This is a genomic window from Flavobacterium sp. Root901 (genome assembly GCF_001429765.1).
Taxonomy (GTDB): domain Bacteria; phylum Bacteroidota; class Bacteroidia; order Flavobacteriales; family Flavobacteriaceae; genus Flavobacterium.
Genome location: NZ_LMJB01000005.1, coordinates 348289 through 578974, shown reverse-complemented (window position 1 = coordinate 578974; position 230686 = coordinate 348289). Strand labels below are relative to the sequence as shown.

Genomic DNA, 230686 nt, shown 5'->3' with positions numbered 1-230686 from the left:
TAACAAACAGCGGTTATACAGCTTTTCAAATTTCAGCATGGAGACCATCTACAGCTCATATTTTAGTATTTACTTCAAACAAAAGAATCTTAACACAATTAAATTTATTATGGGGAGTTAAATCATTCTTCTATGATAATGAAGAAAGTACAGATGATACTGTTACAGATGTAAATAAAATTGCAGTTGAAAAAGGGTATGCATCTACAGGAGATTATTTAATTAATCTTGCAGCAATGCCAATTAAAGAAAAAGGAATGGTTAATACCATGAGAGTATCTGCTATAGAATAGTTTTTTTAAAATTATATATTTCAAAAATCCATCCGGTGATTCGGGTGGATTTTTTTTTTGTTTTATAATTAAAAATGAACAAAGGTTGGTTAAACCCTTTATTTTGAGGAATTAAATGCTGCAAATTATATTTTGCAGTATAATGCAGTTAACAAAGTACTTTTTTATGTTGCAAGTTATAATTTGCAACATGCTCAGTACTGAAACATAAGATAATTCTGTTTTTTATTATATAATTTTGATTTCCTTAACAAAATATATAAGCCCCTATTTCCTTTTCCCTCCATTCTAAATAGTACAAAATTGATTTTGATACAGATTATTTTTTGGTAAAATATAGTTTGATTAGAAAACCATTTATATACAAACGAATTATTAACAAATCTTATTACCATGAAACAAAATAAATTTAGAAATGCTATAATGCTTTTCGCAGTAGTATGCTTCACTATTGTTCAGGTGAAAGCTCAAAACAAAAAAGTCAATATTTTAGTATTATGGGGCGACGATATTGGAACCACCAATATTAGTGCTTACAGTGACGGAGTTATGGGATATACAACGCCCAATATCGATCGTTTAGCCAATGAAGGATTGCGTTTTCTGCATTATTATGGAGAACAAAGCTGTACCGCCGGACGTGCTGCATTTTTAACCGGACAGCATGGGCTGCGAACTGGTCTTACAAAAGTAGGTTTTCCCGGAGCACCAATGGGAATGAGCCAGTTAGATCCTTCAATTGGAGGTATTATGAAAAGTCTGGGTTATGCAACAGGTCAGTTTGGTAAAAACCACGTTGGAGACAGAAATGAAAGTTTACCTACTGTAAATGGTTTTGACGAATTTTTTGGAAACCTCTATCATTTAAATGCAGAAGAAGAACCGGAATTACCTGATTATCCTAAAGATCCTGAATACTTGAAAAAATTTGGTCCAAGAGGAGTTCTAAAATGCACTGCCACCAATGTCGATGATGCTACTACAGATCCTCGTTTTGGAAGAATAGGAAAACAAAAAATTGAAGATACGGGAGCACTTACTAAAAAGAGAATGGAAACAGTAGATGACGAAACATCTGCAGCTGCGATTGATTTTATAAAAAGACAAAATGCTGCAGGAAAACCATTTTTCTGCTGGTTTAATGCTACCCGCATGCACCTCCGTACCCACGTTAGACCAGAACACAGAGGAAGATATACACATGGCGACAGTGAATATATTGATGGTATGATCGAACACGATGAAACTATAGGAAGCATCTTAAAAACGCTGGATGATTTAGGAATAGCTGATAACACTATCGTAGTATATTCGACAGACAATGGGCCGCACATGAATACCTGGCCAGACGGTGCAATGACACCTTACCGTTCAGAAAAAAATACCAATTGGGAAGGAGCTTTCCGTGTTCCATGTATTGTTCGCTGGCCGGGAGTTATTAAACCCGGAACTGTAACAACAGAGTTAATGAGCCATAATGACTGGATTCCAACTTTTGCTTCAATTGCAGGAGAGCCAGACATCACTAATAAACTTTTAAAAGGGTATAACGCAAACGGTAAAACTTATAAAGTACATTTAGACGGATATGATCAAAGTGCATTCCTTCGCGGAACAACCCAAAAAAGTGCGAGAGATAAATTTTTCTATACAGATGATGACGGACTTCTTGTTGCTTTAAGAGAAGGCGATTATAAGTATGTATTTGCAGAACAGCGTCTAGGAGGTACAATGGGTGTTTGGGCTGAACCTTTTACAGAATTGCGTCTGCAAAAAACATTTAACCTTTTTCAGGATCCTTTTGAAAGAGCTGACATTACTTCAAATACCTATTGGGATTGGCAATTAGACCATGTTGGTTCTGTTTACGGTGCGATACAGGATGTTGTGGTATTTGCAGAAACATTCAAAGAATTTCCTCCTCGTTCAATACCGCCTAGTTTCTCGGCTTCGAGCATTATGAAAGAGACGATGAGAGATATTAAAGCACAAAAATATGTAGAAAAAAATGTACTTCCTAAGTTAAAGGAAAACGAAACTGAGACTAAAAAGAAAAAATAAATAACAAAAAAGATTCAGAATAAGTGTCTGAATCTTTTTTAAAATACAAACATCATGAGAAAAAAAATAATTTTTTTACCTCTGATAGTTCTGTTTTTCTTTTACTGTAAAAAATCTGATACCTTAACTTCTCCCAAAACAGAAAGTAAAAAATCAGAAACGACTATCTCAGGTGATCCACTGCCCAGCTGGAATGACGGAGTTTTAAAAAATGACATTATAGCTTATGTAGAAAAAGTTACCAAAAAAGGAAGTCCGGACTTTATTCCGGAGGATTCTAGAATTGCAGCCTTTGATAATGACGGAACATTATGGGCAGAAAAACCATATGTACAGGAACTTTTTGCTTTTTACAAGGTTAAAAAAATGGTAGAAGCAAAACCTGAATTGGCTCAAAAGCAGCCTTTCAAAGCTGTTATAGAAAAAGACAAAATGTTTTTTGAAAAAGGCGGAGACAAAGCACTCATAGAATTGGTTGCTGCAACTCATACCGGAATGACTGAAGACGAATTTGAAGCTTCGGTAAATGACTTTTTTAAAGATGCAAAATATCCGGGCAAAAATGTCGCACTAAAGCAGATACGTTATCAGCCGCAGTTAGAACTACTAAATTATCTGCGTGCCAACGGATTTAAAACTTATATAGTAACTGGTGGTACTATTGAGGTTGTGAGGGCAATATCTCAGGATTTTTACGGAATTCCAAAAGACCAGGTTGTGGGTACTTCTTTCAAATATAAATATGATGAAGCAAAAAACACAGTACAGCGGGAACCGGCTTTAGACCATTTTAATGATAAGGAGGGAAAACCTGTTGGAATACAGTTGCACATTGGTCAAAGACCTGTTTTTGCCTGTGGTAATGAGGGAGGAGCAGGAGATCTGGCCATGCTCAAATATTCTCAGGGAAATAAATATCCTTCATTTCAATTATTAATAAATCACAACGACTCCATAAGAGAATACAGCTATCAGGAAAAAGATAATTTATCCCTGAATACAGCCTCAAAAAATAAGTGGAATGTTGTCAGCATTAAGGATGACTGGAAAAAAGTTTTCGCAGATAAATAATTTGAATTTAGTTAGAATCTAAAATGAAGCAGCTTTTTGCTTTTTAGGCTGCTTCATTTAGATTTTAAAGTAATTAAAAGTTTTAAAACGAATGTCTATGAAACGAACTAAGAATGAAATCATTAATAAGTTATTTTACACTGTGGCTTTTTTACTTTTTAATTTTACGGTTTTTGCGCAGGAAGATCAGCCGAAAGGCGGATCAAATGCACAGGAACTGGCAGATAAATTAGCAAATCCTGTTGCAAGTCTGATTAGTGTTCCTTTGCAGAACAATCTGAATTATGGCATTGGACCTTTTAACGGATCAAAATACACTATAAATGTACAGCCGGTTATTCCGTTTAAATTAACAGACAATCTAAATTTAATTACCCGCTATATATTGCCAGTCGTAGATCAAAGAGATATTACGGGAGAAAACACACATCAGTTTGGGTTAAGCGATGCAACGGTTACTGCTTTTTTTGCTCCAAAAACAAAGGGAATTATTTTAGGATTTGGTCCTGCATTTTTAGTGCCAACCGCTACAGATAAACTTTTAGGAACAGAAAAATTTGGAGTTGGGCCAAGTTTATTGATTATGCATCAGGGCAAAGGACTTTCGGTTGGTTTCATTGCCAATCAAATTTGGTCTGTTGCGGGAAATGAAGATCGTGCAGATTTCAATCAGTTTTATACTCAAATATTTCTTACCCATAGTTATAAGAGCGGTGCCAGTTTAGGAGTAAGCTCAGAAATTACTCAAAACTGGGAAGGCAGTACCACTTTAATTACAATTAGTCCTAACATAGGAGCAGTAACAAAATTGGGAGATCAGGTGGTTCAATTTGCAATTATGCCATTAATTCCGGTTGTGGGACCGCGAGAAATTAAACCCGATTGGGGATTAAGAGCTGTACTGGCATTCGTTTTTCCCGGATCATAACATTCCTTCTGATTTTTCTTTTATCCATTAAAAATTACAATATGAAATCAAAAATCTTATCCCTTATAATAGTTGTTTTATTAGTTTCCTGTACAAAATCTCCAACAGCAAACGACACAGCAGTTGCAGCAGATAGTACACAATCATCGGCATTTAAGCCAGCAGATATTGAAGAACAAATAGTGTATAACCGTGCGGTTGAAACCGTAATTTGGGGAATTCCTGCGGTTAATTTTGAACTGTTCAATGAAAGCTTAAGCAAAGCAAAAGGTAATTTTAATGAGATAATTTATTGGTCGGGTTTAATAAACTCAAAAAATCAGACTTTAACGCCAAATCCGGATGTGATATATGTAAACCCTTTCTATGATACCAGAGAAGGGCCAGTTGTTTTAGAAATTCCCGCAGCAGAAGGCAATTCTTCCTTAACAGGAAGTGTAGATGACGGATGGCAGACTGCTATTGAAGATATTGGACCTGCAGGCGTAGACAAAGGAATGGGAGGTAAATATCTTATCTTACCGCCTGATTATAAAGATCCGGTGCCTTATGGCTATATTCCAATGCCGTCATCTACTTATACTGGATTTGCAATTCTTCGTTCCAATCTAACTGATGGGAGTAAGGCTGATATTAAAAGAGCAGTTGATTACGGAAAAAAAGTAAAAATATATCCGCTTTCTCAGGCAGATAATCCGCCGGCAACCCAATTTGTTGATTTGTTAGAAACGCCATTCAGCAATACAATTCCGTACAATTTTCATTTTTTTGAATTGCTAAATCAGTTTGTACAAAGAGAGCCCATGCTTTCCCGGGACTTAGTTATGGCTGAATATCTGAAATCAATTGGCATAGAAAAAGGAAAATCTTTCGAAGCAGATTCAAGAAAAAAAGAAATTCTTAATGCTGCTATTAAAGAGGCCCATAAATGGATTGATAAACAATATATAAATGCTTTTAAAACACCTTTTTATGAGGGAACGAAATGGGCGGTTCCAATTTCACAAGATTTTATAAAATCAATATCGAGTAATTATACAACACCAAATGTTTATCCGCTGGGCGAAAGGGCAATTGTGTATTCTGTTGCTTATTTTAGTTCGAAGCATTTAGGAACAGGACAATTCTATTTAATATCCATTCAGGACGATAAAGGAAAGGAATTGGATGGTTCAAAATTATATCAGCTGCATTTACCTGCAAATGTTCCTGTAAAATTATACTGGTCTGTAACAGTTTATGATCGTGAAACGCATGGTTTAATTAAAGACATGCGATATTTTAGCCGGGCATCGACCACTCCGGGACTTCAAAAAAACAGTGATGGGTCTGTCGATATTTATTTTGGAGCAAAAGCGCCTGCAGGAAAAGAAGCCAACTGGATTCCAACAAATCCAAAAAGAAAATTCGAATTATTAGCCCGTTTTTATGGTCCGGAAAAAGGATTTTTTGAAAAAGCATGGAAAATGGGAGACGTTACTCAAGTAAAATAAAAATGTTTTTAGGATTAAAAAAATAGCAGCAGATAAAATGGATATTGCATTTGATTCAATGTGTTTTTTAAATTTTTATTTTATATCCGGATCAAAACAAATTAGATTGCAATAACTGGTTCAGGCAGTACAAGAAGGAATACTTCCGGCTGCCCCGGCACATAACTATGTCAGATAAATAAAACAATTATATTTAAGTAAGAATTTTATTGCTATAAATTATATAAATTAAATAAATTGATTATCTTTGAATGATTGTAAAAGCCTCAATTATAGTTCTTTGTGTTTTTTAACGCACCATCGAAGCCATTTGTCATTCATGATTTTTCAGAATTAATTATTTCGAGTTAAGCCATTTAATCATTAATTTAAATTCTACAAGATGAATACTAAAAGAACAAATCTTCGCATAATCCCAATTTTATTTCTGGGTTTAATTTACAGCTGCTCCCCAACTGTAAAAGTGACAACAGATTACGATCACTCTGCAAATTTTAATGAATATAGAACTTTTGCTGTTTACGACTTAAAAGCACAGCAGGGTCAGATCAACCAATTAAATGTAGATCGTGTTACCAACGCGATTCGGGCAGAGATGATAGCAAAAGGATTTACAGAAAGTTCAAATCCTGATTTAAAAGTAAACGCAATTTCAATATTAAAAAATAAAACACAAGTTACAGCCGACTCTAATTTTTACGGTTATGGCGGAATGTACCGTCCTTACGGATATTGGGGCGGCGGCGGAATGATGGGTGGTGCTACCACAACATTTAATACTTACGATTATGTCGATGGCTCACTGGTTATTGATATTGTTTCTACAAAGACACAAAAATTACTTTGGCAGGGAATTGGAAATGCCCAAATCGACAGCAGACCAGATAATCCGGAAGAATTTATAAATAGTTCTGTTAAAAAGATTTTAGAAGGATTTCCTCCGGGAGCAGTAAAAAAATAGCTTAGAAATTATGTCTTAAAATAGGCTGTACTTTCTATTTTGGTAAGTGCAGCTTATAAAACGCATATTTACTTTTTTGAAACACACTTCTCAAAAAAGTACAATTAATTAAATCCTAAACAGATGATCGATATAGTACTTTCGCTTTTCTTTTTTATAGCTACTATTGTGGGTTTTGCGACTTCAATTATGGTTCTTTCCTCAAAGAAAAACTATTCTAAAAGTTTTTTCTTAGGACTGTTTTTGTTTAGTCTGGCGGTTGTGAGTATCTATAATTTTTATTTATCGGCAAATGTTTTTAAAGATTTTCCGGATCTTTTTATGATTACTAAATCTTTTATTTTCTTAGCGGCTCCGTGTGCTTTTTTATATGTTCGAAATGTTTTGTTTCCAAATTCGGCTTTTAAAAAATACGATTGGCTTCATTTTCTGCCTTTTGTTATTTATTTTGCTTTGACCATAATAGTGTGGATTGGAAATTATACGGATATTTATTTCATAGATTATCTTTCTGTAAAAATAAAAAATCCTTTTTCTATACTAAGTCTCAGCATCTGGCTTATGTATGCATTTTGTCAGACGATGATGATTTTGAATTACGATTTAAAAAAGTTTAAAGAAAACCATCTGCAGAAAATAAAAATTTTAAGCTGGATAAGAGTTTATAATTTGATGATCCTGATTTTGTTTTCGGCACTTTTCGTGCATTTCTTTCTAATCAGTAATGTCAATAATCTTGATTTATCCTGTTATATCCTTATCTCTTCTGTTTTGATGTTTACTGTAGGATGGCTGTATTTTAAACCGCAGATTTTTTATGATACAATTGAAAATGAACCATTAAATTTTGTCGATGAAAATTTGATGACATTCACATCACAGGAAATCAAAAATTCACTGCCAATAGTTAAGGAATTAACATCCGAAAAACGAGAGCTGTACCTAACAAAACTGGAAAGTATTTTCGATTCTAAAAAACTCTTTTTAAGGAAAGATTTAGTAATTCGGGATATTTCAGAAGAAACGGGAATAACTGTAAACAATCTTTCTAATTTAATTAATTCAGAGTTTAATCTTCATTTTCAGGATTATATAAACTTAAAGAGAATTGAATATTTCAAAGAAAAAATAAACGATTCAGACTGGAAAGATCTTTCACTCGAAGGAATGGCCTGGGCTTCCGGTTTTAAATCCAGGACAACCTGTTTTAGAGCTTTTATAAAACATACCGGAAAATCGCCTTCAGAATATTTCAGAATCATTAGAATAAATGCTGAAAAAACAAACACCTATTTCTTTAAACAATCGACAAACTGAAACAATAGTCTTCATATGTTGATTGTGAGGTCTATTAATTTTAAAGACAAATCATGAAAACCCAATTAAAATCAGCATATATAATATTGTTCCTTTTCTTTTGTTTCCTGGGAAATGCCAAGCTCAAAGGAGGTCATATCCTGGGAGCGATGGGATTACAATCCGGAACACAGGCTACTGCAAATACTTTAAGTGTTTACATTCCGGTTTATTTATATGATGCCAGTTCGCTCCGAAATGCCAATGGAGCCAAAAACCGTTTTCAGGGCAATACCTTTTTCTTAACCCTTGCTCATGTATTTAATATGGGAAAAGAAAAAGAATAATTGAAAGATAAAGTTGCTGTTTTTTAATGAATACGATAAATTTTAAACTGACTTAAATGAGAAATACATATTCAGATTTGATCTTAAAAAACAGAAAGCTTTTTCAGAAAATGGTTTTCATTTTTACAATCTGCCTTTTTTCTTTCCAGACTGTAGTTGCACAAAAAACGCACATCAGCGTGAAGGATTCACTCGATGGCGCTTTTGATTTAAGTAATTATATTATTTATGCACACGGTTTTATTGTAGTTCCAACAGTTATTACAGAACCGGCTTTAGGCGGAATTGGAGGTGCAATTGTTCCTGTTTTTCTAAAAAAACGCCAGCCTGTTGTAGACGAAAATGGCAAAAAACGTTTTATAAATCCGGATATAACGGGAGGAATCGGAATGTATACCGGAAACAAAAGCTGGATGGTTGGCGCTTTTCGTTCGGCCACCTTAGTCAAACCCAAAATTTTATATCGTGTCATGGCCGGCTATGGAGACATGAATATTTCATTTTATGAAAACAATCTGCCCAACTTACCGGACCAGGAATTTAAACTCAACTTCAAATCAACGATTTTTTATACACAATGGCTAAAGCAATTTAGAAATGCCAAATGGAGTGCCGGGCCGCAGTATTTCTTTTTAAATTCAAAAATAAATCTTCCTGATCTAAATGTTCCTCCGCCATTTGTTAAACCCGGCGACATACAAAGTACAGTAAGCCAGCTGGGTGCGGCGATTCAGTTTGACGGACGCGATAACATATTTACTCCCGATAAAGGAATCCGGCTTCAGTCTGATTTCTTTTGGTCAGATGATGCATTAGGAAGCGATTATGATGCCTGGCGTGTCAACTTGTCGGCAATAGGATATTATCCATTAACAGAAAAATTAATTGGCGGGCTTAGAGTAGAAGGAGAACAGGCGTTTGGGAGTCCGCCTTTTTACTTAAGGCCGGGAATTAATTTAAGAGGAATTCCTTCTGCCCGATATCAGGGAAAAACCAGTATTGTAACCGAAGCCGAATTGCGATGGGACTTGTACAGAAGATGGAGTTTGATGGGTTACGGCGGACTGGCAAGTGCATTTAACGATTGGGATAAAGCTTTTGCAAAACCTGTTGTATACAGCTACGGAACGGGATTTAGATATTTATTGGCACGAAAATTCAAACTCCGCATGGGCGTTGACGTTGCAAAAGGCCCGGAAGACTGGGCATATTATATTGTTTTTGGAAGTAACTGGATGAGGTAATTATTAATTGTTTGATTGTAAAAAATAAATTCCCGAGAAGCAATAATCGGGAATTCAAATATAATTTGTGATAATTCGTGCAATTAGCTGCAAAAACTATTTCTTCCAATAGGGTTTAATAATTTTATTTTCTTTTTGGCTCAAGGCCAATAATAAAATGGCTGCTGCAGAGCAAAATATAACCGCTTGTATAGAACCTTCAGGACCAAACTCTCCTCCAGTAATAAATTCAGAACCCTGAATTTTCGAAACCAGTAAACTATTTGTTTTTGCATTTCCGGATGTAATGGCTCCAAAAATTCCGGACTGCATAAAATTCCATGCAAAATGTATCGCAATCGGAAACCATAAATTTCTGGTGTAAATATAAGCTGCACCTAACAGCAATCCGGCTTCAATAGCAATACACAAAGCAGAAAGCAATGTACTGTTGTCATTTGCCAAATGCAAAGCGCCAAAAATCAGAGCCGAAATGAATAAAGAAATATAACTTCCAAGTTTTTCTTCCATAATCCTAAAAAGGATTCCGCGCACTAAAATCTCTTCAATAATCGCGGCAGTAAAAGCAATTGTAAGCGGAATAATAATAAACGAAAAAGGATTTACAGCAGCAACAGCATAACCTCCATTGAAATAAATAACCAAAATAGTCAGCGACTGCAAAACAACGCCAATTAAAATTCCGATGATTAAATTTTTGGCAAGTCCGTTTAATGAAAATTCCGTTATGGCTCTTTTTTCATAATATTTAAAGAAAACAATATAACTGGTCAAAGCCAGAGCGCTGACAATTATTCCTTTTATAAGATTTCTATAATCTTTATCGAGAGAAGTCTGCAGCAATGCTTTTCCGGCAATAGCCTGTCCTGCATTGATAAGTAAAAGACAGACGATTAATCCTAAAATTATTTTGGTTAAGGGAAAATTGAATATTTTTTGTTTTGTAGTTAAAGTTTCCATTTTGGCTGGGTTTTAATATTTGAAGCAAAAGTAAATGGCGCTGAAAACAAAAAATAGAATGAAATTTGCCTCTTATAATTTTTGAAATTGTTTTGGCAGAAATCCTGTTTGATTTTTAAAAGTTCTGATAAAATGACTTTGATCTGAAAATCCGCATTCGAGGGCAATTTCGGTTAAATTACTTTCTTTGGATTGTATCAGCGAAAGCGAACGGTTTATTTTAATCCGGCGCATGTATTCTCCTAGCGTACAGCCAAAATATTTAGGAAAATGTTTCGAGATTGTAATAGGATTTAGTTGTAAAACCTTTGCCAGATCCTGCAGATTTGGGTTTTCGTTCCAGCAGTCATTTAGTAATTCCTGTAAACTTTTGACCCAAAACGGACTTTTTTCAAAGCGTTCCAAATGATTTTGTGCATTTGCCATCTGCGAAAAAAGCATCGTAATGGTATCGGCAGAGAAAGCATCGGCTGTCAGCGTTTCTTTAAAAATCTTTAGAATAATAAATTTGGTTAATGCCGAATTTTGAATTGATTTTTCTAACACAGCTTCAGACATTTGAAGGTCTTTCAGCAGATTTTCTTCCACTTCTACATTAATATTTCGGGAAGGAAAAAGTGTATTCTGGTTTAAATGCAGTTCATCACTGTGATAAAATAATAACGAGCCGGGGCCAACCGTTTCGCTGAAATTCTTTCTTTTTTCAGTAGTCCCGCCTTTCAGGAAAAGTGTAATGTGTGCGTTGTTGTGAGAGTGCCAGCCTTCGTAAACTTTATTTTGATACTCCGTTTCGACAACCGCAATTCCGTTTGAAGTCGTAAAAATATTTTTTATGTTACCGAGGTATTTCTCTTTTTCGAGTTCGTACATTTTTAAGGCTTAATGTTGTGGCATTTCAAGAACCAAAATACTATTTATTTGCATATAAAATTAAAAAAGATTTGATTCTCAACAGATAATGTTTTTATGCAATTTGTAAGGTTTTGAGGATTAATAAAAACATTGTATAAACATTAACTGTTAAATAATAGCTTTTTTACCGATTATTTAATTGTTTTGTAACAAAAATATAATAAGGGCTACTAATAAGGCAACTATTTAAATCTTTTGATTATGTATAAAAATACGATGAAATCAGTTTTTGCGGCATCTGCTTTTCTAGTGGGTATAAGCGGCTGTTTTGCGCAGGACATTTTGGTAAATTCACTAAAGTTAAATGCAAGTGATAAAAGCAAAGAAGCTTTTAAATTCACTGAAGTGGTTAACTTAGGAACAACATCGATTAAAAACCAGGGTTCATCAGGAACTTGCTGGAGTTATGCTTCCAACTCATTTTTAGAGTCAGAAATGATTCGTTTAGGAAAACAGCCTGTTGAGCTTTCTCAGGTATTTTCTGCCAGAAATGTGTATGTTGACAAAGGTGTAAATTATGTTCGTATGCACGGTGCCATCACTTTAGGTGACGGAGGTTCACTGCACGACGTAATTAATATGTACAAAAAATACGGAACCGTTCCGAGAGAAGTTTATACAGGACTAAACTACGGAACAGACAAAAATAAATTTGCAGAAATGTCTGCTCTTATCGAAGGTGTTTTGTCGGCAGTGGTTAAAAATCCAAACGGGGAGTTAACACCAAACTGGCAAAAAGCGTATGCGGCCGTCATCGATTCTTATTTAGGAAAAGTGCCGGACAACTTCAATTACAAAGGAAAAAACTACACGCCGCAGTCTTTTGCTAAAGAAGTGGTAGGAATTAATCCGGACGAATATGTAGAAATGTCTTCGTTTACAACGGCACCTTATTACCAAAAAACAGTTTTGGCCGTGCCGGATAACTGGTCTCTGGATCAGGTTTACAACGTAAAAGTAAACGACATGACAGATATTATCGACAATGCGCTGAAAAAAGGATACACAGTTGCCTGGGCAACAGACGTGAGCGAAAAAAGCTTTAGCTGGAAAAACGGTGTTGCGTATGTACCAACAAAGAAATTCGACGACATGACAGCCGAAGAAAAAGCAGACATGTTTAACGGACCAAAAGCGGAACCGGAAATTACGCCGGAAATGCGTCAGGCTGCGTTTGACAATTACGCAACAACAGACGACCACGGAATGCACATTATTGGTCTTGCAAAAGATCAAACCGGAAAAGAATATTATATCGTAAAAAATTCATGGGGAGAAACAAACGACTACAAAGGTTTCTTGTTTGTAACCAAAAATTTCGTAAAATATAAAACAACTGCCTTAATGGTAAACAAAGGCGGACTTCCTGCTGAAATTGCTAAAAAGTTAGGGGTTTAAGAATTTAAGGTTTTTTATAAAATAGAGAAAGCGCTGTGATCCTTTTGGATTGCGGCGCTTTTTTTGTTGAAATGGATATAATTATGTAATAGTTTTTTTTAAAAGATGTAATTTAAAAAAAAGAATAATTCCCAATTTAGAGATCTTATCTATAATATAATATCATGGAAAAGGAAGATAAAAAAATAAAGATTCAAGTTCCTAGATTTAAAGAAGAGAATGGATTTTATACAACTCCAGAACGGAGTAGGTTAATGTCTAAAATTAAATCAAAAAATACAAAGCCAGAAATAAAATTAAGGAAAAAACTGTGGAGTTTAGGATTTCGCTATAGATTACATAATAAACGATTGCCTGGAAATCCTGATATAGTATTAGAGAAGTTTAAAATTGTGATTTTTGTTGATGGTGAATTTTGGCACGGATATAATTGGCATGAGAAAAAGTTGAAAATTAAAACAAATCGTGATTTTTGGATTCCAAAAATTGAAAGGAATATGGAAAGAGATATTGAAAATGATTTTAAGATTCGTACTTTAGGATATAAAATTTTTCGATTCTGGGAACATTCTATTAAAAAAGATATGGATTTGTGTGTCAATGAAATACAGAGATATATTGATGAATTAGGAAATTAAACTTCTATTGGGATGATTTTTGTATTTGCATATATGACAATATTTGTCTATTTTCGCAATATAATTCTTATATATGGAAAATTGGAACAATAAGGCTAAACGGCTTCTTAAATCCGAATTAATAAAAAGAGGAATTACAAATAGTGATTTAGCTCTGTTATTAAATAGAAAAGGTATTGAAGAAACAAAAGCAAGTATTGACAGTAAAATAAGTAGAGGAAGTTTTAGTGCTTCTTTTTTTTTACAATGTTTGTCTGTTATTGGATGTAATAAGATTACAATAGAAGATTATCAAACAAATTATTTGCTAGTAGCTGAACCAGAAACTATATATGAAAAAACTACCAATGAGAAATAATACTGTAAAATTTATAGATCTTTTTGCGGGTCTTGGAGGAATAAGACTTGGTTTTGAAAGTGCATTTAGTACTTTAGGGTTTAATACAGAATGTGTAATGACATCAGAGATAAAACCTTATGCAGTTAAAACTTTAAAACAAAATTTTGAGCACGATTTTTTTGTTGGGGATATTTTCCAAGTAAAAAATGAGGAAATACCAGACTTTGATTTTCTGTTAGGTGGATTTCCTTGCCAACCCTTTAGTTCTGGGGGAAGGAGACAAGGTTTTCTTGATACAAGAGGTACATTATTTTTTGAGATAGAAAGAATATTGAGAGATAAAAAACCTTACGGATTTATTTTAGAAAATGTAGAAGGATTGGTTAAACATGACATTGAAAATAAAAATGATAAAATAGGTCGAACACTATCTACAATTTTGTATAAATTGGAGAATGAATTAGGTTATAATGTTGCATGGAAAGTATTTGACTCAGTAGAATTTGGACTACCGCAATCACGTAAAAGAATATTTATTGTTGGTACTAAGAAGGGTGAAGTCAATTTAAATGGGAATGATCCAGTTTTTAATCCTCTAAAAAGTATTTTGGAAAAAGGGTTAAAAACAATTGAATCAGATTTTGTTACTAAAATATTCTCGCATTTTGAGTTAAAGGATTTACATGGGAAATCTATTAAAGATAAAAGGGGTGGTGATAATAATATTCATAGTTGGGATATTGGTTTAAAAGGCGAAGTGTCAGACAAGCAGTGTTTCTTACTTAATAAATTGTTTAAGGAGAGAAGAAAAAAACAATGGGCACAAGAAATTGGTATAGATTGGATGGATGGAATGGCTTTAACTTTGCAACAAATAAAAACTTTTGTAGAATATGAGGAAAAGGAACTTTATGAAATGTTAGAAGACCTTACCAAAAAAGGATATTTGAAATTTGAATATCCAAAAAAATTAGTTAAGGAACTTACAGAGGATGGAGTAAAAACTTACAGAACCTATGATACAAGTAAATCAAAAGGATATAATATTGTTACAGGTAAATTAAGTTTTGAAATTAATAAAATTTTAGATCCTAACGATATTGCACCAACATTAGTTGCAACAGATGTTTCGCGTTTGGCTGTTCCTGATGGTAATGGCTTAAGAAAATTAACTGTTAGAGAAGGTTTGAGATTATTTGGTTATCCAGAGTGGTATGTTATTCCAACAAAAGAATATGATGCTTTTGATTTGCTAGGAAATACAGTCGCTATTCCTGTTGTAGAATTTGTTGGTTATCAAGTTGCTAAAAACTATTTAGAATTTAAGGAATCTCATTTTACATCTAAAGAGATCCCAGTGTGTTCTTCATAATTTTTAAGAACATTTTGTAGCCAATGTCCATTGACGTGTCTTGTAGGTGGATATTGATATCTAGTTTCATTGAGTGCAGATAAGAATTCTTCTTTTGTAGAAAACGGTTTAAATCTTGCTCTTTCGGAATACCAAACCGAAGGTCTGATATTGTAAATTATATGCTTCTTTTCCTGGACTTTTATTGGGTAAGGGCCACTTGGTCCTGAAAGTTCCCATATTTTTTTTAGCCAAACATTTTTTATTGTTATAACGCTACCATTCATTTCATATGCAAAGATTAGATAATCTGAATCGATACGATATGCGTTTACTAATAAAGAGTTACAATATGAATCAAAATTAGCTAAATCAAAACCGGGGCCATTTTGATAATCAAATGTTTTTACTTCTAATAAATCTATTTTTTTATTGTGCGTGTCTAAATAAAAATCAGGGAAAATTTGAGAATTTGTGTTTTCTTCAAATTCAATCTTTTCTTTCATCATCCATGCTTTTAACCACTCTTGCAATAAATTCCCAACTGTGTCCCTGCTTTCGATTGATATTATTAAATTTTTTAAAGAGAAATTTATTTCGGCTTTTTCTCCGATTATTTTATCCTCATCTACAAGCTTTGTGTATAATTCTTGCGGGGTTAATTTCATTTTGTTTATTAATTTTATTTCAAATATAAATATTTTTCTATAATAGTTTAAGTTTTATATGAATTGAGTTGTTTAAGTAGGATTTATAATCTACTTAATCTTGAGAATATCTATAAAATAAAAGAAGTTCTTTTCTACAAGAACTTCTTTTTATCATAAACAATATATTTACTCAAAAGAAATCCTACTTCCCCTTCATCAAATTCTCCAAATACTCAACCTTATCCTTCTCAGCCTGAACCAAACGCTCATAAAGTTCCACAACTTTATCAAGAGGATTGAAATTGCAATTGTATGCATTTCCAGTAATAATACTTCCGTCGCTTAATGTATTACCAATAATATTTAAAACTGCTTCTTCAGAAAAATTCTTAATCCCTTCAGCAGAAACACCTAATATTTCAGCAATTGCCTGAAGTTTTTCATCATCGATTGTTTCGCTGTTTTCAATAGCCGAAACAGTTTGCTGGCTCGTTCCTAAAGCCTGCGCCAATGCTTCTTGTTTCATATCACGAAGTTCACGAATACGGCTTATTTTTCGCCCTATATGATTTGGTTTTGTAAATGTGCTCATAGCTCAAAGATATTTAAAAATTCGTGAAAAATTATTCAGGTTGTAAATTACAGTTTACAAATTGTACAATACAATTTGTATTATGTTGGGACATTACAAAAATACAATTTTTCGCACATTGAATAATTAAAAAATTAATTATAAAACAGAAATAATAAAACAAAATGCGAATTGTGCAGTTGGTAGTTTTTCTGAAGACATTAAAGTTAAAATTTAAGCTAACTAAAAGAAAATCAGTAACTTTATGTTGTGTTTTAATTGGAGTAATAACTTTAATTAAATTATTTATGAAAATACATTTACTACATTTTGCAGCAATTGCAGGTTTGTTTTCATTAAGCTGTTTTGCCCAAAACACAAATTATATGGCAGCAAACGCAGAAAGTTTGAGGCCGCCTTATAAATTTGAAAGCCGTCCGGAAGAAGATCGAGTTATAGAATCGTATTTGGTTGAAGAAGTCATCAATATGCCTTTTAGCAAAAGAATTACAAAATACGAAGTTTCAAAATTGGATATGGTTTATACAAACGATCTTGGTCCAAATAATACAAGAACGGTAACTCCGGTATACAAAAAGAAAAAAGTAAAAACCTCTGGTACAATTTTGGCTTCAAAAGCTATGGCTGATGCCAGTTTTCAGGCAATTCAACCTGTAGAAGTTGAAGTTACCGCTCCGGCCTACAGTGAAAGGTTTGTAAAAGTTTATATTTTGGATACATACGCCAATGTTTTGGACAAAGGGTATAAATCTGCAGAGATGCTGAAAAAAGTGGGTGACAAATATTATTTTGAAAGTAATTTTAAAGAAGCAGTAAAATATTATTCGGAGTTGATTGCCCTCAATGAAAATTTAGAAACCATTTATTATTTCAGATATTCCCAATCGCTAAAAGCAATAAACGAAACAGAAAAGGCCGGAGAAATGATGAGATTATTCGACAGCAAAAACCTGAATGAATAAAACAAGATAATTTTTAAAACAAAAAAAGACCATCATTTGATGGTCTCTTTTTGTTTGCTGTTCTCTCAGAACAAATATTTAGTTAATGAAACCAAATTTGTTTTCGAAAAGTTTTCCAATTAAAGGAAGCGGAGTTTCTTTTTCTTTACTTGCGTTAATTGCACCAATGATAATAAAAACCAGGAAAACTAAACTCACTAAGCTGAAAATGAATACTAATGAAGGAATAATTCTTGCAATAATCTGAATAATTACATTGTATACAATTACGATTGCATATAATCCAAAAGATTGCTTTTGGTGATACTTAACAAGTGGATCTCTTGGAGAATTAGAAGAAAAGAAAGATACTAACCATCCAATTATGGTTATGTAAGAAACGATAGCTAATGTTTTGTTATTCATTTTGTTATATTTTATATGTGTAAAATTTTGTGCAAAAATATTAACACTAGCTTTTTTAAACAGGAACAATAAGTTTAAAATATATTACTATAAGACTTTTTATTTTTAATTCTGAAGAACGAATAATATTGATTATCAGTTGTTTATTATCATTCAGAGCTGAATTAGCCTAAAACGTAAAAGTTAATTGAAAATATTTAGTTCTTTGATTAACGGTCAAAAAAAATACCACTTACAGTTTGTAAGTGGTATTTAATAAGCTCCCCCTCTTGGGCTCGAACCAAGGACCCTCTGATTAACAGTCAGATGCTCTAACCAACTGAGCTAAGGAGGAATCACCTTAAAGGTAAATATGTTTGCTAAAAAAAGTTGCTCCCCCTCTTGGGCTCGAACCAAGGACCCTCTGATTAACAGTCAGATGCTCTAACCAACTGAGCTAAGGAGGAAGTTGTTGCTCTTTTTAGCGAGTGCAAATATAATTGATTTTTTAGTTTCTCAAAAATATTTTAACTCTTTTTCAAAAAATATTTTTCTACTTGACAATTGCCTTATAAATGTCGTTCCCGTTTGCGAACAAAAGCAGCGCTATAAGTAGTACGAAGCCAACCATTTGGGCATTTTCAAGGAATTTATCGCTTGGTTTTTTGCCACTGATAATTTCATACAATAAAAACATCACATGTCCGCCGTCAAGAGCCGGAATTGGCAATAAATTCATAACTCCAAGCATAATTGACAATAAAGCAGTAATTGACCAGAACGTTTCCCAACTCCAAAAACTTGGAAAAATGTTATAAATGGCTGCAAAACCACCCACTTGTTTGTAAGCTTTAGTTTCAGGATTAAAAATCATCTTCAATTGTTTTCCATAACCTACCAGCTGATCTTTTCCTTTTTGAATTCCAACCGGAATAGATTCAAAGAAACTGTACTCTTTAGTACTCACTTTATAGTAGCCTAATTTCTCTAATGACTCTATAGCTAAACCTCCGACACCAATACCTAATTTTCCTAGTTTAGAAACCTTAACCGTAACAGGAGTTTCTTTTAAATCTCGTAGTACAACAGCTGGAATTGTTTTTCCTTTGTTTGCTTCTAAAATAGTTTTTGCTTCATCAAAATATTTAATCTTTTGACCATTCAGGCTTACAATAATGTCTTTTGGTTTCAAAGAAGTGTTTTCTGAGTCCTCAGCAATTTTACCTACCACAAAAGGCATTCTGATGCCAATCAGCAAACCTTTTTCATATTTAGATAACTGGTCAACAAAATCATTCGGAATAGTAATAGTTTGTTGTTTTCCGTCTCTTTCAATCAAAACATGTTTAGACATGATGACATTCATATTCATGTCGCTGTCAAAATTTTCTACTTTTTTTCCGTCAATCGAAATAATTTTATCTCCGGTTCTAAAACCAGCTTTAAGCATTGCAGGATTTTCAATAAAAACCCCGTCTTTTAAATCGGCATTAGCCACATAAGTATCGCCATAAGCAAATGCCATTCCTATATAGATAAGAAAAGCCAGAATAAAGTTTACTGTCACACCGCCAAGCATAATGATTAAACGCTGCCAGGCCGGTTTAGAACGAAATTCCCAAGGCTGAGGCGGAAGAGCCATTTGTTCCTTGTCCATACTTTCGTCGATCATTCCTGAGATTTTTACATAACCTCCAAGCGGCAGCCATCCAATTCCGTATTCTGTTTCGCCAATTTTCTTTTTTAACAGCGAATATTTAACATCAAAAAATAAGTAAAATTTTTCAACTCTCGTTTTAAACAATTTTGCAGGGATAAAATGCCCTAATTCGTGAAGAATAATAAGTAAAGATAAACTCAATAGAAATTGAGAGAGTTTGATAACTATATCCATTTTATATTTTTAGTTCGTATTTAACGCACAAAAGTAGCGTTTCTATTTTAATTTGAGAGCGCAATATAATACATAAGGTTTTAAATGTTTGTTAATTAATAAACATTTCAATTTCTCGTTTTAACAAGATACTGTAACTTTACTTTTTATAAGCTGTCCATTTTAATTGGTAGCGCAAATTTATTAAAAGTTACAATTATGGCTTCACAATTATTTTCCCCCTTCACATTAAAAAATATTACCCTGAAAAACAGAATTGCTATTTCGCCAATGTGTCAGTATTCTGCCCTTGACGGATTTGCAAACGACTGGCATTTGGTTCACTTGGGAAGCCGCGCAAGCGGAGGCGCCGGACTGATTATTCAGGAAGCTACAGCGGTTTCTCCGGAAGCGAGAATTTCGCCTTCTGATCTCGGAATCTGGAAAGACGAACATATCGAAAAACTAAAACAAATCAACGCATTTATTGTTTCCCAAAACTCCGTTCCCGGAATCCAGCTGGCGCATGCCGGAAGAAAAGCAAGCGTTTCTGCTCCATGGGATGGAAATAAAAAATTAGATTTTGCTCAGGGCGGATGGCAGACGTTTTCGGCAAGTGCGGTTCCGTATCACGATGACGAACCATTTCTTCCCGAAGCTTTAGATCAAAACGGAATCCAAAAAGTGATCTCGGATTTTAAAACCGCGACAAAAAGAGCTGTTCAGGCAGGATATAAAGTGCTTGAAATTCATGCGGCGCATGGTTATTTGCTGCATCAGTTTTTATCGCCTTTAACAAACATAAGAACAGATGAATATGGAGGAAGTTTTGAAAACCGAATTCGTTTTACAATCGAAATTCTCGAAGCCGTACAGCAGGAATGGCCAAAAGATCTTCCGTTATTTGTCAGGATTTCAGCAACAGACTGGGCAGAAAATGGATGGAATCCGGAAGAATCTGTAAAGCTGTCTGCAATATTAAAAGAAAAAGGAGTCGATTTAATTGATGTTTCATCCGGAGGATTGGTTTCGCATCAAAAAATAATATTGGGCCCGGGTTATCAGGTTCCGTTTGCAGAAAAAATAAAGAAAGAAGCCAGCATCTTAACAGGTGCCGTTGGTTTAATTACCGAAGCCGGACAAGCCGAAGAAATTTTGAAAAACGGTCAGGCCGATTTAATTTTATTCGCCAGAGAATCATTAAGAAATCCTAATTTAGCTTTGGATTTTGCCAAAGAATTAAACGATGATATTCAATGGCCAAAACAATACGAAAGAGCTAAGAATTAATTTTTTTTGCCACGAATTCCACTAATTTTCGCTAATTAAAATATGCATACCGATTTGTGATAATTTGTGTAATTCGTGGCAAAAACAAGAAGCTGTGTAAATCAATTAATCTGTGGCAAAAAAACATACAAAATGCAAAAAATAAAAACAGCACTATTATCATACGGAATGTCGGGGAAAGTTTTTCACGCGCCTTTTTTAGATATTCATCCCGGATTTGAATTGTTAGGTTCCTGGGAAAGAAGCAAAAAATTGATTCAGGAAGATTATCCATACGTTAAAAGTTATGCTTCGATAGAAGATTTATTAGCAGATGATGTTGACCTTGTAATCGTAAATACGCCGGTTGGAACGCATTATGAATACGCCAAAAAAGTGCTTTTGGCCGGAAAACATGCAGTAGTCGAAAAAGCCTTTACGACAACTGTATCCGAAGCCGAAGAACTGGCTGAAATTGCTAAAGAAAAAGGATTAAAATTAGCCGTTTTTCAAAACAGAAGATGGGACAGTGATTTTAAAACCATTCAGAAAATAATCAATGACGGCGTTTTAGGAGATTTAGTCGAAGCCGAATTTCATTTTGACAGATACAATCCATTATTAAGTCCAAAAGCGCACAAAGAAACGGCAAACGACGGAGCAGGAGTTTTAAAAGATCTGGGTCCGCATATTATCGATCAGGCTATTAGTTTATTTGGTTCTCCAAAATCGGTTTTCGGTGATATCAGAATTACAAGGGAAAATTCTTTAGTCGACGACTGGTTCGACTTGTCTTTAATTTATGATGATTTAAGAGTACGTTTAAAAGCAGGTTTTTTTGTGAGAGAAGCCAATCCGGCTTATACGATTCACGGAAAAAAAGGTTCGTTTTTAAAACCCCGCGGAGACGTTCAGGAAGATGAATTAAAAATTGGAAAAAAACCAAATTTAGAATCCTGGGGAACAGAACCTGAAGATTTGCAAGGTATTTTGCATACGGAAGTGGACGGAAAAGTAATTCGCGAAAAAGTACCGACACTCAAAGGAAATTATTTTTCGTTTTTTGACGGTGTTTTTAATTCTATTACAAACAGAACTCCAGAACCGGTCACCGCTCAGGACGGCGTAAAAGTAATGCAGATTATAGAAGCTGCAATTGCAAGTAATGCACAACGAACTGTAATTAACTTATAAATTACATCCCGCGGATTAAACTAATTAAACGGGTTTATATTGCTTTGATTTATAATTTGAGTTAAATTATATAAAGAACGATTTTAGAGACGCACAGCAGTGCGTCTTTTTTGTGCGCAAAACAAAAAATATCATCGGTCAAAATCCGTTTAATCCGTAAAATCTGTGGTCAAAACTTGTAAAATCTGAAGCAAAACCAGCCAATTTATAAACAATAACGTTGTAAATAATCGAACAATTTGTACCTTTAAGTAAATACACAGGTTTTTTGTACTTTTATAATATAATCCCAAAAATGCATCGGTTTTGATAAATTTTAATCCATTACAACTTTTTCAGACTAAAGGAAAAATCAAGAAAGTTTTTAGAGAAGCAAAGGCTTCTTATCTTAACAGAATTCGTTTTGCCGTTGGAATGTTTTATTTCGGAATGGGATTAAGTTTTGCAACCTGGGCAAGCCGCATTCCGGATATCAAAGCTGCTTTAAATTTAACAGAAGGTGATTTAGGTTCCATTCTTTTTGCCCTTCCAATGGGACAGTTAATTGTTATGCCTTTTTCGGGAAAAATGGTAACCAAATTCGGAAGTCACCGTGTTTTGATTTTTGCACTGATCATGTATGTTTTAAGTCTCGCCAATTTAGGTCTGGCAACGACAGGGCTGCAATTGTCAGTAGGATTGTTTTTATTTGGATTATTTGGAAACTTAGCCAATATTGCAGTAAATACACAAGGTGTTTATACAGAAGTACTTTTCAAAAAAACAATCATGTCCTCTTTTCACGGAATGTGGAGTTTTGCAGGATTTACAGGAGCTTTAGTTGGTTTAGGAATGCTGGCTTTAAACTTAACGCCATTGCATCATTTTTTAATTGTTGGCGTCGTAGTATTATTAATGATCGCCTTCAATTTCCAATTTTTAATCAGGGCCAAAGAAAAAATCAAGCACAATACAGAGAAGAAAAAAATATTTGTAAAACCGGACAGCGGCTTAATCTGGCTTGGAGTAATTGGCTTTTGCAGTATGGCGAGCGAAGGAGTTATGTTTGACTGGAGCGGTGTTTACTTTAAAGATATTGTGCAGGCGCCGGGACCTTTGGTGGTTTTAGGATATACATCATTTATGATTATGATGGCCAGTGGAAGATTTTTAGGCGACGGATTAATCAATAAATTTGGCCGTGAACGCGTTATGCAGATTAGCGGCGTTATGATTTCTGCCGGATTATTTACAGCTGTTTTTCTTCCTTATATTATTCCATGTACTATTGCTTTTATGGCAGTTGGTTTAGGAGTTGCCACTATAGTTCCAACAGTTTACAGTATGGCGGGAAAAAATCCGACTGTTCCGGCAGGAGAAGCTTTAACAATAGTTTCAAGTGTAAGTTTCCTTGGATTTTTAATGGGACCGCCCGTTATAGGTCATATTGCTCAAAACTTTGGACTTCGTTTTTCTTTTGCTTTCATCGGGATTTTTGGCGTTCTAATCGCTTTTATGGTTTCTAAAATCAGAACTTCAAATTAGTATTTTGAACCAAATTTTTGTTTTTGACCAAAAAACATCTTTTCATTGTTACTATAATTATTTTTAATTTGTAAGAATTTATTTTCTTTTTAATTATTTTTTCTATATTTGAATCGGGTTATTTGACTATAAACCGGCCTTTTCCAAAACCAATTTTATCTTTTGAATAAGGGATTAATTTCCTAAAACTATTTTCAAAGTAAATTGGAATTTTTAATGGTAAAAAAATACTCGGTTATTTTTATTTTATGGTCTTTTAATTTTGCTTTTGCTCAGGAAACCATCTTTACAGGATATGTAATTGATGCCAAAACGCAAAATCCACTTGAGAATGTTGTAGTCAATATTCAAAACTCATCGCTTACAGCACTAACTTCCAAAACCGGAAAATTTGAATTGTATTCCCCCCTAAAAGGCGAACAATTATTGTGGGTTCATAGTCAGGGATATAAAGATCTGCTTTTAAAAATTCAGTCTGATTTTGGTCAAAGAATAAATCTCGGAATAATACCATTAGAAGACACCATTTTAGATGAAGCTCCGGCAGCTTTGATCACATTATTAGATAGTGATTTGTCTGATGATAACAGTTCGTCTGAAATGACATCCGGTCTGCTGCAATCTTCAAAAGATGCTTTTATGCAAACTTCAGCATTTAACTGGGGTCAGGCCCGATTTAGGGTTCGCGGTTTAGACAGTGAAAACGGAACCACGATGCTCAACGGAATGACCATGAATAAAATCTACGACGGCAGGCCGCAATGGAACAATTGGGGCGGATTGAATAATGTACTTCGTAATCAGGAATTTTCTATTGGCACCGCGGCTTCCAATTATACTTTTGGAGGTGTTTTAGGAACGCAGCAAATTTTTACCCGTGCTTCTCTTTACAGAAAAGGAACTCAGCTGACTTTTTCAGGAAGCAATACGGCATATACCTGGCGCGGAATTGGCACCTATGCATCCGGAATGAATGTGTCTGGCTGGGCTTATGCAGTTTCTGCAGGAAAAAGATGGGCTGATGAAGGTTATTTTGAAGGAACAAACTTCGATGCAGCTTCTTTTTTTCTCAGCGTAGAAAAGAAATTAAACAACAGAAATTCAATCAATTTTACCGGATTTTATACGCCAAATTCTCGTGGCAAAAATTCTCCAAATACAAATGAAGTCAGCGATTTAATGGGAGAAAAATACAATTCGTACTGGGGATTTCAGAATGGAGAAAAGCGAAATGCAAGAGTAAAAAATGTAGAAGAGCCATTGCTCATGCTCAATCATTATTTTAAAATTGACGAAAAAACAAACCTGAATTCTGCTGTAATGTATCAATTTGGAAAAGTTGGAAACAGCAACATTGATTATCAAAATGGAGATAGTCCGGATCCGGTTTATTATAGAAAAATGCCGAGTTATTTTAGTTCACTTTATGCAAAAGACAAAGGAGAATTTTCAGGAGACTTTACTCCGGATTATGAAAATGCGGCAAAAAGTAAAACTGCATTTCTGGCAAATTCACAAATTGACTGGAAAGCCATTTATTCTGCAAATCAAAAACCAGGTCAAAATGGTTATGAGCCGGCGCAAAGTCATTATGTTTTATATGAAGACAGAACAGATGATAAAACTTTTGCGGTAAATTCAAATCTAAATACACAGATTAATTCAAATATTTCTTTTGACGGAGGATTTACGTATCGAAATTTAAAATCACATAATTTTCAGTATTTATCAGATCTTCTCGGTGGACAATATTTTGAAGATATTGATCCGTTTTATAAAGGAAATCAATCGCAATCTGATCTGCAAAATCCAGACAGAAAAGTAAAAGAAGGAGATATTTACGGTTATAATTATAATTTTTTAGCCAATACAATTGATGCTTTTACACAATTTAAATTCTCTTATGATAAAACAGAATTTTATCTGGCACAATCCTATTCGGTTTCAAATTATCAAAGAGAGGGTTTGTATCAAAACGGAATATATCCAACAACTTCTTTAGGAAAAAGTGCTAAAGTAAATTTTGAGAATTTTGGTTTTAAAGGCGGATTCACGTATAAAATTTCGGGCCGGGAATGGTTTTTTATAAATGGAGCACACTTAACTAGAGCGCCTTCATTGCGAAATATGTTTTCGAATTCGCGCTTAAATAATTCTATAGTAGACGGGATCGAAAATGAAAATATTACCAGCGCAGAAGCCAATTACGTTTATCGTTCGCCAAAACTTAAATTTCGATTCACGGCTTATTATACCTTAATAAAGAACACCTCAAAAACTTCTTTTTTTTATGCGGAAGGAATTTTTGATAATGGCGCCGGCTACGACGCAACAGATGCTTTTGTGAGTCAGACGTTAACACATCTGGATAAAAAAAATTCGGGAGCCGAATTGAGTTTTGAATATCAGATTTCTTCCACTTTAAAGGCAGCGTTATCTGCTGCTTACGGAAATTATATTTTTAATAGTAATCCGGATGTATCGATTGCAAACGATGCAAATGCGTCAAAAGACGGAGCAAAAACCACTTTTGATTTTGGGAAAGCCCATCTTAAAAATTACAAGCAGGCCGGAATGCCTCAAAATGCATTTTCTATTGGCTTAGAGTATCGGGATCCTGCATTCTGGTGGATAGGCACTAATATAAATTATCTAACAGACAATTATATTGATGTTTCGCCAATTTCAAGAACCTCACAATTTTATATTAATCCGGCAAATGGATTTCCTTTTCCCGAAGCATCTTCTCAAAGAGGAAACGAACTGCTTAAACAAGAAAAATTTAATCCTGTGACTTTGTTAAACATTAGTGGAGGAAAATCATGGCGTGTTTATAAAAAATATGTCGGATTATTTGCGAGCATAAACAATGTTTTGGGTCTCGTTTATAAAACAGGAGGTTTTGAGCAGGCCCGGAATGCCAATTTTAGGGCATTGAATCAGGATGTTTCAAGCGGTACACCATCATTTGGCCCAAAATATTATTACGGTTACGGGCGAACTTATTTTTTAAATCTAACAATCGGTTTATAGATCGAAATTTATTTATCATGAAAAACATAGTTTTAAATTTATTCTTTGCAGTATTATTTTTATTTACCTGCAGCTGTAGTAAAGAAGTAGAAAATCCAGTATTAGAGTGCACCCAGCCTGATTTTAAAGTAAACAAAACGGTAGAAAAAGTTTATGAACTTTCAGGCAGCACAGCAAAACAATATTTGTATGATGATATTATAGAAGCTTATGTAGTTTCCAGCGACGAGGGAGGGAATTTTTTCAAAACGATTTCACTTCAGACAAAAGCCTCTGAAAGAATCCCGGCTATAGGCTTTAGCGTGCCGGTTGATGCCTCAAATACTTATATTGATTACAGGTTAGGAAATAAAGTATATGTAAAACTTAAAAATCAGTTTACAGATTTATATTATGGAGGATTAAGAATTGGCAGCTTATATGTGAGCAATGCAGGCGATCCAACAATTGGCAGAATTTCTCAAAATGAATATAAAAATGTTCTAAATGCATCATGTACCGTCGTTGATGAAAAACAATTAGTTGAATCTCTTTCTGTAGAAAAAGCGCTTGATGACAGTAAATTAAATACGTTGATTGAACTTAATGATGTCCAGTTTACAGAAGCGGCATTGGGACGCCATTATTTTGAAGAATCAAATAATGTGGGCGGATCAACGAACTGGAATCTTAGAGATAAAGCGGGTAATCAGATTATTTTCAGAACAAGCAGTTACGCCAAATTTGCAGACCATTTTGTGCCCGAAGGGAGTGGGAAAGTTAAAGGGATCTTAACCAAGTTTGGCACTGATTACCAATTTATGGTTCGATTTGAAAGCGATATTGTAATGAATGGAAAAAGAAGTGTTCCTTTTTTTACTGAAGATTTTCAAACAGTCAAGAACAATGTCAATTTTGCACTTCCGGGCTGGAGCAATATTGTTGAGAAAGCCACAAAACTATGGAAGAGTATGGTTTATTCAGGAAACGGATATGCAGAGTTTAACACCACAAGTACAACGGCTGCAGAAAATATAGCATGGCTGGTTTCTCCCAAAATTGATTTAACCAATTATAAAAATTCAGTATTGTCTTTTAGAAGCGCACAACACGATTTAAAACTGGACTCTTCTTTAAATACACTTGAAGTTTACATTTCAACCAATTTTGACGGCGCTAATTTAAGTAAAGCAAAATGGACAAAATTAAATGCAAAAGTTGCATCGCTTTCAACACCGGCACGTCAATTTATTAGTTCGGGCGGAATAGATTTATCTTCTTATTCAGGAAATGTTCATATTGCATTTAAATATATAGGATCAGGAAAAGATAAAACCTTAAATGGCGCTTTTATGGTCGATGATATAAAGATTTTTGGCGAAAAATAGAAGAATTTTTTTATTGTAAACCAGCTAAAAGACTGGACCTTTGGTAAATAATTAAGTAGCATGTTATTTTTGAGATTTTAAACTGTTAGATTTTGACAGAATTTTGTATTTTGGTCATCCCAAATCAATACAAAACAAAATGAAAACCTACTTTATTGCCATCCTAATGATGGTGTTTCCATTTCTGATGCACAGTCAGGACAATGTTAAATTGAAGCAAATCAACATTGTAAAAACGAATTACCAGAACTCTAAAGATGGTGAAATTGTTAATAAAACCATGACTTTTAAAGATGGTAAACTTCAGACGATAACTACATCAGATGTTATTCAGAACTTTTTTTATAACAAAAAAGGTTTACTAGATATGTCTGTTAAAGATAAAGTGGGAAGTGACTGGAAAGAAGTTATTAATTATACTTACGATGCTGATAACAACATTACAAAATTTGTAAAAAAATATCAGGAAGGTCCGGATTACATTACAAAAGTGGTAACATTCGTTTACGAAGGAGCAAGAGTAAAAGTAACAACTAAAAAAAGTACCAATCACCAGAATTTAGTTGAAGATATTGAATATATCATTGAAAATGGTACAATAGTCAGACGTACATCACGCGATAGAAACAAGGCAATTATTGGCAAAATCGAATATGTATATGTAAACGATAATGTATCAAAGCATAAAGGATTAGTTGGAGATAAAATCTCTAAAACTTATACTTATGACGATAAAAGATCTGTAGACCAGTTAATTGTTCAAAACCTTTTTGGAGATAATTATAAAGTAATTGTACCAATGATTTCGTATCACGAAGATGAATTTACTTTTGAGTCGATTTCCTATAATAACGAAATGAATTTCAGCCCTTCGTCTACAGCTTTAGTTGCGATAAGCCGAAAATATAAATACAACAAATTAAATTTTCCAATTTCATGTTCTCAGATTGAAGAGAACGGAATTGTAAAAACTGAAAAAACGTTTATTTACGAATAGTCCGTTTTTTCAATCCTTCCAAACCATTTAAAAATTAGGTTTTATAAAAGAAATATCTTTGTAAAGCATGATTTTTAGATGGTTTGTTGTTTTAAATAAAATTTAAAATCGTAATTCTATAATTGTAGTAGTATACAAATGATTAAATTTGTAGCTTATTTTAAGATATGTTAGAGAAAGAAGTTATAAATTTTGAGAAAACGGCCATTGTTGGTATTGTAACTCAAAATCAAAGTGAGGAAAAACTTAATGAATACTTAGACGAATTAGAGTTTTTGACTTTTACCGCTGGAGGTGAAGTTATAAAACGCTTTTCGCAAAAAATGGAACGTCCGAACCCAAAGACTTTTGTGGGTACGGGTAAAATAGATGAAATCAATCTTTTTGTAAAAGAAAACGGAATATCGACTGTTATTTTTGATGATGAATTAACACCTTCACAGCAAAAAAATATCTCCCGAATTATAGATTGCAAAATTCTGGACAGAACCAATTTGATTCTGGATATTTTTGCGCAAAGAGCTGAAACTTCGTATGCAAGAACGCAGGTAGAACTGGCACAATGCCAATATTTATTACCAAGACTTTCTGGTTTATGGACGCACCTTGAACGTCAAAAAGGGGGAATTGGAATGCGTGGTCCGGGTGAAACGGAGATTGAAACCGACAGACGTATTGTACGTGACCGAATTTCGTTATTAAAAGAAAAAATCAAAACGATTGACAAGCAGATGAGTATTCAGCGAAGTAACCGCGGCGCAATGGTTCGTGTGGCTTTGGTTGGGTATACCAACGTTGGAAAATCAACTTTGATGAATGCGATTGGTAAAAGTGATGTTTTTGTAGAGAACAAACTTTTTGCAACTTTAGATACAACGGTTAGAAAAGTGGTTATTAAAAACCTTCCGTTCTTACTTTCGGATACAGTTGGATTTATTCGAAAGCTGCCAACACAGTTAGTAGATTCTTTTAAGAGTACACTTGATGAGGTTCGCGAAGCCGATTTGCTTTTGCATGTTGTAGATATTTCGCATCCGGATTTTGAAGATCATATCGAATCTGTAAATCAGACTTTACAGGAAATCAAGAGTAATGATAAACCAACTATTATGGTTTTTAATAAAATTGATGCTTACAAACACCTGACAATTGACGAAGATGATCTGATTACCGAAAGAACCAGAAAACACTGGACTCTAGATGAGTGGAAGCAAACCTGGATGAGCAATGTAGGGCAGGACAAAGCACTTTTTATTTCGGCCACACAGAAAGAAAATTTTGAAGAATTTAGAGAAATGGTTTATGAAGCTGTTCGCCAGATTCATATTACCAGATTTCCGTACAATAAATTTTTGTATCCTGATTATAAAGATGCAGTTGAAAAAGAAGAAGAATAAAGTTTAACATTCAAATTTTAAATTCTAAATCCCAATTTTATAGAATTTTGAATTTAAGATATAATAATTATAAAAAGGCTTTAGCCAAACTCTTATAGTTTGGTAAAGCCTTTTTTTATCATTTGTTTTTCCTTCAGTTAATATGGAGATAATTGAAGATGTATTTATTGACTTTACTTAGAATCCGAAATTAATTCCTAAACCAAATACTTCTCTGGTTTGTAAACCTTGAAAAGCATTGTCATCATAGATTGCCTGAAAAGCCAAATTAGCCGATAAGAACTTATTTACTTTCATGATAATATTTAGAGAATAATTAATATCTACGTTTTGAGGATCTTCCAAATAATTAGAATATAAATTCAACGTATTTTCTGCAGTTACATTAGTCATAATGGCCAATTTATAATACACAGAAGCATAAAAACCCAGCTCATAACGCATGGTTTTGCCTTCGTCAACTCCAAAATAATCGCCATCTACATACGGCAGGCCGGTAAATCTGTTAATGCCACTTGTATATGCATTGTCAACAAAGGTGAATTTTGAAGTCAGAGGAGCAAAGTTTATTTTCAGGTTTTCATCTTTAGACCAGTAAATACCAGGTCCGGTAGTAAGATATCCAGGTGACATAAATTTAGTTTGCTCCGTTCTAATTTCTTTGCCGTTGGCATCCTGACTATAAATGTAACCTGTTGTAAATTGGGTTCTGAAGTTTAAAAAATAAGAGTAATACCACTCGCCAAAAGCTTTCTTTCCTACTATTGAATTAAATTCTAAACGGTCATCAGTTTTCTTTCCGAAGTCAGTATTTTTAGTCTGCAGAATTCCATAAGATGCGAGAACTTTATTGTCCCAGGTAATATCGTCTTTTTTGTAATTAAAGTCATAATTAATACCGAGTGTTCCAGAGAAACTGTCTTCACCACCTGCAACCCAATTATTAAAACTTGACTGGTTTAATAAAAGCGATACTGTTCCTTTTGCTTTCCAGCCTTCTTCTTCAATCGTATCATTGATTTTATTTACGGCTTTTTCTGTATTCTGAACTAATTCTTTTTCTGAATTTTGGGCTTGAACAAAAGTAAGGTTTGCTAAAACAAAAAGTAATATGAATAACTTTCTCATAGTATTTAGTTTAAGTTGTATTAACAAATATACTAAAAACCGATAGATTCTTTAAGATTAATAGGACGTTAAAGTGCGTTATTTCTTATTTTCCTTATATAAAGGCACGGCAGAACATGCTTCGCCATACATAATACTCCTTGCAAATGGCTGTAGATATGTTGTGGCTAAAATGTAAGCACGCATTGGAACCGGTTTTTTCGAGCAGCCTTTTACAATTACCGGTTTGCTTTGATAAACCGAATAATCTAGCTTGCTAAGGATTTCTTCGTATAAACTCGAATCCAGATCTTCGATAGTTCCATTAACTACTTTTTTGGCAAAAGGTGCCAGATGAACGCTCACTAAAATTAATGCCCAGGCGGGAATGATGGCATCAGTACTGCAGTGTACAGCAACGTATTGGTCTTGGTATTGTGACCAATCATGATTTTTAAGATGCTCTCTAAAGTCTTTTTCTTTCAATAAAAATCCTTCCAAAAGCCATTGCGAAATGTCAAGCTGCACACGCATTCCTTTTGGATAATAATCCTCTAAATCAAAAACTTCTAAAGCACTATTGGCAACTTTATTAATGATTTCTTCCATGTGAAAAGTTAGTTTCAAGTTTTAGGTTTCAAGTTGCGTAACCTGAAACTTGAAACCTGAAACAAATATTTTTAAAGCATTCCTAATTCTAATTTTGCTTCCTCGCTCATTAAATCCTTGCTCCATGGCGGATCAAAAGTAATTTCTACGTCAACATCTTTAATGTTTTCGATTGCTTTTACTTTTTCTTCAACTTCTCTCGGTAAACTTTCAGCAACCGGACAATTTGGAGAAGTTAATGTCATCAGGATTTTTACTTCATAATCTGTATTCACCATTACATCGTAAATTAATCCCAACTCATAAATATCTACCGGTATCTCAGGATCGTAAATTCCTTTTAAAACTCTTACGATTGATTCACCTAATTCGTTTGTGTCTATTTCTTGTTCCATTTTTTTTTTTTTTTTTTTTTGCCACGAATTTCACAAATTTCCCGAATTAATTAGTTTGAAAAATTAGTGTAATTAGTGAAATTCGTGACTGAAAAATTTAATTTTTGTTTTTTGCATCAAAAGCCAACGCGTACATTTTGATGTTTTTAATCATCGAAACCAAACCGTTTGCCCGGGTTGCCGATAAATGTTCTTTTAGACCAATTTCGTCTATAAAATCAGTATCTGCGTTTATAATATCTGATGCTTTTTGGTTGGAGAAAGCGCGAATTAAAATTGCTATTATTCCTTTTGTTAAAATAGCATCACTGTCTGCCGTGAAAACAATTTTATCGTCTTTTTCCTCACCCTGAAGCCAGACTTTTGACTGGCATCCCTTAATTAAATTTTCGTCGGTTTTGTATTCTTCTTTAATTAATGGAAGACTTTTTCCCAATTCGATGATGTATTCATAACGCTGCATCCAGTCGTCAAACATTGAGAATTCGTCTATTATTTCGTTTTGTATCTCTTTAATTGTCATAATTATTCTTTAGAAAAATCAACTAATAAATTTACTAGTTTTTCGATTTCTTTTGGCGGAAAACCATTGTCAAAACCAGGAGTTTCATACGTTTTTCCATTTTGTGTTATTTTTAAATTTCCAATCGCTGCGCCGTCATACGTACGTTTGTCTGTTGGAGCTTTTAAAGTTGAAAGTTTATCTAAATTTACTTTTGCAAATTCAGCAGTAATTTTATTCCATTTAGCATCTTCGATTTTGTCTTCAACAGGCTGTTGATCTCTTCCGTTTGTAACAGAAACTGTTTTATTTTGAACAACAATCTTCTTGAAATATCCTCTGGACATTGCAGAATATTCAATTTGTGCTGAAGTCATGTCGGTTTTTTTTTGGCTGCAGCATCCGGTTGCAATAAAAAGTGTCAAGAGCAGTAAAGATAATATTCTCATAATGTTTTTTTTAGCTTAGCATTGTTTGTGCCTTTTTAACGGCATCGACCATTTGGTCAATCTCTTGTTTGGTATTATAAAATGAAAAAGAAGCGCGTATAGTTCCGGGAATACAAAAGAAATTCATAATTGGCTGTGCGCAATGATGTCCGGTTCTAACTGCAATTCCCAGTTTATCAATAATAGAACCAACATCATACGGATGGATTCCATCAATATTAAACGAAACTACAGAAGCTTTATTTTTTGTGTTTCCATAAATTCTTATGCCTTCAATTTCTGACAAACGTTTGGTTGCGTGTTCCAGCAATTCTTCTTCATATTTTTGAATATTCTCAAATCCAACCTCGTTTAAATAATCAATTGCGGTTCCTAAAACAATTCCACCGGCAATATTTGGTGTCCCGGCTTCAAATTTATGAGGAAGATCTGCGTAAGTTGTTTTTTCAAAAGTAACTTCTTTGATCATTTCTCCTCCACCCTGGTAAGGAGGAAGTTTGTTCAGCCATTCTTCTTTTCCGTAAAGAATTCCGGTTCCGGTTGGTCCGCACATTTTATGTCCTGAAAAAGCATAAAAATCACAATCTAAATCCTGAACATCCGGTTTTAAATGTGGGACAGCCTGAGCACCGTCAATTAAAACTGCAGCGCCGACAGCATGTGCTTTTTCAATGATATATTTAATTGGATTTATAACTCCAAGTGCATTTGAAATATGATTTACGGTAACAATTTTTGTTTTTTCAGAAAGCAAAGCATCAAATTCTGAAAGTATTAATTCTCCGTTTTGGTCAATCGGAATCACTCTTAATACTGCTCCGGTTCTTTCGCATAACATTTGCCAGGGCACAATATTACTGTGGTGTTCCAAAGAAGAAACCACAACTTCGTCGCCAGGTTTTAAAATAGAAGCAAAACCGTTTGAAACTAAGTTAATTCCGTGAGTTGTTCCGGAAGTAAAAAGTACTTCATGTGCAAATTTTGCATTAATATGATCTTTGACTTTTCCGCGTGAAACCTCGTAAGCATCAGTTGCTAACTGGCTTAATGTATGAACGCCGCGGTGTATATTGGCATTAATTTCCTGATAATATTTTACTTCAGCATCAATTACAACTTGTGGTTTTTGTGAAGTAGCTCCGTTGTCGAAATATACTAATGGCTTTCCGTTTACAGTTTGTGAAAGTATCGGAAAATCAGCTCTTATTTTTTGAATATCTAGCATGTCTTATTTAGAAAAAATCTATTTACAAAAGTACTAAAACTAAATTTGTTTATACAGCAATTCTATAATTTCCTTTTATGGCGCTATTGTTACAAAATGTAAATGTCGATTCTGTAAAAATCAATTCAGTTTTATGAATTATCTGAATCAGATTTATAATTTGACGGTTAAAATCATGAGCATAAATTATTTATATTGCAATAAAATTAATTTCAGCATTATGAAAAAATTTCTCAAAGTACTTTTGCTCGTCTTAGTTCTTGCTTTTTTGTATTTCGGATTTACAACTTATCCCAAGCTGGATTTGATTTCGGGATTTTCGGCCAAAAGTGTGGCATCAGGACATTTTATAGATAAACGCCCTTTAGATTTAATTGAGAAAACAGACAATGATATTAAAATGATTGATCTGGCAAAAAATTCTATAAATGATGCAGAAAAATTTGCGACAGCTTCCGTTTATGGATTAAAAGAAAGAAAAGCAATTTACCGCGAAGGATTAGGCGCAACTTTGATTAATGATGATTTTGATGTTTCTAAACCTTATTTACTTCCCAAAAGAACCAAATTAGAATATAATCTTCCTTTTCCGTACGGAAATAAGGAACCAAAAGACACGGCATTTTCAAATATAAATTATTCGAAATTAAAGAAAGCCATTGATGCTGCTTTTGACAAAACGGGCGGCAGAATTAAAAGAACGCGTGCGGTTTTAGTTTTATACAAGGATAAATTAATTGCCGAAAAGTACGATACAGGTTTTACAAAAGACAGCAAAATTTTAGGATGGTCAATGACTAAAAGTATTACAAGTTCGGCTTTTGGAGTTTTAGCAAAACAAGGAAAAATTGATATTTATAAACCTGCTCCTGTCGCAGAATGGAAAAATGATGAGCGTAAAAACATTACAATCAATGATTTACTTCACATGAATTCCGGTTTAGAATGGGAAGAGAATTATAGTACGATTTGCGACGCTACAAAAATGCTTTTTCAGGCTGAAGATATGGGAAAAGTACAATTGGAAAAACCGGCACAATTTAAACCTAATACGCATTGGAATTATTCATCAGGAACAACCAATTTATTATCTCTCATTTTAAAAAGACAATTTAAAACCCAACAGGAATATCTTGATTTTTGGTACAGCGCCGTAATTGATAAAATAGGAATGAATTCTATGATTGTGGAACAAGATATGTCCGGAACCTTTGTGGGTTCGTCATATGCATGGGCAACACCTCGTGACTGGTCAAAATTTGGGTTATTATATCTGCATAAAGGAAACTGGAAAGGCGAACAAATCCTTGATGAAAGCTGGGTAAAATATACGGCAACGCCAACAAATACTTCGGAAGGAAAATATGGAGCGCAGTTTTGGTTAAATGCCGGTGGAAAATTTCCGGACGTTCCTCGTGATATGTTTTACTGCAGCGGATATCAAGGTCAGATGGTGGCGATTATTCCGTCAATGGATATGGTAATTGTTAGGATGGGAGTGAGAGAAGAAGAACCGGGATTTGATTTTAATGGGTTTTTGAAAAGTGTAATCGATAGTGTGAAGAAATAATATTGTTTGCTCCTGCAAGGTTTCCAAAACCTTGTAGGTGTGGTTTTTGGGTTATAATAATACCTACAAGGTTTTGGAAACCTTGCAGGATTGCATAAAAAAACCGATAAACTTTAAGACTTATCGGTTTTTAATTTTTATTAAATAGAATTCTACAAATCAAATCCTAAATTCACGCCCAATTTCATGGCAATGATTTTAGTAATTCTTTGTTTTAATTCCGGTATTTTGATGCTTTCGATAACCGCATTTGAGAATGCGTACATCAATAAAGCTTTAGCTTCTTTTTTCGGGATTCCGCGTGACTGCATGTAGAACATTGCTGTTTCGTCAAGCTGTCCAACAGTACATCCGTGAGAACATTTTACGTCGTCTGCGAAAATCTCTAATTGAGGTTTTGCGTTGATTGTAGCTTTATCACTCAATAAAATGTTATTGCTTTTTTGGAAAGCATTTGTTTTTTGAGCTTCTTTTTCTACCAAAACTTTTCCGTTGAAAACTCCTGTCGAACGATCAGAAAAAATTCCTTTATAGTCCTGAAAACTTTCGCAGTTTGGTGTTGCGTGGTTTACTAAAGTATAATGGTCAACGTGTTGTTTATCATTTAAGATTGAAATTCCGTTTAACGTACTTGTCAATCTTTCTCCAAAATGATAAAAGTTTAAATTGTTACGTGTCAGGTTTCCTCCAAATGAAAATGTGTGAACAGAAGCATGACTTTCCTGTTGCTGCGACACATAAGTATTGTCTACTAAATTTGCTTCGCTATTATCATTCTGAATTTTGTAATAATCAACAATCGCACGTTTTTGAGCAAAAATCTCTGTAACAGAATTTGTTAGAACCGGATTTTCATTCAAACTTTGGTGACGCTCAATAATCTGAACATGTGAATTTTCGCCCACAATAATCAAATTTCTTGGCTGAACCATTAATGCTGCTTCATTTCCTGTTGAGAAAAACATAACCTCGATTGGTTTGTCGGCAACTTTCTTCTTTGGGATATTGATAAAAGCGCCTTCACTTGCAAAAGCTGTATTCAAAGAGGTCAAACTCTCATCTTTGCTTGCAATCTGATTGAAGTAGGTATCAATGACCATTTTATATTTTGGTTTGGTCAATGCTGATGACATCAAACAAACATCGATTCCGTCGTGTGTTGTAGAAGACAAATGCGAACTGAAAACACCATCAATAAAAACTAATTTATAAGTGTCTATTTCGTGTAAAAAGTATTTTTTTACCTGATTAAATTCGATTGCATTTTCCTGCTTTGGAAAAACCGTAAAGTCATTTTTTAAAATGGCGTTTAACGATGTATATTTCCACGCTTCTTCTTTTTTGGTTGGAAAACCTTTATTTTCAAAGTTTTTTATAGCACTCGTGCGTATATCATGCAAATCTGAATTTACATCAACACGCTCCTCAAAAGCCATAAAAGACGATACTAATTTTTCTTTTAAATCCATTTTGTTTTGTTTCCTTCGGGGTTTCAGGTTTCAAGTTTCAGGTTTTACTTACTGAAACTTATTCCCTTTGAAATCTTTTTTATTTAAATAAGTGATAAAGTTTTTTATTTTACCGCTTAGGTTTTCGTAATCTTTTTTTAAAGCTTCGAATTTTTCTTCTGAAATGTATTCAAAATCAAAAACCCGATATAGCTGAGATCTTGTTTCTCCGGCTGAACCTTTTGCGATAGATAAAAATTGTCTAAACTCTAAATTTCCATCTCTTTCAAAACCTTCAGCAATGTTATCCATTACTGAGCCCGAAGAATCTTTTATTTGATTTTTAAATCTGAGATCTGATCTTAATTCTGTTTCAACTGCAATAAGATGAACTTCTTTTGCTAATCGTCTAGCTTCTTTCCAGATTTCTAAATCCTCAAATCGATTAATTGTTGCCATTTCGTATTTTATTTTAAGTTAAAACTTACAAATGTAGTTTAACTTGAAACTAAAAAAACATGAAACATGAAACAAATTAATTTTCTGCCTTAATCCAGTCGTATCCTTTTTCTTCTAATTCGTACGCCAATTCTTTTCCGCCAGATTTTACGATTCTACCATTATATAATACGTGAACGAAATCCGGAACGATATAATCTAATAAACGTTGGTAGTGCGTAATAACGATAATTGCGTTTTTCTCGCTTTTAAGTTTATTTACACCATTTGCAACAATTCTTAAAGCATCGATATCAAGACCAGAATCGGTTTCATCAAGAATAGCCAATTTTGGTTCTAACATTGCCATTTGGAAAATCTCGTTTCTTTTTTTCTCTCCTCCTGAAAAACCTTCGTTTAATGAACGGGATAAAAATTTACGGTCGATTTCTAACAATTCAGATTTCTCGCGAATTACTTTCAGCATTTCGTTAGCCGGCATTTCTTCCTGACCGTTTGCTTTACGAGTTTCGTTAATAGCTGTTTTCATAAAGTTAGTAACGCTAACTCCTGGAATTTCTACAGGATATTGAAAAGAAAGGAAAACACCTTTGTGCGCTCTTTCTTCAGGAGCAAGATCAGCAAGATCTTCTCCGTCAAGAATAACTTCTCCGTCTGTAACTTCATAGTTTTCGTTTCCGGCAATAACAGCCGAAAGTGTACTTTTTCCAGAACCGTTTGGTCCCATAATGGCGTGTACTTCACCAGCTTTTACTTCTATGTTAATTCCTTTTAGGATTTCTTTATCACCAATTGCGGCGTGAAGGTTTTTTATTGATAACATTGTTTTTTTTATTTTTATATAAATGTCAATTCTATTTTTGTTGGCTGGTTTAAAACATTGGCATTAAAATGCGCGTGTCCTAAATATTCCATGCCTAAATAATCTGCTGTTTTTTTAAACGGAATGTAAAAACTCTCTTCAATCTGGTTGTCGTGTGAGTTGGATATCACACCAATTTTTTTTCCTCTGAGTTTTCTTCCGGTTTCTTTTTCAATTCGGATTAAATCTGAAAAACGATCAAAGAAAACCTTCATAATCCCACTCATATTGTACCAATATATAGGAGTTGCAAAAATTAAAGTGTCGTACTTTTCAATTATTCCTCTTATTAAAGGCAAAAAATCATCGTCTATATTTTTGCTTTCGTAATCATAATATGAAATAGTATAATCACTGAGGTTCACTACATCAATATTGTATTCTTTTGCAATTTTATCTACAATTCTTGTTGTGTTTCCGTTTTTTCTTGAAGAACCTAGAATGATGACTTTTTTGTTTTCCATTGTATAATTATCCTACAGAACCTTCTAAAGAAATCTCTAATAATTTTTGAGCTTCAACAGCAAATTCCATTGGTAGTTTGTTCAATACATCTTTACTGAAACCATTTACAATTAAAGCAATCGCCTTTTCAGTCGGAATACCTCTTTGGTTACAGTAAAAAACCTGATCTTCTCCAATTTTACTTGTAGTTGCTTCGTGCTCAATTTTAGCTGATGGATTTTTACTTTCGATATACGGAAAAGTATGCGCTCCGCAATTATTACCCATTAATAAAGAATCACATTGCGAAAAGTTTCTTGCATTCTCCGCTCTTGGCGAAATTTGCACTAATCCTCTATAACTATTTTGTGATTTTCCAGCTGAAATACCTTTAGAAATAATAGTCGATTTAGTATTTTTTCCTAAATGGATCATTTTAGTTCCCGTATCTGCCTGTTGGAAATTATTGGTAACGGCGATAGAATAAAATTCTCCAACCGAATTATCTCCTTTTAATACACAAGAAGGATATTTCCAAGTAACGGCAGAACCTGTTTCAACCTGTGTCCAGGAAATTTTAGCGTTTGTTTCACATAAACCTCTTTTGGTTACGAAATTATAAACCCCGCCTTTTCCTTCTTTATTTCCAGGGAACCAGTTTTGAACAGTAGAATATTTAATTTCAGCATCATCCAAAGCGATTAACTCAACCACAGCGGCGTGTAATTGATTTTCGTCACGGCTTGGAGCAGTACATCCTTCTAGGTAAGAAACGTAACTTCCTTCATCAGCGATAACAAGCGTTCTTTCAAATTGTCCTGTTCCTGCCTGATTGATTCTGAAATAAGTTGAAAGTTCCATTGGGCAGCGAACGCCTTTTGGAATATAACAGAAACTTCCGTCAGAGAAAACCGCTGAATTTAATGCTGCGTAGAAGTTGTCTTTTTGAGGTACAACTGTTCCTAAATATTTTTTAACTAATTCCGGATGTTCTTTTATAGCTTCAGAAATCGGACAGAAAATAATTCCTTTTTCTGCCAGAGTTTTCTTGAAAGTCGTAGCAACAGAAACAGAATCGACAACAATATCCATAGCGACATTGTTCATCATTTTTTGTTCGTCAACAGAGATTCCTAACTTTTTGTACATTTCTAAAAGTTCAGGATCTACATCGTCAAGAGTTTTGTTTGGATCTACTTGTTTTGGAGCTGAATAATACGAAATGGCCTGAAAATCCGGTTTTTCATATTGAACATTTGCCCATTCCGGCTCGATCATTTCTTTCCAGGCGCGAAAAGCCTCGATGCGCCATTCGGTCATCCATTCGGGCTCTTCTTTTTTAAGAGAAATAGCTCTTACGATGTCTTCGTTTAAGCCAATAGGAAACGTCTCCGATTCAATATTTGTATAAAAACCGTATTCGTATTCTTTAGTTTCGAGTTCGATTTTTAAATCGTCTTCTGTGTATTTTGACATTTTTTAGTTTTTTAAAACTCTTCAAAAACTTTAATTCAGAAAAGTTTAAATTTTGCTTATATAAATTCTTTTTAATTTATAGTGAAAAAGATTCACCGCAACCACAAGTCCTGCTTGCATTTGGATTGTTAAAAACAAAACCTTTTCCGTTTAATCCACCCGAAAATTCAAGAATTGTTCCGGCTAAATACAAAAATGATTTTTTTTCAACTGCAATTTGTATGTCGTTGTCTACGAATATTTTATCGTCGTCGCCTTTCGTTTTGTCAAATTTTAAATCATAAGACAAACCAGAGCATCCACCGCTTTTCACACCTACACGTACGTAGTCATGAGCGGCATCAAAACCATCATCAGTCATTAGGTCGATGATTTTCTTTTTGGCTGTATCAGAAACTTTTATCATTGTTTTTATGGTATTTATCTTTTCAACATTCCTTATTATTCATTAAAAAGTAATCAAATTATTACATTTTAAAGTGCTGTCTGTCAATGCAGAAATGAAATTATCTGCAAAGATACGACTTAAAAACCTTTTTCCATAATGGTTCACATTATTATAACAAATGTTAAAATAGATATTAGTTATTTTGGCAGAATAACATTGGTGATTTTAAAACTAATAATGAATTGAGGTGTGAATAAATTTGATTTTAAGTTTTTAAACAGATTTTAGCATAAGGAAATTGGATTTCCTAGCTTTGTTTCTTATTAGAAATTTAAACTCATGAAACTTTACCCAATAGAATCAGGAAATTTTAAGTTAGACGGCGGCGCCATGTTTGGAGTTGTTCCTAAAACCATCTGGAATAAAACCAATCCTGCAGATGAAAATAATCTAATTGATATTGCAGCGCGTTGTTTGCTTATTGAAGATGGAAACCGCCTAATTTTAATTGACACTGGAATGGGCAATAAACAGTCGGAGAAATTCTTTGGTTATTATTCACTCTGGGGATCACATTCTATCGATAAATCTTTAGCAAAATATGGTTTTCACCGAAATGATATTACAGATGTTTTTATGACGCATCTGCATTTTGATCATTGCGGTGGAAGTGTTCAGTGGAATGCGGATAAAACCTTTTACGAACCGGCCTTTAAAAATGCAAAATTCTGGACCAACGAGAATCATTGGAATTGGGCAGTTAAACCAAATGCACGTGAAAAAGCCTCTTTCTTGACAGAAAATATTATTCCGATGCAGGAAAGCGGACAATTGAATTTTATTGAAAGGCCTGAAAGTGATTTTGGTTTTTCAAAAGAACTAGGTTTCGACATTTTTTATGTTGATGGGCATACAGAAAAGCAAATGATTCCGCACATTCAATATCAAGATAAAACCATCGTTTTTTGTGCCGATTTATTAGCGACAGCCGGACATATTCCGCTTCCGTATGTTATGGGTTACGATACAAGACCATTATTGACAATGCCGGAAAAATCTAAATTCCTAAATGCTGCTGCCGAAAACAATCATTATTTGTTTTTAGAGCACGATGCTCACAATCAGATTATAACTGTTGAGCATACAGAGAAAGGAGTGAGGTTGAAAGACGTTTATACTTGTGAGGATATTTTTAAGAATATTTAATACTGTAACTCATAAAATTCGATATAATTTCATAACACAGTGTTAACTGTTAGCTTTTTGTAACAAAAAAGCATAATTTAGGCCCAACTTTTAACTTTATAATTACATTCAAGATATATGAGTCGTATAAAACCTCTTAAATTATCTGCTTTTGCATTACTTGTTTTAGCAGGCTGCAGCGCTACTTTACAAGCGCAAGTTTCAACTTCTAAAGAATTTATTACAGCACCTTTGGCAGTTGTAAAAAAAGCTCCGGTCAGCGAAAATGAATTAAAAAGATGGAGTCATCTGGATTTAATAAAAGACTCTATTCCGGGAATGAGTGTTGATAAGGCTTACGCCGAATTGCTTCAGGGAAAAACAGGGAAAAAAGTTATTGTAGGAATTGTAGATTCTGGTGTTGATATCGAACACGAAGATCTTAAAGGAATGATCTGGACAAATCCAAAAGAAATTCCGGGAAATGGAATCGACGACGATAAAAACGGATTTATAGATGATGTTCATGGATGGAATTTTCTTGGAAATGCTGTTGCCGAAAATCTGGAAATGACGCGTATTGTTAAAAAGAAAGACGACGGTTCTGCAGAATATAAACAAGCCTTAGAACAATACAATAAAAAATACGAAGAAGCTTTAAAAGACAAACAACAGGTAGATTTTTTACTTGACGTTCATGCCACAATCAAAAAAGAGCTTAATAAAACGACATATAAAATTGAAGATTTAGCAGCGATTACTTCTACAGACCCAAAAGTTTCAAGAAGTAAAATGATAATGACTCAGATTTTTACAAATGCCGGGCCTACTTTTGATCCTGAAGCTGATTTTGAAGAATACAGAGAACAAGTTTACGACCAGTTAAACTACAACTTAAACAAAGAATTTGACGGAAGAAAAGTGGTTGGTGATAATCCGGAAGACATAAAAAACACTAAATATGGTAATAACATTGTTTTTGGTCCTGATAAAGAAAAAGCACTTCATGGAACTCACGTTGCCGGTATTATTGCGCAGGTTCGCGGTAATAATTTAGGCGGAGACGGAATTACAAATAACGTTGAAATATTAACCGTAAGAGCGGTTCCGGACGGAGATGAATACGATAAAGATATTGCTCTTGCTATTCGTTATGCAGTTGACAATGGCGCAAAAGTAATTAACGGAAGTTTTGGAAAAAGTTTTTCTCCGCACAAACAATGGGTTTACGATGCTATTAAATATGCAGCTAAAAAAGACGTTTTAATTGTTCACGCAGCAGGAAACGACGGTTATAATATTGATGAGACTAAAAACATTAATTATCCAAATGATTCACAAGACAACATCAAAGAATTTGCAGATAATGTGATTACAATTGGGGCAATTAATAAACAATACGGAGAAAATGTTGTAGCAGGATTTTCAAACTTCGGAAAAATAAATGTTGATGTTTTTGCTCCGGGTGAAGAAATTTATGCAACAATTCCAAACAATAAATACAAATATTTGCAGGGAACTTCGATGGCGTCTCCAAATGCAGCGGGTGTTGCAGCTTTGATTCGTTCTTATTATCCAAAATTAAAAGCTTCTCAGGTAAAACATATTTTGATGGATTCCGGAGTTGCTCTTCCGGCAATGGTAGTTTTGGGCGAAAACCCAAATCCGGATCAAAAAGCTGTACCAGTTTCATCAGCAGAATCATCAAAAACAGCTAAAATGGTAAACGCTTATAACGCTTTATTGATGGCTGAAAAAATGTCAAAAAAATAAAAAAACAACATACTAATCCAATGGAAGAGTTTACGGCTCTTCCATTTTTTTATTTAAATGAATATGCATAAAATTATTTTACTTTCTTTTCTGGGTTTAGGTTTAAACTCAGCTTTTGCCCAAAGCGCTCCATATTGGCAGCAGCATGCCGACTACAAAATGGAGGTTGCAATGGATGTAAAAAACTATCAGTATAAAGGAAAACAAGAATTGGTTTATACCAATAATTCTCCTGATACTTTAAGAAAAGTGTTTTATCATTTGTTTCCAAATGCTTTCCAGCCGGGAAGTGAAATGGATGCCCGTCTTCATTTCATTAAAGATCCGGACGGAAGAATGGTAAATAAAGTAAAAGGCGCTGACGGAAAAGAAACTAAACAAAGCCGAATTGAAACTTTAAAACCGAATGAAATAGGGTATTTAAAAATTGCCGATTTTAAACAAGATGGTGTTTCTGCTCAGACAAGAGTATCGGGAACTATTTTAGAAGTGACTTTGGCTAAGCCAATTTTGCCCAATTCAAAAACTACATTTACATTAAATTTTGATGGTCAGGTTCCTGTACAGATTCGTCGTTCCGGAAGAAATAATTCTGAAGGAGTAGAACTTTCGATGTCACAATGGTATCCAAAATTAGCCGAATTTGATTTTGAAGGATGGCACGCAGATCCTTACATCGCAAGAGAGTTTCATGGTGTATGGGGTAATTTTGATGTAAAAATTACAATCGACAAAGAGTACACAATTGGAGGTTCAGGATATTTACAAGACAAAAACATAATTGGCCACGGTTACGAAGATGCTGGTGTAACAGTTGTTTATCCTAAAAAAGCCAAAACATTCACATGGCATTTTATTGCCCCAAATGTGCACGATTTTACCTGGGCAGCAGACAAAGAATATACACATGATATCGTAAAAGGACCAAACGATGTTGATTTGCATTTCTTCTATAAAAACAACGAAAAAACTACTGCAAACTGGAAACAGTTAGAGCCATTAATGGTAAAAGTAATGGATTATTACAACCATAGAGTTGGCCAGTATCCGTACAAACAATATTCATTTATTCAGGGCGGAGACGGAGGAATGGAATATGCAATGTGTACTCTGATGTTAGGAAACGGAACTCTTGAAGGAATTCTTGGAACTGCAACGCACGAATTAGGACACTCCTGGTTCCAGCATATTTTAGCTTCAAACGAATCCAAACATCCGTGGATGGATGAAGGTTTTACAACTTACATCGAAGACAGTGCTTTAAATGAATTAAAAGGGGATAAAAAAGAAGCAAATCCGTTTAAAGGAACTTATGCTGCATATTACAGTTTAGTTAATTCCGGTAAAGAGCAGCCGCAGACAACACATGGAGACCGTTATGATGAAAACCGTCCTTACAGCATTTCATCTTATGTAAAAGGGTGTATCTTTTTGGCGCAATTAGAATATGTAATTGGAAAAGAAAATCTGGATGCAACATTAAAAAGATATTTTAACGATTTTAAATTCAAGCATCCAACTCCAAATGATATCAAAAGAACTGCAGAAAGAGTTTCAGGAGCTGAGTTAGACTGGTATTTAATTGACTGGGCACAAACGGCAAATACGATTGATTATGGAATTAAAGACGTTGCTGACAATGGAGGAAAAACAACAATATCTCTGGAAAGAATTGGAAGAATGCCAATGCCAATTGACTTAAAAGTAGATTATACTGATGGAACTTCTGAAACATTCTATATTCCGTTAAGAATGATGAATTTCATTAAGCCGAATCCAAATCCAAACGAAAAAAGAACAGTTATAGAAGACTGGGCATGGGCAATGTCAAATTACAGTTTTACAATTGACAAAAATAAAACGTCAATCAAAAAAATTACAATTGATCCAAGCGGATTAATGGCAGATGTAAAACCTGCAAACAATATTTTTGAAGTGAAATAAGTTACTTTAATAAATTACAAAAGCCCTTAAAACTTAATTTAAGGGCTTTTTTATTTTCAAATTTATTTCAAAATCGTGAATGATTATATCGTTTTTATATCAGCAGTGATTTCTGGCTGAGTTTTCTTTAAAGGAAACAATTGTCTGTAACTGGCAGATCTCCATAGCCATTCAACTGGACCGTAATTATATTTTGAAAGCCACCATTTGCTTATTAATAATTGAATAATAAATATAAAAACAGCCAGCAAAAAGTAAAACCAATACGGCATGGAATCGGCAATTCCTAAACCAATTCCCGAAAAAATAAAAGCAGCTAATATATTCTGACTCATATAATTGGTTAAGGTCATTTTTCCGCCAGAGCTAAAATAACTGAAAATCGTTTTTAATTTACCGTTGACATATAAAAGACAGATTCCGGTCGATATAAAAACCATCGTGCTTAAAACCAGCCAGTAAAGCGGATGGAAAATTTTTAGAAATCCGGCTTTGTAGATTATAGCAATATTAAATACAATTCCGATAACGACAGCAATAACCAGACTGAAACCGCAGATATATTTTAAGAGTTTCTTCAATTCTCTTAAACGTTCAAAAAAGTTTATTTTTTGAAGCATAAAACCAAAAAGCATACAAGCCAGCATTACATAATGAGCCGTAATAGCATAACCCGGAACAATAATTTGTTCGTAAAAAGAGGCAAGGAGATGAAACCTGAAAAAATCAATCCAGTTTCCGGAATGATATAATTTTAAGTATTCTGGATTTGTCGCAATTGTCGGATGTTCGATTTTAAGGCCATTTACATACGCCATGACAAAAGGAATGGTAACAACAAGAACAGCAGAAATAATGGCTAAGGTTTTTGTCGAACATCTGTAAAAAAGCAATAATACGAGACCTAAAAAAGCGTAATCTTTTAAAATGTCGCCAAGCCAGAAAGCAGAATTAATAAAAGCCAGGATAAATAATAATACCATTCTCCAGGCAAAAAAAGCGACAGGGTTTTTTCCTTTTGAGGCTACATTATTAAGTAAAATGGCAAATCCGTAACCAAATAAAAGAGTTAATAAGGTCCAGGATTTTGCTGCGAAAAAATAGCGGTTAGTTATTTGAAGTATTTCAGAAAAGGTACTATGCTTAATTTCTTTCTCTATACCAATGTATAGAAAATCAACATAATTGCCAATTGCCACGCCCAATATGGCCCAGCCCCTAAGTATGTCAACAATTGCAGTTCTTCTGCTTTGTTCGACAGGATAATAAGAATTTGTCATTTGATTGATGTTTTTGTTGTGATTTGATTGATGATTTTGAAATAAAAATGATAATTGTTTAACGTTGTCAAATGTAAATAAATTATGTAATGGATGCTTTTTTTAAAACTAAAATTCAAAAAAAAAGCGTGTCATTTTAAAAAATAACACGCTTAGAATTGTATTGTTTAGGTTATGCTAAATGTTCCAGCATATCTTTAGTCATTGATTCCAAATCAAATTTATGATTCCAGTTCCAATCTTCTCTTGCAGAACTGTCGTCGATACTTGCCGGCCAGCTGTCTGCAATTTTCTGACGGAAATCAGGATTATACGTGATCTCAAATTCCGGAATATGTTTTTTGATTTCGGAAGCAATTTCAGTTGGAGTAAAACTCATTGCAGCCAAATTATATGAAGAATGTATTTTAATTTCCTCTGCCGGAGCTTTCATAATATTGATTGTGGCCTCAATAGCATCATCCATATACATCATCGGCATTTTGGTTTCAGATGATAAAAAGCATTCGTATTTTTTATCGGCGATAGCCTTGTAGAAAATATCAACTGCATAATCTGTAGTTCCGCCGCCCGGAGGCGTAGACCAGCTTATTAAGCCCGGATAACGAATACTGCGAACATCAACACCATAAATGTTATGATAATATTCGCACCATCTTTCTCCGGCCTGTTTACTAATTCCGTAAACCGTTGAAGGTTCCATAATAGTATATTGAGGAGTATTTTCTTTTGGAGTTGTGGGTCCGAAAACAGCAATACTTGAAGGCCAGAAAATCTTTTTGATTTTTTCAGCTTTCGCCAGATTCAAAACATGAAAAAGAGAATTCATGTTCAAATCCCAGGCAAATGCGGGATTTTTTTCTGCCGTTGCAGACAAAAGTGCGGCCATCAAATAAACGTCAGTAATTTGGTGAACTTCTACTAAATGTTCGATCTGATTAAAATCTAAAGCATTGACCACTTCAAAAGGTCCCGAATTAACGACATCAGTATTTAATTTTCGAATATCAGAAGCGATTACATTTTCGGTTCCGTATAATTTACGCAGTTTTTGAGTCAGCTCTGTTCCAATCTGACCGCAGGCGCCAATAATTAATATTTTTGGGTTCATTTCTTTAGATTTAGTGTTGCAAATATAACGTTTTCGCAAATATCAACGTTTTTTCAAACATTAAATTATAAAATTAACAATGATAAAGATTGTTTTTTGTTTTATTCTCTGCCTGACAGGTTTGATTCACTGTAGGTTTTAACTATAGATTATTTTCTTAATACGACATTTAAAATCATTTTAATCTGTAAAATCTGCGGTAAAAAAATAACCTTGATTTATAGAATCTTTAGCATAAAAACACAATTCGTAATTGTAAATTTACTTTGTAACTTTGCAATCAAACATTTTATCAAATGAAATATAAAATAGCGCTGTTTTTACTCTTGATTTTTGCACTTCAGTCATGTCAAAATGAGGATGAAAAGCGTCTTGCTGAAAATGCTAAAGAAGCTAAGAAAAAAGAAAAAATATTTAAAAATATAGATAAAGCCTGGATTTTTATAGATGAGCCGATCAATGAAGTTTCTGAGGAAAATTTCAGAAACTGGGCAGAGTGGCGTGATTTCTTAAAAGAAATAGGCGACAAGCCAAGAAAAACCATTGGCGCTTTTCAAAAAAAATCGACTGCGATTTCAAAAAAGGCACTGGCATTAAATAATAATATTCCGGCTCAATTTAATCAGCCGCAAATAAAAAGCCGAATTTCGATTTTGATTACCAAAATCAAAATGATGGATTTATTTATTCATCTGAATCAGATTCCGGATGACAAAGTTGCTTTTTTAATTGGCGAAATCAATAAAGAACTGGTTTCGTTAGAAAGACAAATGGATAAAATAGTCGAGAAAGCCAAAATTCCAAAAGAAGAAGGAGAAGCTGATTTCCTTAAAATGTTAGACACAACGCGCGCAATCCCGAATTCTGCGCCGCCAAAAGATCAAAATCTGCCAAGAATTGAGTAAAAACGCCTTATATACGATATACGACAATTTGCCAAAAGCACAGCAAATTGCAGCCGGTCTGCTGGAGGGAAATCAGATAAAAATGCATCTTCAGGGTTTACTTGGATCTGCAGTTTCCTTTGTAGTACGTTCTGTTTTTAAGAAAACGGAACTGCCTTTTTTAATTGTTTTAGACAATAAAGAAGAAGCGGCTTATTACCTGAATGATCTGGAACAAATGATTGGTGAGCAGGATGTTTTGTTTTATCCGGCTTCATTTCGTCGTCCGTATCAGGTTGACGAAACTGACAATGCAAATGTTTTGCTTCGCGCTGAGGTTTTAAACCGAATCAATTCCAGAAAAAAACCAGCCGTAATTGTTACCTATCCGGAAGCACTTTTTGAAAAAGTAGTTACACGTCAGCAATTGGATAAAAACACTTTAAAGGTTTCTTTAAACGATAAAATTTCGATTGATTTTATTAACGAAGTTCTGTTTGAATATGAATTTAAAAGAGTTGATTTTATTACAGAACCCGGCGAATTTTCGGTTCGAGGCGGAATTGTCGATGTCTTTTCTTTTTCTAACGATCATCCGTACAGGATAGAATTTTTTGGAAATGAAGTAGACAGCATCAGAAGTTTTGATGTGGAGACTCAATTATCTGTCGAAACACACAAAAAAATCACGATTATCCCAAATGTCGAAAACAAGATATTTCAGGAAAACCGTGAAAGTTTCTTAGATTATATTGCCGAAAAAACCGTAATCTTTATTCAAAATACCGACGGGCTTTTTTCTCAGTTAGACAAGCAATTTGCAAGAGCAGAAGAAGCTTTTGAAAAACTGTCAAAAGAAATAAAACATGCCGCGCCAGAGCAGTTGTTTTTAAATCAGTCTGCCTTTATAAAACGCGCTTTAGATTTTTCGATTGTAGAATTGGCCTCAAAACCAATTTTTAAAACGACTAAAAAGTTCGAATTTCATATTCAGCCTCAGCCTTCTTTCAATAAACAATTTGATTTATTGCTGAATAATCTGAGCGATAATCATTTTAACGGATATAAAAACTATTTGTTCTGTTCGAATGAAACGCAGGCAAAACGTTTTCATGATATTTTTGAAAGCTTGGATGAAGCTAATTCAGAAAACATCCGAAAACAATATCACACCATTGTACTGCCTTTGTATCAGGGTTTTATTGATGAAGAAAATCAGATTACGGCTTATACAGATCACCAGATTTTTGAGCGTTATCATAAATTCAATATTAAAAACGGCTATTCTAAAAAGCAGAATATTACGCTAAAAGAATTAACAGCACTTTCGGTTGGCGATTATGTAACGCATATTGATCACGGAATCGGGAAATTTGGCGGTTTGCAGAAAATTCAGGTTGAAGGCAAAACACAGGAAGCCATAAAATTGGTTTATGCCGATAATGATATCGTGTATGTAAGCATTCACTCGCTTCATAAAATTTCCAAATATAACGGAAAAGACGGAACGCCTCCAAAAATCTACAAATTAGGATCGAACGCCTGGAAAGTTCTAAAACAGAAAACAAAAGCCCGGGTTAAACATATTGCGTTCAATTTAATTCAGCTATATGCAAAACGTCGTTTGGAAAAAGGATTCCAGTTTGCGCCGGACAGTTATTTACAAAACGAGTTAGAAAGTTCGTTTATATATGAAGATACGCCGGATCAAACCAAATCGACGCAAGAAGTTAAAGCCGATATGGAAAGCGATCGCCCAATGGATCGTCTGGTTTGTGGTGATGTAGGATTTGGTAAAACAGAGGTTGCGATTCGTGCAGCTTTTAAAGCCGTTGATAACAGTAAACAAGTAGCTGTTTTGGTTCCGACAACTATTCTGGCTTATCAGCATTACAGAACTTTCTCTGAACGATTGAAAGACATGCCGGTTTCTATTGGTTATTTAAACCGATTTAGAACGGCCAAACAAAAAACACAGACTTTAAAGGATTTAGCCGAAGGAAAACTCGATATTGTAATTGGAACGCATCAATTGGTCAATAAAAATGTTGTTTTTAAAGACCTTGGTTTATTGATTGTTGATGAAGAACAAAAGTTTGGCGTTAACGTAAAAGATAAACTAAAAACGATTGCTGCAAATGTAGATACACTGACATTGACCGCAACGCCAATTCCGAGGACTTTACAATTTTCATTAATGGCGGCTCGCGATTTATCTGTAATTACAACGCCTCCGCCAAATCGTTATCCTATTGAAACAAATGTGGTTGGTTTTAACGAAGAAATTATCCGTGATGCGATTTCGTATGAAATTCAGCGAAACGGACAGGTTTTCTTTATCAATAACCGAATCGAAAATATAAAAGAAGTCGCCGGAATGATTCAGCGTCTCGTTCCAAATGCGAGAGTGGGAATTGGTCATGGACAAATGGATGGTGCTAAATTAGAGGAATTGATGCTGGGTTTCATGAACGGAGATTTTGATGTTTTGGTCGCAACCACCATCATCGAAAGCGGATTAGATGTACCGAACGCCAACACGATTTTCATTAATAATGCCAATAATTTCGGTTTATCGGATTTGCACCAAATGCGCGGCCGCGTTGGGCGAAGCAATAAAAAAGCATTCTGTTATTTCATCTGTCCGCCGTATTCTTCTATGACGGAAGATGCCAGAAAACGTATTCAGGCTTTGGAACAATTCAGCGAACTCGGAAGCGGTTTTAATATTGCAATGAAAGATCTTGAAATTCGCGGAGCGGGAGATTTATTGGGCGGTGAACAAAGCGGTTTCATTAATGAAATAGGTTTTGATACGTATCAAAAAATCATGAACGAAGCCATCGAGGAATTAAAAGAAAATGAATTCAAAGATTTATATCCGGAAGAAAATGATATTGACACCAAAGAATATGTAAAAGATATTCAGATTGATGCTGATTTTGAGTTGTTATTCCCGGATGAATATATCAACAACGTTTCCGAACGTTTGGTTTTATATAATGAATTGAGCGTAATTAAGGATGAAGCCGGTTTAAAGGAATTCGAGAAAAAATTGATTGATCGTTTCGGGCCGCTTCCAAAACAAGCTGTAGCGTTATTAAACAGCATCCGCATCAAATGGATTGCAACAAGAGTCGGAATTGAGAAATTGGTTTTAAAACAAGGAAAAATGATTGGTTATTTCGTTTCAGACCAGCAATCAGATTATTACCAGTCTGTGAAGTTTAAAAACGTTTTAAACTTTGTCCAAAAACATTCTTCTCTTTGCAAAATGAAAGAAAAGCAAACTGTCAATGGATTACGTTTATTGCTGACTTTTGAAAATGTGAAATCGATTAAACGAGCTTTAGAACTAATGGAATTGTTTGAGGAGTAAAACAAACATAAATAAGTAAATTAAATATAAAGGCTTTCAGATAAAACTGGGAGCCTTTTTTTATGGGTTAAAATTTGTCTTAAGTTGTTGTTTTAAAAATATTTAAGAGTAACGTTTTATTGTTGTACAAAATATATTTGCAAATTAAAGTTTATGAAAAAGAAAAAAGAATTACCGTCTTAAAATTTCCTCTCATTTACGAATTAGAAAGCTTTAGTTCTATATCGGCAAATTTGTATGAAGGTAAAGGACTAAAAAACATAAAGGAAGTACTTGAAATCAATATTGGAGGTGAATCCTGCGGAACCAAGCAGACTTTATTATTTTGGTTTTGGAAACAATGAATTAATACCAATTTACAATATTAAATCTGTGGGAGATGGTGATTATCATAGTGAAGAATTAATTTTCCCAAGAGATAAAGGAGGAAAACCAAATCTTGTTCTCTTAAAAATTGAAGATGGGGAAGATACGGGTAAAAACTATAAAAACGGCGATCCTGTTTACAAAAAAAAGAAACAGATCAAACAGTTTATGTGGAATGGTAAGTTTTTATCTGAAAAGAAAAGATAGATCATCACATAAAATTGAAATTATCAATATTAAATTTTAGACATGTGTTTAGGAAAAAATAAAACCAAAAGAATTAAAAAGATTCTTTTTTTAACCATACTATTTATCAATTATTCTTACAGTCAACACTTTTTATCTAATAAAAGAACTTCAGTATTATTGACCAGAAGCTCTATTCAAACTATCTGTAAAACCGGAGAAAACAAGGATGTATTTAATGATATTACCTATTATTCTTATGACAGTAAAAATAGGTTAATATCTTCAATCACTAAATCAGGCGAGATACAAAATCTCACAAAAGATTCTACTCTTATTTCATATAATAAACAGGGAAAAATTGACTCTGTTGAAAGGTATATAACGAATTCCGGGGTTCATTTAATCAAGACATTACAATATAAGAATGGTGAAATATTTGTGCATTCTATACAAAATTCCATATACATAAAAGGAGGAGCGGTAAGTACATGTGGTTCTGCAATAACTGTAGAAGACGATATTATAATAAAAGCAGATAAGAAAAATTCTTTCTTCCAAATTTATAATAAATCTAGAAATTTGCTTAGGACGATAGAATTTACAGATAAAAAAGGAGTTAAATCTTCCTGCCTAAATCCTTACAGCTTAATTGGGAATTCCCTGTTTTGGGAAATTGTAATGGACTTTCCTGAAAGAGGCAGCCTGTATAATATAGCAAAGGAAAATGAGGTAATCGAATGTAAACCTTCAACGGATAAAGATTATGCCGGAAGAGAATATCCCAATAAGATAATTTCAACTTTAGAAGGAAAATTAGTTATAACAACAGATTTTCAATATCAAACAATTTGATCAATCTTACAGGTAATAAATTACATAGTTGAAAAATATTAAAAGGCGTATGAAATTTTCATACGCCTTTTAGTTTATAATTTTAAATAATTATTTAACGATCAGTTTTTTAGTTGCTTTTAAATCTTTAGAAACAATATTTACAATATAAATTCCTGAGGATAAATGATGATCGATTTTTCCTGATGAAGAGAGTTTTTCAGTTAAAACTGTTCTTCCGTTCATATCTGAAACAGAAATTGCAGCAATATCTCCATTTTCTAATTCAGGTAATAAAACGTGAAATTCATTATTAGTCGCCGGATTAGGATAAATGCCAATTACTTTTTTAGTTGTAGAAGCTTCTTCAATATTTAATGCTGCTTTTGAAGTCCCAACTGTTATTGGTTCTAACTGCCATTGTGCGCTGTACCAGCCGTCTTGTGAATTTCCGTATTGTGCAGAACCCGTTTGATTTTCAACATGAATAATATTTCCTGTCTGCCATCTGTTTCTTAATCTTACCCAAGTCCCGTCAATATAATCGCTTGACCATTGAGCGCTCCAGAAAGTAGTATCTGTAATATTAGACTGAACACTTCCTGTTTGGCTTTCGATATTCATTAACTCTCCGGTTGCCACATTTTTAAGTACAAAATAAGTAGCGTCAATGGCAATTTTCTGCCATTTGTAATTGTTTCCAGAAATCGTTGTCCCATAACCAACATTTGCACCGGCATCAGATAAATATGCTCCTGTCCATCTGTTTTTGATCGTGTAATAATTTCCTCCGCCAGATGGTGTTGAAACGGTTACTGTACAAGTGCTGGTTTTGTTTCCGTCAGCTGTTGTAACTGTTATTATCGCAGTTCCATTTGCTGCAGCCGTAATTAAACCTGATGCATTTACAGTTGCTACAGCTGTATTGCCAGAACTATACGTTACAGATTTGTTGGTTGCATTTGCAGGAAGTACAGTTGGTGTAAGCTGCTGCGTTGAGCCGACATTTAATGAAGCTGTTGTTGGACTTAAGCTTACACTTGTAACCGCAACACCAGTTCCCGGGTTTGAATCGTACCAAGTGCTGTTCATGTACCAGCCTGTTTTGTTTCGGGTTAAATCGGCAGTTTGGCTGGTCCCGTCGTTAAAGATTAAATTGGTTGATGTAACATTGGTAAAGGTATAACTGTACCAGCCATTTCCTGCATCGGTCATGTTAACTCCCGGCCATGTCGCATTGGCCAGAACTCCGCTTGGTAAAGCATTCCAATAATAGATTTTAATCCCGGTGCCCCAAGATGCTGGTTTGTAGAAATAAACCGTAAAATTTGTATTCGGATTTACAGTAATCGCAGCAGAAGCTGTTTTATTCCCATCTTGTGTAGTAGCTGTAATCGTTGCTGTTCCCGCAGAAACTGCTGTTACAAGTCCGCTTGAATTTACAGTTGCAACTGCTGTATTGTTAGAACTCCAGGTTACATTTTTGTTTGTTGCATTTGCCGGTAAAATTGTCGCTGAAAGCTGTTGTGTATTTCCGGCATATAAACTGGAAGAAGTTGGAGAAACTGCGACAGAAGAAACCGCAATTGCAGCAACAGTTATGGACGAAGTTGCTGTTTTGTTTCCGTCAGCTGTTTTTACTGTAATAGTTGCTGTTCCGGTTGAAACTGCAGTAACTAAACCAGCACTATTTACTGTAGCAACTGCAGTATTGCTAGATGTCCAGGTAACGTTTTGGTTTGTCGCATTTGCCGGAGCAATCGCTGCATTTAACTGCTGTGTTGATCCTAAACCAACCGTTGCTGCTGCCGGACTTACAGAAACTCCTGTAACGGCTACAACCGGAGCATTTGTATTGGTTAAGACCAAATACTCGAATGCAGCAAAATTTTGTGTAGTTCCTGCAATTAAAGTAACAGAAGCATTATTGTTATACGGATTTACATAAGTTCCTGCCAAAGCTGCCGGAATTACATAAGACTTAGAAGCATTTCTCAAATTCGACATTACGATTACTTTTTCTGATCCTAATGTTTTGGTGAAAATACTAATATCGTCATTAGCATAAGTAGTTAAATCACCTCGTCTGATGGCTGCACTGCTTGTTCTGAAATTTAAGATTTTTGCAAAATCTGCAGCTGCAGTAGGATTCTGCGACCAGTTAAATTTAAAGTTCGTCCATGGCCAGTCGGTTTTTGGTTCATAATCAATTTCTTGTCCGCTCATTAAAAAAGGAACTCCTTTCATATAAGCCGAAACTAAAAAGTTGGCAACAATTCCGTTATGGTTTTTAAATGCTATAAATGGTCTTCTAACTCCGTCATCATTGGTGTATGTATCATGGTTACCAGTGTATCGAACTATTTGTTGGTTTCCAGTTGCTTTAGCATATTCATAAGTGCTTTGATCCTGAAGTCTTTGAGAAACAGGTCCGCCGTTAGCAATATCATACAAACCGCTGTGAAACCATCTGTCACCATAATTCATGTCAAAACCAACCTGAAAGTTTTCTTGTCGGTCTCCTTCGGCCAGCATTAATAAATTATGAGAAGAAATACTTCTAAGATTTGAATTCACTTCAGACCAAAAATCAAGGGGAGGATTATTAGCATAATCGCAGCGATAACCATCAACATTGGCAGCGAAAATCCAATAACGCATGACATCTTTTATAGCCGCTCGTGTAGCAGAACTATTAAGATCCAGTGCAGCAATATCTGAGAAGTTTCCTAATTGCTGAATCGTATTGCCTGTTCTCTTATAATATTCAGGATGTGAAACGGTCCACCCATGATCCCATGAAGTTCCGTTGATGGCGATGTCTAAAATTACTGCCATCCCGCGGCTATGGGCACCATCTACTAAAGTTCTTAAATCAGCAAGAGAACCATATTCTGATCCGACGGCTTTAAAATCTTTTATACAATACGGTGAAGCCGAACTTCGGGAATCAGTTCCGTGGGGATAAATGGGCATTAAATAAATAACATTGGTACCGAGTGCTTTAATATTATCTAAACGGGCGGTTACTCCGGCTAAATTTCCGCTGGCACTAAACGGACGGATATGCACCTGATACATATTGATATCTCGCGTATCCGGAACACCTGCAAATGGCGTTCCGTATTGCGCGGGATCTTGTGCATAAACTGAACTTGCAAATAATAGTAGAAAACAAATCAGTGTTTTCGTAATATGAAATAATCTTGTGGTAATGTTGATTTTCATAATAATAGTTTTTTACATGCTTGTCGGCATCTTCAACTAAAATTCATTCATTCTCGCTTTCATTGTTTAGATTGGACAAACATTTGTGGTTAATAGTTTTCAATAGTAAAGTTTTTTAGCCCGAGTTTGGGCAATAGTTTTCCTGCCGCGAATTGCACGAATTGCACTAATTTTAATTGTGCTTTAATTCGTGGCATTCGTGTAATTCGTGGCGAAAAAAACTCTGTAATCTGTTAATCTATAATTTTTTCAATCCTTTTAAATCAGAAGCAGTTCCTTCTTTAATGCTGATGGCAACACCTCCGCCGGCAGCTAAATATTGCTTCAGTTTGCTTTTTGAGTTTACGACAACTTTGGTAACGGTATATTTCTGCGGATTTTGATTCCAATTGGCTTCTTTGGCATCAGCATAAATAGTGGCGATGAAATTTTTTCCGGCAGGTAAATAATCAAATGAAATGTTTGCTGTTCTTGCATTTTCATCTGTAATTCCGCCAATAAACCATTCACTTTTGCCTTTTGCTTTACGTGCAATTGTAATATAATCCCCAGGTTCAGCTTCCAGAATATAGCTGTTATCCCAATCTACAGCGACGTCTTTTATGAATTGGAAAGCATCTGGAAAACGTTCGTAATTTCCCGGAATATCAGCAGCCATTTGCAGCGGGCTGTACATTGTCACATAATAAGCTAATTGTTTAACTAAAGTCGTATTTACTCGTTGTGAACTTCCGGTTCCGTAATACGAAAGATCGGTTTGGAAAATTCCGGGTGTATAATCCATCGGACCTCCCATTAATCTTGTAAACGGAAGAATCGTTGTGTGATCCGGAGCTAATCCTCCCATAGATTCAAACTCGGTGCCGCGCGCTGACTCCTGAGCGATCCAGTTTGGAAAAGTACGGTTTAGGCCTGTTGGACGAACCGCTTCGTGACTGTCAATCATAATTTTATAATCGGCAGCACGTTTTGCAACGTTTATGTAATGGTTTACCATCCATTGTCCGTCATGATGTTCTCCACGCGGAATAATTTTTCCAACATAACCGGTCTTTACAGCATCATAACCATTGTTGTTCATAAACTCAAAAGCACGATCTAAACGACGTTCGTAATTGGTTGCAGATCCGGATGTTTCATGGTGCATGATAATTTTTACACCTTTTGAAGCAGCATATTCATGTACTGCTTTTACATCAAAATCAGGATACGCTGTTACGTAATCAAAAACCTCTTCTTTCCAGTTCCCAATCCAGTCTTCCCAGCCAATGTTCCAGCCTTCGATCAAAATTGCATCGAAACCATTTTTAGAAGCAAAATCAATATATTCTTTTGCACGTTCTGTTGTGGCTCCGTGTTTTCCGTTTGGAGTAAGTTTTGTAAAATCATCTGTTAATTTTACGTTTGTTTCTTTTCCAAAAGCCCAGGTACTTTTTCCGGCTACAAAATATTCCCACCAAATCCCGATGTATTTTACAGGTTTAATCCACGATACATCTTTATAACTTGTTGGCTCATTAAGATTTAAAATTAATTTTGAAGCTAAAATATCTGTTGCTTTATCGCTTACAACAATTGTTCTCCAAGGCGATTGAGCGTCTGTCTGGATGTAACCTTTTGCACCAACAGCATCCGGAGCTAAATGACTTATCATTTTGTTGTTTACAGCATCGACTTCAAGATACATAGCAGGATAATTGATTAATCCCGCTTCGTGAATGTTAATGTATAAACCATCATCAGATTTCATCATTGAAGGTGTTTGTACAGACAATTCTTTAATTGGCCACTGCGAATTGATTTCGATCGTAGCTTTTTTCATCAACGAAGGAATCTCTGAAATTTTTGATGTTGTATAAGCATATTCGTTGGTATCATAATCTCCCGGAATCCAGAAAATTTTATGATTACCAGCCAAATTAAATTGAGAACGTTCTTCTTTTATTACGAAATAATTTAGATCATTTTGTTTTGGAAATTCATATCTAAATCCCAATCCGTCATTGAATAAACGGAAACGAATACGAATAAATCTATTGTTATTTTTCGCCTGAGCTAAGGTGACAACCAATTCGTTGTAATGATTGCGAATTGTTTTTTCTTCTCCTAAAACCGGATTCCAATTTTCATCAACAGAAGATTGTGCCGTATTTGTAATGGTAAAACCATCCAAAAATGAAGGCAGGCTTTGTAGTTCTAAACCCAAAGAACTTGGTTTTATAACTGCTTTTTGTTTGTATGATAATTGGTAAGAAGGAATTCCGCCTTCTTTTAATTCAAATTTTAGAGAAAGATTTTTGTCCGGCGAATTTATTTCTTGTGCCTGAAGCCAGATTGTACTTAGGAATACAAAAAATAAAAGCGCTGTTTTTTTGCTCAAACGAATTTGACGCAATGATTTTTGGGATTGAAAATTCATGTTATTTAGTTTTTTGCAAATCTAATTTTATTTAAAGCTGCATTGTAATTAATTTTTCAATATTAAATATTGAAAAGGCTGAAGTGTTATATCTGTACCAACATTAACTGCTGTTCCGGTTAAAGCGTCTTTCCAGTTTCCTTTTAAAGAGGAAGGAACAAGATGTTTTACAGTTGAGCCGGTCAAATTAGAAAGCACAAAAACTTTTTCTGAGTCTTTTTCCATTGTAAATGCACTCACGGCATCACTGCTATAACCTGTAAAAGCTCCTTTTTTAACCGCATTACTTGTCTTTCTAAAAGCAATGATTTTTTTGTATTCTGCCAGCATTTCATTATCTGCAGTTGACCAGTCAATTGGAGTTCTCGAGAAATAGTTTATTCTTTGGGCATATCCAATTTCCTGTCCGTTGTAAATCATCGGAACAGATTTTAAATAAGCCGCAACAACAAAAGCCGCGATGGATCCTTTTTTGCCTCCAAAAAGCTCTAATGGAGTCCCTTCACTAAGATTTACATCATGATTGCTGGTGTATCTTACGACTCTGTTTTCCGGATTGTAGTTGTTCGCATATTCTGTTGCATTTGAATCCTGAATTGTAGTTGCGGGTTTACTGTCTTTAAAAAGTTTTTCTAAAGTACTAAAGAAGTTAAAACCAAAAGTATAGTCAAAACCAGCAGCAAAATGGTTTGTTCTTGAACCTTCAGCAAGCATTAGTATGTTTTGGGTTTTCTTGATTTTTCTCAGTTTAGTAATTGCTTCCGACCAAAAAGTCTGTGGCACAAAATCAGCATAATCGCATCTAAAACCATCTATGTTTGCATTGTAAACCCAATAGGACATCGCATCGATCATTGCGCTTTTCATTTCGGCATTGTTAAAATCCAGCTGCGCCACATCATTGTAGTTTGTTCCCGGAGGAATAATGATATTTCCGTTTGCATCTTTTTGGTACCAATTTGGATGTTCTGTAATCCAGTTGTTATCCCATGCAGTGTGATTGGCAACCCAGTCTAAAACAACTGCCATGTTTTTTTTGTGCGCTTCTTCAACTAAAGTCTGAAGATCCTGAAGTGTTCCAAAATCAGGATTTACAGCCTTATAATCTTTTACCGCATAAGGCGATCCTAATTCTCCCGAAGCTTTTACTTTTCCAACAGGATACACCGGCATTAAGTAAATAACATTGGCGCCAAGTTCCTGAATTTGGCTCAATCTGTCCTGAACTCCTTTTAAGGTTCCGGCCTGACTGAAAGCACGAATATTTACCTGATAAATTACAGCATCTTCCTTTTTTGGCATTTTATCAAATGGAGTACCATACTGCGTGTAAGGAGATTCCGTGCCCTTTGTATCGTCATCAGAAGAACTGCAGGAAATAAAGGCTAATGCCAGTAAAAATCCGTAGACGATTTTTATATTGAATTTCATAATTTTTGATTTTTTAAAGTTCGGAGAGGTGAGAAGTAACCTGCCTTTCGAAGTAAAAGACAGGTAAACTCAAACCAAACTAAACTTAATTTTTATTATTTTTTAACAATCGATGTAATAGCAGTTGCCGGATAACCTGCTGCTGCCGCATCTGTTTCTATAATTTTAAACGTTATTTCATAAGTTCCTGCCTCAGCAATAGTATAAGCTCCTCCATTATCCAGATTTACAATATTTGTTGATGGATCTGCAGGACCGTAATTAATTGTCCATGCATCGTTCAATCTAAATTTTAAAGCTCCGGGTAAAAGGTTTGTTGTAATTTTCCAAATTTGAGAAACATGATCGTACGACATTGGAACAGAATGATTCCATCCATAATTTGGATCTCCGGCTGTTTGATCTGCTGTTGCAGATGCTGGCCCTACAATTCCCCATGCATACGGAGTCTGGCTCCATTTTAAAGTATTTAAATTTACTTTAATTTGATATGAACCTGCACCCGGAAGTACAAAATCAGTATCGCTCATGTTTTGCAGATCATTGTTTGTAGCTCCCGCACCGTAAAATTGTGCCCAGTTTCTGGCCGTATTTAATTTAAAGCCGGGACCTGCTCCAACCGGAACTGTCATGTATCCCTGATAAATTCCTTTTTGAATTGCTGTTAAAGCTGCAGCAGTTTCGACAGCCCATCCCTGATAGCTTCCAGGCATATAAATTTCACCAAAAACAACACTTTTTTCATATGGAGTAATGGTTAAAGTAACAGGATTAGAATAGATTTTTCGATCCATTGCAGCTTCTACGCGAACCACTAGTTTTCCGGCAGCATTTGGCTCAAGTCCTAAATCGACAGCAATTTTATTTAAATCCCTGCCTGTTAAAGTTTTGCTTAAAACATCTGTGCCCACTTCAACCCGTTTTGATTTTTGCCATGCGTTACTTCCGCTTGTATCTCCAATTAAATCAAATTGAATTGCGTATGTTACCGGCGCTTCGACAGGAAAAGAAACTGAAGGCCATGAAACAAGTAAAACCTGATCGTCTGCAGTATCTTCTGTAAGTATTAAAGTGTTGGATGAAGCTGTAATTTCAGAAGGAAAACTAACCGACTTTAATGTCGTTAATTCAGCTCCGCTTTCGCAGGAACCCAGAAAAAGCACACTGCCCAGTAATATTAATTTATTGATATATTTTTTCATGATAGTTTTATTTTTAGTAACCAGGGTTTTGTTTTAATCCTAGATTAGCATTTAAAGCCGAAGTTGGAATTGGGAACAATTTTCTGTAAGCTGGAGATGCAGGTCTGAATTCGTTTGCCAATAAAAATTTATCAAAACGAATCATATCTTGTCTTCTGTGGCCTTCCCAGTTTAATTCGAATCCTCTTTCATTATAAATATCATCAAGAGTTGGGTTTCCTGTCAACGCATCTAATCCTGCACGTTGTCTAATCTGATCAACAAAAGGTTTTGCTGCACCCGGATTTCCTAATCGGGCATTACATTCAGCCATCATTAAAAGAACATCTGCATATCTGAAAATTGGAAAATCATTAGAAGCTCCACCGCCTGTTCTTGGTGCTGCAGGATAAAACTTCACATTACGAACTCCCGCCTGCGGATCTGCACCCGGATTATCAAGAGAAGCTACATCGAGGGTATAATTGAATCCGCCCGGCTGTTCTCCAAATAAAAACTGTTTTCTGCGAATATCATTTTCATCATATTTTAAGAAAAATTCTTTAGGGACAATTGTACCGTTCCATCCGCTGTAACCAAACAAAGCCTGAGCATGTGCACCGTATAAACTGCGAACTGCATAAACATTACGGGATACAACGTCTAGTGTTGCATAAATGGAAAGAATTGTTTCATCTTCAGGAAGAACATCTCCAAATAATTCATAATATTTATTTCCAAGAGGATTTGAAGCATCGACAGCACCTGAGTGTAGTGTAAATCCGCCTTCAGCCACTTTGTTACAGGCAGCTAAAGCTTCATTCCATTTTGGGGTTCCCGTATAAACTTCTGCATTTAAATACACTTTTGCCAGCAGGGTGTAACCCGCCCATTTATTAAACCTTCCGTAATAATTACCGCCTTTTGTTCCGGAAAGTAATGGTACATTTTCATTCAATTCTTTCACGATAAAATCAAAAACTTCTTTACGGCTTGACTGTGGAATTTTATCAACCGTGATATTATTGTCTGTGAAGAAAGGAACATTTCCATAATCATCAATCAATAGATAGTAAAAGAAAGCTCTGAGTACTTTTGCTTCGGCAATTTTAGAAGCTTCAGCATTTGATTTTTCCAGTAAGCTAACGGCTAAATTGGCATTAAAAACAGCCTTGTATAACCAGTTCCAGGTATTGTTAATGATGAAATCTGTAGGCAGCCATTGGTGTTTGTGCAGGCGGGCAAAATCCTGCTGCCAGTCGCCTGTATTTCTATGTGGAATTACCTGTTCATCTGATGACATACAGTTCATGTCGTACCAGCCATTATCTGCTCCGGCATATCCTACACCGCTGGCACCTTCTCTGGCGAATTCACCCGGAATCTGTGCATATACATTGGCAAGTGCGATATCTGCTCCTTCAGGAGTTCCGTAAAATTCGTCTGCCGGATATTTATCGTATACATTTTCGCTGACATCCGTGCAGCTGAAAAGTGCTAGGAAACAAACGCTTCCTGCGATTACTATATTTTTAATTTTCATCTTTTTTACTTATTTAAATTTTACAGTCAAACCAAATGCTACACTTCTGGTACGAGGATAAATTCCTTTATCGCCTCCAAAGCTGTCTCCGCTGCCGCTTACATTTAATTCAGGATCAATACCTGTATAATCTGTAATCAGGAACAAGTTGTTTCCTGTAAGTGAAAGTCTGATAGTATCAACATATTTATCTGTAAAACGGAAACTGTATCCGGCCGTAAGATTTTCTAAACGAATAAAGGAACCATCTTCTAACCATAAATCAGAGCCATAAGGAGAGGTATAAATTCCCTGATCTACAGCGCTTGCCAAAACATTGGATTTACCAATGTTTTCCATTCTGCTCAAATTAGAGCGTAAACTATTGTAAATTTTGTTTCCTCCGGAACCTCTTACTAACAATGAAGCATCAAAGTTTTTATATCGGTAAGAAGGGTTAAATGCAAAAGTATACGTTGGCAGAGCAGAACCTGCGTAGTAACGGTCCGGACTTCTTGTTCCCTGATCGATTATGCCGTTTCCGTCACGATCTAAAACTGTTTCAACATTGTTTTCATTTTTGCCTGTATGTTCCAGTATGTAGAAAGCTCCAACCGGTTTTCCTTTTACTAAATAAGAGTTTTCAGCTCCCCAGCCTACATAATCAGTATTTAATGGCACTCCGTTTATGCTTCCGCTTAAATTTAGCACTTCGTTTTTCATGAAAGAAACGTTTCCTGCCAAGGTAAGAGTGCTGTTTTGTGATTTAATCACATCATAAGCCAAAGAAACCTCAAGACCTTTGTTTGAAATACTTCCAACATTTGCCATGATACGATCGTGTGGAAATGGTGGCTGAGGTACTACATAATTAAATAACAAATTTTCTGTTTTAGAAGTATACACATCAACAGTACCTCTTAATCGATTGTTTAAAAGAGCAAAATCAAGACCTAAATTCGTTTGTTTTTTAGTTTCCCATTTTAAGTCGGCATTTGCATTTTGGCTAACGCTGTAATTTGGAATCTGCTGACCTCCAAAATAAGTAGTTCCTGAACTTCCAACCAATGCAATGGACTGCTGAGGATTAAGTCCTTGCTGATTACCGGTAACTCCGTAACCAGCACGAATTTTTAACTCATCAAACAAAGCTTGGTTTTGCATAAAAGGCTCTTTGTTAACCTGCCACGCAACAGATGCTGAAGGAAAATTTCCCCATTTATTATTTGCACCAAATACTGTTGAACCATCTCGTCGAATACTGGCCGTAACCAGATAACGATCTAACAAAGAATAGTTTAATCTTCCTAAAAATGAAACTAAACTTCTGTCATTTTTATATGAAGTAATATCACCTGGCCTAACATTTGACATATCTCCTAACTGAAGTGCATTGTAAGTTGTTTTATCATTCATAAAACCTCTGGCCTGTGCATAATTTCCCTGATAGGTTTGATTTTGCCATTCGTATAAACCCAATACGTTGATGTTATGTATGCCAAATGTTCTTTTATAGTTAAGACTAAAGTTGGTTAACTTTTCATTTTGTCTTTGATTATTGATATTCGCAAAACCTTTTTGATCAATAGCAAAAGCAACTGTAGATTCTATTGGCTGAAAATAGCCATATGTTACATTTGTTTTTCTCCAGCTCCCGAACCAGCTTGCACTTAAACCTTTCGCTAAATCCAAATCCGCTTTTAAGCTTCCAAATAAATTGTCATTCTGCGCTTCGTTTGTAGTTGTCTGAGCAGCTGCATAAGGATTTAAATATTGAAATACATTTGGATCTGTAAAGTAAGTTCCGTCGGTATTGTAAACAGGGTCTGTTGGTCTAAGCAAATAAGCATTTGTAATCAAATTTGATGTATATGCTGCTGTACCAATACTTTGAATACTGCTCTTTGTATTATTTACACCGGTATTTAAATTAAAAGTCAATTTTAATTTATCATCAAGTGCTAATTGGGTAGCCTGAATACGGCCAATATATTTTTGATTGCTTGAATTAATAACAACTCCCTCTTGTAAAATTGCAGTTAAAGAAGCTCTGTAATTGAATTTATCTGTACCTCCTCCAAAAGATAAAGTATGTGTCTGGGTAATTCCAGTTTGGGTTAAAAGACCGTACCAATCTGTATCAGAACCATGATTTGCCGATGCCGGAACACCAACACTTTGTGCCGCAGTCCACCATTCGTCAGCACTCAACATATCTAATTTCTTCGGAATAAAATCTAAAGATGTTGATCCAATGTATTCCATAGTAGTTTTACCGGCTTTGTTCTTTTTTGTAGAAACAATGATTACACCCGGTGCACCGCGAGAACCGTAAATAGCAGTTGCAGAAGCATCTTTTAAAATGTCAATACTTTCAATTTCGCTGGGCGGAACCTGATTTAATAAATCCATATTTCCCTGAATTCCATCAACAACAACCAATGGATCACTTCCGCCAATTAAAGAAGAAATTCCACGGATACGAACACTAGGTCCAGAACCCGGCTCACTTCCTATTTGATTGATGTTTACACCAGCCGCTTTTCCGGAAATCAATTGTAACGGATTTACAATTGCTCCCTGATTCATATCTTTTGCAGCAATGGAAGAAACTGCTCCGGTTACATCTTTTTTGATTGTTGTACCATAACCCACAACTACAATTTCCTGTAAGTCTGTAGCATCTGGAAAAAGCTGAATATTGATTACGTTTTGATTTGCAGTAACTTTCTTCTCCTTATATCCAACAAAAGAAACAATAATTACAGACTGGCTGCTTTCGACAGTAATTTTGTATTTTCCGTCAAAATCAGTAACCATTCCGTTTTTAGTTCCTTCTTCAATAACCGAAGCTCCGGGAAGCGGCATTCCGTTTTCATCAGTAATTATACCGGTAACAGTTTGTTTTTGAAATTCGACTGCCTGTGTTCTAAGTTCAGGTTTTTTAAGGATAATCTGTGTGTCTCTGATTTTAAATTCAGTTGGGGTTCCTTTAAAAATTTTGTCTAAAACCACATATATCGATTGATCTTTTACAGAAATAGAAACTGTCCGGTCTAAGTCGATATCGTTCAGTTTATAAATAAATCTGAAATCTGTTTTTTGTTCAATGGTCTCAATAACCTTTTCGATTGTTGAATTGTTTAATTCGAGGGTAACTTTTGTCTTTTGGGCATAAGAATTTCCCCTGATATTAAACATGGCGACCAAAATAAGTAGTGTAGTTAGTTTCAATTTTAGGTCATTTTGGAACAATGAGTATAAGAACCCATTATTCTTAGATTTTTTTTTCATAATTTTGTTAATTGATTGTAGTTAATTCGTTATATTCAATCACTTAGTTAATCGGAAATTGTTCGCAGCTCTTTCCGATTTTTTTATTTTTGTAATCTTAGTTCATCATATTTTTTTATTTGGTTAGTGGTTATTTAATTAGTATCTGATCGTTTTTTATTGTGTAATTAATACCGTGAATGTCGTTGAAATAGCTCATCACTTTATCAATTGATTCGTCGCTGAAACTAGCATTGAATTTTTCGTTTGCCAGTTTTTCATTTTTATTTATGATGGTAACATTATATCGCCTTTCTAATTTTGTAATAATATTTTTGAAAGTCATATTCCTAAAAGTCAGTCCTCCATTTATCCATGAAGTATAAATGTCTGTAATAACCGCTTTAGTCGAAATTTTAGCATTTTCTTTGTTGAAGCTTCCTTTAAATCCAGGTTTTAAAATAGTGTTTTTTGAAGCATCAAATTCTTCGTTTGAATGATACATCCCGACAGAACCTTCAACTAAAACAACATCTGCAGCAGCATCTTCAGGATAATTAGAAACGTTAAAATGTGTCCCTAAAACTCTAACATTCAATTCGTCAGCATTTACGATGAACGGATGTTTTTTGTCTTTTGCAACATCAAAAAAAGCCTCTCCGTCCAGAAAAACCTGTCTGTTTTCGCCAGCAATAAATTTTACAGGATATTTTAAAGTTGTTCCGGCGTTTAAATGAACCATAGTGCCGTCTGATAACTGAAGGCGGAATTTTTTGCCGTATGGAATTTTAATGATGTTGTAAACTAATTTTTCAGGGTCCAAACTATTTTCATAAACAATTTTATCGCCACTCTGGTTTCCAATAATATTTCCTTTTGAATCCTTTACCTGAGCAGAATTATGTTCAGACAAAATTTGTGTTTCTCCATTTTCTAATTGTAATACGATGTCAGAGCTTTTAAAATCAAATTTCTGTTCAACAGCTTTTTCAGAAATGTGCTGTTTGTAGAAAAATCCAATTCCCAATAAAACAATTACAGAAGCAGCAATCGAAATATATTTTCTGAAATTTTGTCTTCTTTTAGGTATTTCAATAACAGATTCTTCTTCTTCTTCTTTTGAAGTCGATAATATGTTCATGAAAATGGTATCGGCGGTTTGTTGATGCATTTTTGGCATTTTGCCCAAAAGATTTTGAATGTCTTCTACCGTTGGAAAATCATCAGTAAGTTGATTTTTTTTATAATAATCAACTACCTCGTTTATTTCTTCAGGTGTACATTGGTTTAAAACAAATTTTTGTAAAAGACTTTTTATTTCAGGATTTGAATTCATTACGAATTGTTTTTAGGTCGTGTTTTGATATAATACAGCCGAAAACGATTTCAGTACTACTCAAACGTTGTAAATTTTTAAATTTTAACATTTAAAGAGATTTTCAAATATTTAAATCATTGATTTCAAGCGATTTAATTAAATAATATTTTTTCAAAAAATGCATAAAATCTTTGTCAAAGTTTCAAACTTTGACAAAGATGCAGCACAAACAACATCAAAACATAGCCCACGGTTTCAATCGTGGGAAGCGTTTTGTGATATGCGTTGCGTTATTCGCATTTTCTCCCACGGTTGAAACCGTGGGCTATGTTTGGAAAATGAATTAAAAAATTTAATGTAAAAAAAAATCACTCGGGAAGAGTGATTTAATTGGTTAAAAATTGGTTTTGGTTAGATAATCTCGTCGTGAATCTGAAAAAAGACCCGCATTGATTCTAATGCTTTGCTCATTTGGTTCCTGACAGTATTTATAGAAATGCCGAGTTCCTGACTAATTTCTTCGTAACTCATGCCTTTCTTTCGTGACATTTTAAAAATTTGTTTCCGTTTTGGCGGTAACTGTTTCATGGCCTGTTTTCGAATTTTTTTACAGTCTTCTTCGCGAATGGAATAATCTCCGTATTCATACGATTGTTGACTTTCATAAAAAACGGTCTCTTTTAAAACCAAATCATTTGCAGCTTTGTTTAATATATTAAAAGCCTGATTTCTGGCAATGGTAAAAATATAAGCTTTAAAAGATTGTTCTAAATTTAGGTTTTCCCTATGCTGCCATACTTTCATAAAAACATCCTGTACATTTTCTTCGGCAGCTTCTTTCGATTTTAGTAAACTGATACTATACCCATAAATATCCTGATAATACAAATCAAAAAGGGAACGAAATGCTTTTTCGCTTCCATTTTTTAGTTCGCTTACCAATAATTTGTCGCTATAGTCTTTGGCTTCCAACATTAAATTAATTAGTTTGTATTTAAATCTAATTATATTACGATACTATCAAAATCGATACTCTAATGCGTTGAGTGATTAGCAAATATATAAAAATATTATTCGCAGCAAATAATGGTAAAATAAACTTAATTCGGTTTTTTGTGATTTATTTTAACCGGATCTCAGGAAATACGGTGTCAAAATGCTTTTTATCAAGTTGATAAATTTTTGGCTAAAATTTTAAAAATTAACTATATTGAGATTTGTTTTTTGAGAATATTCTTATTTCAGAATTAAAGAATTGAAAAATTATAAGTAGAAATGGATAAAAAAAATCCTTTTATCTTTTCACGAAAAGACAAAAGGATGATTGAAAATTGAAATTATTTTTAAGATGTAAAATTAAATTTTGGGTTTAGTTTTTCAAATCTTTAATTACTTTAAAAGCAACATCGACCTGATCTTCACCAACTAAAATTGTAAATTCGTTTGATGTAGAAATTACCTCATTTATAATGATTCCTTCCCAGGCTAAACGCTGGAAAATGAAGTAATAAATACCGGGAACAACAATATTTTCTTTTGGTAATTTTACAGTAATCGAAGCCAGATTGTCTAATTTCTGAATTAATTTTTCTCTCATAAAGTGTTTTTCAACTAAATGATTTACACTGCTGCTTACTACGATATTAGTTTCGTTTACACCACGAGATGAGGTATAGAAAATATCAGATAAAGCATTGATATCAGAAATTAAATCGGCCTGTTTATTTAAAACAGTTTCAGAAGCTGCAAAAGTGTAATCTGTCAATTCAGATCTTACTGTAATTTCACCAATATTCTTGATTACTTTATTGATTTTGTGGTTTAATTTAAAATCTAATTCTTCGGTTAATCGTTTCAGCGACATTACAACAGCGCCTTGTTTTACTTCTTTTCCAAATTCATTTTCCAACTCGGTCATAATGTTCCGAGATAGAGAAGTCAGGTTGATAATCCCGAGAGATAAAGCGTTTAAAAGAAAGGGTTTTGTTTTGATGTAATTTTCGACGATAGAAGAAACGGTTTTCATAATTTTTTCTTTTTTTTTGTAACGTAATTGGGTTGGTTTAGTTAATTTGATGTTATAAATCTTTGCAAAGATAAATAAAAAAACAATTTGTTACAATTATAACAATGAAAAATTATGTTAAAAATGATAAAAAGCATCAGTAAGATGTTCAATTGCAAATGATTCCCCGTTTTTATGGATCGCAACGATGTCAAAACGAATATTTAAATCTTCTTCAAAATCCATTTCCCTATAGTTTATGTAGGCATTTACTGCTTTTATTAAGAGTTGAATTTTTTTTGGCTTCACAAAATCCTGCGGAGAACCAAAATCCAGACTCGATCTTGTCTTTACTTCAACGATTGCCAGAGTATTGTCTTTTTGAGCAATAATATCTATTTCAGCTTTTTGGAAAACCCAGTTTCGGTCTAAAATTTCATACCCATTTTGCTTTAAATGTTCTGCCGCAAGTTCTTCTCCTCTTTTGCCAAGTTCGTTATGTTCTGCCATTTTTTTAAGTTTTCGGTTTTCAGTCTCAGTTTTCAGTTTTTTGCGCTGAGGTTGAATTATTTTATTTAAAATACTTTTGCAATCAAAGACGCGAAGCCGCAAAATATATTTAAACTTTGCGGCTTCGCGTCTTTGCGAAATTTTTTATGTGGTATTTTGAGTTTTCCTAAAAAAGGATTTATGTGATATTATTTCTGAAAAGTAACCGTACTTCCAGATGCGTTGACATCAATAGAAATAGTGCATCCCATGATTAAAGCTCTATTGTCCTGAATATGTCCCGCCGGGAAATTAAAGATTACAGGAATATTGTATTTTTTGGTTACATCATCAATAATTTCTAATGCATTTTTACCCCACGGCACTTCATTGTCTTTCATTTTGGTCATTCCGCCAATGATGATTCCTTTTAAGTTTTCAATACAGCCGTTGCGTCTTAAATTCATCATCATTCGATCAATATGATAAAGATATTCATCTAAATCTTCAATAAATAAAATCTTGTCTTTGCAGTCAATTGCAGATGGAGAGCCCAATAAACTATATAATATCGAAAGATTTCCTCCAACTAATTCGCCAGTTGCCTTGCCAAAACGATTCATACTGCTGGGTTCAATAGAGTAGGAAAGAGGTTCGCCAAACAAACTCGATTTCATTGAACTAATTGCTGCCGGAGTTGCACGCGGAATTGTTACGGGCATGACACCATGAATAGATTTATAACCCATTGTATTTAAATGATTGTGCAAAACTGTTACATCGCTAAACCCAATAATCCATTTTGGGTGCTGTTTGAATTTTGTAAAATCCAGTAAATCCAGCATTCTCACAGTTCCATAACCGCCCCGAACACACCAAATTGCTTTTATATTAGGATTGTCTAATTGTTTTTGAAAATCGGCTGCACGTTGTTCATCTGTTCCGGCCAGTTGGTGGTAATCTAATCCAATTGAGCTTCCAATAACAGCTTCTAATCCCCAGCTTTTCAGTAAATCTATGGTTGGTTTTAAATTGTCGTCAATATTTTTTCTGGCAGTTGCCAAGAGAGCTACAGTATCGCCTTTTTGTAAATAAGGAGGTGTTATCATGATTTGTTGAGATTGACAGTTGAATGATTGTAAAACAAAAATAAGAAATGCCAGTTTAGAGCTGGTAAAATATTTCTTGATTTTAAGGGAACTATTCATGTTTCTTTTTTGATTTAATAAAAAAATTAAAATTGATGCGGACAAAAATATTGAAATTTCCTACAAATTATTTATATTGAGCGCTTAAAATTTTAAAGTTATGCAAATTATTAAAATTCAATTTTGTTTACTGGCCTTTTTTATCATTTCTTTCTTAACTGCCCAATCAAAAAAATACAATATTCACACTTTGGCATTTTACAATTTCGAAAACCTTTTTGACACTAATGATGATCCCAGTACAAATGATGATGAATGGACGCCAGCAGGAACTCAGCATTGGACAAAGGAAAAGTACGAACAGAAATTAAAGAATCTTTCGAGAGTAATTTCTGAAATAGGTACACCTGAAAATTCGAATGCCCCAGCTTTACTAGGCTGCTCCGAAATTGAAAACAGAGGAGTTCTGGAAGATTTAATAAAACAGGAAAAAATTGCAAATTATGATTACGGAATCATTCATTTTGACTCTCCGGACCACCGTGGCATTGATGTAGCGCTTTTGTATCAAAAGAAATATTTCAGGCCGACATCTTACGTTAATATTCCATTATTAATTTATAAAAACAGTGCAGCTGGACAGGAAAATAATAATGAAGATTTAGGTGATGTTGAAATCAAAGTCAATACTAAAAACAGAGTGTTTACAAGAGATCAGCTTTTAGTAACAGGATTTTTAGATAATGAAGAAATACATATAATAGTAAATCACTGGCCGTCGAGATCTGGTGGAGAAAAAGCCAGCAGCCCTTATCGGGAAGCTGCAGGGCGATTAAATCGAAAAATTATCGATTCCCTGCAAAGGATAAACCCAATGGCGAAAGTCATTACAATGGGCGATTTAAACGACGGCCCCTTTAATAAAAGCTTAAAGATAGCTTTGGGAACAAAAGCAAAGAAAACAGAAGTTTCTGAATCTGAAGTCTATAATCCATTCGAAGAAATGGCAGAAAAAGGAATGGGAACTCTCGCTTTTAGGGATTCCTGGGATATTTTTGATCAAATTATTATGACTAAATCCTTTATAGATTCTGATTTTTCAAATTTTAAATTTTGGAAAGCAGGTATTTTCAATAAACCTTATCTTATCCAAGCTACCGGAAAATATAAAGGATATCCTTTACGGAATACTTTAACTGAAGCTGGCTTTAGCGATCATTTTCCGGTTTATATTTATTTAATACGCGAGAAATTGTAGAGACTCACTTGCAGTGCGTCTTATAGGTTTTGATAATAGGAATGTAGACACACTGCGGTGCTTCTTTACAAATTCATTACCTTAGCGTTAATAAATATTGAAAAAAATGGCTATAGCAAAACCATTCAATCTTACAAAATGGATTGAAGATAACCGACACTTACTAAAACCACCCGTTGGGAATAAAAATTTATATGTTGATTCTGGCGATTATATCGTAATGATTGTTGCCGGGCCAAACGCCCGAAAAGATTATCATTATAACGAAACCGAAGAACTTTTTTATCAATTAGAAGGAAGTATAAAAGTTGTAATTCAGGAAGAGGGCGAGCGCAAAGAAATGGAATTAAATGCCGGAGATATGTATTTACATCCTGCTAAAATTCCACATTCTCCTGTACGTTCTGAAGGTTCGATAGGGTTAGTTATTGAACGCAAACGTGCCGGAAAAGGTTATACTGACGGACTTTTATGGCATTGTGATAACTGCAATCACAAACTTTATGAAGTATATTTTGAGTTACATAATATTGAGAAAGATTTCCTTCCTCATTTTGAGCATTTTTATAATTCAGAAGAGTTAAGAACTTGCGATAAATGTGGAAACGTAATGGATACAGATCCAAGGTTTACAGCTAAAAAATAACTTATTGATCTTGGATATGATTATAAAGCCCGACAGGTTTTTAAAACCTGTCGGGCTTTATTTTGTGTTAAAGAAAATTTTTAATATCATTTTTGATGTATATTTGTATCATAAACGCTACAAAAAAGTCTCAAAAATGATACAGGAAATTATCGCATATAAGAATATAGTAAATAATATTGAGTCTTTAATGGACAAATCTCCATATAAAAAAAACTATATTATTGAAAAAGTAGGTATTTCAAGCCCAACGTTTTATCGAAAATTGAAAACTCAATCATTCACCCCAGATGAAGTATTGTCTATTGCCAAAATACTTTCTCCAGAAGAAAATTTTATGCTTGAGTTAAAAGCAGATATTGAACAGGGTAAACGTGACTATGAAAATGGAGATTACATTACTCATGAAGAAATGCTTGCAGAATTAAAAAGTAAAAAACTGATTTAAGATTGTAAATCAATAAAACTTATCGGTTTTTGGCGGCTATTTGAAAAAGCAATTAAGATTAAATCGGTTTCTTTTATTTCGTAATATAATTTAACTTGTTTAGAAATAACTATTTCACGACATGATAACTCGATATTATACTTTCCTAATTGTGGATTTTTTTCTAATAGAACAATGATGTGTAATACATCTTTTATAAATTTTTTAGATATTAATAAAGTCCAATATTGTTCAAGATAATTTTTAATATTATAAAACGTATAGGTAGCTTTTTTTGACCAAACAATCCTCATTAGTAATTTCAAATTATTTATCAAAAATATAAAAAATAACTTACAAAATTATAGATTAAACTTTTTCCCTTGTTCAGGATAAATAATTTTCAGTCCTAAGTCATTTTGGCTTTTCAATTGCTCTTTTATTTTAGCAATATTATTCGCTGGTGGTTTTAAATGCGTAATAATAATTTTAAAATTATTTAAAGAACCTTTTCCAGCTAAATTTTCTAAAACATGAAGTTCAGTAATGAAATGATTTGGCTTTAAGTGTCCAAATAAAAACTGATCTGGCTGCTCGTTCGGGAAAGAAACTTCAATAAAAATTCCTTTCAATTTTTTGCTTTGAATTAAAGGAGCAACTGCAGTCCATAAATTTTTTAATTTATCACTTTTTTCTACAGAATCCGGTCCTGTATCTCCTAAATACAAAACATAATTATCTTCATTTTTAATTAAAAAAGCCGTGCTTTCAAAAGGATTTACGTGACTTAAAGGAAATGCTTCAGCCGTCATAGTAGTATTTGAAATCGGGGTTTCTTCAGCTAAATTTAAAGTTTGAAAATGGTATTTTTTCAAAGGAAATCCAACACCTTTATCTCCAAAATTTACCCATGTCTGATCGTTGAAATAATGATTTTCCATCATTTCCATACATTTTTGAGTCGCATAAACTGTTTTAGAAGAATCGGCTGGAGAATTTATTATTAAGCCGGAAACATGATCTAAATGGGCGTGCGAAATCAAATATCCTTTAATATATTTTCTTAAAACTTCACTGGCAGAAACTTTAAAAGCTTTATTTTCAATTGCTTTTTCAATTCCGGCATTTAACGTTCCTGCATCTAAACAAATAAAATCTTTTGTGCCGGACGGCGCGACTAAATAAGCCGAAAGATTTTTTTCATCAATTCCGCCCTTTATTCCAAGAGGAATAACCTGAAAAGAAGGTTTTTCTTTTTGTGAAAATGCATTAAATGAAATTAAAACAAAACATAGCAAAAGCCGGCTAAAAATGGTCATATTTATGAATTTTTAAAATGCAAATTTCATCAAATTTACCGAATAAATCCTGTTTGCTTTTCGTTAATACTTATAAAATAACGCTAAATTTACTTGTCTTTAATAATTCAATTCGATTTGAAATTAATTCTAAAATAATATCTTTACATAAAAATATAACAATTTTAACTAAAAAAGTTACAATGACAACAATAGCATCACAATTTGGCATGAATGAAGCTTTGGAAAAACTAGGAATTAAACTGGTTAACGAAGGAACTTCAACAGGAGTAGAGAACTTTTCATCGGGAGAAATTTTAGATAGTTTTTCTCCTGTAGACGGAAAACTGATTGCATCAGTAAAAACTTCAACTCTTGAAGATTACGAAAAAGTTATGCGTACAGCAACAGAAGCATTCAAAACTTTTAGACTTATTCCTGCGCCGCAGCGTGGTGAAATTGTGCGTCAGTTTGGAGAAAAATTGCGTGAAAATAAAGAAGCACTTGGAAAATTGGTTTCTTATGAAATGGGAAAATCATTGCAGGAAGGATATGGCGAAGTTCAGGAAATGATTGATATCTGCGATTTTGCCGTTGGATTATCGCGCCAATTACACGGATTAACAATGCATTCTGAAAGACCTGGACACAGAATGTATGAACAATATCATTCATTAGGAGTTGTCGGCATTATTTCGGCTTTTAATTTTCCTGTTGCCGTTTGGTCATGGAATACGGCTTTAGCATGGATTTCCGGAGATGTCTGCGTCTGGAAACCTTCTGAAAAAACTCCTCTTTGCGGAATTGCCTGTCAAAATATTATTGCTCAGGTTATTAAAGAAAATAATCTTCCGGAAGGAATTTCTTGTTTAATAAATGGAGATTACCAAATTGGAGAATTATTGACAAAAGACACTCGAATTCCGTTAATTTCTGCGACGGGTTCTACCAGAATGGGAAAAATCGTAGCACAGACGGTGGCCGGAAGATTAGGCAAATCATTATTAGAGCTTGGAGGAAATAATGCCATTATTGTAACTCCTGATGCTGATATAAAAATGACAGTTATTGGAGCTGTTTTTGGAGCCGTGGGAACTGCAGGTCAGCGTTGTACTTCGACTCGACGATTAATTATTCACGAAAGTATCTATGATAAAGTAAAAGATGCTCTTGTAGCAGCTTACAAACAATTACGAATCGGAAATCCGCTGGATGAAAATAATCATGTGGGACCGCTTATTGACACGCATGCAGTCGAAATGTACGCTGTCGCTTTAAATAAAGTAGTGGCTGAAGGCGGAAAAATTCTTGTAGAAGGCGGAGTTCTTTCTGGCGAGGGTTACGAAAGCGGCTGTTATGTAAAACCTGCCATTGCTGAAGCTGAAAACACTTTTGATATTGTACAGCACGAAACGTTTGCTCCGGTTTTATATTTAATTAAATATTCAGGAGATGTTGATAATGCAATCGAACTTCAAAATGGTGTCGCTCAGGGATTATCTTCTGCAATTATGACAAATAACCTGCGTGAGGCTGAAAGATTTTTGTCTGTGACAGGCTCTGACTGTGGAATTGCCAATGTAAATATTGGAACTTCAGGAGCAGAAATTGGAGGTGCTTTTGGTGGAGAAAAAGAAACGGGAGGCGGACGCGAATCTGGTTCTGATGCTTGGAAAATTTACATGAGACGCCAGACTAATACAATTAATTATACTACAAACCTTCCTTTGGCACAAGGAATTAAATTTGATTTGTAATTAAATATCTTTTAAAATTACAAAAGGCTTCCCGAACCTGGGAAGCCTTTTTTGTTAGAATTATAAACGATTATTTTTTAATAATAGTTTGGTGGAATGAACCATCTCCAGTATGAATTTTTGCTAAATAAGTTCCCGATGCTAGTTGATTTATATCTATAGTTTCATTTCCTTTTTGAGCAGTTTTCACTAAAATTCCGGAAATATTATAGATCAAAATTTTCTCCACTTTCAAATTAGGATCAGACACATAAAGTACATTTGATGCCGGATTTGGATATAAAAATACTTTAGAATTTGTATCAGCAGCAATTTCTTGTTTAGCTGTTTTTAATGTTCCGGTATTGTAAACCGTACTCATATAAAATAAATTTGAAGTATCTTTTTTAGTAATTGTATGACTTCCTGCGGACAATGAAACTGTTATAATTCCGTTTGTGGCTGCTTTGTCTACATTGTCTACTTTTATAGTTGCAGCAGCTTCAACAAAAACAAGAGTTAATGTACTCGCTTGTGTTGTTGTAAAAGTAATACTTGTAGCAGATTCAATTTTTAAACATTGTGTCAAAGTCAATCCGTTATAAGTCACAGTTCCTTTTGTGGTAGATAAGTTTCCGCTAATGCTATAGAAAGAACTTGTTTTTCCAGAAGTTGTAAAATTGTGTATTTCGCTTGCAGACGGATTGCTTGTATTTACCGTAATTGTTCCAGATCCAGTTGCTGCAGTTCCTGTTCCGATAGTTGTAACTGAATAAGAAACCGTCGCAGTTGGAGTTCCCGAAATAGTTATTGTTTTAGCCGATGTATTTTTTACAAAAGTTAATCCAGAAGTTGGCAAACCAGTTACAGTGGCATCAGTTGCAGTTCCTCCCCAAGTAAATACAATTGAGTTAATGGCAGCTCCGCTGGTTACGGTTTGGCTGTTATTATTTGTTGATGTTAAGGTTTGAGTTCCTGCCGCATTTACGGTAATAGTTCCTGAGCCAGTTGCAGGAGATCCTGCAGTTCCTGATGTAGCAATTGAATAATTTACTGTTGCAGTTGGAGTTCCTGTAATTGTAATTGTTTTTGCAGCTGTATTTTTAACAAAAGTTAAACCAGATGCTGGCAAACCTGTAACGGCTGCATCTGCTGCGTCTCCTCCCCAGGTAAAAACAATAGTTCCAATGGCAGTTCCACTCGTAACGGTTTGATTATTATTTGAAGTTGAAGTTAAAGTCTGGTTTCCGGCTGGTGGATTTGTACCGCCCTGAACATATACCAATGTAGTCTGATAGTTAGTCAATGCCGATTTCAATCCAGTGTTTACTGCATCGGCAGTGTCGTCAACTCCATTGTTGAATGTCCATTGAAAGTCCCCGCCAGAAACACGTCCTGCGTATTGCATTACATTTGTTCTTGCTGTTTCAGGGCTGTCCGGCGTGTATGAATACATTATACTTGAATTGGTATCAAAATTATTATATGTTTTTGCGCCTTTTTTTGATGTGATGCTGCTGCTTATGGTTTCATTTCTGGTAGACGCCACATAAGCATCAAATTCAACTGGATTTGTTGAAGCATTGTAAGAGACAAAACGAGTCTGACCGCTCATTGTATTATTGAAAGCTTTAATAGTTCCTCCGTCTTCACTAGAGAAAGTTCCTGTAGCTCCGTTATATACATCCGTTCCCTGCATAGAGGTAAGCATTGGATATTTACAGTTTCTAAAATAATTTGCTTCTACAAACACAGATGATCCAAGTGTCGATCCTGCTCCGTATTTTGAATTTCCATCATAATAATTATTGTAAACATGAGCAGAATAATAACGTACACGCGGATGACGTGAATCGGAATGGTCATACCAGTTATGATGGTACGTGATGTATAAACCTTGTGTTGTTCCTTCGCTTAAACCTAACAGATTACATTTTCCTGAATCCCAAAAGTGATTGTATGAAAAAGTAATATAAGTTGATTTTTTGCAATCCAGAGCTCCGTCACCTTTTATCTGGTCAGCGTCGCTTCCTGCATTTCCATAGAAAAAGTCGCAGTTGTGCACCCATACATAGTCGTTATCTTGCTGTAAACCAATATTATCGCCTTCGCCGCTGTCGCAGTTCATTGTTCCGATATTTCGTATTTCGATGTTTGAGGCATTTTTAATTCTGATTCCCCATCCATCTGCTACAGCATCATTTCCTATTCCTTCCAGCGTAAGATAAACCGAAGCATTTTTAGCATTTTCAATAACAATATCGCCACTCATCATATAAGATAAATCAGTAACCTGACCCACTACACGAATAATATAAGGTCTTGAATCTTTACCTTTTTTGTAACCGTCAAGAATCGTCTGTAAACCCACACAAGGATTTGTAGTTGCTCCCGTTACATCAAGAGAAACCGTGTTTTTAGTTTGTTCTGTTACGTAGATAATAACAGCATTGCTTTTCGGAGTTCCGTCAGCATTATAAGCACCCGGAACGCGAGAATTAGAAAACGCAAATCCGGATCGGTCATGTGCCTTAACCGTTAGTAAGCCGGTTGCAGTTCCTGTTCCTTCTGCACCGGAGATTACAGGTTTAATTTTTACAGAATAAGATCCGGCTTTTAAACCCGGAATATCTGCACGAAAATAACTCCCATAGCTTCTAATAAGTTGGTTGTCAATTTTTCTGTCGACAATCCCTTCTCCTGTAAAATATACATTATACGTTTGTGCATTGCTTACGGGCTGCCATTTTACAAATACAGATTCAAGCCATCCCCCTGCTTCAGTAATTTGCTGTGACCATGTTTGTACAGCAATAAAAAACATTGCAAGAAAAAGTAAGTTTTTTTTCATAATTGTTTAAGTTAGACATTAATAAATAAGTTTTGTGGTTTTTTGTGAGTATCGATTAAAACAAGTATTAAATTATTGTAATCGATTACACGAAATTATATAAAATTTCGATATTCTTATTTATTTTGTATTAAAAAAACATATTTTGAAAAAATATTTATATTATATTAGTTAAAATGTAATTTATTGCATTAATTGTAATTTATTACATGTTAAAATATTTTTGGTGAATGCCTAATTTTATTGATGTTATAAAGAGGTAAAAGATAGAGTGTTTATAAAATTCTAGTTTTTATAACTTTTAAATATATTTTTGTGAAAAATTAATTTTTGTAAGAAAAAGATTGTTTTGTGCTGATTTATGATTTGAACATGGAAACTAATTATTAGAATATGGGTATAAAAAAAGCCTTTTTGAATTTCAAAAAGGCTTTTAATATTTTGGTAAAGAAAATTTTAATTCTTACTTGACAATTTAGATAATAATCTTAAAAATTCGATATACAACCAAACTAATGTAATCATTAATCCCATTGCACCATACCATTCCATGAATTTCGGCATTCTTTCCTGAACACCTTTTTCAATAAGGTCGAAATCTAAAAATAAATTCAGAGCCGCAATTATAATTACAAAAACGCTAATTCCGATACTCATCATAGAGTTTCCGTAATGAACCGGAGTAAAATTAAAAATTAAAGAAGCAATCCATGAAATTAGATAATATGTAGCAATAGCAAGAGTAGCAGCAATTACAACTGATTTGAATTGTTCAGTAACTTTTACAATTTTAAATTTATATAAACCTAAACAAACTAAGAAGGTAACCAATGTAGCTCCAACCGCGTTTATTACGATTCCAGGATACATGGCTTCAAAAATAGCTGAGATTCCTCCAATGAATAATCCTTCAAATAAGGCATAACCCGGAGCAAGATACGGTGATAATTGTGGTTTAAATGCAGAAATTAAAACAAGAACAAATCCAACAATTGCACCTCCAATAGCTGGCAGCATAATGTTGATTCCGTTAAAAGCCATCCACCATGTTACCATAGCAGCGCCGCATAAAATTAAAAATAGAATAGCTGTTTTATTAATTGTACCAGACAAAGTCATTTCCTGATTGTAATCAATAATCTTTGCTTCGTGTACTTCTTCAGCTCTTGAAACAGCATTTGATGAAAAACGCTTGTTACTTAAAAAAGGATTTTTTGAATTAAAGGCCATAGTTTTATGCTTTTAGTGAACCCAAATATATGGAGTTTTTTTGAAGTCTATAGGGTTAAACTTAAATTTTTAACATGAATTTTTCTTTTGAAACCTTATATAATATAACAAATCCATCAAAAGAAACTCTTGATGGATTTTTTATATTTTTAATTTTAAAATTCTATTTTAAAAGATCTAAAACTAATGAAGGGAATAAACCTAAAGCAATATTTAAACCAATTGAAACTACTGCAACGGCATAAATAAGAAATGGTTTTCCTGTCCTTTCTTCATTTGGTTCCTTAGAATACATTGCCAATATTAGTTTGAAATAGTAGCCAACGCTTATTATAGAGTTAATTACAGCAACAATTACGATCGCTATATAACCTGCATGAAGCACCTGATCAAACAGGAATAATTTTGCAAAGAATCCTGAGAAAATTGGAATACCGGCCATAGATAATAATGAACCAGTCAATATTGCGGCCAATAAAGGATTTGTTTTTCCTAATCCGTGAAAGTTTGTAATATCTTCATTATCCTGATTTTTACAAACATATAAAATCACACTGAATGCAGCAATCCCTGCTAAAGCATACGCTGCAGTATAGTATAATAAAACTCCTGCAGAAGTTGCGATGCTTAAAAATGTCATTAACATGAAACCTGCATGAGAAATTCCTGAGAATGCCAGCATACGTTTTACATTTACCTGACGTAAAGCCATTATATTTCCAACCGTCATAGAGGCAATTGAAATTACAATTATAATGTTTTCAAAAGTTCCTAAAAGATCCTGATTTTCCAAAGAAGGAATTAAATTTAATCCTGAAACCAATTTGAACAATGTCGCAATTGCTACAACTTTTGCCAAAGTACTCATTAAAGCTGTTGTTAAAGCAGGCGATCCTTCGTAAACGTCTGGTGCCCAAAAATGAAACGGTACAGCAGCTACTTTAAAGAACATTCCAATAGTCATTAAAATCATTCCGATTGGAAACCAGATTGGCAATTCAGCAGATAACGAACTTTCGTGAATTTCTGCAATATCAAAAGTTCCCATAGCTCCGTAAATCAAACAAATACCAAATAAAATAATTCCTGATGCAAAAGATCCCATTAAGAAATACTTCATACCCGCTTCGTTACTTTTAATATTTAAACGATCACTTGCTGCAAGAACATATAATGCGATGGACAAAATTTCAATTCCAAGGAAAAACATTGCTAAGTTTCCAAAAGAAACCATAGCAACAGCTCCAGCCAGTAAAAACACTTTTATGGCAATATAATCAGAAATTTTTGTCTGATGGTTTTCGTAAAAATTATGACTTAATGCTACAAGGAAAATAGTCAGAACGATAAATAATGATGAGAAAGAAGTAGAGAACTTACTTACTGTAATCATATTATTGTAATAACTTGCCGTTGTTCCAAATTCATAATAGTTAAGCGCTAAGACACCCAGTAAACCCAAAATGGTAAACGGAACAATGCCCTTTCTAAAATTTAGAATTTCAAACAATAGGCAGAAAATACCCAATCCTGTTATAGCTATTAATGTATTCATTTTTGTTTTTTTGATTTAGGAAATCTAAAACGCCCTAATTTATTTTATTTAAAATATTAATTTTTATTGATAACGTTTAAAATCGTTTCTAAACTTGGAGTGATTAAATCTGTAATTGGTTTTGGATAAAATCCAAAGAATATTAAAACAGCAATTATCGCTACCATAGAAATTCCTTCGTTAACAGAAACATCTGCAAAAACTTTTGAATTTGTTTGACCAAGCATTACATTCTGGAACATTTTAAGCATATAGTAAGCTCCTAAAATAATCGTTGTTCCGCCTAAAACTGCAAACCAAATGTTTATTTGAGAAAGACTATATAATACAGTAAACTCTCCAACAAAGTTAAAAGTCGTAGGTAAAGCGACTGAGGCTAAAACCAAAATTAAAAACATAGAAGCGAATTTTGGCGATTGTGTACGGATTCCGCCTAATTCAGCAATTTCTCTGGTTTCAAATCTTCTATAAATAATTTCTGCAGCGTAGAATAATCCCACGACCACAAAACCGTGGGCAATCATTTGTAAAACTGCTCCGCGTAAACCATCAAGAGTTAAAGTGTAAGATCCGGCAGCAATTAATCCAACGTGAGCAAGAGATGAATACGCTAATAATTTCTTTAAATCTTTTTGTCTTAAAGCTACAATTGATCCGTAGATAACACCTGCAATTCCTAAAGCAATAAAAATATCCATATATTCTTTTGCAGCAAGAGGTGCAATTGGCAATTGCCATCTGATAACGCTGTAAAGTCCCATTTTTAACATGATACCAGATAAAAGCATTGTTCCAACAGTTGGTGCTTTTTGGTATACGTTTGCCTGCCATGTATGAAAAGGAATAATTGGAATTTTAATTGCATAAGCAAGAAAGAAGGCAAGGAAAATCCAAAGTTGTTCACAAGCTGATAATTGTACCTTATATAAATCTTCTATTAAGAAAGAACCTGTTTTTTGGTATAAATAGATAAAAGCTGTCAGCATAAATAATGAACCGGCAAGTGTGTAAATAAAGAATTTAACCACAGCTTTTCTGCGCTCTTCTGCATCTCCGTTACCCCAGATAAGAGCAATAAAATAAATAGGAACAAGTGCTAATTCCCAGAAAATATAATATAAAAGACCATCTGCAGCGAGGAAAGTTCCTGTCATTGCAAATGCCATAAACAAAATTAAAGCATAAAAAGCTTTTGCATTTTTATATTCATTCCCAAAAGAAGAGAATATAATAATTGGAGTCAGCGCTGTTGTCAATAAAAGCATTGCAAGAGCTAATCCGTCTGCATTTAGCGCAAATGAAATTTTAGGCTGTGTAATCCACGCATTGATAAGGCTGATATTTTCTCCAGCATTAAAATGGTTTAACAATACAACCGAACAGCCTAGAGCTGCCAAACTAAAGAACAAAGCTACTTTTGAAGCGAGTTTGTCACCGGCAAAATAGGTGATAAATGCACCAACTAAAAGAATAATTAATATAAGAGAAACGTTCATAGTTATAAAATTATTGAGCTAAAAATATATAAGAAACAATGGCACAAAGACCTAAAACAAAAGCAAAAAGATATAATCCGATACTTCCTGTTTGTAGTTTTTTACCCTGAAACGCTAATTCGTTAGCTGCTTTTCCTAATCCAAAAACAACTGCAGACAATCCGGTTTCAATATAGTCTCTAAAGAATCTTGATAATGTATTTACAGAACGAACAAAAATCGCATCGTAAATTTCATCTACATAATATTTGTTATAAAGAACTTTTGTTACACCAGTAATGTTTTCATCAGATTCAGGAACATTATCTTGTTTGAAATATTTGATATAAGCAATTAAAATTCCTAATAAACCACCTAAAACTGCAACACCCATCAAAGAGTATTCTGTTGGGCCTAAATGATGTTCTTCGCCAGCTGCTTTAGTGAAAAGCGGAGCTAAATATTCATTTAGCCAGCTGTTTCCAGGTAAACTGATCAATCCGCCGAAAGTTGCTAAAAGAGCTAAAATCATTAAAGGAAAAGTAATTAAACCATCGCTTTCATGTAGATGATGTTTTTGCTGTTCTGTTCCTCTAAATTCTTTAAAGAAAGTTAAGAACATTAATCTAAACATATAGAAAGCTGTCATGATGGAAGCAATAGAACCAACAATGTATAATGGAATACTATGGTGGAATGCTGTCAGTAAAATTTCGTCTTTTGAAAAGAAACCAGAGAAAAACGGAACACCTGAAATAGCCAATGAAGAAACCAGCATTGTCCAGAAAGTAACAGGCATTGCTTTACGCAATCCGCCCATTTTGCGCATATCCTGTTCACCGTGTAAACCGTGTATAACTGAACCGGAACCTAAGAATAAACAAGCTTTAAAGAAAGCATGCGTAATTACATGAAAAACAGCAACTTCATAAGCCCCAAATCCTAATGCTAAAAACATTAATCCTAATTGAGAAACTGTAGAATATGCCAATACTTTTTTAATATCAGTTTGAACTAAACCAATGGTAGCCGCTACTAATGACGTTACAGCACCAATAATTGCAATTACAGTTTGTACATCTGATGCAAGATCAAAAACAAAGTTTAATCTTGTCACCATAAAAATACCAGCAGTAACCATTGTTGCTGCGTGAATTAATGCAGAAACAGGAGTAGGACCTGCCATCGCATCTGGAAGCCAAGTGTATAACGGAATTTGAGCAGATTTACCACAAGCTCCAATAAACAAACACAAAGCCGCTAAAGACAGTAACGGTAAATTTAAGTTAGATGCCCCGGTAATTGCAGTTTTTAAAGCTCCATAATCTAAAGTAGAAAACATTGAACCAATAATGAACATACCAATTAAAAGACCTAAATCTCCAATTCTGTTCATAATGAAAGCTTTTTTTGCTGCGTCATTGTAATCCTGATTTTTATGCCAAAATCCAATTAAAAGGTAAGAACATAGTCCAACACCTTCCCAGCCAATAAATAATACTAATAAGTTGCTTCCAATTACAAGTGTAATCATAAAGAATACGAACAGATTTAAATATGCGAAGAACTTGTGCATATTCTCATCATCATGCATGTAACTGATAGAGTATAAATGAATCAAAGATCCAATTCCGGTTACGAAAAGCAGCCAAAGAACTGATAATTGATCTAATAAAAATCCAAGATTGATTTTTAGATTACTAATTTGAATCCAGTCAAATAAAGTAACTTCAATTCCTTTTCCCGTTGAAGTTATTTGATTAAAAAGAACAAGTGTAATTATAAAAGAAACAGCCACGGCAGCAGTTCCGATGATTCCCGAAACTGTTTTCCCTAAGCTTTTTCCAAAGAAAACATTGATTAAAAATCCTAAAAAAGGAGCTAAAACTAAAACTAAAGCTAAATTGGTATCCATTTCTATTTTATCCTTTTAAGTTTTTTAAATTATCGATACTAATTGAGCCGATGTTTCTAAAAATAGCAACTAAAATCGCCAGTCCTACTGCAACTTCAGCAGCTGCAACAGCCATCGAAAAGAATACAAAAACTTGTCCCTGAGCATCCTGATGGTATGTTGAAAAAGCCACAAATAAAAGGTTTACTGCATTAAGCATAATTTCGATAGACATGAAAACGATAATTGAATTTCGTCTGTACAATACACCAAAAACACCAATACAAAAAAGTACAACACTTAAAAAGATGTAATTTTCAATACCTATTTGATTTAATATATTACCCATTATTTATTTAATTTTTCTTTTTTAGACAATAATACAGTTCCAATCATCGCAACCAAAAGTAAAATCGAAGCAAATTCAAAAGGCACCATATATTCGTTCAACAATATTTTACCCAATACTTTAATAGATTGGAAATCTTCTCCGGTCGAATCGTAATCTCCTACAATTGGTTTTGAATTGATGAAAATTGCAATTAAAACAATAACAATCAAACAAAAAGAAACAATAGCTCCTAAACGAGTAATTCGGGGTCTGTGAACATCTTTTTGTTCGTTTAAGTTCATAAGCATGATCGTAAACAGGAACAAAATCATAATCGCTCCAGAGTACACTATTATATGGACAACAGCTAAAAATTGAGAATTCAATAATAAATAATGACCGGCAATTGAGAAGAAACAAATCACTAAATAAATAGCAGAGTGAATTGGATTTCGGCTAAAAATTGTCATGAAAGCCGTAATTACCGTAATAAACGCTAAGATACAAAATATTACTCCTACAGGAGTTGCGTTTGCAAGATCTGGAATGTGTATCATTAGTTAGCGTTATTAAGTTGAGTATTTTTAATTGCCATTTCTAAAGGCATTACTAATTTGTCTTTTCCAAAAATGAAATCTTCTCTGTCATAACTAGCAGGAACTAATACCTTAGATGTTGTTAAGTAGATAGCATCTTTTGGACAGGCTTCTTCACATAAACCACAGAAAATACAACGAAGCATATTAATCTCATAGATTTCAGCATATTTTTCTTCTCTGTACAAATGTTTTTCATCTGGTCTGCGTTCTCCGGCTTTCATTGTAATAGCTTCCGCAGGACAAGATAAAGCACACAATCCGCAGGCAGTACAATTCTCACGGCCCTGCTCATCACGCTTCAGCATATGCTGGCCACGATAAACCGGACTCATCGTACGAACCTGTTCAGGATAATGAATCGTAACTTTTTTTCTAAAAAGGTGTTTAAGCGTAATAAACAAACCTTTTATAATCGCCACAAGATACAATCGTTCAATAAAAGTCATGTCCTTATTTGACACCACCTTTTTTCTACCCGATAATGATATAGTTTCTATTGACATTTTTACTATTATAATTTATGATTCAAATTTGATCAGTCAAATTCAAATCTATTTTGTTTTTATTTGAAGCCAATTACGGTTCTTAGAATCCTAAAGCTGCTGCAATATCGTGTCTTAATATAACGGCACCAGTAATCATGATGTTAATAATCGAAAGCGGAATTAAAATTCTCCATCCTAAGTTCATTAACTGGTCATATCTAAATCTTGGAATTGTCCAGCGTACCCACATGTAAAAGAAAATGAAGAAACATATTTTTACAAACAATACTGCTATTCCTAATATGTTAGCGGTATTTACACCAACATTTTCTACCATCCACTGCATTCCCGGATAGTTATAACCTCCAAAGAATAATACCGAAATAATAGTTGCAGAAGTAAACATACTTGCGTATTCAGCAAATAAATAGAATCCCATTTTCATTGATGAATACTCTGTGTGATAACCTCCAATTAATTCACTCTCACATTCTGCTAAGTCAAATGGAGTTCTGTTAGTTTCTGCAAATGAGCAAATTAAGAAAATTAAAAAAGAAAGAGGCTGGTATAATATATTCCAGTGCCATTCAGACTGCTGTAATGATATTTCTTTTAAGCTCATTGTTCCGGTCATCATCAATAATGCAATCATCGATAATCCCATTGCAACTTCATAAGAAACCATTTGAGAAGCAGCACGAACTGCGCCCATTAATGAGAATTTATTGTTTGAAGCCCATCCTCCAATCATGATGCCATAAACTCCAACAGAAAGAACTCCGAAAATGTATAATAAAGCAATATTAATATCAGTTGCCTGAAGGATTACTTCTCTTCCAAAAATATGAAGTCTGTCTCCCCACGGAATTACAGCACTGGTCATTAAGGCCGTACTCATTGAGATTGCAGGGCCTACAACGAATAAAAATCTATTTGGTGTATTTGGAAAAAACTCTTCTTTTGAGAATAATTTCATACCATCAGCTAATGGCTGTAATAATCCTCCCCATCCTGCACGGTTTGGCCCCACACGATCCTGAAGAAAAGCAGCAACTTTACGTTCTGCCCAGGTAGAATACATTGCCATAATCATTGTTACCGCAAAAACGATAACAATAACAACACTTTTTTCTATAATAAATGCACTTTCCATTTCTTATTTTTTATCGTTTGTAGTTAATGGAATTGCGGCCATACTAATTTTTTTACGGTCAACATCGCGCCCTAAAAGAATGTTCTTTTCAGTATCGATTTCAACTTTTTCTAGTTTTTGAGTGTAGTTATTTTGGTTGATAACAGAATCTTTTTCAAATTCTCTAGGACCTTCAATAACCCAGTCACTTACATTTTTATGATCGAAACGACAGCTGTTGCAAATGAATTCCTCAACTTCATGATACTCGTCTTTACGACCCGTTACACGTTGAATTTCTCCACCAAACATCCAAACTGTAGTTTTACCGCAGCAACCCGGAGTAGTACATTCTCTGTGTGCGTTATAAGGTTTATTAAACCAAACTCTTGATTTAAAACGGAAAGTTTTGTCTGTTAAAGCTCCAACCGGACAAACGTCAATCATGTTTCCGGAAAACTCATTGTCAATTGCTTTAGAGATTCCTGTAGAAATATTAGCGTGGTCACCACGGTCTAATACTCCGTGAACTCTGTTGTCTGTTAATTGATCTGCAACTTGTACACATCTTTGGCAAAGGATACAACGGTTCATATGCAGTTGAATATTCGGACCAATATCTTCTGGTTCAAATGTTCTTTTTTCTTCGATAAAACGAGATTTCGGATTTCCGTGCTCGAAACTTAAATTTTGTAAATCACATTCCCCGGCCTGATCGCAAATAGGACAGTCTAATGGGTGGTTGATTAGTAAAAATTCCGTTACAGACTTACGCGCTTCCGTTACTCTTGCAGACGATTTGCTGTTTACTTCCATTCCGTCCATACATCCTGTTACGCAAGATGCCATTAATTTTGGCATTGGTCTTGGGTCAGCCTCGCTTCCTTTGGAAACTTCAACTAAACAACAACGACATTTACCGCCGCTGCCTTTTAATTTTGAGTAATAGCACATGGCTGGCGGTACTAAATCCCCTCCAATCATACGTGCAGCCTGCAGGATTGTTGTTCCTGGTTCTACGTCTATACTTTGACCGTCTATGGTTACTTTCATCTCTTTATTTTGTTTTTTTAGTTTCAAGTTTAAAGTTTCAGGTTGAAATTGAAACTAAAAAAACATGAAACTTGAAACTATATTTTAAACTGTTTGTTTGCCTACTAAGTGTTTAACTTGTGAAAAAGGTTCAGCAACAAAGTGATCTCTGTTTTTGATTTTTTCAGGGAAACGAACGTGATATTCAAATTCATCTCTAAAGTGGCGAATAGCGGCTGCTACCGGCCAAGACGCTGCGTCACCTAAAGGACAAATTGTGTTTCCTTCGATTTTACTTTGAATACTCCACAATAATTCGATATCTTCTTCACGACCCTGACCGTTTTCAATTCTCCATAAGATTTTTTCCAGCCATCCGGTTCCTTCACGGCAAGGAGTACATTGTCCGCAAGATTCGTGGTGGTAAAAACGGGCAAAATTCCAAGTGTTTCTAACAACACATGCTGTATCATTATATACGATAAATCCTCCTGAACCTAACATAGATCCTGTAGCAAAACCACCATCACTTAAAGATTCATAAGTCATTAAACGGTCTTCTCCGTTTGCTGTTTTAAAAATTAATTCAGCTGGTAAAATTGGCACAGAAGAACCTCCTGGTACAAATGCTTTCAAAGGTCGGCTTGAAGACATTCCTCCTAAATATTCATCAGAATTCATGAATTCGTCAACACTTAAACCTAATTCAATTTCGTAAACTCCCGGATTTTTAATGTGGCCAGAAGCAGAAATTAATTTAGTTCCTGTAGAACGACCAATACCAATTTTAGCATAATCATCTCCGGAATTGTTTACAATCCAAGGCACCGTTGCAATAGTTTCAACATTGTTTACTACAGTTGGGTTTGCCCAAAGTCCTGATACAGCAGGGAATGGCGGTTTAATACGAGGATTTCCTCTTTTTCCCTCAAGAGACTCAATAAGTGCAGTTTCTTCTCCACAGATATAAGCTCCGGCTCCGCAGTGAACATGGAGTTCAAGGTCGTAACCTGAACCTAATATATTTTTTCCTAACCAGCCTGCGGCCTTAGCTTCGGCGATTGCTCTTTCTAAAATTTTGAATACCCACATATATTCTCCACGAATGTAGATATACGAAAGGTTAGCTCCCAAAGCATAACTTGATGTAATCATTCCCTCAATCAATAAGTGAGGAATATATTCCATCAAAAAGCGGTCTTTGAAAGTTCCAGGTTCAGACTCATCGGCATTACACACTAAGTGTCTTGGTCTTCCGGATTTTTTGTCAATAAAACTCCATTTCATTCCGGCAGGGAAACCAGCACCACCACGTCCTCTAAGACCTGATTTTTTTACTTCCTCAGTTACTTCGTCTGGTGTAAGTGTTTTTAGCGCTTTTTCTACAGAAGCATAACCACCATTTTGGCGATATACTTCATAAGTTTTAATACCAGGAATATTGATTTTATCTAATAATATTTTTTGTGACATCTTATTTATCGTGTAATATTATTTTATCCTCTCTGCAATCAGCTATTATCTGATCGATTTTTTCTTCTGTCAGTTTCTCTTTGTAAAAATCTCCCAACTGCATCATTGGAGCGTATCCGCAGGCACCTAAACATTCTACACCAGCAATGGTAAACATTCCGTCAGGAGTTGTCTCCCCCATTTTGATTCCTAGTTTTTCAGAAGTGTAATCCATTAAATCCTCAGCACCACGTAAGCAGCAGCAAGAAGTCTGGCAAAACTCAAACATATATTTTCCAATTGGCTTTTGGTTAAACATGGTGTAAAAAGTCACCACTTCATAAACCTCAATTGGTTTTATCTGAAGAATTTCGGCAACCTTGTCCTGCAATTCAATGCTAAGCCAGTTGTTATGCGCATCCTGCACTTCGTGCAAAACAGGCAGTAAAGCCGATTTTTGTTTGCCTTCCGGATAATGACTAATTAATTCATTGATACGAGCGATCAATGCCTCAGTCATGTTTATTTCTTGTTTGTAATGTTTACGTTCCATTTTTAATTTTAGATTTTAGATTTTAGATTTTAGATTTTTTCAAATCTTTATCTACAATCCGTATTCTGCAATCTGTGTTTAAGTTTTAGATTCTTCAATCTTTATATAAGGTTAGATTTATAAATCTAAATTCTAAAATTTGCAAAGCAATCTAAAATCTAAAATCTTAAATCTAAAATTCTTTACGCGTCTAATTCTCCTGCAATTACATTTAAACTTGAAAGAATAACAATTGCATCTGATAATAAAGCTCCTTTAATCATTTCAGGATAAGCCTGGTAATAAATAAAACAAGGTCTTCTGAAATGTAATCTATATGGAGTTCTGCTTCCGTCAGTTACTAAATAAAAACCTAGTTCTCCATTTCCTCCCTCAACCGGGTGGTAAATTTCGGCAACCGGAACAGGAACTTCTCCCATTACGATCTTAAAGTGATAAATCAAAGATTCCATTGAATTATATACATCTTCTTTTGGAGGAAGGTAGTAATCAGGAACTTCAGCATGGTATTCGTTTCCAGCTGGCATTTTATCCAAAGCTTGACGAATAATGCTTAAACTTTCCCAAACTTCAGCATTACGAACACAGAAACGATCGTATGTATCTCCTGATTTTCCAACAGGGACAATAAAATCAAAATCTTCATAAGATGAGTAAGGCTGCGCTACGCGAACGTCATAATCAACACCTGCAGCACGAAGGTTTGGACCTGTAAATCCGTAAGCCATTGCTTTCTCTGCTGAGATTGCACCTACGTTTACAGTTCTGTCAAGGAAAATTCTGTTTCTTTCGAATAAGTTTTCGAATTCTTTCCAGGCAACTGGAAATTCTTCAAGGAAAGTATCTAGTTTTTTAAAAGCTTCCGGAGACCAGTCTCTTTCAAAACCGCCAATTCTTCCCATATTGGTTGTTAAACGAGCACCACAAATTTCTTCGTAGATTTCGTAAATCTTTTCTCTAAATTGAAAAACATATAAGAATCCGGTATATGCACCAGTATCAACACCAAGAATAGAATTACAGATTAAGTGATCTGTAATACGCGCAAGCTCCATTACAATAACTCTTAAGTACTGTGCTCTTTTTGGAACTTCAATGCCTAACAGTTTTTCCAGAGTCATCCACCATCCCATATTGTTAATAGGAGAGGAGCAATAGTTCATACGGTCAGTAAGAGGTGTAATTTGATAAAAAGGACGATTTTCGGCAATTTTTTCAAAAGCTCTGTGAATGTAACCAATAGTTGGTTCAGCTTCTAAAATTCTTTCACCATCCATCAATAAGATATTTTGGAAAATACCGTGGGTTGCCGGGTGAGTAGGACCTAAATTTAGTACAGAAAGTTCGCTTCCGTCTTCGTTTAGTTTCTCCTTAATTATTTTAGCATAACGATGCTCTGGTGGTAATAATAGTTCTGACATTTTATAATGTTGAATTATTTAGCTATTTGATACTGTTCTTCCGAAGAATCTGTCGTCTTTATCAGTTCTTCCACTGTCTTCCATTGGAAATTCTTTTCTCATTGGGAAAGACATCATTTCATCCATATTCAAAATACGTTTCAATTGCGGGTGACCAATAAAATTGATTCCAAAGAAATCGTATGTTTCTCTTTCCATCCAGTTTGCACTTAAGAAGATATTTGAAATAGATTTAATTTCAGGTTTTTCGCCATTCAGATAAACTTTAATTCGAAGACGTTTATTTTCATACCAGTTATGTAAATGATATACAATTGCAAACTGACGCTCAGAATCATTATCGGGATAATGAATTCCGCATAAATCTGTTAAAAAGTTAAAACGCAGTTCAGTATCGTTTTTTAAGAATAGAATTAATGCCGTAATTTTATCAGCAGATGCTTCTAAAGTAAAAATATCTCTTTCTTGCTGAAAGTTAAAAACATCGTTATTAAATGTTTCTGTAAGTTTATCTTGAATCAGGGTATTTTCTAAAGCCATCTTATGAGATATTATATGAAGCTAATAATTCCTGGTATTCTGGTGAGCTTCTGCGTCTGACAGATTCACTTTTTACCAATTCTTGTAATCTCATTACTCCATCAACAATTTGTTCTGGTCTTGGAGGACATCCGGGAACATAAACATCTACCGGAATTACCTTATCAATTCCCTGCAGAACTGAGTAAGTGTCGAAAACACCTCCTGAAGAAGCACATGCACCAACAGCAATTACCCAGCGTGGCTCAGACATTTGTTCGTAAACCTGTCTTAAAATTGGAGCCATTTTTTTAGAAATAGTTCCCATTACTAATAACATGTCAGCCTGACGGGGAGAAAAACTCACACGCTCAGATCCAAATCGTGCTAAATCATAATGTGATGCCATTGTTGCCATAAACTCAATTCCGCAGCAAGATGTTGCGAAAGGTAAAGGCCAAAGAGAATTCGCGCGTGCCAAACCAACAACATCATTTAGTTTTGTAGCGAAGAAACCTTCTCCTACAACTCCTTCCGGTGGCGCAACCATATTTACATTTGAATCGCTCATTTTATTTTAGATTTCTGATTTTAGATTTTAGATTTGGGTAAATCCTGAAAATAGAAAATCAATTTTTTAAATCAGTTTAATTTTAATTTCAAACTTTACATCGGAGTTTTTAGATAAATCTAAAATCAACAATCTAAACTTTAAAATATTTATTCCCACTCTAAAGCTTTCTTTTTGATGATGTAGAAAAATCCAACTAAAAGTAATGCCATGAAAACAACCATTTTCAGCATTCCTTCTACGCCAAGATCTTTAAAGTTTACTGCCCACGGGTAAAGGAAAATTACCTCTACGTCAAACAATACAAACAAGATAGCAACAAGGAAATATTTTACAGAAAAAGGAATGCGGGCATTACCGACAGATTCGATACCGCACTCGAAGTTTTTATCTTTAACTTCAGAGGTTCTTTTTGGGCCTAATTTTCCAGAAATAATGATTGTTCCTACCACAAAACCTACGGCTAGAATGAACTGCATTAAGATAGGAATGTAACTGTATTGATCAGATTGCATAAGCTTAGCTTTTTTACTTAAGAATAAGCCACAAAGATAACTTTCAACTACGTAAATCACAAACTAAAGGAGGACATAAGTACCTTCGAAAACCATGTTTACCTGTAATTTTTATTGATTATAAATAACGGTTGGTTTTTTTAATATTTTTTTAAGAAATAGACTAAAAAAAAACGTTTCGAAATTAATCGAAACGTTTTTAAAACCATTCAGAGGCAAAAAAAATAAATTGCTATATTTTTCTTAGATTACTGCTACTTTAGCAGCAACTTTCCCTTTTCTTCCTTCTTCTTCTTCGTAGCTTACACGGTCACCTTCGCGTAATTCTTCCGCGTTAATTCCTGAAGCGTGAACGAAGATGTCCTTTCCTGTTTCTTCGTCTGTAATGAATCCATAACCTTTAGATTCATTGAAAAATTTTACTGTACCTGTACGCATTGTAATTGTAATAATAATTTATAATAAAACAAATGTAATATTTAAATCCATATAAAAGACATATACCTGTTAAAATTTTGTAAAAATTATTGATTTACAGTGTTTTTACGTAGTTTATTGCGTCAATTTATACAGAAAACACCAATATTTGAGAATCATTAATTGTAGGAATATAAAAACAAGTGAATTGTAGGAATTTGATATTTTTAAAAATCAATATTTTAGGATTATTTTTATACTTTTCGAAAAATAAAAAAGCGGCTGGAAAATTTCAGCCGCTTTTTAGGAATTTTAAAATTCTTTATTTTATATAGAATCAATTTTTATGTGTAATTCTTTTAATTGTGCCTCATCGATTGCAGCAGGTGCATCGATCATTACATCGCGGCCGGAATTATTTTTAGGGAATGCAATAAAATCCCTAATCGTTTCCTGACCTCCTAAAATAGCTACCAAACGATCTAATCCAAAAGCAAGTCCTCCATGCGGCGGTGCTCCAAACTGAAAAGCATCCATCAGGAATCCAAACTGAGCTTTTGCTTCTTCTTCACTAAAACCCAAATATTTAAACATTAATTGCTGTGTTGCTTTATCATGAATACGAATGGATCCTCCGCCAATTTCGTTTCCATTTAAAACCATGTCGTATGCATTTGCACGTACATTTCCGGGATCCGTTTCTAATAAAGCAATATCTTCCGGCTTTGGAGACGTAAATGGATGATGCATAGCATGATAACGACCGCTTTCTTCATCAAGTTCTAACAATGGGAAATCTACAACCCATAAAGGAGCAAACTCTTCAGGATTACGCAATCCTAAACGAGTCGCTAATTCCATACGAAGCGCAGATAATTGCGCACGGGTTTTGTTTGCAGGTCCGGAAAGTACAAAAATCATATCGCCCGGATTTGCTTCTGTAGCTTTTGCCCAATTAGTTAAATCGTCCTGATCGTAAAATTTATCTACAGACGATTTGAAAGTTCCGTCTTCATTGCATTTCACGTAAACCATTCCCGAAGCGCCAACTTGGGGACGTTTTACCCAGTCAATTAATCCGTCGATTTCTTTACGGGTATAATTTCCTGCTCCCGGAACTGCAATTCCCACTACTAATTCAGCCGAATTAAAAACTGGGAATTCTTTGTGTTGTGCAAATTGGTTTAATTCTCCAAATTTCATCCCGAAACGAATGTCCGGTTTGTCATTTCCGTATGTTTTCATCGCATAATCGTAGGTAATTCTTGGGAATTTATCTACTTCAATACCTTTTATTTCTTTTAATAAATGTCTTGTCAATCCTTCAAAAACATTCAAAATGTCTTCTTGTTCCACAAATGCCATTTCGCAGTCAATTTGTGTAAACTCCGGCTGGCGGTCTGCACGTAAATCCTCGTCACGGAAACATTTTACAATTTGAAAATATTTATCCATTCCACCCACCATCAAAAGCTGTTTGAAAGTTTGCGGCGATTGCGGTAAAGCATAAAACTGACCTTCGTTCATACGGCTTGGTACAACGAAATCTCTTGCTCCTTCCGGAGTCGATTTGATTAAATAAGGCGTTTCAACTTCGCAAAAATCTAAATCTGATAGATATTTACGAACTTCCATCGCTACTTTATGACGAAACAATAAACTATTTTTTACCGGATTTCTACGAATATCTAAATAACGGTATTTCATTCTGATGTCTTCACCACCGTCTGTTTCATCCTCAATAGTAAATGGAGGCGTTAATGCAGAATTTAAAATAGTCAGTTCTGAAACTAAAATTTCGATTTCACCAGTCGGAATGTTTTTGTTTTTGGCTTCACGCTCAATAACAGTTCCTTTTACCTGAATTACAAATTCACGACCAAGAGTTTTGGCCAGTTCAAAAACGGTTTTATCGGTACGACTTTCGTCGAAAATAAGTTGTGTAATTCCATAACGGTCGCGTAAATCGACCCAATTCATAAATCCTTTATCACGTGATTTTTGAACCCATCCCGCAAGTGTAACTTCGGCATTAATATTTGAAGCGTTTAATTCGCCGCAATTATGACTTCTATACATAATCTCAATTTTAGACTGCAAAAGTAAATACAAAATTCAAGATAATATAGCAAAGTGATAAACTTGATGTACATAATTTTAAATATTTTGTTAATTCTGAAATTTCAAAGCTGTTATTTCTTTAGATTTGAATCACTAAAAACAAACTTTAATACTATGAAAAAACTTTTTGTGACCGGTCTGTTGATTTTTAGCGCATTGAATGTCATTGGTCAAGCCAAAAATCAAATAAAATTTACAGCCAAAATTGAGAATAGAAACAGTGATACCTTAGTTATTAAAGGAAGAAATAATTTTAAACAAGTTATTCCAATTGATAAAAAAGGAGTTTTTACTGCCGCTTTTGAAGCTCCAAAAGGATTTTATATGTTTTCTGACGGTACAGAATCTTCTAATCTTTATTTAAAACCAGATTCTGATGTTAATTTAACGATGAATGCAAAAGAATTTGATGAGACTATTTTATATAAAGGTAAAGGTGTAAATGAAAGCAACTTTTTGGCACAGCAGGCTTTAAAAGACGAAAAATTTCAAAATGAAGCATTTGCTAAAGAGTCAGCAGAATTTTTGGCACTTTTGGAAACAAAGAAAAAGACAGATCTTGAAAACTTAGAAAAAGGCGACTTTGATCCGGAATTTAAAACGGCGCTAAAAACCAGTTTTGAAAGTTTTAGCCAATATGCGTATCAGGAATATGAAAGAACTGCCAGCGCAAAAAAAATGGTTGGAAAAACTTCTCCTCAATTTGATTATGAAAACTTTAAAGGCGGAAAAACCAAACTTGCCGATTTAAAAGGAAAATACGTTTATATTGATCTTTGGGCAACTTGGTGTGCACCTTGCAGAGCCGAAATTCCTTATTTGCAAAAGATTGAAGAAAAATATCACGGAAAAAATATTGAGTTTGTGAGTATTTCTATTGATAAAGCGAAAGACAATGAAAAATGGAAAAAATTTGTAACCGATAAAAATTTAGGAGGTGTACAACTATTTGCAGATAAAGATTGGGAATCAGAGTTTGTTGTAAATTATGGTGTTACCGGAATTCCGAGATTTATTTTAATTGATCCAAAAGGAAATATTTTAAATTCAGATGCTGAAAGACCTTCTTCTCCAGAGCTTCAAAAGCAGTTAGATGCATTATTGAACTAAATTATTGACAAAATTTATAACGTTATCGTAATTTTAGTTATTGACTAAAATCCCAGTAAAACCAATGCCTTAGCGTTGGTTTTGTTGTTTTTGGGAAATTTCCAATGTTAAGTTTTTATTCAATGTTACCAAATTGTTAAGCAAAAGTTTTTTTAATGTAAACATTTGATTATATTTGGTAATGATTTCTTAACATTAATACCTAAAGATATGAAAAAGAGTGTAATTTTAGCAGCGGTTTTGTTCTCTGGAATATTAGCTGCACAAGAAGTAAAACCGGAATTGGAAGCAGTTGGAAACAAAGTAAAAGCTACCTATTATTATGAAAATGGTAAAGTGCAGCAAGAAGGCTTTTTTAAGGATGGGAAATTAGACGGTGTCTGGGTATCATATGATGAAAGTGGAAATAAAAAATCCGTGGGAGAATATGCAGACGGAGTAAAAACCGGAAAATGGATTTACTTTAATGAAAATAGTTTAAGTGAAGTTGCTTACGTTGATAATAAAGTAAGTTCAGTTAAAAACTTACAGAAAAATGCTTTAGCAAACAGAAACTAATTTAGTTTCGAAAAATTATAAAAAAACCGCTTTATAAAAGCGGTTTTTTTATTTCTTCTTTTTTGACTTTTTCTTTCTTCCAAACCAAATTAAAAAACCAGTTACAGGTAATGCAGCAGCAATTAAACTAATTGTAAAAGCGACAATCTTTCCGGGCAAATCCAGAATTTGTCCGGTATGGATTCCATAATTCATTTCGACAACCTTGAGACCTAAACTTTTAGAATGATAAGGATCGCTTTGAATAAGTTTTCCATCACCCGGATGAAAATAGTAATTGCTCTGATGATCATAACGCAATGTATGCGGATAAGCTCCTGTATTGATAACGTCACCTTTTTGTTGTGGAAATAAAACAAAAAACATTTCAGCTTTTGGCTGTAATTTCATTGTTTGAATAAAAGCGCGATCAACAGCCATTATGGAGTTTGAATTGTATTTGGCGGTGTCGATTACAGGTGCTTTTGTTTCTGCAGCCTTATCTCCGCCAAAATTAAAAGTTTTGTAAATTCCGTCGCCAACCCATTCATAGGTAAAAGTTAAACCTGTTATGGCAAGAACAAGTGCAATTAAGGCAATATAAAATCCGGAAGTATTGTGCCAGTCATAATTTACCCGACGCCATTTGGCATTCCATTTAATGGTAAAACTTCTTTTAATATCGCTTTTGCGTTTGGGCCACCACTGAATAATTCCTGAAATTAATAAAACAATAAAAATAATAGTTGCAGCGCCAATAATATGTTTTCCTATATAATCCGGAAGGAGTAAATACAAATGAATGTATTCGACAATAATAAAAAAATCAGTTTTAGGATTTTCTGTTTTTAAATATTTTCCTGTGTATGGATTAAAATAAAGGTATAAATTTTCTGTATCTGAATAATTAAAAACAATTGCCGAACGGTTTTTTCCATAATAGGAAACCATTGATTGTTTGTATTTTGGGAGAATTTCTTTTGCTTTTTCCTGTAATAACGAAGGCATTAAAAATGGTTTGTTTTGTGGTTCTACAAAACGCCATTCTTTTCGGGTAACGTCCTTTATTTCATCATGAAAACAAAACACACAACCGGTAATACAAACTATAAAAACAATAAGCCCGGAAATTAACCCGAGCCATTTATGTAGAAAACGTATTTTCTTTTTAAATCCCATTTTTTGATTAAAAACGTAAATGTATACGCAAAATTTATAAGTGACAAGTTATTATAAATATTTTGTGAGATTCAAAAAAACACATTTGTAAATAGAAACATATTTCTTTTTAAGAAACTTTTTTAGTTTTTAAATGAAAAGCAGTATATAATGTTATTGAAGCCAAAACAATCCAGAAAACGTCGATAAAAAAGATTTGAACTTTGTTTTGCATAAATGAAGTCCAGAACCAATTGCCGGAAATGATTCCGTTTGTAATTGGAATTAAAAATCCAAGAATGCTTCCGGAAATTAAACAAAATTTATTTGTAAAAGCATCATTCTTTTTAATGATAAAGAAAATGGTGAGCAGCAGCCATCCGCCAAAATATAAACTAAATAAATTCGTCTGGCTCAACGGATAAAATATTTTTACACCAATAAAAGAAAGAGCTGTAATTGGATACATACTTAAACAAATCGCCAGATAAATATGAACTACAGCAGCATTAAAACGTCTTTTCTTTTCTGGTAAATTGTTTTTTTGTCTCGCTGTTAACCAAATCATAACTCCTGAAATGATAACAAAACAAGTTATAATTCCCAAAATAAAACTTACTATTTTAAGCGCATAGCCGCCATAATCTCCAAAATGAATTCGGTATAAAACATTCTTTACAATATCAATATAACCGTTTTGGGTAACAGGATTTTTGCGGGCAATTTCTTTCCCATCAGAAATGCGGTAAACTACTTTTCCTATTCCGGTAAATTTTTTGTCGTTCAATAACTCGCCTTCGACTAAAACGTGCATATTAGCATCGCCATAATTTTGAATAAAAACGCGTGTAATTTCAAAATCAGACCAATTGTTTTTTGCTTTAGAAACGAGCTGGTTGATGTCAAAAGATGCTGTTAGTTTTTTGTTTTCAAACTTATAATCGGGATCGTTATATTCTAATTCCTTATATAATTTGCTTTCATCACCTTTGTATAATGCCATTACGGCGGGTGCTACAATTAAAAGTTTTATCATGAAAAATGCACCGGTTACGGCATAAACAAACTGAAATGGAAGCCCGATCATTCCTAATGCCGTATGTGCATCTGTCCATAATGTTTTTAATTTTTCCTTTGGACGGAAAACATAAAAATTAGAAACTATTTTTTTCCAATGCAGTAAAAGTCCGGTTACAATTGCAAAAAGGAAAAATAAAGCTGTAAATCCAGAAAGATAATATCCAACCGGATATGGAATTTGAGCAAGAAAATGCAGACGATATAAAAATTCTCCCAATGAATAAGATTCTTCATAAGTGTAGGGTTTAAAATTTTTATTGTCCAGATAGAAAAACGATTCTTCTTTTTGTTTGGCCGGCGCCAATGTGTCTTTGGTTCCTTCCATATAAACCGCAACCCTGTTTTCAACAGATGGTTTTGATATGGTAATATTTCTTCCGTGTAAAATGTATTTTTTGTCAATATTTTCTAAGGCATTGTTATAATCTAATTGAATCTCTTTTGTGACAGCAGTAGATTCACTTCTTTCCCAATTGACAATTTCATCTCTAAAAAAAGAAAAAGAGCCTGCAAAGAAAATTACAAAAAGCACCACACTTATCACAATTCCGCTAACGGTATGGGTATGAAAATAAATATTATAATGACGGTTATTCATAATTATTATGCGGTAGGATTATAAGTTTGACCAAGATAAATAAGAAGGGAAAAAAACAATGAAAGAAGAATATATATTCCCCAGATTTTCAGTCCGCTTTTTGCCAGAAATGCAAGAACCATTAAAATAACCCAAAGAATAAATCCGCTAAAAGCCATTGTCATTAAAACTTCAGGTCTGTAAAACCAGGAAGCCAAGGCTAAATGAAAAGTAACAGAAACAAAGTAACCGCCTAAAATAGCGGCTGTAATTTTGGCAAAACGCGGCCAAAATGCAGGAGTTAAATATTTTGGATTTGCTGGCATTTATTGAGTGTATTTAGTTGTAATATAATTCTAATAAAGCAGCAATAATTAAAATGGCCAGAAGCGCTTTACTGTTTATTTTTTTTAAAGGTGTAAGAATGATAATTAAGCTCCCAATTGCCATTAGCTGAATAAAAAACATTAAAGTACCACAACCTAATGACTGCGTAAAAAGCCACATTGTGTAAGCAATTACAAGAAGCAGCAGTCCTGTGATTTTGGTTTGCTTTGGATTTTTCTGCATCCATTTTTCAAAACCTAAATCATAAGATAATGCGGCTCTTTTTGAGGTATAATATAAAGTGTAAAAAGCTAAAAAAACGATAAGGCTTGCTATTGTTATCATAATCTTAAAAATTTAAAAACACCTTTCTATAGCAATAAAAAGGTGTTGTATGTTTATATATTAGAATCTGTAAGTGAAACTTGCTGCAAAAGTTCTAGGATCTTTTGGATGTATGGTTGACCATCCGTCATAGATTTCCTTGTTTGCGATGTTGTTTAGTTTTAGCGTTATACCAAATCTTTCAGTATTATAAAATAAAGAAGAATTAAGTACAGTATATTCAGGAATTGTAAATGTTCCCGAAACAGATCTGTTCATTATTTTGTTGTCTCCAACATAATTTCCTCCAAAACCTAAACCAAAACCTCTTAACAAACCTTCAGTAAATTTGTAGCTTGCCCAAAGGTTGGCTAAGTTATATGCACCCGCACTTTCCGGTCTGAAACCAACAAAATCGGCATCTCCTCTGGTTAATGTTGCATCATTATAGCTATATCCTAAAATGATGTTTAGTCCGTTTACAGGATTTGCAATAAATTCTGCTTCAAAACCTTTATTGTGCTGACCGCCGTCCTGATAATAGGTTGCGTCAGTTGCATTTGGTCTTACACTATAAACCTGATCTGTAACTTTGATATCATAGTAACTTAAAGTAGCATAAAGTTTGTCTTTGAAGATGTTAAGTTTGGTACCAACTTCAAATTGATTAGCATGTTCCGGATCAAAAGTTTTTGGAGTTCTTGTTGTTCCAACAACATTTTCTCCCGGAGCAACATTTGTAAATCCGTTCATGTAGTTGGCAAAAATAGAAACCTGATCTATAACTGGCTGATAAACTAAACCAAATTTAGGCGACAATGCATTTTGATTGTAATTGTCAGCATCTGTAGAAGTATCTCCGCCGTTTAAAAAACGATCTGCACGCAAACTTACCATTGCAGATAAAGCAGGGGTAATATTAATTACATCTGAAAAATAAGCACTGATTACTTCTTGCTTAGTTTTACTGTTATTTCTTGGGCTGTCACCCACAATTGCATCAGAACCAACTTTTGTTAAATCTCCGGTATCGCCATTAGTTTGTGCGCCTACCATATTATTAAATGACTGTAAGTCATCTCCAATATAAACGTATCCATTGCCAAAATAGCCGCTTCCATGATCCGTTGCAGTTCTTTTGAAATAATCAAAACCAACAACCAGCCTGTTTCTTAAACTTCCGATTTTAAAATCACCAATAAAATTTTGCTGGATATCTGTTGTAATATTTCTATTGTCCTGATAGGTAAAATATCTTGCAAGAACAATTCCGTCTGTGATAGAAGTGCTGCTTGTTCCTTCATATAAATAAGCATAATTTCCTGTTGATTTTGCCGAACTTGTAGAGAAAACAGTTTGAGAAGTCCATTGATCAGAAATCTTATAATTCATTTGAGTCTGGATATTATAAGAAGGAGTTTTGATCGTTAATTCGTTACTGGTATAAGAACGTTTGTTATCATATTTTAATTCATTAATGTTATGAACTCTTAAAGGGTTTGCTCTGTCTAAGAATAACATTGTTGGATTTGTAGTTTCATTGCTCATGAACTCGGTTAAAACTAAAAACGATAATCTGTCATTAACATTATAAGATAAAGACGGAGCAACAAAAAATGATTCTCTAAAACCGGCATCCTGAAAACTGTTTTGTTTGTTATAGGCTGAGTTTATTCTGAAATTCAATGTTTTTTTATCGTTTAAAGGTGTATTTAAATCTGCTGTTACACGATTTAAACCATAACTCCCAACAGTATAATTAACCTCTCCTCCAAAAGTTTTATAAGGTCTTTTAGTTGTTGTATTGATTAAACCACCATAAGAAATCAGGCTGCTTCCAAACAAAGTTCCTGATGGTCCTTTTATAATTTCAATTCTATCAATGTTTGCAGGATCTAAACTTCCGTTTGTTAAACCTGGTAAGCCATTTACGATAGTGGGTTGTACAGCAAATCCTCGAAGAGAATAATAACCGGCTCCATCTCCGCCGCGGCCTGTTGCAGCCCAAAGCTGTGTAATTCCAGGCGCATTTTTTAACGCGTCATCAAAGTTAGTAACAACCTGCTCTTTTAAAACTTCTCCGGTAATTGTAGTGTAAACTTGTGGATTTTCAAGATTTTTAAGAGGCAGTCTTGATACTTGCTGAGTTTCTTTGCGAGCATAATGATTTGTTTTGCCTCCATTGATTACAACTTCTGACAATTCTTCAGAATTTGCGTTTAAAGTAAAGTTTTCTGTTAAATCTTGTCCTTCATTAACAGTAATCTTTTTTTCAATTGTTGTAATTCCAACTCCCGAAACTTTAATGGTATAAGTTCCCGGTTTAATATTCTTTAATAAATAATTACCTCCCTCATTTGTCGTTGTTCCGTATTTTGTTCCTTTTAAAACGACAGAAATGCTTTCGGCTGATTCGTTATTATTTAAAGTTATTTGACCCTTTAGTGAAGCTTTTTCTTGTGCGAATAATGTACTGGCGGCTAATAAGAAAAAACAAAAGCTCAAAAAGAAAAGAGTGGATTTGGATTTCATTTTTATTTAGAATTAATTTTAATAGTGCAAATGTATGTTTTGAAAGCACAAAAAACAAGTTGTTTTTATTTATTCTAAATAAAATATTTTTAAAAAGGTAAAATTTACATTTTTTTAAAAAATTAACAGTATACGCAGTATTTATATTGTTTTTGGAACAAAAAAAACCTGCTCAAATGAATGAACAGGTTTTTGTATGTATTGAAAAATATTCTGATTACAATTCTAAAGCACGTTTAGCATCGCCATTCATTAATAGTTCTAATGGGTTTTCTAAAGCTTCTTTTACTGCCACTAAGAAACCAACAGACTCACGTCCGTCGATAATTCTGTGGTCATAAGAAAGTGCAACATACATCATTGGGTGAATTTCCACTTTTCCGTTTACAGCAATAGGACGCTCAATAATATTGTGCATTCCTAAAATTCCTGATTGAGGAGGGTTGATAATTGGAGTACTTAACATACTTCCAAAAACACCACCGTTTGTGATTGTAAAAGTTCCTCCGGTCATGTCGTCAACTGTAATTTGACCATCACGGGCTCTTAAAGCCAATCTTTTGATTTCAGCTTCAATTCCGCGGAAAGTTAACAATTCAGCATTACGAACAACTGGAACCATTAATCCTTTTGGTCCGGAAACTGCGATAGAGATATCAGCAAAATCATAAGCGATTTTATAATCACCATCCATCATTGAGTTTACATCCGGATATAATTGTAAAGCTCTTGTAACTGCTTTTGTAAAGAATGACATGAAACCTAATCCTAAACCGCCATGTTTCGCTTTGAAAGCATCTTTGTATTCGTTACGGATTTGGTTAATTGGTGTCATGTTTACTTCGTTGAAAGTAGTAAGCATAGCTGTTTCATTTTTAGCTGAAACCAGTCTTTCTGCTACTTTACGACGTAACATAGATAATTTTGTACGCTCAGTTCCACGGCTTCCGCCAGTTGGAGTTCCCATAGAAGGTACTGCATTTACAGCATCATCTTTAGTAATTCTTCCTCCTTTACCAGTTCCTGAAACTGTAGCCGGAGCAATATTTTTTTCGTCTAATATTTTTCTCGCTGCAGGAGATGGGGTTCCGGCTGCATAGCTTGTTGCTGCTGCTGCTGCTGGTGCTTCTGCTTTAGGAGCTTCAGCTTTTACTTCAGCCTTTGGAGCCTCAGCTTTTGGTGCTTCAGTTTTAGGGGCTTCTGCTGCTGGAGCAGATCCTGCTGGTTTTGCGGCATCTGTATCGATTAAACAAACGACAGCACCTACTGCAACTGTATCACCTTCTTCAGCTTTTAGTGTAATTACACCGCTCATTTCAGCAGGTAATTCAAGAGTAGCTTTATCTGAATCAACTTCAGCAATAGCCTGATCTTTTTCTACATAATCTCCGTCTTTTACTAACCAAGTTGCAATTTCAACTTCTTTTATTGATTCCCCTGGTGATGGGACTTTCATTTCTAAAATCATCTTGTTTTTGTTTAAAGTTTAGTTAGTTTCAAATTTCAGGCTTTGTCAAACCTGAAACCTGAAACCTGAAACAATTTTTTTATTATCTGAATAAATTTTTATCGAATACCATTCTAATTGCATCTGCGTGACGACGTTTTGCACGTGTATAACTTCCGGATGCCGGAGCAGCGTAAGCTTTTAATGAAGCTAATCTCCATTTTACAAGATCAAAGTTCATCAGCATAAAGCTGTAAGCCCCCATGTTTTTAGGTTCTTCCTGAGCCCAGACATAATCATCTGCATTTGGATATTGCGCGATAATTGCTTTTAACTGCTCAACTGGTAATGGGAACAATTGTTCGATACGAACAACTGCAACATCATTTCTTCCGTTGTTTTCTCTTTCTGCAACGATGTCATAGTAGAATTTACCAGTAACAAAAACTAAAGTTTTTACTTTCTTTTTATCTACTGTATTGTCATCAATTGTTTCCTGAAAACTTCCGTTTGCCAACTCTTCAATTGTAGATACACATCTTGGATCACGTAATAAACTTTTTGGAGAGAAAACTATTAAAGGTTTACGGAAATTAGTTTTCATTTGTCTTCTTAGCAAGTGGAAGAAGTTTGCCGGAGTTGTACAATCGGCAACATACATGTTTTGTCTTGCACAAAGTTGTAGGTAACGCTCCATTCTTGCAGAAGAGTGTTCTGCACCTTGTCCTTCATATCCGTGAGGTAATAATAAAACAATACCATTTTGGTTGTTCCATTTATCTTCTCCGCACGAAATATACTGGTCAATCATAATTTGCGCTCCGTTAGAGAAATCTCCAAATTGTGCTTCCCAGATTGTCAGTGTTTTCGGGTTTGCCAAAGCATATCCATAATCAAATCCTAAAACTCCATACTCAGATAAAAGAGAATTGTAGGCATTAAAGTTTCCTTTTTTACCTTCTAAATTGTTGATCAAAACAACTTCTTCTTCAGAATCTTCTACTTTTACAACTGCATGACGGTGAGAGAAAGTTCCTCTTTCAACATCCTGACCAGAAATACGAACATCGTAACCTTCTAATAATAAAGATCCGTAAGCTAAATGCTCAGCCATTCCCCAATCTAATAAATTGGTTTCGAAGAACATTGTTTTTCTGTCGTTGATTAATTTCTGGATTTTGCTGATGAATTTTTTGTCTTCCGGTAAGTTAGAAATAGCATTTGCAACAGCAGTTAAACCTTCTTTAGAGAAAGTTGTATCTACTTTTTGAAGCATTTGCGTGTCCGTAACCTGAACAAATCCATCCCATTCATTTTTCATGAATGGAGTAATAATAGTCAAATCTTTTTTACGTGAAGCTTCTAAGTTTTCTTCAAGTGCAGATTTGTATTCTTTTTCTAAACCATTAACATAAGAAGCATCAATTACGCCTTCAGAAAGTAATTTCTCAGCATAAATGTCTCTTGGGTTTTTATGTTTAGCAATGATTTTATATAAAACTGGCTGCGTAAAACGAGGTTCGTCACCTTCGTTGTGACCGTATTTTCTATAACCTAAAAGGTCAATAAATACGTCACGTCCAAACTGCATTCTGTAGTCTAATGCAAAAGAAACCGCATGTACAACAGCTTCAGCGTCATCAGCATTTACGTGTAATACTGGAGAAAGTGTAACTTTTGCAACGTCTGTACAATAAGTTGATGAACGAGCATCTAAATAATTTGTTGTAAATCCAACCTGATTGTTAATTACAATATGAATTGTCCCTCCGGTTTTGTAACCATCAAGCTGTGCCATTTGGATAATCTCGTAAAGAATACCTTGTCCTGCAATTGCAGCATCACCGTGAACAGCGATTGGTAACACTTTAGAGAAATCGTCAGCGTAATATTTATCTTGTTTTGCTCTTGTAATACCTTCAATAACAGCTCCAACAGTTTCTAAATGAGAAGGGTTTGGTGCTAAATTGATGTTGATGCTTTTTCCTGATCTTGTTTTTTTGTCGGCAGTAAGGCCTAAGTGGTATTTTACGTCACCGTCAAAATATTCCTGATCGTAATCTTTACCGTCAAACTCACCAAAAATATCCTGAGTAGATTTTCCGAAGATGTTTGCCAAAACATTCAGACGACCACGGTGAGCCATTCCCATTACAAATTGTTCAACACCTTTTTCTGCAGCCTGCTCGATCAAAGCATCTAAAGCCGGGATGATAGATTCTCCACCTTCTAACGAGAAACGTTTTTGACCCACATATTTAGTGTGTAAAAAGTTTTCGAAAGAAACAGCTTCATTTAATTTATTTAAGATTGTTTTCTTTTCTTCTGTAGAGAAATTAGGCTGATTAACATTTACAGCCAGTTTTTCCTGAATCCATTTTACAACGCCAGGATTTCTGATGTACATATATTCAATCCCAATATGCTGGCAGTAAATAGCTTTTAGGCGATTTACAATCGCTTCTAAAGAAGAAGGAGGTATTCCAATTGTTTGTGCAGCATCAAAAACAGTTGAAAGGTCAGCTGCAGATAATCCGAAATTCTCAATATCTAAAGTTGGAGAAGACTGTCTGCGGTCACGAACCGGATTTGTTTTTGTAAACAAATGTCCGCGTGTACGGTATCCATCAATTAATTTTAGAACGTTAAATTCTTTTTGCAGTTTTTCTGAAACCTGACTGTAATCTGTGTTTGGGCTAGTCACATACTCAACAATCGTCTGCACTGGATTTTCGTCATTATAAGTCGTTTGTCCAAAGTCAAAACCTTGAAAGAAACTTCTCCAGCTAGGCTCAACGCTGTCTGGGTTAACTAAATATTGATCGTATAATTGTGCAAAAAATTCGGTATGCGCTGCATTTAAAAATGAAAACCTATCCATAATATTAGTGAATATACTTTTTGTTAAATAGAATGGCAAAAGTACAACAATCGCCTTTATTTAAATCTTTTTTTTACGTACTTTTACGTAAAAATTTGTTAAAATAAACGTTAACTATGAATAAAAAACAATTTTCAATCGATTGCAGATCTTTTTTTGTGATTTTGACAGTCTTATTCTCAAGTTACGCAAATGCGCAGCAAACGTATATTATTGATAACAAAAATCATTTTTGGGATAAAGTACAATTTGGAGGCGGTCTGGGTTTAGGAATTGGTTCCGGTTATACCGATATCTCAGTCATGCCAAGTGCCATTTATAATGTTAACGAAATTGTATCTTTTGGTGTTGGTTTACAATTTGGTTATTTATCTTCTAAAAATTATTATGAATCGTATGTGTACGGCGGAAGCTTAATCACGCTGGTAAACCCAATTCCGGAAGTTCAGTTGTCTGCAGAGTTAGAGCAGGTAAGAGTCGATACACGATATGAATCTAACATAAACAGACCGGCTTTTTCTGATGCTTATTGGAATACAGCCCTATATCTCGGAGCTGGTTACAGAACCGGAAATGTAACAATTGGCGCACGTTACGATGTTTTATATAATCCTGATAAAAGTCTTTATGGTTCTGGATTTATGCCTTTTGTTCGTGTTTATTTCTAAGTGGCTAAGTTTTTAAAACCCTCAAAGTGAAAAAATATATTTTTATACTTATTGTTATTATAATTTCGAGTTGTAAAAATTCAAATAAAGCAGAAGCAGCAGATAAAAAAGTTGTAAAAAAAGAGCTGCGACCTTTTTTTGATTCTGATAAAATCGATCATTATTTTGTGAATTACACTCTTGAAAGCATAATTGATTTTAATGGGAAAAGTAAAAAATCAAAAAAACATCAAGAGTTTGAAGATTTATTTATGGGATATTTTCCTGATAGTATTCCGAAAAAAGATTTTGAAAAAACTTTAATAAGCCACAACTATCAGAAGTCTAAATTGTCTGACAAACAGCAAAAAGAGATCGAAGATATATTTAGTGAAAAAGATTCTCTGCAAATGAATGCATATGCATGCGTTCCTGAGTATCGCGACATTTTTATTTTTAAAAAGAAGCAAAAGATAATTGGAATAGCAAAGATTTGTTTTAAATGCGGGCGTTTCCAAATTATAGGTAGTAAAATAGATGTTCAATATTTTGGACTTTGGACGGAATTGGATAAATTAAAAAAAATCGTAAGACCAGAAAGGTATAGTAATTTGGAAACAGACTAATTCTCTATTTATAGTGATTACGAAACCAAACCTTCTGCCATTCTCTTTTTAAAATTAAAAAGGCAACCTGTTCGGCCAGAATTACAAAATCAGAACCATCAAGACTTTTTATTTCATTTTCCGGAACATCAATAATGTATAGCAGATTCAAATATTCAGCAAATTTATACTGAATCATTCGGTAGATTTTTTCGTGAAGCTGGATTTTTAATTCCTCGGGTGAAATGCTTAACGGGAAATCAATTCCTTCATTTGCCAGATTAAAATCTTTATTAATCTGCTCAATCAAACTTAAATATAAATTTTCTCTTTCGGCATCAGCCAATAAAAAATCGGTATTTTCAGGAATCGGAAACATTGATGCTCTTTAAGAATTGAGGCAAAGTTAAAACTAAAAAATCATTTTACAGTCGATTCCCGTTCTATGATTCTTGTTGGAAGTTCTATAATTTGATGCTCAACGGTTCGGTGTTCTTTTATATCTGCAATTTCATCAATTAAAATAGATACAGCAGTGTGTCCCATTTCAAATCCTGGCTGATCTATTGTCGTTAATTTAGGAGAAATTACGGTGCTCATAAACCAGTTGCTAAAGCCAAAAACCGCCACCTGATCCGGTGTTTTAATTCCTGCTTCATTAAAATATTTTATAATCCCGATAGCAACCAAATCTGTAATTGCAAAAATAGCATCGATATCCGGATGTTCGTTCATGATTTTTTGGGCATTTTCATAGCCATCTTCAAAATCAGTATTGTTATCGCAAACGTAAACCAATTTCGAATCGTACTCTATTCCGTGAGCTTCGAGCGCGCGTTTATAACCTAAAAAACGATCAATAGAATTTTGAGGAACATAGGAACCTCTAAAATGGGCGATCTTTTTATAGCCTTTATTAATGAGATAGGAGACAGCATCAAAAGCAGCTTTAGCATCATTAATAACCACTTTAGAGCAGTCGACTCTTTTGGCAATTTTATCAAACAAAACAACAGGCGTATTTTTCCGGATCGCTTCATTAATGTGTGAGAAATCATCTGTTTCGTTTGAAAGTGACATCAAAACGCCGTCAACCCGCTTTTGAATCAGCAAAGCAAGCTGTTTTTTCTCCATCTCATATTTTTCATTTGATTGAAGAATGATAACGAGATAACCTCTCTTTTCAGCTTCTTCTAAAATTCCGTTTAAAACACTCGAAAAAAAATGATGTACCGTTGCGGGAATAATAACACCAATAGTTTTAGTTTCGTTGGTCCTTAAATTAACCGCAACAGAATTAGGCATATAGTTCATCGTTTCGGCCATTTCAATAACTTTGGCGCGTGTCGATTTACTAATGTCTGTATATCCTTTTAATGCCTTTGAAACCGTTGTTACCGAAATTCCCAAGGCCGAGGCTATATCTATTAACTTTGTATCATTCATGAAATAAATGTAGTAAAAAATAAACTGCATTGATAAAAAATTAACTTCCGAAAACGTTTTAGGTCATTTCGAAAACGTTTTCGGTTTAGAATTCTTAAATTGTGTTTAATTAGTGTTTTAAGTTTACAGTATAAATGAAAAATTTACTAACTAAACCAAAAAATCATGAAACAGAAACATTCTTATTTAGGTATATTATTTTTGATAATATGCTTAATTACTGTTCCAAATAATTTATTTGCACAGGCAAAAAATACGGTGTCTGGAAAAGTATTAGACGAGACCGGACAATCAATTCCAGGAGCAAATGTATCTTTAAAAGACACGGGAAAAAATACGATAACAGATGAAAACGGACATTATGTTTTTACGGATGTTATTGCTGGAAATTATATTGTGGAAGCGACAAATGTGGGGTACAAAACATACAGTAAAGCAATTTCAGTAAAAGAAGGAGAATCTGTTACGACAGATTTACTTTTAGAAACAGAATCACAAAGTTTAAAAGAAGTGGTCGTAACGGGTTCTTCTGCTCCAAGATCAAAATTAGAATCGAGTGTTGCGATTACCACAATGGGAGCAAAAGCAATCGAAGACAGAGCGCCATCAAGTACGGCGGCTTTATTGCAGACAATACCGGGATTTGTGGTAGAAGCGTCTGGAGGAGAAATTGGAAACAACCTCTTTGCAAGAGGAATTCCGTCTGCAGGAGCTTATGAATATGTACAGATTCAGGAAGACGGATTACCGGTTTTTGAAGATGGCGCATTGCAGTTTGCCAACGCCGATACTTTTTACAGACTTGATGAAACAGTCAGCAAAATGGAAGCCGTTCGTGGAGGTTCTGCCTCAATTTTTGCAAATAATGCTCCGGGGGGAATCATCAACTTTATTTCAAAAACGGGTCAGAATGATTTTCAGGGAAGAGCAAAATTCACGACTTCAGATTACGGAATGTTTAGAACTGACCTTAATTTATCTGGTGCATTAATTCAGGATAAATTATTTTTTAATGTCGGCGGATTTTACAGAGCTGATAACGGTGTAAGAAATACCGGTTTTACAGCTAATAAAGGCGGACAAATAAAAGGAAATCTTACCTATAAATTTGATGACAACGATTATTTAAGAGTTAACTTCAAACATCTTGATGACAGAAATACATTCTACCTGCCAATTCCTTTAAAAAGCAATAACGGAAAAATTGAAGGTATCGACGGATTTAATCCAAATTACGGAACATTAACATCAGTTAATTTCAGTCACTTAAATGTTCCTCAATACGGAGGCGGAACTTTCAGTGCAGATTTAGAAGATGGTTCGCATCCTGTTATTAACTCGATTGGAGCTGAATTTAAAAAGAAAATATCTGAAAAAGTTACTTTCAAAAATGCTTTCAAACAAACAAGTATCGATTTAAATTACAATGCTATTTTTCCAAACGGCGGACCATGGACACAAGATGCGTATGCAACAGGGGTTCAAAACACAACAGCCGGAAATTTGACTTACAGTTATGTAGACAATGGAGCAGCGCTTGATCCAAATGCTTTGATTATGAGGGCAGATCTTTGGCATATCGAGAAAAAGATGAACAATTTTGCGAATAATTTCTCTTTTTCTTTTGACTTAGATCCTGTGAAACTAACGGCCGGTTACTATTATTCTAACTGGAAATCGAACCAATACTGGAACTGGAATTCTTATTTAGTAAGTGTTTCAGACAATCCAAGATTATTAAATGTAACCGATAATACAACCGGAGTTGAGCATACGTGGAATGGTGTAGAAAGAATTACATGGCTTGAAAGAGACGCACAAACAAAAGGTCTTTTGAATGATATTTACGCCGACGCAGAAATTAAGGCTACAGATAATTTGACTTTCAACGCAGGTTTAAGATACAACAAAGATAAATATTCAGGCTACAGAGACAATGCCAGATTTTTCGCTGAAAACTTAGGAATTTTAGACAACAATACGGCTGATGATGCAGTAACAACTGTAAAAGGAAATCCGTACACATATTGGAGATATGACGTAAGCGAATGGTCGTATACTGCGGCTGGAAATTACAAATTCAACGATAATATGGCTTCCTATGTTCGTTACAGTCATGGTTTTAGATCTCCAATTGAAGAATCGTTTTATGATAATGCAGCCGATTTAAGCAAATTGGAGAATACAGAAGTAAATCAGTTCGAATTAGGTTATAAATATTCAGGTTCTTTCTTCTCAGTAAATGCGAATTTATTTCACATGAATTTAAAAAATGTTGCTTTCACGGATATTTTATCTGATGGTTCTTCAGAAAATAAATTTGCCGACGTAAACAACATTGGTCTTGAAGTAGAAACAAATGCGAGATATGAATTTCTAAAACTGAATTTTACATTCACGGTTCAAAAACCGGAATACGACAACTTTACAGGAACAAATGCCGACGGTTCGACTTTTGATTTTAACGGAAATACAGCACGAAGAATTCCTAAATTTTTCTGCAACTTAAGACCGGAAGTAGATATTACAAAAGATTTTACAGCTTACGTTCAGTTTTCGTATTACGATAAAAAATACACCAATCAGGATAATAAACAGGTTTTACCGGCTTATAAAGAAGTTGGAGCAGGTTTAAATTACACCTATAATAATCTTCGTTTTGCAGTCGATGCTTCGAATTTATTCAACGAAATTGGTTTAACAGAAGGAGATCCAAGACAAACAACATCTGCAGCAAGCGATGTATTTATGGCAAGACCTATTTTAGGGCGTGCTTTCAGATTTTCTGTAGCGATTAATTTCTAAATTTATACATACGGTATCGTAGAGGCGCACTGCTGTGCGTCTCCGTACCGTAACCACAAAGAATAAATGTAGTTTGTAAAAGATATTAAACACATAGAAACATAGATTTTATCGTTTAAAAAAAGAGAGAAAAAGAAACTAGTTTTCACACATAGCTATGTGAATTAATGCAAGTGAAACGCCTTTTGAGTTCAATCTAAGCTATGTTTGTATCTGTTAAATTTCTCCATTCTAACCACAATGCACTGACAAACAAAATAAAAAAATGAAAAACATAGGAATTAAAATCTCACTTTATCTCAATTATTTTGTTTTCGCTATTTTATTGAACAGCGTAGGAATTGTGATTTTAAAATCGCAGAAAAATTATGGAGTCGATGAGGTTCAGGCAAGTATTTTAGAAGCTTTTAAAGACATGCCCATTGCTATTGTATCTTTTTTTATAGCTTCTTTCCTGCCCAGAATAGGCTATAGAAAAGCGATGTTAACAGGTTTGGCGTTAGTCACTCTGGCCTGTATTTCTATGTATTTTGGAAATTCTTTTGATAATGCTAAAATCCTTTTTGCAACCGTTGGAGTCTCATTTGCCCTGATAAAAGTTTCGGTTTATTCGTTGATAGGAACGGTGACTGAAACCAAAAAAGAACACAACGCTTTAATGAGCAGCATTGAAGGTTTTTTTATGGTAGGAATTGCGCTTGCCTACTTTTTATTTCCTGCTTTTAATAACGAAAACGATCCCAATTCATGGTTAAATGTCTATTGGTTATTAGCTGGATTATCGTTTTTGTCTTTTCTCTTTCTGCTGTTTATAAAGTTCGAAGAAGCCGAAGTCGCAGCAGGCGTAAATCTTAAAGATGATTTTCTGCAGATGTTCAAATTAATGGCAAAGCTGCTAACAGTTATTTTTGTCATCAGTGTATTTTTATTTGTAATGATCGAGCAGGGAATTCTTTCCTGGCTGCCTACATTCAATACAAAAGTGCTCCATCTTCCGGAAAATATCAGTATCATGATGGCCAGCATTTTGGCCGTTTCATTGGCCGTTGGAAGACTTATTGCAGGTATTATAACCAAAAAAGTAAATTGGATTTGGGTTTTAAGTTTCTGTATCATTTCAGCCATGCTTTTGGTCACATTTGTACTTCCAAAAACAGTTGGGTTAGAAGTAAAAAACATCAATACACTTTCGGATATTCCTTTAATTGGTTTTGCATTTCCATTAATCGGATTATTTATTGCGCCAATTTATCCGCTTTTAAATTCGATTGTATTAAGCGCGCTGCCTAAAAACCTGCAAAGTTCGATGACAGGATTAATTGTTATTTTTTCTGCTCTTGGCGGGACTTTGGGTTCCAGAATTACAGGCTGGCTTTTTAAAAATGAAGGTCCTGAAAAAGCTTTTTATTTTACCCTGATCCCAATGACCTTATTATTGATCTCTTTTTTTATTCTTAAAAAAATAACGGCAAAAGATGAAATTTAAATTACATATAACCCAAACCATCGAAAAATTATTGGCTCAGGAAGATACTGACGGCGATAAAAAAATCACGATTGATGATAATGGTCCAAAACGATTTTTGCTGCAGGATGATAACGGAAATTCAGCCGTGATTGAAGGCACATATCAGCTTTCGAATTTATTGCAGGAACTCGCTTTGTCTAAAAAAAACAATACCGAATTTGCAGAAATAGATTTAAATGAAATTACGGAAGATCCTGTAAAAAGAATTTCCAGAAAAATAAAAGACCTGTATTGGAAAGGTCTTACCCGAACAATCGATGCCATTGGTGTTAAGAAAATTCTGGAAGACGATAAAATTGAAAATGAATCTGCCTATTTATACGTGCCTTTTGGCGACGAAATTGTTTTTGATTATTTCAAGAAATTAGAAGCTGCCACGCCAAAATTAAAAGTAGTGCAAATGCCTAAAAACATTACGCCGGAATATGTTTTATCATTAAACAAAAAACCGGGAATTCTGGCTTTGGCACTTCAAATTAAAAACAACGAAATATCCGGAGTTCCGTTTGTAGTTCCGGGTGGAAGATTCAATGAAATGTACGGCTGGGACAGTTATTTTATTGCCAAAGGACTTTTGATTGATGACAAGCTTGATCTTGCTCTTGGCATTGCAGAAAACTTTAAATATCAAATCGATCATTACGGAAAAATTCTGAATGCCAATCGAAGTTATTATTTAACCCGCACACAGCCACCGCTTTATACATCATTAATTATAGATGTTTTAGAAAAGTCAAATCCTGATATTTTTTGGATAGAAAGACATTTAAAAACCGCTATAAAAGAGTACCAAACCGTTTGGATGGAAGAAGGAAAAAGACTTACTGCAAATGGCTTAAATCGCTATAAAGCAGAAGGAATTGGACTTCCTTTTGAAGTTGAAGAAGGACATTTTGATGATATCCTCGAACAATTTGCACCAAAATATAACCTGTCGACACGTGAATTTGAAAAGAAATATCTGGAAAGGGAAGTAGTAGATGAAGAACTTGACAAGTATTTTATTCACGATCGAAGTATGCGCGAAAGCGGACACGATACAACCAACAGATTAGTTGGAATTTGTGCTAATTTAAATACAGTTGCGATCAATAGTCTGCTTTATAAATACGAAACTGATATCGCTTTTTTGATTCAGAAATATTTTAAAAATGAATTTCAATATTTTGAAGATAAATCTTTTTCAAGTGATTACTGGCTCATAAAAGCATCTTCCCGAAAAGATAAAATAAACAAATTGTTGTGGAATTCTGAAAACGGAATTTATTTTGATTATGATTTTGTGAATGAAAAGCAGCATTTTTTTGAAGCTGCGACAACTTTTTATCCGCTCTGGGCGAAAATAAGTACACCTGAACAAGCAGAAATTCTGGTAAAAAAAACACTTCCGAAGTTTAAAATGAAAGGCGGAATTGCCGGAAGTACCAAAGAATCGATTGCCGGTGTTGATGAAAATTCTCCAATTCGACAATGGGATTATCCGTTTGGCTGGGCGCCGCATCAAATGCTATTGTGGGAGGGTCTGCTAAATTATAATTTTAATGAAGAAGCGCAGGAAATGATCTACAGATGGCTTTGGCTGATTACGAGAAACGCAGTTGATTACAACGGAACAATTCCCGAAAAGTTTGATTTATCGATAAGTTCGCATAAAATTTTCGCAGAATACGGGAACGTAGGAACTGAATTTAATTACATAACAGAAGAAGGTTTTGGTTGGATGAACGCTTCCTATCAATTCGGTTTGACGATTTTAAAAGAGGATTTAAAACAAAAATTATCAGCTCTTGTTGATCCTGATGATTTGTTTTAATAAAGGGCTTTGACTTCGCTTAGCCTGAAAGTCAGTTTATACCACAAAGAATTATTAAGCTGAGCGAAATTGAGCCCGTCCTTTAAGAAAAAACAACCCCGACATTTTTAAAAACCTGTCGTCGGGTTTATTATGTTGAAGATTTTTGAATCTCCGAATTTTTTAATAAAAATTAATTAGCGTAATTAGTGAAATTCGTGGCAAAAAATCTTTTATAATCCTTTTAATCTGTGGTAAAAAAACTAAACCTTTCTTCCCATTAAATTTTCACCAAAAGTTCTAAGAATATTTTTCTTTACAGCGTTAATATTCATTTTTTCCAAAGTTTCAAAAGCTTTAAAAGTATACATTTCAATCGCTTCCTGAGTTGCTTTTGAAGCTCCGGATTCATTAAAAATAGTTTTTGCAGTTTCTATTTTTTCGAAGTTATCTTCTAATTCTATACTGAATAATTGCTGTAATTCTGAAGCTTTTTCTTGAGATGAAAATTCTACAGCTTTTAAATATAAATAAGTTTTTTTGTTTTCAATAATATCCCCTCCCACTTGTTTTCCAAAAGTTTCCGGATCACCAAAAGCATCCAGATAATCATCCTGAAGCTGGAAAGCTAATCCTAAGTTTAGTCCAAAATCATAAATAGCATCACTTTCTTTTTCTGAAGTTTTGGCAACAATAGCACCCATTTTCATAGCCGCAGCAACCAGAACAGCAGTTTTATACTCAATCATTTTCAGGTATTCCTGAATCGAAACGTCATTTCTTTTTTCAAAATCAACATCCAATTGCTGTCCTTCACAAACTTCAAGAGCGGTCTTGCTGAAAAGTTTAGCCAAATCTCTAAAAACACCGGGTTCATATTTCTCAAAATATTGATAAGCTAAAATCAACATAGTGTCACCCGAAAGGATTCCGGTATTTAAGTTCCACTTTTCATGAACAGTAACCTGTCCTCTTCGCAAAGGAGCATCATCCATAATATCATCATGTACAAGTGAGAAATTGTGGAAAACTTCAACCGCCATTGCAGCCGGAAGAGCCTCTTTGTAATCAGTGTCAAAGACTTCTGCAGCCATTAAAGTTAATACAGGACGCATACGTTTTCCGCCAAGTCCTAAAATATATTCAATAGGTTCATAAAGATTTTTGGGTTCTTTACGTATGTCTTGCTTTTTTAAATATTCAATAAAAAAATCCTGGTACTGACTTATATCGTGCATAAAATGAAATTCTGATTTATGAGGCTCAAAGATACGATTCATAATGAATTATTTCTTTCTTAAAATTAAAAGAAAGTTTCCTTTTAAAATTGTCATTAAATCAATTAATTCTTAGAATGTTAAATTATTTTAAAAAAAACTCGGAAACTTTTTTGGTGTTTAAAGTTTCCTTTCTATATTTGCGCCGTTAAATGGAAACTCAGAACACTAAAAAAGTTTCCGAAAGAGTTTGAATAATTTATAAACTCATTAAAAATTAGATATTTATGAAAACAACATGGACTCTGGATTCTACACAATCAGACGTTTTAATAAAAATGAGACATTCTATAATTGCTTATTTAGGAGGAACGACAAATAAATTTGACGGTTATGTGAACATAGAAGACAATGAAATTGAAGATGCATCGGTTGAATTTTCATTGGATATTAATAATAAAAAAGAAAGCTTTCAGCAAATTGATACTAATCTGCAGCTTCAGGATTTCTTTGATGTAGACGAGCATCCTATTATTAGCTTTAAATCGACTTCTTTCCAAAAGATAAATAACAACATTAATTTCTTTAAAGGAGATTTAACCATAAAAGACGTTACGAGAGTTGTAGAACTTGATGCAGAATTTATTGGTGTTAACACTTATAACGGAGAGAAAAAAGTTGCTTTTGAAATTAAAGGAGATATAAAACGCCAGGATTTTGGTTTAGACTATAATTCTTTTCATCATAATGGAGGGCTGGCTCTTGGAAAAGATATCAAGCTTATTGCTAATTTAGAATTCAGCATATAAATCTTACATAATGAATAATTTAATGTAAAATTATTACAAATATGATGGAAACTATTTTTTTGATTTTAGTTTCCTGGTTATATTTGTAATACAATTGGAAAAATTAAAATGAAAGAGAAAATTATATCAAAAGCAAGTGAATTATTTTTAAGACTTGGTTTTAAGAGTGTTACAATGGATGATATTGCTGGCGAAATGTGCATCTCAAAAAAAACGATCTATAAATATTTTTGTAATAAAGAAGTTTTAATTGAAGAAAGCACGTCAACAGTTCACAGACAGGTACATGAAGTTATAGATACAATTGTTGCGAAAAATTATAATGCAATTCATGAAAATTTTGAGATTAGAGAAATGTTCCGGGATATGTTTAAAAACAGTACAGATACATCTCCGTTGTACCAATTAAAAAAGCATTATCCGGAAATTTATCAAAATGTAATGACGCACGAAATAGACCAGTGCAACCATTATTTCAGAGATAATATTTTAAAAGGCATTCGTGAAGAGTTATACAGACCGGATATTAATATCGATTTATATGTTAAATTTTATTACACTCTGATCTTCCATATTAATGAAACAACAGTTTCTGAAAGAGAAGCACAAAAAATAGAGCTTGAAGCTTTAGAGTATCATACCAGAGCAATGGCAACAGAAAAAGGTATAGCTGAATTAGAAAAACAACTTGAAAAAATTAATCATAATCATCATCAATAAATAATATTTAACTACATATGAAACGAATAGTTCTTATATTTTTGTGCACAATCGGCCTGTCGGCCAGCGCACAGGTAACCAACTTAACCTTAAAAGACGCAGTTAACTATGCGCTTCAAAATAAAGCCGATGCTAAGAAAGCAAAACTTCAGGTTGAAAACAGTGAATACAAAATTCAGGAAGTCCGCTCAAGAGCATTACCTCAAATTAGTGCAAACGGAAATCTGACCTACAATCCAATTATCCAGACAACTGTTATTGACGGAGCAGGATTTGGTCAGCCGGGAACTACAATTCAGGCGGCATTTGGACAAAAATGGACTTCAACAGCGGGAGTTTCATTAACACAGGCAATTTTTGACCAATCTGTTTTTACAGGATTAAAAGCTGCAAAATCTACACGCGAATTTTATCAGATAAACGATCAGCTGACAGAAGAGCAAGTTATTGAGAGAGTTGCAAATAACTACTATTCTGTTTATGTTCAACAAGAAAGATTGATTTTATTAGACAGTAATTACGTAAACACAACGAAAGTTCGTGATATCGTACAAGGACAATTTGATAATGGTCTGGCAAAAAAAATCGACTTAGATCGTATTATCGTAAAAATGTCAAACATTGATACAGAGCGTCAGCAAATTAAAAATCAAATTACACTTCAGGAAAATGCTTTGAAGTTTTATATGGGAATGCCAATTGAAACTCAAATCGTATTACCAAAAGAAGAATTTGAAGTTGTTCCGGCTTCATTAACAGAAGAGCCAAATATTGAAAACAGAACAGAATATTTGCTTTTAAAGAAACAGGAAGAGCTTTTAGTATACAATAAAAAAGCTGTAGAAGCAGGATATTATCCAACACTTTCACTAACTGCAGGTTACAATTATATTGGTCAGGGACCGGAATTTCCTTGGTTTGCAAAACCAGATAAAGGAGTTTATTGGTCCGATTACTCTGCAATTGGATTAAACCTGCACGTGCCAATTTTTACAGGTTTTGGAACACGTGCTAAAGTAAGACAGGCAGATGTTGAAATCAGATCGCTTCAGGAAGATATTAAAGACACAAAACTTTCTCTTGATCTGGATTACAGAAATGCAATAGCTCAAATCGAAAATAACCTTGTGACTATTGAAAATCAAAAAGAAAATATGCGTTTGGCGAGTGAAATTTTAAGCAATACAAAAAACAATTACCTTCAGGGATTAGCATCTTTAACAGATTTGCTGGATGCCGAAAATGCATCTCTTGAAGCTCAAAATAACTATACCAGAGCAGTTTTAAATTATAAAATTGCCGAAATATCTCTAATCAAATCAAAAGGCGAACTTAAATCTCTTATTAAATAACTAATTACACAATGAAGAAAACTATTATAACAATCGTAATCATAATCGCAGCACTGGGTGTGATTGGATATGTCTTAAATAATAATAAGAAAGAAAATAAAGCAAAAACGGATATCGTTGCCGAAAAAAATGCAGCAGTTTCTGTAAAAGTATCTGAAGTAAAAACAGAAGAAGTTTCATTAGATTTTGTTGCAAACGGAAACTTTCAGCCAATTCAGGAATTAACTTTCTCTGCAGAAAAATCAGGAAAAGTAATTAGTGTTTTAGCAAAAGAAGGAGACTATGTAAGAGTAGGACAGACATTACTGACAGTAAGAGGCGACGTAATCAATGTTAGCGCACAACAAGCTCAGGCTGCTTATCAAAATGCAAAATCTGATTACAGCAGATACGAAAATGCTTTTAAAACAGGTGGTGTTACAAAACAACAATTAGATCAGGCAAAATTGGCTTTGACAAATGCTGAATCTAATTTGAAACAAGCAAACATCAATGTAGGTGATACAAAAGTAAAAGCACCAATCAGCGGATTTATTAATAAAAAATACATTGAGCCAGGTTCTATTTTAGCAGGAATGCCGGCTACTGCATTATTTGATATCGTTAATGTTTCGAAATTAAAATTAGTTGTAACTGTAAACGAAAATCAGGTTGCAAGCTTAAAAGTTGGAAACACTATTAACGTTACAGCTAGTGTTTATCCGGATAAAAACTTTTCCGGAAGAATTACTTTTATCGCTTCAAAAGCAGATGCTTCTTTAAATTTCCCGGTTGAAATTGAAATCACAAACAATTCAAATAACGACCTAAAAGCAGGTATGTATGGTACAGCAAATTTTGCTTCAAACCAACAAAAACAACATCTTATGGTTGTACCTAGAAATGCTTTTGTAGGAAGTGTGAACAGTAATGAAATCTTCGTAGCTGAAAACGGTGTTGCAAAATTAAGAAAAGTAACGGCAGGAAGAATTTTGGGAGACAAAGTTGAGGTTATCAAAGGTTTATCTGATGGAGAAAAAGTAATTGTTACAGGTCAGATTAACTTACAGGACGGAAACGCAATAGAAATTATTAAATAAGAGTAATTAGTGATTAAGTAATTAGTACTTAGTTAGTTCTTAGTCCCTGGAAGCAGGTAATATTTAAAACTAAGGATTAATATAACTAAGGACTAAGAACTATGAAAAACTAAGGACTTAATAAAAAAACATATGAAATTAGCCGAAATATCCATAAAACGTCCGTCGTTGGTAATTGTATTGTTTACAATTCTGACTCTTGGTGGATTGTTCAGCTACAGCCAGTTAGGCTATGAGCTGATCCCAAAATTTGAACAAAACGTTATTACAATTTCTACAATTTATCCTGGAGCTTCTCCAAGTGAGGTAGAAAATACAGTTACAAAGAAAATTGAAGATGCGATTGCGTCTCTGGAAAACGTAAAGAAAATCGATTCCAAGTCTTACGAAAGTTTGTCTATCGTTTCGATTACACTGACTTCTAATGCAAAAGTTGATTTTTCTTTGAATGATGCACAGCGAAAAATTAATGCCATTATTAGTGATTTGCCCGATGATGCAGAAACCCCTTCGCTGACCAAATTCTCGCTGAGTGATTTACCAATCATGACGCTAGGAGCTAACGGAAAGATGGACGAAGCAGAATTTTATGACTTAATTGACAAAAAAATTGCTCCTATTTTATCTCGTGTACAAGGTGTAGCTCAGGTAAACATTATTGGTGGTTCTGAGCGTGAAATTCAGGTAAACCTTGATGCTGTAAAAATGCAGGGTTATGGATTGTCTGTTCCTCAGGTTCAACAAACTATTTTAACTTCAAATCTTGATTTCCCAACTGGAAATATCCAAACAAGAAATCAAAAAATATTAATTCGTTTAGCGGGTAAATATAAAAGTGTTGAAGAATTAAGAAATCTTGTAGTTTCTTCTCAAAACGGAATTCAGATTCGTTTAGGTGAAATTGCCGATGTTCAGGATACTCAGAAAATTGCTGAAAAAATATCACGTGTAGATCAGAAAAGTGCGATCGTTTTACAAATCATTAAACAATCTGATGCAAACGCGGTTGCGGTAAGTGAGCAGTTATTAAAAACAATTGCTGTTCTTGAAAAAGATTATAAAGCTAACCAGTTAAAACTGGAAGTTGCAAAAGACAGTACCGTATTTACTCTTGAAGCTGCAGACTCTGTAGTACACGATTTATTAATTGCGGTTGTACTGGTGGCATTTGTAATGTTGTTTTTCTTGCACAGTATCAGAAACTCATTGATTGTAATGGTATCGATTCCGGCATCTTTGATCGCTACTTTTATCGGTATTTATTTAATGGGATATACGTTGAACTTAATGAGTTTATTAGGATTGTCTCTGGTGGTTGGTATTCTGGTCGATGATGCGATTGTAGTCCTCGAGAATATTTACCGACACATGGAAATGGGTAAAAGCCGAATTCGTGCTTCGTATGACGGAACTGCAGAAATTGGTGGAACAGTAACCTCTATTACATTAGTAATTGTTGTAGTATTCCTGCCAATCGCGATGAGTTCAGGATTGGTATCTAATATTATCACACAATTCTGTGTTACGGTAATTATTTCTACAATGTTGTCTCTTTTAGCTTCGTTTACAATTATTCCTTGGTTGTCTTCTCGTTTCGGAAAATTGGAGCATATTGAAGGAAAAAATTTATTTGGAAGAATTATTCTTGGATTTGAAAATTATTTAACTCGTTTTACAAACTGGGTTTCTAATTTATTGACTTGGTGTTTAGATCATTATATTAAAACAATTATTGTTGTAGTTGTTTTATTCTTAGTTTCAACAGTTGGATTGATGGGCGGTGGTTTTATCGGTGGGGAGTTCTTCGCATCTTCTGATAGTGGTGAATTCTTAGTTCAAATCGAAATGCCAAAAGATGCTTCATTAGAACAAACAAACTTCATGACTCAAAAAGCAGAAGAGTTTTTGAAGAAACAAGAATATGTTCACAGTCAGATTACAACTGTAGGACAAACGAGTGAAGGTTTTGGTGCATCTCAGGCTACAGCTTACAAGGCAGAGATCGACGTAAAAATGATCGAGCAAAAAGACCGTACAGATGATGCGAATGTTTACGCTGCAAAAATTAAACGTAAACTGGAAAAAGTATTAGTTGGGGCAAAAGTTAAAACAGTTCCGGTTGGTATTTTAGGAACTGCAGAAGATGCAACTTTAGGTTTGATCGTAACAGGTCCTTCAACAGAAGCGGCAATGGCTTTTGCTAAGCAAGCAGAAGCAGAATTACGTACAATTCCGGGAACAACGGAGATTAAATTAACTGTTGAAGACGGAAACCCTGAAATTAACGTAAAAGTAGACCGTGATAAAATGGCTGCTTTAGGATTGACACTTCAAACAGTTGGTTTGACAATGCAGACTGCTTTTAGTGGAAATACAGATGGTAAATATCGTGCAGGTGAATATGAGTACGATATCAACATAAGATATAATGCATTCGACAGAAAAAGTATTACTGACGTAAGTAACCTTATTTTCGTAAACTCTGCAGGACAACAAATTAAATTGTCACAATTCGCAGATATTACAGAAGGTTCAGGACCTAGCCAGTTAGAGCGTAGAGATAAATCTGCTTCTGTAACAGTAAAAGGACAAAACGTTGGGGTGCCATCTGGAACAATCGTTCAAAAATGGCAGGAGAAATTAGACAAACTTAAAAAACCAGCTGGTGTAAACTACATCTGGGGTGGTGACCAGGAGAACCAATCTGAAGGATTTGGTACTTTAGGAATCGCTTTATTGGCCGCTATTATTTTGGTTTACCTTGTAATGGTGAGTTTGTATGACAGTTTCGTTCACCCTTTTGTGGTATTGTTTGCTATCCCGCTTTCGTTTATCGGGGCGATGCTGGCATTGGCTTTGACTAATAACTCATTAAATATCTTTACGATTCTGGGTATTATTATGTTGATTGGTCTGGTGTGTAAAAATGCGATCATGCTTGTCGATTATACAAATCAAAGAAGAGCAGCCGGTGAATCAATCAGAACTGCTTTAATTCAGGCAAACCATGCGCGTTTACGTCCGATTTTGATGACTACAATTGCGATGGTATTTGGTATGTTCCCTATTGCATTGGCAAAAGGAGCAGGAGCTGAATGGAAAAACGGGTTGGCTTGGGTAATTATCGGAGGATTAATTTCTTCTTTATTCCTAACCCTGATTGTGGTTCCTGTAATTTATAATATCATGGAGAAAATCATTCATAAATTCTCCAAAGGAGATAAAATCGATTATGAAGCTGAAATGGTTGCCGATTACGAGCATACAGAATTAAGCGAAGACGGTTTTAATCCAAAACACACCCATTAATTTTTGATTTAATTTTAGACGAAAAATCCCAAATTCCGAAAGGAGTTTGGGATTTTTTATTTATTAGAATTTCACTTAAGATACAAATAATGATTAAAATAATCAATAATTGCTTTTCCTTCCAACAGAACATCTGCTCCAATAATACCATGAACAGGTTTTGTTTTGTAAGATTCTAAAGCTTCATTTACATGTGAAAGGTCAAAAATTACAATACTGAAATTCCTACTTTTCCAGCTTCCTAACTGCAATACATTTTGCGAAGAAATCTGAGTCCGCATTCCTGTTGCTCCGGCTCCTGAGGCTTTTGTTTTTGATTTTTTTGCAGATAATTCAAATCGCTCAATGCTTTCAAATCCAATGCAGGTGTTTGAAGCACCAGTATCTAAAATGAAATTTCCCGAAACTCCGTTAATCTTAGCTTTTATCTGAAGATGTTGTGTTTTAGTAACCTTGAATTTTATTTTTTTGTAGTGTTCTTTTTTGAGGACTTCGTGAAGATTTTCCATTTGCGATAGTAATTGAAAATCAAAAATAAACCAATTACAATCAAAAAGCTAATTCCATAATAGATATAATTTCCCGATTTTTCTTCTGCAGAAATCGAACCGTAATACACAAATGAGCTCCAGTAATAAGGTGATTTCTTAGCATTAGGAATTGATTTGTTGTTTAAATACCCGAGTTTAGCATTGGCATTTGCTTCAAAATAAGAAACATTATTTTTAACGTTTTTATAAAAATCAGACATAAAGACAGAAGTCGTAAAATCGTTTACTTTCCATAAAGAAAATAATAAATTCTGCGCGCCCGCAAACTGAAAACCTCTTGCAATACTCATTGCACCTTCTGCCTTATACAACTTTCCAATTCCGGTTTCGCAGGCACTTAAAACGACTAAATCCGGATTAATGTGAAGATTATACAATTCAGAATATAAGATTTCCTGATCATAAAATTTAATACTTGCCGGAGTTTCTATATCGCCCGAGGAAGCATGCGTACTCAAATGAAGAATCGAATAATTGGGAGCATTTCTTTTGAAATTAGAAAAACCCGCATTCGAATTTTCTAAATATTTCCCTTTAAAATTATCCCGAATCGATTCTAATTCTTTCTTCGAATAACTCAACTCAAAAGCCGTTTTTTCGAAAACCGGAAAAACACCCAAAACCGTTTTCTCTGATTTTGAGACCGGTTTTGAATTCAGATAAATATTGGCTGAGGTATTATAAGCAATTTTAAAATCGTTTAATACGTAATGCATTTTGGCAAAATTTGTTGTTTTTGATTCTTGCGTAATTAAAGCTTCAAAAGGAAGGAAATTTAAAATTCCGTCGGGAACAATTACCAGATTTTGATAAACTGATTTTTTGGGAAATTTGAGTAAATCATAAACAGCTTTTCCGTATTTGTTGTAACCTGAAATATCGTTTGTAATAGAATTTGCGTCGTTGAAATAATCTACAAAATGTAAAATTTCAGGAATTGCCAAATGATTGGTCCAAATATAATTTAGTTGAATTGTGTTGTTTTGCAAAGTGAAATAATACAATTTTTCAGCACCCATAAAATAATAAATCATCATTGCTTTATCATTTTCTAATTTTGAAAATAACGCTTTTAAATCACAGTTTTCAGGAAGATAATTTCGATTTTCAGACTGAATTTTTTTCAGCAGAAGCATCGATTCATTTTGTTTTTTTATAAAATCATTTATTTTCGAAATATCGGCTAAATCTCCTTTTTGCTGCTCTTTTAAAATGGAATTATTAAGATTTTGAAGTTCTTGTAAAAGCAGTTTTTCTTCTGCGGAAGCGTTTTCAATATTCGAAAGATAACGTTTTAAAATTCCCGATTTTGTTTTTTCTGATAACTGAAAAGCTTCTTCCAGATATTGAGTTTTTCTTTCCTTTTCATATAAACTATAATAAATCGAAATACATTTTTCTGTTCGATTACGAGATCTTAACTGAGAAATGATTTTTGAGTTTTCATAGACCAATGAATTCATTAATAAATCTTCGATATAAAAAGAAAGTTTAAAAGCATTTAAAGCTTTTTTAGGCTGCTTTAGTTGGAGAATTTCTGCCTGCAAATCGATTACATCCATCAAAAGAGTTTCTGCGTATAGTTGATTTTGGCCGGGCAGAATATTTTTTGAATTATAATTCGGGATTAAAACTTTAAAAACAGACGAAATCTGCTTTGTGCTTTCCTCATATTTTCTTTCATCAAAGAGCAGCAACGCTTTTTCATAATACAGTTTTGCGAGTTTTCTAGGCTGTTGATTTTTAGTTTCTAAAAACAATTTTTCAGCCTTTTGCATATAAGGATCAGCAATATCAAATCGATGCCATTGTCTGTTCATCGAAGCAAGATTTCGATAAGAATTTGATAAAGTCTCAGATTGATTTTTTTCGTTTTTAAGATATTCTATAGAAAGTTGAAAAGCTTTTTCGGCTTTGTCATTCGAATTTTTAATAGACAAAAGCTGTTTAGAACTTAACCAATAATTATTCCCAAGATTATTCAATAAAATACCTTTTTGAGAATTCGATAATTGTTCTGTTTTTAAAGTATTTTCTAAAACCTCAATTGCCAAAGAAATTTTCCCTGAACTTTGATAAACATTAGATAAATTAAGAATTGCAGCAAACTTCTGTTTTTGTGCATCAGGATAACTTTTAGAAGTATTTACAATAAAAAAATATTGTTTTATGGTGTTTTCGGCGCTGTCATAATCGCCCAAAACGGTATATAAATTCCCTAAAGGTTTTAAGCAGAATTCAATAATATCGTAATTACTGAGTTTGTGCTTTTGATATATTTGCCAGGCTTTTTCATAACTGGAAATCGCATTTTTTGTCTGCCCAAACTGATTTTCATAATAGGCTTTGTTGCAGTTTAAAACCACAACGGCCAATAATTCATCTTTGGTTTTAGGTTTTGGATTTCTCCAAAAATCACTTTCTGCATTCGTTAAATTTTGCAGCGCTTTCGCGGAAGGATGAGCCGTAAAAACATCAACAGCATGGTAAATTTTATCTTCCTGACTTTGTCCGAAGGCCGTCAGACTCAGAAAAAGAAAAATGAAACCATATAATTGATGTAAGTTCATGTTTATTAATGGTATAATCAAGTGTCAGTCCTGAGCGAAGTCGAAAACCTTTTTTCGTTAAGACCTTAGACTTCGCTCAGGGATGACAATATTGTTTTTAAAACTTCCAGATTCCATAAAGCTGAAAGTAATTAAAGTTCTGTTCAAAATTAATTACATAACGTGCACCTAAACTTGGCCCTATTCTGGCAAAACCTGCTGTTAAATCAAACAAAATGCCTGTTTTTATATCAGTAAAAGTATTTTTTATGCTGTTAGAACTCATAACAGAACTAATCAAAAAGTTTTCTTTGTCACCTTCATAAGTATCAGTTTGGATCCTTTGATTCTGTTCAGAAGAAACATTTATGCTGGCCTGAATACCAGCGCCAACTCCAATATAATTATTAATGTTATACCGAATCAAAACAGGAACTTCCCAATTAATATTCTTATTTTCAGTTGATATAGTGGTGCGTATCAATTGCCTTACTCCGTTTGCATTCGTATTTATCTGGTCTGTAACATTAACGGCACTATTATATTGATTTAATGCATTTACCCATTCGGCCTGCCAGTAAAAACGATACGATTTAAAAGGCGAAATTGTTGCGCCCACAAAATAACTTGTCGATTTGTCTAAATCAGGATAAAAATTGTAACCGGCTTTTGCGCCAATTGAAATTCCCGGTAAAAATCGGGTAGTGGCATAATTTGTAATTATAGGTTCATTTTTATCAAAAATAATCGAAGTACGGCTTTTGGTTTTTACTTTATGAAAATCTTCTCCAAACTTCATCGAATATTTTACAAAACCTTTTGTGCTGTCTTTTTCCTTTACATTTTTTTGTTCCGTTCCCGGAAGGTAAATATTTTTAAATGTAAATATAATTTGCTTCTGTTTAATAATTGTATCAAGGCAGCTTATGGTTGGTTCTTCGCCTTTTGGACAAATCGGACATTCGGGATACATACTTTCAATCTGAAAAGTTTTCTTGTCAAACATATCCGGAACATCGGTTTCTAAACGAATTTTTCTCGCCGGCCCTTCACCGTTATTCTGAAAACGGGTTTTAAAATTCACTCTTTTAAAACGAACCAGTCTGTAATTCATAAAACGTCCGTTAGACCCCATTTTATTAGGGTCGTGAGAGGTTACAATTTCCATTTCAAGGTTTTTAATCTTATGGTTTTTATAACTTCGATTCGGAACAAAAATCCCGCGCATAGTTACTGTTGCACTGGTGTCTTTTATCATTTCCGGAGTGGTCTTAAATGTATAAAAAACATTCCGTGTTTCTCCTGGATCAGCATCGTCAAATTCTAAAACCGAAACATTATGATACGTTTTATGAGCGTCTAAAAGCGAAGCATCAAGATCTTCTTCAGTCGTTGTATTTCTGTATTTTTTAAGTTTGAAACTATTTTCGGCAGAAGCCGTAAAATTATTAGAATCGTCAAGATCATCGACAGCTGCAACTAGGTTTTCTTTTATTTCGCGCTCGTTTGCATAAGTCCTGAAATCACTTAACTCAAAATTATTATGTTTGAATTGTTTTTCATTATAAAAAAGATACAGCTTTCCGGCTGAAACATAATTCTCCAGATTTTGATAACTTACTACGACTACCATTTCCTGTTCAGGAATTGGATCGCAGTTTTTTAAAATTGCAAAACCATTTTGATCAGCAATTGAAGCAATGTCTTTATAATTAGTATCGGTAATGTCATTTACGGCCACTTTTTTAGGCCGTGTTGCCGGAGGTTTTCCGTTGTCGTAATTGTTTGTTACAGCAAGTCTTGCAGTATATGTTCCTTTCTTTTTGTAAACATGTTTTGGTTCTGCTTCTTTGCTGTAATGTCCGTCCCCAAGTTCCCATAAATACGAATAACTAGGTTTTGGCGCACCGGCAATTGGAATCAATGGCGGCGTTTCGGGTTTAAAAGTAACGGTATTTCCGTTTTGGATAAAACCAATATTCGCTCTTCGGGTTATGGTGTCTTTTACTTTGGTTTGTCCTATCGAAAAAATTGAAAACAGAATAAAGAAAATAGACAGTTGTGGTTTCATAACTAGACAGTTTTTTAGTCTTAAAATCATCAGAATTAATTTTAAAACAGGTTTAAATGTAAAAAAAAGTGATGAGCAAATCATCACTTTTTCTTAAAAAAGCATTTGTAAGTTACTGAATGGCATTAATTGCAGCAACAAGTTGAGCTTCGGTACCGACTGTTGTTTCGGCTAGTGTAAAGGTATATACGGCATTTGCAGTTATTGTTACTCCTTTAATTGCATATCTCCAGTTTCCATTGTCTTCGGTTGCAAAAATAATATGACACGCAAGACCAATAGGAATTTGTCCATAATGTTCGCTGAATAATCCTTCAGCAGTATAAGTGTCCAATTTTGCAAGAGCATTTGTTCCTTCTCCGTCATAAGAAAGATATACAGCGCTGTTTGTATTGTTGAATCCTTCTGGAACATCAACTAAAAGAGTTGTTTTTGGTCTTGGATCGCTGTAAAAACGGTCCACATTTGTCCATCCGAAGTTTCCAAAAGTTACATAATAATTGTTTCCTTCACCTTGCACGCCGCCTTTTCCGTTTGCGCCGTCAGCACCTGCTTTTACTTCTCTCCAGGCAAGTTCTCCGGCTTCATCGATTGCACCATTCCACAATGTCATAGTGTTGTCTACGCCATCTGTTAGAGCAGCAGGAACAAGCATAGTCATAGGGCATCCGGTTTGAAGTGCAACGCCGCCCTGAGTAGCTTTGATAAAGAATTCACCACCAGAAATCAAAAGGTTTTTCTTTCCGTCAGCTGTAACTCCCATTGTTGGTTTGTTGGTAACCAGCATGTTTCCTTTGTCAAAAAGTTCAATATATTCGATGTTAACTTCTCCGGTTACAGGATTTCCGTTTTTAGTAAGGCAGTCCCCGTTGATGTTTACTTTTACGCCTTTTGCAGAAGTAAAGGTTACAACACCATCTCCGGCAGTAATAGTAAAGTTTTGTGTATTTCTTTTAACTCCTTTTTCACTTATACTTTTAAATGCCGCTGATGTTGGAGGCAGAATAGTTTCTTTATCATCGCCGTCGCTGTTATCGCAGCTTACAAATGAAAATAATAATAGAAATAAAAGTCCGATAGTTTTAAAATTTGTGTTCATAATTTCTAGTTTTATAAATCTGTCTTGATTGTCAAGCGGTTTTCAGATTCTGGTTAATAATTATATTGTTATATAAATTAAGGTTTGCTATTGTTACCCCTTGTTTTAATTTTTTTTATTGTGCTTACAGGATTAAATCAACTTTGGGTTTTATTTGTTACCTCTGATTTTATTTTTTATGCCGAAAGACATTTGTCTTCAAAAAGGTTTCCGTCTTCATCGACAGCCACTAGAATGTTTTTCTTCCGCGAAAGCGTAATAATTAAATAAATCCAGACAATTGACCAAAGCCCAAAAGTGAGACAGGTAAGGAACAGGTGCAGGAAATGTTTAATGACTTTTTTTTCTCTGCATAAAACAACGTATGGTAATTTCTCGTTATGTTCTACGATTACAAAGCCGTTTCTTGTTTTGGCAGAAATCATTTTGTAGAATTGATCTAAAGTCTTGTCGCCGGTAAATTGATAGATTTCCATTTTCTCTTAATTTTTAACTCTTTTAAAAGATTTTTGTTTTCATATATCAATTGTAATTGTTAATTGTTACCCATTTATTAGAAATTTGTTTGAGATTCTTTTTAACTTTATCTGATTAAAAGTTTTTTTATGAGTAAAACTAAAGTGCATCCTGACCAAAAATATATTGACGGACTTGCTGCAAATGACTCGGTCATAATACAGTCTATTTACAAAAAGTATGTTCCTAAAGTGGTAATGTTTATTATGAACAATTCAGGAGACAGAGATCATGCTCAGGATGTGGTTCAGGAAGTATTGATTTTGCTTTTTAATCAGGCCAAAGCCAATTCTCTGCAATTGACTTGTCCGTTTGATGCTTACTTTTTTCTTTTATGTAAAAGAAAATGGCTCAACGAACTCAAAAAAACATCCGGCAAAGGGGTAACAATTATTGAAGATGCGGTATCTATGAATGAATCTGCACTGGAATTAATTGGGCAAACCGAAGAATTTGATGAAAAACAGCAGCTTTTTGACAGTATGTTTCAAAAATTAGGAGACAAATGCAAAGAGTTATTAAAGCTGAGTTTTGAAATTAAATCGATGGAAGAAGTGGCCGAAAAACTAAACGTAACATATGGATATGTTCGTAAAAAAAAGTCGCTGTGCGTAGGCCAGTTAACACAGTGGATTCAGGAAGCAAAAAACTTTAATTCTTTAAAAAACAATTAGTCATGAACGAAGAACGCTATATATTATTTGATGAATATCTTCAAGGCGAATTAACTATTGAAGCAAAAAATGATTTTGAAAAACAATTGTCAGGAGATCCTGAATTTGCTTCCCAGTTTGAGACTTTTAAAGATGTGCAGTTTCAATTAGCGAATAAGTTTGGAATTGAGCAGGAAAGAGAAGTGTTTAAAGAAAACCTGACTCAGATTTCTGCACAGCATTTTGATAATAATCCAAAAGTAATTGGACTCAAGCCATGGTATTTAGCGGCTGCCGCTTCTGTTGCCGTTTTATTCGGGCTGTTCTTTTTTAATTACAACCAAAATCCTGTTTATGGAGATTATAATAATCCGGAACAGGCATCTTTTACAGAAAGATCTACGGCTGATGAAAACTTAAAAGCAGCAGAAAAAGCATATAATCATAAAACCTATAACAAAGCGATTCCGCTTTTTGAAGCCATTTTACAAAAGAATAAGACAGCAGAAATTCAGTTTTTCTATGGCGTTTCCCTTTTAGAAGAAAGCCATTATTTAAAAGCCGAAGCTGTTTTTAATGAGTTAAAAGCAGGAAATTCTGCTTACAAAGAGAAAGCGGTTTGGTATCTGGCCTTGTCTAAACTAAAACAAAAAGATTACGAGGGCTGTAAACAAATCCTTGAAACTATTTCTGAAGATTATGAAGGTTATGATCAGGTTGAGGAACTTTTGCATCAGCTGGATTAATTATTTAATTAAAATATCTTTTAAAAACCTTTGTCAAAGTTTTAATCGCTGACAAAGGTTTTTAGCATTGGGAATCTGACTCAATTTCGACTTCATTTGTGTCCGTTCCCGGAATTGCTATTCTTTTTTTATTATCGTAATTTTGGCATCAATAAAAATTAAAGCAATTGAACTCTACAATAACCATTACAGATACACATACGCATTTATATTCTGAAGAATTTGATCAGGATCGTGACGAAATGATTCAGCGTGCTATTAATGCCGGAATTACCCGCTTTTTTATTCCTGCAATCGATGCTGCGGCCACACAGTCGATGTATGATTTAGAGCAAAACTATCCGGATCATATTTTCCTTATGATGGGCCTGCATCCTACTTACGTAAAAGATAATTATCTGGAAGAGTTAGCGCATGTAGAAACGGAATTGTCAAAACGAAAATTCTATGCTGTTGGCGAGATCGGGATCGATTTGTATTGGGACAAAACACACTTAAAAGAACAGCAGATTGCTTTTAAAAAACAAATTCAGCTGGCAAAAAAATACAAATTGCCAATTGTAATTCATTGCCGTGAAGCCTTTGATGAAATCTTTGAAATTTTAGAAGAAGAAAAATCTGAAGATTTATTTGGGATTTTTCATTGTTTTTCCGGAACTTTATTACAAGCACAACAGGCAATTTCTTACAATATGAAATTAGGAATTGGAGGCGTGGTAACATTCAAGAACGGAAAAATTGATCAGTTTTTAAATCAAATCGATTTAAAACATATTGTATTGGAAACAGATTCGCCTTATCTGGCACCAATTCCATACAGAGGGAAAAGAAACGAGAGCAGTTATTTGGTTAATGTAATTTCAAAACTTGCCGCCATTTATGATGTGTCTGAAGATGAGATTGCAGCAATAACAACTCAAAATTCAAAAGACGTTTTTGGGATTTAACTCATGCCTTACAAAACTTTAATTTTTTTTTTGTTCTTTTGCCCACTTTAAAACAATATAAATAATGCAGAAATTTGATGCCATTCGACCGTTTTATGATTCCGAAATAAATGAAGCACTTCATGATGTTGTCAATCATCCGATGATGAAAACCATGATGAACTTTACTTTTCCGGAAGTTGAAGATGAGGTTTGGAAGGATCAGTTAAAGAAGACGCATTCGATACGCGATTTTCAGTGTAATTTTATTTATAACACGATACAAAAAGTTCTTGAAAAAAGTTCTGAAGGCTTAACAACTTCTGGTTTTGAAAAACTTGAAAAAAATACTTCCTACTTATTTATCTCCAACCATAGAGATATCCTTTTAGATACTACTTTGCTTAATGTTTGTTTGTTCGAACATGGTCTGGTTATGACGGCATCTGCAATTGGAGACAATCTGGTTAAAAAAGCCTTTCTGGCAACTTTAGCAAAGTTAAACCGAAACTTTTTGGTTTTAAGAGGATTAACACCTCGTGAAATGCTGCAAAGCTCTAAATTACTATCAGAATATATCTGTCAGTTATTACAGCGTGAAAATCGCTCGGTTTGGATTGCACAAAGAGAAGGAAGAACAAAAGACGGAAACGATGAAACCAACCCGGGAGTTTTAAAAATGATTGGAATGGCATCTGACGAAGAAAACTTAATGGATTATTTTAAGAAATTAAAAATCGTTCCGGTTTCCATTTCTTACGAATACGATCCTACGGATGTTTTAAAAATGCCGCAATTAATGGCAGAAGCAAACAACGAAGTTTACGTTAAAGATAAAAATGAAGATTTCATGACCATTTTAAGTGGTATCATGGGAACTAAAAAAAGAATACATATTTCTGTTGGCGATGTTTTAGATGCTGAAATCGATCAGATTGCCGCAGAAAATGACAATGTTAACAAGCAGGTTCAGGCTTTGGCACAAGTTATCGATGATACGATTTTGAAAAACTACCAATTGTGGCCAACCAACTTTATTGCCTATGATATTTTAAACGAAACAACAAGATTTTCTCATTTATATAAAGAAAATGAAAAATCGCTTTTTGAGCGTCGTTTAGAAATGCGTATCGGAAGTGATAATCCTGTTACAAGACAAGGATTTTTGGCTATGTATGCTAATCCGGTTGTCAATAAATTAAAATACCAAGATGTCATCTAAAGCAAAAATACTTTTGATTTATACCGGAGGAACGATCGGTATGAGCAAGGACTTTGAAACTGGAGCGCTTAAAGCATTCAACTTTAGTAAATTAATCCAAAAAATTCCCGAAATTAAACAGTTAGACTGCGAAATCGAATCTGTTTCATTTGAAAACCCGATAGATTCATCAAACATGAATCCGAAAATGTGGACCAAAATTGCCACAATTATAGAGGAAAATTATGTTTCTTATGATGGATTTGTCGTTCTTCATGGTTCTGATACTATGTCATATTCAGCTTCAGCATTGAGTTTTATGCTGGAAAATTTAGCAAAACCAGTTGTTTTTACAGGATCTCAGCTGCCAATTGGAGATTTGCGTACTGATGCTAAAGAAAACCTTATTACAGCTATTCAAATTGCTTCACTTCAGGAAAATGGAAAACCTGTAATTACTGAAGTCTGCTTGTATTTTGAATATAAATTGTACCGCGGAAACAGAACGTCAAAAGTAAATGCAGAACATTTCAGGGCTTTTACTGCACCAAATTATCCAGAATTGGTAGAATCCGGCGTGCATTTGAAGCTGAACAAACATTTATTTCTTCCTGTAAATAAAGACGCCCAACTGATCGTTCATAAAAATTTAGACAATCATGTAGCTATCATAAAAATGTTTCCGGGCATGAGCGAAATTGTTTTGTCTTCAATCCTGGCAACTGCTGGTTTACTCGGAATTGTTTTGGAAACATACGGTTCAGGAAATGCTCCAACCGAGGATTGGTTTTTAAATTTAATTGAAAAAGCTATTCAATCCGGAATGCACATTGTAAACGTTACGCAATGTTCAGGCGGAAGTGTTAATATGGGTCAATATGAAACCAGTACGGCCTTAAAATCGCTTGGAGTTATTTCGGGAAAAGATATCACTACAGAAGCTGCTATTACAAAATTAATGTATCTGCTGGGCCATCATATTCCGCAAAATGAATTTAAAGATGTTTTTGAAACAGCACTTCGCGGGGAAATATCTTAAATTAAAAATTCTAAGTTTTTAAATTCCAAATTCCAATTTTTACGATATGATTAACTTTGACAAAGTTTAATTGGAATTTCTATACTCAACCGGACAAGTCTCCATTTCCTGAGCAGATTTTTGTTTTTTATAATAAACATAAACTAAAACAGAAAGAATGCAAATAATTCCCTGAATGGCTACAGTCGCTCTAACACCAAGTGAGTGAGAAACATATCCGATAATTAAACTTCCCACAGGAATCATTCCCTGATATGCCATCATGTAATAGCTGATACTTCTGGAACGCATATTGACGGCGCTGTGTGTCTGAATGTAGATATTAATGGAAGAAGTTTGGCCCATCATTCCTATTCCGCTCAAAGTCATACAGATAAGTGCAATCGTTATACTGCTTGATACGGCTAAAATAATAATACTGAAACCTAGTAGTAAACTTGCTGCAATCATCAGTTTGTTCATGTTTTTAGATGATTTTAAGTTGGCAAGATAAATAGCAGATAAGACAGAACCAATTCCGGCAGCACTTTCAAACCAGCTGAAAGTTTCGGCATTTCCGCTAAAAATATCTTTTGCAAATACAGGCATTAAAGTATTAAACGAAATCACAAACATACTGCTGACGGTTAACATCAAAAGCATTCTGGCCATTTCAGTTTCTTTTTTTACATAATCAAGGCCTTCGATAAGGTCGTCAATCATGTTCAGTTTATTTTCGGCTTTAATGTGCGGCGTGATTTTCATCATCAATAAAGAAATCAAAACAGGAATGTAGCTGAAAAAATTCCCCATAAAACAGAAATCTTCTCCATAAGTATGCAGAATAATTCCGGCCAGTGCGGGTCCGGCAATTCGGGCAAAATTATTTAAGGTTGAATTTAAGGCAACTGCATTGGGTAAGTCTTCTTTATCATTCACAATGTCTATCATCATGGTTTGTCTGCAGGTCATATCAAAAGCATTAATAATTCCCTGAATAAGACTTAAAGCGAGAATAAAGTTAATGTTATAAATTTTGAAATAAATCAGCAATGCCAGGGCCCCGGCCTGAATCATTGCGGCAGATTGCAATACAAGCATTGATTTGTGTCTGTCGTAACGTCCGATAATACTTCCGGCCAACGGAGCAAGAAATAAAGAAGGAATCATACTTAAAAAAGTAGCAAGTCCCAGCAAAAATACAGATCCTGTTATACTGTAAACCATCCAGCTTACAGCGGTTTTCTGCATCCATGTACCAATAACTGAGACAGATTGTCCATAAAAGAATAACTTGAAGTTTTTTGATTTTAACGCTTTAAACATGATCTTAAATATTTAATACAAAGGTCGCGATTATGATTTCATTAGAAAAATTAATAATTTTACTTATAATAAGTATTAAAACTTATCGATATGGAAATTTATCAATTGGAGTATTTTATTAAAACGGCTGAGGTTCTGCATTTTACAAAAGCTGCCGAATTGTGTTTTGTTACGCAATCCGGACTTTCACAACAGATAAAAAAACTGGAAGAAGAACTCGGTCTGCCTTTATTTAAAAGAATTGGCAAAAAAGTACAGCTTACAGAAGCCGGTTCTGTTTTTTTAATTCACGCCAAAAAAGTGGTCGAAAACGTAGAAAACGGGAAACAGGCCATTGAAGATTTGAATGAAATGATTGGCGGCGAACTCCGAATTGGTGTTACATATATTTTTGGTTTATTGATTCTTCCTGTCGTTAATGCATTTGCTAAAAAATATCAGAATCTGAAAATTGTTGTAGAATACGGAACTACAGAGGCTTTAGAACAAAAACTTATTAATAATCAATTAGATGTTGTTTTAGTTATTTCTTCACATGAAATTGAACTGCCTATTCAAAAAGTGCCTTTGTTTACGTCGCATATGGTTTTGGCAGTTTCCAGGAACCACACTTTAGCAGATTTGGATAAAATTGCCTTTAAGAAAATAGAAGAAATTCCTTTGGTCTTGCCCGGAAAAGGATCAAATTCGAGAGAGTTCGTCGAAGAGTTATTTCAAAAATTTAATATGAAGCCTAAAATCTCCATAGAACTGCATTCTATACATGCATTGCTGCAAATGGTAGAGAACAGCGATTGGGCGACAATTGTGGCAGAAAAGGCTTTAAAAGGCTGGGATCAGCTAAAGGCAATACAAATTACAGGTGTCGCAACCAAAAGAGAATCTTTTATGTTAACTATTGGCGGCTATCAAAAAAAGGCCGTAAAATTATTTATGGAAGAATTTAGAAAGAGTATTTAAAACTAATCTTAGATTTTATTTTTGAAACTCGATTTTTTTTGTGTTCTTTGCAGACCAAAATAGAGAGGTGTCCGAGTGGTTGAAGGAGCTAGCCTGGAAAGCTAGTATATGGGTAACTGTATCGAGGGTTCGAATCCCTTCCTCTCTGCGAATAAAGCCGCAATTTCGTCTTAAAGAAATTGCGGTTTTTTGATTTAAAAATATAGCTATTTTAGTAATTTATAAAAAATAACGGGATTACTAAAAATTCAAACGATAACATGAAAACAAATATTTCAATTTTTATTCTTTTAGTACTCATCTTAATTTCTTGTGAAAGAGAATGTCATTTGACTCCAATTCCTAAAGCTGTTTTTGATTTAGGTAAAATCGAAAAAAAGATCATGGTAACGAGTGGAAATGAAATTGACAGCCTAATTCTTGTTGATAAAATTGAAGATTATATAAAGACATCTTTTAAAGGACCAATGAATGTGCGTGATTGCGAGCATTATAAAAGCTATAAGTTTAGTTTTAAAACAGACGATATTGATGTGTCTGTTAGAAAATATGTTGAAGATACACTACAATTAGATGTCCTTTCTTTTGGTATATGTGATAATTCTGATGATAGAACTATTCCAGAAAAAGAATTATCATTAAACAAAGAATATATTTTTGAGAGAAAAGAGAATTGCGATACAAGTATTATAAAAAGGATAGTTCTAAAAGGATATCTGATTCAATCTATTACAACATCTGATAATAAAACATGGACTGTAAAGTAAAAACAGCGACATATAAAAGCCAATATTATTCCATAAAAACATATTAGTAAGTACTATAGATTTCCAGCGCTAAAAAGGTTTTTAAATTTAATTATTATATATTTGGCACCATTGTCAATGATATAATTTTAATGAATTTACCCCCTTATTCGCCAGGATTGCATAAACTGGTTACTTTACATGTCGATCAAATTTCGAAGCTCACCAACAGTACAAGGTTTGTTGATATTACACATTCCATTTTAGAAAAATATGAACTTGAAAAAGTAGGTGTAGTTGTTCATGATTTTGACAACAATAGTTTTACAATTTCATTCTGCCTTAAAGAATCACATATCTGCATACATACCTGGCCAGAATATAATCAGCTTACATTAGATGTTTATTTATGCAATTATCTTCAGGATAATTCAGAGAAAGTACGAAATGTTATGGCCGATTACATCACTTATTTTGATGGAAAAATTATTAAAGATTTTGAAATTAACCGATAAAGCATGAAAATTCCTTGTTACGATTGTAATACAGAAACCGAATTAGAGGTTGGTTTTGAGGTAATAAATTTTGTTTGTCCTGTTTGTCACAGTTTATATGTTCGTGATAAAGAAGATGGCTTTCGCCGAAGATCACAATATAAAGGCGTCGTGGCTGATCAGCCCTTATCTGTTGGTGATGTTGGTTTTTTGAAAGGAAGCGAATATAAAGTTACGGGTATATTATTCAAAAAAACGCATCCTGAATATCGATGGACAGAGTTTATACTTCAAAATGACAAAAGTGAGTTTATTTATCTTTCGCTTTCAGATGGACATTGGATGCTGCTTACAGAAATGGAAGAGACTTTTAATGTTAAGTCACATCCTTTAACTTTAGAACATAATAACCTCGATTACGATATTTATAATTATTCTAATGCCATTATAGAAAATGCAGAAGGTTTTTTTGATTTTGCACTGCCGCAAAATAAAATAATTCCTGTTGTTGAATATATCAGGCCGCCTTATATGATTTCTATTGAAGATATGGAAGGTGCTGAAACGGCTTTTTATGGAGAATATATTAAAAAGAAGGAAATTAGTAAAGCGTTTAAAAAGAATAACCTCCCAGATCAATATGGAGTAGGCGTTATTCAGCCGGCAAAATTTAATCTTAAAGATCTGGCTGTTATTTTTTGTTTTACGGCACTCTTAATTATTACCACAAATTGGTATATATATAAAGATCAGTTTGAGCAGAATGTATTTTCTAAAACAATACGATTCAGCGAATTCGACAACAAAGAAATTACAAGCGATGCATTTGTACTAAATGGAGGTTCGGCTCCAATTACGATTAAGGTTTCTACGGATGTTAATAATTCATGGGCAAACATTAATGTCGCTTTGATAAACGAACAAACAAATGAAGAAATATATGCCAGCAAAGACATAGAATACTATTACGGATATACAGATGGAGAATCATGGACGGAAGGAAGCAATTCTGAAGAGTTTAATATTTGTGGAGTAAAAGCAGGCAAATACCATCTTTTAATAACACCAATGAAAGCTCCTGAGGATGTTAATAATAGTGAAATGCGTATTAATGTTGTTTGGAATGAACCTTCTAGCAGAAATGTATGGATTGTTATTATTGTTTTGATTACCATTTATTTAATAATAAGATTTTATAGTTACAATTTTGAAAAAGAGAGATGGGCAGACAGCTCTTATTCTACTTTCACCGAATAAATAGTTATGAAAAAAATTTCTGATTTTATATATAATAATCTCTTTTCTATAGCACTTGGCCTGTTTTGCTTTGGTGTGTATCTTTATTTTACAATTGCAGGAAACAGAATCTGCGATTGCGAAACCACAGAAAATTATAAACCAACAGGTCATTCATCCGTTAATCATTTTTATCATAAATAACATTTAATAATATGGAATTAATACATACGCAGCCCATCGTTAATTCAATCATTTTTTCTGTTTTAGGAATTATCATTCTTTTAGCGGCCTATTTTATTATCGAAAAGATCACTCCCGAAAACACTTGGAAAGAAGTTGTGGAGAAAAATAATATCGCTGTCGCAATAGTTTTGGCAGCATTTATCATCGGAATTTCGATGATTGTTAGCGCAGCAATTCATGGGTAAAAATTTTCTTAGGTTTGAATTTCTTTTACTGTTTGCAGTTTTTATAATTGCAACCTGCGGCCTTATTTATGAGCTTGTCGCAGGAACGTTAGCAAGTTATTTACTCGGCGATTCTGTAAAACAATTTTCATTTATTATTGGAGTTTATCTGTTTTCAATGGGTATCGGCTCATTTTTTTCAAAGTTTTTTCATAAAAACTTACTTAATACTTTTGTCGAAATCGAGATTTTAGTCGGTTTGATTGGAGGTTTAAGTTCAGTAGTTTTATTTTTATTATTCGAAAGCGTCGGATCCTTTCAGTTTATTCTATACCTGTTTGTTTTTATAACCGGTTTTTTAGTCGGACTCGAAATTCCGCTTTTAATGAATATTTTAAAGGACAAAGTCGAGTTTAAAGATTTAGTTTCGAACGTTTTTACATTCGATTACATCGGAGCTTTGCTGGCATCTATACTTTTTCCTTTGGTTTTGGTGCCAAAATTAGGAATAATGGGAACGTCACTTTTCTTCGGAATGATTAATGTGAGCATTGCAATTGCGCTTTGTTTTCTCCTAAAAAAAGAATTAAAAAAATCTTATTTTTTAAGAATTAAAGCTATTTTTTCATTTGTGGTTTTGCTTGTTGTTTTTGTTTTTTCAGATTCGATTTTGTCTTATTCTGAAGGAAAATTATACGGAGAAAATATTATTTACACTAATTCAACTCCCTATCAAAGAATTGTTTTAACCCATAACAAAAGTGATTACAGACTCTATTTAAACAATAATTTACAATTTAGTTCTGCTGATGAATATCGCTATCATGAGGCTTTGGTTCATCCGGTAATGTCAATAGCTAAAGATGTAAAAAATGTTTTGGTTTTAGGCGGCGGCGACGGTCTGGCTGTTCGTGAAATCCTAAAATATAAAGACGTTCAAAAAGTAACTCTGGTCGATCTTGATGAAGGAATGACCAAACTTTTTAAGACTAATGATGTACTTACAGGTTTCAATAAAAATTCATTAAACAACCCTAAAGTTATAGTCATAAATACAGATGCTTATATTTGGGCAAAAAGCTGTAAAGAAAGATTTGATGCTGCCATAATAGATTTTCCGGATCCGTCAAATTACAGTTTAGGAAAATTATATTCGCTTAATTTTTATCAAACCGTAAAAAGCATTTTAAAGCCAGATGCAGCAGTTGTAATCCAGACTACATCACCATATTTTGCTCCAAAATCATTTTGGTGTATTAATAAAACAGTAATGCAGGTTTTTCCGCAGACAGATGCTTATCATGCTTATGTTCCATCGTTTGGAGAATGGGGTTACACCATTGCCATAAACGGTTTTGGATCGACCTTTAATGATGTAAAAAGAAAAGTTCCGGGATTGAAATTCTACAATTATCAATTTGACCGATTTAATTATTTTACCAATGATATGATTTCAAACCAAATAGAAATTAATCGTTTAGACAACCAGATTTTAGTACGTTATTTTGATGAAGAGTGGGGAAAACTGCAATAATGGGAGGAGAAATTTTGTAAAAGGAATTGCTGCTTCACTGCTTTTAATTCCTTTTTTACAATTTTGTTCAGATAAAATAGCTGTTCTGATGATTCGTTTATCAGGAACAAATCATCTTTTGGGACATCGATTATGGATAAAAGATTTTCCAAAGCCAGAACAGCAAATAAACATTCCGTATTTAATTATTGGCGGCGGAATTTCAGGTATGAGTGCTGCGCGTCAGTTTCATAAAAAAGGTATTTCGGATTTTGTAGTTATTGAAATGGCAGATCATTTAGGAGGGAACTCTTCAAATGGTCAAAACAAATATTCTAAATATCCTTTGGGAGCACATTATCTGCCGCTTCCCAATTTTCAGGACAAAGAACTTTTAAATTTCCTTGAAGAAGAAAAAATTATTCTGGGTTATAATAAAAACGGACTCCCTGTTTTTGATGAATTGCAATTGACTTTTGCACCAGCAGAACGGTTGTTTTACAAAAACAACTGGCAGGAAGGAGTTGTTCCAAAAGAAGGCAATTCAGAGACAGATAATAAAGAATTTCAACGTTTTTTTACGCAAATGGATGCTTTTAGAATTGCAAAAGGCCAAGATCAAAAGTATTTATTTAATATACCAATTTATCTTTCGTCTAAAGATGAAGAGGCGAGAGCCTTAGATAAAATTACAATGCAAAAATGGTTTGAGAACAATAATTTCAAATCAGAACCTTTATTTAATTATATTGATTACTGTTGTAAAGATGATTTTGGATTAGGAATTGAATATGTTTCGGCATGGGCTGGAATTCATTATTTTGCTGGAAGAAAACAAGATGCTTCTGCAGAAAAAAATGAAAACGTTTTGACATGGCCTGAAGGCAATGCCAGATTAGCATATCATCTTAAAAAATATACAGAACAAAAAATCCTTAAAAATCATTTGGTTTATGATGTAAAAATCGAAAAAAATAAAGTTGTTGTCCGGGCATTTGATGACACTAAAAAGATTTCTGTCGAAATTATTGCTGACAAAGTCATTATGGCCACACCTCAATTCGTAAACCAGTATCTGATTAAAGACCGAAAAGCGTTTACAAAAAACTTTCATTACACACCTTGGCTTTTAGCAACCTTAGTTGTAAACAATTTATCAGATAATTTGAGCTTTCCGCTTTCGTGGGATAATGTAATTTATGATGCAAAAGGATTAGGTTATGTTTATGCACAGCATCAGTCATTAAATCAGGTTCAGGGTAAAAAAGTAATTACATATTACTACAGTTTTTCATCTGGAGATTTAAAAAAAACACGGCGAGAAATTTATAAAAAAAATAAAGAATATTGGAAACAATTTGTCTTTAATGATTTAAAAATTGCACATCCAGATATTGAAAATGATTCAGAAGACATGGAAGTTTTTTTATTAGGACACGGAATGATTTCTCCTGTTCCTGATTTTATTTTTGGTCAAGCCAAAGAAAAAGCAGCAAAGGATATTGAAAACCGAATCTATTTTGCCCATACCGATTTGTCCGGAATTTCGATTTTTGAAGAAGCTTTTCATCAGGGAATTAATGCTGTAAACAAAATTTTAGATGCAACAACCTTGGATTCATAAAGCTAAAACAGATTCCTTATTTATTATTGGACCGTCGTTTTTTGTGCTGGCTGTTATTTTTGTTTTTCAAAATTATATTACTGTTATAGAAAATTATTACTCTTTTTACAGCTGGCTTTTTTTAATTGTTTTTATTGATGTAGCCCATGTCTATGCTACTTTATTTAAAACATATTTTGTAAAAGATGAATTTCGAAGAAATAAAAAAAGACTAATTCTTTTACCGTTAATTTGTTTTACAACGAGCTTGGTTCTATTTTCACTCGGAAGCTTGGTTTTTTGGTCTTTTTTGGCTTATGTTGCTGTTTTTCATTTTGTTAGGCAGCAGTACGGTTTTGTGAGATTATATACCCGCAAAGAACCTAAAACAAAATTATCAGTCACCATTGATAATCTGGCAATTTATGCCTCAACAATTTATCCAATGTTGTTTTGGTTTTTTTCTCCGGAGAGAAAGTTTAACTGGTTTGTTGAAAATGAATTCCTTCAATTTGAAAATAAAACTATTCTGCCAGTTTTGCTTTGGATTTATATTGCCATTTTATTAATTTATGCCATTCGAACATTAACTATATCATTTAAAAATAAATTCTTTAATATTCCTAAAAACTCCATTATTTTAGGAACAGCTCTTTCATGGTATTTCGGTATTGTTTACTTTAATGATGATCTTATTTTTACAGCTCTGAATGTAGTTTCGCATGGAATTCCATATATGGCTTTGGTTTATTTTAAAGAAATTGAAAATAGAGAAAATAGTAAAAAATCAGGCTTTTTCAGTTTTCTAAAAACTTATAATGCGGTATTTGTTTATGTAGCTATTTTATTGATGATTGCTTTTACAGAAGAGTTCTTTTGGGAAGTTTTTGTGTGGAATGAAAACATTTCAATCAGCACTATTGATTTTTCTGGCTGGCAGTTTTTATTAGTTCCTCTTTTAAGTGTACCTCAGTTCACACACTATCTGCTGGATGGATTTATCTGGAAGTCTAAAAAAGAAATATAAAAGCATCTTGTTTTGTCAAAATTCTAGCAAAACAAGATGATTTTTTATCAGGATTAAAAATAACCTAACTTTTTTCGGCAGAATTTAACCACACTACATTTTGTTCTGATTTGTGATCCTGACCATTAATGTCTTTGTATAATTCGGGTCTTCGGGCTTTTATGTAGCGATAACCTCCGGCCTGAATGCATTTTTCGGGCGTAACAACTGCTGTTGCAAAAGAATCATCAAAAGTGCGGCATTCTGCCAATATATCTCCAAAAGGATCTATAATCATAGAACAGCCATTTTTTAACTGGTCATCGTCCATACCAATAGGATTTGAAAATATGACATAAACAGCATTATCGTAAGCCCTTGCCGGCAGCCATTTCATTAACCAGCTGCGGCCTTTCATTCCATCAAATTCTAATCTTAGGGAAGTAGGATCTTTTTCGCGGTTTTCCCAAAGCTGTGGCGACACAAAACCGGCACCTGGTCGTGTAGAAGGTGTGCACATTGTTACGTGCGGCATAAAAATAATATCGGCACCTAAAAGCTTTACAGCGCGGACATTTTCTATAATATTATTGTCGTAACAAATTAAAATGCTGCATTTCCAGCCTTTGATTTCAAAAATACAGTAGCTGTCACCAGGCGTTAAATAAGGATTTATAAACGGATGCAGTTTTCTGTATTTAGCCACTAAACCATTTTTGTCAATGCAAACCTGGGTTTTGAATACATTGTCATTTTCATCCTTTTCAAAAAGTCCGGCTAAAATTACGATGTCATTTTTTTGGGCAATTTCAGTTAGTTTTAAGATGCTTTCTCCACTGGGAATAATTTCAGCCAAATCCAGCATTTGTTCTTTTGATAAATGCATTGCAAATGTATATCCGGTGATTGAGCATTCGTGAAAAGAAATTACGTCGCAGCCTTCTATTGATGCTTTATGAGAAAGTTTTTCGATTACAGATAAATTGTAGTTTTTATCGCGGCTTTTATGCTCAAACTGAGCAGTGGCAATTTTTAAATTTTTCATTTTGTACGCTATTAATAATTAGTCAAAAATAGCGCTGTCCATATTTTAAAAATTGTACAAAACCGACATTTTAAAATGTCAAAGCAGGGATCGTTTTATAAGATTGCTGGTTAATTTTCCCGTGTTGTGTAAATATTCTTTCGGGGTAATTCCGGTGTGTTTTTTAAATTCTTTAATTAAATGAGATTGATCTGAAAATCCGGCATCATAACAAACTGCCGTTAAATTTGTATCATCTGTTTTATATTTTAACAATTTTAAAAAATGATGCAGCCTGAATACACTCCCTAATTTTTTAGGATTTAATCCAATACATTCTTTGAATTTTCTTTCCAGATGTTTTTCGCTGTAACCCATATATGAAGCTAATTGTTTGGCAGAAAAACATCCTTTATTATTCATAATAAATTGCAATGAATTATTTATTATAAACTGATTTTCAGCTGGTTTTACAGTAATCATAGCTCTAAAAAAACGATTTAAAAGCTCAACTCGTTTTTCGTTGTTTTGTTCTGATAACTTTTCTTCAAGTACAATTGCTTTTTCGCCAAATATATCTTCAACAGGAATAATGGAATCATAAAATTCATTTGCGGGAATTCCTAATAACTGATTTATTCCGCTGGGTTGAAAAACAACAATTATAAGGGTTACTTTATTTTCAGAATATAAATCTTTAAAACCGTTAAGTTGTCCGTACAAAAAGCAAGATGGCAGGTAATCTTTTACTTCGTATTTACTAATTCCGGAAATAAGTCTGCTTTTTAAAGAAAACACAACACCGGTATTGCCATCAGAAAATAAGCGAAATTTTTGTACAGCAGCTTCAGTATTATCTAAAAAAAGATAATGTTTGATATAAGGAGACAAATCTTTTGGAGCACCAACCTGCATAAATAAATTACTTAATTACGAGTGGTAAAAATAGTTTATTTTACTTTAAATAATTTTTTAGGGTAATTTTCCTGTGATTTTGATTCTCGTAAAATTTAAGGCTAATTCTGCAAAGCCACTTTTATTTTAGGCAGAATACGCTCCACAAACAACGCATAAGCAGATTCTGAGGGATGTAAACCATCTGAAGCAACCAGACTTGTATTCGTTAATCCGTTTCTGGTAATGTCTGTAATGGAAACAAATGTCACACCATTCATCATACAGTAATTTTCGGCAAAAGTATTGTATTTGTTTATTTCATTGGTAATCTTCATTCTTCCATCGGTGCCAAACATCATTCCGAATGAAGTGTAAGCGTAATCCGGAATAGAGAGTACCACTACATTTTTTTTATCGCCTTTGGCCAATGCAATTGCTTTGGTAACCAGCTCTGGAAATTCTTTTTCATAAACAGAAAAATCTCTTCCCTGATATTGATTGTTTACGCCAATTAAAAGTGTTACTAAGTCGTAATTGGAATCCGGATTTTGTTCTTTAATGGCGGTTAGTAAATTATTGGTTGTCCAGCCGGTTGTTGCAATAACTTTTAATGAAAAACTGGTTTCAGGATAAATTGCTTTTAAACTGGTTTTTAATTGTTCCGGATAACGACAGGTTTCACAAACGCTCTGACCAATAGTGTAACTATCTCCTAAAGCCAGATAATTTACGGTTTTAGAAATTGGAGTTGTTGGAATTTGTGTTGTTGGAGGTGTTACGGGCGCAGGCGACACAGGTTTAGGTGTATCTGCAGAAGATTCTTCTGTACTGCAGCTTAATAAAAATGCGGAAACAATAACGGTAACTATTTGTTTGAACTGAGTCTTCATAATTTGTTTATTTAGGCTGGTTTTAAACAAATAGTTACGTTAAATATACTTTTTTGGTTTTTATACCATTTCTGTTTTTAATAGAATTTGTTCTTCAATAGCATTCCAAAGTCCGATTCTTTTTTCTAATGCAAGAATTGAAACTTCTTCAACTTCTTTCCACTTTTGAGCGTCATCTTCGCATAAATCAGTAATCATCTGCATTGCCATTGGTCCGTGCTCATCGGCATCAAGTTCAATATGTCTTTCGAAATAATAAAGTAATTTACTTAAATCTGTATCCGGAAGATTTTTTTGAAAGTTTGCGAGGATTTCGGTAAACATACTCGGAATTAAATCTTCTCTTCCAAAAGTAAATGCGGCGGCGATTTGATGTGGTTTTCCTTCTTCTATAACTCTGAAAGTAAAATCTAGGAAAGCTTTTATTTCCGGATGAAGTGAACTTTGTTTTATAGCAACAAAAATGTTGTGAAGCGAATTTACCGAAGCTAAAAACTTGTTGATTTCTGTAATATCTGCACCACAATCTTCCATTGCTTCAAGATACATTTCGTAATGGCTTTGTCTTCTTCCGTCAATACTTAAATCAGTTTCTTCGGCAAGAACAATTTCATTAATTAAATATCTTGTTTCAGGGTTTTTAGTAGCAAACCAAGGAGTTGTTGTACAGGTAAGTTTGGCTTGAAGTGCTTTTAAAAGTGACATAAAATCCCAAACAGCAAAAACATGATTTTCCAGAAAACTATGTAAGTCATCAATACTTTGGATTTTGTTGTATAATGAATGATTTAAAAGCTGATCTTTTTGAGGTTGAATGCTATTGTTTATAGTTTCAATATTCATTTATATAAATTTTGGTGCAAAGATAAAAAGCTTCCCGGTTAGAAGAAGCTTTTTAAATTGTTTTTATATATAATTTAATAGATGTTTATGATTTAAATGCTGGAATTCCAGTTACATCCATTCCGGTAATCAATAAGTGTATGTCATGAGTTCCTTCATAAGTAATAACACTCTCGAGGTTCATCATATGGCGCATAATAGAGTATTCTCCGGTAATTCCCATTCCGCCGAGCATTTGTCTGGCTTCGCGGGCAATTTCAATCGCCATGTTTACATTATTACGTTTTGCCATGGAGATTTGAGCCGTTGTAGCTTTTCCTTCATTTCTCAAAACGCCTAAACGCCAGGTTAATAATTGTGCTTTTGTGATTTCTGTAATCATTTCAGCCAATTTTTTCTGTTGTAACTGAGTTCCTCCAATTGGTTTTCCAAACTGGATTCTTTCTTTAGCATATCGCAGCGCAGTATCATAACAATCCATTGCGGCACCAATAGCGCCCCAGGCAATTCCGTATCGTGCTGAATCTAAACATCCAAGCGGAGCGCCTAGACCTGATTTATTTGGCAGAAGATTCTCTTTAGGAACTTTTACATTATCAAAAATCAATTCTCCGGTTGAAGATGCACGAAGTGACCATTTGTTGTGGGTTTCAGGTGTTGTAAAGCCTTCCATTCCGCGTTCTACGATTAATCCATGAATTCTTCCTTCTTCATTTTTGGCCCAAACTACAGCAATATCAGCAAAAGGAGCATTCGAAATCCACATTTTGGCACCATTTAAAAGATAATGGTCTCCCATATCTTTAAAATTGGTAATCATACTTCCGGGATCAGAACCGTGATCTGGTTCTGTCAAACCAAAGCATCCCATATATTCACCTGTAGCCAATTTTGGTAAATATTTCATTCGCTGTTCTTCGTTTCCGTATTTCCAAATTGGGTACATCACTAATGAAGACTGTACAGAAGATGTGGATCTTACGCCAGAATCGCCTCTTTCGATTTCCTGCATAATTAGTCCGTAAGAAATCTGGTCCAGTCCGGCGCCTCCGTATTCAACAGGAATATAAGGTCCGAATCCTCCAATTTCTCCAAGCCCTTTTATAATTTGCTTCGGAAATTCTGCCTTTTGAGCGTATTCTTCAATAATTGGAGAAACTTCTCTTTTAACCCATGCACGTGCAGATTCCCGAACTAATTTATGTTCGTCTGTTAACAAATCGTCAAGGTTATAATAATCTGGAGCTTGAAATAAGTCTGGTTTCATTTTTGTAAAGATTTTTCAAAACAAATTTAAGGAATAAAAATATAACAAAACAAAGTTAAATTGTTATATTTTTGCACTTTAGTTATAAAATAATCACAAATAACATAAATTAATTTTAGTTTATTGATAATTTATAGACTAATTTTGAGATTCCAAAAAAACATAAATTGAATGAGGCTGATCATTTCTTTTTTACTCTTTTTTGTTCTAAACATTGCATTTGCCCAGCATAAAAAGGCATTGACCGAAGAAGAATATTTGATATTGCAGGAAAAAATTCGACTAAATTATAATGCAAATGTCGATAGCGCTCTTGTATATGCATCTCAAATGGCAAAATCTGACAATTATAAACATTTGGCTTTTGCAAACGGAGCCATGACTCAGCTGTTTCAAATTAAGGGCGATACCAAGCTTTCTAAGCAAAAATATGCATTAGCACTTCAATATCTGGATAAAGTGCCGGAATCTCGCGATAAAACTCAATTAAAGTCTTATATCTATAATTACGGAGGACTGGCAGAATGGAAAAGAGGGAATTTTAGTGCCGCCCTTGAAAAATATCAGCAGGGAATGAAACTTTCTCTGGAGATTGGTGATATTATTCAAATTGTAAAATTTAAGGGAAACATCGCCTTAATTAATGAAGCTGTGGGTAATTATCAATTGTCTATTAAGAATTTAAGGCAGTTAAATGATTTTGTCGATAAAAACGAAGGCATATTTACAAAAGAAGATTTTTTAAACCGAAAAAGTAATATCAATGTCAGTTTAGGAAGTTCGTATGAAAATTATTTCATCAAGAATTTAGATAAAAAATTCCTGCTTGACTCGGCAGAATATTTTTATAAACGCGCCATAAACTATTCGCAAAATTTTGCCGACAATAAGATCACAGCAAAATTGAGTTTAGGGAATATATACAATTGGAAGGGAGACTATAAAGCTGCCGAAAAAACATACTATGATATTGTATTTTATTCTCAGCAAAACAATCAGCCCGATTTATTATGTGTTGCCAATTATAATCTGGGAGATATTTATTTTACGACCAAGAAGTACGATAAAGCATTGGTGTTTTTTAAAAAATGCGATTCGCTGGCAGAAATAACCAATTCGAATAATATAGATTTTTTGAAGTCGAATTATTATCAGGCTAAAATTTATAATCTAAAAAAAGAGCCCGAACTGGCCTATAAACATTCAAAAATTTATTTGGATAATTATGAACAGTTTCAAACAAAACTTAATCATGAAGCCTTGGAGGTAAATTACAAACTCGGCGTAAATGATTTAACTCAGGAAATGGTCGTTATTCAGGAAAAATATCAATATGATGTGTTATTGAATAAAGCCTTAAAAGTTTTTTATGTTTTATTAGTTGTTGGAATTGTATTTTTATTGATAAAAAATATCAGGGATAAAAATAAAGCCCATAAAAAAATGAACGCTTTGATAGAAGAATTTAAAGCAAACATTGAGAAGAAAAACAATGCTGAAATTGAGATAGAAGATAAAGAGGAAATTCTTGAAACTGAAGAAATCCAACTCAAAAAAGAAAATATTACGCTAAGTATTGATGAAGCTAAAGAAAATAAAATTGTAGAAAAATTACTTGCCCTAGAAAATAAATTAGAATATCTAAATGCTGATTTTACTTTGCCATACGTGGCAAAAAAAATAAAGACCAATACAACGTACTTGTCTTATGTAGTAAATAAACGATTTGGTAAATCTTTTGGGGAGTATTCTAACGAATTAAAGATTAATTACGTTATTAATGAAATGATTACGAATCACATGTATCGTAAATATTCAACACAGGCAATTGCAGAAAGTGTTGGTTTTAAAAATGCAGTCTCTTTTGCAAAATCATTTCGCAAAAGAACTGGAGTATCTCCAGCTCAATTTGCGAATAACATTTAGTTTTAAAAAACTATTTTGTACTATTTCGGAAATTATCCATTTCCGTTATTGTCTTTTTTTCCAGGATCAACTGGCGGCGGAGTTGTAAGATCATCTCCTCCTCTTACCATCTTTTGTTGATTTTTTGTTAATTTCTCTTCCTGAAAATCCTCAAATTTTAATTTATTATTTGCCATCATTTTAATGTTACGGTTACTGATATATCAAAACTAAAGAAAATGCTTAGCTGTTGATCGAGAATTGCGTTTTATTCCTTTTTTATAACATTTTGTAAATTTAATTAACTGAAAATCAATTAATTAAGCATACAATATAACTGCTATAATTTATAAATTGTATGTAGTATAATATATAAAATGTATGTTTCTAAAATAATATTTTGAATAAAAACATCAATATTTGCACTGTAATTCGATTTAAAACAGTCCCAAACGATGTTAAAACTTATTCAAAAATTTCTTCAAATAAACAGATACTCGGAAGTAAAAAATGAGTTTAAAGATTTATTTCTTTCTCATCCAAACTATCCTAGTTTGTTTGCCATAACAGATTCATTTGATTTGTTATCGATAGAGAATGCTGCGATAAGAGTTCCAAAGGAACAAATAGTCGATTTACCATCCAATTTTTTAGCTTATTTTAAAGAGGAATTAGTACTTGTAGAAAAAGCTAAAAATTTCGTACGCATAAATACGATTAAAAAAGGAATTGAGAAAATATCATACGAGAAATTTCTTTTGGACTGGAATGGGGTTATTGTAGCAATTGAACCAAACAACGTTGTAGCAAGAGAAAATTTAAAAGTTGAATTAAACTGGTTAAAATATCTTGTACCTTTTATATTATTAGCTGGATTATCATTTTTTTTTAACTCTTACAATTTTTTTAGCGCTGTATTTTTATTAACATCAGCTCTTGGATTGATAATTAGTATTTTGATTGTTCAGGAAAAACTGGGTTTTAAAAACGGATTAATTACGAACTTTTGTAATCTTAGTTCAAATTCTTCTTGTAACTCTGTTTTAAGTTTTACTGAAAATTATGAAAACAGATGGATTAGTTTTTCAGATTTACCGCTTTTATTTTTTGGTGCAAGCTTTATATCCATATTGGTTCAGCCAGTTAACTCGTCGATTTTTGTTGGGTTTTTGAGTTTATTGGCCATTCCGATTATCGTTTCTTCAATTTGGATTCAAAAATTCGAACTTCAAAAATGGTGTGTGATGTGTTTAATGGTTTCATTTTTGATTTTTACTCAAAGTGCAATATGGTTTACATCAGATCTGTTTACGCTAAGCTTTAGCTTTGGAACAATTTTTCCATTCTTATTTTCTTTGGTTCTTCTTATACCAATTGGTTTCGTCGTAAAATCGATTGCAAAAGATGTTCTGAATAATGAAAATTCGCTGAAAGAACTTAAAAAATTCAAGAGAAATTATACACTGTTGAATTTCTTATCTAAAAAAGTTTCTTATCAAAACGGATTTGAAGATTTAAGAGGGTTAAATTTTGGAAACAGAAGTGCAGTTGTAAAACTTAGTATAATAATAAGTCCAAGTTGTGTGCATTGCCATAAAACATTTCAGGAAGCTTTTGATCTGGTTTTAAAATTTCCGGATAAAATATTCTTAAGCGTTTTGTTTAATATAAATCCGGAGAATGCAGATAATCCATACAAAGCTGTTGTCGAAAGACTTTTAACCATAAACAGATCTACTCCGGGAAAAACCGTGGAAGCAATCTCAGATTGGCACATTAAAAAAATGAGTTTGAAAAAATGGTTAAAAAAATGGCATGTTGATAATGTAAGTATGATGATAAATCAGGAAATAAACAAACAATACGAATGGTGCTCCAAAAATAATTTTAATTATACACCGGTTAAAATCGTAAATGAAAAGTTGTTTCCTAATGAATATGAATTAAGTGAATTAAAATATTTCTTGAACGATTTTGTTGAAGAAAAAGAAACAACAGTACTGGAAAGAATAGCCTAGTTTGACAACTGAACATTTTTTAAGAACTATAACAACTAGAAATTATGCTGAAAAATATCTTAAACCTGGAAGGAACGCAAGAAATAAGCGCTAGTGAACAAAAAACAATTATTGGAATGACAGAAACTGCATCTAAATGCGATGCAAATTCAATAATTTCTTATGAAGATTGTGCAGATCTTTTTTTAGAATCATAAATATGCAGTAAAATACAACTGTAAGTAATTTTTAAAATTATTTAAAGTAATAGACAATAAAGCCTTTTTAAAATTTAGTCATGTTTTTTTTAATTTGTAGGCGCTCGATCGTGGAACATTGAGCAAATTATCCCAACATTGATGATTGGTGTCGGGATTCTCAGGAAAATTGGTCACTTGGGTCGGTTTTATTTGGTTAGGGCTGATCAAGTGCCATCTCCTAGAGAAGAATTGTTATTACTAAAATATATTCATAATTGAGAGAGGAAATTAGTTTCCTCTCTTTTTTTATATTGATTTTCGCAAAGTTCCCGATAAATATTACATTAGCAAAACCAAAATTTACCATTCAAGGTAAGAAATAATAAAGAATTGAAAAAATTCACTCATTATAAACAGGCAGATTATAAAGATTGCGGTCCTACATGTTTGAAGATCATCGCCAAACATTATGGCAAAACAATCCATATTCAGGAGTTGCGCGACAGCAGCGAGACAACTCGTGAAGGGAGCAATCTGCTTTTTTTGAGTGATGCAGCCGAGAAAATCGGTTTTAGAACTTTAGGAGTGAAATTAAATGCAGAGCGATTAGAAGAAGCACCTCTGCCTTGTATTCTGCATTGGAACAAAAATCATTACGTTGTACTTTATAAAATTAAAAAAGGGAAATATTATATTTCAGATCCCGGTTTTGGATTACTTGAATATAGTAAAGAAGATTTTTTAAAATTCTGGATTGGAAACAACGCAGATGATAGTACTAAAGAGGGGATAGCTTTATTGATGGAACCTTCGCCAAAATTCTTTCAGTCAGAATTTGATAAAGAAGACAATAAAGGTTTAGGATTCAGGTTGTTATCCCAATATGTACTTCGGTATAAAAGATTTTTAGTTCAGTTAAGTATTGGGCTGCTGGCCAGTAGTTTACTGCAGCTTATTTTCCCGTTTTTAACCCAGAGTATTGTTGATGTCGGGATACAAAATCAAAATATCCATTTTATTTATTTAATTCTTTTTGCACAGCTTTTTCTTTTTGCAGGAAGAACCGGTTTGGAACTCATCAGGAGCTGGATATTACTTCATCTTTCAACAAGAATAAACATTTCATTGATTTCAGATTTCTTTATTAAACTAATGAACCTGCCTATTTCGTTTTTTGATGTACGTATGACAGGCGATATTATGCAGCGGATTAACGATCACCGCAGAATCGAAAAAATTCTCACCACATCATCTTTAAACGTATTATTTTCTGTTATTAACATGTTTGTAATGGGAGCGGTTCTGGCTTATTTTAACCTCAAAATATTTTTGGTATTTTTTGCTGGAAGTGTTCTTTATTTTGGATGGATTACTTTGTTTTTAAAAAGAAGAGAAGTTCTGGATTACAAACGCTTTGCAGAGGTATCGCAGGAGCAGAGCAAGGTAATGGAACTTATAAACGGTATGCAGGAAATCAAGCTCCATAATGCCGAGAAACAAAAACGCTGGGGCTGGGAATATGTGCAGGCAAGATTATTCAGGGTTTCGATAAAAGGTTTGGTTTTAGAACAAAGCCAGACGATTGGTTCATCTGTGATAAATGAATTAAAAAACATCTTTATTGTATTTTTATCTGCAAAATTAGTTATCGATGGTTCTATAACACTCGGTATGATGCTGGCAATCAGTTCGATTGTTGGAAGTTTGAACGGCCCTATAACACAGCTTATCGAATTTGTGAGAGAACTTCAGGATGCCAAAATATCATTGGCCAGATTATCTGAAATTCACGAAAAAGAAGATGAAATGCAGCAGGAAGAGCATCAGTCAAGTGATGTTCCGTACGATTCGGATATTGAAATTAAAAATGTTTCTTATCGATATTTAGGTTCAGATATTCCGGTTTTAAAAAATCTGAATTTGACAATTCCGGCCAATAAAGTAACAGCAATTGTAGGTGTCAGCGGAAGCGGAAAAACTACATTAATGAAATTACTTTTGAAGTTTTACGATCCTGAAAAAGGAGAAATCAATATTGGGAATTCAAATTTAAAAAACATTTCGCAAAAAGCCTGGCGTTCGAAAATTGGCGCAGTAATGCAGGAAGGATTTATTTTTAGTGATACAATTGCTAATAATATCGCCTTTGGTGTTGATAAAGTGGATAAAGAACGCTTAGTGTATGCTGCAGATGTGGCCAATATTAAAGAATATATAAGTGAGCTTCCGCTTGGTTATAATACAAAAATTGGTGCTGAAGGAACCGGAATGAGTACAGGGCAAAAACAGCGTTTATTAATTGCAAGGGCAGTTTATAAAAACCCGGAAATATTGTTTTTTGATGAAGCAACATCGGCTCTGGATGCTAATAATGAAAAAGAGATTATGCATAAACTGGATATTTTTTTTAGAAATAAAACCGTAATTGTAATTGCCCATCGTTTAAGCACGGTTATAAATGCAGATCAGATTGTGGTTTTAGAAAAAGGAAAAATTATCGAAATAGGCTCACATTCTTCTTTAGTAGCACAAAAAGGGAATTATTTCGAACTGGTTAAGAACCAATTGCAATTAGGAAATTAATCATGGAAGAAGATAATACTACATTCGAATTAAGAAGTGAGGAAGTTCAGGATATCCTGACCAAAGTGCCGCACTGGATGATCCGCTGGGGAACGGTTTTGATTTTTGTAATTATCCTGATGCTGTTCTTTGTTTCCTGGTTTATAAAATATCCGGACGTTGTAAATACAGAAATTGTAATTACAACCAATATTCCGCCGGAGAAAATCGTGGCTAAATCGTCTGGCCGCATTGAAGCTATTTTGGTCAAAAACAAATCAATAGTGAATAAAAACAGTACTCTTGGCATTATCGAGAATACGGCAAATTACAATGATGTTTTTTTATTAAAAAGTATCGTTGAAAGCTATAATATCAATGATCCGAAAGAAGAATTCCCATTTTCAAAGCTAAAAAACACGCAGTTGGGAGAAATAGAAAGTGCTTTTGCTGTTTTTCAGAAAGATTATCAGGCACAAGAATTAAATCATGATCTTAGGCCTTTTGCAATTGAAAACAGAGCTCAGATTTCTGAAAAAATCCAAATAAAAGAAAGACTGGATATTTTACAGCAGCAAAAAGTAATCAACGAAAGTGAATTACAGCTTCAGAAAAATGAAGTAGCACGTTTTGAAGTTCTATTCAATAAAGGAATTATTTCGGCACAGGAAATGGAGGTTAAGAAACTAAATTTTCTGCAGGCACAAAAGAGCTACAGAAGTCTGTTGTCGTCAATTTCCCAATTAAAATCATCATTGATTGATAATACAAAATCCAGTCAGAGTTCGCAGGTAAACAGCACTAAAGAAGAGGTAAATCTGGGAAGAAACATGGCACAGTCTTTTTATCAGCTTAAAAAAGTTATAAAAGACTGGGAACTTGCATATGCTTTAAAATCTTCGATAAGCGGTAAAGTTACCTTCCTGCAGGTTTGGACAGAAAACCAAACGATAAATTCAGGCGACAATGTTTTCTCAATCATTCCTGATGCTAAAAATGGGTTTATAGGAAAAGTAAAAGCTCCGGCTTTAAATTCGGGTAAAATTAAAGCGGGACAAAGAGTAAATATTCGTCTGGCCAATTTTCCGGACAGGGAGTTTGGTGTTTTGAAAGGCAGAATTGAGAATATTTCTCTTGTTCCGGACAAAGATGGAAATTTATTAATAGATGTGGCTCTTCCGAACGGTCTGCAGACTTCTTATAATAAGCAAATTATATTTCAGCAGGAAATGAAAGGAAGCGCAGAAATCGTGACAGAAGATTTAAGATTAATTGAAAGAATATTATACCAGTTTAAAAGTATTTTTGAACAGACTTAAAATTTTAAATAAAAATCTTTAGTCAGCTCAATATATTCAGGGGTATAAATATGTCTGTCAATTTCAATAACTAATTCGTCAATTTTTATCTCTGAAACCTCATCGCGGCTAAAAGCCAATAAACTCCTTTTTACTGCAGAAGATGGGGTTCCTTTTACGCGCGTAATTTTTAGGGGATATAATTCAGCTTCTTTTGCTAAATTAATAAATTTTGCCTCTTCTTTAAAAGGAAGGATTATAGCAAATATTCCATTTTCAGATAAAAGCAAATCTGCTGCTTCAACAATTTCTTCAAATGGCATGGCATCCTGAAATCTGGCTAAATCACGTTGTTCGTTTTCTGTTTTATAATCTTCAGCATAAAATGGAGGATTTGAAACAATCAGATCATATTCATCTTCCGGTTCTTCAATAAATTCGTCTAAACCAGCGTGAAAACAAAATAATCGATCACCCCAGGGAGAATTTTCGAAATTTTCAACCGCTTGTTCATAAGCATCTTCATCAATTTCCAGGGCATCAATTTGTTCTGCGGCAGAACGCTGTGCAATCATCAAAGCAATAATTCCGGTTCCTGCACCTATATCCAAAACACTGTATGGATTATGAGAAACGGGAGCCCAAGCACCTAGTAAAACGCCGTCAGTCCCAACTTTCATAGCGGTTTTGTCTTGTTTAACGGAAAATTGTTTAAATGAAAACATTTGGATTAGAAGTTAAAGAATGAAGATTTTCAGAAAAATAAAAGTATAATTTTCGATTAAACAATTAAACAATTAACCGAATAAACCTTTTTATAAGTACATTTCAATAAGACCTTCAGGAAGATCCATGATTACTTTTTTGTTTTCGCGATCAATTTTTACAAGGAAATGATCGATCATTGGAACTAAAATTTCAACTTCGCCATTTAAAACTTCAAAGAGAGGTTGTGCAGAAGAATCATTAACAGAAGCTATTTTTCCGAAAACGCCCAAGCGTTTGTCTTCGATTTCAAAACCAATAACTTCGTGGAAATAGAATTTGTTGCCGGAAAGTTTTGGCAGCATCGTTAAAGGAAGATAGATAGCATTTCCAACTAAGGCATCTGCATCTTCTTCGGTATTTACATCTTCAAAACGAACTCGGAGAAAGTCGTTTTTATGTAAAGAACTTGTTTCAATAAAAAAAGGAACCAAGTGTTTGTTGTGTTCAACAAACACTGATTCCAGATTTTCGTATAACTCAGGTTCGTCTGTGTCTAAATAGATCAGGACTTCACCTTTGAAACTAAATTTTTTAGCGATTTTACCTAAATAAAAACATTCTTCTTTACGCATTATCGCTAAGTAAAATTATGCTTCAGTTGTTTCGTTATTCTCTTCAGCAGCAGGAGCTTCTTCAGTTGTTTCAGCAACAACTTCTTCAGCAGCCTCTTCTTCTGTAGCAGAAGCAGCAGCGATAGCATCAGCTTCAGCCTGAGCTGCAGCAGCTAAACGTTTGTCGTTAACTTCTTTTTCAGCTTTTAAAGCTTTAGCTTTAGCATCAGCTTGTGCTTTTGATAAACCATCTTTTTTAGCATCAACTTTTCCTGCTTTAGCCTCTAACCAAGCTGCTAATTTAGCATCTGCCTGCTCTTGAGTTAAAGCTCCTTTACGGATACCTCCATCAAGGTGGTGTTTCAATAAAGCACCTTTGTAAGAAAGAATTGCTCTTGCAGTATCAGTTGGTTGAGCACCATTGTGTAACCATTTAACTGCACTATCAAGGTTTAAGTCGATAGTTGCCGGGTTAGTGTTTGGATTGTAAGTACCGATTTTCTCTAAGTATTTACCATCTCTTTTTGAGCGTGCATCTGCAGCTACAACCCAGTAAAAAGGTTTTCCTTTTTTACCGTGTCTTTGTAATCTAATTTTTACTGACATAATCTTATGATTAAATTTTGAGGTACTCGACCTCTGTTAATTAAGGGCGCAAAGATATAATTTTTTTATTAATTATCCGTTTCAAAAGGTATTAAATATATTGAAGACAGATTTTTAGCTTTTTTTTGACTCAAAACTTTAAATATTTCTCTCATAATGCGGTACTTTTGCATTAAATTCATCTTTTTCATGAAAAAATATTTTTACTTTTTATCATTTATCTTTCTACTCACATCTTGTACTGAGGATGTAAAATTCAATAATCCTGCTTTTCAAACTTTAAAAAATAATGTTTTCTGGAGAGCGCAAACATACAAAGCTTATTTTGGTGCAAACGGGACAGTAATTGTAGAGGGTTCTTTGGGATATGAAAATGTTATACTGCAAACGGCTTCTTCTTCTGAACAAACTTTTGTTTTAGGCGTTAATGATGTTTCTAAAGCTTCTTATGAAAATACACTTCCTGCCGAATCAGCGTCCTTTTCTACCGGTACAAATATTGGAAATGGGCAAATCGTTATTACGGATTATGATACCGATACGAATACTATTTCCGGGACATTTAAATTTAATGCTGTAAATGAAGATGAAAGCGATACCGAAAATCCAAAAATTAATTTTACAGAAGGCGTTTTCTACAAAATACCCATTGAAATGAGCGATATAGTTCATCATAATTGATTTTTGCGAAGTCCTAATTTTATTGGTCAGATTTTCGAAATCAAAATAAAAACATAAATAAACTAATATATAGTAGATTACAGAAAAATAAGACTACATTTGTCTTTTATTATAAATAAATATCTATGAATATTTTTGTTGGAAGCCTTCCATTCAGTATTGAGGAAGCAGATTTAAGAGAGTCTTTTGAGGCTTACGGAACAGTTGACTCTGTTAAAATTATTACTGATAAATTTACTGGAAGAAGTAAAGGATTTGGTTTTGTTGAAATGCCAAATGATAGCGAGGCACAAAAAGCTATCGACGAATTGAACGGAGCTGTAGTTTCAGGACGTACAATTGTTGTAAATAAATCTGAGCCAAAACCAGAAGGCGAAAGAAGAAGTTTTAATAACAATCGTGGTGGAAATGACCGCGGAGGTTACGGAAACAACCGTGGAGGAAATGACCGCGGAAACAGAGGAGGATACTAAAAGTTTTTTTCTAAAATATAAAAGGGATCAATGTAAATTGATCCCTTTTTTTATGTTGTTTTGTTTCAGGTTTCAAGTTTCAGTCTTTTTCCAACTTGAAACAAATAAAACCTGAAACAAAATTATAGATTCGCAGCTAACCAGTCACCAACTTCGCTGGTTTTGTATGCTTTTGCTCCTTTTGAAGCCAAATCTTCTGTTACAATTCCTTCTGCCAAAGATTTGTTTACAACAAATCTAATTGCCTCAGCTTCTTCTTTTAGTCCAAAAGCATCTTCAAACATCATTGCTGCAGATAAAATGGTTGCTAACGGATTTGCAATATTTAATCCAGTGGCCTGCGGATAAGATCCGTGGATTGGCTCGTATAATGAAGTATGCTCTCCAACAGAAGCAGAAGGCATTAATCCCATTGAACCCGAAATTACAGAAGCCTCATCTGTCAAAATATCTCCAAATAAATTTTCTGTGATTAATACATCGTAAGAGTTTGGCCATTGTACTAAACGCATTGCAACAGCATCAACGAATTCGTAAGAAACCGTAACTTCCGGATAATCTTTTTCCATTGCCTGAACCGTCTCTCTCCATAAACGTGAAGTTTCTAATACGTTTGCTTTATCAACGCAGCAAAGTTTTTTGCTTCTTGTCATCGCCAGTTCGAAACCTTTTTTAGCTAAACGCTGAACTTCGGCTCTTGTGTAAACACAATTATCAAAAGCAGTATCTCCGTTGTCTTTTCTTCCTTTTTCTCCAAAATAAATTCCGCCGGTAAGTTCTCTTAAGAAAACCAAATCAGTTCCTTCGATTCTTTCCCTTTTTAGTGGGGAATTGTCAATTAATGAAGGGAAAGTAAAAGTTGGACGTACATTAGCAAATAAACCTAATTTTTTACGCATCAATAATAAACCTTGTTCCGGACGAACCGGTGCACTTGGATCATTATCGTATTTTGGATGACCAATTGCTCCAAATAAAACGGCATCAGCTTTCATACAAATTTCGTGTGTTTCATCTGGATAAGGAACACCAACAGCGTCAATTGCACAAGCTCCGGTTAAAGCAGGAGTCCAGCTTATCTCGTGATTGAATTTTTTTGCAATAGCGTCTGATACTTTTACAGCTTCATTTATTACTTCTGGTCCGATTCCGTCACCAGCTAAAAGGGCTATGTTTAATTTCATTCTTTTTATTTTAAGGTTCTAAGGTTCTGAGTTGCTAAGATTCTAAGTTTTTTCTTAGCGGTTATTTTTTAAACTTCTGAGCTACTAAGATGCTAACTTACTAAGTTCAATTTCTTAGAACCTTAGCGACTTAGCATCTTAGAAACTTAGGTAACTACATTCAACATTTTTTGTGTTGCAATTATGGCTGCAACGGTCTGGTCAGAATCTAAACCTCTTGTTTTAAATTCTTTTCCGTTGTTTGTCCAGGTAATGATTGTTTCGCACAAGGCATCGGAGCTACTTCCTGGAGGAATTCTCACAGCGTAATCAATCAGTTTGGGCAAAGTTAATTTCTTTTGTTTGTAAATTTTAGAAAGTGCATTCATAAAAGCATCAAACTGACCGTCTCCCTGCGCATTTTCCTCGATTACTTCGCCGTCAAATTTTAGGCATAAAGTTGTCGACGGACGCATTCCTTTTGAGTGTACTAATATATAGGATTCAATTTTTATTTTTTCTTCGTAAGTATGACTGTCCAATACATCAGAAATAATGTACGGAAGATCTTCTTTGGTAACGGTTTCCTTTTTATCTCCTAACTCGATAATCCTTTGGGTAACCAATTTCAAATCTTCATTGTTTAATTTTAAACCTAATTCCTGAAGATTTTTTTCGATGTTGGCTTTTCCTGAAGTTTTGCCGAGCGCATATTTTCTTTTTCTTCCAAAACGTTCCGGAAGCAAATCATTAAAATATAAATTGTTTTTGTTGTCACCATCAGCGTGAATTCCGGCAGTCTGCGTAAAGACATTATCGCCTACAATAGGTTTGTTGGCTGGAATTCTGTAACCCGTAAAAGTTTCTACGAGTTTGCTTACAGAATATAATGATGTTTCTTTTATGTTGATGCTTACTTCTGGTAAATAATCATTTATAACCGCAACTGTACTTTCTAAAGGTGCGTTTCCGGCGCGTTCACCCATTCCGTTAACGGTAACATGAAGCCCATGAATTCCAGCTTTTATAGCTTCCATAACATTGGCAACACTTAAATCATAATCATTGTGTGCATGAAAATCAAAATGAATATTTGGATATTTTGCTGTGATTTTAGAAATAAATTCAAATGCCTGAGACGGAATTAAAACTCCCAATGTATCGGGAAGTAAAATTCTTTTTACAGGCTGTTTTGTTAAGAAATCTAAATACTGAAAAACATATTCAGGAGAATTCCTCATTCCGTTGCTCCAGTCTTCCAGGTAAACATTGGTTTCAATATTATTTTCTTTTGCTAAAGCAATAGCCTGAGCGATTTCAGAAAAATGTTGTTCAGGTGTTTTTTTTAATTGATGTGTAAGATGGTTTAGTGATCCTTTAGTTAGTAAATTCTGAATTTTAGCTCCGGATTTTTTCATCCATTCAATAGAAAGCCCGCCGTCAACAAAAGTCAAAACTTCTATTCGGTTGGTGTAGCCTTTTTCTTCAGCCCAGGACATAATGCCTTTTACGCCTTCAAATTCGCCTTCGCTTACACGTGCCGAAGCAATTTCGATTCTATCAATATTTAATTCTTCCAGCAATAATTGCGCAATGGTCAGTTTTTCTGCAGCAGAAAAAGATACTCCGGAGGTTTGTTCACCGTCACGAAGCGTTGTATCCATTATTTCAATTTTTCTTTTTTCCATATTGATATTCTGTATTTCTAACTCGTTAAGCACACATGCTTGTGTTATACGCTGATTTTACGGATTCGCTTTCGCGAAGACGCTGATTAATACGGATTTTTATTTTCATCAATATTAAAAATCCGTATTAATCAGCGTTTCTGCGATAGCAGATCTGTTTAATCAGCGTTTAATATTCCTAATATTTAACTTAGAAAGACCCGACTGGTTTTTGAAACCTGTCGGGTCTGTATTCCTGAATGAGATTTCTATTAGTAAGGAAGTTTATCAGCAAAAGCTTTAATTTCTTCTTTCATATCTTGTAAATAATCAATGTCGTCAAAACCATTAATAAGATTATTTTTTTTGTAACCATTAATAGCAAAGGATTCCTGCTCTCCGGTTGACAATAAGGTAATGGTTTGGTTTGGAAGATTGATTTCTAATTCTGTGTTTGGATCAGCTTCGATAGCTTTGAAAATGTTCGACAAAAACTCAGGGCTGATTTGTACTGGTAAAACACCAATATTCAAACAGTTTCCTTTGAAAATATCAGCAAAGAAACTAGAAACTACAGCTCGGAATCCGTAATCATAAACCGCCCATGCAGCATGTTCTCTAGAAGATCCTGAACCGAAGTTTTTTCCTCCAACCAAAATTTTTCCGCTGTAAGTTGGGTTGTTTAAAACGAAATCTGCTTTTGGAGTATCGTCTCCGTTATATCTCCAGTCTCTAAAAAGATTATCTCCAAAACCTTCACGTTTTGTAGCTTTTAAAAATCGGGCCGGGATGATTTGATCTGTATCTACGTTCTCAATTGGCAGCGGCACTGCACTGCTGGTAAGTATATTAAATTTATCGTATGCCATTTTTTGGAATTTTAGATTTTAGATTTTAGATTTTAAATTTTCTTTTGAAAACTTAAAACATAGATCTAAAATATTTTGTTTTAAATAATGTTAGAATTTTATTTGAAGAAATTTATATGAAGATTCCACAAAGCGAGAAATCTACAATCTAAAATCTGCAATCTAAAATAATTCACGCGGATCTGTTAGTTTTCCTGTAACCGCAGCTGCAGCAGCCATAATTGGACTTGCCAAAAGCGTTCTTGAACCAGGGCCCTGACGACCTTCAAAGTTTCTGTTTGAAGTACTTACTGCGTACTTTCCGGCAGGAACTTTATCATCGTTCATCGCTAAACAAGCAGAACAGCCCGGCTGACGTAATACGAAACCAGCTTCTGTAAGGATATCCAAAATACCTTCTTCTTTAATCTGCGCTTCAACAACGTGAGAACCCGGAACTAACCAAGCGGTAACATTATCTGCTTTTTTTCTTCCTTTTACAATTTCAGCGAAAGCTCTAAAATCTTCAATACGACCATTTGTACAACTTCCTAAGAAAACGTAATCGATTTGTTTTCCAATCATTACATCGTCTTCATTGAAGCCCATGTAAGCAAGAGATTTTTTATAAGTTTCCTCGCCGCCTTCAACTTCTTTGGCGTTCGGAATATGTTTGGTGATACCAATTCCCATTCCAGGGTTAGTACCATAAGTAATCATTGGTTCAATATCAGACGCTTTGATGTTTAATTCAGCATCAAAAACAGCATCTGCATCAGTTTTAAGTGTTTTCCAGTATTCAACAGCTTTTGTCCAGGCTTCTCCTTTTGGAGCGTAAAGTCTTCCTTCAAGGAAATCGAAAGTAGTTTGGTCTGGAGCGATCATTCCGCCACGCGCACCCATTTCGATACTTAAGTTACAAACTGTCATACGGCCTTCCATAGTCATGTTTTCAAAAACATCACCAGCATATTCAACAAAATATCCAGTTCCGCCAGAAGTAGTCAGCTGTGCAATAATATAAAGTGCAACGTCTTTTGGGCCTACACCTTTACTTAATTGTCCGTTTACGTTAATACGCATTTTCTTTGGTTTTGGCTGCATAATACATTGAGTAGAAAGCACCATCTCCACTTCAGAAGTTCCGATACCAAAAGCAATTGCTCCAAAAGCACCGTGAGTAGACGTATGCGAGTCACCACATACAATAGTTGCACCAGGCAAAGTAATTCCGTTTTCAGGGCCTACAACGTGCACAATTCCATTTTTTTGGTGACCTAATCCCCAGTGCGAAATTCCGTATTCGTTTGCGTTATCTTCAAGAGCCTGAAGCTGATTGGCAGATAAAGGATCCTGAACTGGTAAATGCTGGTTTATAGTTGGTGTATTGTGGTCTGCAGTTGCAAAAGTACGTTCCGGGTATAAAACGTTAACGCCTCTTGATTTTAATCCTAAAAAAGCAACAGGACTCGTAACTTCGTGAATGAAATGACGGTCAATAAAAAACACATCTGGTCCATCTTCAATTTTACGCACAACGTGTGAATCCCATACTTTGTCAAATAATGTCTTACTCATTTTTTATTTTTTTTAATTGTAATTTCTATAACTACAGCAATTTCCTGTTCATTATAATAGCAAAACAAAAGTAAAAAAAGATACAAAAGCGTCAATTTCGATATTTCATTATATACGATACCCAAACTGAAATAGAGATTCACATTGGGCTTTTGCCTGTTTAATTTTGGCAGAAAAATGATTTACAAAATGACTTTGTTTTTCTTTTTTAACTTTTATCCTGATTGATTGTTTTTTGTTTTGATAGTTTGCAAATTTATCTCAAAATCACTATAAAATATAAGGATTTAATTAAAAAAATCTAACAAATTAAATAAAAATAGTAATAATTGTCAGTTTTGATTTCTGTGTAAAAAAGATGCATTATGAGTTTTAGAAGAGATTTAAATGCGTTTTTTGATCGTTATTCAGATTCAATAAAACGTCAAAATACTACGACATCCAAGTAATGTATTTTTATGAAAATTTATGATTTTTTCAGATTGGAACTGTCTTTGAAAAAAAAATAATTTTGGAATTAATTCAATGAGTTTTTGAATTCTAAAGGAGTAAGAGCGGTTTTCTTTTTGAATAATTTACTGAACGACTGCGGATACTCAAAACCTAATTGATAAGCAATTTCTGCCACCGAAAGATTTGTTGTCATTAAAAAGTCTTTTGACTTGTCAATTAACTTGGAATGAATATGCTGCTGTGCATTCTGGCCTGTTAAATTTCGAAGCATGTCGCTTAAATAATGCGTTGAAACATTAATCTGCGAAGCAAGAAATTCAACCGTAGGCAATCCTTTTTTTAAGGTTTCGGCATTGTTCAAATAGTTGTCAAGTGTCAGCTCGACTTTCAATAACAAATCGCTGCTGATTGTTTTTCTTGTAATAAACTGGCGTTTGTAAAAACGATTGCTGTAATTTAACAGCACATCAATATAGGAAACAATTACATCCTGGCTTATTTCATCAATAGCGGTACGGAGCTCATTATCAATACTATTTAATAAACCTATAATAGTTGTTTTTTCGCTGTCAGAAAGATGAAGTGCTTCATTGGTATCATAAGAAAAGAAACCGTATTTTTTAATGTTCCTGCCTAAAGGATAATTTCTAATAAAGTCCGGATGGAAAAAAAGCGTATATCCATGATATTCAGTTCCTTCTTCATTATCAGTAAAAATTAATTGATTGGGAGAAGTAAACATTAATCCGCCTTCATTAAAATCATAATAGCCCTGTCCATAACCCATTTTGCCATTGGTAGAATATTTATAAGATATTTTATAAAAATCAAGCAAAAAAGATTTGTTCATTTCGCCCTTAACAGCCAATACAGTATTGTCAACCAGACTAATCATCGGATGCAGCGGTTTTGGCAGTCCAAATAAATGATGAAACTGCGAAACAGAGGAAATTTTGGTGGGAGTATTGCTTTTCTTTTCCATGATATAAATGTATAAAAAAATGAAATACCGTTCAGATTGTCAAAACCTGAACGGTATCAGTAATAAATTATGCGCCTAAAAACTGTTTGCCAAATGCGGCACGAAAAACTTCGTCGCCCTGCTCTAATCTTTGTTTGTAAAGTGCTTTAGCATCTTCTCCGGCTACATATCTTAATTTGGTTTTCCCGTCTGTTGCGGCCTCGTAAACAACATCGGCAATTTGTTCAGGAGTCGATGCCATTTCAAACATAACATCTACATTTTCAAACATTTTGTTAGCCATTGCTTCGTATTCTGGTTTAACTCCGGTGTCAAGTGAGCCGTGCAGGAATTCAGTTTTGATGCCACCCGGAGATACCGTTTTAATGTTTATTCCAAACGGATTTAGTTCATAAGCCATGCTTTCGCTCCAGCCTTCTAATCCCCACTTTGTAGCGTGATAAACAGATCCTAAAGGAAAAGAAATTAATCCGCCAATAGAAGTCGTTGAAATAAATAATCCGTTTCTTTTTTCTCTGAAATAAGGAATGAAAGCATTGGTAACACGAATAACCCCTAACAAATTAGTATTAAGTTGTTTCGTAATCTGTTCGTCAGTAAGACTTTCCAATGGACCAATTAAACCATAACCGGCGTTATTAAAAACGATATCAATGTCGCTTAACGCAATAGCTTTTTGAACTGTGCTTTGAATTTGCTCATAATTAGTAACGTCTAATGGTAAAAGCGTTACATTTTCTAAAGCAGAAAGTTCTGTTTCTTTTTCAGGATTTCTCATGGTTGCAATTACATTCCAGCCTTTTGCCTGAAATAATTTTGCTGTTGCTTTTCCTAAACCTGATGATGCGCCTGTGATAAAAATTGTTTTCATGATTATTATTTTTTTTAATTGTTATAATTTGATGAAGCAAAGTTCAGGATACAGTCAAGTTTAAAAGTGTTCATTTTGGTGCAATGAGTATCCAAAATGAATAATCGAAGATTTTTTTAGATGAAAGAGCTTTGAGTATAGGTGTTTTATAAAAATATAGATTTTAAAATGGTACTTGTAAAATATATTTGCTGTAAGATTATAACGCGGATGACACGGATTTGCGATGCAAAAACGCGGATTAAAACGGATTTTTACTTACAATATAAAAATCCGTTTTAATCCGCGTCTTCGTGATAATGAATCCGTTTCATCCGCGTTTAAATCTATGTTCTGAATTTTTTAAGAATTACATTTAATCAAGGTGTTAAAAGTGCTTTTGTTAACAACTTTCGTTTCGTTATTTCTCTAAAAAAAGCGTAAATTTGACTTCCTTCCATTTTTCATATCACATTTATGTATGTTTCATGTTGTCAAATGTTTACATCATGAAAGAATTGGAATTTGGAATTTTAAAAATTGACTTTTCCATAAAAATATATGTATTTAATATTCGATACCGAAACAACCGGATTACCAAAACGCTGGGATGCACCAATTACCGATTCTGATAACTGGCCGCGCTGTATACAAATCGCGTGGCAATTGCATGACGAAATGGGTCAGCTGATCGAACATCAGGATTATTTGGTAAAGCCAGACGGATTTAATATTCCGTATGATGCCGAACGTATTCACGGAATTTCTACCGAATTGGCAGAAGCCGATGGAATCACGCTGGCAGAAGTTTTAGAGAAATTCAACATCGCTTTAAGCAAAACCAAATTTATCGTTGGTCAGAACTTAGGTTTCGACGTGAATATTATGGGAGCCGAATTTCATAGAATGGGTGTCGATTCTCCGATGAGTTCAATGCCGGTTTTAGATACTTGTACCGAAGTTACCGCTTCATTATTACAGCTTCCCGGAGGTCGTGGAGGAAGATATAAACTTCCAACATTGACCGAGCTTCACGAATATTTATTCAATGTTCCTTTCGCGGAAGCGCACAACGCAACTGCCGACGTTGAGGCAACTACCCGTTGTTTCTTAGAGTTGGTCAGAAGAGAAGTTTTTACCAAAGAAGAATTAGATGTTCCAAAGGATTACTTCAAAGAATTTCAGGAAAGAAACCCGCAGGAATTCCCTTTAATTGGATTAAAACATATCAATTTAAAAGCGGCTTCTGAAAAAGTCAGAGAGCAGATTAAAGCTTTACAAGTTGAAGACACGCCAACTATTGTTTCAGATTCTGACAAAGCAGAATTTAAAGCGGCAAAATTTGCGCATTTACACAATCATACGCAGTTTTCAGTTCTTCAATCTACAATCGGAATTGGAAATATTGTGGCAGCAACAGCTAAAAATGGAATGCCGGCCGTTGCCATGACCGATACCGGAAACATGATGGGGGCTTTTCACTTCGTGAGCGCTGTTATGAACCACAACAAAGCGGCTTCCGGAAAAAATAAAGCCTTGGTTGAAGCAGGGGAAGAACCAACAGAAACCGAAATTAAACCAATTGTTGGATGTGAATTTAATATTTGCGACAACCATTTAGATAAATCCAAAAAAGACAACGGTTATCAGGTTGTGTTATTGGCAAAAAACAAAGCCGGTTATCACAATCTGGCCAAAATGGCTTCGATTGCTTACACAGACGGATTTTACTATGTTCCGAGAATTGATCGTGCGATTGTTGAAAAATACAAAGCAGACATTATGGTTCTGTCTGGGAATTTATATGGAGAAATTCCGAGTAAAATTCTGAATATCGGTGAAAACCAGGCCGAAGAAGCTTTGATTTGGTGGAAAGAACAATTTGGCGAAGATTTCTATCTGGAAGTCATGCGCCACAATCAGGAAGATGAAAATCGTGTCAACAAAACCCTGATTGAGTTTTCACAAAAGCACAATGTAAAGCTAATAGCAACCAATAATACCTATTATTTAAATAAAGAAGATGCCAATGCACACGATATTTTATTGTGTGTGAAAGACGGCGAGAAACAGGCAACACCTATTGGCCGCGGCCGCGGTTACCGTTACGGACTTCCAAATCAGGAATATTATTTCAAGTCAGAAGAGGAAATGAAAAAACTCTTCTCTGATTTACCGGAAGCGATTATCAACATTCAGGAAATTATAGATAAAGTAGAAGGTTACTCTCTTTATCGTGATGTATTGCTTCCTAAATTTGACATTCCGGAAGAGTTTGTCGTACCCGAAGATGAAGCTGATGGAGGTGTACGAGGTGAAAATGCCTATTTGCGTTACCTTACGATGGAAGGCGCCAAAAGAAGATATGGCGAAATTACCGAATCGATTCAGGAACGTTTGGATTTTGAATTATTAACGATTTCGAATTCAGGATATCCGGGATACTTTTTGATTGTTCAGGATTTCATTGCAGAGGCCAGAAAAATGGACGTTTCTGTTGGGCCCGGGCGTGGTTCTGCAGCCGGATCTGCGGTTGCGTATTGTCTCGGAATTACCAACATTGACCCAATTAAGTATGATTTGCTTTTTGAGCGTTTCCTAAATCCTGACCGTGTATCGATGCCCGATATTGATATTGACTTTGATGACGAAGGACGTGGACGTGTTATGGAATACGTAATCAATAAATACGGAAAAAATCAGGTAGCACAGATTATTACTTACGGTAAAATGGCAACCAAATCTGCGATTCGTGATACGGCTCGTGTTTTAGATTTACCATTATTTGAAGCCGATAGAATTGCGAAACTGATTCCTGGAATGATGCCTTCAAAATGGAATTTAGCGCGTTTTATTTCCGAAAGTGAAGATGAAGTCAAAAAAGCACTCCGCTCGGACGAATTTGACAACGTAAAAGAATTAATTTCGATTGCCAATGAAGACGGATTAGCCGGAGAAACTATTCAGCAGGCAAAAATCCTTGAAGGATCGATGCGTAATACCGGAATTCACGCCTGCGGGGTAATTATCACACCGTCGGATATTACGAATTATGTTCCCGTTACCACAGCAAAAGATTCGGATTTATATGTAACGCAGTTTGATAACTCGGTTGCAGAAAGTGCCGGACTGCTTAAAATGGACTTCCTGGGTCTGAAGACCCTTACGCTGATAAAAGATACCGTTAAACTGGTAAAATACAGAACCGGAATTGAACTCGATCCTGATACTTTCCCGATTGATGATGAGGAGACGTATGCGTTATTCCAGAGAGGAGAAACAGTTGGTATTTTCCAATACGAGTCACCCGGAATGCAGAAATACATGAAAGATCTGAAACCAACGGTATTTGGAGATTTGATTGCAATGAATGCACTTTATCGTCCGGGACCTTTGGAATATATTCCTTCTTTCGTTCGAAGAAAAAATGGTGACGAAGAAATCAAATACGATTTAGATGCCTGTGCTGAATATTTATCCGAAACCTATGGAATTACGGTTTATCAGGAGCAGGTGATGCTTTTGTCTCAGTCTTTAGCAGGATTTACAAAGGGTGAGGCCGACGTTTTGCGTAAAGCGATGGGTAAGAAACAAAAGGATGTACTGGATAAAATGAAGCCTAAGTTTGTTGAACAGGCCGCTGCAAAAGGTCACGACGCCAAAGTGCTGGAGAAAATCTGGAAAGACTGGGAAGCCTTTGCGAGTTATGCCTTCAACAAATCCCACTCGACTTGCTATGCCTGGATTGCCTATCAGACGGCTTATTTAAAAGCGCATTATCCCGCAGAATATATGGCTGCGGTACTTTCTAATAACATGAACGATATCAAACAAGTTTCGTTTTTCATGGAAGAATGTAAGCGTATGGGCTTGCAGGTTTTAGGGCCATGTGTAAATGAATCTTACTATAAATTTACGGTAAACGATGATTACGCTGTTCGTTTCGGAATGGGAGCGATTAAAGGTGTGGGTTCAGGAGCTGTTGAAACCATTGTAGAAAACAGAAAAGACGGAAGATATAAATCAATTTTTGATTTGGCGAAACGTATTGATTTGCGCGCTGCGAATAAAAAAGCGATTGAGAATTTAGCATTGGCGGGAGGTTTTGATTCGTTTGAAGGAACTACCAGAGCACAATATTTTCACGATGATGGTGACGGAATTACTTTTTACGAAAAAGCAATGCGTTACGGATCTAAATTTCAGGAAAATGAAAACTCATCTCAGGTAAGTTTGTTTGGAGAAACCAGCGAAGTACAAATTGCTGAGCCTATAGTTCCTCCTTGCGAAGACTGGAGTACAATGGAAAAACTGGCAAAAGAAAAAGAGGTGGTAGGAATTTACATTTCCGGACATCCGCTTGATGATTTTAGATTTGAAATGAAATACTTCTGCAATGCGAGACTGGAGGCATTGAAAAGTATGAATGAGTACGTAGGTAAAAACCTGACATTTGCCGGAATCATAAATAACGTACAGCACCGTGTGGCCAAAAACGGAAAAGGATGGGCAGCTTTTAATTTAGAAGGTTACGACGAAAGTTATGAGTTTAAGATTTTTGGAGAAGAATATCTTAAGTTCCGCCATTTCCTGATTCAGAACAATTTTGCCTTCCTTAAAATTTTAATCAAAGATGGCTGGGTTAATCACGATACCGGCAAGAAAACAGATCCAAGAATGCAGTTTGTCGAAATAAGGCAATTGCAGGACATTTTAGAAGCGTTTGCCAAAAAACTGATTCTTTTATTGGATATCAAAGATCTTCAAACCGATTTTATCCACAGATTAAGCCATTTATTTAATGCCAATAAAGGAGATAATTCAGTGAGCTTTGAGATCATGGAAATAGAAAACATAAAACGTTTGGTTGAGGTTGAAACCACAAGTGAGTTTGAAGATAATGAAGATGCAGTTTTTGAAGATGAAAGTGATGATATTGAAACCACGGTAGCAGAGGCTAAAATGCAGGAGGTTAAAGAAGTAGAAGAGGTTAAGGTAGTTACCAAACTAACGATGCCAAGCCGAAGATTAAAAGTAAGAATTTGTACCGAACTTCTGCAGGAATTGGAAAAAATGCAGGTAAATTTTAAGTTGAACTAAATTTTAACAGTTAAAATTTAAAGGAATGTAAAATTTTTTAGTTAAAAATATGCATGCATAATACTTTTTTAGTAATATTGTCCGAAATTACAACGATTTCGTGCCAAGTCTAACAATGCAAATTATAAGATTATGTTAATAAATTTTAAATTTGTATAAATTAATTAAATCAGAATTATGAAAAAGAACCTATTTTTATTAGGATTATTAGTTTGCTCTATCGCTACAATGGCGCAGACATCAGAAAAACCAGAAAGCTGGTACTTTAAATTGGGAGGATCTTATTTTATCCAAACTGCAGCAGCTGAATTCCCAACTGTATCTGGATCATTGCCAAATACGGATGTTTACGGTCCGGATGGTACAACTTTAATTTCTAGAGAAACTAATCATGGTTCTTTTGGACAAGGATTCCGTACAGGTTTAACTGCTGGATATCGTTTTACTCCGCGTTTAGGTGTTGAATTAGGATTTAACTATTTTAATAGTGCAAATAAAACTATGGTTGAAACAACTCATAGATTAGTAGCAGCAGGACCAACTTTTGCAACTGGTAAAGCTGTTGGTAAACTTGAAGCTTACGATCTTGCTCCTGCAATCGTTTTATTTTTAGGAGAAACTCATGGTTTTGAACCTTATACTAAAGTTGGAGTTATCGTTCCTGTTCATGGAACATTAGATATCGAAACTACAAGAACGTATACAAATCCGGCTGGAACAACTGAAACTTATTCAAAAGATGTTATTAAGCCAAACCCAACTGTTGGATTTACTGCAGCGTTAGGTACATCTTATAAATTAGGAACACATATCTCTCTTTTTGCTGAAGTTGAGTACCGTAACTTTACAGTACACGGAAAATCAAAAGAAACAGAAATATATACTGAAAACGGTGTAGATAAATTAAACACTCCTACAGCTTTCCGTCAAGATGCATCATATTCTGCAAGTCATACTAGATACGTAGATCAAATTAATACTACATCAAATAGTAAAGTAACGAATGCAGCAGGTTTTGATAACACAAAAGCAACTGATGATATCAGTTCTTATGTTGGAATTTCTGGATTAGGATTTACTTTTGGTCTTAAATACAGCCTATAATTTTTTATAGAGTTTTATAGTTTTTTTTAAAAAGGATATTCGAAAGAATATCCTTTTTAATTTAATGATATATTCAAGAATTGATTGTTTCCATGTGGACTGAAAGATTGCAAAGTAGATGTAAAATATTATTTTGAAGAATCTCTAAATTCCTTCAAAACCTGGTCAATAACCCAGGTTGTTCTGGCACCTGAAATTCCTTTTGACGGAGAAGCATCCTCTTTGCCTAAAAGTTCTGCAATAACAGTTTCTATAAACGGCTGTTGAATATGTAGTGGATTTTCTATTATAATGCTTTCTTTTTCTCCATTTGCATATTGAATATGAATCGGATCATTTCCAAAAGTCGAAAAAGAGATTTTTCCTTTATCGCCTACAATTTCAGTATTATCATATCGTTCAAAACTGGCAAAATTCCATATCCCGGATCCGTGAATTCCGTTTTCAAATAAAAACGACATCGAAACCGAATCTTCTGCAGGATAAGCCAAAAGTTGAGAAGTCGCATGTCCGCGGACAGATTTTATCGGACCTAAAACAAAATCAAGAAAATCTAATGTATGGCAGGCTAAATCTACAAAAATCCCGCCGCCAGAAATGTGTGGCAAAACTGTCCAGGGCAAATTGATTTCGTCATCATAACGCTGCTCAAACGGATGGTATAAGACACAGTTTACATGTCTTACAGTTCCAATTTTTCCTTGGTCAATTAGTTCTTTTATTTTTAGGAAACGCGGCAGTCCTCTTCTGTAATACGCCACAAATAATGGTACATTATGTTCTTTGCAGGCGCTGATCATTTCATTGCATTCTTCAAAATTCAGAGCCATCGGTTTTTCAACATAAACTGGTTTTCCGGCTTTAGCACATTTAATTGTATATTCTTTGTGAGAAGACGGAGGAGTAGCAATATACACTGCATCGACTTCCGGATCATTTATCAGATCCTCGGCATTCGAGTACCATTTCGGGACATTATGACGTTTCGCATAATCTTCCGCAAGTGCGGCGTCTCTTCGCATAACTGCAACTAAAGCTGAATTTGGAGCTTTTTGAAAAGCAGGCCCGCTTTTTACTTCGGTTACATTGCCACAGCCAATAATCCCCCAATTTATAATTTTCATGGTTTAAGTTTTAAGGTTTTTCAAATTTAAGAGAAAAAAAGTTAGCCGCGAATTGCACGAATTACACTAATCTGTTTTTACTTGCTGCCGTTTGCCACCCTGAGCGAAGTCGAAGGGCATTTTAATAAGACATGGGCTTCGACTTCGCTAAGCCTGACAAAAGAAAAAAACACTTTAATCTGGGGCAAAAGAAAAATTAGTGTAATTCGTGCAATTCGCGGTAAAAAATAACCACGAACTCACAAAATAATTCGTGAATTCGTGGCTAAAAATTTAGTTCTAAAGTCTTACTTGTTCGGCAGCGCTTTAAATCCCATATTGTAAAGTGTAAAAGCCTGAATGTCTACATTTTCCTGAATTGTAGCCGCAACAGATTTTCCTGCACCATGACCTGCTTTTACATCAATGCGAATTAAAACTGGATTTTCTCCAGCTTGTTTGTCTTGTAATTCCGCAGCAAATTTAAAACTGTGAGCCGGAACAACGCGGTCATCATGATCTCCTGTTGTTACCATTGTTGCAGGGTATTTAATACCACTTTTTACATTTTGAACTGGCGAATATCCTTTTAAATATTCAAACATTTCTTTGCTGTCCTGAGCCGTTCCGTAATCATAAGCCCAGCCGGCTCCGGCAGTAAAAGTGTGGTAACGAAGCATATCCATAACCCCAACGGCAGGCAAAGCTACTTTCATTAAATCAGGACGCTGTGTCATTGTTGCTCCTACTAATAAACCTCCGTTAGATCCTCCGCGAATAGCTAAATAATCTGATGAGGTGTATTTTTGAGCAATCAGATATTCTGCAGCAGCAATAAAATCATCAAAAACATTTTGTTTCTGCAATTTTGTTCCTGCGTCATGCCATTTTTTACCATATTCTCCGCCGCCTCTTAAATTGGCAACGGCATAAATACCTCCGTTTTCCATCCAGACTGCATTGGCAATACTGAAACTTGGCGTTAAACTAATGTTGAATCCGCCATAACCGTAAAGAATGGTTGGATTTTTACCGTCTAATTTTGTTCCTTTTTTATAGGTAATAATCATCGGGATTTTTGTGCCGTCTTTTGAAGTATAAAATACTTGTTTAGACTCGTAATCCTCACTTTTGAAATCTACTTTTGGTTTTTGATAAATTTCTGATTTACCGGATTTTGGTTCAAAAGAAAAGATTGTTCCCGGAGTTGTATAGTTTGTAAAACTGTAATATAGAATTTTTTCTTCCTTTTTTGCACCAAATCCGCCGGCAGTTCCAACAGCAGGAAGTTTAATTTCACGAACTAATTTTCCGCTGTAATCGTATTGTAAAACCAGTGAGACCGCATCTTTTGTATAGTTAGCAAAGAAATATCCTGCGCCTGTAGAAGGAGACAAAACATTCTCTGTTTCTTTAATAAAATCTTTCCAGTTTTCCGGTTTCGGGTTGTTTACATCTACAGAAACAACGCGGCCGTTTGGAGCGTTGTAATCAGTATGTATAAATAATTTTGTTCCTTCGTTTTCTATAATCGAATTTTCAGTATTAAAATTATCTACAATGGTAACAATTGGACTGTCTGGTGTTTTTAGATCTTTAATATAAAGCTCGTTTCCATAAGTCGAATTAGCTGCGGTAATTACTAAAAAGCGATTATCTTCGGTAACATAGCCGCCAACATATCTTCTTTTTTGGTCTGCGCCAAAGATCACTTTGTCTTCTTTTTGAGATGTTCCCAATTTATGGAAATACAATTTATGCTGATCTGTTTTGGCAGACAATTCACTTCCTTTTGGTTTGTCATAACTGGAATAGTAAAAACCTTCATTTCCAAGCCATGAAATGCCGCTGAATTTTACATCAACAAGAGTATCTTCCAATACTTTTTTAGATAACGCATCAATAATTATAACTTTTCTCCAGTCGCTTCCTCCTTCAGAAATTGAATAAGCCGCTTTATTTCCATCTTTAGAAAAATCTAAACCGCCAAGAGAAGTGGTGCCGTCTTTTGAGAAAGTATTTGGATCCAGAAAAACTTCTTCTTTTCCGCTTTGATCTTTTCTGTAAACGACAGATTGATTTTGAAGTCCGTTATTTTTATAATAATAGGTAAATTTTCCTTCTTTAAATGGTGCACCTATTTTTTCGTAATTCCAAAGTTTTTCCATTCGTTTTTTAAGTTCTTCACGAAACGGAATTTTATCCAAATAACCATAAGTCACTTCATTTTCAGCTTTTACCCAGGCTCCGGTTTCAGCAGATTTGTCATCTTCCAGCCAACGGTAAGGATCGCTTACTTTTGTATCAAAATAAACATCGACGGTTTCTCCTTTTTTAGTTTCCGGGTATTGAATTTTATTTTGCCCAAATGAAATTCCTGCAGTTGTAATAGCCATTATTATAAAAGTTTTTTTCATAGTTTTTGATTAACAGTTGTAACAAAAATAGTACTTTTTGTGAGGTTATTAAATTTTTTAACCGCAAAGAGCGCAAAGGATTTTCGCAAAGTACTTAATACTAATCACGCAAAGGCGCAGAGACGCAAAGTTTTAAATTTCTTTGCGACTTCTCGTCTCCGCGTGCTTTATTATGAACCTGGCAAACCTTGCGCGACACTGCATGCTTTGCGGTTAAATAAAAATTATAAATTAAAATTTAACCCAAGAACAATGTTTCTTCCAATGTTTGGAATTCCGTCTGTTTTTAATCTTGAAAGGTGCGCGATGTATTTTTTATCGAAAAGATTGTTTCCGTTCAGGTTCACGTCAAAAGCATGTTTTCCTAATTTTACCGTTCCTCCAAAACCTAGATTTACCAAAGTATAACCTTTAGAAGCCGTTTCAAAACCACTTACATTATCCTGACTGAAAGTCGAAGAAACATTCAAAGAAGCAAAACCTTCACTTAGCCAGTTTTTAATATCAAATTCAGTCCTAAGCGTATTATTCCAGTTGTTTGCAGGAATTAAAGGCAGGTAATCATTGTTGTCTTTTTTACCGGTAACCGTTTCAAAGCTTGTTTCAAAATGTAACCAGTCTAAAGGATGCGGGTGAAAATGCAAACCAACTTCTCCACCATATAATTGTGCATTATCCTGAACATAGGCAAAAACATCATTGTCTTCTAAAATTTGTCCGGTTGGCGAAGTGTAAATATAATTATTTACATGATTGTAAAATCCGTTAACGAAAAACTCAAAATGGGTGTTTTTGTATTCTAAATTCAAATCGGTTTGAATATTTTGTTCTGTTTTCAAATCTGCATTACCAATTTCATAACGATTTGTTCCTTCGTGTACGCCGTTTGAAGTTAATTCAGCTAAGTTTGGCGCTCTAAATCCGGATGCAACATTTAAACGAAGCGTCAGCGGTTCGGCCAGTTTAGTTTTATATCCTAATGAAGCATTAAAACTGTCAAAAGATTTGTCAAGAGGAATAAAATAACCTTCTTCGCCTTCAATTCCGTGTGCGTCAGAAGTGATTTTTCTATTATCATAACGTAATCCGGCTTGTAAAACACTGTTGCCCCATTCGTAATTTGCAGTTCCAAAAACGCCAAAATCATTTGTTGTCGCATCCGGGATTAAATATTCTTCTCCGGAATTTTTATTGGTTTGATGCATTCCCTGAGCACCTAAAATCGTTTCGATTTTTCCAAATTTAGGAAAGTGATATTTTACATTGTAATTCAGCGTATTCAGTTTCATATGAAGAGAAGCTTCATTACTGTCTTCAAATTCGCTTCTGTCATTGGAAATATAACCTAAATCAACATCAAGTTTTGAGTTTTCAAAAAAGATAACATTGTTTAAACTCAATAAATGATTAAAAATTCCCTGTCTCGGAAACTGTGTGTCTTTGCTTGAAGACTGCTCTGCAATTCCATCTTCCGGAATTCCGATATCCAGTTTATTGTAATTGTATCTTAAAACACTCGAAAAACTCGAATTGCTGTAACCAATACCGGTTTTAAAATCGGTTTCATTATAACGGGAATTTGTTACGCGGTCGCCATCGGCAATTTTATAATCAGAATGTGTGTTGTAACTTCCACGGGCTAAAAATTTCCAGTTATCTGTAGAAGTTTTTAAACCAATAGAAGAATTACTTCCTTCTGTATTTGTAAAATATTTTTGACTGAAATTAGCTTTAAAAGTACCGGCATCAGCAAATTTTTCAGGATTAAAGTATAAAACTCCTCCTAAAGCATCAGAACCGTATAATAGCGATGCCGGGCCTTTAATAACTTCAACGCTCTCAATACCGGCGTCGTTTAAACCTAAACCGTGTTCGTCTCCAAACTGCTGATTTTCGATACGAACTCCCTGAGAATATACTAAAACGCGATTTCCGCTTAAACCTCTGATTACAGGTTTTCCAATAGAAGTTCCGGTAGAAATCTGCGAAACACCGGGAATTGTTGCCAAACCTTCAATCAAAGTCGAAGTTCCTTTTTGCTGTAAAGTTTTAATGCTTTCGTGTTCGATTTTCATCACGTTTTGTGACTGCAGTTTGTTGAAAGGCGTAGAAACTACAACTTCATCCATTTCTAAAATCGATTCTTCGAGCGTAACATCAACTGTATTTTGTTTTACTAATTTGATAATGTTTTTATTTTGAGTCGCATATCCAACATAAGAAAAAGACAACCGAAGATTTCCGTTTGGAAGATTGTTTAATTCGTATTTTCCGTTTGCATCCGTTGTTGTTCCTTTATGTAATTCTGAAGCGTAAACAGACACTCCCGGCAATGGTTGATTTTGATTATCAGTTACTGTTCCTGAAACCGAATTTTGGGCAGAAAGCAAGCCCGAAAACCCTAAAAGAAGGGCAATTATTAATTTTTTCATTTGAAAATTTTGCTATAGTTAAATTGAATTTCTTCCTTCTAAATGAAAAATTAAAACGGTATAAAAAGCATTCTGATCCTGATTAATAAAATAAGGATTAGGAAACTCAAAGTTGTTTTGAATTTTTTATTAAAAAGAAAACGGTAAAAATTATTTCGAGTATTCGAAATTAAGAAACTATAGAAGCAGGAGGTCCCCGTAATAAATACGACGTTTTTGAAATGGAGAAAATCTTTTCTGAAACAGGAAAGAAATAAGGAATCTCGCTGTCAAAAGAATGGAATTGAAAAGAAAAAGTTTGAGGGGCAATGTAACTTCCAAAAGCAAAATTACAAACAAAACAAAGATCGTAATTATGATGCTGATGCGTTATTTCGCCACTAGGATCGTTATAATCGTGATGGCATTGTTTTTCTGAAAGCTGTTTTACAATATGCTCATAACTGTGTATCGACTGAAACAATATCGAGAACAATATTGTGACGGCTAAAGATAAACTTAATATGAGCTGCTTTTTCTTCATCGGTACAAAGGTATAAAAGATCATTCAAATACAAATTCATTTTTTAAATTCTGATGGAGATTCTTTGAAAAAAGTTCAGCAAACCAGAATATTTTCAATCAAAAACAGAATAATTGCTTTCTAATCTTATCCTGAACTAGCATTATATTATATTTGTAAGTAAAATAAAATGATCCGTTCAGGCGTTTATTTTATCACGCCACTTTAAAACCAAAAAATTCTATGCGATTACTTTTTAGCTGTTTGTTTTTCGTTTCGTTTTTTAATGCTTTTTCTCAGGAAGATGTCAAAGCAGAAATAAAACCTATAGTTAAAATAGATTCTTTGTATAGAGAAGATCAGTTTTATTTTTCTGTAACCTACAATATGTTTACAGATATTCCTCCAAAATTCAAACAAAACAAATTCTCATTGGGACTTTCCGGAGGTTTCCTGCGCGATATGCCTGTTAATAAATCCAGAACGGTTTCTATTGCGGCAGGTTTAGGATTGAGTTATCAAAACTATTATCAAAACTTTGCCATTTCAAAAGATGCAAATGGCGTAACAGTTTATAATGTTGTAGATGCGGGCGAAATTGCTTCAAACCGATACAGACAATATTCTGTCGATCTTCCAATAGAATTTAGATGGCGAAATTCTACTTATGAAAGTACTAAATTCTGGAGAATTTATGCCGGATTCAAATTGAGTTATATATTTTCTAATACCTCTATTTTAGACGATGGAAAAAATACGTATCGTATAAACAATAACGATGCAATTAATAAATTTCAATACGGCCCTTATCTTTCTGCGGGTTACAATACATGGAATCTTTATTTGTATTATGGACTGAACCCTTTATTTAAAGACGGAACAACTACATTAAGTGGAGAAAATATAACTATGAAAACCCTTAATGCCGGGTTGATTTTCTATATTTTATAACCACAAATACAAAAATAATATCTGAGGCAGAACGCCTATTAATAAGCCCATAAGTAATTCTTTTGAGGTGTGTGCATTCATTTCCAATCTTGATGAAGCGACAACTCCCGACAGTAAAATTAAAAGTGCTCCCCAATACGGATTGTGCATTTCTAAATGAAGGTTTAATCCAATTACAAAAATTGTAAATCCGGTTACTGCCGTCATATGCAGGCTGGCTTTAATTTTAAAAAGGGAACAAACTAATGCTAAAATAGTACTAAACAAGGCACCCAGAAAAAAGAAATGAAGTTCCGGATAACGTGTTATTACAATACTTCTTTTAACTAATAAAATATATAAAAAGCATTGCAGAATAAGCGGAATTCGGCGCTGGGAAATCTCTGGCAACATAACCGATTTTACATGTCCGGTCGAGCGCAAAAGCATGAAAAACAATACAGGAACTATAATTGTAATGACCAAAATCTGGAACAGGACAAAGTATTTTTCCTGTGTTGTAAAAATATCATCTTTACAATAAAGGTAAAATAAAGTCGCATACATCGATATAAAAATCGGATGGAGAATGTAGGAGAATAGTGGAAGTATTTTTTTCAAAACGCTTTATTTAGTGGTAATCAACAAATATAATCAATAAATGTTTTTTGCCATGAATTGCACAAATTTTCACAAATTTTTAGTATATTTTTTTTGAGCGAATTGCACTAATTTCTCCAATTTATTTTTTTACACAAATAAAATGTTTTGTCAGGCTGAACAAAGTCGAAGCCCATTGGAACGCCCTTCGACTTCGCTCAGGGTGACAAACGGCAGTAAGTAAAAATAAATTAGTGCAATTCGCGGCAAACCTTTTTTTGCCACAGATTAGAAAATCCTTTTAATCCTTTTAATCTGTGGCTAGATTTTAAAAACCAAGCCAATATAATAATTCAAGAAATTAGTGCAATTCGTGGCAAACCTTTTTTTAAATTTGACAAAAAGAAAATTCTAAATGAGCATAAATTTAAAAAGCCTGATTCCGGTTTTTAACGCCGAATGGACAGGTTCAGATTCTGATATTTTTGTTGATCATATTTCGATCGACAGCCGTTCTTTACAAAACGGACCAAAAACATTGTTTATTGCCCTTTCGGGTGTTAATAATGATGCTCATTTGTACATTCCAGAACTTATAGAAAAAGGAGTTCAGAATTTTGTAGTTCAGTATATCCCTGAAAATGTAAAAGGAAAAGCCAATTTTTTTGTGGTAAAAAATACGCTGAAAGCACTTCAGGAACTTGCTGTTTATTACCGTGATTTATTCAGTTTTCCAATAATTGGCTTAACAGGAAGTAACGGAAAAACTATTGTAAAAGAATGGCTAAATTTCCTGTTGAGTCCGGACTATAATATTATTCGAAGCCCAAAAAGTTACAATTCGCAGGTAGGAGTTCCGCTTTCTGTTATTGCTATAAATGAAAAACATAATTTAGGAATTTTCGAAGCCGGAATTTCGACGGTTAACGAAATGGCAAATCTCGAAAAAATCATCAAACCAAATATTGGAGTTTTAACCAGTATTGGCTCTGCACACGATGAAGGTTTTGAAAACCTGACACAGAAAATCAAAGAAAAATTACTGCTTTTCAAAAAAGCTTTAGTTATAATTTACCAAAAGAATGAATTGGCAGATCAGTGTCTTGCTGATTTCATTGCAGAATATCCGCTTCAAAACAGAACTTTGTTTTCATGGAGTTTTACCGATGCCTCTGCGGATGTTTTTATTCTGAAAAAAGAAATAAAAAACGATTCTACTATAATTAAATATCAATATAAAGAAGAAGTTTACAATCTGGAAATTCCGTTCAGCGATTCGGCTTCTATAGAAAATACGATTTCATGTTTATTGGTTTTACTGCATTTCAGATATGATTTTGAAGTTATTCAAAATCGTGTTAAAATGTTGTATCCCGTTCAAATGCGTCTTGAAGTTAAGAACGGGATCCATAACTGCAGTTTAATCGACGATAGTTACAGTTCTGATTTTCAATCACTCAAAATTGCTTTAGACTTTTTGGAAAGCCAAAAAAAGAATGCATCAAAAACCGTTATTTTATCGGATATTTTTCAAAGCGGATTTTCAAATGAAGAACTCTATTCAAAAGTAGCCCAGCTAATTTCAGACAATAAAATCAACCGCATTATTGGTGTAGGAAGTACAATTTCATCTTTTGCTTCTAAATTTCCAAACAGTACAATGTTTCAAAATACAGCCGAATTTATAGCTGCAATTGAAGATTTGAATTTCAATAATGAGACAATTTTAATAAAAGGAGCAAGATCATTTCAGTTTGAACAAATCGTTTCATTACTGGAAGAAAAAACACATGAAACCGTTCTCGAAATTAACCTGGACGCTATTAATCATAACTTAAATTATTTCAAATCAAAACTGGCCGATGATGTAAAAATCATGGTAATGGTGAAAGCTTTTGGATATGGAAACGGCGGACTCGAAATTACAAAATTACTCGAACATAATAAAGTAAATTATTTAGGCGTGGCTTTCGCCGATGAAGGAATTTCGCTGAAAAACGGCGGAATCAAATTGCCAATTATGGTTTTAAACCCGGAATCGACCAGTTTTCCTTCGATAATTCAGTATAAACTGGAACCCGAAATTTACAGTATAAAAGGATTAAATGCTTTTTTGAAAATCGCCAGAGAGAAGAACCTGAAAGATTTTCCAATTCATATTAAACTCGACACCGGAATGCACCGTTTAGGTTTTGAAAACAATACAATCGATGAATTAATTGCGACTTTAAAAGGAAATTCTACCGTTCGTGTGCAGAGTATCTTATCGCATTTGGCAACAAGCGACGATTTGAACCATTATGATTTTGTGATTTCGCAGATTAATTTATTCGAAAAATTATCTTCAAAATTAATGGCCGAATTGAATATAAATCCAATTCGTCATATTTTAAATACTTCCGGAATCAGCAATTTTCCGGATGCACAATACAATATGGTTCGTTTGGGAATTGGATTGTACGGCGTTTCAAACGATCCGGCAGAACAGAAATATCTGGAAAATGTTGGAACCTTAAAATCGATTATTTCGCAGGTTCGTACCATTCCGGCTGGCGACAGCGTAGGTTACGGACGACGTTTTATGGCCGAAAAAGAAACCAAAATCGCTACAATTCCAATTGGTTATGCAGACGGAATTTCCAGATTATGGGGCAATCAGGTTGGTTTTGTTACGATAAAAAATCAAAAAGCCTACATTGTAGGAAGTGTTTGTATGGATATGCTGATGGTCGATGTGAGCCATATTGACTGCAAAGAAGGCGACTCGGTAATAATTTTCGGCGAAAGCCCAACGGTTATCGAAATGGCCGAGGCGTTAAAAACGATTCCGTATGAAATCATGACCAGCATTTCACAGCGTGTAAAAAGGGTATTTTTTAGGTAGAATTAAGGAATTATGAAGAAAATTACGTATTTTCGATATTCATTTATTTAAAAACTAAACAAATCAGATATGGGATTTTTTTCAGAATTTAAGGCATTTGCAATGAAAGGCAATGTAGTTGACCTTGCTGTTGCTGTAATTATTGGAGCTGCTTTTGGTAAGATTGTAAGTTCATTTATCGAAGACGTAATTACACCTTTAGTATTAAAACCAGCTCTGGAAGCAGCACATTTAGAAAAAATTCAGGATCTTACGGCCTTTGGCGGTGTAAAATACGGAATGTTTCTTTCGGCAGTTATAAACTTTATAATTGTGGCATTCGTTTTATTCCTGATTATTAAAGGATTAAACAATCTTAAAAAGAAAGAAGAGCCGGCACCGAATCAGCCAGCAGCACCAACTCAGGAAGAATTGCTTACGCAGATTAGAGATCTTTTGAAAAATAAACAATAATACAATATACCGCTGCACTAAGTCTAACTTAACCGCCTTTTGATTGAGGCGGTTTTTTTATAAATTGTTTAATTTATAACATTTTGTTATTTTTTGTGAAGCGTATTGTTTTCGTTTTTATTATAACTATTTTTGCAGAGTAAAATTAGAATAATTAGCTATTTAAAAATATAAATAATGAGAATTGCAGTTGTAGGTGCTACCGGAATGGTTGGCGAAGTAATGCTTAAAGTATTAGCAGAAAGAAATTTTCCTGTTACAGAATTAATTCCTGTTGCATCTGAAAGATCAGTAGGAAAAGAAATCGAATATAAAGGAACCAAATATAAAGTAGTTGGTTTACAAACTGCTGTTGATATGAAAGCTGATATCGCTGTTTTTTCTGCAGGCGGTGATACTTCATTAGAATGGGCGCCAAAATTTGCTGCTGCCGGAACAACTGTTATCGACAACTCTTCTGCATGGAGAATGGACCCGACTAAAAAATTAGTAGTTCCGGAAATCAATGCTGATGTTTTAACAAGAGAAGATAAAATTATCGCAAACCCAAACTGTTCTACTATTCAAATGGTAATGACTTTGGCGCCTCTGCATAAAAAATACAACATTAAGAGAATCATTGTTTCTACTTACCAATCGATTACTGGAACGGGTGTAAAAGCGGTTAAACAATTAGAAAACGAATACGCAGGAATTCAGGGCGATATGGCTTATAAATATCCAATTCACCGTAATGCGATTCCACACTGCGATAGTTTTGAAGAAAACGGATACACAAAAGAAGAAATGAAATTGGTTCGTGAAACTCAAAAAATCCTGGGTGATAACACCATTAGAGTTACAGCTACCGCAGTTCGTGTTCCGGTTGTAGGCGGACACAGTGAAGCCGTAAATGTTGAGTTTACAAACGATTTTGATGTAAACGAAGTTCGTGAAATTCTTCACAATACAGATGGAGTAGTGGTTCAGGATAACTTAGATACTTTCACTTATCCAATGCCTTTATATGCAGAAGGTAAAAATGATGTTTTTGTTGGAAGAATCCGTCGTGACGAGAGCCAGCCAAATACATTAAACATGTGGATCGTTGCTGATAACCTAAGAAAAGGTGCTGCTACAAACACGATCCAAATCGCTGAATATTTAATTAAAGCTGGTTTGGTATAATTGAGAGATTAAAGAAAATTGTTATAGAGAAAACCGTAATGCAGAAATGTATTACGGTTTTTTTGTGTTTATAAATGGCTTATTTTGATAGTTTTAAGGCTGATTATGACTTCTTAAAAAGGTTTTTACGGATATTTTTGCTCCTGATAAAAGCTTTGTCGATACAATTAAAACTATATGAAACTACAATACAATTTAACAGAACACGATTATTTACAACAGCAATTATATCTGGCGTCAAAAAGTAAACTTATTAAGGATCAGCGAAAAAAAAGCCGCTTATTTGTTTTAATAGGGCTGTTAGGATTAAGTTTTCTATTTTATATTACTCAAAATAGGGTTTTGATGTATTATTTTGCGGGATCAGGTGTTATCTGCTTTTTTCTCTTTCCTGTTTATTTAAAAAAATATTACGAGAGAGTCTTTACAAAATATGTAAAAGAGAATTTTAAAAACAGAATAGGACTCACTTCGTCGATAACTTTTAAAGAAAATGCATTTGAAGGTTATAGTGAAGGCATTGGAAATTCTGAAATAAATTTTTCTGCAATTGAAAATATAAGCGAAATCACAGATTATTTTTTTATTGCCTTAAAAACGCGTCTGAGTATTATGATTCCAAAATATGGAATGAGTAACATTGAAGATGTAAGATCAGAATTAAAAATGATAGCTGAAAAAGCGGGAATTAATTTTCTTTCAGAGTTAGACTGGAAATGGAAATAAAAGATATTTTGAAATACAATGTATTAAACGTGATTCTGAAAGGGGGGCATTAAAATAAATTAAAAATGAGTATATTAGAAAAATGGGATTCTATTGTAAATTGGCAAATTAACAATCCTTCAATAGATGAAAATAAAGATAGAAAAGAGATTATTTGGGAATTAAACAAACCAATTACTGCTGAAGAAATCAGGAATATTGAAGAACTGTCTGGAGAAATCCTTCCGGATCATTTTAAAACATTATATACAAAAGCCAATGGTCAGCTAAGTGATAGTTTTCCATTATTTTTTGGAGATGCATTTATGAGCAGCGATTCTATTGTTAAAGATTTAGAATTCGCCAGATCTTTAATTAAACCGCAGCCACAAAGAGTAACTGATCCAGAAGTATCTGGCGCTTTAATGCACAAAATTGTAGCAATATGTGTTAACGACATTCCGAGAGATAAATACTGGTTTAAAGTTAAGTTTTCATGCAGTGGAAATTCAATTAGCGGTCCCGCATTGTATGAGAATGAAAATACCACTTCAGGCGAAAAAGAATTTTTTAAGATATCTGATCTTAATTCTTTTTTAGATGTAGTTAGAGAACTTCATGAATTAGAATATGAATCGTATAACTGGGACAAAATAGAATTTACGCTTTATAATACTGGAATATTTGAATGGGAAAGAAAAAATTACAATTTTGATGAAGATATTGATTTCACTTCAACTCCGGAAAATGCGATTAAAAAGAAATATTTTAATCATAAATGGATTCCGGTTTTTTCTGATCATGGAGGAAATTATATAGGTATGGATTTAGATCCGGATGTAAACGGAAAAAGAGGACAGATTATTAATTTTGGAAGAGATGAAGAAGATATGTATGTAATGGCAGATGATCTGGAACAATTTTTCGATTCTATTTTAAATCAGTTAAATATAAACAAGGGAGAAGCATTAAGAGAGTTTCATATACACGATGCCATAAGAGAATTAATTAAAGAAGGTAAATTCTAAAACCATTTTATTTCTCTAAATCTTTTCAAAGTTTTAAACTTTGAAAAAGATATCTGTTAGAATAAAGCTGATAGGTTTAAGAACTCAATATATATAAAAAAAGGCGGAAACAAATAATTCCCGCCTTTTTTTAATTTTTAATATTCCGGAGCCAGTTCTAATTCCAGCCCTTCTAAATCTTCAGTAATTGGGATCTGACAACCTAAACGGCTGTTAGATTTAACATAAAACGCTTCCGAAAGCATAGCTTCTTCTTCATCTCCCATTTCTGGTAATGCAACATCATTTAGAACATAACACTGGCAGGAAGCACACATTGCCATTCCTCCGCAGGTTCCTTCAACAGGAAGTTCGTATGCTTTGCATAACTCCATTATATTCATTGCCATATCAGTCGGAGCCTGTAATTCGTGTATAACTCCTTCTCGATCTTTAATCTTTATTAATACATCCATTTATTATGGGAATTTATTGGTAGGATTTTATAACGTGAAAAAATCCTGTATTTATACTAACTTGATTTAGTGCTAAATGCGTATTCTTTGCCATTGCTTTCTTTAAGACGCATCTTTACACCTAAAACATAATCATTTTTTTCAAGAATTGTAATAATTGCAACTACTGAATAATAATCTCTATCTGACTGAAAAATCAATGTACCTTCATAAGTCGAATTTAGAACTCCTTGTTTGTCAGTTGTTGCAGAAACCTTTCTTGGGTTTAAAAACTGAGCTGAACTGTATGTGGCTTTGTTTGTAAATTTTCCTTTTCCATCAACAAAATCATACAGGAAATCATAATTCCCGATACTTAAAGTTCCAGGTGTGTCATTCGGATTGATCGAAAACACAATTTTTCCTGAGTAAGTAAAATCTGACCATTCTTCGGCCTCGCTTATCCAGGCTTTATCAACAACAACTGTTTTAATTTGTGCGTAAGTCCCTGACGCAAAAAACAATAATAAAAATAGAGTGTAAAACTTCTTCATAAATATAAGATTAAGGGTTATGTCACAAATTTAAGTTAAAAATGTAACAATTAGTTAACTGAAACTCTTAAATCTTTATATTGTTTTTTATGAAATCTTCAAAAAACCATTAAAAAGCAGTGTCTTTATTGAATTTTTGCAAAGGTTATCACTTAAAGGCCTATTATTCTTGTTAATTCAAATGAGTCAAATGGGCATACTAAATACCGGTTTTTTGTTACATAATATTGACCACAGTTTCAATCTGCGGGGCATATTTTTTTATCGTAGTTTCAACTCCGGCTTTAAGTGTCATCTGGTTTACGCTGCAGCTTATGCATGCGCCTTCCAGACGAACTTTGACATGTTTATCATCATCAATAGAAATCAGCGAAATATCTCCGCCGTCAGACTTTAAGAACGGCCTGATCTCATCTAAGGCCAATAAAACATTATTTGTTAATTCTTCTGTTGTCATAATTAATGTGTCAATTGTGAAAATGTGCCAATTAGGTAATTACCTAATTGCCGTATTATCTCATTATCTAATTATTTAATTTTTCTTTACTGCAGAGCATCCTGCCATTGTGGTAATTTTAATAGCTTCTGTAGCCGGAAGGCTTTCATTTCTGGCTACTACTTCCTGAACTACATTTCTTGTGATTTCTTCAAAAACAGCTTCAATTGGCGATGCAGTTTGTAAAGCCGCCGGGCGTCCGTAATCTCCTGCTTCACGAATAGATTGTACAATTGGAACTTCTCCTAAAAATGGAACGTTTAAATCCTCAGCAAGATTTTTTGCTCCTTCCTGTCCAAAAATATAGTATTTATTATCAGGAAGTTCTTCAGGTGTAAAATAAGCCATGTTTTCAATAATTCCTAATACAGGAACATTAATATTGTCCTGCATAAACATTGCTACACCTTTTTTAGCATCGGCAAGAGCCACAGCCTGCGGTGTACTTACTACAACAGCTCCTGTAATAGGTAAGGACTGCATTATTGAAAGATGGATATCTCCCGTTCCCGGAGGTAAATCTAAAAGCATGAAATCTAATTCTCCCCAATCTGCATCAAAAATCATTTGGTTTAATGCTTTTGCTGCCATTGGACCTCTCCAGATTACTGCCTGGCTTGGTGCTGTAAAAAATCCAATAGAAAGCATTTTAATTTCATAACTTTCAATTGGTTTCATTTTTGACTTTCCATCAACAGTAATTGAAACCGGTTTCTCGTTTTCAACATCAAACATAATCGGCATAGACGGACCATAAACGTCTGCATCTAAAACGCCGACTTTAAAACCCATTTTTGCAAGCGTAACGGCAAGATTTGCTGTAACAGTCGATTTTCCAACTCCTCCTTTTCCTGAAGCAACAGCAATAATATTTTTAATTCCCGGAATGGCACGACCTTTAATTTCGGCTTTTTCAGGAGTTTCTACTTTAATATTTACCTTAATTTTTGCATCAGCAGATATTAATTCATGAATGGTTTTTTTAATATCGTCTTCTGCTCTTTTTTTGATGTGCATCGCCGGTGTGTGCAATACTAAATCGACAACAACTTCGTCGCCAAAAGTAAGTACATTAGCCACTGCACCGCTTTCTACCATATTTTTTCCTTCTCCCGCTATAGTGATTGTTTCTAAAGCTTTAAGAATTTCTTTTCTATCTAATTTCATTTTATTGTGCTATTATGTATGGAAAGAAACCGGTTTAAAATTTCTATATTAATTTAAACTGATTTCAGACTGCAAAGATAACAGATTAAGTTTGGATTTAAACTCTTTTAAATTGTATTTATTGATATTGGGATTAGTCAAAATGATGCATGACGATTTTTAAAAGTATTGCAATATGGCGGAGTTATTTTGAAATGTTATTATTTGATCGTTTAATGTGAAATAAAAACATTCTGATTTGTATGAAATTTTACCTGAAAATGTAAGAATTGTCAATTATCTTGATTAAATTTGAGTGCCTTAAATCGAAGATTTCCAAATAGTACAAAAAAGTATGAAGACTTATTTTTGGAGCTTCTTTATGAGTTTTCGATATTTTTTAAAATTGATTTTATTTCAAAATTTAAAGCTTAAAAATATGCGAAATTTTACTTCTCTTACAGTAATTGCTGCTTCTTGTTTCTTGATGTTTTCTATTAATTCAGCAAGCGGTACGCCGAAATTTAAAAATGGAAATTTAGAACCTGAAACCGTTTTTAAATTCAATAACAGGTTTGTTTTAGGAACAATCGATGCGGCTTCAATAACGAATTTTTACAAAAAGTATCCGAAATTAAAAACGTATCAAAAAGATGTTGAAGATCTTTACAAAAAGAAAGATTATAAAACAATTTGGTTTGATGATAAAAGTGTCAGCGAATTTGGAGCTTTATTGTACCATAAAATTGGTCTTTTGGAAGAGCAGGGTATAAATGCCGAAATGCCGTATATGGATTTGGTCGATGATGTTTTTAACGAAAATGTCTCAAATAAACTTCCGCAGACAGATACTGAACTTTTGCTTTCTAACATGTACGTGTTTTATGCCAGTAATGTATACTCAGGAGTTGATGCACAAACTTTGAAAAAAATCGGATGGTATCTTCCGACCAAAACAATTTCATACGATCGAATTCTGGACTCTTTAATGGGCGATCCAAATCGTTTAAACAAAGATGAAAATCTGCTGTTTAGTCAGTATTATAAACTTCAGGATGTTTTAAAAAAATATCGGACTATTGAAAAAAACGGCCTTTGGAAAAAGATTGAGATTGACGATGCAAATTTCAAAGATTTAAAACCTTTAGACAGCGGAAAAGTTATTCAGCAGATTAGAGAACGTTTGTTTGTAGTTGGCGATTTAAAGGAAGATTCTAAAAGTCAATATTACGATCAGGAAATGATGGACGCCGTTTTAAAATATAAAAAGCGATACGGACTTAAATTGAACTATACTTTTACAAAAGAGCAAATTGATCAGATGAATGAACCAATTGCCAATCGTATCCGGACCATAATGCTGAATATGGAACGCTGCAGATGGATCCCGACCAAACTGACAAAAGCAGACGAATATGTAATGGTCAATATTCCCTCATTCAGGCTGATTTATGTAAAGAACGGAAAATATGATCTTGTTTCGGATGTTTTTGTGGGAACAAGAATGACAGAAACGGTAATCTTTAGCGGAAATATTGACAGGATTGTATTTAGTCCCTATTGGTACGTTCCTGCGAGCATCATTAAAAATGAATTAAAACTCAAAATGGCCGAAGACAAAAATTATCTCGCAGATCATAATATGGAGTGGAACGGAGGTGCTGTAAGACAAAAACCGGGACCGGACAATTCTTTAGGGTTAGTCAAATTTATGTTTCCAAATCCAAATGATATTTACTTGCACGATACGCCCGCAAAAAGTTTGTTTGATTTTGAAAAACGTATTTTCAGTCATGGATGTATAAATGTAAAAGAGGCCAGACAACTGGCATTAGAAATTTTAAAAGACAATCCGGACTGGCCAGTTGATAAGATTAATAATGCTATGAGCGGAGAAAAAGAAACCACTTGTATGCTCAAAAATAAAATTCCAATTTATATAGGATATTTTACCTCCTGGGTAAACGATGAAGGTGAAATTGGTTTTTATCCGGATGTATACGACCGGGACAAACGTTTGGATAAACTGCTGTATGGTGACTCCGTAGCATTAAAATAAAAAACAAATCCCCGTCAAGATTCTCATATCTGACGGGGATTCTTTTAAAAAAATGGTCTACAAGCTTATTCGTATTTTAAATATTTTAAAACGTCTATTTTAGTAACCTGATACGCTTTTGCCAAAACAATCAGCAAAGTAAGAACTAACAGCGAAACAAGCGCAATACTAAACGGAACTGGCGAAATATTGATTCTGAAAGCAAAATCTTCCAGCCATTTCTGCAATAAGATATAAGCGGGAACTATTCCAATCCCAAATCCCATTAAACAGAAAAGAATGTATTGTTTTGATAATTCTTTCAGTAAAACATCAGTTTCTGCACCGAGCGTTTTTCTAATTGCAATTTCTTTCAGCCTTCTCTCCATCGAAAATGATGCCAAAGCAAATAATCCAAAAATGGCAATTGTAATTACAACAAGATTCAGGATAAAAAAGAGATCTTTTTGTTTGACTTGTTCTTCATAAGTTTTAGCAAAACCTTTATTTACAAACTCGAAATCAAATGGATAATCCGGATTTACATTTGCTTCCCAATATGTTTTTAACTTATCTAATGTTTCAGATAAATTATCTGGAGAAACTTTTACATATACATTTTGGAAATTATTCCATTTTAAAGTTTTCATATTAATAAAAACCATTGGCGGAACTTTATTCTGTAATCCTGTAATATGAAAGTCTTTTACAATCCCTACAACTTTAAATTTTAAGTTTCCTTTTCCATTAGACCATCCTGAGGTAATTACAGTATTAACTGCATTTTTAAGTCCTAAAGTTTTAGCCAGTGTTTCATTGATCAGCCAGTTGTCAATGGTGTCCGAAGCAAATTTTGGTGAAAGATCACGACCCTCCACAATTTTAATTTTCATCATTTTTAAAAAGTCAAAATCCATTTCGACATTTCTTGGCTGAACAAAAACACCATTGTGTGTAAAACCGGAACTTGAATTGGTGCTGTTTCCAAAAGTACCGGCAAAAGTAGAAACTTCCTGAACTCCGGGAATTTTAAGGATTTCCTGTTTTGTAAGCTGGTATTTGTCTCCCTTTTTGTTGTAATCCTGATAATTAAACGGAATTCTGATTACCTGATTTCCGTTAAAACCAAGATCTTTATTCATCATATAATCAACCTGAGAATTTACTATTAAAGCGCCAATGATAAAGAAAGCCGCAATTCCGAATTGAAAAATAAGCATAGAATTCCGAATCCAGATTCCGCTTTTGCTTCTGGAGAAATTACCTTTTAAAACTTTTAAAGTTTCAAAATTTGAGATATAAATGGCAGGGAATATACCCGCAAGAATGATTACTAATCCAAAAATCAAAATGAGCTGCAGGTAAAATTCACCGCCATTCATAGTCAGGGTTTTTCTTAAAAAAGAATTATAATACGGCAGAGAAAGCTCAACAATAGCAAGAGCAAACAAAATAGACAACGTAACAATTATTGCTGTTTCGAATATAAACTGCGTAATAATTTGATTTTTTGAGGCACCAACAATTTTGCGAACGCCCACTTCTTTTGCACGTTTAATAGCCGAAGCTGTTGCCAGATTAATATAGTTTACCAATGATAAAACCAAAATTAAGATCGATAAACCAGCCATAATATAAATAAGCTGCAAGTTTCCTTTTCCTTCCGGAGAAGCAGATCCGGTTGTTTTTGTACCATGTAAACGGAGTGTTTTAAGCTGATCAAGAATAACTTTTATTTCGCCGTTTTCTTTTATATACTGCTCAACTGTCTGGCCGCTTTCTTTAGCATCTTTCAAAGTTCTGTTTACATAATTTACGTTGTGCAATTTCTTTGAAACAACATTCATATCAGCATTTTTTTTGACTTTTATCATTAAGCCGTAGCTGAAATTTCCCCAGTTGTTAATATCGCCTTCGCGGATAATACCGCCAAAAACATAATTAGGTTCAAAAGAAGAAGGTCTTACAATACGATAAACAGATTTTACGATATAAGACTGGTCATTATACGTAATAGATTTTCCGATAGGATCTTCGTTATCAAAAAGAAGTTTAGCTTGTTCTTCAGAAACTGCAACGCTGTTTTTTTCTTTTAAAATATCTTTTTTAGCGCCTTTTACAATTGGAAAAGGAAAAAAATCAAAAAAGTTATTATCGCTTACCGTAATCTTTTTATCAATTACTTTTTTGTTTTGATATTTTACAACAGCTTCATTATACCAGTCGTTTACAAAACAAATTTGTTCGATTTCCGGAATTGTTGCTTTACAGGTTTGCCCAAACGGAATTGAACTTGTCGCCCACGTATCGCCGGTCGATCCAATTACATTCAGCACCTGATATACGTTTTCTTTTTCAGGATTCCATTGGTCGTATGCGTGTTCGTTATTCCAGTATAAAATGGCAAAAATCACGCTGGCAACGCCAATGCTTAATCCTAAAACATTTAAAAGCGAAAACAATTTGCTTTGCTTTAAATGATAAATAAATATTTTAAACCAGTTAAAAATCATGGTATAAGTTTTATAATTTATGTTAGTTATTTTTTGGTCAAAAGGCGGTTTTCTGCTCTTTACAGGAGAGTAAAGATTTTGCAGACAAATCCTACCAGAACTACGATTGCGGTAATAACAAAGTTTATCATCTTATAATTATTTAGCGTCCATAAAAACATCAACATTTCTCTGATTTAGTTTTTCAGAGAATATAACTCCGTCTTTCATATGAATTGTTCTTTGGGAAAAAGAAGCATCATAATCAGAGTGGGTAACCATCAAAATTGTAGCACCTTTAGCGTGTAAATCGGTTAAAAGTTCCATTACTTCATTACCATTTTTACTGTCAAGGTTTCCTGTCGGCTCATCGGCTAAAATAATTTTAGGATCATTTACCAGAGCTCTTGCCACGGCAACTCTTTGCTGCTGACCTCCGGAAAGCTGTTGCGGAAAATGTTTCAATCGGTGCGAAATATTTAATTTTTCAGCAATAGCTTCAATTTTTTGTTTTCTGTCGGATGCTTTTACATTGTTATAAAGCAAAGGCAGTTCAATATTATCATAAACTGAAAGTTCGTCGATCAAATTGAAATTTTGAAAAATGAAGCCTATGTTTTCCTTACGAACTGCGGCTCTTCCTTTTTCTTTTAAACCAATCATTTCCTGATCTAACAGTTTGTAACTTCCGTCAGTTGCGCTGTCCAAAAGTCCGATGATATTCAGTAAAGTCGATTTCCCACAGCCGGAAGGCCCCATAATGGTTAAAAAATCCCCTTTTTTTATTTCTAAATTAATCCCGCTTAAAGCAGCAGTTTCAACTTCTTCGGTTCTAAATACTTTGGTTAAATTTTGTATCGTTATCATATTTTTAAAGATTAGTTATTAATACGTTTTTTGATTGATGATTGAGATTTTTAATTGTTAATTATTAGATTGATTACTGAAAACTGAGACTGAAAACTAAAAACTACTGCGGCTGAATAGAAAGTTCCTCGATATCCTTATAATCTGAGTAAGATGAAATTACGACAGATTCGCCTTCCTTTAAGCCTTCGAGTACTTCATAATACGAAGGGTTTTCACGGCCTAGTTTTATATTTCTCCTTTCGGCTTTGTTTCCTTTTACTACAAATATCCATTTACCGGCAGTTTCCTGGTTAAAACTTCCTTTTTGCACTACCAAAATTTTATTTTTCTCAGATAAAACCAGCTTAACCCCAAAACTTAAACCGTCTTGTAAAGCGATATCTTCTTTAGAAGCAAAAGCCAGTTCGACAATAAAATGTCCGTTTTTAACCTCAGGAATAACTTTGGTAACTAAGACTTCAAGCGTTTTTCCTTTAAATTCAACCTGCCCTTTCAAACCTTCGTGAATTTTCTCCAAATAAAACTCGTCAACATCTGCAGATAGTTTGTATCCTTTTTTTGAATCAATTTTTCCGATGCTTTCGCCAGCCTGAAATGTTTTACCTAAAACCGGCTCAAAAGAAGTTAATCGGCCTGATTCCGGCGCTGTAATCAGGAAATTCTTTTTATTATTTCTTAAAATCTCAAGACTTTTTTCCATAGTCTGAATTGAATTATTTATTTGGGAAATCTGAACCTGATTCGACTGCTTTTCTTTTTGAATACTCTGCTGAATCGTTTTTCTGCGCTCTTCCTGAAAACGAAGGCTTTCCTTAAAAGTATTCCAGTCGTTTTTTGAAATTACATCCTTGGCAAACAATTTTGCATTTACGTCATACAATCGTTTTGCGTCATTGTAATCATGTTCGATTAAAACCAAATCTTTGGTCAGATTCAATTCCTGATTTCTAATATTTAGTTTTCCCGTATTTAAATTATTAATCTGCTCGATAATGGCAGTTTCCTGAGTTAGATAATTTAGTTCTGTATTTGGGTTGTATAAGCGTGCAAGCGGCTGCCCTTTGGTAACCATTGCGCCATTTTCTACAAAAATCTCTTTTACAGATCCTCCTTCTGTAACGTTTACCAGCATTACATTCAGGGGTTCAACTTTTGCCTGAAAAACAACAAAATCTTCAAAAAAAGCTTTTTCCACTTTGTGAATTGAAAGTTCGTCTGCTTTTACATTTAAACTTCTTTTTGAATTAAAAGAAAAAAACACGATTACAGCCAAAACTAAAAAAACTCCAATTGCTATTGTGAGATATCTAAATTTTCTATTTTTACGAGGAATTACCTTGTCCATTTTTTTAATAATTTACTGATTACCAATAGGTAAATACCGTGCCATAAAATTTATTTTTTGTAAAGCACTGATTTTAAAGTGACTTTAAAAATTATCTAAAAAAAGAGTGTCCGATAATGAACAGTTGACCGTTCAAAACTGAACAGAATTTACAGCATGAGAAAAAAGCAAGCCCAAATATTAATTGTAGACGATCAGGAAGAAATCCTTTTTTCGGCAAAAATGATTCTCAAAAAACATTTTGAGACAATTTTTACAACCAACAGCCCAAAGAAAATCATTTCAATTTTAAATGAGAATGAAATAAATGTCGTTTTGCTGGACATGAACTATAGAATTGGGTTTGAAGACGGTCGCGAAGGAATTCACTGGCTGAAAGAAATAAAAACACTTTCGCCTAATACAATTGTTATTTTGATGACGGCATTTGGGAAAATCGACACTGCTGTAGAAGGAATAAAAATTGGTGCTTTTGACTATGTTTTGAAACCCTGGAACAATGAAAAACTGCTCGAAACGATTGACAAGGCTGTAGCCGAAAGCCGAAAAAACAGCAAAAAACCAACTGTTGATAAAACTGAAAAACGATATTTTGTTGGTACCTCTCAAAAAATAAAACAAGCTTATTCTATAGCTGAAAAAGTGGCCAAAACTGATGCAAATGTTTTAATTTTAGGTGAAAACGGAACCGGAAAATATGTTTTCGCAGAATTTATCCATCAGAATTCGGCACGAAAAAACGAACCTTTTATTCATGTTGACTTAGGATCTTTAAGTGATAATTTATTTGAAAGTGAACTTTTTGGATACACAAAAGGCGCTTTTACAGATGCAAAAACCGATACGCCGGGAAGATTTGAAATGGCACAGAACGGCACAATTTTTTTGGATGAAATTGGTAATATTCCGCTTCATCTTCAGTCCAAATTATTGCATGTGCTGCAGACTAAAACTGTTACACGTTTGGGAGAAAGTAAACCAAGACCTTTAAATGTCAGAATAATTTCGGCAACTAACAATGATATTAAAGCGGAGGTAAAAAGCAAAACTTTTAGAGAAGATTTATTGTACAGAATTAATACTATGGAAATAAATCTGCCTTCGCTGCGCGAAAGAAAAGATGACATCGTGCCGATGGCGAATTTTATTTTAGAAAATATTGCCGAAAAATACAATCAGGAAAACTGGCATTTTGAAGATAATGTTGCGCCGTATTTAGAAAGATATCCGTGGAAAGGAAATGTCCGCGAAATGGAAAACAAAATCGAACGCGCCTTAATTCTTGCTGAAAACAATACTATTTCGATAACCGATTTAGATATACTCAACTTTGAAGAAATTCAGGAAAACGATGATAATCCATTATCTGAAATGGAAAAAACGGCAATTGAAAAAGCGCTTTTTAAACATCACGGAAATATCTCCAAAACCGCAGAAGAATTAGGATTGTCAAGAGCCGCTTTGTACAGAAGAATTGAAAAATATGATTTGAAAAGTTAAAAATTATTTTGGCCACAGATTTCACAGATTAAAAGGATTTTTTCTTTGTCTAAATTTTGGTTTCTCGCAGATTCTGCAGATTTAGAAAAAAATGAATTTTAATTAATCTGCAGAATCTGCGGGAGAATTATACCAGGTAAAAAATCCTTTAATCTGTGAAATCTGTGGCAAAAAAACATAAAAAATGAAAAACTGGAAATTTTATAATGCTTTGTTTGTGAGAGTTTTGTTTGTAATGATACTCTCTTTCTTCTGCGTTTTTCTTATTTATAAAATCTTTTATTACAATGCACTTTTGGTTGGTTTTTTCGTTTTTTTATTTCTGGCCGAAATGTATTTTTATGTAAAAAACCAACTGCAGTTTTATGACAGGACTTTACTTTCGATTCTTCAAAATGATTTCTCGACCAATTTTCCCGAAGAAAATAAAAAAGACAATTTTAAAAGCCTGTATTTGTTATACGAAAATTTAAAATTGCAGCAGCAAGAGCAGACATCAAAAGAAATGATTTATCGTTCGCTTTTAAACAATATTGATACAGCGGCTTTAATCCTTGAAAAAGACAAAGAAGACTGGAATATTTTTTTGATAAATGACTGTTTTTCAGATTTATTTAAAGTTCCAAAAGTAAGTCACTGGAAATATCTTAAAAACTATCTGCCTGCACTTTGTAATGAAATTGAAAAAACGGAATTCAGCGAATTAAAATCGGCAATTTCTATTAAAATTGAAGAACAGGATCTGCAGACTTTTATGCTCCGGACTTCACGGACACAATCTTATAATAAAGAATATTTTATTATTTTATTAGATAGTATTCAGCGTGTTATTGAGAAAAAAGAAAAAGAAGCTTGGATTAATCTCATGAAAATTATTTCGCATGAATTAATGAATTCTTTAACGCCAATTCGTGCGCTTTCGCAAAATTTACTGCATATTGTCGATCAGGAAAATTTAGAAGAAGATGATTTTGATGATATTAAAAGCAGTATTTCGACCATTATAAACCGAAGCGATCATTTACAGGTTTTTGTAGAGAATTACCGTAAACTGGCCATGCTGCCTACACCATTAAAACAAATGACGTCGATAAACGCTCTTTTTGAAGACTGTCTCCGAATTATGAGTCCGATTTTGAAAGCAGAAAACATTGAATTGATAAATGAAATTCACAGTTCACGTTCGATTATGATTGATAAAAATCAAATGGAGCAAGTAATTATTAATTTGATAACCAATAGTGTTTATGCTTTAAAAGAAAAAACCGAAAAGAAAATGTACGTTTCAAGTTATACAGAAAATAATCGCTTTTTCATCACAATTTCTGATAACGGAAAAGGAATCGCACCTGAAATTCAGGACAAGGTGTTTCTTCCGTTTTTTACCACCAGAAAAGACGGCGCGGGAATTGGCTTAACACTTTCTAAAAATATTATAGAAGCGCACGGCGGTTATTTAAGTTACCAAACCGATGAAGATAAAACAAGTTTTGTGATCTGCCTGATTTAGTTTTTTGAACTATACGTATAGATCTCTTGCAAAGCCGAGCCAAATGAAATGAATAAAACGAAACCTATAAAGGTTTATATTAGTTTGTGGGAAAAATTAAATTTCAACTTCCGGTTTCCAGAAGTGTTTTTCAAAATCAACAATTTGATTGTTTACCACTTTAATACCTTCGTTTTCTAAAAGCTGCTGCATTAAATTAGTTCCGTCAAAATGATGTTTTCCTGTCAAAAGTCCTTTTCGGTTCACGACTCGGTGTGCCGGGACATCATCCATATTATGGCAGGCATTCATTGCCCAGCCCACCATTCGGGCAGAACGGGCTGTGCCCAGGGCTTTTGCAATTGCTCCGTACGAAGTTACTTTACCAAACGGAATTTGTCTGGCAATTGCATACACTCTTTCGAAAAAATTTTCCTCAGCCATATTTTATTTTTTTGCCGCTCACGGCAGCTATCGGGATAAAATGATTTTTTGCTTTGTCCTAAAATTTAAGTTTCCCGCAGATTTTTGCAGATTTAAATGGATTAATATCAAATAAAAATTCTTTGAAATCTGCGGAAAAAATATTTACCACAAAGTAAAAAAAATAATCATTTTAATCCGTTAAATCTGCGGCGTATACATTATCCGAAATAATAATTCAAAATATTAAAAAGCGTCACGACAGCTACTAAGCCTGTAATGCTTCCAATAATGGTATTCATGTTTCGCATTAAGTAATCGGTTTTCTTTTCAATTCTTTCAAAAAAAGCAATATAGCTGTACAAAACAGCAAAAGAACCTAAGATTGAACCTAAAACAAAAGTGAAAATAATATTGTTTTCAAACACAAAAAGATGATAAGATGACAATGTTACACTTACCACAACATAATACGGAATAGGAAAGAAGTTTAATCCCGACAAGAGCATTCCAAGGAAAAAACGACTTTTTTTACTGCTTTTTTTAATCTTCGATTTTTTCTTGGTTTTAGGATCTTTTGCAATAAACAAAAAGTAAATGGTTAAGATCGAAAAAATAACAAATCCCACTTCGCGCAGAAGGGTTATTACATCCGGGCGGTTGTCAATAACCTGCGCAAATAAAACCGCAACATAAACCTGAAAAAAGATGACTAAAACGGCGCCAATTACAAACCACAAAGCATTTTTTTTTCCTTCTTTCAGATTTATCTTGGCTGCTGTCATATTGATTAATCCCGGAGGAATAATCCCGATTGCAGCGGCAATAAAACCTGAAAATAATGGAGTCAATAATGCCATTCAGTAATTGGATCGGTTAAAAAAGGTGTTTTTAAAATTAAATTAATCTTTAATTTTAAAACGAATATACGTAATTGCCTTGTTAATTTCTAAATATTGTTTTTCATAAAATGTCTGAATTGAAGTTACAACTTCAGGGCTTCCTTCATTTTTGTAAACGTTATGATTGGCGTATAATACTTCATGGCCTTCTCCGTGAAGCAGTCCAAGGGTATAACCATGCATAAATTCGCTGTCAGTTTTAAGGTTTACAATACCGTCTTTTTTAAGGATTTTTTTGTACAGTTTCAAGAACTCAGAATTGGTCATTCTGTGTTTTGTTCTCTTGTATTTAATCTGCGGATCCGGAAAAGTAATCCAGATTTCGTCTACTTCGCCTTCGGCAAAAATATGATTTATAAGTTCAATTTGAGTGCGCACAAAAGCAACATTATGAAGTCCGTTTTCAACAGCAGTTTTTGCACCACGCCAGAAACGTGCACCTTTGATGTCGATTCCGATAAAATTTTTGTTAGGATATTTTTCTGCCAATCCAACTGAGTATTCACCTTTCCCGCATCCTAATTCTAAAATCAGGGGATTGTCATTTTTAAAGAAATCCGAATTCCATTTTCCTTTCAAAGGCATTAAATCGCCTACAACTTCTTCTCTTGTTGGTTGAAAAACGTTTTGAAATGTTTCGTTTTCTCTGAATCTTTTTAGTTTATTTTTACTTCCCACTTTTACAAAAATTTTCCGCAAAATTAAGGAATATAAACGAATGAAAATAGCGCAATTAGGTTTAAATGTTTTTGCTGCTCCCGATAGCTATCGGGATAAAAGGTTTTTTTAATGCTAGTAATGTAAAGTCCCTACGGGACAAGATCATGATAGCAGATTATTTGTTTTACCAATATTTCATCTCTACGAGATTTATTTGAGCTAGGAAGTATTTTTATAGCTATTCCGTTAGGAATAAAATATCGTTAATTTGTTTTACCAATATTTAATCCTACGAGATTATTTGAGCTAAGAAGTATTTTTATAGCTATTCCGTTAGGAATAAAACATCGGTAATTTGTTTACCAATATTTAATCCTACGGGATTTATTTGAGCTAAGAAGTATTTTTATAGCTATTCCGTTAGAATAAAACATCGGTAATTTGTTTTACTAACATTTAACCCTGCGAGATTTATTTGAGCTAAGAAGTATTTTTATGGCTATTCCGTTAGGAATAAAATATCGGTAGAAAACACCATGGATATAAATAAAAAATGTCCTGTAAGGACTATATATTTAAAGTTTTGCCAAGATTTACGCGAATTTTCACAAATTAATTTAATTGTATGATCGAAAAAAATTCGTGAAAATTCGTGTAATTCGTGGCAAAAAAATAGTATTTAACCGTAATGAGGTTCTGTAATTGGTTTTAATTTTGGATCTAAAGTTTCGTCGTGCTGCGACAAATCCAATCCGATATGTTCTGATTCTTCAGAAACACGAAGCGGAATAATGAAATTGGTTACTTTAAACAAGAAATACGCTCCGAAGAAAGTAAAGATTGAAACCAACACCAATGCCATCATGTGATGTCCAAAGACGCTCCATCCTCCATGTAATAAACTTGCATTTTCGCCATGGGCAAAAACGGCAGTCAGGATCATTCCCATAATTCCGCCAACACCGTGACAGGCAAAAACGTCAAGCGTATCATCAAATCTTTTTGATAAACGGCAATTGACAACTGAGTTTGAAACCAGAGCAGTTACGAAACCAAAAAACATACTTTCAGGAACTGAAACAAAACCTGCCGCCGGAGTTATCGCTACCAAACCTACTACGGCTCCAATACAAGCTCCAAGTGCAGAAACTTTTCTTCCGTTCATTCTGTCAAAGAAAACCCATGTTAACATGGCTGCTGCAGATGATGTTGTAGTTGTGGCAAAAGCCATAGCGGCTGTACCGTTTGCAGCAAGTGCAGATCCGGCGTTGAAACCAAACCACCCAAACCACAGCATACCGGTTCCTAATAATACAAATGGAATATTGGTTGGAATATGCTGGCTGTTTTTTCTTTTTCCTAAAACTAAAACTCCTGCCAAAGCAGCGAAACCAGAACTCATGTGAACTACGGTTCCTCCGGCAAAATCTTTTACTCCAAAATAACTTCCTAAAACACCGGTTGGATACCAAACCGCATGACATAAAGGAGCATATATAAAAATGGTAAATAAGCTGATAAAAACTAAATAAGAAATAAAACGAACACGCTCTGCAAATGAACCTGTGATAATTGCAGGACAGATAATGGCAAATTTCATTTGAAACAATGCAAAAAGCATAAACGGAATTGTAGAAGCCAATTTTTTATGAGGCAAAACGCCAACATAATCCATAAAAGCAAAAGTAGTCGGATTTCCGAAGAAGCTGTAAAAATGATCTCCTGAACCAAAACCAACCGGCTCTCCAAATGCAAGACTAAAAGCGACAACAGCCCATAAAAGTGTTACAACCCCTAAACAGATAAAACTTTGAAGCATTGTCGAAATCACATTTTTACGGCCTACCATTCCGCCATAAAAAAAGGATAACCCGGGAGTCATGATTAAAACCAGACAGCTTGAAGTAAGCATCCAGGCAACATCGGCCGGTACAATATGATCTGTAGTTCCAAATTCTGATAAAACATAACTATTTTCTGTTACTGTAGGCCAAAATGCACCTACCGTACACACAACACTTATCATAATGAAGGAAATAATCCAGCGTTTTTCTATTTTCATTTTTCAAATACTTAATTGAACCCTATTTTTTTTGGGGTCAAAGTTAAAAAAAATTAAATATTCTTATTTCAAGGGCTGTTAAAATAGCGGGTGTGTTTTTATTTTAAATAAATTTATAAAATACACCCCGTTTTTTTAAGACTATTTTATTTTGACACCCTAAATTACGCCGAATTTTATCAATTACATTATAATTAATTCAATACTTTAACTCGTTAGAGAGTAGAAAAGTTATGATTATAAGAATAAAGCAGAAAAATGTTTATTTTTTTTGAAGCTTCGCAATCAAAGCGTCTTCTACTGGTGCTTTTATTTTAGTTACGGCATCTACCTCATCATTCGGAATTGTCATGGATAAAACATAATGCTGAATTTTCCATTCTTTTCCAACTTTGACTAGAACTCCGGAACCGCGGCAGATTTTCATTTGGGTGTCTAATAATTCATCAAACCAGGCCAGTTTTCCAGATTTATCAAAAAAGATATGACGCTCCAGTGCTTTAAAATTCCAGGTTGTTCCTTTATCAAAAAAAGGTTTTGCCCAGATTTGAAATTCTTTTTTGGTCCAGTTTTCGGTCGCATCAGTTCCAATATAAATAGCATTGTCTGCCAAAGCATTAAAATAAGCATCAAATTTTACCTCAGCTGCCGCTTTGTGCCATGCATCAAGAGTGTGAGTGATTTTTTCTTTGTCGGTTTGTGCATTTGCAAAAGAAGTAACGAATAAAAGGAGTAAAAGTGTTTTTTTCATGAGAGATTTTTATTTGAAGTTTAAAGATAGGAATTTTTTAAAATGATGCGAGACGGCACGCAGATTTTACGGGTTGAAGATAAAAGCAGATAAATTTAAAATCCGCCGTATCTGCGAAATCTGCGAGAAAAAAATTGAGGTTTTGCAGCTTTAAGTCATTAAACGACAATGTAAATTCTTAAACTTTATATCTTAATACGGTTATTTTCTATGGTTTAATTTCAAAAAACAACTATATTTGAGTGCTCTAAAATACCATAATATGAATCCGAAAATCTTTATAAGTTCACTCGCTATAACTTCATTACTTTTTGTTTCCTGCAAAAAAGAATTAGAACCACAACAAACCACAGCAACATCAGAATTAGTAAGACTTGGACTTGCAAAAGATACAACGAAAACAAATTCTGTCGTACAGCAGACTCCGGCTCAGGCTTCAAATCCAAATACGGTTTTAAGCGAAACAAAAGGGCTAAATCCGGCTCACGGACAACCGGGACACCGCTGCGATATTGCCGTAGGAGCACCTTTGAATTCTGCACCAACGCAGCAGGTTCAGCAAGTTCAGGCGCAGGCCGGACAAACAGTACAGGTAAATCCGAATCAAAAAAATGTGGTTACTACTACAGTTGCAGCGCCGGTAAAAGTAGGAAAGGGAATGAATCCGTCGCATGGACAGCCAGGACACAGATGTGATATTCCGGTTGGAGCGCCGTTAAATTCGCCCGCTGCCAAAACTACCGCAGTAACATCAACACCTCAAAGCGGAACAATGACACAAAATGTTACAGTTCCTGCGCCAGGATCGAATCCGGTTCCTGCATTACTAAGCACCGATGCCAACAAAACAGTCGCAGAAGGAATGAATCCGCCACACGGACAGGCAGGGCATCGCTGTGATATCGCTGTTGGAGCTCCGCTGCCAAAATCATAAAGAATAGGGGACAACTGTTTAACCTTTGTCAATTTCAAAATAGATAAAAAAAAAGACGTTTCAACCTGAAACGTCTTTTTTTTTATCTATTTTGAAATTTAATGTGCTTTCAATTTTTCGAAAGTTGTGGTAAGTGTTTTTTTAACTTTGCTCAAAGCACCATTAAAAGCTTTTTCAAGAGTTTCGGCATGTTCAGTTACAGTGATTGGCTGTAATTTTGCAGTACGAACTTCAAGAACGCATTTTTTATCATTCAGGCTGAATTTCTCGCCATTTTCATCTCCAAAATGTACTTCGATGCGTGTAATTTTATCTTCAAAACGCGCTAAACCTTTTTCTAATTCTTCAGAGAAATAATTTTCTAATCTTTGGTGTCCTTCGATGTTTTTATCAGTATTGATTTGTATTTTCATAACGGATTGTATTTAATGATTGTTTCTCAAATCTATCCTTTTAAAAAGAAAAAGCCAAGCTAGTTAAGGAAACATTATGAAATTTTAATTATTTTGTTTTCAGTTTTGTAATTTTGATTGCGAAGTGATCTGCTTAACCGTTTATTTTTTAAATAAAGAAAAAACTTACAAAATATTTTTATTTTCATATATTTGCAATTCCTAAATGCAAAAAATATGAATCGAACAAACTTCTTGCCCGTGTGGTATGGTGGCGGTATTGGAAACAACTGCAACGCTCTTTTTGCAGCGTAGGACACCTGTAGCTATGCGGGTTTTATATTCCTAAATGCAAAAAAAATGAGTATTAACACCCTTACCAAAGAAACCGAATTGCGGTTAAACGAATTTTTCAATCAGGCAACAGATCCTAAAAGTTTCGCAAAAGCAATTCGAAAAGTAAATTATCTTCTCGCCATGTCGCTAATGCGAGAATGCGAAACCTTGCAAATCGATCCAAGATCAGTTGAACAAGGTTATTTCTGGCTGAATGAACTAGCCGAGATTTTAAATCCTTATTTTGAGGTTGAGTGATAGAAATGTGAAAAGCCGCTTTTAATAGTGGCTTTTTATTTTGTAGTTTGTCTTTCGTTTATTGCGTTTTGAATTTCGAGAATACAAGCATCTAAATTCTTTTTGATATCATTGCTCCAGAAACGTAAAATCTTCCAGTTTTGAGATTCTAAATAAGTGTTTACTTCGATATCTCTTTGGATGTTTCTTTCGATTTTTTTGATCCAGAATTCTGCATTCGTTTGTGGTTTTTTGCGAGTTTCCCAATCTTTTCCGTGGAAGAATTCTGAGTCTACGAAAATGGCAATTTTGAGTTGCTTAAATGTGAAGTCCGGTTTTCCGAAAACTGTTTTATTATTTTTGCGATAGCGATAACCCAGATTCCATAATGCTTTTGCTAAAGCGACTTCTGCTTTAGTTTCTGTGCTTTTGATAGCACGCATGTTTTTGGAGCGTTGTTCGGGATTGTGGACGTCCATAAATTGTATCAAGCTGTAATGTCTACTATTTCCTTGTTTTTGTACAAGTTGCCTAAATTTTTAGAAACTATTCTAAATTGGTTTCTCTTTTTAATTAATGGCTTAGTTGACATATTCTCTAATTTAATTCCTGGATCGTAATAAATATTTCCGTTTGCCATTTCTTTTAAAAACATTAAAAAGTCTGTTCCCGTTCCTAAAATTATATTGTTGCCATATTTGTAATTCCTTTCTGGAATTTTTTGAGATAATGATGGGACATAACAAGCCTGATTGTGTTTTCTGTTCCAATGTAACATCATTGATGTGAAACTCCATGAGGCAGTTTCATTATCATTTTGGTCAATTAAAGCAATTCGGCCATTAGAATTTCTGATTTTTCCTTCACATTGGTCATAGCCTATTAATTTTAATATAAGATTTGTCCGAGGATGTAGTTTTTCAGATCTATGTACGCCTCCAAAGTTTAATCGATCTGGTTTTCCACTAACATCTGGATAGCCATATTTTCTTAAGAAGGCTTCAGCTCCTGCTGATTTGTAAAAGCCATCTGTAGGTTCAGGCGTCATTAGTGTTATTACACTCGAATTTATTCTTGTAAAATTAGCAACTCCAAACTGCTTTACTTCCCATCCAAGATAATCTGGTTCAGAATATCCGTTTGGAGTTATTCCTAATTCAGCTTCTAATGTATAACCTCCACAATTAGATGATTTGCAGGGCAATATGTTTCTAAAAGTATCCAAGCGCTTGGAGTTAATCCAGTCCAGATTATGAATTCGTAATAATTCGGAAATCAGTTTTTGTTTATTATTCTGAAAAATTGGAAGCTCGATTACTTTAAATATTCCATAATTATTTAATGAAGATAAATTGTTTAGTTCATTAGCAATTTCAGAATCAGGAGCAGCTACATATCCTAAAGTTTCACCAAGGTCGGAAACTCCTAAAAAAAGTAACCTATTCTGTAGTCGTTGCGTCATTAAATATGAAGGTGCATTTTTACTTCCAATCAAGAAACCTGAAAATCTCACTTCTGGATATTTTGGATATAAAATAAGTTGAGATTTTGGAGCTAAAGTTAATGTTCCATCTTCTAAAATCCATGAAAATTTTATTTTAGCCTTAAATCTTTCTTTTTTCCAATCACCAGCAGCTTCGGTAGTAATTTCAGAAATAGGTAAAATATTTAACACCTCAAAGTTACCTCCAAAATATACTTGATTTTTGGAGTTATCATTGGGGGCAAGATTTTTGATATAAATCTTATTGCACCCATTTGCTGAAAAAATCGCTTTAAGACTTTTTAGATTCATTTATTTGAATTAATTCTTTTAATATGTTTTTACCAACAGCTTGCATTAAAGGAGAAACTACTGAATTTCCAAATTGTTTATAAGCTTGATTATCAGAAACTGGAATGATGAATTCATCTGGAAATCCTTGCAGTCTTGCACATTCTCTAGGGACTAATCTTCTTGGATTTTTTCCTTTCTGAGGAATTAATATTTCTGCCCCATCTTTATAATATCTTGCACTCATTGTTCGTGAAATGCCATTTAAATCGGCTAAACCAAAGCCAAAACCATTTCCTTTTGCTTTATGTTTTTTTGCATATTCCTGAAGATAATTCCATAGTTTATCTGATAAGGTATATTTAGGGTCTACTTCGGGTAAAAGAATATCTTTTAATGCAAATTTTGCTTCAGTCATTTCTGGAAATTTGAAATTCTCTTTTCCTTCAAAATATTCATTGTCAAAACCAACTATAATAATTCGTTCTCTATGCTGAGGGACAAAATATTTACCATCTAAAACTTTAAAATAAATATTATAGTTTAATTCTTTTAATGTCTTTTGAATAACTTTAAAAGTGTTTCCCTTGTCGTGAGATACAAGGTTTTTCACATTTTCTAACATAAAAGTTTTGGGTCTTTTATGTTCTAAAATTCTAGCAATATCAAAAAATAAAGTTCCCTGTGTTTCATCTAAGAATCCATGTTTTCTTCCTAATGCATTCTTTTTTGAAACTCCTGCAATTGAGAAAGGTTGACAAGGAAATCCAGCTAGTAAAACATCATGATCAGGAATTTCTGTTTCTTTAATTTGGGTTATATCGCCGAAAGGAACTTTTCCAAAATTTGCTTCATAAGTTTTTTTTGAATATGTATCCCATTCACTAGTAAACACACATTTTCCACCTAAGTTTTGATAAGCAAGTCTTATGCCTCCAATACCTGCAAATAAATCAATAAACTTAAATTTAGGTTTTTCAGGAGAAGGAAAAGGGATGTCCCATTTTATTGGTAAATAATATTGAAAATTTGGTTCTTCTAAAATATTTAATTTTTCATGCAAACTGGTAAGATATTCTGTTGCATCATTTTTAAAATATTCTGAAACTCCGTTTTTATGATTTTGAAAATAATGAGTAAGTTTCGCTAAACCATTATCTGTTTTTTTGTCAATATCAATATGAAGTTTTTGTCTAATTTCTGAATACTTTTTTACTTTCGTCATTTTTTAAAACTCTTATCATTAAAAAAAGCTCCTAAATCAGAATCTAGAGCTATGATTATTTTTTCTATAATTTCTATGGAAACATTTCGCTGACCTTTTTCTATGTCTGAAATATAATTTCTGTCAACGTTGGAAATATTGGCTAAATACTCAATTGAGAAGCCTTTTTGTTCTCTGAGTTCTTTAACTTTAAACCCAAATTTTTCTTTGATATTCATAGTTTATAAAAGTAGTTTTACGCATACAATTGACCCGCGTACAATTGGCCTCATAAATTATAAGTTTTCAACTTGATATTAACTACGATTTATTTGGTAATATATGTTCTAATGCGATTCTTTTATTTCTCCTTAATGACAAATTAAGGCGACAATTACTTGGTTTCTTTCCCCTTCTTCCCCCACTTAATCTTCATCTTCCCATTATCATCAACAGCCAATAAATGCAGCACAATACCACGTTCTCGAACAGCGTCGCGTTCGGCTTTGCTGGCGAGTTTGGCGTCGTTTTTTGAATTTCTTAATGGAATTGTCAAGGCGAGATTAGTGCCGCGTCCGAAAGAATAAATTCCGTCAACATCGATGTTTAGTACGCTGGAACTTATCGTTAAATTATTCACGTCGATTTGTTCTCCGCGCATATTTAAATGACCGGACAAATCGCTGAATGTGATATTTTCTACATCACGAAGCGGAAAGGCAAATTTGCCAATTTTCATTATAGGTTCAAAGTTTAGCAAAGCGCCCTGATTAACCGTAAAATCAAGTTTTCCGTGCATGGAATTGGTTATTAATTCTCCATGACTATTGATAAATCCGCTTACGTTTGCGTTGCTGGTCAATCTTCCTTTTATATTATTGGGATTAAAAGATGTGATTCCGAAATTGTTGAACGATCTCAAAAAACTTGCGATATCAACCCGGTTTACCTGTGCGCTTGAACTAAAAGCATAATTTTTTCCGCTGGGAACAACTTCACTGCTAAAAGTGATGTTTCCGCCTGAAGTTTGAAGCGAACCATTTTTTATTACCAATTTTGAGTTAAGCATTTCCACTCTTGCTCTTGTATTAGTCGCAGTCAGTTTGTTATAATTGATTTTATCTGCTTTAATGTCAATAACCACAATACATTTATCGATTACGTTTCGTAGATGATTCGAAATCGTTGTTCTTTTATTATTTTTTACTGAAGCCTTCTTTTTTTGTGAAGACGCCAAAACACCCAGAAATTGTTTGAGATCAATATTAGGACAATAAATATTCCAGTTGACGACCATTTTTTCGGGTGCATCATAATAAAGGTTCAGGAAATTATCGATTTTACCGTCGATCAAAATGGTGTTCTTTTTGTGTTTGTAAGCAATTTGTTTGATGAATAAAGCTTTTTCGGTAAAATCAAGATGAATGTTGGTTTTTACAGCCTGAATATTTTTCGGGATATATTGAAACGAAGCATTGTCGACATCAACTTTTCCAATAAATCTTGGTTTGTTGATGTACAGGTCGACGATATCAAACTGAAATTTAAGGTTGGCTCTGGCATGACCTTCGGTAAAATGAATCCATTTTTCACTGCTGACTTCGTTAAGCCTTTCAATATCAAAATCAGAACTGACGATTCCGGTTGCAATTGGTTTTTCGAGATTGCTGATTACAACTTGTGGAATGGTTAACGGAATATTTTCATATTCTCCCGAAAATCGCGTTAAAATAACAGCCGAATTAGGGTCGTTAAATCCCTCTTTTGGTTTAAAATTATTGGTAAAAATCCCTCTGAAACTGCATTTTTCAATTTGTCCGTCGGGAATTGTGAGTTCGTTATTTTTACAAACGGCCTGAACGACAATTTTAGGATCGTCATGAACATTTAAATCGCCTTTCAGATCGCAGTTTACGTCAATTGGTTTCTTCAAATCAAACCGATTCAATTTCGAACTAATATTTCCGGATAATAAATTAGAAGCATTACTCCATAAAATACGGGTATTGATATTTATTCCGAAAAGAGAATTGGTCTTGCCAACATTAAAATACGCTGCAATAGTAAATAAATCAGAACCAATTTTTAGGTTATTAGTCGACACATCAATTTTTTGTTTGTCGGTATGATAAGAAACAGCCAGCGTTCCTTTAAGTTCTTTTTGTTTGGCAAAACTTCCGTGAACGGTATTAAAAGCAAGACTGTTTATTTGAGTATCAATAAATAAATCAGTACTCCAGTCGTCTCCATTGTAATCGACTTTTGATTTTAAAGTGTGAACATCAAAATCAAATAATTTATTTCCGAGTTGATTGTCAATAATGACATGAACATCGCTGAGGTCTATTTCGTCGATTGTGGTTTCGGGTTTTGAATTGTTTTCAGGAGATTTTTTCTTCTTTGTTTTAAAAATATCCGAATTTGTGTAACCGTCTTTGGTTTTATAAATATAAATATCGGCGTCGTTAATCAGGATTTTATGAATGTTGACTTCATTTCGCAGTAAACTCCAGACATTTAAACGTGCTTCAATTTCCTGTGCTTTTAGCAAAGTATGATGATGCGTATTCCATTTATGGTCTTTGAGTTCGACATCTTTTAAGGCGAGGGTAAAATTTGGGAAACCGGTTAAAAATTTATACTGAAAATCGCCAATATGAAATGAACCGTTAATATTCTCATTAATCCTGGTATTGATTTTGGCAATAATTTCAGTTTTATTCTTATTGAAATAAACCGATAATCCTCCATAGGCCAATAAAAGCAATCCCACAAGTACCAAAATAAAAATACCGAAACGTCTGGCATATTTTTTAAAATGGACCGACTGGAAAAATAGCTTTATTTTGAGTAAAATTTCCTTCATTATTATAGGTTTTCAATATCATTAAAGATAAGAATAAAAAACGAATCGGCTTTACATCAGGGTTATGGCTTGTAAATAAAGCACATGTGAATAGTATAATAATTGACGATGCATTTATAATCAAAACTAATTTGGGAATGGTGTATGATTTGTTTTTAATTTTTAACTTTGTATCTCAGTTTGAAAGTATTTAAAAAAGTCTCCCGGGACAAAAACTGAGAATAACTTTAAAGAAAAATAATTATGGCATTAGCAATAACAGATGCTACTTTTGACGAAGTAGTTTTAAAATCAGATAAACCAGTAATGGTAGATTTTTGGGCAGCATGGTGCGGTCCATGTAGAATGGTTGGTCCAATCATTGACCAATTGAGTGAAGAATATGCAGGAAAAGTTGTGGTTGGTAAAGTAGATGTTGATGCTAACCAGGAATTTGCTGCTAAATATGGTGTGCGTAACATACCAACTGTTTTGGTTTTCCAAAATGGTGAAGTAGTAGGTAAACAAGTAGGAGTTGCTCCGAAACAAGCCTACGCTGACAGCTTAGACGCTTTGTTGTAATCGCAAGATTATAATTTATATAAAAAAGGCCTGATTATTTCAGGCCTTTTTTATACTGATATTTTGCCAAAGATTAAAAATCATTTTAATCCCTTTAATCTTTGGCAAACCTTTAAGTAAAGATTAGAAAATAATCGTAAAAGTAGTTCCTAAATCTGGTTTGGAACATACTTCTATTTTGCAATTAATTGCCGCTGCCAGATCTCTAATCAAATGCAGCCCTAATCCGGATTTGATTCCGATTACTTCTGAATCGTTGTAAAGTGCTTTGAATTTTTCCTTATTTCCTCCCGCGCCATTATCGGTTATAGAAAGAAATGTCTGGTTCTTTTCTTGCCATGCTTTCCAGATTATTTTTGGATTTTCTCTTTTTTCAAGTGCTTTTATGGCATTTCCGGTTAAATTTCGGATAATGGTTTTTAGATAATTTTCATCTGTATTTAAAATGATATCTTCAGGATTTTCAAATGAAATGGAAATGTTTTCGATGCTTGAAAAATGTTTCTGTGTGTCTGAAAAGACAGATTCTACCTGAATTTCTTTAAAACGGGGTTTAAAGTTTTCCATCTGTCCTTTGCTCCAAAGCAGAATATCTTCCATAGAGGACAACAAATTTTCTGCTCCCGAAATTATTTTAGTCTGCATTCTCGCGGCGGTTTCTTCGTCCATCAATTCCGGATTCTCTTTTTGAAGATGTAAAAAGTGAATTAGATTTGAAATCGGGCTTCTTAAATCATGATTTAAAATACTAAAAAATCTCGCCTTTATTTTATTGGCTTCATCCAGTTCCTGATTTAAAACCTGCAGTTTCTGATTGGTTTTTTTTCTGTTTTGATTTTGCCTGAATAATAATAATCCGATAATTCCAACTAATGCTAAACCTGAGATTAAATAAATACGCTGCTTTTTAGCTTCCTCAATCTGAATGTTTTTAATTGTGTTTTGGGTAGAAAGATTTTTAATTTTCTGCTGTTTGGTTTTGTTTTGATAACGCGCTTCGGCATTGGCAATACTTTGTTTTGCCGATTCGTTCATCATCTCGTCGTTGTACTTGCTGTAAATTTCGTTGTAATAAAAAGCTTCTTTCCAAAAACCCAGTGCGGCGTAACTTTGGGAGAGTTTTTTATTTATGGTAACAAAGAATTCCTTGTCGTAATTTAAGGCGTTTACAGAGGCTTTTTTTAGTGTTTCAATAGCGTTTTTATAGTCCTTTTTTTCATATAAAACCCTTCCCATTACGGTGTTGGCTTCCATGAGAATTTCTTCATCCGTAGATTTTTGTCCAAATGAGACAGCTTTTTTGGCATACTGGTAAGCAGTATTTGTCTGCCCGCGGTCTGCATAAAATTTAGACATACTTTGATTGGCAAAACTTAAATTAAGAAACAGAGAATCTTTTACAGTTGGATAAGTGTATATAAGCTTGTAATATTTTTTTACACTGTCTGGTTTTTTTTGTGCAGCAAAACACTGCATGTAATAATTACAGGAAAAAGCACTTATGTAAGGAGAAGTTTTTATATAAGGCCGTGCTTCATTCAGGTATTCAATTGCTTTTTCAAATTGTTTCATTTTAACGTAAGCACTTGCAATCTGACAATAAGATACGCCAATATTTTCTGTATTTGCAACACTTTTTACAAGCTGCTTTTTATAATTGATCGCCTTTAATTGGTAACCAATAAAATTTTCATATTCAGAATAATCGAGATAATATTCGCCTAAGCTTCCGTTTAAAACCGCTTGCGTATAAGTGTTTTTTGTAGTATCCAGTACTTTTTTTATATACGCTATTAATTGTTTTCTTTTTGAAATTTCATTCAGTGCATAGTAAGTATAATTCAGGCGCATTAAAGACGAAGTTTCATTTTTAAGATGCCTGGCTTTTTGAGCGTATTTTAAAGCAAGTTCATAATTGGCTGCAGCTTTCTTACTTTGATTGTTGTTGAATTCGTAAGCATTTCCTTTTAAGAAATAAAACCTTGATTTATAAGCAAGATGATCCCCGGAAAGTTCAATGCCTTTTTGTGCAGCGACAAGCAGTTTAGGATAATCCTCTAAATCTAAAATCTCATTTGTATATTTTAGCCATGCCTTAAGTTTTTCGTTTCTTGTTTTAAATCTTGCTACATTAGGTTCCTGCTGCGCAAAAACAGAAATGCTGATAAAAAACAAAAACAAAAAACCGGCTTTTTTCATCTAAATCAGGTTTAAGTTTTCTTTGTAACTCCTTCCAACCGGAATAGTGACATTATTGTTTAAGATAATTTCCGTAGAATTCATTTTCTGGATAAACTGTTTTTGGACCGCAAAACTTCTGTGAATTCTAATAAAAGACTGAAAATGATCTTCTTTTAAAAGATTTCCAATACTCGACAAAACACAGTGTCTTTTTTTGTCAGTAATAATAAGAGTATAATCTTTTAAAGCTTCAAGATATAAAATTTCATGAAGCTTTACTTTAGTCTGATCGTGGCCTTCTTTAATATAAATTGTATCTCCGCCAATACTCGCTTCAAACAGAGACGCTTTAAGTTTGATTTCCATAAACTCTTCAATTCGGTTTACGGTTTGGGTAAAACGATCCAGTTTTAAAGGCTTAACAATAAAATCAAGTGTTTCTATCTGAAAACTTTCAACCGCATGTTCAGGGTGTGCGGTAATAAAAACACAAACCGGAATTTCCAAAGCCTGCTTTCTAAATTCGATACCGTTTAGATCGGGCATATCAATATCCAAAAATAAAATGTCAACTTTTTTTTCTTCGATAAACGGAAGCGCATCTTCTGCAGAATCAAAAACACCCAAAATGTCCAGAATCGGAAATTTTTTAGCAAAAGACAATACAGTAAGCCTGTCAATTTCGTCGTCGTCAATAATAATACAAGAGTATTTTTTCATCATCAAACTATATTTTGTGTCGTCTGTCTATTTAAAATGTTGTTTGTCTATTCGTTGTTTTTGTCCAGATTTTATTAGCGCAAATTTGTCTCGTAATTAATTCATGAGCTGAAAATAACTATCCCTGACAGCCCTTTGATTTTTACAAAAATAATGTTATTGAATTAAATAAGAACGATTTGACCAATTTAAAACTAAAATTATTATGAAATTTTCTAAAACTCTTTTTTCACTTTTTTTACTGGCAATTTTTACAATTTCATGCAGTGGTGATGACGGAACAAACGGAGTAGACGGCGCACCGGGGGCAGTTGGGACAGCAAATGTTATTTATAGTGCCTGGATTACAGCACCGGCGGCAGCGGCCGAAACTATCGACGGGACTTCAGGACTATCTACTACGATTAATGCACCGGAATTATCTTCGGATATTTTATCTAAAGGAACAATATTAGTTTATATGTCTTTCGGAGGAGGTATTTATACACTTCCTTATACATCAACAGCCGGAGGATATATTAACACAATTACTGCAATCGCCAGTTTACAAAAAATTAAACTTTTCAGATTTAAGCATGCCGCAGACGGAACTACGGTAAACCTTCCGGTAACTCTTAGCTGGCGTTATATTTTAATTCCGGGAGGAGTTTCTGCAACAGCAAAAGCAGCAAAATTAGATTATTCTAAAATGAGCTACGAAGAAGTTTGCGCACGTTTCAATATTCAGCCGTAATCTTCTAACGAATACTAACCATCAAATAATAAACAATTTAAAAATAGATATTATGAAAACTTTTAAAATATTTTTTGCCATTGTATCAGCATCAATTTTAAGCGTATCGTGCAGCAGCGATGATGATAAAGATAATACACCGGCTTTTGAAACAGAAAACCCGCTTGCCGCTTATTATACTCAAACCGGATTTACGACATCGAGCAATTTTATAAACTCTGGAGATTATGAATTTGGTTTGGCATTTACTCCAACTGTAAAAGGAAATATAAAAGCAATTACATTAAAACTTCCAGGAACAAATCCGGCTGTTCGTATAACAATTTGGGATTATGCAACAAAAGCGGTATTGCGTTCTGAAACTGTAAATATTGCAGCAGCAGATGTTCAGGTAACTAAAGAAATTAGTGCTTTGGCTCTGGAAAAAGATAAAAAATACATGATTACAATGAATTCTAATGACTGGTATAAAAAAAGCAAAGCGGATAATAGTAACGTAACGTATCCAATTACAGCCGGAAATATCACATTTAATGAATACAGATGGGTCAGCGGAACATCACAAACTTTCCCAACCAATGTTTCTGCAAATTACAATGCAGGAGATTTAAGTTTTGATTTTCAACAAACTGAATAATTTTATTTTTGGATAGTTTAATTAGTGAGTTTGTAAAAAGGTTTGGCAGTCGTCAAACCTTTTTTTATCAAACAGGCCAGACAGGTTTTGAAAAATCTGTCTGGCCTAATTTTATAATGGCTTTTTAAAACGTTGGTTTTTTCCTATTTTTAACAAATCTTATATTGCTTTAAAAATGAAAATTTCACACACTTTTCTTTGTTTTATTCTATTGGTTTTAAATGGCTTTTCTCAGTCAAAAGAAAAAGAAAGTGCCTTTTTAGAAAACGGTGTTTCAGAGCAGCTGGCCCAATTTCGTAAAAAACAAGTATCAAATATAGAATATGATTTGTCTTTTGAAATTCCGGATCAGAAACAAGAAAACATCAATTCTCATTTGAATTTAAACCTGACGTTGTCTGATGCAAGCCGGCCTTTACTTTTGGATTTTAAAGAAAAAACTTCGAACCTGCAAACAATTGAAGTAAATGGAAAAAGCATTCCCGTTGTTTACGAAAAAGGACATATTATAATTGCTGATTCTGCTTTGCTTTCAGGAAAAAATACCATTTCGATTTCTTTCATCGCAGGCAATTTATCATTAAACCGGAACGACGATTTTCTATACACACTTTTGGTGCCGGATCGCGCGAGTACTTTATTTCCATGCTTTGATCAGCCGGATTTAAAAGCAGTTTATAAACTTCATCTTTCTGCGCCAAAAGAATGGACGGTTTTGGCTGGGGCCGATGTTAAATCGAAAGCTGAAAAAGGAGATTTTGCAGTTTATACTTTTGAAGAATCAGATAAAATGAGCACTTATTTGTTTTCATTTGTTGCCGGAAAATTCAAAAGCATAACTCAAAAACCAGGCTTAGAAATGACGATGTTATATCGTGAAAATAATGCAGAAAAAATAAAAGCAAGCACTGACACAATTTTTAATCTGCACCAGCAGTCGTTAGATTTTTTAGAAAAATATACCCATTATAAATTTCCGTTCCAAAAACTTGATTTTGCTTCAATTCCGGTTTTTCAATATGGCGGAATGGAACATGTTGGTGCTATTCAATATCGGGAATCGACGTTGTTTCTCGACAACAGCGCAACCGACAGCGAAAGATTAAACCGTGCTAAACTTATCGCACACGAAACTTCGCATATGTGGTTTGGGGATTTGGTAACTATGAAATGGTTTGACGATGTTTGGATGAAAGAAGTTTTTGCCAATTTCATGGCTGATAAAATCATGAATCCGATTTTTCCAAAGGTCAATCATAATCTTCAGTTTTTTACCGCACATTATCCAAGCGCTTACGCAGAAGACCGGTCTCTGGGGACACATCCTATAAAACAGCATTTGTCAAATTTAAAAGATGCCGGATCACTTTATGGTGCTATTATTTACAATAAAGCTCCAATTATGATGCGTCAGCTTGAAGCTTCGATGGGTGCAGCCGCTTTTCAGAAAGGGATCGAAAAATACATTAAAAAATACGCCGGGAGCAATGCCGACTGGAATAATCTTGTAGATATTCTGGATGCTGAAACTCCGCTTGATTTGAAAAAATGGAGCGAAGTCTGGGTCAATAAATCAGGAAGGGCCATTTTTACAGATAAAATAGAATATGATTCTGAAGGCCAAATCAAAAAGTTTGAAATTCAGCAAAAGGCAGAAGATAAATCTGATAATATCTGGCCTCAGGTTTTTCAGGTTGGTTTAGTGTATGATGAGGAAGTAAAAGTTTTAAATGTCAATATTAAAGACAAAAACGTTATTGTGAAGGAAGCTGCAGGACTAGAAAAACCGCTTACAATTATTTATAATTATAATGGTTTTGGATACGGTGTTTTTCCGCTTGACGGAAACAATTTAGATTATATTTCTACCTTAAAAGATGAAGCGGCAAGAGCATCGGCTTACAGCAATCTTTACGAAAATATGCTAATAGGCAATATTGCTGCGAATGAAGCTTTTAATTATTATTTAAGAGGAATAGAATTTGAAGAAAATGAATTGGTTCTGCGAATTGTTTCTAATAATCTAAATACGATTTACTGGAGATTTTTAACCCCAAAACAACAAGACAGAGTTCAAAATTTATTAGGTTATACTTTGTATTCACGCCTGCAGACAAATTCATCTGCTAATATCAAAAAGACTTTATTTGGTTTGTTTAGTTCTGTTGCGTATTCTTCTTCGGCGAAAGCCAGATTATATCAAATTTGGAATAAAGAAATCGTGATTCCGGGGTTAAAATTAAACGAAGACGATTTTACCAATATGGCCATGAATCTTGCGATTTTTAAACACGAGAAAGCAGATGAAATTCTCGAGAAAACCAGAACAACGATTACAAATCCGGATAAGCAGAAAAGGTTTGAATTCCTGCTTCCGTCATTATCAAAAGACGAATTAGTACGTAATGCTTTTATGGAATCTTTAAAAGAGGACAAAAACCGTGAAAAAGAATCTTGGGTTGAGGTTGGCCTGGCCAATATTCATCATCCGCTTCGTCAGGAAAGTGCTCAAAAATATATTAGATTTTCATTAGATTTGGTTGATGAAATCCAGCAGACAGGCGATATTTTCTTTCCAAAAGACTGGCTGGATAATACTGTTGGAAAATATTCATCTAAATTTGCTTTTGATGAAGTACAGCAATTCTTAAAAGAAAACCCTAATTTTAGTCCTGTTTTAAAAAGGAAATTATTTCAGGCAGCAGATTTGCTTTATAAAGCACAAAATATTAAAAAAGAAACCGAATGAAAATCGAATCGGAAATAGAGAAAGTTTCAAGTTTTCAGCATCTCGAAATGCTGGCCAATCAGGTTGTGGAAGGTTTCATATCCGGAATGCATAAAAGCCCTTTTCATGGATTTTCGGCCGAATTTGCTGAACATAAAGTGTATAATGCCGGCGAAAGCACCAAACATATTGACTGGAAATTATTTGCCAAAACGGATCGTTTGTACACGAAACGTTTTGAGGAAGAAACAAATTTGCGCTGTCATCTTATTGTCGACAATTCGTCTTCAATGCATTATCCGGAATTAAAATCGAATCAGCCATTTTATGAAAAGAAAATTGGTTTTGCGGTTTTGGCTTCGGCAGTTTTAATGAATATTTTAAAAAAACAGCGCGATGCCGTTGGTTTAAGCGTTTTCTCTGATAAATATGAATATTATGCTCCCGAAAAAGGAAGCGACCGCCATCACAGAATGCTTTTGAACAAACTGGAAGAATTATTACAGCAGCCAAAGGTTAAAAAAACAACCGATACAATTACCTATTTACATCAAATAGCAGAAAAAATGCATCGCCGTTCGATGATTATCTTGTTTACAGATATGTTTCAGACTGAAGATGATGAAAAGCTTTTTAATGCTTTACAGCATTTAAAACACAACAAGCATAAAGTAGTGTTGTTTCATGTGGTTGACAATGAAACGGAATTGAAATTTGATTTTGACAACGCACCAAGAAAATTTATCGACTTAGAATCTGGAGAAGAAGTATCGATTTTTGCTGATAATGTTAAAACAGAATATGAAAAAAGGGTAGAAGCTTACTTTAAAAACCTGGCGTTAACCTGTGCTAAAAACCAAATTAAGTACGTTCCGGTGAATGTTGGCGACAATTTTGAAAAAATATTGACTACATATTTGGTTGAAAAACAAAACTTTGGGTAAATATTCGAAAAAATATTTCACTTTTTTTATAAAAACACTTGCAGAAATGAAATTCTGTTATATCTTTGCAACCGCAATAACGCAGAGGTTTGGTAGTTCAGTTGGTTAGAATACATGCCTGTCACGCATGGGGTCGCGGGTTCGAGTCCCGTCCAGACCGCAATATTGGGAGAAGCCTTTCTTAACAGAAAGGCTTTTTTGCCCAAATACGGTATCTAAGATTAGTTGTGTTGTTTTGCTACGACTTTGTAACTCGTAGCTGGTTTAGTAGTTAGACCAATGAAAAGCTTTCCACTTTTGTGGATGGCTTTTTTGATTTAAGACTACTTGGTTTTTATTAAACAAAGGTTTTTTACCGCAAAGCACGCAAGAGATTTACATCAGGGTTCGCAAAGTTTTATATGACTTTGCGAACCTTTTTGTTTAAAAAGAAAGAAAGTTCTTGTTTTTTGGTTTTTATGTACGATTTTAAAATATTGGAATTTAGCCGATTAAAAATTTATCAATTTTAATTCATAAAAAGCCTTGCAGAATCCAAGTTCTATTGTATTTTTGCACTCACAATACAAGCAGGGTTTGGTAGTTCAGTTGGTTAGAATACATGCCTGTCACGCATGGGGTCGCGGGTTCGAGTCCCGTCCAGACCGCTTAGTTTTTTTAAAAATGCCTTTCTAGACGGAAAGGCATTTTTTTTTGTTTGTTTATATCCTAACGTTTTTTTTATGTTTTACGTTTATATTATTTATTCAAAGACTTTTTTTTTTACTTCACTGTGCCGAATCTGCAAGAGCCTTAAAAAAGAAATCATCTAAACATCTGCTAAAATCTTTTAAATCTGCGTGAAACAAAATCCTTCTACTCCTGTAATCTGTGGCTAAAAAAATGAAGACTCTGCGTCTTCGTGTCTTTGCCAGCAAATTACCTGTCCAATAAATAATTTTAGCGAACTTTGCGTAAAACTTTGCGCTTAAAAAATCGAATGGAACAATCAACTTTTAAAGTAGACAAATATTACATCGAGAAAGTAGATGTCGATAAAAAAAGCATTTACTGTCATCATAATATTATGGGTGAATTACTTGTTCCAAAACACAAACACAAAAAAGCACAAATGCTCTATGCAGAAGGCGATGTGGTTTTTGTGACAACTGAAACGAAATCTTACTTTTTGCCTGCAAGGCATTTTATTTGGATTCCTGCCGGATTAGAGCACAGCATTGAACCCAAATCAGAACATGTGATGATGCGAAATCTCTATTTTCCTGTTGAAGACGGCGAAGATGAATTTTATAAAAAAGAAGGTATTTATCCCGTAAATAATCTTCTGCTTCAAATGATGCTTTTTACCAATCGCTGGAACGGACATCTTGAAGAAGGAACGCCTAATTTTACTATTGCGAAAGCCATAAAAGCCATTTTACCACAAATTTGTCCAACTAATCTTCCGTTGGAATTACCGCAGCCAAAAGACAAACGTTTGGGTAAAATCTTGCGTCATGTCGAGAATAATCTGGGTGAAACCATTTTATTTTCAAACGTGGCGCATGAATTTGGTTATAGCGAAAGATCGTTAGCGCGTTTATTTCAAAAAGACCTTAAAATGTCATTCATTCAATATTATACCATCCGCAGAATTTTAAAAGCCATCGAACTTTTATTAGAAAGAAAATTATCAGTAAAAGAAATTGCGCTGGAAGTGGGCTATAATAGCGTTCCGACATTCAGTAATACTTTTTTTAAAATTCTGAGCCAGCGTCCTTCTGATTACTTTAATAGAGAAGAGATTTTGGAACAGACTAAGTAGATTTTATTTCAAGGATTTAATTCGATTTTTTTCTTTTGTTAGAACATTAATTTTTTCTCTCGCAGATTTTGGAGATTGAGCAGATAAACTATTAAAAAAAATCTGCCAGATCTGCTAAATCTGCGAGAGCATAAAAGAATTCTAAAATTATTGGTCTAAATCATTGAAAATCTGCGTGAAACTAAATCTCTAATCCAGTTTTCAATCTTTTGCAAATCAATGTTTTAATACAACGTTTTCGGAAACTGGAATTTTAACATTTGTCTGAAATGGATATGTTCTTGGCTTTTTATAATTATCAGTCACGGAAAAAATGAAGGAACTTTGCAGCATCAAATATTAATGTATTCATGTTCCTTAAAACAACAAATTCTAAAGAAGATTGTTTTCTCCAAAGCCTGCTGTTATTTTTAATTTTCATAACATTTAATAGTTTACAGGCGCAGGAAGTTCATACGGTTTCGTTACAGGAAGCGATGAAGCTTGCGAAAGAAAACAATAAAAAAGTCCTAAGATCTCAATTGGAGATTACGCTTTCAGAGCAAAACATCAAAGAAAGAAAAGAACTCAGACTGCCGGACGTACAACTTAACGGCATGTACTCCAGAATTACCAACATTACCGAATTTAAAGGAAACGGTTTTCTGAACGGAAAAGAAGTGACCAAAGCAATTCCGGAAATCTACGAAGTGAATTCGACTTTTAAAATGCCAATTTACGAGGGAAACAAAATCAACAACGCGATTAAAATTGCGAATGATGAAAACGAAATTGCCAAAATAAAATCGGAGAAAACAGAAAATGATATTGAACTGGAAGTCGCAGCGAACTATCTGTCGATTTATAAAATGATGGAACTTCAAAAGATATTCGAAGAAAACATCAAAGAAGAAAAAAGCAGATTGAAAGAAGTGCAATCGCTGCAGAAACATGGAACGGTAACTAAAAATGAAGTTATTCGTGCCGAATTGCAACTCTCAGATCGTGAATTGAATGCGTTAACAAACTCCAAAAACATTAAAATCGCACTTCACGATCTGAAGACGTTGATTCAGATTCCGGAAAACGAAGAAATTGCTATTGACACAACTTCCAATCTTGATGAAATGAACGGTTTGGATCCGTATGATTTTTATCTGAACAAAGCTTTGCAAAACGAAGAAATGCGAATCGCAAGTCAGGAATTGCAAATCAGTAAAACCGAATTAAAATTGCTAAAAGGCAATTATCTGCCAAGCGTTGGTTTCTTCGGGAATTACGGATTCTATTATCCGAACTATAAATTTTTTCCGCCAAATCCGTATTTGTACACTTTAGGTCAGGTAGGAATCGAGGCTCGTTTTGATCTTTCGGCTTTGTACAAAAACAAAACAAAAGTTGCGCAGGCCAATGCCAAAATCGAATGGCAGCAAATGCAGTCTGAAATCGTAAAAGACGAAGTTCAGGACAAGCTTTATAAAGATCATACGCAGTATCAGGAAATTCTTGAAAAGTTTGTAGTTGTTGACAAAGCCTTGGATTTAGCCGAAGAAAACTACCGAATCGTAAAGCTGAAATACCTAAACCAATTAGTTTTAATTACCGAAATGGTCGATGCTGACAATGCTTTGCTTCAGGCGAAATATAATAAAATTTCTACACGATTAGATGCGATTTTAAAACATTACGAATTGCTGCATACGGCGGGAATGCTTTCCCAGAGTTAGAAGTTAAAAGAAAATAGAAAATAGAGTAAAGAATATAGAATATAGATTTTCAGTTCCGGAGGAACGATCCATATTGTAGCGCCGGATTTTAATGCGGGAAAGAAAAGATATAGATTTTCAGTTCTGAAGGAACGATCCATATTGTAGCGCCGGATTTTAATCCGGGTAAGAAAAAATATAGATTTTCAGTTCCGGAGGAACGATTCATATTGTAGTGCCGGATTTTAATCTGGGGAAGAAAAGGTATATTCGGGATTATCCGGTGGAAAATAGATTAAAAGATATAAAGTTTATGGTTAAGATTAAGAATGAAACTCAGAGAAACAAAACGTTTCATATTATAATAACAATTATTGCCAGTGTTTTGGTAATCAGCGGAGTCATTTTAGGGATTTGGTTTTACGTTTTTAACCGAAACCACGAAGAAACCAATGACGCTCAGGTGGAACAATATGTAACGCCAATTATGTCGAGAATTACGGGTTATGTGCAGGAAGTTCGTTTTAACGAAAATCAGTTTGTGCACAAAGGAGATACTTTGGTCGTGATTGATAACAGAGAATATCAGTCGAAACTGAATGTGGCGCTGGCCGATGTTCAAAATGCGAAACAAAACAGTGTGGTCGCCGAGAAAAATGCCATAAATACGGCAAGTGCAACGGCAATTAACGAGGCACAATTAGAAGCTGCAAAATCCAATCTTTGGAAAACCAAATTAGAATTCGAGCGTTACAAAGCTTTGGTGAAAGAAGAAGCGGCTACTTCGCAGCAATTAGAAAAAGTAAAAGCCGATTACGAAACGGCGCAGGCACATTTTCAGGAAATGAAAAGCAGAATTCACTCTTCCTCTTTAAGTACTTCTGTTGCCGAAGCAAATGTTCCGACAACACAAACAAATATTGCATCGAAACAAGCTGCTGCCGATAATGCGGCTTTATTTCTTTCTTACACGATAATCACAGCGCCTTACGACGGCTGGGTTGGAAAAAAAACTTTACAGCCCGGACAAATGGTAAAAGAAGGGCAGTCTTTGCTTTCTATCGTGAGTAAAGAAAAATGGATTACAGCCAATTTTAAAGAAACGCAACTACAATATTTAACCGTTGGTCAGGAAGTGGAAATTAAAGCCGATGCGATAAACGATAAAACATTTATTGGAACAATCGCTTCATTATCGCCTGCGAGTGGTGCGAGATTTTCATTGCTTCCTCCGGATAATGCAACAGGAAACTTCGTGAAAATTGAACAAAGAATTCCAGTTCGAATTCAGCTGAAAGACAACGACCAGCAAACCGATTTTTTAAGAGCAGGAATGAACATTACGGTTGTTGCTGCACACAAATAAAATGGAAGATAAAAGTATATTTAAATCCTGGGTACCGCGATGGGCGATCATTATTATTTTGTTCGTTTGTCTGCTGCATTCCATGATTTTATTGGGAGTTTATACTTCGAATGTAACTTACGCAGCAAGTTTTCTGGATATTGAACCCGAAGATCTGCAGTTTGCGATGTGTGTTACGTACGGAACTTTACTCGCCACAATTTTAATAGAAAGCCGATTTTCGAGCTTTTTCCCTGCCAAAAATTACCTGATGGCGGTTTATTCCCTTATCGGAATTACGATTATTTCCTCGGCCTATATTACCAATTTTCCGGTTTTTTTATTGATGAGAGTTGCAGAAGGAATCCTGATGGCGCTTCCGGTAATTACGATTAGACAATTGTTGATAGAGCAGTTCAATTCTAAAAATGCCATTATTATTGGTTTTTCATTCTATTACGGATCACTGTTGTTGTCAACACCGTTTATTATGAATATTGCCGTTTGGTTTCTTGATCATTACGACTGGAAATATATGTTGTATGTTTCGGGCGGATTGCAGGTTTTAAACGTCTTTTTAATCTTAGTTACTTTTCGTGGGCACCGAATTACGAAGAAGATTCCGTTGTATCAAATCGACTGGATGAGTTATTTTTTGGTTTTGAT

195 protein-coding genes and 5 tRNA genes (2 of these 200 running past the window's edge) are annotated in these 230686 nt (G+C 34.1%); 91 read left to right on the top strand and 109 right to left on the bottom strand.

The window, feature by feature from the left end; translation table 11 throughout:
* The 9 genes from pyk to ASE21_RS06170 form a co-directional block, all read left to right on the top strand.
* Positions 1–293, top strand: partial view of a pyruvate kinase gene (gene pyk / locus ASE21_RS06215; protein ID WP_057121717.1) — the end only. Its footprint begins 1141 nt before the window's first position; the window shows 293 of its 1434 coding nt (coding positions 1142–1434); the start codon falls outside the window, past its left edge; its stop codon occupies positions 291–293.
* A 393-nt stretch (positions 294–686) separates the two neighbouring features.
* Complete coding sequence (locus tag ASE21_RS06205; RefSeq protein ID WP_057121715.1) at positions 687–2354, top strand: arylsulfatase; 1668 nt, start codon at positions 687–689, stop codon at positions 2352–2354.
* Positions 2355–2408: 54 nt separating this feature from the next.
* On the top strand, positions 2409–3425 hold the full coding sequence (locus ASE21_RS06200) for an HAD family hydrolase (protein ID WP_082603442.1): 1017 nt from the start codon (positions 2409–2411) through the stop codon (positions 3423–3425).
* 97 nt (positions 3426–3522) lie between these two features.
* Complete coding sequence (locus tag ASE21_RS06195; RefSeq protein WP_057121714.1) at positions 3523–4353, top strand: hypothetical protein; 831 nt, start codon at positions 3523–3525, stop codon at positions 4351–4353.
* A 41-nt stretch (positions 4354–4394) separates the two neighbouring features.
* Positions 4395–5846 carry a DUF1254 domain-containing protein gene (locus ASE21_RS06190; protein WP_057121713.1) on the top strand — a complete coding sequence of 484 codons (1452 nt, stop codon included), beginning with the start codon at positions 4395–4397 and terminating at the stop codon, positions 5844–5846.
* 382 nt (positions 5847–6228) lie between these two features.
* A complete protein-coding gene (locus tag ASE21_RS06185) occupies positions 6229–6807 on the top strand; it encodes a DUF4136 domain-containing protein (protein WP_057121712.1) in 579 nt (192 codons plus the stop codon).
* A gap of 123 nt (positions 6808–6930) precedes the next feature.
* Entirely contained in the window at positions 6931–8124 is a 1194-nt protein-coding gene (locus ASE21_RS06180) for a helix-turn-helix domain-containing protein (protein ID WP_057121711.1), read from the top strand.
* A 53-nt stretch (positions 8125–8177) separates the two neighbouring features.
* Positions 8178–8450: a hypothetical protein gene (locus ASE21_RS06175; protein ID WP_057121710.1), complete on the top strand. Its 273-nt coding sequence runs from the start codon at positions 8178–8180 to the stop codon at positions 8448–8450.
* Between the two features lie 56 nt (positions 8451–8506).
* A complete protein-coding gene (locus tag ASE21_RS06170; protein WP_057121709.1) occupies positions 8507–9694 on the top strand; it encodes a BamA/TamA family outer membrane protein in 1188 nt (395 codons plus the stop codon).
* Between the two features lie 96 nt (positions 9695–9790).
* Here ASE21_RS06170 and ASE21_RS06165 read toward each other — a convergent pair whose 3' ends face one another.
* Complete coding sequence (locus ASE21_RS06165; RefSeq protein ID WP_057121708.1) at positions 9791–10654, bottom strand: CPBP family intramembrane glutamic endopeptidase; 864 nt, start codon at positions 10652–10654, stop codon at positions 9791–9793.
* A gap of 72 nt (positions 10655–10726) precedes the next feature.
* Entirely contained in the window at positions 10727–11524 is a 798-nt protein-coding gene (locus ASE21_RS06160; protein WP_057121707.1) for an AraC family transcriptional regulator, read from the bottom strand.
* A gap of 243 nt (positions 11525–11767) precedes the next feature.
* Between ASE21_RS06160 and ASE21_RS06155 the strand changes: the two genes are divergently transcribed.
* From ASE21_RS06155 to dcm (ASE21_RS06140), 4 genes are all read left to right on the top strand, one after another.
* Positions 11768–12964, top strand: coding sequence for an aminopeptidase C (locus tag ASE21_RS06155; RefSeq protein WP_057121706.1), 1197 nt, complete (start codon positions 11768–11770; stop codon positions 12962–12964).
* 164 nt (positions 12965–13128) lie between these two features.
* Positions 13129–13602 carry a very short patch repair endonuclease gene (locus ASE21_RS06150; RefSeq protein WP_057121705.1) on the top strand — a complete coding sequence of 158 codons (474 nt, stop codon included), beginning with the start codon at positions 13129–13131 and terminating at the stop codon, positions 13600–13602.
* 73 nt (positions 13603–13675) lie between these two features.
* Entirely contained in the window at positions 13676–13960 is a 285-nt protein-coding gene (locus tag ASE21_RS06145; protein ID WP_057121704.1) for a DUF6471 domain-containing protein, read from the top strand.
* The gene (gene dcm, locus ASE21_RS06140) at positions 13935–15314 is read left to right on the top strand and encodes a DNA (cytosine-5-)-methyltransferase (RefSeq protein WP_206779247.1); all 1380 of its coding nucleotides are present in this window, start codon (positions 13935–13937) and stop codon (positions 15312–15314) included. The genes ASE21_RS06145 and dcm (ASE21_RS06140) overlap by 26 nt, the downstream gene beginning before the upstream one ends.
* Here the strand turns inward: dcm (ASE21_RS06140) and ASE21_RS06135 are convergent.
* Positions 15275–15961, bottom strand: coding sequence for an NgoBV family restriction endonuclease (locus ASE21_RS06135; protein ID WP_057121703.1), 687 nt, complete (start codon positions 15959–15961; stop codon positions 15275–15277). The two genes, dcm (ASE21_RS06140) and ASE21_RS06135, sit on opposite strands and share 40 nt — an antisense overlap.
* Positions 15962–16145: 184 nt before the next feature.
* On the bottom strand, positions 16146–16535 hold the full coding sequence (locus ASE21_RS06130; protein WP_057121702.1) for a helix-turn-helix domain-containing protein: 390 nt from the start codon (positions 16533–16535) through the stop codon (positions 16146–16148).
* 287 nt (positions 16536–16822) lie between these two features.
* Here ASE21_RS06130 and ASE21_RS06125 point away from each other — a divergent pair, with 287 nt between their 5' ends.
* A complete protein-coding gene (locus ASE21_RS06125) occupies positions 16823–17497 on the top strand; it encodes a hypothetical protein (protein WP_057121701.1) in 675 nt (224 codons plus the stop codon).
* A gap of 78 nt (positions 17498–17575) precedes the next feature.
* Here the strand turns inward: ASE21_RS06125 and ASE21_RS06120 are convergent, their stop codons facing one another.
* The 4 genes from ASE21_RS06120 to rseP form a co-directional block, all read right to left on the bottom strand.
* The gene (locus ASE21_RS06120) at positions 17576–17902 is read right to left on the bottom strand and encodes a DUF4870 domain-containing protein (RefSeq protein ID WP_057121700.1); all 327 of its coding nucleotides are present in this window, start codon (positions 17900–17902) and stop codon (positions 17576–17578) included.
* A 260-nt stretch (positions 17903–18162) separates the two neighbouring features.
* Positions 18163–18236: transfer RNA gene (locus ASE21_RS06115), tRNA-Asn, on the bottom strand.
* A gap of 38 nt (positions 18237–18274) precedes the next feature.
* Positions 18275–18348 (bottom strand) — tRNA-Asn (locus tag ASE21_RS06110).
* An 86-nt stretch (positions 18349–18434) separates the two neighbouring features.
* Entirely contained in the window at positions 18435–19775 is a 1341-nt protein-coding gene (gene rseP, locus ASE21_RS06105; RefSeq protein WP_057121699.1) for an RIP metalloprotease RseP, read from the bottom strand.
* Positions 19776–19973: 198 nt separating this feature from the next.
* Between rseP and ASE21_RS06100 the strand changes: the two genes are divergently transcribed.
* The 7 genes from ASE21_RS06100 to hflX all read left to right on the top strand — a co-directional run bounded on the left by ASE21_RS06100 (position 19974) and on the right by hflX (position 30535).
* Complete coding sequence (locus ASE21_RS06100; protein ID WP_057121698.1) at positions 19974–21044, top strand: NADH:flavin oxidoreductase/NADH oxidase; 1071 nt, start codon at positions 19974–19976, stop codon at positions 21042–21044.
* A 132-nt stretch (positions 21045–21176) separates the two neighbouring features.
* Complete coding sequence (locus ASE21_RS06095; protein WP_057122349.1) at positions 21177–22217, top strand: Gfo/Idh/MocA family oxidoreductase; 1041 nt, start codon at positions 21177–21179, stop codon at positions 22215–22217.
* A 306-nt stretch (positions 22218–22523) separates the two neighbouring features.
* Positions 22524–23741, top strand: coding sequence for an MFS transporter (locus tag ASE21_RS06090; protein ID WP_082603441.1), 1218 nt, complete (start codon positions 22524–22526; stop codon positions 23739–23741).
* Positions 23742–23957: 216 nt separating this feature from the next.
* Positions 23958–26774, top strand: a complete 2817-nt coding sequence (locus tag ASE21_RS06085) for a carboxypeptidase-like regulatory domain-containing protein (protein WP_057121697.1) — start codon at positions 23958–23960, stop codon at positions 26772–26774.
* A 17-nt stretch (positions 26775–26791) separates the two neighbouring features.
* The gene (locus ASE21_RS06080; protein ID WP_057121696.1) at positions 26792–28141 is read left to right on the top strand and encodes a DUF5689 domain-containing protein; all 1350 of its coding nucleotides are present in this window, start codon (positions 26792–26794) and stop codon (positions 28139–28141) included.
* A 139-nt stretch (positions 28142–28280) separates the two neighbouring features.
* Complete coding sequence (locus tag ASE21_RS06075) at positions 28281–29138, top strand: hypothetical protein (RefSeq protein ID WP_057121695.1); 858 nt, start codon at positions 28281–28283, stop codon at positions 29136–29138.
* Positions 29139–29305: 167 nt separating this feature from the next.
* Entirely contained in the window at positions 29306–30535 is a 1230-nt protein-coding gene (gene hflX / locus ASE21_RS06070) for a GTPase HflX (RefSeq protein ID WP_057121694.1), read from the top strand.
* A gap of 177 nt (positions 30536–30712) precedes the next feature.
* On the opposite strand, the gene ASE21_RS06065 is transcribed toward hflX, so the two are convergent.
* From ASE21_RS06065 to ASE21_RS06040, 6 genes are all read right to left on the bottom strand, one after another.
* Positions 30713–31663, bottom strand: coding sequence for a DUF3078 domain-containing protein (locus tag ASE21_RS06065; protein WP_057121693.1), 951 nt, complete (start codon positions 31661–31663; stop codon positions 30713–30715).
* 78 nt (positions 31664–31741) lie between these two features.
* Positions 31742–32251, bottom strand: coding sequence for a DUF2480 family protein (locus ASE21_RS06060; RefSeq protein ID WP_057121692.1), 510 nt, complete (start codon positions 32249–32251; stop codon positions 31742–31744).
* 71 nt (positions 32252–32322) lie between these two features.
* Positions 32323–32646: an SUF system Fe-S cluster assembly protein gene (locus tag ASE21_RS06055; RefSeq protein WP_008466058.1), complete on the bottom strand. Its 324-nt coding sequence runs from the start codon at positions 32644–32646 to the stop codon at positions 32323–32325.
* Between the two features lie 97 nt (positions 32647–32743).
* Positions 32744–33169 (bottom strand): SufE family protein, encoded by a 426-nt coding sequence (locus ASE21_RS06050; RefSeq protein ID WP_057121691.1) that lies wholly within the window; start codon positions 33167–33169, stop codon positions 32744–32746.
* A gap of 2 nt (positions 33170–33171) precedes the next feature.
* Positions 33172–33597 carry a hypothetical protein gene (locus ASE21_RS06045; RefSeq protein ID WP_057121690.1) on the bottom strand — a complete coding sequence of 142 codons (426 nt, stop codon included), beginning with the start codon at positions 33595–33597 and terminating at the stop codon, positions 33172–33174.
* A gap of 10 nt (positions 33598–33607) precedes the next feature.
* Entirely contained in the window at positions 33608–34822 is a 1215-nt protein-coding gene (locus ASE21_RS06040; RefSeq protein ID WP_057121689.1) for an aminotransferase class V-fold PLP-dependent enzyme, read from the bottom strand.
* 220 nt (positions 34823–35042) lie between these two features.
* Here ASE21_RS06040 and ASE21_RS06035 point away from each other — a divergent pair, with 220 nt between their 5' ends.
* Positions 35043–36392 carry a serine hydrolase domain-containing protein gene (locus tag ASE21_RS06035; protein ID WP_057122347.1) on the top strand — a complete coding sequence of 450 codons (1350 nt, stop codon included), beginning with the start codon at positions 35043–35045 and terminating at the stop codon, positions 36390–36392.
* Between the two features lie 152 nt (positions 36393–36544).
* On the opposite strand, the gene sufD is transcribed toward ASE21_RS06035, so the two are convergent.
* From sufD to ASE21_RS06005, 6 genes are all read right to left on the bottom strand, one after another.
* Positions 36545–37861 (bottom strand): Fe-S cluster assembly protein SufD, encoded by a 1317-nt coding sequence (gene sufD, locus ASE21_RS06030; protein WP_057121687.1) that lies wholly within the window; start codon positions 37859–37861, stop codon positions 36545–36547.
* 48 nt (positions 37862–37909) lie between these two features.
* The gene (locus ASE21_RS06025) at positions 37910–38299 is read right to left on the bottom strand and encodes a four helix bundle protein (protein ID WP_057121685.1); all 390 of its coding nucleotides are present in this window, start codon (positions 38297–38299) and stop codon (positions 37910–37912) included.
* 76 nt (positions 38300–38375) lie between these two features.
* On the bottom strand, positions 38376–39122 hold the full coding sequence (sufC, locus tag ASE21_RS06020) for a Fe-S cluster assembly ATPase SufC (RefSeq protein ID WP_057121683.1): 747 nt from the start codon (positions 39120–39122) through the stop codon (positions 38376–38378).
* Positions 39123–39136: 14 nt separating this feature from the next.
* Complete coding sequence (locus ASE21_RS06015; RefSeq protein WP_057121681.1) at positions 39137–39625, bottom strand: flavodoxin family protein; 489 nt, start codon at positions 39623–39625, stop codon at positions 39137–39139.
* 7 nt (positions 39626–39632) lie between these two features.
* A complete protein-coding gene (sufB, locus tag ASE21_RS06010) occupies positions 39633–41081 on the bottom strand; it encodes a Fe-S cluster assembly protein SufB (protein WP_057121678.1) in 1449 nt (482 codons plus the stop codon).
* A gap of 76 nt (positions 41082–41157) precedes the next feature.
* Positions 41158–41487, bottom strand: coding sequence for a HesB/IscA family protein (locus tag ASE21_RS06005; protein ID WP_026727150.1), 330 nt, complete (start codon positions 41485–41487; stop codon positions 41158–41160).
* Between the two features lie 321 nt (positions 41488–41808).
* On the opposite strand from ASE21_RS06005, the gene ASE21_RS06000 reads away from it, so the two are divergent.
* The 3 genes from ASE21_RS06000 (at position 41809) to ASE21_RS05990 (ending at position 46371) form a co-directional block, all read left to right on the top strand.
* Positions 41809–42675, top strand: a complete 867-nt coding sequence (locus ASE21_RS06000; protein WP_057121676.1) for an MBL fold metallo-hydrolase — start codon at positions 41809–41811, stop codon at positions 42673–42675.
* 117 nt (positions 42676–42792) lie between these two features.
* Positions 42793–44427, top strand: coding sequence for a S8 family peptidase (locus ASE21_RS05995; RefSeq protein WP_057121674.1), 1635 nt, complete (start codon positions 42793–42795; stop codon positions 44425–44427).
* 63 nt (positions 44428–44490) lie between these two features.
* Positions 44491–46371, top strand: a complete 1881-nt coding sequence (locus tag ASE21_RS05990) for a M1 family metallopeptidase (RefSeq protein WP_057122346.1) — start codon at positions 44491–44493, stop codon at positions 46369–46371.
* Positions 46372–46454: 83 nt separating this feature from the next.
* Here ASE21_RS05990 and ASE21_RS05985 read toward each other — a convergent pair whose 3' ends face one another.
* Together ASE21_RS05985 and ASE21_RS05980 are read right to left on the bottom strand one after the other, a co-directional pair.
* Positions 46455–47651 (bottom strand): DUF418 domain-containing protein, encoded by a 1197-nt coding sequence (locus ASE21_RS05985; protein WP_057121672.1) that lies wholly within the window; start codon positions 47649–47651, stop codon positions 46455–46457.
* Between the two features lie 172 nt (positions 47652–47823).
* On the bottom strand, positions 47824–48762 hold the full coding sequence (locus tag ASE21_RS05980; protein WP_057121670.1) for an L-threonine 3-dehydrogenase: 939 nt from the start codon (positions 48760–48762) through the stop codon (positions 47824–47826).
* Positions 48763–49058: 296 nt separating this feature from the next.
* Here ASE21_RS05980 and ASE21_RS05975 point away from each other — a divergent pair, with 296 nt between their 5' ends.
* The 4 genes from ASE21_RS05975 (at position 49059) to ASE21_RS05960 (ending at position 54432) form a co-directional block, all read left to right on the top strand.
* Complete coding sequence (locus tag ASE21_RS05975; RefSeq protein ID WP_057121668.1) at positions 49059–49667, top strand: hypothetical protein; 609 nt, start codon at positions 49059–49061, stop codon at positions 49665–49667.
* Positions 49660–53025: a transcription-repair coupling factor gene (mfd, locus tag ASE21_RS05970; protein ID WP_057121667.1), complete on the top strand. Its 3366-nt coding sequence runs from the start codon at positions 49660–49662 to the stop codon at positions 53023–53025. The genes ASE21_RS05975 and mfd overlap by 8 nt, the downstream gene beginning before the upstream one ends.
* A 273-nt stretch (positions 53026–53298) precedes the next feature.
* Entirely contained in the window at positions 53299–53598 is a 300-nt protein-coding gene (locus ASE21_RS05965; RefSeq protein WP_128414659.1) for a hypothetical protein, read from the top strand.
* Between the two features lie 42 nt (positions 53599–53640).
* Complete coding sequence (locus ASE21_RS05960; protein ID WP_057121663.1) at positions 53641–54432, top strand: hypothetical protein; 792 nt, start codon at positions 53641–53643, stop codon at positions 54430–54432.
* 90 nt (positions 54433–54522) lie between these two features.
* Here ASE21_RS05960 and ASE21_RS05955 read toward each other — a convergent pair whose 3' ends face one another.
* From ASE21_RS05955 to ASE21_RS05905, 11 genes are all read right to left on the bottom strand, one after another.
* On the bottom strand, positions 54523–57639 hold the full coding sequence (locus ASE21_RS05955; RefSeq protein ID WP_057121661.1) for an Ig-like domain-containing protein: 3117 nt from the start codon (positions 57637–57639) through the stop codon (positions 54523–54525).
* Between the two features lie 238 nt (positions 57640–57877).
* A complete protein-coding gene (locus tag ASE21_RS05950) occupies positions 57878–60058 on the bottom strand; it encodes a glycoside hydrolase family 97 protein (RefSeq protein ID WP_057121659.1) in 2181 nt (726 codons plus the stop codon).
* 48 nt (positions 60059–60106) lie between these two features.
* Entirely contained in the window at positions 60107–61489 is a 1383-nt protein-coding gene (locus ASE21_RS05945) for an alpha-amylase family glycosyl hydrolase (protein ID WP_057121657.1), read from the bottom strand.
* A 95-nt stretch (positions 61490–61584) separates the two neighbouring features.
* Positions 61585–62691: a SusE domain-containing protein gene (locus tag ASE21_RS05940; RefSeq protein WP_057121654.1), complete on the bottom strand. Its 1107-nt coding sequence runs from the start codon at positions 62689–62691 to the stop codon at positions 61585–61587.
* Positions 62692–62704: 13 nt separating this feature from the next.
* Positions 62705–64213: a RagB/SusD family nutrient uptake outer membrane protein gene (locus ASE21_RS05935; protein WP_057121651.1), complete on the bottom strand. Its 1509-nt coding sequence runs from the start codon at positions 64211–64213 to the stop codon at positions 62705–62707.
* A gap of 9 nt (positions 64214–64222) precedes the next feature.
* Positions 64223–67426: a TonB-dependent receptor gene (locus ASE21_RS05930; protein WP_242410232.1), complete on the bottom strand. Its 3204-nt coding sequence runs from the start codon at positions 67424–67426 to the stop codon at positions 64223–64225.
* A 190-nt stretch (positions 67427–67616) separates the two neighbouring features.
* Positions 67617–68801, bottom strand: coding sequence for a FecR family protein (locus ASE21_RS05925; protein ID WP_057121646.1), 1185 nt, complete (start codon positions 68799–68801; stop codon positions 67617–67619).
* A gap of 393 nt (positions 68802–69194) precedes the next feature.
* Complete coding sequence (locus ASE21_RS05920; RefSeq protein ID WP_057121645.1) at positions 69195–69758, bottom strand: RNA polymerase sigma factor; 564 nt, start codon at positions 69756–69758, stop codon at positions 69195–69197.
* Positions 69759–70152: 394 nt separating this feature from the next.
* Positions 70153–70809, bottom strand: coding sequence for a hypothetical protein (locus ASE21_RS05915; RefSeq protein ID WP_012023298.1), 657 nt, complete (start codon positions 70807–70809; stop codon positions 70153–70155).
* A gap of 117 nt (positions 70810–70926) precedes the next feature.
* On the bottom strand, positions 70927–71298 hold the full coding sequence (locus ASE21_RS05910; protein WP_057122345.1) for a YraN family protein: 372 nt from the start codon (positions 71296–71298) through the stop codon (positions 70927–70929).
* 188 nt (positions 71299–71486) lie between these two features.
* On the bottom strand, positions 71487–72386 hold the full coding sequence (locus tag ASE21_RS05905) for an LD-carboxypeptidase (protein ID WP_057122344.1): 900 nt from the start codon (positions 72384–72386) through the stop codon (positions 71487–71489).
* Between the two features lie 199 nt (positions 72387–72585).
* Here ASE21_RS05905 and ASE21_RS05900 point away from each other — a divergent pair, with 199 nt between their 5' ends.
* From ASE21_RS05900 to ASE21_RS05890, 3 genes are all read left to right on the top strand, one after another.
* Entirely contained in the window at positions 72586–73683 is a 1098-nt protein-coding gene (locus ASE21_RS05900) for an endonuclease (protein ID WP_057121643.1), read from the top strand.
* Between the two features lie 106 nt (positions 73684–73789).
* Positions 73790–74329, top strand: a complete 540-nt coding sequence (locus ASE21_RS05895) for a 3-hydroxyanthranilate 3,4-dioxygenase (protein ID WP_057122343.1) — start codon at positions 73790–73792, stop codon at positions 74327–74329.
* Between the two features lie 136 nt (positions 74330–74465).
* Positions 74466–74777 carry a hypothetical protein gene (locus ASE21_RS05890; protein ID WP_057122342.1) on the top strand — a complete coding sequence of 104 codons (312 nt, stop codon included), beginning with the start codon at positions 74466–74468 and terminating at the stop codon, positions 74775–74777.
* On the opposite strand, the gene ASE21_RS05885 is transcribed toward ASE21_RS05890, so the two are convergent.
* Together ASE21_RS05885 and ASE21_RS05880 are read right to left on the bottom strand one after the other, a co-directional pair.
* A complete protein-coding gene (locus tag ASE21_RS05885) occupies positions 74774–75070 on the bottom strand; it encodes a type II toxin-antitoxin system RelE/ParE family toxin (protein ID WP_057121641.1) in 297 nt (98 codons plus the stop codon). The genes ASE21_RS05890 and ASE21_RS05885 overlap by 4 nt on opposite strands.
* Before the next feature lie 48 nt (positions 75071–75118).
* On the bottom strand, positions 75119–76075 hold the full coding sequence (locus tag ASE21_RS05880) for an MBL fold metallo-hydrolase (RefSeq protein ID WP_057121639.1): 957 nt from the start codon (positions 76073–76075) through the stop codon (positions 75119–75121).
* A 182-nt stretch (positions 76076–76257) separates the two neighbouring features.
* Between ASE21_RS05880 and ASE21_RS05875 the strand changes: the two genes are divergently transcribed.
* Positions 76258–77811, top strand: coding sequence for an aldehyde dehydrogenase family protein (locus ASE21_RS05875; protein WP_057122341.1), 1554 nt, complete (start codon positions 76258–76260; stop codon positions 77809–77811).
* A gap of 70 nt (positions 77812–77881) precedes the next feature.
* On the opposite strand, the gene ASE21_RS05870 is transcribed toward ASE21_RS05875, so the two are convergent.
* From ASE21_RS05870 to aspS, 18 genes are all read right to left on the bottom strand, one after another.
* The gene (locus tag ASE21_RS05870; RefSeq protein ID WP_057121637.1) at positions 77882–80641 is read right to left on the bottom strand and encodes a T9SS type A sorting domain-containing protein; all 2760 of its coding nucleotides are present in this window, start codon (positions 80639–80641) and stop codon (positions 77882–77884) included.
* Positions 80642–81097: 456 nt separating this feature from the next.
* Positions 81098–81871, bottom strand: coding sequence for a Bax inhibitor-1/YccA family protein (locus ASE21_RS05865; RefSeq protein WP_057121634.1), 774 nt, complete (start codon positions 81869–81871; stop codon positions 81098–81100).
* Between the two features lie 163 nt (positions 81872–82034).
* Entirely contained in the window at positions 82035–83426 is a 1392-nt protein-coding gene (locus tag ASE21_RS05860) for an NADH-quinone oxidoreductase subunit N (RefSeq protein WP_057121633.1), read from the bottom strand.
* Positions 83427–83482: 56 nt separating this feature from the next.
* Positions 83483–84922: a NuoM family protein gene (locus ASE21_RS05855; protein ID WP_057121632.1), complete on the bottom strand. Its 1440-nt coding sequence runs from the start codon at positions 84920–84922 to the stop codon at positions 83483–83485.
* 10 nt (positions 84923–84932) lie between these two features.
* Complete coding sequence (nuoL, locus tag ASE21_RS05850; RefSeq protein ID WP_057121631.1) at positions 84933–86816, bottom strand: NADH-quinone oxidoreductase subunit L; 1884 nt, start codon at positions 86814–86816, stop codon at positions 84933–84935.
* A gap of 7 nt (positions 86817–86823) precedes the next feature.
* Positions 86824–87144, bottom strand: a complete 321-nt coding sequence (gene nuoK, locus ASE21_RS05845) for an NADH-quinone oxidoreductase subunit NuoK (RefSeq protein WP_057121630.1) — start codon at positions 87142–87144, stop codon at positions 86824–86826.
* A complete protein-coding gene (locus ASE21_RS05840) occupies positions 87144–87683 on the bottom strand; it encodes an NADH-quinone oxidoreductase subunit J (RefSeq protein ID WP_057121629.1) in 540 nt (179 codons plus the stop codon). Before ASE21_RS05840 ends, nuoK begins: the two co-directional genes overlap by 1 nt.
* Positions 87683–88228, bottom strand: coding sequence for a NuoI/complex I 23 kDa subunit family protein (locus ASE21_RS05835; RefSeq protein WP_057121628.1), 546 nt, complete (start codon positions 88226–88228; stop codon positions 87683–87685). Before ASE21_RS05835 ends, ASE21_RS05840 begins: the two co-directional genes overlap by 1 nt.
* An 82-nt stretch (positions 88229–88310) precedes the next feature.
* Complete coding sequence (gene nuoH, locus ASE21_RS05830) at positions 88311–89363, bottom strand: NADH-quinone oxidoreductase subunit NuoH (RefSeq protein ID WP_057121627.1); 1053 nt, start codon at positions 89361–89363, stop codon at positions 88311–88313.
* 3 nt (positions 89364–89366) lie between these two features.
* Positions 89367–90395 carry a 2Fe-2S iron-sulfur cluster-binding protein gene (locus tag ASE21_RS05825; RefSeq protein WP_057121626.1) on the bottom strand — a complete coding sequence of 343 codons (1029 nt, stop codon included), beginning with the start codon at positions 90393–90395 and terminating at the stop codon, positions 89367–89369.
* 84 nt (positions 90396–90479) lie between these two features.
* Positions 90480–91847 (bottom strand): NADH-quinone oxidoreductase subunit NuoF, encoded by a 1368-nt coding sequence (gene nuoF, locus ASE21_RS05820; protein ID WP_057121625.1) that lies wholly within the window; start codon positions 91845–91847, stop codon positions 90480–90482.
* Between the two features lies 1 nt (position 91848).
* Positions 91849–92379, bottom strand: a complete 531-nt coding sequence (locus ASE21_RS05815; protein WP_057121624.1) for a complex I 24 kDa subunit family protein — start codon at positions 92377–92379, stop codon at positions 91849–91851.
* Positions 92380–92561: 182 nt separating this feature from the next.
* Positions 92562–93800 carry an NADH-quinone oxidoreductase subunit D gene (locus ASE21_RS05810; protein ID WP_057121623.1) on the bottom strand — a complete coding sequence of 413 codons (1239 nt, stop codon included), beginning with the start codon at positions 93798–93800 and terminating at the stop codon, positions 92562–92564.
* Positions 93801–93818: 18 nt separating this feature from the next.
* Positions 93819–94340: an NADH-quinone oxidoreductase subunit C gene (locus ASE21_RS05805; protein WP_057121622.1), complete on the bottom strand. Its 522-nt coding sequence runs from the start codon at positions 94338–94340 to the stop codon at positions 93819–93821.
* A 1-nt stretch (position 94341) separates the two neighbouring features.
* The gene (locus ASE21_RS05800; protein ID WP_057121621.1) at positions 94342–94890 is read right to left on the bottom strand and encodes an NADH-quinone oxidoreductase subunit B; all 549 of its coding nucleotides are present in this window, start codon (positions 94888–94890) and stop codon (positions 94342–94344) included.
* Between the two features lie 149 nt (positions 94891–95039).
* A complete protein-coding gene (locus ASE21_RS05795; RefSeq protein WP_057121620.1) occupies positions 95040–95405 on the bottom strand; it encodes an NADH-quinone oxidoreductase subunit A in 366 nt (121 codons plus the stop codon).
* 243 nt (positions 95406–95648) lie between these two features.
* Positions 95649–95843, bottom strand: a complete 195-nt coding sequence (locus ASE21_RS05790) for a cold-shock protein (RefSeq protein ID WP_007137066.1) — start codon at positions 95841–95843, stop codon at positions 95649–95651.
* Between the two features lie 306 nt (positions 95844–96149).
* The gene (aspS, locus tag ASE21_RS05785; RefSeq protein WP_057121619.1) at positions 96150–97901 is read right to left on the bottom strand and encodes an aspartate--tRNA ligase; all 1752 of its coding nucleotides are present in this window, start codon (positions 97899–97901) and stop codon (positions 96150–96152) included.
* A gap of 156 nt (positions 97902–98057) precedes the next feature.
* On the opposite strand from aspS, the gene ASE21_RS05780 reads away from it, so the two are divergent.
* Positions 98058–99053, top strand: coding sequence for a TlpA family protein disulfide reductase (locus ASE21_RS05780; protein WP_057121618.1), 996 nt, complete (start codon positions 98058–98060; stop codon positions 99051–99053).
* Positions 99054–99263: 210 nt separating this feature from the next.
* The gene (locus ASE21_RS05775; protein WP_057121617.1) at positions 99264–99611 is read left to right on the top strand and encodes a toxin-antitoxin system YwqK family antitoxin; all 348 of its coding nucleotides are present in this window, start codon (positions 99264–99266) and stop codon (positions 99609–99611) included.
* Between the two features lie 48 nt (positions 99612–99659).
* On the opposite strand, the gene ASE21_RS05770 is transcribed toward ASE21_RS05775, so the two are convergent.
* The 7 genes from ASE21_RS05770 to ASE21_RS05740 all read right to left on the bottom strand — a co-directional run bounded on the left by ASE21_RS05770 (position 99660) and on the right by ASE21_RS05740 (position 109916).
* Positions 99660–100769, bottom strand: a complete 1110-nt coding sequence (locus ASE21_RS05770) for a PepSY-associated TM helix domain-containing protein (protein ID WP_057121616.1) — start codon at positions 100767–100769, stop codon at positions 99660–99662.
* A 109-nt stretch (positions 100770–100878) separates the two neighbouring features.
* Entirely contained in the window at positions 100879–102426 is a 1548-nt protein-coding gene (locus ASE21_RS05765) for a PepSY-associated TM helix domain-containing protein (RefSeq protein ID WP_057121615.1), read from the bottom strand.
* Positions 102427–102431: 5 nt separating this feature from the next.
* Positions 102432–102731 carry a hypothetical protein gene (locus tag ASE21_RS05760; RefSeq protein ID WP_057121614.1) on the bottom strand — a complete coding sequence of 100 codons (300 nt, stop codon included), beginning with the start codon at positions 102729–102731 and terminating at the stop codon, positions 102432–102434.
* Between the two features lie 13 nt (positions 102732–102744).
* The gene (locus tag ASE21_RS05755) at positions 102745–103077 is read right to left on the bottom strand and encodes a hypothetical protein (RefSeq protein WP_057121613.1); all 333 of its coding nucleotides are present in this window, start codon (positions 103075–103077) and stop codon (positions 102745–102747) included.
* Positions 103078–103137: 60 nt separating this feature from the next.
* Positions 103138–105588 (bottom strand): TonB-dependent receptor, encoded by a 2451-nt coding sequence (locus tag ASE21_RS05750; RefSeq protein ID WP_057121612.1) that lies wholly within the window; start codon positions 105586–105588, stop codon positions 103138–103140.
* Positions 105589–105805: 217 nt separating this feature from the next.
* Positions 105806–107056, bottom strand: a complete 1251-nt coding sequence (odhB, locus tag ASE21_RS05745; RefSeq protein ID WP_057121611.1) for a 2-oxoglutarate dehydrogenase complex dihydrolipoyllysine-residue succinyltransferase — start codon at positions 107054–107056, stop codon at positions 105806–105808.
* 82 nt (positions 107057–107138) lie between these two features.
* Positions 107139–109916, bottom strand: a complete 2778-nt coding sequence (locus ASE21_RS05740) for a 2-oxoglutarate dehydrogenase E1 component (protein WP_057121610.1) — start codon at positions 109914–109916, stop codon at positions 107139–107141.
* A 116-nt stretch (positions 109917–110032) separates the two neighbouring features.
* On the opposite strand from ASE21_RS05740, the gene ASE21_RS05735 reads away from it, so the two are divergent.
* Both ASE21_RS05735 and ASE21_RS05730 read left to right on the top strand, forming a co-directional pair.
* Positions 110033–110584 (top strand): hypothetical protein, encoded by a 552-nt coding sequence (locus tag ASE21_RS05735; protein WP_057121609.1) that lies wholly within the window; start codon positions 110033–110035, stop codon positions 110582–110584.
* 26 nt (positions 110585–110610) lie between these two features.
* Complete coding sequence (locus ASE21_RS05730) at positions 110611–111189, top strand: hypothetical protein (RefSeq protein WP_057121608.1); 579 nt, start codon at positions 110611–110613, stop codon at positions 111187–111189.
* 4 nt (positions 111190–111193) lie between these two features.
* Here the strand turns inward: ASE21_RS05730 and ASE21_RS05725 are convergent, their stop codons facing one another.
* Together ASE21_RS05725 and ASE21_RS05720 are read right to left on the bottom strand one after the other, a co-directional pair.
* Positions 111194–111547 (bottom strand): hypothetical protein, encoded by a 354-nt coding sequence (locus ASE21_RS05725; RefSeq protein WP_057121607.1) that lies wholly within the window; start codon positions 111545–111547, stop codon positions 111194–111196.
* A gap of 41 nt (positions 111548–111588) precedes the next feature.
* On the bottom strand, positions 111589–112614 hold the full coding sequence (locus ASE21_RS05720; protein ID WP_057121606.1) for a LacI family DNA-binding transcriptional regulator: 1026 nt from the start codon (positions 112612–112614) through the stop codon (positions 111589–111591).
* A gap of 165 nt (positions 112615–112779) precedes the next feature.
* Between ASE21_RS05720 and ASE21_RS05715 the strand changes: the two genes are divergently transcribed.
* The 3 genes from ASE21_RS05715 (at position 112780) to ASE21_RS05705 (ending at position 118760) form a co-directional block, all read left to right on the top strand.
* Entirely contained in the window at positions 112780–115419 is a 2640-nt protein-coding gene (locus ASE21_RS05715; RefSeq protein WP_057121605.1) for a TonB-dependent receptor, read from the top strand.
* 265 nt (positions 115420–115684) lie between these two features.
* Entirely contained in the window at positions 115685–116905 is a 1221-nt protein-coding gene (locus ASE21_RS05710) for an MFS transporter (protein ID WP_057121604.1), read from the top strand.
* Positions 116895–118760: a trehalase family glycosidase gene (locus tag ASE21_RS05705; RefSeq protein ID WP_057121603.1), complete on the top strand. Its 1866-nt coding sequence runs from the start codon at positions 116895–116897 to the stop codon at positions 118758–118760. The genes ASE21_RS05710 and ASE21_RS05705 overlap by 11 nt, the downstream gene beginning before the upstream one ends.
* A gap of 242 nt (positions 118761–119002) precedes the next feature.
* Here the strand turns inward: ASE21_RS05705 and ASE21_RS05700 are convergent, their stop codons facing one another.
* Positions 119003–119977 carry a polyprenyl synthetase family protein gene (locus ASE21_RS05700; RefSeq protein WP_057121602.1) on the bottom strand — a complete coding sequence of 325 codons (975 nt, stop codon included), beginning with the start codon at positions 119975–119977 and terminating at the stop codon, positions 119003–119005.
* A 266-nt stretch (positions 119978–120243) separates the two neighbouring features.
* Between ASE21_RS05700 and ASE21_RS05695 the strand changes: the two genes are divergently transcribed.
* The 5 genes from ASE21_RS05695 (at position 120244) to ASE21_RS05675 (ending at position 127225) form a co-directional block, all read left to right on the top strand.
* Positions 120244–120765 carry a YceI family protein gene (locus ASE21_RS05695; protein WP_057121601.1) on the top strand — a complete coding sequence of 174 codons (522 nt, stop codon included), beginning with the start codon at positions 120244–120246 and terminating at the stop codon, positions 120763–120765.
* A gap of 108 nt (positions 120766–120873) precedes the next feature.
* Positions 120874–121485 (top strand): TetR/AcrR family transcriptional regulator, encoded by a 612-nt coding sequence (locus ASE21_RS05690; RefSeq protein ID WP_057121600.1) that lies wholly within the window; start codon positions 120874–120876, stop codon positions 121483–121485.
* Between the two features lie 17 nt (positions 121486–121502).
* Positions 121503–122837: a TolC family protein gene (locus ASE21_RS05685; RefSeq protein WP_057121599.1), complete on the top strand. Its 1335-nt coding sequence runs from the start codon at positions 121503–121505 to the stop codon at positions 122835–122837.
* An 11-nt stretch (positions 122838–122848) separates the two neighbouring features.
* Positions 122849–123916, top strand: a complete 1068-nt coding sequence (locus tag ASE21_RS05680) for an efflux RND transporter periplasmic adaptor subunit (protein ID WP_057121598.1) — start codon at positions 122849–122851, stop codon at positions 123914–123916.
* Positions 123917–124048: 132 nt separating this feature from the next.
* Entirely contained in the window at positions 124049–127225 is a 3177-nt protein-coding gene (locus ASE21_RS05675; protein ID WP_057121597.1) for an efflux RND transporter permease subunit, read from the top strand.
* Positions 127226–127296: 71 nt separating this feature from the next.
* Here the strand turns inward: ASE21_RS05675 and ASE21_RS05670 are convergent, their stop codons facing one another.
* From ASE21_RS05670 to ASE21_RS05650, 5 genes are all read right to left on the bottom strand, one after another.
* Entirely contained in the window at positions 127297–127734 is a 438-nt protein-coding gene (locus ASE21_RS05670; protein WP_057121596.1) for a retropepsin-like aspartic protease, read from the bottom strand.
* Positions 127686–130346 (bottom strand): CHAT domain-containing protein, encoded by a 2661-nt coding sequence (locus tag ASE21_RS05665; RefSeq protein ID WP_057121595.1) that lies wholly within the window; start codon positions 130344–130346, stop codon positions 127686–127688. Before ASE21_RS05665 ends, ASE21_RS05670 begins: the two co-directional genes overlap by 49 nt.
* A 97-nt stretch (positions 130347–130443) precedes the next feature.
* Complete coding sequence (locus ASE21_RS05660; RefSeq protein WP_057121594.1) at positions 130444–132396, bottom strand: PKD domain-containing protein; 1953 nt, start codon at positions 132394–132396, stop codon at positions 130444–130446.
* A 112-nt stretch (positions 132397–132508) separates the two neighbouring features.
* Positions 132509–133495 (bottom strand): hypothetical protein, encoded by a 987-nt coding sequence (locus ASE21_RS05655; RefSeq protein ID WP_057121593.1) that lies wholly within the window; start codon positions 133493–133495, stop codon positions 132509–132511.
* A gap of 176 nt (positions 133496–133671) precedes the next feature.
* On the bottom strand, positions 133672–133971 hold the full coding sequence (locus ASE21_RS05650) for a hypothetical protein (protein WP_057121592.1): 300 nt from the start codon (positions 133969–133971) through the stop codon (positions 133672–133674).
* Positions 133972–134100: 129 nt separating this feature from the next.
* Here ASE21_RS05650 and ASE21_RS05645 point away from each other — a divergent pair, with 129 nt between their 5' ends.
* From ASE21_RS05645 to ASE21_RS05625, 5 genes are all read left to right on the top strand, one after another.
* On the top strand, positions 134101–134685 hold the full coding sequence (locus ASE21_RS05645) for an RNA polymerase sigma factor (protein ID WP_057121591.1): 585 nt from the start codon (positions 134101–134103) through the stop codon (positions 134683–134685).
* Positions 134686–134687: 2 nt separating this feature from the next.
* On the top strand, positions 134688–135410 hold the full coding sequence (locus ASE21_RS05640) for a tetratricopeptide repeat protein (protein WP_057121590.1): 723 nt from the start codon (positions 134688–134690) through the stop codon (positions 135408–135410).
* A gap of 167 nt (positions 135411–135577) precedes the next feature.
* The gene (locus ASE21_RS05635; RefSeq protein ID WP_057121589.1) at positions 135578–136357 is read left to right on the top strand and encodes a TatD family hydrolase; all 780 of its coding nucleotides are present in this window, start codon (positions 135578–135580) and stop codon (positions 136355–136357) included.
* A gap of 64 nt (positions 136358–136421) precedes the next feature.
* Positions 136422–137558, top strand: coding sequence for a 1-acyl-sn-glycerol-3-phosphate acyltransferase (locus ASE21_RS05630; RefSeq protein ID WP_057121588.1), 1137 nt, complete (start codon positions 136422–136424; stop codon positions 137556–137558).
* Positions 137548–138576 carry an asparaginase gene (locus ASE21_RS05625; RefSeq protein WP_057121587.1) on the top strand — a complete coding sequence of 343 codons (1029 nt, stop codon included), beginning with the start codon at positions 137548–137550 and terminating at the stop codon, positions 138574–138576. Before ASE21_RS05630 ends, ASE21_RS05625 begins: the two co-directional genes overlap by 11 nt.
* A 66-nt stretch (positions 138577–138642) precedes the next feature.
* Here the strand turns inward: ASE21_RS05625 and ASE21_RS05620 are convergent, their stop codons facing one another.
* Complete coding sequence (locus tag ASE21_RS05620; protein WP_057121586.1) at positions 138643–139881, bottom strand: MFS transporter; 1239 nt, start codon at positions 139879–139881, stop codon at positions 138643–138645.
* Positions 139882–139971: 90 nt separating this feature from the next.
* Between ASE21_RS05620 and ASE21_RS05615 the strand changes: the two genes are divergently transcribed.
* From ASE21_RS05615 to ASE21_RS05575, 9 genes are all read left to right on the top strand, one after another.
* A complete protein-coding gene (locus ASE21_RS05615) occupies positions 139972–140841 on the top strand; it encodes a LysR substrate-binding domain-containing protein (protein ID WP_057121585.1) in 870 nt (289 codons plus the stop codon).
* Between the two features lie 61 nt (positions 140842–140902).
* Positions 140903–140989 (top strand) — tRNA-Ser (locus ASE21_RS05610).
* Positions 140990–141101: 112 nt separating this feature from the next.
* On the top strand, positions 141102–141608 hold the full coding sequence (locus ASE21_RS05605; protein ID WP_128414658.1) for a hypothetical protein: 507 nt from the start codon (positions 141102–141104) through the stop codon (positions 141606–141608).
* 131 nt (positions 141609–141739) lie between these two features.
* Positions 141740–142102 carry an S-adenosylmethionine decarboxylase family protein gene (locus tag ASE21_RS05600; RefSeq protein WP_057121583.1) on the top strand — a complete coding sequence of 121 codons (363 nt, stop codon included), beginning with the start codon at positions 141740–141742 and terminating at the stop codon, positions 142100–142102.
* Positions 142103–142105: 3 nt separating this feature from the next.
* Positions 142106–143338 (top strand): DUF4178 domain-containing protein, encoded by a 1233-nt coding sequence (locus tag ASE21_RS05595; protein ID WP_057121582.1) that lies wholly within the window; start codon positions 142106–142108, stop codon positions 143336–143338.
* A gap of 194 nt (positions 143339–143532) precedes the next feature.
* On the top strand, positions 143533–143748 hold the full coding sequence (locus ASE21_RS05590; protein ID WP_057121581.1) for a DUF350 domain-containing protein: 216 nt from the start codon (positions 143533–143535) through the stop codon (positions 143746–143748).
* The gene (locus tag ASE21_RS05585) at positions 143741–145261 is read left to right on the top strand and encodes a polyamine aminopropyltransferase (RefSeq protein WP_057121580.1); all 1521 of its coding nucleotides are present in this window, start codon (positions 143741–143743) and stop codon (positions 145259–145261) included. Before ASE21_RS05590 ends, ASE21_RS05585 begins: the two co-directional genes overlap by 8 nt.
* A gap of 88 nt (positions 145262–145349) precedes the next feature.
* Complete coding sequence (locus ASE21_RS05580) at positions 145350–146864, top strand: NAD(P)/FAD-dependent oxidoreductase (RefSeq protein ID WP_057122340.1); 1515 nt, start codon at positions 145350–145352, stop codon at positions 146862–146864.
* The gene (locus ASE21_RS05575) at positions 146842–147870 is read left to right on the top strand and encodes a hypothetical protein (RefSeq protein WP_057121579.1); all 1029 of its coding nucleotides are present in this window, start codon (positions 146842–146844) and stop codon (positions 147868–147870) included. The genes ASE21_RS05580 and ASE21_RS05575 overlap by 23 nt, the downstream gene beginning before the upstream one ends.
* Before the next feature lie 64 nt (positions 147871–147934).
* Here the strand turns inward: ASE21_RS05575 and ASE21_RS05570 are convergent, their stop codons facing one another.
* The 5 genes from ASE21_RS05570 to ASE21_RS05550 all read right to left on the bottom strand — a co-directional run bounded on the left by ASE21_RS05570 (position 147935) and on the right by ASE21_RS05550 (position 152770).
* On the bottom strand, positions 147935–148894 hold the full coding sequence (locus ASE21_RS05570) for a nitrilase family protein (RefSeq protein WP_057121578.1): 960 nt from the start codon (positions 148892–148894) through the stop codon (positions 147935–147937).
* Between the two features lie 78 nt (positions 148895–148972).
* Entirely contained in the window at positions 148973–149788 is an 816-nt protein-coding gene (locus tag ASE21_RS05565) for a helix-turn-helix domain-containing protein (RefSeq protein WP_057121577.1), read from the bottom strand.
* A gap of 101 nt (positions 149789–149889) precedes the next feature.
* A complete protein-coding gene (locus ASE21_RS05560; RefSeq protein ID WP_057121576.1) occupies positions 149890–150660 on the bottom strand; it encodes an SGNH/GDSL hydrolase family protein in 771 nt (256 codons plus the stop codon).
* Between the two features lie 60 nt (positions 150661–150720).
* On the bottom strand, positions 150721–151503 hold the full coding sequence (locus ASE21_RS05555; RefSeq protein ID WP_057121575.1) for a DUF3050 domain-containing protein: 783 nt from the start codon (positions 151501–151503) through the stop codon (positions 150721–150723).
* An 85-nt stretch (positions 151504–151588) separates the two neighbouring features.
* Positions 151589–152770 (bottom strand): acyl-CoA dehydrogenase family protein, encoded by a 1182-nt coding sequence (locus ASE21_RS05550; RefSeq protein WP_057121574.1) that lies wholly within the window; start codon positions 152768–152770, stop codon positions 151589–151591.
* A 171-nt stretch (positions 152771–152941) separates the two neighbouring features.
* On the opposite strand from ASE21_RS05550, the gene ASE21_RS05545 reads away from it, so the two are divergent.
* The gene (locus ASE21_RS05545; protein ID WP_057121573.1) at positions 152942–154696 is read left to right on the top strand and encodes an AraC family transcriptional regulator; all 1755 of its coding nucleotides are present in this window, start codon (positions 152942–152944) and stop codon (positions 154694–154696) included.
* 32 nt (positions 154697–154728) lie between these two features.
* On the opposite strand, the gene ASE21_RS21720 is transcribed toward ASE21_RS05545, so the two are convergent.
* Positions 154729–154872 (bottom strand): rSAM-modified peptide, encoded by a 144-nt coding sequence (locus tag ASE21_RS21720; protein WP_128414676.1) that lies wholly within the window; start codon positions 154870–154872, stop codon positions 154729–154731.
* A 258-nt stretch (positions 154873–155130) separates the two neighbouring features.
* On the opposite strand from ASE21_RS21720, the gene ASE21_RS05540 reads away from it, so the two are divergent.
* From ASE21_RS05540 to ASE21_RS05530, 4 genes are all read left to right on the top strand, one after another.
* The gene (locus tag ASE21_RS05540) at positions 155131–156693 is read left to right on the top strand and encodes a vitamin K epoxide reductase family protein (protein WP_057121572.1); all 1563 of its coding nucleotides are present in this window, start codon (positions 155131–155133) and stop codon (positions 156691–156693) included.
* A gap of 44 nt (positions 156694–156737) precedes the next feature.
* The gene (locus tag ASE21_RS21830) at positions 156738–156890 is read left to right on the top strand and encodes a hypothetical protein (protein WP_157848772.1); all 153 of its coding nucleotides are present in this window, start codon (positions 156738–156740) and stop codon (positions 156888–156890) included.
* Between the two features lie 372 nt (positions 156891–157262).
* On the top strand, positions 157263–159455 hold the full coding sequence (locus ASE21_RS05535) for a peptidase domain-containing ABC transporter (RefSeq protein ID WP_057121571.1): 2193 nt from the start codon (positions 157263–157265) through the stop codon (positions 159453–159455).
* 2 nt (positions 159456–159457) lie between these two features.
* Entirely contained in the window at positions 159458–160753 is a 1296-nt protein-coding gene (locus ASE21_RS05530) for an HlyD family secretion protein (RefSeq protein WP_057121570.1), read from the top strand.
* On the opposite strand, the gene ASE21_RS05525 is transcribed toward ASE21_RS05530, so the two are convergent.
* The 3 genes from ASE21_RS05525 to ASE21_RS05515 form a co-directional block, all read right to left on the bottom strand.
* The gene (locus ASE21_RS05525) at positions 160750–161457 is read right to left on the bottom strand and encodes a tRNA1(Val) (adenine(37)-N6)-methyltransferase (RefSeq protein ID WP_057121569.1); all 708 of its coding nucleotides are present in this window, start codon (positions 161455–161457) and stop codon (positions 160750–160752) included. The two genes, ASE21_RS05530 and ASE21_RS05525, sit on opposite strands and share 4 nt — an antisense overlap.
* A 90-nt stretch (positions 161458–161547) precedes the next feature.
* Positions 161548–162072: a ribosome maturation factor RimM gene (gene rimM, locus ASE21_RS05520; RefSeq protein WP_057121568.1), complete on the bottom strand. Its 525-nt coding sequence runs from the start codon at positions 162070–162072 to the stop codon at positions 161548–161550.
* 15 nt (positions 162073–162087) lie between these two features.
* Entirely contained in the window at positions 162088–162657 is a 570-nt protein-coding gene (locus ASE21_RS05515; protein WP_057121567.1) for a 30S ribosomal protein S16, read from the bottom strand.
* A 189-nt stretch (positions 162658–162846) separates the two neighbouring features.
* Here ASE21_RS05515 and ASE21_RS05510 point away from each other — a divergent pair, with 189 nt between their 5' ends.
* Both ASE21_RS05510 and ASE21_RS05505 read left to right on the top strand, forming a co-directional pair.
* Complete coding sequence (locus tag ASE21_RS05510; protein ID WP_057121566.1) at positions 162847–163338, top strand: DUF6252 family protein; 492 nt, start codon at positions 162847–162849, stop codon at positions 163336–163338.
* Between the two features lie 125 nt (positions 163339–163463).
* Positions 163464–163811 (top strand): RNA recognition motif domain-containing protein, encoded by a 348-nt coding sequence (locus ASE21_RS05505; protein ID WP_057121565.1) that lies wholly within the window; start codon positions 163464–163466, stop codon positions 163809–163811.
* 122 nt (positions 163812–163933) lie between these two features.
* On the opposite strand, the gene leuB is transcribed toward ASE21_RS05505, so the two are convergent.
* The 6 genes from leuB to ASE21_RS05475 form a co-directional block, all read right to left on the bottom strand.
* Positions 163934–164995 (bottom strand): 3-isopropylmalate dehydrogenase, encoded by a 1062-nt coding sequence (leuB, locus tag ASE21_RS05500; RefSeq protein WP_057121564.1) that lies wholly within the window; start codon positions 164993–164995, stop codon positions 163934–163936.
* 146 nt (positions 164996–165141) lie between these two features.
* Positions 165142–166662 carry an alpha-isopropylmalate synthase regulatory domain-containing protein gene (locus ASE21_RS05495; RefSeq protein ID WP_057121563.1) on the bottom strand — a complete coding sequence of 507 codons (1521 nt, stop codon included), beginning with the start codon at positions 166660–166662 and terminating at the stop codon, positions 165142–165144.
* 251 nt (positions 166663–166913) lie between these two features.
* A complete protein-coding gene (leuD, locus tag ASE21_RS05490; RefSeq protein ID WP_057121562.1) occupies positions 166914–167510 on the bottom strand; it encodes a 3-isopropylmalate dehydratase small subunit in 597 nt (198 codons plus the stop codon).
* Positions 167511–167672: 162 nt separating this feature from the next.
* Positions 167673–169067: a 3-isopropylmalate dehydratase large subunit gene (gene leuC, locus ASE21_RS05485; RefSeq protein ID WP_057121561.1), complete on the bottom strand. Its 1395-nt coding sequence runs from the start codon at positions 169065–169067 to the stop codon at positions 167673–167675.
* Between the two features lie 517 nt (positions 169068–169584).
* Positions 169585–170502, bottom strand: a complete 918-nt coding sequence (locus ASE21_RS05480) for a helix-turn-helix domain-containing protein (protein WP_057121560.1) — start codon at positions 170500–170502, stop codon at positions 169585–169587.
* A 67-nt stretch (positions 170503–170569) separates the two neighbouring features.
* On the bottom strand, positions 170570–171373 hold the full coding sequence (locus ASE21_RS05475) for an SDR family oxidoreductase (protein WP_057121559.1): 804 nt from the start codon (positions 171371–171373) through the stop codon (positions 170570–170572).
* Positions 171374–171913: 540 nt separating this feature from the next.
* On the opposite strand from ASE21_RS05475, the gene dnaE reads away from it, so the two are divergent.
* Both dnaE and ASE21_RS05465 read left to right on the top strand, forming a co-directional pair.
* Positions 171914–176452: a DNA polymerase III subunit alpha gene (dnaE, locus tag ASE21_RS05470; RefSeq protein WP_057121558.1), complete on the top strand. Its 4539-nt coding sequence runs from the start codon at positions 171914–171916 to the stop codon at positions 176450–176452.
* A 177-nt stretch (positions 176453–176629) separates the two neighbouring features.
* Positions 176630–177556, top strand: a complete 927-nt coding sequence (locus ASE21_RS05465; protein WP_057121557.1) for an outer membrane beta-barrel protein — start codon at positions 176630–176632, stop codon at positions 177554–177556.
* 128 nt (positions 177557–177684) lie between these two features.
* On the opposite strand, the gene ASE21_RS05460 is transcribed toward ASE21_RS05465, so the two are convergent.
* Positions 177685–178680: a Gfo/Idh/MocA family protein gene (locus ASE21_RS05460; protein WP_057121556.1), complete on the bottom strand. Its 996-nt coding sequence runs from the start codon at positions 178678–178680 to the stop codon at positions 177685–177687.
* An 81-nt stretch (positions 178681–178761) separates the two neighbouring features.
* Between ASE21_RS05460 and ASE21_RS21825 the strand changes: the two genes are divergently transcribed.
* Positions 178762–178911 carry a hypothetical protein gene (locus ASE21_RS21825; protein WP_157848771.1) on the top strand — a complete coding sequence of 50 codons (150 nt, stop codon included), beginning with the start codon at positions 178762–178764 and terminating at the stop codon, positions 178909–178911.
* 56 nt (positions 178912–178967) lie between these two features.
* On the opposite strand, the gene ASE21_RS05455 is transcribed toward ASE21_RS21825, so the two are convergent.
* The 3 genes from ASE21_RS05455 to ASE21_RS05445 form a co-directional block, all read right to left on the bottom strand.
* Positions 178968–181076, bottom strand: coding sequence for a prolyl oligopeptidase family serine peptidase (locus ASE21_RS05455; protein WP_057121555.1), 2109 nt, complete (start codon positions 181074–181076; stop codon positions 178968–178970).
* Positions 181077–181300: 224 nt separating this feature from the next.
* A complete protein-coding gene (locus ASE21_RS05450; protein WP_057121554.1) occupies positions 181301–183508 on the bottom strand; it encodes a TonB-dependent receptor in 2208 nt (735 codons plus the stop codon).
* Positions 183509–183677: 169 nt separating this feature from the next.
* Positions 183678–184055, bottom strand: a complete 378-nt coding sequence (locus ASE21_RS05445) for a hypothetical protein (RefSeq protein WP_242410231.1) — start codon at positions 184053–184055, stop codon at positions 183678–183680.
* 198 nt (positions 184056–184253) lie between these two features.
* On the opposite strand from ASE21_RS05445, the gene ASE21_RS05440 reads away from it, so the two are divergent.
* Positions 184254–184961 (top strand): porin family protein, encoded by a 708-nt coding sequence (locus ASE21_RS05440; RefSeq protein WP_057121552.1) that lies wholly within the window; start codon positions 184254–184256, stop codon positions 184959–184961.
* Here ASE21_RS05440 and ASE21_RS05435 read toward each other — a convergent pair.
* A complete protein-coding gene (locus tag ASE21_RS05435; RefSeq protein ID WP_057121551.1) occupies positions 184956–185561 on the bottom strand; it encodes a hypothetical protein in 606 nt (201 codons plus the stop codon). The genes ASE21_RS05440 and ASE21_RS05435 overlap by 6 nt on opposite strands.
* A gap of 394 nt (positions 185562–185955) precedes the next feature.
* Between ASE21_RS05435 and ASE21_RS05430 the strand changes: the two genes are divergently transcribed.
* From ASE21_RS05430 to ASE21_RS05410, 5 genes are all read left to right on the top strand, one after another.
* Positions 185956–188424 carry a bifunctional UDP-N-acetylmuramoyl-tripeptide:D-alanyl-D-alanine ligase/alanine racemase gene (locus ASE21_RS05430; protein ID WP_057121550.1) on the top strand — a complete coding sequence of 823 codons (2469 nt, stop codon included), beginning with the start codon at positions 185956–185958 and terminating at the stop codon, positions 188422–188424.
* A gap of 69 nt (positions 188425–188493) precedes the next feature.
* Positions 188494–188877, top strand: coding sequence for a large conductance mechanosensitive channel protein MscL (mscL, locus tag ASE21_RS05425; protein WP_057121549.1), 384 nt, complete (start codon positions 188494–188496; stop codon positions 188875–188877).
* A gap of 177 nt (positions 188878–189054) precedes the next feature.
* A complete protein-coding gene (locus ASE21_RS05420) occupies positions 189055–190044 on the top strand; it encodes an aspartate-semialdehyde dehydrogenase (protein WP_057121548.1) in 990 nt (329 codons plus the stop codon).
* A gap of 177 nt (positions 190045–190221) precedes the next feature.
* Positions 190222–190770, top strand: coding sequence for a YcxB family protein (locus ASE21_RS05415; RefSeq protein WP_057121547.1), 549 nt, complete (start codon positions 190222–190224; stop codon positions 190768–190770).
* A gap of 65 nt (positions 190771–190835) precedes the next feature.
* On the top strand, positions 190836–191777 hold the full coding sequence (locus ASE21_RS05410) for an SMI1/KNR4 family protein (protein WP_057121546.1): 942 nt from the start codon (positions 190836–190838) through the stop codon (positions 191775–191777).
* A gap of 137 nt (positions 191778–191914) precedes the next feature.
* On the opposite strand, the gene ASE21_RS05405 is transcribed toward ASE21_RS05410, so the two are convergent.
* The 4 genes from ASE21_RS05405 to ASE21_RS05390 form a co-directional block, all read right to left on the bottom strand.
* Positions 191915–192232: a 2Fe-2S iron-sulfur cluster-binding protein gene (locus ASE21_RS05405; protein WP_057121545.1), complete on the bottom strand. Its 318-nt coding sequence runs from the start codon at positions 192230–192232 to the stop codon at positions 191915–191917.
* A gap of 56 nt (positions 192233–192288) precedes the next feature.
* Positions 192289–192765, bottom strand: coding sequence for a hypothetical protein (locus ASE21_RS05400; RefSeq protein ID WP_057121544.1), 477 nt, complete (start codon positions 192763–192765; stop codon positions 192289–192291).
* Between the two features lie 217 nt (positions 192766–192982).
* Positions 192983–193222 (bottom strand): NifU family protein, encoded by a 240-nt coding sequence (locus ASE21_RS05395; protein WP_053469915.1) that lies wholly within the window; start codon positions 193220–193222, stop codon positions 192983–192985.
* A 75-nt stretch (positions 193223–193297) separates the two neighbouring features.
* The gene (locus ASE21_RS05390; RefSeq protein ID WP_057121543.1) at positions 193298–194428 is read right to left on the bottom strand and encodes an Mrp/NBP35 family ATP-binding protein; all 1131 of its coding nucleotides are present in this window, start codon (positions 194426–194428) and stop codon (positions 193298–193300) included.
* Positions 194429–194846: 418 nt separating this feature from the next.
* On the opposite strand from ASE21_RS05390, the gene ASE21_RS05385 reads away from it, so the two are divergent.
* Positions 194847–196466 carry a murein L,D-transpeptidase gene (locus tag ASE21_RS05385; protein ID WP_057122339.1) on the top strand — a complete coding sequence of 540 codons (1620 nt, stop codon included), beginning with the start codon at positions 194847–194849 and terminating at the stop codon, positions 196464–196466.
* A 65-nt stretch (positions 196467–196531) separates the two neighbouring features.
* Here ASE21_RS05385 and ASE21_RS05380 read toward each other — a convergent pair whose 3' ends face one another.
* The 3 genes from ASE21_RS05380 to ASE21_RS05370 form a co-directional block, all read right to left on the bottom strand.
* Positions 196532–198958 (bottom strand): ABC transporter permease, encoded by a 2427-nt coding sequence (locus ASE21_RS05380; protein ID WP_057121542.1) that lies wholly within the window; start codon positions 198956–198958, stop codon positions 196532–196534.
* A 138-nt stretch (positions 198959–199096) separates the two neighbouring features.
* Positions 199097–199804 carry an ABC transporter ATP-binding protein gene (locus ASE21_RS05375; protein ID WP_057121541.1) on the bottom strand — a complete coding sequence of 236 codons (708 nt, stop codon included), beginning with the start codon at positions 199802–199804 and terminating at the stop codon, positions 199097–199099.
* Between the two features lie 103 nt (positions 199805–199907).
* The gene (locus tag ASE21_RS05370; RefSeq protein ID WP_057121540.1) at positions 199908–201152 is read right to left on the bottom strand and encodes an efflux RND transporter periplasmic adaptor subunit; all 1245 of its coding nucleotides are present in this window, start codon (positions 201150–201152) and stop codon (positions 199908–199910) included.
* Positions 201153–201308: 156 nt separating this feature from the next.
* On the opposite strand from ASE21_RS05370, the gene ASE21_RS05365 reads away from it, so the two are divergent.
* The gene (locus tag ASE21_RS05365) at positions 201309–202652 is read left to right on the top strand and encodes a sigma-54-dependent transcriptional regulator (protein WP_057121539.1); all 1344 of its coding nucleotides are present in this window, start codon (positions 201309–201311) and stop codon (positions 202650–202652) included.
* A 184-nt stretch (positions 202653–202836) separates the two neighbouring features.
* Complete coding sequence (locus tag ASE21_RS05360) at positions 202837–204162, top strand: sensor histidine kinase (protein ID WP_057121538.1); 1326 nt, start codon at positions 202837–202839, stop codon at positions 204160–204162.
* Between the two features lie 96 nt (positions 204163–204258).
* Here ASE21_RS05360 and ASE21_RS05355 read toward each other — a convergent pair whose 3' ends face one another.
* The 5 genes from ASE21_RS05355 to ASE21_RS05335 form a co-directional block, all read right to left on the bottom strand.
* The gene (locus ASE21_RS05355; protein WP_057121537.1) at positions 204259–204585 is read right to left on the bottom strand and encodes an MGMT family protein; all 327 of its coding nucleotides are present in this window, start codon (positions 204583–204585) and stop codon (positions 204259–204261) included.
* A gap of 200 nt (positions 204586–204785) precedes the next feature.
* A complete protein-coding gene (locus ASE21_RS05350; protein WP_057121536.1) occupies positions 204786–205424 on the bottom strand; it encodes a LysE family transporter in 639 nt (212 codons plus the stop codon).
* Between the two features lie 42 nt (positions 205425–205466).
* Positions 205467–206144: a tRNA (guanosine(46)-N7)-methyltransferase TrmB gene (trmB, locus tag ASE21_RS05345; protein ID WP_057122338.1), complete on the bottom strand. Its 678-nt coding sequence runs from the start codon at positions 206142–206144 to the stop codon at positions 205467–205469.
* Between the two features lie 661 nt (positions 206145–206805).
* Complete coding sequence (locus tag ASE21_RS05340) at positions 206806–208188, bottom strand: ammonium transporter (RefSeq protein ID WP_057121535.1); 1383 nt, start codon at positions 208186–208188, stop codon at positions 206806–206808.
* 262 nt (positions 208189–208450) lie between these two features.
* Positions 208451–208939, bottom strand: coding sequence for a nuclear transport factor 2 family protein (locus tag ASE21_RS05335; RefSeq protein WP_057121534.1), 489 nt, complete (start codon positions 208937–208939; stop codon positions 208451–208453).
* A 262-nt stretch (positions 208940–209201) separates the two neighbouring features.
* Here ASE21_RS05335 and ASE21_RS05330 point away from each other — a divergent pair, with 262 nt between their 5' ends.
* Positions 209202–209873, top strand: coding sequence for a hypothetical protein (locus ASE21_RS05330; protein ID WP_057121533.1), 672 nt, complete (start codon positions 209202–209204; stop codon positions 209871–209873).
* 98 nt (positions 209874–209971) lie between these two features.
* Here ASE21_RS05330 and ASE21_RS05325 read toward each other — a convergent pair whose 3' ends face one another.
* Complete coding sequence (locus ASE21_RS05325; protein ID WP_057121532.1) at positions 209972–210286, bottom strand: HPF/RaiA family ribosome-associated protein; 315 nt, start codon at positions 210284–210286, stop codon at positions 209972–209974.
* 339 nt (positions 210287–210625) lie between these two features.
* On the opposite strand from ASE21_RS05325, the gene ASE21_RS05320 reads away from it, so the two are divergent.
* Positions 210626–210859 carry a hypothetical protein gene (locus tag ASE21_RS05320; RefSeq protein ID WP_057121531.1) on the top strand — a complete coding sequence of 78 codons (234 nt, stop codon included), beginning with the start codon at positions 210626–210628 and terminating at the stop codon, positions 210857–210859.
* A gap of 35 nt (positions 210860–210894) precedes the next feature.
* Here ASE21_RS05320 and ASE21_RS05315 read toward each other — a convergent pair whose 3' ends face one another.
* From ASE21_RS05315 to ASE21_RS05295, 5 genes are all read right to left on the bottom strand, one after another.
* Positions 210895–211317, bottom strand: a complete 423-nt coding sequence (locus ASE21_RS05315; protein WP_057121530.1) for a very short patch repair endonuclease — start codon at positions 211315–211317, stop codon at positions 210895–210897.
* 8 nt (positions 211318–211325) lie between these two features.
* Positions 211326–212633, bottom strand: a complete 1308-nt coding sequence (locus ASE21_RS05310; protein ID WP_057121529.1) for an MvaI/BcnI family restriction endonuclease — start codon at positions 212631–212633, stop codon at positions 211326–211328.
* Positions 212614–213837, bottom strand: coding sequence for a DNA (cytosine-5-)-methyltransferase (gene dcm, locus ASE21_RS05305; RefSeq protein ID WP_057121528.1), 1224 nt, complete (start codon positions 213835–213837; stop codon positions 212614–212616). The genes ASE21_RS05310 and dcm (ASE21_RS05305) overlap by 20 nt, the downstream gene beginning before the upstream one ends.
* A complete protein-coding gene (locus ASE21_RS05300; RefSeq protein WP_057121527.1) occupies positions 213834–214055 on the bottom strand; it encodes a helix-turn-helix domain-containing protein in 222 nt (73 codons plus the stop codon). The genes dcm (ASE21_RS05305) and ASE21_RS05300 overlap by 4 nt, the downstream gene beginning before the upstream one ends.
* A gap of 155 nt (positions 214056–214210) precedes the next feature.
* The gene (locus tag ASE21_RS05295; protein ID WP_057121526.1) at positions 214211–216682 is read right to left on the bottom strand and encodes an AsmA-like C-terminal region-containing protein; all 2472 of its coding nucleotides are present in this window, start codon (positions 216680–216682) and stop codon (positions 214211–214213) included.
* Positions 216683–216925: 243 nt separating this feature from the next.
* Here ASE21_RS05295 and trxA point away from each other — a divergent pair, with 243 nt between their 5' ends.
* Positions 216926–217243 carry a thioredoxin gene (trxA, locus tag ASE21_RS05290; protein ID WP_008466289.1) on the top strand — a complete coding sequence of 106 codons (318 nt, stop codon included), beginning with the start codon at positions 216926–216928 and terminating at the stop codon, positions 217241–217243.
* A 123-nt stretch (positions 217244–217366) separates the two neighbouring features.
* On the opposite strand, the gene ASE21_RS05285 is transcribed toward trxA, so the two are convergent.
* A complete protein-coding gene (locus ASE21_RS05285) occupies positions 217367–219442 on the bottom strand; it encodes an ATP-binding protein (RefSeq protein WP_057121525.1) in 2076 nt (691 codons plus the stop codon).
* On the bottom strand, positions 219443–220147 hold the full coding sequence (locus ASE21_RS05280; RefSeq protein ID WP_082603439.1) for a LytR/AlgR family response regulator transcription factor: 705 nt from the start codon (positions 220145–220147) through the stop codon (positions 219443–219445).
* Positions 220148–220349: 202 nt separating this feature from the next.
* On the opposite strand from ASE21_RS05280, the gene ASE21_RS05275 reads away from it, so the two are divergent.
* The 10 genes from ASE21_RS05275 to ASE21_RS05225 form a co-directional block, all read left to right on the top strand.
* Complete coding sequence (locus tag ASE21_RS05275; RefSeq protein WP_057121523.1) at positions 220350–220877, top strand: hypothetical protein; 528 nt, start codon at positions 220350–220352, stop codon at positions 220875–220877.
* Positions 220878–220929: 52 nt separating this feature from the next.
* Positions 220930–221514 carry a DUF4082 domain-containing protein gene (locus tag ASE21_RS05270; RefSeq protein ID WP_057121522.1) on the top strand — a complete coding sequence of 195 codons (585 nt, stop codon included), beginning with the start codon at positions 220930–220932 and terminating at the stop codon, positions 221512–221514.
* Between the two features lie 175 nt (positions 221515–221689).
* The gene (locus tag ASE21_RS05265) at positions 221690–224263 is read left to right on the top strand and encodes a M1 family metallopeptidase (protein ID WP_057121521.1); all 2574 of its coding nucleotides are present in this window, start codon (positions 221690–221692) and stop codon (positions 224261–224263) included.
* Positions 224260–225186, top strand: coding sequence for a DUF58 domain-containing protein (locus ASE21_RS05260; protein WP_057121520.1), 927 nt, complete (start codon positions 224260–224262; stop codon positions 225184–225186). Before ASE21_RS05265 ends, ASE21_RS05260 begins: the two co-directional genes overlap by 4 nt.
* A gap of 86 nt (positions 225187–225272) precedes the next feature.
* Positions 225273–225346 (top strand) — tRNA-Asp (locus tag ASE21_RS05255).
* Between the two features lie 413 nt (positions 225347–225759).
* Positions 225760–225833: transfer RNA gene (locus tag ASE21_RS05250), tRNA-Asp, on the top strand.
* Positions 225834–226165: 332 nt separating this feature from the next.
* Positions 226166–226990: an AraC family transcriptional regulator gene (locus ASE21_RS05240; RefSeq protein WP_057121518.1), complete on the top strand. Its 825-nt coding sequence runs from the start codon at positions 226166–226168 to the stop codon at positions 226988–226990.
* Positions 226991–227340: 350 nt separating this feature from the next.
* Positions 227341–228696: a TolC family protein gene (locus ASE21_RS05235; protein ID WP_057121517.1), complete on the top strand. Its 1356-nt coding sequence runs from the start codon at positions 227341–227343 to the stop codon at positions 228694–228696.
* A gap of 292 nt (positions 228697–228988) precedes the next feature.
* The gene (locus ASE21_RS05230; RefSeq protein ID WP_057122337.1) at positions 228989–230041 is read left to right on the top strand and encodes an HlyD family secretion protein; all 1053 of its coding nucleotides are present in this window, start codon (positions 228989–228991) and stop codon (positions 230039–230041) included.
* Position 230042: 1 nt separating this feature from the next.
* A protein-coding gene (locus tag ASE21_RS05225) for an MFS transporter (RefSeq protein ID WP_057122336.1) crosses the window boundary here: on the top strand, positions 230043–230686 show its 5' portion. 940 nt of this gene lie beyond the right edge of the window; only the first 644 of its 1584 coding nucleotides appear in the window; its start codon is at positions 230043–230045; its stop codon lies beyond the right edge, outside the window.

Coding starts and splice junctions, on each gene's coding strand:
- ASE21_RS06205 (WP_057121715.1), top strand. CDS start 687: ATGAAACAAAATAAATTTAGAAATGCTATAATGCTTTTCGCAGTAGTA.
- ASE21_RS06200 (WP_082603442.1), top strand. CDS start 2,409: ATGAGAAAAAAAATAATTTTTTTACCTCTGATAGTTCTGTTTTTCTTT.
- ASE21_RS06195 (WP_057121714.1), top strand. CDS start 3,523: ATGAAACGAACTAAGAATGAAATCATTAATAAGTTATTTTACACTGTG.
- ASE21_RS06190 (WP_057121713.1), top strand. CDS start 4,395: ATGAAATCAAAAATCTTATCCCTTATAATAGTTGTTTTATTAGTTTCC.
- ASE21_RS06185 (WP_057121712.1), top strand. CDS start 6,229: ATGAATACTAAAAGAACAAATCTTCGCATAATCCCAATTTTATTTCTG.
- ASE21_RS06180 (WP_057121711.1), top strand. CDS start 6,931: ATGATCGATATAGTACTTTCGCTTTTCTTTTTTATAGCTACTATTGTG.
- ASE21_RS06175 (WP_057121710.1), top strand. CDS start 8,178: ATGAAAACCCAATTAAAATCAGCATATATAATATTGTTCCTTTTCTTT.
- ASE21_RS06170 (WP_057121709.1), top strand. CDS start 8,507: ATGAGAAATACATATTCAGATTTGATCTTAAAAAACAGAAAGCTTTTT.
- ASE21_RS06165 (WP_057121708.1), bottom strand. CDS start 10,654: ATGGAAACTTTAACTACAAAACAAAAAATATTCAATTTTCCCTTAACC.
- ASE21_RS06160 (WP_057121707.1), bottom strand. CDS start 11,524: ATGTACGAACTCGAAAAAGAGAAATACCTCGGTAACATAAAAAATATT.
- ASE21_RS06155 (WP_057121706.1), top strand. CDS start 11,768: ATGTATAAAAATACGATGAAATCAGTTTTTGCGGCATCTGCTTTTCTA.
- ASE21_RS06150 (WP_057121705.1), top strand. CDS start 13,129: ATGGAAAAGGAAGATAAAAAAATAAAGATTCAAGTTCCTAGATTTAAA.
- ASE21_RS06145 (WP_057121704.1), top strand. CDS start 13,676: ATGGAAAATTGGAACAATAAGGCTAAACGGCTTCTTAAATCCGAATTA.
- dcm (WP_206779247.1), top strand. CDS start 13,935: ATGAAAAAACTACCAATGAGAAATAATACTGTAAAATTTATAGATCTT.
- ASE21_RS06135 (WP_057121703.1), bottom strand. CDS start 15,961: ATGAAATTAACCCCGCAAGAATTATACACAAAGCTTGTAGATGAGGAT.
- ASE21_RS06130 (WP_057121702.1), bottom strand. CDS start 16,535: ATGAGCACATTTACAAAACCAAATCATATAGGGCGAAAAATAAGCCGT.
- ASE21_RS06125 (WP_057121701.1), top strand. CDS start 16,823: ATGAAAATACATTTACTACATTTTGCAGCAATTGCAGGTTTGTTTTCA.
- ASE21_RS06120 (WP_057121700.1), bottom strand. CDS start 17,902: ATGAATAACAAAACATTAGCTATCGTTTCTTACATAACCATAATTGGA.
- rseP (WP_057121699.1), bottom strand. CDS start 19,775: ATGGATATAGTTATCAAACTCTCTCAATTTCTATTGAGTTTATCTTTA.
- ASE21_RS06100 (WP_057121698.1), top strand. CDS start 19,974: ATGGCTTCACAATTATTTTCCCCCTTCACATTAAAAAATATTACCCTG.
- ASE21_RS06095 (WP_057122349.1), top strand. CDS start 21,177: ATGCAAAAAATAAAAACAGCACTATTATCATACGGAATGTCGGGGAAA.
- ASE21_RS06085 (WP_057121697.1), top strand. CDS start 23,958: ATGGTAAAAAAATACTCGGTTATTTTTATTTTATGGTCTTTTAATTTT.
- ASE21_RS06080 (WP_057121696.1), top strand. CDS start 26,792: ATGAAAAACATAGTTTTAAATTTATTCTTTGCAGTATTATTTTTATTT.
- ASE21_RS06075 (WP_057121695.1), top strand. CDS start 28,281: ATGAAAACCTACTTTATTGCCATCCTAATGATGGTGTTTCCATTTCTG.
- hflX (WP_057121694.1), top strand. CDS start 29,306: ATGTTAGAGAAAGAAGTTATAAATTTTGAGAAAACGGCCATTGTTGGT.
- ASE21_RS06065 (WP_057121693.1), bottom strand. CDS start 31,663: ATGAGAAAGTTATTCATATTACTTTTTGTTTTAGCAAACCTTACTTTT.
- ASE21_RS06060 (WP_057121692.1), bottom strand. CDS start 32,251: ATGGAAGAAATCATTAATAAAGTTGCCAATAGTGCTTTAGAAGTTTTT.
- ASE21_RS06055 (WP_008466058.1), bottom strand. CDS start 32,646: ATGGAACAAGAAATAGACACAAACGAATTAGGTGAATCAATCGTAAGA.
- ASE21_RS06050 (WP_057121691.1), bottom strand. CDS start 33,169: ATGACAATTAAAGAGATACAAAACGAAATAATAGACGAATTCTCAATG.
- ASE21_RS06045 (WP_057121690.1), bottom strand. CDS start 33,597: ATGAGAATATTATCTTTACTGCTCTTGACACTTTTTATTGCAACCGGA.
- ASE21_RS06040 (WP_057121689.1), bottom strand. CDS start 34,822: ATGCTAGATATTCAAAAAATAAGAGCTGATTTTCCGATACTTTCACAA.
- ASE21_RS06035 (WP_057122347.1), top strand. CDS start 35,043: ATGAAAAAATTTCTCAAAGTACTTTTGCTCGTCTTAGTTCTTGCTTTT.
- sufD (WP_057121687.1), bottom strand. CDS start 37,861: ATGGATTTAAAAGAAAAATTAGTATCGTCTTTTATGGCTTTTGAGGAG.
- ASE21_RS06025 (WP_057121685.1), bottom strand. CDS start 38,299: ATGGCAACAATTAATCGATTTGAGGATTTAGAAATCTGGAAAGAAGCT.
- sufC (WP_057121683.1), bottom strand. CDS start 39,122: ATGTTATCAATAAAAAACCTTCACGCCGCAATTGGTGATAAAGAAATC.
- ASE21_RS06015 (WP_057121681.1), bottom strand. CDS start 39,625: ATGGAAAACAAAAAAGTCATCATTCTAGGTTCTTCAAGAAAAAACGGA.
- sufB (WP_057121678.1), bottom strand. CDS start 41,081: ATGTCAAAATACACAGAAGACGATTTAAAAATCGAACTCGAAACTAAA.
- ASE21_RS06005 (WP_026727150.1), bottom strand. CDS start 41,487: ATGATAAAAGTTTCTGATACAGCCAAAAAGAAAATCATCGACCTAATG.
- ASE21_RS06000 (WP_057121676.1), top strand. CDS start 41,809: ATGAAACTTTACCCAATAGAATCAGGAAATTTTAAGTTAGACGGCGGC.
- ASE21_RS05995 (WP_057121674.1), top strand. CDS start 42,793: ATGAGTCGTATAAAACCTCTTAAATTATCTGCTTTTGCATTACTTGTT.
- ASE21_RS05990 (WP_057122346.1), top strand. CDS start 44,491: ATGCATAAAATTATTTTACTTTCTTTTCTGGGTTTAGGTTTAAACTCA.
- ASE21_RS05985 (WP_057121672.1), bottom strand. CDS start 47,651: ATGACAAATTCTTATTATCCTGTCGAACAAAGCAGAAGAACTGCAATT.
- ASE21_RS05980 (WP_057121670.1), bottom strand. CDS start 48,762: ATGAACCCAAAAATATTAATTATTGGCGCCTGCGGTCAGATTGGAACA.
- ASE21_RS05975 (WP_057121668.1), top strand. CDS start 49,059: ATGAAATATAAAATAGCGCTGTTTTTACTCTTGATTTTTGCACTTCAG.
- ASE21_RS05960 (WP_057121663.1), top strand. CDS start 53,641: ATGTGTTTAGGAAAAAATAAAACCAAAAGAATTAAAAAGATTCTTTTT.
- ASE21_RS05955 (WP_057121661.1), bottom strand. CDS start 57,639: ATGAAAATCAACATTACCACAAGATTATTTCATATTACGAAAACACTG.
- ASE21_RS05950 (WP_057121659.1), bottom strand. CDS start 60,058: ATGAATTTTCAATCCCAAAAATCATTGCGTCAAATTCGTTTGAGCAAA.
- ASE21_RS05945 (WP_057121657.1), bottom strand. CDS start 61,489: ATGAAATTCAATATAAAAATCGTCTACGGATTTTTACTGGCATTAGCC.
- ASE21_RS05940 (WP_057121654.1), bottom strand. CDS start 62,691: ATGAAAAAATATATCAATAAATTAATATTACTGGGCAGTGTGCTTTTT.
- ASE21_RS05935 (WP_057121651.1), bottom strand. CDS start 64,213: ATGAAAATTAAAAATATAGTAATCGCAGGAAGCGTTTGTTTCCTAGCA.
- ASE21_RS05925 (WP_057121646.1), bottom strand. CDS start 68,801: ATGAATTCAAATCCTGAAATAAAAAGTCTTTTACAAAAATTTGTTTTA.
- ASE21_RS05920 (WP_057121645.1), bottom strand. CDS start 69,758: ATGTTGGAAGCCAAAGACTATAGCGACAAATTATTGGTAAGCGAACTA.
- ASE21_RS05915 (WP_012023298.1), bottom strand. CDS start 70,809: ATGAAAACCGTTTCTTCTATCGTCGAAAATTACATCAAAACAAAACCC.
- ASE21_RS05910 (WP_057122345.1), bottom strand. CDS start 71,298: ATGGCAGAACATAACGAACTTGGCAAAAGAGGAGAAGAACTTGCGGCA.
- ASE21_RS05905 (WP_057122344.1), bottom strand. CDS start 72,386: ATGATAACACCTCCTTATTTACAAAAAGGCGATACTGTAGCTCTCTTG.
- ASE21_RS05900 (WP_057121643.1), top strand. CDS start 72,586: ATGCAAATTATTAAAATTCAATTTTGTTTACTGGCCTTTTTTATCATT.
- ASE21_RS05895 (WP_057122343.1), top strand. CDS start 73,790: ATGGCTATAGCAAAACCATTCAATCTTACAAAATGGATTGAAGATAAC.
- ASE21_RS05890 (WP_057122342.1), top strand. CDS start 74,466: ATGATACAGGAAATTATCGCATATAAGAATATAGTAAATAATATTGAG.
- ASE21_RS05885 (WP_057121641.1), bottom strand. CDS start 75,070: ATGAGGATTGTTTGGTCAAAAAAAGCTACCTATACGTTTTATAATATT.
- ASE21_RS05880 (WP_057121639.1), bottom strand. CDS start 76,075: ATGACCATTTTTAGCCGGCTTTTGCTATGTTTTGTTTTAATTTCATTT.
- ASE21_RS05875 (WP_057122341.1), top strand. CDS start 76,258: ATGACAACAATAGCATCACAATTTGGCATGAATGAAGCTTTGGAAAAA.
- ASE21_RS05870 (WP_057121637.1), bottom strand. CDS start 80,641: ATGAAAAAAAACTTACTTTTTCTTGCAATGTTTTTTATTGCTGTACAA.
- ASE21_RS05865 (WP_057121634.1), bottom strand. CDS start 81,871: ATGGCCTTTAATTCAAAAAATCCTTTTTTAAGTAACAAGCGTTTTTCA.
- ASE21_RS05860 (WP_057121633.1), bottom strand. CDS start 83,426: ATGAATACATTAATAGCTATAACAGGATTGGGTATTTTCTGCCTATTG.
- ASE21_RS05855 (WP_057121632.1), bottom strand. CDS start 84,922: ATGAACGTTTCTCTTATATTAATTATTCTTTTAGTTGGTGCATTTATC.
- nuoL (WP_057121631.1), bottom strand. CDS start 86,816: ATGGATACCAATTTAGCTTTAGTTTTAGTTTTAGCTCCTTTTTTAGGA.
- nuoK (WP_057121630.1), bottom strand. CDS start 87,144: ATGGGTAATATATTAAATCAAATAGGTATTGAAAATTACATCTTTTTA.
- ASE21_RS05840 (WP_057121629.1), bottom strand. CDS start 87,683: ATGATACACATTCCAGATCTTGCAAACGCAACTCCTGTAGGAGTAATA.
- ASE21_RS05835 (WP_057121628.1), bottom strand. CDS start 88,228: ATGTCAATAGAAACTATATCATTATCGGGTAGAAAAAAGGTGGTGTCA.
- nuoH (WP_057121627.1), bottom strand. CDS start 89,363: ATGGAAAGTGCATTTATTATAGAAAAAAGTGTTGTTATTGTTATCGTT.
- ASE21_RS05825 (WP_057121626.1), bottom strand. CDS start 90,395: ATGAAAGTAACCATAGACGGTCAAAGTATAGACGTAGAACCAGGAACA.
- nuoF (WP_057121625.1), bottom strand. CDS start 91,847: ATGTCACAAAAAATATTATTAGATAAAATCAATATTCCTGGTATTAAA.
- ASE21_RS05815 (WP_057121624.1), bottom strand. CDS start 92,379: ATGGAACGTAAACATTACAAACAAGAAATAAACATGACTGAGGCATTG.
- ASE21_RS05810 (WP_057121623.1), bottom strand. CDS start 93,800: ATGTCAGAACTATTATTACCACCAGAGCATCGTTATGCTAAAATAATT.
- ASE21_RS05805 (WP_057121622.1), bottom strand. CDS start 94,340: ATGGCTTTAGAAAATACCCTGATTCAAGATAAACTTACAGAAACATTT.
- ASE21_RS05800 (WP_057121621.1), bottom strand. CDS start 94,890: ATGAGCGATTCAAATGTAAATATGGTTGCGCCACCGGAAGGAGTTGTA.
- ASE21_RS05795 (WP_057121620.1), bottom strand. CDS start 95,405: ATGCAATCTGATCAATACAGTTACATTCCTATCTTAATGCAGTTCATT.
- ASE21_RS05790 (WP_007137066.1), bottom strand. CDS start 95,843: ATGCGTACAGGTACAGTAAAATTTTTCAATGAATCTAAAGGTTATGGA.
- aspS (WP_057121619.1), bottom strand. CDS start 97,901: ATGTATAGAAGTCATAATTGCGGCGAATTAAACGCTTCAAATATTAAT.
- ASE21_RS05780 (WP_057121618.1), top strand. CDS start 98,058: ATGAAAAAACTTTTTGTGACCGGTCTGTTGATTTTTAGCGCATTGAAT.
- ASE21_RS05775 (WP_057121617.1), top strand. CDS start 99,264: ATGAAAAAGAGTGTAATTTTAGCAGCGGTTTTGTTCTCTGGAATATTA.
- ASE21_RS05770 (WP_057121616.1), bottom strand. CDS start 100,769: ATGGGATTTAAAAAGAAAATACGTTTTCTACATAAATGGCTCGGGTTA.
- ASE21_RS05765 (WP_057121615.1), bottom strand. CDS start 102,426: ATGAATAACCGTCATTATAATATTTATTTTCATACCCATACCGTTAGC.
- ASE21_RS05760 (WP_057121614.1), bottom strand. CDS start 102,731: ATGCCAGCAAATCCAAAATATTTAACTCCTGCATTTTGGCCGCGTTTT.
- ASE21_RS05755 (WP_057121613.1), bottom strand. CDS start 103,077: ATGATAACAATAGCAAGCCTTATCGTTTTTTTAGCTTTTTACACTTTA.
- ASE21_RS05750 (WP_057121612.1), bottom strand. CDS start 105,588: ATGAAATCCAAATCCACTCTTTTCTTTTTGAGCTTTTGTTTTTTCTTA.
- odhB (WP_057121611.1), bottom strand. CDS start 107,056: ATGATTTTAGAAATGAAAGTCCCATCACCAGGGGAATCAATAAAAGAA.
- ASE21_RS05740 (WP_057121610.1), bottom strand. CDS start 109,916: ATGGATAGGTTTTCATTTTTAAATGCAGCGCATACCGAATTTTTTGCA.
- ASE21_RS05735 (WP_057121609.1), top strand. CDS start 110,033: ATGAATAAAAAACAATTTTCAATCGATTGCAGATCTTTTTTTGTGATT.
- ASE21_RS05725 (WP_057121607.1), bottom strand. CDS start 111,547: ATGTTTCCGATTCCTGAAAATACCGATTTTTTATTGGCTGATGCCGAA.
- ASE21_RS05720 (WP_057121606.1), bottom strand. CDS start 112,614: ATGAATGATACAAAGTTAATAGATATAGCCTCGGCCTTGGGAATTTCG.
- ASE21_RS05715 (WP_057121605.1), top strand. CDS start 112,780: ATGAAACAGAAACATTCTTATTTAGGTATATTATTTTTGATAATATGC.
- ASE21_RS05710 (WP_057121604.1), top strand. CDS start 115,685: ATGAAAAACATAGGAATTAAAATCTCACTTTATCTCAATTATTTTGTT.
- ASE21_RS05705 (WP_057121603.1), top strand. CDS start 116,895: ATGAAATTTAAATTACATATAACCCAAACCATCGAAAAATTATTGGCT.
- ASE21_RS05700 (WP_057121602.1), bottom strand. CDS start 119,977: ATGCACGATATAAGTCAGTACCAGGATTTTTTTATTGAATATTTAAAA.
- ASE21_RS05695 (WP_057121601.1), top strand. CDS start 120,244: ATGAAAACAACATGGACTCTGGATTCTACACAATCAGACGTTTTAATA.
- ASE21_RS05690 (WP_057121600.1), top strand. CDS start 120,874: ATGAAAGAGAAAATTATATCAAAAGCAAGTGAATTATTTTTAAGACTT.
- ASE21_RS05685 (WP_057121599.1), top strand. CDS start 121,503: ATGAAACGAATAGTTCTTATATTTTTGTGCACAATCGGCCTGTCGGCC.
- ASE21_RS05680 (WP_057121598.1), top strand. CDS start 122,849: ATGAAGAAAACTATTATAACAATCGTAATCATAATCGCAGCACTGGGT.
- ASE21_RS05675 (WP_057121597.1), top strand. CDS start 124,049: ATGAAATTAGCCGAAATATCCATAAAACGTCCGTCGTTGGTAATTGTA.
- ASE21_RS05670 (WP_057121596.1), bottom strand. CDS start 127,734: ATGGAAAATCTTCACGAAGTCCTCAAAAAAGAACACTACAAAAAAATA.
- ASE21_RS05665 (WP_057121595.1), bottom strand. CDS start 130,346: ATGAACTTACATCAATTATATGGTTTCATTTTTCTTTTTCTGAGTCTG.
- ASE21_RS05660 (WP_057121594.1), bottom strand. CDS start 132,396: ATGAAACCACAACTGTCTATTTTCTTTATTCTGTTTTCAATTTTTTCG.
- ASE21_RS05655 (WP_057121593.1), bottom strand. CDS start 133,495: ATGAACACAAATTTTAAAACTATCGGACTTTTATTTCTATTATTATTT.
- ASE21_RS05650 (WP_057121592.1), bottom strand. CDS start 133,971: ATGGAAATCTATCAATTTACCGGCGACAAGACTTTAGATCAATTCTAC.
- ASE21_RS05645 (WP_057121591.1), top strand. CDS start 134,101: ATGAGTAAAACTAAAGTGCATCCTGACCAAAAATATATTGACGGACTT.
- ASE21_RS05640 (WP_057121590.1), top strand. CDS start 134,688: ATGAACGAAGAACGCTATATATTATTTGATGAATATCTTCAAGGCGAA.
- ASE21_RS05630 (WP_057121588.1), top strand. CDS start 136,422: ATGCAGAAATTTGATGCCATTCGACCGTTTTATGATTCCGAAATAAAT.
- ASE21_RS05625 (WP_057121587.1), top strand. CDS start 137,548: ATGTCATCTAAAGCAAAAATACTTTTGATTTATACCGGAGGAACGATC.
- ASE21_RS05620 (WP_057121586.1), bottom strand. CDS start 139,881: ATGTTTAAAGCGTTAAAATCAAAAAACTTCAAGTTATTCTTTTATGGA.
- ASE21_RS05615 (WP_057121585.1), top strand. CDS start 139,972: ATGGAAATTTATCAATTGGAGTATTTTATTAAAACGGCTGAGGTTCTG.
- ASE21_RS05605 (WP_128414658.1), top strand. CDS start 141,102: ATGAAAACAAATATTTCAATTTTTATTCTTTTAGTACTCATCTTAATT.
- ASE21_RS05600 (WP_057121583.1), top strand. CDS start 141,740: ATGAATTTACCCCCTTATTCGCCAGGATTGCATAAACTGGTTACTTTA.
- ASE21_RS05595 (WP_057121582.1), top strand. CDS start 142,106: ATGAAAATTCCTTGTTACGATTGTAATACAGAAACCGAATTAGAGGTT.
- ASE21_RS05590 (WP_057121581.1), top strand. CDS start 143,533: ATGGAATTAATACATACGCAGCCCATCGTTAATTCAATCATTTTTTCT.
- ASE21_RS05585 (WP_057121580.1), top strand. CDS start 143,741: ATGGGTAAAAATTTTCTTAGGTTTGAATTTCTTTTACTGTTTGCAGTT.
- ASE21_RS05580 (WP_057122340.1), top strand. CDS start 145,350: ATGATTCGTTTATCAGGAACAAATCATCTTTTGGGACATCGATTATGG.
- ASE21_RS05575 (WP_057121579.1), top strand. CDS start 146,842: ATGCAACAACCTTGGATTCATAAAGCTAAAACAGATTCCTTATTTATT.
- ASE21_RS05570 (WP_057121578.1), bottom strand. CDS start 148,894: ATGAAAAATTTAAAAATTGCCACTGCTCAGTTTGAGCATAAAAGCCGC.
- ASE21_RS05565 (WP_057121577.1), bottom strand. CDS start 149,788: ATGCAGGTTGGTGCTCCAAAAGATTTGTCTCCTTATATCAAACATTAT.
- ASE21_RS05560 (WP_057121576.1), bottom strand. CDS start 150,660: ATGAAGACTCAGTTCAAACAAATAGTTACCGTTATTGTTTCCGCATTT.
- ASE21_RS05555 (WP_057121575.1), bottom strand. CDS start 151,503: ATGAATATTGAAACTATAAACAATAGCATTCAACCTCAAAAAGATCAG.
- ASE21_RS05550 (WP_057121574.1), bottom strand. CDS start 152,770: ATGAAACCAGACTTATTTCAAGCTCCAGATTATTATAACCTTGACGAT.
- ASE21_RS05545 (WP_057121573.1), top strand. CDS start 152,942: ATGAGGCTGATCATTTCTTTTTTACTCTTTTTTGTTCTAAACATTGCA.
- ASE21_RS21720 (WP_128414676.1), bottom strand. CDS start 154,872: ATGGCAAATAATAAATTAAAATTTGAGGATTTTCAGGAAGAGAAATTA.
- ASE21_RS05540 (WP_057121572.1), top strand. CDS start 155,131: ATGTTAAAACTTATTCAAAAATTTCTTCAAATAAACAGATACTCGGAA.
- ASE21_RS21830 (WP_157848772.1), top strand. CDS start 156,738: ATGCTGAAAAATATCTTAAACCTGGAAGGAACGCAAGAAATAAGCGCT.
- ASE21_RS05530 (WP_057121570.1), top strand. CDS start 159,458: ATGGAAGAAGATAATACTACATTCGAATTAAGAAGTGAGGAAGTTCAG.
- ASE21_RS05525 (WP_057121569.1), bottom strand. CDS start 161,457: ATGTTTTCATTTAAACAATTTTCCGTTAAACAAGACAAAACCGCTATG.
- rimM (WP_057121568.1), bottom strand. CDS start 162,072: ATGCGTAAAGAAGAATGTTTTTATTTAGGTAAAATCGCTAAAAAATTT.
- ASE21_RS05515 (WP_057121567.1), bottom strand. CDS start 162,657: ATGTCAGTAAAAATTAGATTACAAAGACACGGTAAAAAAGGAAAACCT.
- ASE21_RS05510 (WP_057121566.1), top strand. CDS start 162,847: ATGAAAAAATATTTTTACTTTTTATCATTTATCTTTCTACTCACATCT.
- ASE21_RS05505 (WP_057121565.1), top strand. CDS start 163,464: ATGAATATTTTTGTTGGAAGCCTTCCATTCAGTATTGAGGAAGCAGAT.
- leuB (WP_057121564.1), bottom strand. CDS start 164,995: ATGAAATTAAACATAGCCCTTTTAGCTGGTGACGGAATCGGACCAGAA.
- ASE21_RS05495 (WP_057121563.1), bottom strand. CDS start 166,662: ATGGAAAAAAGAAAAATTGAAATAATGGATACAACGCTTCGTGACGGT.
- leuD (WP_057121562.1), bottom strand. CDS start 167,510: ATGGCATACGATAAATTTAATATACTTACCAGCAGTGCAGTGCCGCTG.
- leuC (WP_057121561.1), bottom strand. CDS start 169,067: ATGAGTAAGACATTATTTGACAAAGTATGGGATTCACACGTTGTGCGT.
- ASE21_RS05480 (WP_057121560.1), bottom strand. CDS start 170,502: ATGGAAAAGAAAAGCAATACTCCCACCAAAATTTCCTCTGTTTCGCAG.
- ASE21_RS05475 (WP_057121559.1), bottom strand. CDS start 171,373: ATGAAAACAATTTTTATCACAGGCGCATCATCAGGTTTAGGAAAAGCA.
- dnaE (WP_057121558.1), top strand. CDS start 171,914: ATGTATTTAATATTCGATACCGAAACAACCGGATTACCAAAACGCTGG.
- ASE21_RS05465 (WP_057121557.1), top strand. CDS start 176,630: ATGAAAAAGAACCTATTTTTATTAGGATTATTAGTTTGCTCTATCGCT.
- ASE21_RS05460 (WP_057121556.1), bottom strand. CDS start 178,680: ATGAAAATTATAAATTGGGGGATTATTGGCTGTGGCAATGTAACCGAA.
- ASE21_RS05455 (WP_057121555.1), bottom strand. CDS start 181,076: ATGAAAAAAACTTTTATAATAATGGCTATTACAACTGCAGGAATTTCA.
- ASE21_RS05450 (WP_057121554.1), bottom strand. CDS start 183,508: ATGAAAAAATTAATAATTGCCCTTCTTTTAGGGTTTTCGGGCTTGCTT.
- ASE21_RS05445 (WP_242410231.1), bottom strand. CDS start 184,055: ATGATCTTTTATACCTTTGTACCGATGAAGAAAAAGCAGCTCATATTA.
- ASE21_RS05440 (WP_057121552.1), top strand. CDS start 184,254: ATGCGATTACTTTTTAGCTGTTTGTTTTTCGTTTCGTTTTTTAATGCT.
- ASE21_RS05430 (WP_057121550.1), top strand. CDS start 185,956: ATGAGCATAAATTTAAAAAGCCTGATTCCGGTTTTTAACGCCGAATGG.
- mscL (WP_057121549.1), top strand. CDS start 188,494: ATGGGATTTTTTTCAGAATTTAAGGCATTTGCAATGAAAGGCAATGTA.
- ASE21_RS05420 (WP_057121548.1), top strand. CDS start 189,055: ATGAGAATTGCAGTTGTAGGTGCTACCGGAATGGTTGGCGAAGTAATG.
- ASE21_RS05415 (WP_057121547.1), top strand. CDS start 190,222: ATGAAACTACAATACAATTTAACAGAACACGATTATTTACAACAGCAA.
- ASE21_RS05410 (WP_057121546.1), top strand. CDS start 190,836: ATGAGTATATTAGAAAAATGGGATTCTATTGTAAATTGGCAAATTAAC.
- ASE21_RS05405 (WP_057121545.1), bottom strand. CDS start 192,232: ATGGATGTATTAATAAAGATTAAAGATCGAGAAGGAGTTATACACGAA.
- ASE21_RS05400 (WP_057121544.1), bottom strand. CDS start 192,765: ATGAAGAAGTTTTACACTCTATTTTTATTATTGTTTTTTGCGTCAGGG.
- ASE21_RS05395 (WP_053469915.1), bottom strand. CDS start 193,222: ATGACAACAGAAGAATTAACAAATAATGTTTTATTGGCCTTAGATGAG.
- ASE21_RS05390 (WP_057121543.1), bottom strand. CDS start 194,428: ATGAAATTAGATAGAAAAGAAATTCTTAAAGCTTTAGAAACAATCACT.
- ASE21_RS05385 (WP_057122339.1), top strand. CDS start 194,847: ATGCGAAATTTTACTTCTCTTACAGTAATTGCTGCTTCTTGTTTCTTG.
- ASE21_RS05380 (WP_057121542.1), bottom strand. CDS start 198,958: ATGATTTTTAACTGGTTTAAAATATTTATTTATCATTTAAAGCAAAGC.
- ASE21_RS05375 (WP_057121541.1), bottom strand. CDS start 199,804: ATGATAACGATACAAAATTTAACCAAAGTATTTAGAACCGAAGAAGTT.
- ASE21_RS05370 (WP_057121540.1), bottom strand. CDS start 201,152: ATGGACAAGGTAATTCCTCGTAAAAATAGAAAATTTAGATATCTCACA.
- ASE21_RS05365 (WP_057121539.1), top strand. CDS start 201,309: ATGAGAAAAAAGCAAGCCCAAATATTAATTGTAGACGATCAGGAAGAA.
- ASE21_RS05360 (WP_057121538.1), top strand. CDS start 202,837: ATGAAAAACTGGAAATTTTATAATGCTTTGTTTGTGAGAGTTTTGTTT.
- ASE21_RS05355 (WP_057121537.1), bottom strand. CDS start 204,585: ATGGCTGAGGAAAATTTTTTCGAAAGAGTGTATGCAATTGCCAGACAA.
- ASE21_RS05350 (WP_057121536.1), bottom strand. CDS start 205,424: ATGGCATTATTGACTCCATTATTTTCAGGTTTTATTGCCGCTGCAATC.
- ASE21_RS05340 (WP_057121535.1), bottom strand. CDS start 208,188: ATGAAAATAGAAAAACGCTGGATTATTTCCTTCATTATGATAAGTGTT.
- ASE21_RS05335 (WP_057121534.1), bottom strand. CDS start 208,939: ATGAAAAAAACACTTTTACTCCTTTTATTCGTTACTTCTTTTGCAAAT.
- ASE21_RS05330 (WP_057121533.1), top strand. CDS start 209,202: ATGAATCCGAAAATCTTTATAAGTTCACTCGCTATAACTTCATTACTT.
- ASE21_RS05325 (WP_057121532.1), bottom strand. CDS start 210,286: ATGAAAATACAAATCAATACTGATAAAAACATCGAAGGACACCAAAGA.
- ASE21_RS05320 (WP_057121531.1), top strand. CDS start 210,626: ATGAGTATTAACACCCTTACCAAAGAAACCGAATTGCGGTTAAACGAA.
- ASE21_RS05315 (WP_057121530.1), bottom strand. CDS start 211,317: ATGGACGTCCACAATCCCGAACAACGCTCCAAAAACATGCGTGCTATC.
- ASE21_RS05310 (WP_057121529.1), bottom strand. CDS start 212,633: ATGAATCTAAAAAGTCTTAAAGCGATTTTTTCAGCAAATGGGTGCAAT.
- dcm (WP_057121528.1), bottom strand. CDS start 213,837: ATGACGAAAGTAAAAAAGTATTCAGAAATTAGACAAAAACTTCATATT.
- ASE21_RS05300 (WP_057121527.1), bottom strand. CDS start 214,055: ATGAATATCAAAGAAAAATTTGGGTTTAAAGTTAAAGAACTCAGAGAA.
- ASE21_RS05295 (WP_057121526.1), bottom strand. CDS start 216,682: ATGAAGGAAATTTTACTCAAAATAAAGCTATTTTTCCAGTCGGTCCAT.
- trxA (WP_008466289.1), top strand. CDS start 216,926: ATGGCATTAGCAATAACAGATGCTACTTTTGACGAAGTAGTTTTAAAA.
- ASE21_RS05285 (WP_057121525.1), bottom strand. CDS start 219,442: ATGAAAAAAGCCGGTTTTTTGTTTTTGTTTTTTATCAGCATTTCTGTT.
- ASE21_RS05280 (WP_082603439.1), bottom strand. CDS start 220,147: ATGATGAAAAAATACTCTTGTATTATTATTGACGACGACGAAATTGAC.
- ASE21_RS05275 (WP_057121523.1), top strand. CDS start 220,350: ATGAAATTTTCTAAAACTCTTTTTTCACTTTTTTTACTGGCAATTTTT.
- ASE21_RS05270 (WP_057121522.1), top strand. CDS start 220,930: ATGAAAACTTTTAAAATATTTTTTGCCATTGTATCAGCATCAATTTTA.
- ASE21_RS05265 (WP_057121521.1), top strand. CDS start 221,690: ATGAAAATTTCACACACTTTTCTTTGTTTTATTCTATTGGTTTTAAAT.
- ASE21_RS05260 (WP_057121520.1), top strand. CDS start 224,260: ATGAAAATCGAATCGGAAATAGAGAAAGTTTCAAGTTTTCAGCATCTC.
- ASE21_RS05240 (WP_057121518.1), top strand. CDS start 226,166: ATGGAACAATCAACTTTTAAAGTAGACAAATATTACATCGAGAAAGTA.
- ASE21_RS05235 (WP_057121517.1), top strand. CDS start 227,341: ATGTTCCTTAAAACAACAAATTCTAAAGAAGATTGTTTTCTCCAAAGC.
- ASE21_RS05230 (WP_057122337.1), top strand. CDS start 228,989: ATGGTTAAGATTAAGAATGAAACTCAGAGAAACAAAACGTTTCATATT.